The following is a 224,937-nucleotide window of genomic DNA, read 5'->3' as shown; positions in this document are numbered from 1 at the left end:
TCGTCCGCAACCCAGCCAATGCCAGGCGATCGCGCAATCTCTTCCGAGAGCAACATTCGCCAGCTTTTCTTCTCCCGGTCCGACGCTCGCCGATGATCCCGTTAATGGCGAGGTGAAGATCACCTTCCTCGGGCATGCCACGCTCTTCATCGAAACGCCGGGCGGTGTTTCCATCGCCACGGATTACAGCGGCGCCTATCCGCCGCCCTATACGCCTGAGGTCGTCACGATGAACAAGGCTCATCCGAGCCACTACACGCTGACGCCGGAGCCGGCGATCAAATACGTGCTGCACGGCTGGAGCGACACGCCGGGGGAGCCCGCAAAGATCCGCATGACCGTCGGCGATACGTTGATCCGCAATGTCGTCACCGATATTCGCTCCTGGGGCGGCGGCATCGAAGCCAACGGCAATTCGATCTTCATCTTCGAGGTGGCAGGCCTCTGCATCGGTCATCTCGGGCATCTGCATTTCGAGCTCACCGACCAGCAATATGCCGAGATCGGCCGGCTCGATGTCGTGATGGTACCGGTCGACGGCGGCCTGACCATGGGGGCCGACAGCATGAGCCGCGTGGTGAAAAGGCTGCGTTCCTCGTTGATCCTGCCCATGCATCGCTGGGGTCCGCCGGTTGATCAGTTTCTCGCCCTGTTCGGTCCCGATTTCGACGTAGCCTATGCGCCGATTCCGAGCGTCACGGTATCGGTGAAGACCCTGCCGCGCAAGCCGCTGATCTATGTGCTCAAGGGACTATGACGATTTTCGTTGGGATATATATCCCGTCCACCTATGCAACTTCCGCTAGCCATGATTGATTGTGCCGTACCATTGGGGGAAGCGCATGAATCGGGTTCTTTTCACTGCATTAGTCGCTGCGGCGTTGTCGGGCTGCGTCTCATCAAACCCGGTCAACACGACGTCCGATGGCTATCGCATCGAAAAATTCAGTCAGGGAACGGTTTCTGTCGGCAAAAGCGCAAATCTGTTAGCCGCTGGCAGTTGGAGCGTGTCATGCCCAACCGATGCAATGACCGACAAACGCAATTGCAGCATTACGTCCCTGTCCGGGGCTTTGTTCATTGACTACGGTAGTTCGCCGACACCTCAACGCGTCTGCCTCTTGTCACATGATGCGCCGGGCATGACTGCATTGATCAGAGTTGATAGCCATCCGGCGGTGGCTACGGATACACAGGGTTGCGTTCCGGCAGGTAGGATCATTCGCCAGATGAGAAGCGGAAGCACTTTCCTAGCGCGCGTTGGCGCCATCAATGACTGGTCGCCCGATCTTCGACCCGTAATCAAGGACGAGCGAGCGTCGCTCGAGGGATTGAACAAGGCCATGGAAACCGTCGGCGATATTCGGGCAGGCAAGCTTGCCGTCAAGCCATAGGAATATGTCGGAACGCCTCGACCGACGCCATTATCCGGCTTTTTGCTTGAATGAAGGCCGCTTCGCTCTTATAAGGCGGCCATTCCCAACAAAAGACGTGAACAGGGGTGCCATGGCTGGCCATTCACAGTTTAAAAACATCATGCACCGCAAGGGCCGTCAGGACGCGGTGCGCTCGAAAATGTTCTCGAAGCTGGCGCGCGAAATCACGGTCGCTGCCAAGACGGGTCTGCCCGACCCGGCCATGAACGCGAGCCTGCGTCTGGCGATCCAGAACGCCAAGGCGCAGTCGATGCCGAAGGACAATATCGATCGCGCCATCAAGAAGGCTTCCGGTGCCGACACCGAGAATTACGATGCGATCCGTTATGAGGGCTATGGTCCGGGCGGCACGGCGATCATCGTCGAAGCGCTGACCGACAACCGCAACCGCACGGCGTCCAACGTCCGCTCGATCTTCACCAAGGCCGGCGGTGCGCTTGGCGAAACCGGTTCGGTGTCCTTCTCCTTTGATCACGTCGGCGAAATCACCTACAAGCCTTCCGCCGGCGATGCCGACAAGGTCATGGAAGCGGCGATCGAAGCCGGTGCCGATGACGTCGAAAGCGACGAAGAAGGCCATGTGATCATCTGCGCCTTCGAATCCCTCGGCGAAGTCGCCAAGGCGCTCGAAGCGACGCTCGGCGAAGCCGAAACGGTCAAGGCGATCTGGCGCGCGCAGAACAACGTGCCGGTCGACGAAGAAAAGGCCCAGTCGCTGATGAAGCTCATCGAAAACCTTGAAGACGATGACGACGTCCAGAACGTCTATTCGAATTTCGAAGTTTCGGACGAAGTTCTGGCCAAGCTCTCGGCCTGATCCTTTGCAGTTATTCAAGAAAACCGGCTGCAGCGGTGCGGCCGGCTTTCTGCGTTATGGAGCTGTCGCTCGGATAAAATCGTCGCGGAAGGTGGAGAGATCCGGTGCGGCGACATCGGAGACAGCCCAGAAGACCAGCCCGTCCGTATGCCATTCGACGAAATTGTAGCCCTCTTTCTCTGCATTGTTTTTCGCTCCCGTAGCGCCCGGCCAGATGAAGAGATTGATGACATGGCCGTGCCGGCGATAAATCAGTGCCGCCACTACCCGCCCGTCGAGATAATCCACCCTGCCGCCGACGAGAGGAAAGCCCTGTGCCGCCAGATCGACCACCGGCGGGGAGAAATCGATCTTGCCGTTGAACCACGGTTTGACCGTGTGCTGGTCTGAGGTCAGCACGTCGGTGAGGTGATCGGCGAGCATCGAGCGCACATGGCTTGCGAGAAGCTGATCCTCGATCGTCTGGCTCTGCTGCGGCACGTTCATTACCAGCATGAGGCTGGCGGCGAGAACGGCAAGCGAGGGCACGAAGCTCCATTCGCGCACGAGCCGCCAGACATGCTGCCACGGCCTCTCCGTGTGGCTCACGGCTGCGCGCCTCATCATGGATTGCTCCAGCGTGAGTGCCGCCTGCACGCGGGCATGGACGGTATCAGGCGCCTGCCATTTCACACCCTCGCGCGCGGAAAGACGCTTGACCATCAGGGCATTCTCCATCTCCCCGGCGCAGTCCCGGCAGGTCGCCAGATGCGCCTCGAAACGGGCGGCATTGGCCGCGTCCAGTTCGCCGTCGATGAAGCCGTGCAGCAGATCGTTCCATTCGCCGTGATCATTGTGGTCTCCGCCGCTCATCGTGCCGCCTCCGGTCCTTCGAGGCTACGCCAGACCTCACCGAAATCACGGCGGGCGCGGGCGAGGCGCGACATGACGGTGCCGATCGGCGCATCGATGATCTCGGCGATTTCCTTGTAGGAGAGATCCTCGAGTTCGCGCAGAACCAGAACCTCGCGCATGGCATCAGGCAACCGGTTGATGACCTCGCGCACCCGCTGCGCTTCCGATTTGCGTACAAAGGCCGCCTCTGGCGTATCCTCCTCGGAGGCGGGATCAGGAGAGGGCGCGCCTTCATCCGAATCCCGTTCGTCCGTCATCGGCTGCTCATAGCGGGTCTTGCGTCGCCCCTCCTGCAGCCAGGCGTGATAGCAGTTGCGGACGATGGTGAAGGTCCATGCACGCGCATCGCCATCGCGAAAGCCGCCGAAGCCGCGATAGGCGCGCAGATAGGCCTCCTGCACGATATCCTGCGCGGCATCGGCATCCCGGCTCAGGAACCGCGCGAAATTATAGGCGGCGTCCAGATGCGGGATGATCGTTTGCTGGAAACGGCGCATGGTCTCGTCGGGCGAGGCGACCGCGCGCTTCAATGGTTCTGCACTGGTAGCGGATTGAGCGATCGCCATCTGGACGACGTGATTGCCGGGCTTCACCTCGGCGATGAAACTACGAAGACGAGCCAGAAATCGCGCAAACCGGCTGATCGCGGTGTTTTGCGGCGAGTGCCATGTCCATGGGTGGAGCTGGCCGCCGAGCGTCATCGAACTTACAAGTCGGGCGTCTGTCATCATGATCCCCGCAAAACGCCGATGCCGACTGTAAGCTTCGGATGAAGCGCTTGCAATGTTGCCTAAAAGGCTAGATCGCGCTTGCGCGGATTTTATTCCCGGTCGGATGAAGAAAGTCGAAGCCAAGGAATGCGGAATGTCCGCCGTCCCATCCGTCAATCTCCTGTCGCTAAAATAATCGAATTGATTTCAATGGCTTGCAAGAAATCCTCGGTCGAGAGGGAATAAGCGCTCATCACCATCGATCTTCTTCCTCAGTGGACGGCCGCAATTGCTTGCGACCTCCGCCTGGCCCGAAAAGCCATAACCCTGAGGAGATATTGCGATGTTTGATATGACCCGCCGCGCCGTGCTCGGCACGGCTGCGGCTGCGGCAGCCTTCGGGCTGTCGTCGAAGCTCGAATTCATACCGCAAGCCTTTGCCGCAGCCCCGCTCGAGCCGGCAGTCGGTTTCTATAAATACAAGGTCGGTTCGATCGAGGTCACGGCCATCTATGACGGCATCTGGCGCAAGCCGCACGATCCGGCCTTCATCAAGAACGCCTCCGTCGAAGACACCAAGGAAGCGCTTTCCAAGGCCGGTCTGACCACCGATTTCATGCCCATTCCGCTGACCGTCGTCGTTCTTGATATCGGCGGACGCAAGATCATGATGGATGCCGGCTCCGGTGTCGGACAGTGGCAGACCAATGCCACGCATCTGCCGGCCAACATGGCTGCCGCCGGCATCGACTATAAGAAGATCGATACGATCATGATCTCGCATTTCCATCCCGACCACGTCTGGGGCCTGATGGAAAAGGGAACGAATGTGGCCGTCTTCCCCAATGCCGAGCTGATCGTCAACGCGGCCGAATACAACTGGTGGACCGATCCCGGTCGTGTCGACAAGCTGGCGGAGGGCCGCAAGGAAGCCGGCCGGCGCATCGCCTCCGTCTTTCCGACATGGAAGAACTGGAAGCTGGTCGACGACAATGCCGAAGTCGCGCCGGGCGTGCATATGCTCGCCGCCTATGGTCACACACCCGGCCATTCGGTCTTCCTCATCGACGGCGGCAGCGAACAGCTAATGGTCTCGGCCGACATCATGTATGTGCCGGCGCTGCTTGCGCCTCATCCGGAATGGGAAGGCGCCTACGACCAGGACGGCCCGACGGCCGTCGCCACGCGCCGCAGGCTGATCGACCGAGTCATTACCGACAATATCAGGATTTGCGGCTCGCACTTCCCATTCCCGGGCTCCGGCACCTTCGTCAAGGACGGCAATGCCTACGGCTTCACCCCCACCATCCAGGCCTGAGCGGCCATAAAGAGGAGCAACTACCATGTTCAGACATGCCATTTTCGGGATCGCCGGCCTGTGCGCCGTCGCCATCCTTCCGGCCGCAACGGCAGGCGTTGCCTTTGCCGTCGATAATATGGAGTCGACCGATGCGCCGGACCTGACCTCCGTGCGTGCCAAGATCGACGCGAAGGACTATGCCGGCGCACTCGCCGAGCTTCGCGATATCGCCGAGGAGCACCAGCAGGCCGATGTCTACAATCTGATGGGCTTCACCCTGCGCAAGACCGGCGATTTCAAGACGTCGCTCACCTACTACACCAAGGCTCTCGAGCTGCAACCGGATCACAAGGGCGCGCATGAATATCTCGGGGAGCTCTATGTCGAGACCGGCGACATGCCCAAGGCCCGCGAGCAGCTGGCAACTTTGACCAAGCTTTGCCCTAGTGGATGCGAGGAGCTTGAGGATCTGACCAAGGCGATATCAGCCAAGGCCAGCAACTGAAGCCTGATCTCCATCGTTCCGGCAGCATTTCCCTTTGACCATGTCTTGGAGGTGCTGCCGGAGATGATCGGAGCTTCGGTGAACTTATCACGGGAAGGAGAAAGGCCATGGAATTAGAAGAGGAGAATGCCATTCTAGTCAACTTTGCCGATATGGCATTGCTGTTCGGCCGTCTGCTGCTTTCGTTGCTCTTTCTGGAAGAGGGCATCGAACTTGCCAGCAATTTGGACAATGCCTTGGATGCCATGGCCAGGCTTGGCGTCACGGCCCCCATCGCGATTGCCACCATCGTGCTGCAACTTGGCGCCGGCTTTGCCATTGCGTTCGGGTTGATGACCCGCCTGGCGGCATTCGGTTTGGGCCTGTTCTGCTTGTTGACGGCACTGCTTTTTCACACGAACTTCGCCAGCCACAACGAATTGCTGCATTTCGAAAAGGATCTGGCGATTGCAGGCGGCATGTTCGCGCTGATCGTCGCCGGCGCCGGCAAGCTGTCGCTCGACATGCTCATCCGGCGTCATTGGAAGACGAGGCTCGTGGCTTGAGCCCGTCGATTGTCCGGTGAGCCGCGTATATGGGATCGGCTTACCGGACAGACTGCGCGCCTTCGAAAGTCAGGAGGCCTTCTTGAAGCTTGGAAGCGTTGCGAAGAGCTCCACCGACTTCAGCCGCGCTTCGATGTCATGGATCGGCATCGAAATGATCACTTCATCGGCTTCGGTGTCCTTAATGAACTGCGAAATCTTCTTTTCGGCCGTCTCAGGCGAACCGACGATGGCATAGCGCAGCGTATTTTCCACATTCAATTTTTCCATCGGCGTCCAGAAATTATCCATGTCACGGCGTGGGCGCGGGAAGGGGCCGCGCACGTTACGGCGGAGATTGACGAATTGCTGCTGTGCCGAGGTGAAGTGATATTGCGCCTCGTCATCCGTATCCGCCACAGCACCCATCGCGCCGACCATGACATAGGGCTTGTCCAATGTGGCCGAAGGCGTGAAGCGCTCGCGATAGATGGCGATGGCGTCCATCAGGGCTTCCGGTGCAAAATGCGAGGCGAAGGCGTAAGGGAGGCCGAGCATGGCGGCGAGATGGGCGCTGTAGAGGCTGGAGCCGAGCAGCCAGATAGGGATATTGGCGCCATGGCCGGGAACGGCAAGAATGATCTGGTTGTCGTCGGCTGGACTGAAGAGATGCTGCAGCTCGACGATATCCTGAGGGAAGCTCTGCGCACCGGCCTCGATGTTCCGACGCAAGGCCTGCGCGGTGCGCATGTCGGTGCCCGGCGCGCGGCCGAGGCCGAGATCGACGCGGCCGGGAAATAGGGCTTCCAGCGTGCCGAATTGTTCGGCAATGACGAGCGGCGAATGGTTCGGCAGCATGACTCCGCCCGAGCCGATGCGGATGCGCGAGGTCGCCGCGCCAATGTGGCCGATGACGACCGATGTCGCGGCGCTGGCGACACCCGGCATGCCGTGATGCTCGGCGAGCCAGAATCGGTTGTAACCAAGTTCTTCCGCCTTCTGCGCCATGCGCTTCGAGCTCTCGAAGGACTGGCTGATGGTGCTGCCTTCGGCAACGGGCGAAAGATCGAGGATCGAAAAGGGGACCATGGCAAGAAACCTGCGTGGTGGAAGGGAGGGTCGCTACCACATGTAGGAGCGCGACTTCCTCATTCCAAACCCTGACGCCGCAATTTCGTCACGATGTTTTCAGCGGCGCTCCGACAATCGCAATCTATGTCTTGTTTTTGTTTTGTTCACATTTTGCTGGCACATGTCGGGTCGGAAAGATAGGGTGACCCATGCAGAATACGATTCGCATCATCGGCATCGATCCGGGCTTGCGCCGCACCGGCTGGGGTATCATCGATACGCTTGGCAATTCCCTGCGCTTCGTGGCGTCGGGGACCGTGACCTCGGATGGCGATATGGATCTCGCATCCCGCCTTTGCCAGCTTCATGACGGGCTCGCTGATGTCGTCCACAGCTACAAGCCGGACGAGGCTGCCGTCGAACAGACCTTCGTCAACAAGGATGCGGTGGCGACGCTGAAGCTCGGCCAGGCGCGTGGTGTCGTCATGCTGGTGCCGGCACGCGCCGGCCTGCCGGTGTCGGAATATGCGCCAAATGCCGTCAAGAAGGCCGTCATTGGCGTCGGCCATGGCGAAAAGCAGCAGATCCATATGATGCTGAAGATCCTGATGCCAAAGGTCGAGTTCAAGGGTAATGACGCCGCGGATGCGCTCGCTATCGCTGTCTGTCATGCCCACAACCGCGGTGCCAGCCGGCTGCGGCAGGCGGCGTTGGCAGGATAGTTTGTTCTTGACTTGTTCTTATGGTAATGATAATTCTTACTCTGTAAATGGAGAGTAAGAATGCGTGTGACATCAAAAGGGCAGGTGACTATCCCCCGCGACTTGCGTCAGTTGGCTGGCATAGAGCTCAATAGCGAGGTCATATTCTCCATCGAGGATGGAAAGCTGGTTGTTTCGCCCAAGAACGGCAAGCGGGAGATCGAGGATCGGCAGCGGCTCGATCGGTTCATGGCTACCCTCAAGCGCCTGGAAGGCACCGGTGATCAGGATATCGACGCCGAAGCGCTGATGTCGATGACGCGTGACCGGTAGGCATGGTCACCATCGTCGACACGAATGTGCTGGTTGATCTGGCGATATCTGGTTCAGCCTGGCACGGCTGGTCCAGTGGTCAGGTTCTTTCCGCTTTCAAGCGAGGACCGGTCGTTATCAACCCCGTCATCTATGCGGAATTCTCTGTGCGTTATAGCGACATGGATCAAGTGAATGAGCTGCTGCCGCAAAGCGAATTTCGCCGTGAAAGCCTTCCCTGGCCAGCAGCATTCGCCGCAGCGGCGGCTTTTAGGGTTTATCGCCAGACTGGCGGTGGGAGAGAGCGCATTCTTCCAGACTTCCTGATCGGAGCGCACGCTGCAGTGCGCGGCTACTCTATATTGACGCGAGATCCCAAGGGCTATCGCTCCTATTTTCCCTCACTTGACCTCATCACCCCAGAAACCCATCCCTGACGGACATTATCCATGATCGGCAAGCTGAAAGGCACAATCGAAGAGATCGGCGAGGACTATGTGCTCGTGGATGTCCATGGCGTCTGCTACGTCGCCTATTGCTCGGCCCGGACGCTGTCGAAGCTCGGTTCCGTCGGCGAGGCCTGCATTCTCTTCATCGAGACCTATGTGCGCGAAGACCAGATTCGCCTTTTCGGCTTCATGACGGCGCTGGAACGCGAATGGTTCAATATCGTGCAGACGGTTCAGGGTGTGGGCGCGAAAGTGGCGCTGGCGCTGCTGTCGACGCTGACGCCGGCCGAGCTTGCCAATGCGATCGCCTTGCAGGATCGCGCCGCCGTTTCGCGGGCGCCGGGTGTCGGTCCGAAGGTTGCGATGCGTATCGTGACGGAACTGAAGAACAAGGCCCCCGCTTTTGCCGGTGATGTCGCCAATATCGGGCTCAAGCAGGAGCTTGGGGAGGGTGTTGCCGCAGCACCCGTTGCCGACGCGGTTTCGGCGCTCACCAATCTCGGCTATTCCCGCGATCAGGCTGCCAATGCCATCGCCGCGGCGATGAAGGCAGCCGGCGAGGGCGCCGACAGCGCCAAGCTGATCCGCCTCGGCTTGAAGGAACTGTCGCGGTGAGGCTTTGCACCTTCCGCAATCCTGACTATTGTCGCAAAGTCGGGAGATCGACATGTGGTGCTCCGTCGTCAAAGACTATTTTTGAGTGCGGCAGAATAAATGCTGCCTTCGGCGCGGGACCTGCGAAACGCATACCGGGAATGGAACCTCTGACATGAGTGAAGCCGCACGTCTGATATCGCCGGAAAAGCGGGGCGAAGACATCGATGCGACGCTCAGGCCGCAATCGCTGGACGAATTTACCGGCCAGGCGGAAGCGCGCGCCAATCTGAAAGTCTTCATCGAGGCGGCCAAGGGGCGCGGCGAGGCGCTGGACCATGTGCTGTTCGTCGGTCCGCCCGGTCTCGGCAAGACGACGCTGGCGCAGATCATGGCAAAGGAACTCGGCGTCAATTTCCGCTCGACGTCCGGTCCGGTCATCGCCAAGGCGGGCGATCTGGCGGCGCTGCTGACCAATCTCGAAGAGCGCGACGTGCTCTTCATCGACGAAATCCACCGGCTCAATCCGGCTGTCGAGGAAATTCTTTACCCAGCGATGGAGGATTTTCAGCTGGATCTGATCATCGGCGAGGGCCCGGCGGCGCGTTCGGTGAAGATCGATCTTGCCAAATTCACGCTGGTTGCCGCCACGACCCGTCTCGGCCTGCTGACAACGCCGTTGCGCGACCGTTTCGGCATTCCGGTGCGGCTGAGCTTCTATACGGTGGAGGAGCTGGAGCTGATCGTTCGGCGCGGTGCCAGGCTGATGGGCCTCGGTATGACGGATGAAGGCGCGCGGGAAATTGCACGACGGGCCCGCGGTACGCCGCGCATCGCCGGTCGCCTGCTGCGTCGCGTGCGCGATTTCGCGGAGGTCGCGAAGGTCGAAGCGGTGACGCGCGAGATTGCCGACGAAGCCCTGACGCGGCTTCTGGTTGACAATGTCGGCTTCGACCAGCTCGACAAGCGCTACCTCAATATGATTGCGGTGAATTTCGGCGGCGGCCCTGTCGGTATCGAAACCATAGCCGCCGGGCTTTCCGAGCCGCGGGATGCGATCGAGGATATTATCGAGCCCTATATGATCCAGCAGGGTTTCATTCAGCGTACGCCGCGCGGTCGGGTCTTGACCACCATCGCCTGGAAACATCTCGGCATGCAGCCGCCCAAGGATCTGGAGGCCGCGCAGTTCGGGTTGTTCCGGGAGGAAGATTGAATGCTCGGCCGTCGTGCCTTCCTGAAGCTTTTCGGCGGCAGCATATTCGGATTGATGGCACTCGGGGGATATGCCCTCGGATACGAGCCGGTCGTTCGTCTTAACGTTACGCGTTATGCGCTGACCCCGCCGGGATGGGCGCCGGGGCTCAAGCTCAGGATCGTGGCGCTTGCCGATTTCCATGCCTGCGAGCCATGGATGAATGCCGAGCGCATCGCATCGATCTGTGCCCATGCCAACGAACTCGGTGGCGACATCATCGTGCTGCTCGGCGATTACACGTCAGGAACCGATCTCATTACCAGCCGTGTCGATCATCGCATCTGGGCGGCAGAGCTTGCGAAGCTGAAGGCGCCGCTTGGCGTCCATGCTATCGTCGGCAATCACGACTGGTGGCATGATTCTACGGCACAGAGAACCGGCCGTGGCCCGACATTCAGCCATCGAGCATTGGAAGCTGTCGGTATCGAAGTCTATTCCAATCGCGCGGCGCGCCTGGAGAAGAATGGACAAGGCTTCTGGCTTGCCGGCGTCGAGGACCAGTTGGCCTTGCGCCGCAGCATGCGCTGGAAGAGGCCGCTTACCAAGGGGCTTGACGATCTCGGCGGCACGCTGGCGCAGGTCGGCGATGATGCACCCGTGATCCTTCTCGCCCATGAACCCGATATCTTTCCCGCAGTTCCCCAGCGTGTTTCGCTCACTCTATCCGGGCATACGCATGGCGGGCAGGTGAGGATTTTAGGCTGGTCGCCCTATTCGCCTTCGCGCTATGGCGACCGGTATGTCTATGGCCATATCGTCGAGGAGGCGCGGCATATTATAGTGTCGGGCGGCCTCGGCTGCTCCATCGCGCCGGTACGCTTCGGCGTTCCGCCGGAGATCCTCGTGATCGACCTGGGATAGAGGATCATGCCAAAGCGCAAACACATCAGATTGAATGCCGGCCGAACACGCTTCCAGATGCGGGTCGCAGGCCTTGGATTTCGCGATGGCCATGTCCTGGTGCATCGAGCCGTGCATGAGACGTTCTGGACCTTTCCGGGCGGTCGGGCGGAGATCGGCGAGACCTCGGAGGAGACGTTGCGGCGGGAAATGATTGAGGAGCTTGGCGTCGAGGTTACGGTTGGGCGTCTGCTCTGGTCGGTCGAGAATTTCTTCCATTATGAGCAGCTCGACTGGCATGAGTTCGGACTCTATTACCTGATGGATATTCCGGCCGACTTTCCTTTCGATCCCGTGAAGATCGTGCATCGAATCCAGGATGGCGACAACGATCTGGAGTTCAAATGGGTGCGGGCGACACGGGAAGCGCTGGTGGCGCTCGATATCCCGCCCTATTTCATCGCCGAGGAAATCGAAAACCTGCCGCTGATGTCTCGTCATCTTGTCTGGCGGGATGGTGATCTCGACAACGCTTGAGGAGGAGGCTTTATGTCCGCTTTCGATCCGGTTCGCAGCTTTCGCAAGCTTGCCTATAACAACGCATTGGCGAATGTCCGGCTGCATCGTGCCTGTGCGGCCCTGTGGCCCGGCGAATTCGAGGCCAAGCGCGTGAGCTTCTTTCCGTCGATCAAGGCAACCCTCAATCATATCCTGACGGTGGACTGGTTCTATGTCGATGCGCTGGAAGGCGGTACTCTGGGCCTCAAAGCTTTTGACATCGAGGAGCCCTATGATCGGCTGGACGAGCTGAGCCAGGAACAGGCGAATGTCGATCGCAGGCTGGTCGCGTTCTGCGAGGCGCTGACGCCGGAGACTGCGATGCGGATCATCGATATCCAACGCGACGGTCGCATCCAACGGGAGAGGGCGGACGATGTGCTGAACCATCTGTTCCAGCATCAGACGCATCATCGCGGGCAGGTGCATGCCATGCTGGCCGGAACCAGTGTCGCGCCGCCGCAGCTCGATGAGTTCATCGTTTCCGACGATGCGCGCTTCAGGGGCGAGGAATTGACGACGCTCGATTGGGACGAGACAAAGCTGATGCGTTGATACCGGCCTTTTGGTGCGCCGATTTAGCCAGTGTCTCTATCGTTTGCTTGAGTAGGGCCTTTCCGCCGCCTTGCCAGCCAAGGGCTTGGATTTTTGACGTATTCATGACGTTGACTGCGCCGCGCTCCGCTGGCGCCGGCGGCGCGTGTGGACAGCCGGTTGCTGTCTGGAGATGGCTAAGGATCTCGTGCGTGTCGGTCAGAATATCCGACAAGTTGAAGGCCTCACCGTCCATGCGGCCGGCTTCCGTTTCCAGCAGAAGACGAACCGCACGGCCGAGGTCGCGGCCGTGAACCTCCGTTCCAGCGCGCGAGGGAACAGTCCTGCCGTTCAGATAGTCGCTGAAGAGATCGTCCCATTTGTTCGGTCGCAGGTCGCCATATACGCCTGTCGCTCTCAGGCTCGTGGTCGCAAAGCCAGGCGTAGACAGAGAAAAAAGTGCATGTTCGGCGTCGCGCTTCACCTCGCCGTAGAGCGTGTTTGGCATCGGCTTGATCGCCTCGGTCGGCTCCTCTCCGGAAATCCCGTCTCCATAGACGGCGCGGGAGGAGAGAAAGATGCATCGACGAATGCCGGCCTTTCGCGCCGTCTCGAACAGCTTGACCGTCCCATCGAGATTGAGCCGGCGAAAGCCTTGCGGATCTTTCCCTTCGCCACCGCGATATTTACCGGCGACATGGCTGAAGGCGGCGTGCACGAAGAAATAGGCATCGTCGAAAGCGCCGCTCTGATTTCCCGTCGGATCAAGGCTCAAGGGGACAAAAGAGACGGGCTGCGAAAAGAGGCCCGATGGAGGCGGATTGCGCCCGCCGATCGCAACCTTGTATCCGGCTGATAGCAGCTCTTCGGCGATGTATCGGCCGACGAGGCCCTTTCCGCCTGATATGAGGACTTTCATGCCGCAGCTCGCGGATTTGCGAGGCTGGCGATATCGGGCAGGTTCCGGCCGGCATGGAAGCTATGCCACAGCTCGATCAGCGGTCTCAGCTGCTCGGCCTTGGGATGGTTCTGCTCCCAGGGCTTTTCATATTGATAGTGCAGGATCGAGACGCTGTTCCAGTTCCAGAGCTCGGGCATGCTGAACCAGACATATTGCAGCATGTTCATGAAGATCGGCAGTCCGTGCCAATCCGGAAAGAAGGCTTCGAGGAAGGTCTGATCCGTGCGGCGCCAGAAGACATCGGGGCGATCGAGCCGCTCCAGCATGTGCCGAAAGGTCGCAAGCGACGGCTTGGCGACGAAGACGCCGGAATTCAGGCGGTGGAAGTCGGCAAGGCTTTCGTAGACATTTGGCGCTGCCGAAAATTCGGGATAGTCGAAGAGCCTATCGACATTGCGCAGCACCAGAGCATCTGCATCGATGAAGACACAAGTGTCGTATTCGATCAGCTGCCAGAGTCGCAGTTTGCAGAAATTGTCGAGCGGCGTGTGGAAGGAAGGCTTGCGACCCTTGGTAAAGGGGGCGGCGGTGTGCAGGTTGCCGCGGGCATGCCGCTCGTTGAAGGCTTCCGACAAGGGAAGATGCTCGACTTCCACCAACCGGCAGTCGAGTGCTGCCAATGGGGTGAGGTCGCTTTCGCCAACGCCTTCCGTATGCAATACGACGATATCGGCCTTGGTGCCGCTGTGGACGATGGAGCGCGCCAGCGCAACGGCACCCATCGCGTAGTCGGCGTTCGTGACCAGTGTCACAAACGCCTGGCCGGCGCGGGGCCGGGTTTGCGGGCGCAATCCCTGCAGCATTTCGCTACCCGGCATCATGACACGGATTTCAACCTCTTGCCCTCGGGATCATGGTTGACCGTCGCGGCGAGATCCTTGGTCCAGGCGGAGATGGCCGGGACGCGCGAGCGGTCGACGCGATAGGCATATTTCTTTGCGACATCGACGATTTCGCCGAGAAGACCCGTCTCCAGCGTGATCGGCGCGAGGCCGAGATCGAGGAACTTGTCGTTCTTGACGATCAGCTCGTTCTCCGGCGCTTCCTTGCGCGGATTAGGCAGGCGCACCACTTCCGCGCCGCTCATCTTGGCGATCATCTCGGCGAGATCGCGCACGCGATGCGTTTCCGTCATCTGGTTGAAGATTTCGACGCGGGCGCCGCGGGCGGGTGGGTTCTTTAGCGCCAGTTCGATGCAGCGCACTGAGTCCTGGATATGGATGAAGGCGCGGGTCTGGCCGCCGGTGCCGTGCACGGTCAGAGGATAGCCGATCGCCGCCTGGATGAGGAAGCGGTTGAGCACGGTGCCATAATCGCCGTCATAGTCGAACCGGTTGATCAATTGTTCGTGACGGCGCGTCTGTTCCGTGTGCGTACCCCAGACGATACCCTGATGCAGGTCGGTAATCCTCAGCCCGTCATTCTTGGCATAGAACTGAAACAGCAGTTGATCGAGGCATTTCGTCATATGGTAGATCGAGCCGGGATTGGCCGGATAGAGGATTTCCTGGCTCACCGTATGGCCATCAGTCGTCTCGATGCCGACGGGCAGGTAGCCTTCGGGGATCGCGGCGCCGATCGTCGAATAGCCATAGACGCCCATCGTGCCGAGATGCACGAGATGCGAGTCGAGATTGAGCTCGACGAGCGCGTTCAGGAGATTATGCGTGGCGTTGACGTTGTTGTTGACCGTGTAGTTCTTGTGCCGGTCGCTCTTCATCGAATAGGGGGCGGCGCGCTGCTCGGCGAAATGCACGATGGCATCGGGGCGATGCTCGGCCAGCCACTTCTTGAGGAGCTCATAGTCCTTGGCCAAATCGATCAGGTGGAAATGGATTCGGCGGCCAGTTTCGGCGTGCCATATGCGGGTGCGTTCCTGAATCGAATCCATCGGCGTCAGCGACTGCACACCCAACTCGGTATCGATCCATCGGCGGGAAAGATTGTCGAGGATATGGATCTCATGACCGGCGTCGGAGAGGTGAAGAGAGGTTGGCCAACCGATGAATCCGTCACCGCCCATAACCGCAATTTTCATAGGATCTTCCTTCCATGCCGATCCGCTAGCCGGTGCGATTCCGGATAGTCGGAGTTTATGACAATTGTTCAAAGCTTGCTTGATGGCAGAACTTCGGCCAAAGAGGTGCCGGACATTCAAGGAGATGCGGCAACGATGAACAGCCCCTTTCTGATTGCTGGGGAACTGGAAGCCGGAAGCCACCGGCTGGTGCAGCGAGTCTATTATGAGGATACGGATTTTTCCGGGCTCGTCTATCACGCGCGCTACCTTCATTTCCTCGAGCGCGGACGCACGGACTATCTGCGTTGTCTCGGCGTGGAACAGCGTGAACTCCTGAATGCCGACGAGGAGGGGTTGGTTTTTGTCGTCCATCGGATGGAGATCGATTTCAAGGGGCCGGCGCGCATGGATGACGTGCTGACGATCCGGACCGTCACCGAAAAGGCTGGCGGCGCCAAGATGGTGCTGTCTCAGGAGATCCGGCGCGACGATATGCTGCTGATAGCAGCCAAGGTCATCATCGCTGTCATCAACGCCAAGGGGCGCCCGCGCCGGCTGCCGGAAAAGCTGGCGGCACAGATGCTGACCGCATCGGAAAGTGCCGGTTGAACTCAAGTTCTCCTTGATTGGTAACGACGGTCTCGTCGAGGGCCGACGGTGATTGGCAACTGGCAGCTTGCAATAACTTGAGTTTTATGTGAAGGAATTCGCCGCGCAAGATTTGTCTGCGTTTGCCGGCGGTTTCGTCCGGTCAGTTCTTCCCTGGAGCTAGAATAACCTTCGCCGCCGTTAAATCCTTCATGTTTCGACGCTAACATTCTTTTAACCATAATAGTGTCTTACTGGTTATGTCGGAGTTTGTGCGGTGCACGCCTTCCTTTGACCAAATTTGACGGCAAGAAGGCAGTTGTAAGCTTGGAAGGCTTGACCAGGGCGTTCAGCGGCGGCTGCAAAACAATTCTTGTGAGATCACTTTTAGCCGCCCGGTCTAGCGCCGGGCGTTTGGATTCGGGGATTTTGGATCAATGGAACAAGTAGCACTGGCAGCGGCCACCACACCGGACATCACCCTCTGGTCGCTCTTCATGCAGGCGGGCCTGGTGGTCAAGCTCGTTATGATCGGCCTGCTGGCAGCGTCCGTATGGACCTGGGCGATCGTCATCGACAAATATCTGAGCTACGCGCGGGCACGGCGGCAGTTCGATCATTTCGAGCAGGTCTTCTGGTCTGGCCAGTCGCTCGAAGAACTCTACCGCACGCTTTCGGAGCGCAACAATACGGGCCTCAGCGCCATCTTCGTCGCGGCCATGCGCGAATGGAAGAAATCCTTCGAGCGCGGCGCCCGTTCGCCGATCGGCCTGCAGATGCGTATCGACCGCGCCATGGACGTGACGCTCGCGCGTGAATCGGAACATCTGGTCGCCCGCCTGGGTTCGCTCGCGACCATCGGTTCGGCCGGTCCGTTCATCGGTCTGTTCGGTACGGTCGTCGGTATCATGACCTCGTTCCAGGCGATCGCCGGTTCGAAGTCGACCAACCTTGCGGTCGTCGCGCCCGGTATCGCCGAAGCGCTGCTCGCGACCGCCATCGGCCTGGTTGCCGCTATTCCCGCGGTTATCGCCTACAACAAGTTCTCGGCCGATGCCGGCAAGCTCTCTGGTCGCATGGAAGGTTTCGCGGATGAATTCTCCGCCATCCTTTCGCGCCAGATCGATGAGAAGCTGCAGCCGCGCCAGGCAGCGCAGTAAGTAGCGGACAGAACCGGAGTAATTCACATGGCAATGTCTGTTGGAGGCAAGGGTGGCGGCGGTGGCCGCCGGGGCGGTCGTCGCGGCGGAGGCCGGGGCGGCCCGATCGCCGATATCAACGTGACGCCGCTGGTCGACGTCATGCTTGTGCTGCTGATCATCTTCATGGTGGCGGCGCCGATGATGACGTCTGGCGTGCCGATCGACCTGCCGCAAACGCAGGCGGGCGCGCTGAACGCCCAGACCCAGCCGATCACCATCTCGATCAAGGCAGATGGCCAGGTGTTCCTGCAGGAAACGCAGATCGACGTCGCCGAAATCGCCGCCAAGCTGCAGGCGATCGCGACCACGGGCTACAACGAACGCATTTTCGTGCGTGGCGACGGCAAGGCGCCTTACGGCGTGATCGCCGACGTCATGTCGCGTATCCAGGAAGCCGGTTACAAGAATATCGGCCTGGTTACGCAGCAGATAACGGACCACTGACGAGCCGACATGAAGCGCAGTCTTGCTACCTCTGCTGTCATTCACATCCTGGTGCTGATCGGCGCCATGGTGACGCTGAGTGCGCCGGCGCCGCTTGAGACGCCGGAAAGCACGGCGATGGATGTCGATATCGTGACGGCGGATCAGCTGCAGCAGGGCGAAAAGAAGGCGCCGGTGACGGATCACGCCGCACGCAAGCCGACGACCAAGCAGGATCAGGTCGCCAACGCCCAGAATACCGGCGAGAACAAAGTCGACATCAAGAACCCGGTCGTGCCGACGCAAAGGCCGGAGAGCGAGACTGCGGCCCTGGCGCCGAAGAAGGTGGATGCGCCCGTTCCGCAGGACGATCCGAAGCCGAACGACGTCAAGACGATCGAACAGAAGGATACCGAAGCCGCGCCCAAGGAAGTGGCCGCCATTCCGCAGCAGAAGCCGGATGTAGTGCCGACGCCGAAGCCCGATCCCACGCCGCCGGCCCCGAAGGCCGACGCAACGCCGACCCCGCCGACGCCGCAGCCGACGGAACAAGCCGAAATTCAGCTGCCGAACAACGTCCCCGTGCCGGATGTGAAGCCGCAGCCGACGCCGCCGAAGGCTGCCGAGCCGAAGCCGGAAGTAAAGCCGACGCCGAAGCCGGACGTGAAGGTCGCCGACGCCAAGCCGACGGACAAGACGACGACGCAGAGCACAAGCAAGACCACCTCGGCAGACGACGGCAAGAAGGACGCCGACAAGAAGCGCCAGACTCCAAAGGCCTCCAGCAAGGGCCTTGACGATGGTCTCGCCGATCAAATCAACGATCTTCTCAACAACACCTCGTCGAAAGGCGGCGCGAAGCGCTCATCGCAGCAGGCTTCCGCAGGCGCCGATACCCAGGTCGCTTCGCTTGGCGGCAAGAAGTCGCTTGGCGCCGGAAAGCTCAGCCAGAGCCAGCAGGACGGTTTGCGCGATCTGATCCAGAAATACTGGAACCTCCCACCCGGCCTTGAAGGCGCTGGCGACGTGCGAATCAAGGTGCACTTCAAGCTCGACAAATCCGGACAGATCGTCGGTCAGCCGGAAGCCACGACGAACGGCGGACCGGCTTCGACACAAGGTGCCATGCAATCTGCCGCTGTACGCGCGGTTCTTCGCGCGCAATCGGAGTTCATGACGATTCTTCCGGCGGACAAATATGAAGACTGGCAGGAAGTCGTCGTCAACTTCAGCGCAGCGGATCTGGGGATGTGATGCGGGGAGCGCGGCTTTTGACGAACCAATGTCCCCGTCTCGGCATGAGCTTGCTTGCGGCTTCGGGGATGATGTTGGCTAGTTCCATGTCAGTGCAGGCTGCAAGCCCTACGCAGCCGCATGAAAATTCGACCAGGGACAGTATCCGCTACGCCGTCGCGAGAAACTGGAACGTCGCTCCCGGCCTGGAGGGAGCGAAGCATGTCCGCGTCCATATGCATCTCAAGCTCAGCCGAAGCGGAGAAATCGTGGGCGAGCCAAAGGTTACCGTAACCGGCGGTCCCAAGGCGACACAGCAAGCCATCGCGGCAAGCGCGATGCGAGCCGTGCTCCGGGCTGTCCCGTTCAAGAATCTGCCAACAGATCACTATGACGACTGGAAAGAAGTCACCCTCAACTTCGAACCGGCTCTCTGACGAATTAATGCTGAAAGGCTTGATACATATGATCAGAAACTCCCTCGTTCGTCTCCTGCTGGTGCTAGCAGGCCTGATGGCTGTGGCATCCACTCCGGCCTATGCCGTGGTCGAGCTCAACATCAACAAGGGCAACGTCCAGCCCATGCCGATCGCTATCACAGACCTTCTGTCGAACGATACGCTCGGCCCGCAGATCTCGAGCGTGATCGCCGCCGACCTGCAGCGCTCCGGACTGTTCGCTCCGATCAACAAGCAGGCCTTCATCGAGAAGATCACCAATCCGGATTCGGCCCCGCGCTTCCAGGACTGGACTTCGATCAACGCGCAGGCTCTCGTGACCGGCCGCGTCACGCAGGAAGGCGGCCGCCTTCGCGCCGAATTCCGCCTCTGGGACACGTTCGGCAACAGCCAGATGATCGGCCAGCAGTTCTTCGCCCAGCCGGATAACTGGCGCCGTGTCGCGCATATCATCGCCGATGCGATCTATCAGAAGATCACCGGCGAAAAGGGTTATTTCGATACCCGCGTCGTTTTCGTCGCCGAAAGCGGCCCGAAGACGGCCCGCAAGACGCAGCTCGGCATCATGGATCAGGACGGCGCCAATGTGCGCATGCTGACCGACGGTAGCGACCTCGTGCTGACGCCGCGCTTCTCGCCCAATCGCCAGGAAGTGACCTATATGTCCTTCGCCAACCAGCAGCCGCGCGTCTATCTGCTGCAGCTGCAGACGGGCCAGCGCGAACTGGTCGGCAACTTCCCGGGCATGACCTTCTCGCCGCGCTTCTCGCCGGACGGGCAGCGTGTGATCATGAGCCTTCAGCAGGAAGGCAATGCCAATATCTATACGATGGACCTGCGCTCGCGCACCACGACACGCCTGACGTCGACGGCCGCGATCGATACCTCGCCGTCCTATTCGCCCGACGGCACGCAGGTCGCCTTCGAAAGCGACCGCGGCGGCCAGCCGCAGATCTATGTCATGAATGCCGACGGTTCAAACCAGCGTCGCATCTCGTTCGGCAATGGCTCTTATTCCACGCCGGTCTGGTCTCCGCGCGGCGATCTCATCGCCTTCACCAAGCGTGCCGGCGGCAATTTTTCCATCGGTGTCATGAAGCCGGACGGTTCCGGCGAGAGAATCCTGACCTCCGGCTCTTACAGCGAGGGGCCGACCTGGGCGCCGAACGGCCGCGTCATCATGTTCTTCCGCGCGCCGTCCGGCGCAAGCGGGCCGCAAATTTATTCGATTGACCTGACCGGTTATAACGAACAGAAGATCCCGACGCCGGGCTTCGCTTCGGATCCGGCATGGTCGCCGCTTCTCGAGTAATAAAGGGCTCGCCACTTTATCGCCGCAAAGTCCTGTGACTGGACCGTTTGGCGACAATTTTAGGACATCATTAACCATACTTGTTGGAATCGGATTAACCGAACCCGGTTACAGTCTGGCAACCCTGATAGAGACTTATAGGAGAGACCGGCCATGAGCCGTACCGCAACCCAGGCCGTTGGCCACATGCAAAACCTCGCACGCAACCCGATCATGATCGCGCTTTTCGTCGGCCTTTCTTTGGCTGGCTGCGCTTCCAAGAAGGGTCTGCCGAACGATGCCAACGGTCTTGGCCTGAACGGTGCCGGCAATGCTACTCCGGGCTCGCCGCAGGACTTCACGGTCAATGTCGGCGACCGCGTTTTCTTCGTTGTCGATAGCTCCTCCATCAGCTCCGAAGCTGCCCAGACACTTGATCGTCAGGCCCAGTGGCTCGCCCGTTATCCGAACTACTCCATCACGGTCGAAGGTCATGCCGACGAGACCGGCACGCGCGAGTACAACCTTGCTCTTGGCGCACGTCGCGCAGCAGCGGCGAAAAACTACCTCGCTTCGCGCGGTGTTCCCGCGAACCGCATGAAGACGATCTCCTACGGCAAGGAGCGTCCGGTCGCTACCTGCGACAACGAATCCTGCTGGTCGCAGAACCGCCGCGCTGTCACCGTGCTCAACGGCGCCGGCTCCTGATAGACGAAGAAAGACCGATCGAAATGCAAAAGGCGGCCTCCTGGTCGCCTTTACTTTTTTGACCACACTTTGGCCGAACTCCGTTGCTTTTTGAGAGCAATTGTAAAAATCTCCTGTTCGAGCCCTCCGGCCCGAAGAATCAATAGGACAGGAAGATCCATATGAAAAAACTTGTCGTGGCGAGCATGCTTTGTCTCGCTGCCGTCGTGGGTAGCGAACGCGATGCTTCTGCCTTGTCGTTGTTCGGAATCCATCTCGGGGGCCGCGAGGCTTCCGCGCAATCGGCTTCCGGCAATTCCCAAAGACAAGCACAATACGGCCAGGCACCGGTCATCAACGTTCAAAACAGCGATGCCGAAGTTCGCCTGCAACAGCTTGAGGACCAGATGCGCCAGCTGAATGGCCGTGTCGAGGAAATGAGCTATCAGCTGTTGCAGATGCAGGAGACGATCCGCAAGGCGCAGGAAGACAATGAATTCCGCTTCCAGCAGCTTGAAAAGCGCGGCGGCGGTGCCGCGCCGGCTGCCGGTGGGACGATGAAGAAGAGCGAGGCCGATGTGCCTGCCCAGAGCGGCGGCCAGCAGGACGATATTGCCGGCGTCATTACCGATTCGCAGAACGGCAGCGCCGCGCCGCGCGGCGCCGGCGGTGGCAAGCCGCCGAGCCAGCTTGGCTCTATACAGTTCGACCAGAGCGGCGACCAGATCGGTTCCTCGATGACGGGGGCCAACAATGGTTCGGGCGCGCCGCCAAGCGCGGGCTCCGGCTCGCAGACGGCTTCGCTCGGCAGCGAGAACGACCAATACAAGGCTGCCTACGGCCATGTCCTGTCCGGCGACTATAGCGTCGCCGAACAGGAGTTCCGTCAGTATCTCGACAGCTACCCGAGCAGCTCCCGGGCTGCGGATGCGAATTTCTGGCTCGGCGAAGCGCTTTATTCGCAAGGCAAGTATAACGAGGCCGCCAAAACGTTTCTGAATGCGCATCAGAAATATAGCACCTCAGAAAAGGCGCCCGAAATGCTGCTGAAGCTCGGCATGTCGCTTGCGGCGCTCGACAACAAGGATACGGCCTGCGCCACGCTTCGCGAAGTGACCAAGCGTTATCCCAAGGCCTCCAAGGCTGTGACCGGCAAGGTTGCCAGCGAAGAGAAGCGGCTTGCCTGCTGATTGCCATGCCCATTGACGCTGTGACCGGCGGTGCCACAGTCCTGATGCCCGAAGCCGCCGCGGCGGATTTTCTTCATTCTCTCTCGAAGCCTGCTCATGTTCTGGTCGCCGTTTCCGGCGGCAGTGATTCCACCGGGCTTCTGATTGCCCTTGCCGAGCGGCTGAAATCTCATCCTCACAAAGATATTACTCTGAGCGCTGCGACCATCGATCATGGTCTGCGCGCCGCAGCAGCAGATGAGGCGCGCGAGGTCGCGGCATTCTGTGCTTCGCGCGGCATTTCGCATTTCGTCCGCCGCTGGGAGGGGGAAAAGCCCGAGACCGGCATCATGGCGGCTGCGCGCGAAGCGCGCTACGGATTGCTCGCAGACCTGGCCTCCGATGTTTCGGCCAATGTGATCGTAACCGCCCATACGCATGATGATCAGCGCGAGACGATGGCGATGCGTAGCGCGCGCCGCGGGCAGGGCGGTCATGGCACAGGCATTGCCGATGCGGTCTTGTTCGATCGGCGCATCTGGATCGTCAGGCCGTTTCTCGCCTGTCGGCGGGCGCATATCAGGGCTTTTCTCAAGACGCATGGCCTATCCTGGTTCGACGACCCAAGCAATGAGGATATAAAATACGAGCGTGTGCGTACGCGTAGAGATCTCCAAGCGGAGCCGATGGCAGGTGTGCCTGTGGATGGCGGCGCCGATCGCGCAGCTCTTTCCAAGAGAGCGGCTGCATGGCTCGATGATTGGGTCACAATTCACGCACAGGCGTTTTGTATCATCGATCGAGCCGGACTTTCGGCGGATCGGGCAGCTGTCGCCTATGCGCTTTCCTATCTTGCCGCCGTCTTCGGCGGCAAGGCGTATGCGCCTGGACATGTGCAAATGGAGCGCGTTCTCGAATTTGTGAACGGTGCCAGCCCCGGTCGACGTACGGCCGGCGGCGTGGTCTTCGACCTCAGGCGCGACGGACTCTATCTTATGCGGGAAAGCCGCAATATCGCGCCGCTGACGCTGTTGCCGGGCGCGAAAGGCATTTGGGACGGTCGTTTCGAGATCAGCAATTCGGGCAAGGCCCCGGTTCGGATCATCGCAGCAGGCACGGAAAATATGGTGATTTTTCCGGCGACTGTGCCGAAAGGCGTGGTGCTGCGCGCCCGGGCGGCGATGCCGTTCGCGGCGACGGAAGGGGAGGCAAAGGCGGCAGCGGTGACGGTTGTGCCCTATCTTGCGCCTTTCGACCGCTTTTTGACACGATTTGACCTCACATTCGCCAATCGCCTTTCTGCGGCTTTTGGCCGCGAAGCCTATATGCGGCTGCCGCTTTCGGTCCTATAGACGGAAAAAACATGCGGCGATGCGGTTTGCCTTGGCAAGGGCTTGGCGCAACCCTATGTTAGGGATCAAGTAATGCCGTCGCTCAAGCGGCGGAAGTTTCAGTGCTGGGGAGTTCGATGAACCCTAATTTTCGTAATTTCGCTCTGTGGGCAATCATAGCTCTGCTGTTGATTGCCCTGTTCAGCATGTTTCAGAACGCGCCGGCACAAACAGGCTCCAGGGAAATACCGTATTCGCAGTTCCTCCGGGAAGTTGATTCCGGTCGTGTTCGTGACGTGACCGTCACGGGCAACCGCGTTGTCGGCAGCTATGTCGAAAACGGCACGCCCTTCCAGACCTATGCTCCGGTCGTGGATGACAGCCTGCTTGAGCGCCTGCAAAGCAAGAATGTCAACATCGTCGGCCGTCCGGAATCGGATGGCTCCTCGAGCTTCCTGAGTTATCTCGGCACGCTGCTGCCGATGCTCCTGATCCTCGGCGTCTGGCTATTCTTCATGCGGCAGATGCAGGGCGGCTCGCGCGGGGCCATGGGATTTGGCAAGTCGAAGGCAAAGCTTCTGACGGAGGCGCATGGCCGCGTCACCTTCGATGACGTCGCCGGTGTCGACGAAGCCAAGCAGGACTTGGAAGAAATCGTCGAATTTCTGCGCGATCCGCAGAAGTTCCAGCGCCTCGGCGGTCGTATTCCGCGCGGCGTTCTGCTCGTCGGGCCTCCCGGTACCGGTAAGACGCTTTTGGCGCGCGCCATCGCCGGCGAAGCCAACGTGCCGTTCTTCACCATTTCCGGTTCCGATTTCGTCGAGATGTTCGTCGGCGTCGGTGCAAGCCGTGTCCGTGACATGTTCGAGCAGGCCAAGAAGAATGCGCCTTGCATCATCTTCATCGACGAAATCGATGCCGTCGGCCGTCATCGTGGTGCCGGTCTCGGCGGTGGCAACGACGAACGCGAACAAACGCTCAACCAGCTGTTGGTCGAGATGGACGGCTTTGAAGCCAATGAGGGCATCATCCTGATCGCCGCGACCAACCGTCCCGACGTTCTCGACCCCGCGCTGCTGCGTCCGGGCCGTTTCGACCGTCAGGTTGTGGTGCCGAACCCGGATATCGTCGGCCGCGAGCGCATCCTCAAGGTTCACGCCCGCAACGTGCCGCTGGCTCCGAATGTCGATCTCAAGACGCTTGCCCGCGGTACGCCCGGCTTCTCCGGTGCGGATCTGATGAACCTCGTCAACGAAGCTGCCCTCATGGCCGCCCGCCGCAACAAGCGACTGGTGACGATGCAGGAATTCGAAGACGCCAAGGACAAGATCATGATGGGCGCCGAGCGCCGCTCTTCGGCCATGACCGAGGCGGAAAAGAAGCTCACCGCCTATCATGAAGCCGGCCATGCGATCACGGCGCTCAATGTCGCTGTGGCAGATCCGCTGCACAAGGCGACGATCATTCCGCGCGGCCGTGCGCTTGGCATGGTCATGCAGCTCCCCGAGGGCGACCGCTACTCGATGAGCTACAAGTGGATGGTGTCGCGCCTCTGCATCATGATGGGCGGCCGCGTTGCCGAGGAGCTGACCTTCGGCAAGGAGAACATCACCTCCGGCGCATCCTCCGATATCGAGCAGGCGACCAAGCTTGCCCGTGCTATGGTCACGCAGTGGGGTTTCTCCGACGAGCTCGGCCAGGTCGCCTATGGCGAGAACCAGCAGGAAGTCTTCCTCGGCCACTCCGTTTCGCAATCCAAGAACGTTTCGGAAGCAACGGCTCAGAAGATCGATAACGAGGTTCGCCGTCTGATCGACCAAGCCTATCAGCAGGCCAAGGATATCCTCACCTCCAAGCACGACGAGTTCGTCGCACTGGCGGAAGGCCTGCTCGAATACGAGACCTTGACCGGCGAGGAAATCAAGGCGCTGATCCGCGGCGAAAAGCCGGCGCGCGACCTCGGTGACGATACGCCGCCGAGCCGTGGTTCGGCCGTGCCGAAGACCGGCGCCAAGAAGGACGGTTCACTCGGTGCCAAGGGCGATGAACCCGAAGGCGGTTTCGAACCACAGCCGCGCTAAAGGCGCGAGGCGTTCAATCTCGTTGAGAGGCCAGCCACCTGTTTCAGGTGACTGGCCTTTTGTTTAGGAGAGAGCAGAAGGACGTAACGCTTCTGATGTTGAACAGCCCTTGTGGCAACTGGCGGGTGGGGCAAAGTAATGCGGAGGCAGTAGGCTGTGAATTGGACTATTGTGGGTCTCGACCTGGTACGGTTTTTTAGTGCTTATTAATGGTAACGCGTTGTAATAGGCGTTCTCGGTAATTTAAGTGCCGAATTTTACAATCTGTGGCATGAGCCACAAGCATCGATGTTTGCAGTGTCGCTTGCTTTGGGGCGGCGATATCGATGCCGCTGCAGTCCCGATGAGGACGCGGCAACGACAGGAGTGCATATGAAACGTCGTTATTTCGGAACTGACGGAATTCGCGGTCAATCCAATATCTATCCGATGACGCCGGATCTTGCCATGCGCGTAGGTATCGCTGCCGGCACGATCTTCCATCGAGGCAGCCATCGCCATCGCGTCGTTATCGGCAAGGACACGCGCCTTTCCGGCTATATGCTGGAAAACGCCATGGTGGCTGGATTTACCGCGGCCGGTGTCGATGCCTTCGTTCTCGGCCCTATCCCGACACCCGCTGTCGCCATGCTGACGCGCTCGCTGCGCGCCGATATCGGCGTGATGATCTCTGCCTCGCACAATCCCTACGAGGATAACGGCATCAAGCTTTTCGGCCCGGATGGCTACAAGCTCTCCGACGATCTGGAAATGAGAATCGAGGAGATGCTCGACAAGGACATGTCGGAGCATCTTGCCAAGTCGGAGAATATCGGTCGCGCCAAGCGTATCGATGGCGTGCATGACCGCTATATCGAACATGCCAAGCGCACGCTGCCGCGCGATGTGACGCTGCAGGGTCTGCGGATCGCCATCGATTGCGCTAATGGCGCCGCCTACAAGGTCGCTCCGGCCGCTCTGTGGGAGCTCGGCGCCGACGTCGTCACCATCGGTAATGAGCCGAACGGCACGAATATCAATCTGAACTGCGGCTCCACCAGCCCCGTTGCCCTGCAGAAAAAAGTGGACGAAGTCCGCGCCGATATTGGTATCGCGCTGGATGGGGATGCCGACCGTGTCATCATCGTCGATGAAAACGGCACGATCATCGATGGCGACCAGTTGATGGCCGTCATTGCCGAAAGCTGGGCCGAGAGCCAGACGCTGCGCGGCAATGGTATTGTCGCAACCGTGATGTCCAATCTCGGCCTCGAGCGCTTCCTGGACGATCGCGGCATGTCGCTTGCGCGCACGGCCGTCGGCGACCGCTATGTCGTCGAGCATATGCGTCAGCACAATTACAATGTCGGCGGCGAGCAGTCCGGACACATCGTATTGTCCGACTATGGCACGACGGGCGACGGCCTCGTGGCTGCGCTCCAGATCCTGGCTGCGGTGAAGCGCACGGGCAAGCCGGTCAGTGAAGTCTGTCGCCGTTTCGAACCGGTACCGCAGCTGCTGCGCAATGTCCGCATTTCCGGCGGCAAGCCACTGGAGGACATTCAGGTGCGCCAGGCAATTGCCGATGCGGAAAGCGAGCTTTCCCGCAACGGCCGTCTGGTGATCCGCCCTTCCGGCACCGAGCCCCTGATCCGCGTCATGGCGGAAGGCGACGATCGCGGCCAGATCGAACGTATCGTCGGCGGACTGATCGACGTGATCTCGAATGTGCGTTCGGCCGCCTGAGCAAGCGAAAGAAGTAATTCCGGAATAATACTATGGCCGCCTCGTCGAGGCGGCCATAATATTTTCAGTCTCGGCATGATGGTCGGCCTACTGGAACATTTCTCCGGGATAGGCGCCCCAAAGCTTGTCCTGCCTGACATAGCCTCTGGCGGAATGCTCCCTGACCGAAACACGACACCAGGTTCCGGTGCAGGATTGCAGCGAGACCAGTACGCGCGGCTGCAGCTCCGCGATTGCCTTGGCGGCGGGATTCGGATCGGTGCGCAGCATGGCATTCTTCGTCAGCCAGGGCGCGACTACGGCCGTCCGTGTTCCGGAGAGCAGGGCGCTGTGCATCCAGCCGGTCACTCCGGTATCATCGCGGACCTGTCGCCAATGGCCGTATTCATCGATGATTTCCAAGGGAAGACCCGGCTTCATATAGATCCATTTCGTGGCATAGATCGTCGAAGGCCCGACGCGCATGCGCGCCTTATGAGCTCGGAGCGAAACGTAGCGCGGGATCGGCAAGCCCGTCTCGCGCCCCTTGTTCCAAGCAGTGGCCGTGGCTGCTGCCGGGTTAACCGGCATCGCGCCTGCCAGTGTGACGGAGCTCAAGAAGATAAGAGCAAGGCCCAGGCTGGCCCATATTGTTCGACGGTAAGTCAGCGACTTCCTCCTGAGTTATCTCCCGGCCGAAGCACTGTAATGGTTCGTTTCTTGCCAATTGGTTTAGAGGGGCCGGACCTCGCTTTGTGCCCGGACACTGCGTTCCTGTGAGGAAATAGAGGAAGCGGGTAGTCGTATCCCATTCTCTTTATTTAGAGAATCAATATTCTCTAATATGTGAAATAAAGTATAATTTCTGAATAAACAGGGTAAATATTCGTAGTTAATCAGGTTTTAACTCCTTTTCATCATCATGCCTGTCATGTCTTTTCAATTGGCAAGCATTTGCTGTGCCAAGGGCAAGAAATTTGGAGCCAAAGCCATGATGAAAACCCTGATAGGGGCACTTGCCACTTTGCTTGTTGGCACGTCGGCCTTTTCTGCTGATCTCTATACACCGGAACCGGTTCAGCCGGCGCCGGAAGTGACCGTCGCCCAATCCAGCGGCTGGTATCTGCGCGGCGATGTCGGCTATGCCTTCACGAACCTGCGCGGCGCCAACTACTTCCAGGGCTCCAATTCCAGCCTGGTCGATTTCGATCGTGCGAAGCTGGACGGCAATGTCACGCTCGGCGGCGGTGTCGGTTACCAGATCAACAACTATCTGCGCACGGATTTGACGCTCGACTATCTCTTCAAGTCCGACTTCAAGGGCTCCACGAAGGGCGATTGCGGCGCCTGCGGCCCGGGCTTTACTCCGACCGCGGCGACCTCTCGCGATCTCGCTTCGCTGACGGCCTATAGCTTGCTTGCCAACGCTTATGTCGATCTCGGCACTTACGGCATCTTCACCCCCTATGTCGGTGGCGGTCTCGGCGGCACCTATGTCAAGTGGAGCAATCTGAAGAACACGTCGTGCTCGGACGCCAACCCGGATTCCTGCGACGGGTCCGTCACGCATAACGGCCGCGGCAGCTGGCGCTTCACCTATGCGCTGATGGCCGGTACATCCATCGACCTGAGCTGCAATCTCAAGGCGGATGTTGGCTATCGCTACCGTCACGTTCAGGGCGGCGACATGTTCGGCTACAACGAGAATGGCGGCCCCGGCTACGACAAGGGTCTGAACCTGCACGAAGCCCGCATCGGTGCCCGCTACACCTTCGGCGGCTGCCAGACCGCAAGCTACATGCCGCCGGCCGATATCCCGGTTCAGCCGTCGGTCTACAAGTAAGCAATATCCAATCCACGTTATTAAAAAGCCGTCCGGTTTCTTCCGGGCGGCTTTTTCTTTTTCCCATTCCGTTAAGCAATTCCGCGCTGTTTTAAAGCTTCATTAACCATGAATTCCCTATGGTTAATGAAATGAGAATGGCCGCCTTCCTGCATTGGATCCTCTTTTGAGGATATTGCGAGGAAGCACAGGCCAGCCGATTCGACGCACGGGCGTCGGCCCGAGGATGGAAGGCGAGGGGTAATGATCCGTTTTGACGCTTTGGCGCTGGCCGCAGCGATGGCAGGCGCATCGGCGGGCATTGCCTTTGCGGCCGATGCGGCACCACCGGAACTCAAGATGCCGGAGGTCAGCGTCAAGGATGCCAGGGGATGGTATGTGCGCGGCGATGTAGGCTATGCAGTCAACGCCAGCCGCACGGATACGAGACTTCGTGCCTATGATCCTGCGGGTGGCGATTACAGTTCGAGCAGCTTTGATTCCACCCGTTTCGGTGGGGATTTCTCCGGCGGCCTCGGTATCGGCTACCAATTCAACGATCTGTTTCGCGCCGACGTGTCAGGCGATTTCTTCAGCGGCGACTTCAATGGCCGCATTTCGAGCGATTCGCCTTGTTCCGGCGGGGCCGGCGGCACGGGATGCTCCACGAAGGCCCGTTCCTCCTTCAGGGCTGGCAGCCTCATGGTCAACGGCTATGTCGATCTCGGGACGCTCGCGGGTTTCACGCCCTATGTCGGCGCCGGTCTTGGCGCCACGCGGGTTTCCTGGAACAGCGTCAATGTCACCGGCTCCTGTCTTGATGGGGCATCGGGTTGCGGCGGTGCTGCGTCGGTCAGTGCTCGATATCCTGGCGAAAGTGACTGGCGCATGACCTATGCCTTGATGGCGGGTGTCGCCTATGAAGTCGCGCCGAACGTCAAGGTCGATCTCGGCTATCGCTTCTCCCATATCGCCGGCGGCGACATGTTTGGCGATTCTGCGGCCAGCGCCACCACAGGCCGCGACGGGGCATTGTCGCGTCACGAAATTCGTGTCGGCCTGCGGATCACCACCTGGTAAGGCTCATCGCCTATGGCGTCGTCAGCACATAGGCGATGCGGCGAAAGAAATCCAAGGTTCGAAAAATGTGCGCTGGAAAACGCCGCAGGGCAGAAGATTTGGCTGCTCGATAATCGCGGCGCCAGCCGATCATGGTCGTTCTCTGCAGCCGGCTGAAACCGGCAATATTCGCGCGCGTGCTGACGATGGATATATGCATGTCCCAGCCGCGCTCGACGGCCACATCCCAGGGCAGCGACATCACGGAGAGCGATTTCACGATCTTCTCGGCGCCGCGGCGCGTGACGAGATAGCAGGCGGTGGAACCCTGTGGACCGAACAGGCAACGCCCGACGATATCTCCCTTGAGGCTGCGCGCCATGGCGCGAAAGCCATTCCAACGGTGATTGACAAGCTTGATGAGATCGGCGGCTGGCGCGGCTTCCCTGGCTGCCGCGGCACGCGCCAGAAACTCGGCATCCAAGGCGACATCGTCTTCGATGATGATGGCTATTTCGCCGCCATTTGCCAGAAACTGGCGCAGAGCCGTCAAGTGACTGCGGTAGCAGCCGTATTCGCCGGGCAGAATGGTCCGGCCATGTCGGCGCTGGAAACGGACATGGTCGACATCGATCCATTGGTCGCGCGGGACGAGCGCGCCATCGATGCCATCGATGCGTTCGAATCGGAAGCCGAATTCCTCGCTTTGCCGCTGGATCTCGGCCAGCCGCTCTGCCGCGCGATCGATATTGATCAAATAGACCGGCATGGCCTGTACGGGCATCAAAGGGTTTTCGGCGAGTGCAGTTAGGGACATAGGGCACACTTGTTATTTCTATCGGCGCAAAATTGGCGCGCGCACCGTCTTATATGATTGCGCGTCTGCACGGAATCCAGCTTTTATGGAGCCAAATTTGGCTTATTTCCATTGCGCGTAACTTGCATGTCATCACACTTTCTGCACGACTTTGTGAGGCAGTGCCATCCGTAATTTTTACTATTGCGCTTGCGGGCGGCTTCCAATATATCCGGCGGCGGGACACCCTTCCCCAACGAAGGGCTTTCTATCTGAGAGGATAGCATCATGACTAAGCTCGCCAAGCCGGACATCCGTCCGAATAATACCCATTTCTCTTCTGGTCCATGCTCGAAGCGTCCCGGTTGGACGCTTAACGCTCTTTCCGACGCGGCTCTTGGCCGTTCGCACCGTGCGAAAGTCGGCAAGGCAAAGCTGAAGCAGGCCATTGATCTCACTCGCGAAATTTTGGAAGTGCCGGCGGATTACCGCATCGGCATCGTTCCCGCTTCCGACACCGGTGCCGTCGAGATGGCGCTCTGGTCGCTGCTCGGCGAACGCGGCGTCGACATGCTCGCCTGGGAAAGCTTCGGTGCCGGCTGGGTGACCGACGTCGTCAAGCAGCTGAAGCTAAAGGACGTCCGCAAGCTCGAAGCCGGTTACGGCGAGCTGCCCGATCTTTCCGCTGTCGATTTCGATCGCGACGTGGTCTTCACCTGGAACGGTACCACCTCCGGTGTTCGTGTTCCGAACGGCGATTTCATCCCCGCCGACCGCAAAGGCCTGACGATCTGCGACGCCACCTCGGCCGCCTTCGCTCAGAACCTCGATTTTGCCAAGCTCGATGTCGTCACCTTCTCCTGGCAGAAGGTTCTGGGCGGCGAGGGCGCCCATGGCGTCATCATCCTGTCGCCGCGCGCCGTCGAGCGCCTGACGACCTATCAGCCGGCCTGGCCGCTGCCGAAGATTTTCCGCATGACCGGCGGCGGCAAGCTGATCGAAGGCATCTTCACCGGTGAGACGATCAACACGCCTTCGATGCTCTGTGTCGAAGACTATATCGACGCGCTGCTCTGGGCCAAGGATCTCGGCGGCCTGAAGGCGCTGATTGCCCGCGCCGATGCCAACGCCAAGGTCATCCACGATTTCGTTGCCGCCAACGACTGGATCGCCAATCTCGCCGTCAAGGCCGAGACAGCATCCAACACTTCCGTCTGCTTGAAGATCGTCGACAAGGATGTCGTCGCTCTCGATGCCGATGGTCAGGCGAATTTCGCCAAGGGCCTGGTTGCGCTGCTTGAGAAGGAAGGCGTCGCCTATGACGTCGGTCATTACCGCGACGCGCCGTCGGGCCTGCGCATCTGGGCCGGTGCGACGATCGAAGCTTCCGACATGCAGAAGCTGATGCCCTGGCTCGCCTGGGCTTTCGAAACGCAGAAGGCGACGCTCTCCCAGGCTGCTGCCTGAGGTTTGAAGCGTTTATGGCTCCGCCGGTGAGGCGGAGCCCAGCATTCCGAATTCTCATTATTTTCATGCAATTCCGACCGGAAAGCCGTTTCGCATTTCGTGGGATTGCTCGTCTTAGCTGACTTTTCAGGGAGGCCTCCATGGCACCTCGCGTTCTCGTATCCGACGAACTGTCGGAAACCGCAGTCCAGATTTTCCGCGATCGCGGCGTCGAAGTCGATTTCCAGCCGCAGCTTGGCAAGGATAAGGACAAGCTTTTCGAAATCATCGGCAATTACGATGGTCTTGCCATCCGTTCCGCCACCAAGGTGACGGAAAAGATCATCGCGGCGGCCAAGAACCTGAAGGTCGTCGGCCGCGCCGGTATCGGCGTTGACAATGTCGATATCCCGGCCGCCTCGCGCCGCGGTATCATCGTCATGAACACGCCGTTCGGCAATTCGATCACGACCGCGGAACACGCCATCGCGCTGATGTTTGCCGTTGCCCGGCAGCTTCCGGCCGCAGATGCCTCGACACAGGCCGGCAAGTGGGAAAAGTCGAAGTTCATGGGCGTCGAAATCACCGGCAAGACGCTCGGCATCATCGGCGCCGGCAATATCGGCTCCATCGTGATTGCCCGCGCCCTCGGCCTGAAGATGCATGTCCTGGCCTACGACCCCTTCCTGTCGAAGGAGCGCGCCGAGGAAATGGGCGTGACCAAGGTCGAGCTCGATGAGCTCTTCGCCGGCGCCGACTTCATCACGCTGCATGTGCCGCTGACCGACAAGACCCGCAACATTATCGACGCCTCGGCCATCGCCAAGATGAAACAGGGTGTGCGCATCATCAACTGTGCCCGCGGCGGTCTCGTTGATGAGGCAGCCCTTGCCGCCGCGATCAAGTCCGGCCACGTCGCCGGTGCCGCTTTCGACGTTTTCGAAGTCGAGCCGGCCAAGGAAAGCCCGCTCTTCGGCCTGCCGAATGTCGTCTGCACGCCGCATCTCGGTGCTTCCACGACTGAAGCCCAGGAAAATGTTGCTCTGCAGGTTGCGGAACAGATGTCGGATTACCTGATGAAGGGTGCCGTCTCCAACGCCATCAACATGCCCTCGATCACGGCTGAAGAAGCGCCCATCCTGAAGCCGTTCATCAAGCTTGCCGATGTTCTCGGCGCTTTCGTCGGCCAGGTCACGGACGATCCGATCAAGGAAATCGAGATCCTCTATGACGGCGTCACCGCCAACATGAACACCAAGGCTCTGACGAGCGCGCTGCTCGCCGGCCTGATCCGCAATCAGGTTGCCGATGTGAACATGGTTTCGGCTCCGATCATGATCAAGGAAAAGGGAATCGTGCTTGCCGAAGTCAAGCGCGACAAGACCGGTGTTTATGACGGCTATATCAAGCTGACCGTCACCACCGACAGCATGACGCGTTCCGTCGCCGGTACCGTCTTCTCGGACGGCAAGCCGCGCTTCATCCAGATCAAGGGCATCAATCTCGACGCCGATGTCGGCAACCACATGGTCTATATCGCCAATACCGACGTTCCCGGCATGATCGGCTTCATCGGCACGACGCTCGGCTCCGCCGGCGTCAACATCGCGAACTTCCAGCTCGGACGCGACAAGCAGGGCGGTGATGCCATCGCGCTTCTCTATGTCGACGGCCCGATCAGCGATGACGTTCTTGCCAAGCTGACGGCACATCAGGCGATCCGCCAGGCAAAGCCGCTGGTGTTCAACGTCGATTGAGCCTGTCCGCCCGGAAGAAGGGCGGCAGCCACAGAGTTCGCTCCTCCCAAGAGCCAGTCCGAAAGCCCGGCGCGACACAAGTTGCGCCGGGCTTTCTTTATGGTTGTGAGGGTTGTGGATAAGCCTGGCCGGCACACTATCGGGGGCGAGGAAACGCGCCTATCTCTTATGTCATGGAGGCATTGCGGAAGGGTTTTTCGGGAAAAGGGATGGGCACGCCGATCGAGTGGCTGGCAAAGCCGGTCTCGGTGGCGATCGTGCTCTTTGCGCGCGCCATCACCGCAGTGCGGGCGATCTGGCCCGAGAGCGGCATGAACACCCGCCGCTGCGTCTATTTCGCCAATCACTCCAGCCATGGCGATTTCATCCTGATCTGGACTGTCCTGCCGCCACGATTGCGCCGACGCGCTCGCCCGGTGGCTGGCGCGGATTATTGGCTGAAATCCCCGCTGAACAGCTTCATCGGCCGGGATGTCTTCAACGCCGTGCTGATCGAGCGCGATCGCGAAGCGCGCAAGGAGGATCCGGTCACGCAGATGACGCAGGCGCTGGATGCAGGCTCCTCGCTGATCCTGTTTCCGGAAGGCACCCGCAACCTGACCGATCAGCCGCTGCAACCGTTCAAGAGCGGGCTTTTCCATCTTGCCCAGGCTCGCCCCGATATCGATCTCGTGCCCGTCTGGATCGATAACCTCAATCGCGTCATGCCCAAGGGCGAGTTCGTGCCCATTCCGCTGATCTGCACCGTGACCTTTGGTGAGGCGCTGCATATCGGCGCGGCCGAGGAGAAGGCGGACTTCCTGGCGAGGGCGCAATCGGCTCTCTTGGCGCTGGCGCCCAAGCGGGCGGGAGACTGAGCATGAATGCGGCAAGCGCCGATCTGATCCATCTCGTTCTCGGCATTTTCGGCGTTCTGATCGTCGCCTCGATCATAGGCTATGTGCTGCAGCAGCGCCTGTCGCCCGACGGATCGAATGCTGCCATCGAAAACCTGAATGCGCGCATCAAGGCCTGGTGGGTGATGGTGGTGCTGATCGGCATCGCCTTCATTGCCGGGCGTGCCGGCGTCATCCTGCTGTTTGCCTTCTGCTCCTTTGCGGCACTGCGTGAATTCGTGACGCTGATCAACACGAAGCGAGCGGACCATTGGGCTCTTGCCGCCGCCTTCTTCGTCGCCCTGCCGGTGCAATATTACCTGCTCTGGGCCGAGCAATACGGCATCTATTCGATCTTCATTCCCGTCTACGCCTTCCTCTTCATGCCGATCATCGCCGTGCTGCGCGGCGATACCGAGCGGTTTCTCGTGCGCATCGCCGAGGTGCAATGGGCGCTGATGATCTGCGTCTTCTGCGCTTCGCATGTGCCGGCGTTGCTGACGCTGCATATTCCGGGATATGAAGGCCGCAACGTGCTGCTGATCGCCTTCCTGGTGATCGTCGTGCAGCTCAGCGACGTCCTGCAATATGTCTGGGGCAAGCTCTTCGGAAAAACCAAGATCGCGCCGCGTCTGTCGCCATCGAAGACGGTCGAGGGTTTTGTCGGCGGCGTCATCAGCGCCTCATTGATCGGGGCGGCGCTCTGGTGGGTGACGCCATTTACGCCGCTGCAGGCCGGGCTTCTCGCCTTCATCATCACCATCATGGGCTTCTTCGGCGGGCTTGTTATGTCGGCAATCAAACGAGATCGCGGTGTCAAGGATTGGGGCCATCTCATCGAAGGGCATGGCGGGCTGATCGACCGGCTGGACTCGGTCGTCTTTTCCGCGCCGATCTTCTTCCATCTCGTGCGCTTCTGGTGGTCGCTGTCATGAGCGGGAAGCTGAAAGCACTTGCCGGCAGCAGCATCGTGCACGTGCTTTTCGCCTTCCTTGCCATGGGCGGCTGGGCCGTCTTCGCCAATCGTATGCATCCGATGCCGCGACCCTTGATTGCGGGCGTCGTGCAGGGCGTGCTTTCCGGCTGCCTGACACTGTTCCTTAAATCCGCGGTCGAGACTTTGTCGCGGCGATTTAGCGGCCTTGTGCGCCTTTGGGCGCCGCCACTGATCGCTTGTTTGGGTTCTGCGACTATCCTGATCGTCATCCATGCGCTGAGCGGCACGCCGGAGATCCTGAAGACCATTGCCGTGCCGCTACTGGTCTCGTCCAGTTATGCGGCGATCTACAATTATTCGATATCGGGCGGAAGGCATCGAAGCCATGAAGGGTGAACGGCTATGACAGGCGAGGGGATAGGCGACAGGCGGCCGCTGGCGAGCCGAAATACGCGGTGGGCTCACGCGCTGGCGCGGCGCATGACCGCGCTTTCGGTAACGCCGAACCGGATCTCACAGGCGAGCATGCTCATGGCCGCGCTGGCAGGGGCTTCGTTCTGGCTCTCCGGCGCCGCCGATAGTCTCGGTATGCGAGTGGTTCTGCTGATCCTAGCCGCCTTGTTCTGCCAGCTGCGTTTGCTCTGCAATCTGCTTGACGGCATGGTGGCAGTCGAAGGCGGAAAGGGGGAGGCCGACGGACCGTTCTGGAACGAATTTCCGGATCGGATCGCCGATATCCTCATCTTCGCCGGTATCGGTTATGCCATCGGAGCGCCGGGCCTCGGCTGGGCGGCGGCTGCCTTTGCTGTGTTGACCGCCTATGTGCGCGAGCTTGGCCGCGCCACCGGCAACCCCAGCGATTTCGGCGGTCCGATGGCCAAGCAGCATCGCATGGCGGTCGCCACGGCTGCGGCTTTGCTCTCGATCATCGAGGCGCTATGGAGCGGCGGCGGCTGGATTTTGACGATCACGCTTTGGATCATTGCCATCGGTTCGGCGGTCACGGTGTGGAGGCGCAGCCGCAATCTGATCCGGCATTTGAAGGCAAAGGGTTGATCCGCACTTTTGCCGCCCCCTTGCGCCGGATAGCGATCCTTTCTATATCCCTCCAGAATTAGGCAGGTTGCGAATGGTGCAGCCCATTGCCCGCATGAAAATTCGCCGCTTTTGCATGGCATCCGGCGGCAGGAAGCATGATCCCGAAAAGTGTGCAGCGGTTTTTGGATCAGATCGTGCGAAATGAAATCGTGAGAGCGTGACGACGTTTCGAAGGAAGGTCATCCCGCTCGGCAGCATCGAAGATCGTTCAAGACTGGCGGCAACGACCGTGAATACACTGGATTTTGACAAGAGGCCGGAAGATACCCGCGTCGTCGTCGCCATGTCGGGCGGTGTCGACAGCTCGGTCGTCGCCGGTATTTTGAAGCGGCAGGGTTATGATGCGCTCGGCATCACGCTGCAGCTCTATGACCATGGCGCCGCCGTACATCGCGCCGGCTCCTGTTGCGCCGGTCAGGATATCGACGATGCGCGCCGCGTCTGCGAAACGCTCGGCATCCCGCATTACGTACTCGATTATGAGAAGCGCTTCCGCGAGACGGTGATCAATCCTTTCGCCGAGAGCTATGTCGCCGGCGAAACGCCGATCCCTTGCGTTGCCTGCAACCAGACCGTCAAGTTCGCCGATCTGCTGGCGACCGCCAAGGAACTCGGCGCCGATGCGCTGGCAACAGGGCATTATATCCGCTCGCGCCCGAACCCGTCCGCAGAGCACCCGCATCGCCGCGCTCTCTATCGTCCGGCCGATGCCGATCGCGATCAGAGCTACTTCCTCTTCGCCACGACGCAGGAACAGATCGACTATCTGCGCTTTCCCCTCGGCGGCATGCCGAAGGCCGAGACCCGCGCGCTTGCCGAGGAAATGGGCCTCGTCGTCGCCAAGAAGGCCGACAGCCAGGACATCTGTTTCGTGCCGCAGGGCAAATATTCCGATGTCATTGCCAAGCTGAAGCCGAATGCGGCGCTTGCCGGCGAGATCGTCCATCTCGACGGCCGCGTGCTCGGCCAGCACGAAGGCATCCTGCATTATACGATCGGCCAGCGCCGCGGCATCGGTGTCGCCACGGGCGAGCCGCTTTACGTCGTCTATCTCGACGCCCGCTCGCGCCGCGTCATCGTCGGCCCGAAGGAGGCGCTGGAAACGCATCGTGTCTATCTGCGGGATGTCAACTGGCTGGGCGACGAGCCGTTGATCGAGGCCGCTTCCGGCGAGGGCTTTGCCTGCTTCGCCAAGGTTCGCTCCACCCGTGCGCCGTCACCAGCAGTGCTGCATGCCGATGCCAGCGGCATCTATGTCGACCTTACGGTCGGCGAGGCTGGCGTCGCTCCGGGCCAAGCCTGCGCGCTCTATTCGGCACCCGGCGATGACGCCCGCGTCTATGGCGGCGGCTTCATCGAACGCTCCGAGCGCGAGCCGATGGCGGAAGCTTCCTTGAAGGCTCTGCTGGCAAGCCCGGTCGCAGCTTGAACGATAGATAAGGTCGGTTTGGAGAAACCACTGATTTTTCCAAATCATCCGCTTGACACCAAGCCGAGCCGCACTTTATAAGCCGCTCAACCGACGAGCCAGCGCTTTTCGAGCGGCGGTTCGTTTGACCTTTGTGTTTGGTGTTGGACATCAAGCGCAGCGTGGCGGAGTAGCTCAGTAGGTCAGAGCAGAGGAATCATAATCCTTGTGTCGGGGGTTCAAATCCCTCCTCCGCTACCATACGTCCCCCGATGGTTCTGCACGGCTGCCCAAGAAAGCGCTCGTTTGTTATGGGCGCGAAAGCTAAACCCTTTCGACATTTGAAAGGGCTGAATTCAAGAACCGGCCGCGCCAATCCCCTTGGGGCCATCGAGACGAGCGACGTCGTCATCCAAGGTTCGTACTGCCGCTGCCAAGGTTGCCAGTGCCGACATCATGAGGGCATGGTCTTGGCCTTCCTGGGATTGCGACTGGGCCAGAGCAAGAGCTCGATCATGAAGCTGCTGGCTGATGGTATCGAGCCGATCGATAGTGTCTTGGTTCATAGCCGTCTCCTTTACAAACCAATTCGGCAGAGCGCCATATGTTTGGGAATGCAGGCTGCGGCTTATTTGTTCCGGGCGAACCTGATCGGCAGGGCGGCAACTGCGATCCGGGATATTGCCGGCAATTCCATATCGATCAGGTTTGGCTGATAGCTCTTCCGGTACCTATGTTTTGCAAGGCGGCCATAGGCATTCGCCGGCGAGGGACGGCCTCACACAAATTCGACGCCCATGCTGTTGATTTTTCGCCAGCGCACTGCGCAGGCCAATAATCTCTCGTCCGAAAGTTGCAGTTTGAACGCGTTTGGTGCGGCGAGTGGGTTTTCGATTTGGATCATGGCGCCGCTATCGGACAGATTTCGGACGAGGCAATCGAAGACCGAGTGGCCGTCGTTAAATATGATTTTCGCGCCGAGAAGCGTTCGCTTTCGGGTGGCTACCCGGCCTTCGGATGTGAATGCCGTCATCGCGCTGGCTCCTTCAGTCCCATTTTTCACTAATATGGCATGTTCTAATATCGAAGATATTAACGGAAAGTCGCAAATTGAGCGCTTCCCGCCGCCAGATGCAGCGAAGGGGAGTGGCGGGCATGGGCAAGATGCCAGCTGGACGGGGGGCGGGCCTAGTCCGGCGCATCGGCACCGCCGAATCTTCGAGAGCCTGTCTCTCCGGCTTGATGGCAAGCGGAATATCTCAGCGGTGTCGGATGAAAGCAGCCACCGGCGAACAAGTTGCCGTCAATTGCGTTGTATTTTCAAACGGCCAATGGAAATCCATGCAACATCTCTTGCAAGACGAAACACGCTCTGGCACCGTGCCGCCATAGGGGATCGGGATTTTCAATGAGATTGTTTTTGGCAGCGGCCACCATGCTGGTGATCGCCAATTCCGCGATGGCTGCAGACGATGCCGTGAGCAATGCGTTCCGGGTCTGCAAGATGATCGACAATACCGGCTTGTTTACCGCGCCGTGCCAGGTTTCCAGCCGGAGGTACGCCGTCATGGCGACCATAGACGTGCCGAGCGCCGATGCCAGAAAGGCCTGCGCGCAGATTACCGGCGTGGTTTCGTCAAAGGGGCTCCATTTCCCCGGGGGAGAATGGACCGTGCAGATCAAGTCGCCGACCAGCGGCGACAAATCCATCGCTTTTTGCAGATTGCCGAAATAGAGCAACTCTGGGAAAACTGCGTAGCGGTTTTCCGTCCGGAACTGGGAAAAAAGAGATAAAGCGTTCTTGCGATTCAGCGAAGCGGAGAGACTCTAACGCCGTCAGGCCGAGGCGTTCAGTTCCTCTTCGGCATAGGCAAGCTGCAGTTCCATCTGGACCGCATGCATGAAGAGGCCGGCTTGCCGCGAGATTTCGCCGTCTTCCACTCCCTGTTCGCGCAAGGCATTGGCAAAGAGTGCCATTTCCGAGCGCCAGAAGCGGTTTGCCGCCTCACCATGTAGCTGCTGAAGGGCTGTGGCACACCGCCTGACATCACTGGTACGCCTGTCGGCCGGGAATGGTAGAAGCGACATATTCTCTCCGTCATCGGCAGGGGCGAATCGCCTGCCTCTGTTGGCAAAGATCGCCGGCACTCGTTCATAAAAAGTGAATAATGTCAGAGAGATCCCGCGTGGCGCGGGAAGGATGGGTGATTCACTGCATTACGGATATGCCTGCTTCCCGAGCAGCCTTGATCAGGGCCTCTCTTACGGCTTCGGCAGGGACGGCGCCAAGCATCGCTTCGAGGCAGATCCGTACCGCTGCGACATAGTCTTCGCCATTTGCCACCGGCCAATGTTCCAGCAGCAGCTCTGCAACCTGATGTACCGAATTGACGCGGCGGGTTCCGCCATTCTCACCCATGACAAGCGTGACAGCTGGAAATGGTCGTAAAGTGTTTCGTTTCAAAACGCATTACCTCCGAAACGTTCATGCTTCGGTAACAGAGCAAGAAGCGTTCCGATTCGGACGCTTCCGGCCGATGTCAGTGAAACAGGTTCCGCTTCTTGCTGCCTGCAAATTCACTCCGCAGATTCCCGTATTGATTGTGGATGCGGCATTTCCCGCAGAACTGGATGAGTCTGGGGGAGCTTGTCATGCACGCGCGGTGGCCGACGGCCCTGTGCCGAGATATCGCACCGCATGCAGAGCACGGAAGCTTGCGTACTCAAACAAGGATCGGCAGCAGGTTTAGTATCGCAATCTAATCGAGCACGCCGGCTTCGATGCAGGCCTCGATGAATACCTTCCTGGCGTACTCGCAAAGAAAGGGGTCGGTCTCGGCTTCAAGGCAAAGGCTCCTGGCCGAGTCGTATTTTTCGCCTCTGACGGTCGGCCAGCGGAAAAGAAGATGATTGTGGGCTTCCTTTGGGCTTCGAATTGCTTCCGGCATGCCATGGCCGATGCGCAGATATACGGGCTCAGGCCAGCGGATTGCGCCGGCCCTAAAGGTCATTTTCATTTCGATGATGCTCCGACATTGCGAGTGAAACTCCCGCCACGGCAAAAAGTTTCGCAATTTCCGGAAAATCGGTCCGCACCATTTCTGCAAGAGCGGTGCGGCGCCGACGTGGGGCAGCCTACCGGACTATACGCAAATCAAGCCTTGCGAAAACGGTGCGCAGCAGGTCTCGAAACAGGGTAGCAATTCCTACTGAATGACCGGCATCTCAAGGGGGACGCCAGCCTCCGATGCTGCAGCGACAAAGCTGTTGCGGGCTTCCAGCGGTTTTCCCTGGCCTCTTTCGACGTCGGCACAGACCTGCAGAGCCATCATGAAAGCCTTGCCCTCTGCGACAGGCCATGCGTTCAGCAGCATGTCCAGCGCTTCCTTCGTGTTCGCGACCGTATAGACTTTTCCGGTGCGCTTGCAGATGACCATGATGGGATAATTCCAGTCTTTATTGTTCATGGCAGGAGGCTCCGATCCAACGCCGCCTAACGCTACGGTGCGCGAAATCCCAAGTTAGTTTCAAGACGATATCTGGAGCAGTTCGGAACTGTTTCAATCGTCGGGAAATCAATTCGAATGTCGGCGTGATCAACTTTCGAGTCATAACTTTCGATGTCGTGTTTTTCACAGCAAATCATTGCACGGAGATTACTTGCGCTGGGCGATGAGATCATAAAAGACTTGCCGTACAGCGTGGCGGACGGGAGAGGGTGATGGGAAGCTTTGCCGAGATCAGGGAGCGGGCCGAGAAGCGCAAGGGAGGCGCCGACGGGTTAAGGGCGCTGATGCCCAAGGCGCCGAACCATGAGGTGCTGCGTGCTCTGCCCGATGATCGGATCTTGTCGGAGATGACGCGCTACATCTTCTATGCAGGTTTCGTGCGCAACGTCATCGATTCGAAATGGGCTGGTTTCGAAACGGCATTCTCCGGCTTCGACCCCGCCTTTCTCAATCTGGCGCCGGATGATTACTGGCATGATCTGACCTCGGACGCACGGGTGATCCGCAACGGCGCCAAGATCATGTCGGTGCGGGCCAATGCACAGTTCGTCCGCGCGATTGCAGATGAGCACGGCAGCGCCGGCCGTTTCTTCGCCGATTGGCCGCTGGAGGATCAGATCGGTCTGCTTGCTCTCCTGGACAAGCGGGCGAACCGGCTCGGCGGCATGACCGGGCAGTATCTCCTGCGGGCAATCGGCCGCGACAGCTTCGTCATGAGTCATGACGTTCTCGTCTGCTTGCGGCTTTCCGGCCTCCCTATCTCTGAAAATAAACCCGCCAAGAAGGATCTTCGGCTAATCCAGGATCAGTTCAACGCCTGGCACGCAGAGACGGGTCTGCCGCTCACCCATCTCTCACGCATCTGCGCCTTCTCCGTCGGAATGCCGGGAGAAGAGGACGAGGCCTGATTGATCTCATGTATCGAATGATGTTGGATCGCGTCGCGAGATTGGAGGAGCAGAATGACGAACGATAGCAGACCCTTGGCCATCAGCGCGCCACAGCCGCGCTCGCTCGAGCTTATCTTCACCAAGGATGCACTGTCGCTCCTTCATTCGAAATATCGCATCGTCGAGGCGGATCCGGACGATATCGCCGGACTGGGCGACGAGGTGCTGGCTGAGGCGCGCTACATCATCGGCCAGCCGCCGCTATCGAGGGAAACGCTGGATCGCATGCCGCAACTGCGCTGTATCCTGAATGTCGAGAGCAATCTCATCAACAACATGCCCTATGAAGTGCTTTTCGAGCGCGGCATCCACGTCGTGACCACTGGCTTCGTTTTTGCCGAGCCGGTCGCCGAGATCGGCCTTGGGTTTGCTCTGAGCCTGGCGCGCGGGATCGTCGATGCCGATGTCGATTTCCGCGAGGGCAGAGAACTCTGGGGTGGCGATGGCAATGCGAAGGCGCGGCTCGTTGCCGGCAGCGATATCGGCATTGTCGGCTTCGGTGATCTCGGCAAGGCGCTGAATCGCGTGCTTTCCGGCTTCCGCGCCAATATCAGGGTGTTCGATCCCTGGATGCCGCCGTCGATCCTCAAGGAGCACGGCTTGCAGCCCGCTGGGCTCGATGAGGTGTTGTCCAACAGCGATTTCGTCTTCGTGGTCGCATCCGTCACCAGCGAGAACAGGGGGTTTCTCGGGGCAGAAGCTTTTGCGAAAATGCGCGAGGGAGCGGCCTTCATTCTGCTCAGCCGAGCCGATGTCGTCGATTTCGATGCACTGATGGCGGCTGTCGCCTCGGGCCATATCGTGGCGGCAAGCGATGTCTACCCCGAGGAGCCGCTCGGCTCCGATCACCCGGTACGCAAGCTCAAGGGCTTCCTCCGCTCAGCCCACCGCGCCGGTGCGCTCGACAGCGCCTTCAAGAAGATGGGCGACATGGTGCTGGAGGATATGGATCTGATGGATCGCGGCCTGCCGCCGATGCGCTGCAAGCGCGCCGAGCGGGAGACCGTGTCGCGCATGCGCTCGAAGCCGGTGACGCGCAACTGATCTTTCGTCTTCACTCCCGGGCAATGTTTCTCTGTACCGGGAGTGAATTTGTATCGACGGAGCTAGCGGCGATCGAGCCGATTGGCGAGGCGATCGCCCAGCCATTGCATGCCCCAGACCAGAATGATCAGGATGATGACGACGGCGATCATGACGCTCGTCTCGTAGCGTTGATAGCCATAGCGGATGGCAAGATCACCGAGGCCGCCGCCGCCGATTGTGCCGGCCATGGCAGAAGCGCCGATCAGTGTGACCATGGTCACGGTGAAGCCGGCGACGATGCCGGGCATCGCTTCCGGTATCAGCACTTCGCGGACGATCGTCCAGCGATTGCCGCCCATGGCGCGCACGGCGTCGATCAGGCCGCGATCGACGTCGCGCAGCGAGACCTCTGCGACGCGCGCGTAATAAGGGATCGCGGCGATGGTCAACGGCACGATCGCGGCTGTCGTGCCGAGCGCGGTTCCGACGATCAGGCGCGTCAGCGGGATCAGGGCGATGAGCAGGATGATGAAGGGCACGGCGCGGAAGCCGTCGACCAGGATGCCCAGGACGCGGTTGATCGCGCCCTGTTCGGCGATGCCGCCGCGGCTGGTGGCGACGAGAGCAAGGCCGAGCGGCAGGCCGATGATGAGAGAAAGAAAGCCGGAGGCGCCCGTCATCCAGACGGTTTGCCAGAAGGAGCGCCAAAGCAGACCGAGGATTACATCAGTTGTCATAGCCTAGAACCTCCACCCGTGCGGAGCGGGCTTTCAAGAAATCACTGACTTGGGTCGGCAAGGTCGCGTCGCGCGTCGGCACCGCGACGAAGAAGCGGGCAACGGGCTGGTTCTGGATATGGTCGATGCCGCCATGGACCAGCCGGAAGGAGCGGGGAAGAGCGGCCGAAAGTTCGGCAAAGAGTGCACCCTGCGCGGCAGGGCCGGCAAGATCGACGCTGAGGATGGCTTCGGCACCGGATGTCGGGGAAAGGCGGGCGGCAATATGGTCTGGAAGCTGCGGACGCGCGCCGCTGAGCAGGCTGGCGGTGATGTTCTGCTGGGGATTGGCGAAAACCGTCCATACCGAGCCCTCCTCGACAATCCGGCCGGCATCGATGACCGCGACGCGATCGGCGATCGAACGGATCACTTCCATCTCGTGGGTGATGAGCAGGATCGTCAGGCCGAGCTTGCGGTTGATGTCCTTCAACAATGCCAGAATGGATCGGGTTGTTTCCGGGTCGAGCGCCGATGTGGCTTCGTCCGACAGCAGAATTGCGGGCCGGGCGGCGAGGGCGCGGGCAATGCCGACGCGCTGCTTCTGGCCGCCGGACAGCGCGGACGGGTAGGCCTTGGCCTTGTCGGCAAGGCCAACGAGCTCCAGCAGCTCGCGGGCACGCTGTAATCGTTCCGCCTTGGCGATGCCCTCGATTTTCAGCGGCAGTGCGATGTTTTCCTCGACCGTCCTGGAGGACAGCAGGTTGAAATGCTGGAAGACCATGCCGATGCGGCGCCGCAGCGGTTGCAGTTCCTTCTCTGAAAGGCGGGCGATATCGCGGCCCTCGATGTGGATCTCGCCGCTATCGACACGCTCCAGCCCGTTCAGGCAGCGGATCAGCGTCGATTTGCCGGCACCGCTGCGGCCGATGATGCCGACGATTTCGCCGCGGCGTGCGGTCAGCGATATACCATCCAGCGCTGGCGTCGCGCCGAACCGGCGGCGGACATCGACCAGGCGGACGATCTCGTCGCCTGTCGCTTCAGGCGGCGCCTGTCCGTCGATCGATGTGGCTGGGGTGAAAGAATTCATAGTGCTTCTCTTTGTATAAAAGCGGCCTCCGAGTTCGTTGAGGCCATTGTACCCCCTCTGTCACTTCGTGACATCTCCCCCACCGGGGGAGATCGTTGGGAGTTTGTTGCGCGCTTAGCAGAACAATCGGCAATGTGTCAGCAGATGCGATGCGTGTTTCTGGCAATGGCTTGCCAAATATTACCAATCTCCCGCCTTGTGGGGGAGATGTCCCGAAAGGGACAGAGGGGGGTGCACACTCTCCACGAACTTCTCGGCCAATTTCAGTTACACTTCATCGCATCCTGCCGGGGAAAACATCAAAGGCGGCCCGGGCAAGATGCCCCGGCCGCCCGCCGTTCAGCGCTGTCCCCCGCGCCGTTCTGAGATCAATAAGCGCTCTGACCGGTGCCCTTGTAGACCTTGTCGAACTCGGCCTTGACGGTGTCGTTCTGATAGGAGGCGACAAGCGTCTTGACCCAGGCTTCATTCTCGCTGCCCTGCTTGACGGCGATGAAGTTGCGGTACGGATTGTTTTCGGTCTGCTCCTGCGCGATGCGGTCTTTCGCCGAGAGCCCTGCTTTCAGTGCCCAGTCGGTGTTGACGACGGCTGCATCGAGATCATCGATCGAACGGCCGACGATGCCGGCATCCAGTTCCTTGATGTCGACGTCCTTCGGGTTTTCAGCGATATCGGCAACCGTGGCGAGGATGCCGGTGCCTTCCTTGAGCTTGATGATGCCCTCATGCTGCAGAACGAGCAGTGCGCGGCCTTCGTTGGACGGATCGTTCGGGACCCCGATGGCAGCACCCTTCGGAAGGTCGGCTACCGTCTTGTACTTCTTCGTGTAGAGGCCGATCGGCCAGATGCCCGTGTAGCCGGCAATCGCGATGTGATAGCCGTGCTGCTTAATCTGGTTGTCGAGGTAGGGCTTGTGCTGAAAGGCGTTGGCGTCGATTTCGCCGCGCTCGAGTGCTTCGTTGGGCTGGGTATAATCGTTGAAGACGACCGGCTCGACCTTAAGGCCCTTCTTGGCGGCCTCGGCGACCACGACGCGCCAGACATCCTCATCCTCACCACTCATGATGCCGACCTTGATCGTCTTGTCGGCGGCCAAGGCCCGTGGTGCGGTAGCCGTCAAGCCGAAGACGGCGACAGCGGAAGCGAGGATGGCGGCAAGGCCGGCGCGGCGGGAAAGGCGCAGCGCGTCGAAACCTCTAGAAAGCTTTTCAGTCATGGGAAATCCTGTTCCAGATGATCGAGATCGTTCTCTCGTTGACAGCAGGATCATTTCAGACGCGTGCTCAGTCCGCGAAGCAGGATCATGCGTTGTGCATTGCGGTTCTGAAAACTCTTTTCAGTGCAGCGCAAAAGCGCAAACTAATTTTCTATAAATGCAATAGACTATTTATGCGGCAAGCAGGCATTTGCTTATATTTTAATCATTTCAGCGGTGAATTGGATCTTTCCAGAGGACCTCTTCCGGCTTTTCCACCGGCTCGATATCGAGATTGACGACCACCGGCTCCTGGCCGGAGCGGACCAACACGCATTCCAGCGTCTCATCGCGGCTGGCGTTGATCTCCTGGTGCGGTACATAAGGCGGGACGAAGATGAAATCGCCGGGACCGGCTTCGGCAACGAATTCGAGGTTTTCACCCCAGCGCATCCGTGCCTTGCCTTTGACGACATAGATGATGCTTTCGAGATCGCCGTGATGATGGGCGCCCGTCTTGGCATTGGCGTGGATCGTCACGGTTCCTGCCCAGATCTTTTCAGCGCCTGCACGCGCATGATTGATCGCAGTCGCGCGGTTCATGCCGGGGGTTTGTGCGGTATTCGGATCGAGCGCATTGCCGGGAATGATCTTGATGCCGTGTTCGCGCCAATCGATGGGCTGATGGTCGTGATCGTGCCCGTCGTGATGCTGATGTTCATGATCGCCACACATGGCGTTCCCTTTGCTCTTAGGAGGGAGATTCGCGCGCCTTTCGGCGGCACATGGCAATTTCATACTACGCGAAGCTATTCAAAAATAAAGAGAATTACAGAAAATTCTTAAAGAGGCTTTTCAAGTCGAGATTAATCTATAGACTTGATCAAGTTAAATGACCGGTGGGAACATTTCGTGTGCGTCCCGCGTTGCGCCGGTCACGAAATGGTTTGCCGCGCCACGCCCCGTTTTTCCGGCGCGCCAAGCTGATGAAGCAGCGCTTGGGTCTCGGAGGAGAGACCATCCACTTTCATATATGCGCCGGACTTCCAATTGAAAGGAGACAGACATGTCGAATGCCTTGCCGCCCCTTCATGAGGGTCATGCCCCGATTACCCTGCAGCAGCTCTTCCGCGAAGCGCTATATGCCTTCGAGGAATGGGACAGCGAAGTAACCGAACCGATCGTGACGTTCGAGGGACGTATCCATCCCATTAGCGTCGTGTTTGAAGCTATGCGCGAATGCACTGATATCGTGCCCAACAATATCGTCTCGGCCGTGACCGAGCGGCTGACCAAGCCTTGGGAGGGCGAGGGTCCGCTCGACACGATGACCTTTTCGACGGCCGCCCGCGTGATGGGCGTTCTGGTTCGCAAAAGATTGCTGGTCGTGAACAACGGCGTCAACGTCGCTGCCATTGCGGCAGATACCCAGGCGGCGGAAACGTCGGATCGCTGACAGCGAAGATTGTTTATGGAAGGCCCGCCGGCGTGTGCCCGCGGGCCTTTTGCTCGTCATCGGTTGCCGGCATCGAATTCCGGATCGACGGGGATCTGCATCGCCGTCACGAGATGATTGGTCTGTCCCGCAAGTCCGATAACCGCCAACAGTTCCCCATGCTGGGCGTCAGTCATGCCCTTTGCTCTGGCGGCTGCGGTATGCGAATGGACGCAATAGGTGCAGCCGTTGGCCGTCGAGACGGCTATGTAGATCATCTCGCGCACGAGCGGATCAAGTGCGCCGTCCGCCACCATGACCGCTTTCAGGCCCTCCCAGGTGCGTTTAAGCAATGCAGGATCATTGGCGAGGCCGCGCCAGAAATTATTGACGAAATCGGATTTTCTCACCGCGCGAATGTCGTCGAACACAGCCTTGACCGCCGGGATTGCCTCGGCTTCCGCATCGTCGAGTAAGTTGACCGTCGCCATTCCTTATCTCCCTTTCATTTCATCAGCTCTCATTATGTGGAACCATAATCTATTTCCTGACGACATGGGCGCGGGAAGCTCCCATTATTCTCCCTTCTTTTCGTTTGCAAAAATCATCCATATGTGAAAATACTATTCACATAAGAAGATTGAGGCCGGCGCAGGAACCGGTGACGAGGATAATCCTCAAGGCGGAGAGGCGCTTTGGGCCGGGGTGATGTCGGGGAGCGGGAATATCAATGACACTGAAGAGGGACTTGCCGCTGGCCGGACTTGTCGTCGTCGACATGAGCCAGTTTCTGTCGGGTCCCTATTGTTCGCTGCGGCTGATGGATCTCGGTGCCAGGGTGATCAAGATCGAGCGTCCCGGTGGCGGCGATCTTTCGCGCGGGCTTTATCTCAGCGACGATGAAAGCGGTGATTCGACGATCTTCCATGCGATCAACCGCTCCAAGGAAAGCCTGGCGGTCGATCTGAAAAACGAGCGCGATATGAGCGCGCTGCGCAAGCTGATCTCCAAGGCCGATGTGCTTATTCAGAACTTTCGCCCCGGCGTGATCGAGCGGCTGGGGCTGGATTACGAGGCCGCAAGCAAGCTCAATCCGCGTCTCATCTATTGCTCGATCAGCGGCTATGGCGAAGAGGGACCATGGGTCGGGCGGCCGGGGCAGGATCTTCTGGCGCAATCGCGTTCCGGCGTCATGTGGCTGAACGGCGACGAGGGACAGGGCCCGGTGCCTTTTGGTCTCGCGATCGGCGATATGCTGGCGGGTGCGGCTGCCGCCCAGGGCATTCTGGCGGCGCTGGTGCGGCGCGGCGTGACAGGCGAGGGTGGACTGGTGGAGACCAGCCTGCTGGAAGCCCTGGTCGATCTGCAGGTCGAGGTGCTGAGCGTTCACATGAATAATGGCTATAAGCTGCCCGAGCGCTCCCATGTTCGTAGCGCCCATGCCTATCTTTCCGCCCCCTATGGCGTCTATCCCGCCGCCGACGGCTATCTCGCCATCGCTATGACGCCGATTTCCAAACTTGCCGATCTGCTCGGGATAGACGAGCTTGCGGCCTATCGCGATCATGAGAAAAGCTGGTTCACGGCGCGCGATGAAATCAAGGCGCTGATCGCTGCGCGCATCGCCAGCCGCAACGTTGACGACTGGCTGGCGATCCTCGAACCTGCCGACATCTGGTGCGCAAAAGTGCTGAACTGGCCGGAGCTTCTGGGCAGTGAAGGTTTTCGCGTTCTTGACATGCTGCAGACGGTCGGGCGCGATGATGGCGTCAGCCTGCGTACCACCCGCTCGCCTATCCGTATCGATGGGCAGCGACCGAAATTCGAGCGTGCGGCCCCGCACGTTGGCGAGCATAATGCGGCACTCTGGGAGGAGTTCGACCTTGGCTAAGGGGTCGAGAGGTCGCGATGGATTTAGAAGGAGTTTTCCAATGACGCGCATCACCAATCTTCGCGTTTTCGATTTGCGCTTCCCGACATCGCAGAGCCTCGACGGTTCGGATGCGATGAATCCGGATCCGGATTATTCGGCAGCCTATGTCATCCTCGAAACCGATAGACCGGGTCTTGCCGGCCACGGCCTGACCTTCACCATCGGCCGTGGCAACGACATCTGCTGCATGGCGATCGAGGCGATGCGGCATCTGGTCGTCGGTACCGAACTTGCGACGGTTCTGGAAAACCCTGGTAAATACTGGCGACATCTGACCAGCGACAGTCAGCTGCGCTGGATCGGCCCGGAGAAGGGCGCGATGCATCTGGCGACGGGCGCGGTCGTCAATGCCGTCTGGGATCTGCTTGCCAAGGAGGCCGGCAAGCCGGTCTGGCGGCTGGTTTCGGAGATGGATGCCGAGCAGATCGCCGATATCGTCGATTATCGTTACCTGACCGATGTGCTGACCCGCGACGAGGCCGTCGCCATTCTGAAGAAGGCGGAGGCCGGCAAGGCCGGCCGTATCGCCACGCTCGAGCGCGAGGGCTACGCCTGCTACACGACGTCAGCCGGCTGGCTCGGCTATGACGATGCCAAGCTGCGCCGCCTGTGTCAGGAGGCGATCGACGCAGGTTTCAACCATGTGAAGATGAAGGTCGGCCGCGATCTCGAAGACGATATCCGCCGCCTGACCATTGCCCGCGAAGTGATCGGCCCCGACCGTTATCTCATGATTGACGCCAACCAGGTCTGGGAAGTCAATCAGGCGATCGACTGGGTGAAGAAGCTCGCCTTCGCCAAACCCTTCTTCATCGAAGAACCCACAAGCCCGGATGACGTTGCTGGACACCGCAAGATCCGCCAGGCCATCGGCCCGGTGAAGGTCGCGACGGGCGAGATGTGTCAGAACCGCATCATGTTCAAGCAGTTCATCGCCGAGGGCGCGATCGATATCGTGCAGATCGATTCCTGCCGCATGGGCGGTCTGAATGAAGTGCTGGCGGTGCTGCTGATCGCCGCCAAGTATGGATTGCCGGTCTGGCCGCATGCCGGCGGCGTCGGCCTGTGTGAATATGTGCAGCATCTGTCGATGATCGATTATATCGCCGTCTCAGGCACCAAGGACGGCCGCGTCATCGAATATGTCGATCACCTGCACGAGCATTTCATCGACCCTTGCATCATCCGCGATGCAGCCTACATGCCGCCGAGCTTGCCAGGCTTCTCCATCGAGATGAAGCCGGAATCGATCGCGGAATATACGTTCAAGGGTTGATTCCTGCTGTATCCATCAAAGCAAAAGCCCGCCAAATGGCGGGCTTTTGTCGTTCACGTTTAGCAAATCCACGTCAGGCGGACTCGTTCAACCACTCCTGAATGACCGGCACATCGGCATCGTCAAACTCATGACCGCCGGGAACGGTCGCAAGTTCGACCTTTGCGCCGCCGTCACGCAGTCGTTCGGCGAGCGGCTGGGCGTATGGGCCGTATAGATCCTTCTCCCCAGCGATTATCAGCACCTCGGCATCCGACATATCCGCTGCTGGCGGATTTTCGAGTACGGCCATGGAGCGCAGCAGCACCGCGCGGTGGATAAGATGCGGTTGCAGCGACAGCATGGCGTTCAGCAGGTTGGCGCCGTTCGAATAGCCGATATAGACGATGCGGTCGGGATCTAGCCCGTAGGCATGGATCGCGCCTTCGATGAAGGCAGCAAAGGCTTCGGCCTCGCTGGCGATGTCGGCCTGATCGAAGCTCATCGGCCCGTTGCGGCGGAACCAGCGTGGCGCACCTTCTTCAAGCGCCCGGCCGCGTACGCTGAGCAGGGTCGCATTGCGATCGATCTCGTGACCAAGCGGCAGCATTGTCGTTTCGTTGGCGCCGGAACCGTGCAGCAGAATGAAGACATTGCCGTTCGGCTCATCGGGTGTGAAGAAGCGATGGATGAAGGGCAGGTCGCGATAGATGACGCGCGGCTCTCCGGGCATGGAGAACTGCGGCAGGATCACGTTCAACTCGGCCAGAAGCTTCGGACTGTCGCCGGGAGCGAAGAGGCGTGTGCCGAGTGTCGCTTCGTCCTCGTCGATCAACATGCCAGGCGCATCCGTGGCGAGTTCGAACAGGATCTGGCCAGGTTCGCGGACATAGAGCGAGCGGAAATATTTGCGGTCATGCATCGTCGTCGGCCCGGAATCGATCGCCTGCAGGGCGGTGTGGACCGACTGCAATTCGGCATCGTCGGCGGCGCGAAAGGCGACGTGATCGACCGTACCCGTCCCCGGGGCGCTTGCCCAGAAGCCACGGGCATCGCGGATGTCGAGGATATCGCCGGGTTCCGAGACGAGCCGGCTGATCGCCCCGGTGGCAACGAGCGGCCGGTAGTCGAAATGGTCAACCAGCATGGCTTGCGTTTCCTCGGGCGTTTCGCTGAATAGCGTCGCACCGCGGATGCGGGCAATCGCGTGTTCCTGTGGAATAGTGTCGCTCGCCCACGGAGCCGCCGCCTGCAGGGCATTGGTTCCCACCAGTTTGACGATGACGCCATCCGGATCCTTCAGCCGAAGCACAGGCTCACCGAATTCCTCTGAGGGACCCTCCGGCTTGAGACCAGCGCTCAGGGCGCGTGTCAGCCAGAAGCCGATGCTGGCGGGATCGATGGCGAGCGAGATTTCGCCGACCTGACCGACACCCGCGCGGCCGGGAGAACCGTCCTCCCACACGAGAAAGGTAATCAGCGAGCCGGGCGAACCCACGGCATCGCCATAGAGGAGATGAAGCTGCGTAGCATCCTCGAAACCGCCGGTGCGCTTGACGAGGCGCAGGCCGAGGAAGCCGAGGTAGAAATCGACATTCGCCTGGACCTTGCGGGTGATCAGCGTGATGTGGTGGATGCCGGCGACCATGGGATGCTCCAGACCGTTATTTCGTTCTGGTGCTATTTAGGCCGGCGTCATTGTTCAATGCAATGCACCGTCCGTGGAGGCACTGTTCACAAAATAGGTTATTGCCTGGCTTGGCAGACGGCGAGCATCAGTGCTCGCCGAGGCTGTCCTCCGGAGATCTGCGGCGGTGACCGCTGATTTCCGAGCCGGCGGTGCGGGAGAAACTGGCGTTCCAGATGACTGCGAGAAGTGCAATGGCCGTGACGACGATGAAGGCGACGGAGAAGTCGATCATCTCGGGCTTGGCGTGGCCAAGGAACTGCGTCGAGCCATGCAGGGCAAGGGCGGCGACGCAGATGCCGAGGGACAGCATCAGCTGCTGGAAGGTGGAGTAGAAACTCGTGGCAATGCTCATGCGGTCACGTTCGATCTCGTCGTAAGCGATCGTGTTGTAGGCCGTGAACTGGAACGACATGAAGAAGCCGCAGAAGAACAGGATCACAAAAATGACCGGTAGCGGCCAATCCGGCTTGAAGATGGCGCACATGCCATAGCCGAGCGTGCCGATGAGGCCGAAGATGATAAGGGCGGTGCGGAAGCCGAGTGTGCGCAGGATGCGAACCTGAAAAGGCTTCATCGCCATGGAGCCGAGTGCCGTCGCAATGGCGATCTGGCCGGCAGCGGCGGCCGAAAGACCAAAGCCGAGCTGCAGCATCAGCGGGATCAGGAAGGGATGGGCGCCCTGGCTGATGCGCGTCAGCGAGCCGGCGATAACCGAGGTGCGGAATGTCGGCACCTTCATCAAGGAGAAATCCATGATCGGCGAGGGGTGCTTGCGGGCATGGCGCAGATAGGCGATGCCGAAGAGCAGGCCGATGGAGATGAGGAAGACCGCGAGATAGCCTTCGCCCTCGCGGCTCGACATTTCAAAGCCGAAGAGCAGAGAGCCGAGCGAGATGCCCGAGAGGATGAAGCCTGAGAGATCGAAACGGCCGGTGCGCGGGCCTTTCACCTCCTCGATGAACATGGTCACCAGTATGAAGCCGATGATGCCGATCGGCACGTTGATGTAGAAGATCCAGCGCCAGTCGAGATAGGTGACGAACATGCCGCCGATCGGCGGGCCGAGAATGGGGCCGACCAGCGCCGGGATCAGCAGCCAGGACATGGCGTTGACCATATCCTTGCGGGCGACGCTGCGCATCAGCACGAGGCGACCCACGGGCAGCATCATAGCGCCGCCGAGACCCTGAAGGAGGCGCGCAATCACGAGGAAGAATAGGTTCGGCGCCTGCGCGCAGAGAAGCGAGCCGACGACGAAGACCGCGATGGCGGATCGGAAGACGGTGCGCGACCCGAAGCGGTCTGCAATCGCGCCGCTGGCGGGAATGAAGATCGCGAGGCTGAGAAGGTATGAAGTCAGCGAGATGCTCATGGCCGGCGCGCTGACGCCGAAGTCTCTCGCCATGGTCGGAAGGGCTGTTGCGAGCACGGTCGCGTCAAGCTGTTCCATGAACATTGCGCTTGCTACGATAAGCGCTACTACACGAAAATTCGGTGCGGCCCGCCTGACGGGGGCGGCCTGGAATATCTGATCCGACATTGTCGGGGATCGCTCTCGATGGTGCGGTGGGGTCCTAAGACAGAACCGCAAGTCTGGTCATGGCGCGAAGGCCTATTTGAACGGCGGTTTGTATACTCCTGCTTGCATGCGATTGCTATATCAGAAATCGCAAATCCCATTCATGGGATGAAAAAAATGATGCACATGCAGGGGCAAACGGCATCAAATGAACGTGAGGTGAATGAAAAGGCGCGATATCACGCCGAAATGCTCACGCTTGGTTTTTCCGCGTAAGATAATGTGCTCGTTTCTGTGTGCGGGCGGATGTGAAAAGGCCGGTGTCCAACAGGGCGGCACCGGCCTTAGTCATTAAGTCGGCGAGCGCGCCGCGATCAATAACCGGCCGCCAGTCCCGAGCCGGCGCGGCTGTCCATGGCGCCGTTGTAGCGAGCGCCACCGCCCTTGGCGATGTCGCCGAGGCTCTTGCCGCCCACGAGAATGCCGGCGGCCTGGCCCCAGATCGGCCAGCTATTGTCGACCTGAACCGTGTAGCCCATGCCGGTCAGAAGCTCGATCGTATCGAGCGAAAGTGCCCGCGGCTCCATGTAGACTTTATCCGGCAGCCATTGGTGATGGATGCGCGGGGCGTCAATGGCTTCCTGAATGTTCATGCCGAAATCGATGACGTTGATGATCGCTTCCAGCGTGATGGTGATGATGCGCGAGCCGCCTGGGCTGCCGATCACCATGAAGGGCTTGCCATCCTTGGTGACGATCGTCGGGCTCATGGAGGAGAGCGGCGTCTTCTTCGGCTGGATGGCATTGGCCTCGCCCTGCACCAGGCCGTAAAGGTTGGGTACGCCGGGCTTGGAGGTGAAGTCGTCCATCTCGTTGTTCAGGAGAATGCCCGTTCCGGGTGCAACGACGCCGGCGCCGAAGGAACCGTTCAGCGTATAGGTGACGGCGACGGCATTGCCGTCATTGTCGATGATCGAATAATGCGTGGTCTCGTGGCTTTCACCGAGGCCTTTCGGCATCAGACCCTTGGAGACGCCGGCCTTGTAGGGGGAGATGCCGTCGCGGATCTTCTGGGCATAGGCCTTATCAAGCAGCTTGCTGACGGGGTTATCGACAAAATCGGGATCGCCGAGCGCCGAGTTGCGGTCGACATAAGCGTAGCGCATGGCTTCGACCATGTAATGGACCGTATCCGCCGAGGCATAACCGGTATAGGAGAGCGGATAGCCTTCGAGCACATTCAGAATTTCGCAGATGATGACGCCGCCGGAGGAGGGCGGCGGCGAGGAGATGATCTCATAGCCGCGATAATTGCACTTCACGGGCTCGAGTTCGCGAACCTTGTATTGTTCGAAATCCTGGTTTGCGAGAATGCCGCCCTTGTCCTGGCTTGCCTTGACGATGGCGTTGGCGACCGGCCCCTTGTAGAAGCCATCCGGCCCCTGATCGGAAATGCCTGAGAGGGCATTGGCGAGATCCGGCTGCACCAGCTTGTCGCCCGTCGCGAAGGGTTTGCCGTCCGATTTGGTGAAGATCGCGGCGGTGGCCGGATCGCGCGACAGCCACTTCTTGCCCTCATTCAGTTCGGCGGCGTCGGCCTGGTTCAGCGTGAAGCCTTCCTTGGCATAGCGAATAGCCGGCGCGATCAGATCCTGGCGGGACTTGGTGCCGTATTTCTCGCGGGCGGTCTCGAAGCCCATGACCGAGCCGGGGACGCCCACGGCGAGATAGCCATCCGTGCTGGCGCCTTTGACGATATTGCCCTTGTCGTCGAGATACATGCCTTTGGTCGCTGCCAGGGGTGCGCGTTCGCGAAAATCGAGAAAGGTCGTCTTGCCGTCGCGCATGCGGATGTTCATGAAGCCGCCGCCGCCGATGTTGCCGGCGGTCGGGTAGACCACCGCCAGCGCATAGCCGACTGCAACAGCGGCATCGACGGCATTGCCGCCGTTCTTCAGCACCTCGACGCCGACATCGGTGGCGAGATGTTGAGCGGTGACCACCATGCCATGCTCCGCCTCGACCGGTGGCGGCGCGGCAGCTCTGGCGGTGACGGAAAAAAGAGCAAATGTGACCAGGGTTACCGACGAAATCGCCCGCTGGCGGAAGTGGCGCATGATGAGTATGCCTCCCATTATTATCTTGATGGAAAATCGCCAACGAATGACATGGTGTCACGTGCGAAAATGGCGATATCCGCTGTCACAATTTTTTAATGGAGCGGATCCCACCATGGGCCGGAATCCGATCAGCTATGTCTTCCATGCACTGCGACGGATGATTTTGGTCCTCCTGCCGCGCAGAAAAACGCTTCGCACTTGCAGTATTCTTTTATTAGTCGAATCTATTTTAGATTGTTGCTTGTCGAGGCGAGTATTGCGTGGAGGATAATCATGGCCGTGACGAGGCTCGAGCAATGGAAGAGCGAGCGCAGGATCAAGAGCAGGCCATTCATCGTTGGCGAAAGGACGCATGTCGTGGAAATCGAATGCGACCATTGCAGCCGGCATTTCTTTCGATGGGCATCGACGGCAGCCGCCTATTGGCGCTGTGACGATTGTACTGCGATTGTCTAAGCCAGCCGTTCCGGTGGTTACGCGATCAGGATGGCGCGGAAGTCGTTGACGTTCGTTCCCGTGGGGCCGGGAACGAAGAGATCGCCGACCGCATTGAACGCCGTCCAGGCATCGTTGTTTGCCAGCATCTCGGCCGGCACCATTCCAATCTTGCGCAAACGCGCCACTGTACCAGCATCGGCAAAGGCGCCGGCATTGTCCTCGCTGCCGTCAATGCCATCGGTATCAGCGGCCATAGCGTAAATGCCGGCGTGGCCGTCGATATCGATGGCGAGCGACAGCAGGAATTCCGAATTTCGTCCGCCCTTGCCCGTGCCTTTCAAAGTCACCGTGGTTTCGCCGCCAGAGAGTAGCACGATTGGCTTCGTAAAGGGGCGGTGGCGGTGAAGCACTTCGCGGGCGATGGCGGCATGGACGTGGGCCGCTTCGCGGGCCTCGCCCTCGATGGCATCGGAGAGAATAGCCGCTTCGATGCCGGCGGCACGCGCCACCTCGGCAGCGGCTTCCAGAGAGACGCCGGCGGACGCGATGAGATGCACTTCATTGTCGGCAAAGCGCGGATCGTCCGGGCGCGGCGCATCGGCTTCTCCCTTCTCGATATGGGCGAGAACGGCCTGTGGTAGGTCGATGCGGTAGAGACGGATGAGGTCGAGCGCGTCCGCGCGCGTACCGGCGCCGGGCACGGTCGGGCCGGAGGCCACCAGGGCAGGGTCGTCGCCGGGAATGTCCGAGACGACGAGCGAGACGACTTTGGCGGGATGGGCCGCGGCAGCCAGCCGGCCGCCCTTGATGGTCGACAGATGCTTGCGAATGACATTCATCGTAGAGATTGGTGCGCCGGAGGCAAGAAGCGCCTTGTTGACTGCGATTTCATCGGCAAGGCTCAAGCCGCCAGCGGGGGAGGGTAGCAACGCCGAGCCGCCGCCTGATATCAGAGCGATTACCAGATCGTCTTTTGTGAGGCCCTCAACAAGTTTAAGAAGCCGACGAGAAGCAATGAGGCCCGCTTCATCCGGCACAGGATGGGCTGCTTCGATGATCTCGATCTGGCGGCAGGGGGCCGAGAAGCCATATCGCGTCACCACCAGACCTTCCAGCGGACCTTCCCAGCATTGTTCCAGCGCGGCCGCCATCTGGGCAGATCCCTTGCCGGCCCCGACGACGATCGTGCGGCCCTTCGGCTTGGTGGGCAGATGCGTACGGATGCCGGTCATCGGATCGGCGGCGCGCACGGCTGCATCGAACAGCGAGGTCAGGAAGGCGCGGGGATCGGAAACGGTCATGTCGAACTGCCTGTCTGCGATGTGCTTGTAACCATTTGGTGGCTTAACTGGAGGAAAGACGCAAGAGGCAGGAACCGCAATTGTGTCTTGCGCGACGAATCCCTATTTAGAAGGAAAGGGTTTCACGCTTTTATTTCAAGGATTTTTCGATATGGCCGAATTGAAAGTGAAGACGAGGCAGACGGGCGCAACCGCTACGGTCGGCCGCACCGGCTTTCCGCATGTGACCTCGGTGACGGGCGGCGAAATCGACATCGTCACCTCGCCGTCGCAGCCTGGCTTCAATCCGCTCGACCTGCTCTATTCGTCGCTCTCGGCCTGCCTGGTCTTGAGCGCCCGCATGGCGGCAAGCAGTCTCGGCGTGCTCGACAAGCTCACCGAAGTCACTGCCATCGTCACAGGTGAGAAGGCGACTGAAGGCCTCTCCCGCGTGGAGAAGTTCAATATCGCCTTCACCATCAAGGGCGATTTCAGCGATGAGGTGCGCAACGCGATCGCGCATGCCGCCGAAGATGAGATTTGCACGGTGAGCAACACGATCCGCGGCAATCCGCAGTTCGAGACGACGATTTCGGGGTAGGGTGCGAGCCCCTCATCCGCCCTGTCGGGCCTGTTCTCCCGTTTTAACGGGTAGAAGGGGATAGCGGCACCATAGTCGTCCCTCTTTTGCCGCTGAGTGGGGCGAGGTTACAGAGGTTATCCCCTCTCCCCGCCTGCGGGGAGAGGGCTAGGGTGAGGGACAATTTCGTCACTTCGCCGGAAACTCAAACCCTTCAAGGTAAGGCCCAAGCTCAGGGTCGATATCCACTTTCACGGCATTGTTGTAGATCGCCGTCGCGATCATGATGCCGGCGAAGGCGACGAGGTTGGCGAGCGTCGGTTCGTCGTAGCGCGCCTTCAATCGATCCCAAATCCCCTCCGGAATGGCGTTGGAATCCCTGACGATCGCCTTGCCGAATTCGATCAGCAGCGCCTCGTCTTCGCTCGGTACGATTGTTTCCGGCGTCAGGCCGGCATTGATCAGCGCGCGCCGGAAGAAGCCGACCGGAATGATCGAGCGGCATTCCAGAGCGATGGTATGGCAGAGTAGCCAGACGGCACGGTCGTCCAGGGCCGGGCGCAACTCTTCGCGCAAAGGAAACCATTCCGCATAGATGCGATGCGCCACCGGCGAGTGCAGCAATGTCCGCTTCATGTTCGTCATGCGGCCGCGTAGCTGCACTTCGCGATCGTGCTCGGCGCGCACTGCGTCGGAAGCGGTCTCGTAATCGATCGGCGTGATATGGCTCATGTCATTTTCTCTTACTGCGCGGCTTCGGCTGTTGCCTTGAAGAAGCGGTTTTCCGGGCGCGGCAGGCCGAGGTGCTCGCGCAATGTCGTGCCTTCGTAGTCGCGACGGAAGATGCCGCGGCGCTGCAGCTCTGGAACGACGCGCGTGGTCACATCAAGCAGGCCTTGCGGCAGGAAGGGGAAGACGACGTTGAAACCGTCAGAGCCTTCCTCGTGCAGCCATTGCTCCATCTCGTCGGCGATGCTCTCAGGCGTGCCAACGAAGGCGAGGCCGGCATAGCCGCCGAGGCGCTGAGCAAGCTGGCGCACGGTGAGCTTTTCGGCTTCGGCAAGGGCGATGACACGCTCGCGGCCGCTCTTGCTGGCATTGGTCTCCGGAATTTCCGGCAGCGGGCCATCCGGATCGAACTTGGAGGCATCGTGTCCCAACGCGATCGACAGGGATGCGATAGCGCTATCATAATGCACGAGACTATCGAGCTTTGCCCGCTTGGCTTTTGCCTCCTCAATCGTATCGCCGACGACAATGAAGGCGGCGGGCAGGATCTTCAGATGATCCGGATTGCGGCCGATCGCCTTCATCCGTCCCTTGATATCGGCGAAGATCGACTTGCCGTCGGCGAGGTTTCGGGGTGCTGCGAAGACGGCTTCGGCCGTTTCGGCGGCAAGCTGGCGGCCGGCATCCGATTGTCCGGCCTGGACAATGACGGGCCAACCCTGCGGCGGGCGAGCGATGTTGAGCGGGCCGCGGACGCTCAGTTCTTCGCCCTTGTGCCCGAGGACATGCATCCGCTCGGGATCGAAGAAGATGCCGCTTTCGGGATCGCGGATGAAGGCGTCGTCGGCGAAGCTGTCCCAGAGGCCGGTGACGACATCGTAGAATTCGCGGGCGCGATGGTAGCGCTCGCCATGTTCCACATGTTCTTCGAGGCCGAAGTTCAGTGCGGCATCGGGATTGGATGTGGTGACGATATTCCAGCCGGCGCGGCCGCCGCTAATGTGATCGAGCGAGGCGAAGCGGCGGGCGATGTGATAGGGCAGGTCGAAGGTGGTCGATGCCGTGGCGACGAGGCCGATCCTGTCGGTGACGGCGGCCAGCGCCGAAAGCAGGGTGAAGGGCTCGAAGGAGGTAACCGTCTGGCTGCGCTTCAAAGCCTCGATCGGCATGTTGAGGACCGCGAGGTGATCAGCCATGAAGAAGGCGTCGAATTTCGCTTTCTCCAGTTCCTGCGCGAAGCTCTTGATGTGCTGGAAGTTGAAGTTGGCGTCCGGATAGGCGCCGGGATAACGCCAGGCACCGGTATGCAGGCTGACGGGGCGCATGAATGCCCCGAGCTTCAATTGCTTCTGTTCGCTCATCGGCTCTCTCTCTCGAAAATCGCCAGGCCGTCATGAAGTGGCGACGGCATTGCCCGTAGGGTAATGCACTACGACGTAGGCGTGCTGGCCGCGCATTCAAAGAGCCGATTTCATTTATTTGATCGCTTTCGCGGAATATTCATCCGGTCGCGACTTCGGGGTTGTTCTGTCCGGCAAAAACCTTGACCAGCCAGTCTATGAAGACGCGAACTCGCGGCGAAAGCTGGCGGCTACGCGGATAGAGCATCGAGACGGGTGTCCGTGTTGGTGGATAGTCCGGGAGGACATGCAGCAGTGCGCCCGATCGTAGAGCTTCCTCGGCGTGATAGCGCGGAACCTGGATCAGGCCGAGGCCGAGCTTTGCCGCGGCGAAATAGCTCTCGGCAGCGTTGACGGAGATGGTGGCAGGCAGGATGATTTCGCGCACGGCGCCGTCGATCTGGAATTCCAGCGGCAGCAATCCGCCGGTTGCGGAGGAGCGGAAGCCGACCATGCGGTGGCCGTCGAGCTTCTCCGGATGGGCGGGCATGCCGAAACGTTCGACATAGGCAGGTGCCGCAAGCGTCACTTCTTCCAGCATGGCGATGCGGCGGGCGACCATGTCGCTATCCTGCAGCGTGCCGACGCGCAGCACGCAATCTATCCCCTCGCGGATGAGATCGACGAACCGGTCGCCCTCGGTGATCTGCAATTCGATATCGGGATAGGTTTCGAGAAAGGAGGGCAGGTTCGGCAGGACGAAGTGCCGCGCAAGCGTTCCATGTACGTCGACGCGCAGAACGCCCTTCGGCTTCGCCCCGGCAAAGGCGCCTTCCGCATCCTCGATATCGGAGAGGATGCGCAGGCAGCGCTGGTAATAGGCTTCTCCGTCGAGTGTCGGGCTGACATGCCGCGTCGTGCGCTGCAGCAGGCGCACGCCGAGACGCGCTTCGACCTGTTTGATCGCATCCGTCACCGTCGAGCGGGGCAGACCTGTGTCTTCGGCGGCCAGCGTGAAGCTGCGCCGCTCGACGACCCGGCAAAACACCCGCATGGCATCGAATCTGTCCATATGTTTGTTCGCCACTCTCGGATAGTGATGCCGATTATTGGCCGATTATCCGCCGTCTGAAAAGGGGCATCTTCTCCTCATCGAAACGCGCTACGGCGCAAGACAACGAAGGATGAGGAAAATGAGCAGCAATTCTAATAAGGTAGCAATCATCACCGGCGCGTCGCGCGGCATCGGCGCCGCAATTGCAGAGCGTCTGGCCGAGGATGGTCTTACCGTCGTCATCAACTATTCCGGCAGCGAAGCAGCCGCCGAGGAACTCGCCCGCAAGATCGAGGAAAAGGGTGGCAAGGCGCTGACCGCAAAAGCCGATGTTTCCGACGCAGAGGCCGTGCGCCGCATGTTCGACGCAGCCGAAGCTGCCTTCGGCGGTGTCGATGTCCTCGTCAACAATGCCGGCATCATGCAGCTTGCGAAGATCGCCGATGCGGACGACGCGCATTTCGACCGCCACATCGCCATCAACCTCAAGGGCACATTCAATACGCTGCGCGAAGCCGGCAAGCGCCTGCGTGACGGCGGCCGCATCGTCAACTTCTCGACCAGCATTGTCGGCCTGAAGCTCGAAACCTACGGCGTCTATGCCGCAACGAAGGCCGGCGTCGAGCTTCTGACCGGCATCATGGCGAAGGAACTGCGCGGCCGCTCGATCACGGTCAATGCGGTCGCACCCGGCCCGACGGCGACGGATCTCTTTTTGAACGGCAAAAGCGACGAGCTGATCGACCGCATGGCTAAGATGAACCCGCTGGAGCGCCTCGGCACGCCTCAGGATATCGCCGCCGCTGTTTCCTTCCTCGTCGGCCCGGATGGCGGCTGGATCAACGGCCAGACGCTGCGCGCCAATGGCGGCATGATCTGAGCCAACTTGGCGGCAGGATAATGCCTGCCGTCCTCCACTTCATCGTCAACAACAGCCAATCCCCTGAAGGAACAGAATCATGAGCAAGCAAGTCATCGTAATCACTGGCGCATCGAGCGGCTTCGGCGCTTTGACGGCACGCGCTCTCGCCAAGGCAGGCCATACGGTCTATGCCGGCATCCGCGAAACCAAGGGGCGCAATGCGTCGCAGGTCGAAGCAGCTGCGGCATTCGCTGCGGAGAACGGCGTCGATCTCAGGACCGTCGAACTCGATGTCGCCTCGGATGCTTCCGTCGAAGCCGGCATCGCCGCTGTTATCGCCGAGCAGGGCCACATCGACACCATCATACACAATGCCGGTCACATGTCCTTCGGCCCGGCGGAAGCCTTCACGCCCGAACAGTTTGCCGAGCTCTATGACATCAACGTGCTCAGCACCCAGCGGGTCAATCGAGCCGTGCTGCCTCATATGCGCAGGCAAGGAAAGGGGCTGGTTGTTTGGGTCTCCTCGTCCAGCACGCGCGGCGGCACGCCGCCCTATCTCTCGCCCTACTTTGCAGCCAAGGCGGCGATGGATTCGCTTGCCGTTTCCTATGCCTCGGAGCTGACACGCTGGGGCATCGAGACCGCCATCATCGTGCCAGGCGCTTTTACGAAGGGCACCAACCATTTTGCCCATTCCGGTTCGCCGGCAGACAAGGCTCGCGCTGCGGAATATGACAATGGTCCTTATGTCGGCGTTCCCGACCAGGCGCTGAAGGGTCTAGCCTCGCTGGAACCTGCGGATGCCGATACGGCTTCGGTGGCGACGGCAATCGTGGATATTGTCGACATGCCGTTTGGAACGCGGCCGTTCCGTACCCATATAGATCCTTCAGAGGATGGTGCTGAGATCGTCAACGGTGTTGCCGATCGGGTTCGGGCAGAGCTCTTCCGGCGCATCGGTCTGGAAGATCTGCTGAAGCCGCATGCAAAGGCCTAAGGCCCGCAATCATCCTTGGAACGTGTCAAATCGCCGCTTCTGTGCCACAGAAGCGGCGATCTGTTGCGTGCATCGGGGCTATTTTGCGTTGTACAGCATTCCAAGCCTTGGAGTTTCGTACTAAAGCGATTCCTTCAGAGGGTCGGGAGATATCCATGGACGCGAAGGACATTGGCGAAATTGCCAGCTGGCTTATGCAAGCCGGCCTCAAGGGAATGACGGAAGTCGATATCCTCTCGGGTTTCTGCGAGCAGTGCCGTCAGCATGGTCTTAACATCGATCGGGCCATGGCGCTAATGGATACGCTGCATCCGGTCTATGAGGGGCGCGCCTTCCGCTGGGACGGCAATCAGATCATCGAGCGCGAATTCGAATATGGCCCGACGCAACAGGGGATCGCCTCCGAGAATTGGCAGCGTTCCGCCTTCTATCACATGCTGACAACAGGCGGAGACGAGGTGCGCCGCCGTATTGGCTTCGGCGAGCCCACCGATTTCTACGGCCTCGATACGTTGCTCGCCGATGGTCACACCGATTATATCGCTATGATCCACCGTTTCGAAGAGGGCGGCACGATCGGCGAGATGGATTGCTTCTATTCCAACTTCGCCACCGCCGCCGAAATGGGATTCCAGGAAGAGGATTTGCGCGTGCTGCGCAAGCTGACGCCGGCGCTTGCTCTCGCCATCAAATGCACCGGCATGAGCCGCATCGCCCGTACCATTGCCGAAGTCTATCTCGGCGAAGACGCCGCCCGGCACGTTCTCGAAGGCAAGATCACGCGAGGCAAGACGGAGCGGATTTCGGCGGCACTGTGGTTTTCCGATCTTGCAAACTACACGCGCATCTCGGATACGGCCGAGCCGGATGAAATCATCCCGATGCTGAATGCCTATGCCGATGCGGTCATCTCCTCAATCCACGAGGCGGGCGGCAACGTGCTGAAGCTGATCGGCGACGGCACGCTGGCGATCTTCAAGGCTCGCAATTCCGCCGACGCCTGCGCTGCCGCCCTGATGGCGGAATCGCTGCTGCGCCAGCGCCTGCGCGATCTTAATTCGCAGCGGCAGATCGAAGGCCGTCCGGTTACGGATGTCTATCTCGGCCTGCATATCGGCGACGTCTTCTACGGCAATATCGGCAGCATGGACCGGCTGGACTTCACCGTCATCGGCCCTGCCGTCAACGAAGTCAGCCGCATCGCCTCGATGTGCCGATCGGCCGACCGTAACATCCTGATGTCGTCGAATTTCGTCGAGGCGCTGGCAGGCCAGCAAAGCAACGATCTCGTTTCCGTCGGCCGTTATGCGCTGCGTGGCGTCAAGCGGCCGCAGGAATTGTTCACGCTGCTCTCTTCGGCGGCCTGACCCCTCTACCGTGACGGTTTTCAGCGGTGGCCGGCCGCAAACATCGGGCCGCCCTTGCTTGCCGGGAAGCCATAGCCGTTGATCATCACCAGATCGATATCGCTGGCGCGGGCGGCGATGCCTTCCGCAAGCAGGGCGTCGCCTTCGATGGCCATGGCTTTCAGCAGGCGCCCGGCGATCTCTTCCGCGGTGAAGCTCCTCGGTACAATGCCTTTTTCGGCGCGGGCGGCTTCGATCATTGCCGTTACCTCGGGATCAACAGTCCGTTTGCCGTCGGGATAGGTATACCAGCCGCGGCCGGTCTTCTGGCCGAAGCGGCCGGCTTCGCAGAGCCGGTCGGCGATGACGACGTAGCGTTCCGAGGGATCGCGTGTCGGGGCCTGCCGCTTGCGGCGCGCCCAGGCGATTTCCAGACCCGCCATGTCGAAGACCGCGAACGGCCCCATCGGAAAGCCGTAGGCCTCCAGGGCTGCGTCGATCTCCTGCGGCGAGGCGCCATCCTCGACCATATATTCCGCTTCGCGGCGATAGGCGGAAAAGATACGGTTGCCGATGAAGCCTTCGGTGACGCCCGAAACGACAGGCAGCTTGCCGAGCCGCTTTGCTAAAGCAAGGGCTGTCGCCAGCACATCCGGCGCCGTGTTCTTGCACTTCACCACTTCCAGGAGCCGCATGATATTGGCGGGCGAGAAGAAGTGCAGTCCGACGACGCGCTCTGGCAGCTTAGTGGCCGAAGCGATCACATCGGGATCGAGATAGCTCGTATTGGTCGCAAGGATCGCATCGGCTCGAACGATCGCACCAAGGCGCTGGAAGAGGTCGGTCTTGACGGTGAGATCGTCGAAGACGGCTTCGATGACGATATCGGCCTGTGTCAACTGCTGCATGTCCGCGGTCACGGTCAGCCCGCTGAGGCGATCTTCGCGGCCAGCCGCATCGAGGCGGCCGGATTGCACGGCCTTATCGAGAAGGCCGGCGATGCGCTCGCGGCCCTTGTCTGCAGCATCGATGGTCTGCTCGATGCCGATCACGCGGAAGCCGCCGTTGAGGGCGGAAACGGCAATGCCCGAGCCCATCAGGCCGGTGCCGACAATGCCGATGGTTTCGATCTTGCGTGGGGCAACGGCCTCCAGTCCCTCGACCTTGCCAGTGGCACGCTCCGCGAAGAAGACATAGCGCAATGCTGCCGCCTCTTCGCTGTCGCGGAGGGTAATAAAGGTGCGGCGTTCCTCGGCAAGCCCTTCCGATAAAGGGGCGGTCGCCGCCAGGCGCACGAGGCGGATGGCTTCGGCCGGCGCGCGCTGGCCGCGCGCCTTGCGCGATGCGTCCGATGCCGCCTTCTCGATCACATCTGTAGTTTCCGGAGGAACGGTCAGCGATCCCGCGCGGCGTAACGATGCGGCGTTGGCGGTCTTGGCGTCGGTGATAGCTTCGGCGATCAATTCACCCTTGGCCACTCCGTCAACAATACGGAGCTTGAGCGCTTCGGCGGCGGATACGAGACGTGCATTGGCGATCATATCGATGGCGGCGGCGATGCCGGTGAGGCGCGGCAGGCGCTGCGTGCCGCCGGCACCAGGTATGATGCCAAGCTTGACTTCTGGCAGGCCGAGTTTCGCCGCTGGCGCGGCAAGGCGACGATGACAGGCGAGCGCCACTTCCAGGCCGCCGCCGAGGGCCACGCCATTGATCGCGGCGACAACGGGTTTGGCAAAGGCTTCGATGCGGACGATGACATCAGGCAGATGAGGCTCGATCGGCGGCTTGCCGAATTCCTTGATATCGGCGCCGCCGATGAAGCTGTTGCCCGCACCGGTGAGCACGATGCCTGTGGTCGTCCCGTCTTTTTCGGCGTGATCAAGCGCAGCCATCAGGCCGGCCCGGACATCGGCAGAGAGCGCGTTGACGGGCGCATTGTCGATGGTAACGACGAGAATCCCGTCGGTCAGCGCCGCCGAGATGGTGTCCGAAAAGCGCAATGCCGACATGATCTTGACCGCCTATGTTATTCCGGAATGACTGCCGTTGCCTGGATCTCGATCTTGGCGCGATCCTCGACGAGGGCGACGACCTGCACGGCGGCCATGGCCGGGAAGTGCCGGCCGATGATCTCGCGATAGGCCTGACCGATCCCTTTCAGATTGCCGAGATATTCCTGCTTGTCGGTGAAATACCAGGTCATCGAGGTGATGTGCTTCGGCTCGGCCCCGCCTTCGGCAAGGATAGCGACGACATTCTTCAGCGTCTGGCGCACCTGCTCGACGAAATCGTCGCTTTCGAACTCGCAGGCTGCATTCCAGCCGACTTGGCCGCCGACGAACACCATGCGGCCTGTCGCCGCCATGCCATTGGCATAGCCGATCGGCTTGGCCCAGCCCTCAGGTTGCAGGATGGTGTGCATCGGTCGTCTCCAGATGAGAGGTCAGCGCGGCGCGGAGATCATCCGGCCATTCAATGGATTTATGCGTATCGAGCGAGGTGGCGACGACGCGGTGCTTGGCCGTCCACAGCACATGGCCGTTTGCCGAAACTTGATGTTCGAGATCGAGCGAGGAACGGCCGACGCCACGGACTGCAAGGGTGAATTCGAGATCATCGCCCTGCAGACCCGGCCTCACGAAGGTCAAGTCGAGCCGCACGGTGGGAACGCCGATGCGGCGGTCCTCGATCAGCTTTCGCCAGGAAAAGCCGATCGAGGAAAAATAGTCCTCCAGCACCCCGACGAGGATGTTCAGGTACGATGGGAAATAGGCGATCCCCGAGGGATCGCAGTCTCCGAAGCGCAGGGGTCTGGTGGTCTTGAATGCCAAGGCGGGCCTCAGTTCGAAAAGGCCGCGATGCCGGTAATGGCGCGGCCGAGAATGAGGGCGTGAATGTCGTGCGTGCCCTCATAGGTGTTGACCACTTCGAGGTTGACGAGGTGACGCGCAATGCCGAACTCGTCCGAGATGCCGTTACCACCCAGCATGTCGCGGGCGGCGCGGGCGATATCCAGCGCCTTGCCGCAGCTGTTGCGCTTGAGGATGGAGGTGAGTTCCACAGGCGGATGGCCTTCTTCCTTCATGCGGCCAAGACGCAGGCAGCCCTGCAGGCCGAGCGTGATCTCGGTTATCATGTCCGCAAGCTTCTTCTGGATCAGCTGGTTGGCGGCCAGCGGTCGGCCAAACTGCTTGCGGTCGAGCACATATTGGCGGGCCCTGGCGTAGCAATCCTCGGCGGCACCCAAAGCACCCCAGGCAATGCCGAAACGTGCCGAGTTGAGGCAGGTGAACGGGCCTTTGAGGCCGGATACGTTCGGCATCAGGTTTTCTTCGGGCACGAACACATTTTCCATGACGACTTCGCCCGTGATCGAGGCGCGCAGGCCCACCTTGCCGTGGATGGCGGGTGCCGACAAGCCCTTCCAGCCCTTTTCGAGGATGAAGCCGCGGATGAGGCCATCCTCGGTCTTGGCCCAGACGACGAAGACATCGGCGATCGGTGCGTTGGAGATCCAGGTCTTGGCGCCGGTCAGGCTGTAGCCGCCATCGACCTTCTTAGCGCGCGTCACCATCGAGCCGGGATCGGAGCCATGGTTCGGCTCGGTGAGGCCGAAGCAGCCGATCCATTCGCCGGTCGCCAGCTTTGGCAGGTACTTCTGCTTCTGCGCTTCCGAACCAAAGGTCTCGATCGGCACCATGACGAGCGAAGATTGAACGCTCATCATCGAGCGATAACCGCTGTCGACGCGCTCGACTTCACGGGCGATCAGGCCGTAGGCGACGTAGCTGAGGCCGGCGCCGCCATATTCCGGGGAGATCGTCGGGCCGAGCAGGCCGAGTTCACCCATTTCACGGAAGATCGCCGGATCGGTCTTTTCGTGGCGGAAGGCTTCGAGGACGCGGGGCGCGAGCTTTTCCTGCGCGTAGGAATGCGCGGTATCCAGCACCATGCGCTCCTCGTCGCTCAGCTGCTCCGTCAGCCGGAACGGGTCGGCCCAGTCGAAAATCTCGCGGCTCATGCTGGTATCTCCCATTAATTGGTCTTCAAAAGTTCGCGCGCGACGATGAGTTTCTGAACCTCCGTCGCACCTTCATAGATGCGAAGCGCGCGGATCTCCCGATAGAGTTTTTCCGTTATCTCGCCCGATTTCACGCCGCGTCCGCCAAAGAGCTGAACGGCGCGGTCGATGACGCTCTGCGCGGTTTCCGTCGCCGTCATCTTGGCCATGGCCGCCTCGCGCGTCGTCGGCAAGCGCTGCACGTCGCGACGCCAGGCCGCTCGGTAGGTGAGCAATGCCGCCGCGTCGATGCCAGTCGCCATATCGCCGAGGGCGGCCTGCGTCAACTGAAGGTCGGCAAGGGTGCCGCCGAACATCGGACGTGACCGCGCATGGGCAAGCGATTCATCCAGCGCGCGGCGGGCAAAGCCAAGGCCGGCAGCGGCGACAGAGGCGCGGAAGATATCGAGCGTGCGCATCGCGATCTTGAAGCCTTCGCCCGGTGCGCCGAGAAGGCGCGACGCGGGAATGCGGCAATTGTCGAAGCGGATCGTTGCCAGCGGATGCGGCGCAATGACCTCGATGCGCTCGGCAATCGAGAAGCCGGGATCGTCGGCAAAGACGACGAAGGCCGAGATGCCGCGGGTTCCCGGCGCTTCGCCGGTGCGCGCGAAGACGGTGTAGACGTCGGCAATGCCGCCATTGGAAATCCAGGTCTTCTCGCCGTCGAGGACATAGTGGTCGCCATCGGGGCGGGCAGCGCAGCTCATCGCGGCTACATCGGAGCCAGCGTCCTTTTCCGAGAGCGCAAAGGCGGCGAGCCATTCGCCGGAGCGCACTTTGGGCAGGACGGCCGAACGCAATTCGGGCGAGCCGGAAAGGCCGATGGCGCCGGTGCCGAGGCCCTGCATGGCGAAGGCGAAATCGGCAAGGCCGTCATGCCAGGCCAGCATTTCGCGAGCGATGCAGACCATGCGGGAATCGATCAGCGGTTCCCTATCGGAGGAGCCCGTCGCAGCTGTCAGCAGTCCGGCTTCGCCCAGCGCCTTGACCAGCTTGCGGCATTCGTCATCGACATCGGCATGATCGATCGAAGCCATCACGCCGGTCTTTGCGAACGCATCGACCTCGGCGGCAAAACGGTGATGGCGCTCCTCGAAGAAGGGCCAATCCAGATGATCGCGGGTCGGGCCGGGGAGGCTGCTTGCCGTGGACATCAGCTCAATCCCCCTGGAATTCCGGCCGGCGCTTGGCCGCGAAGGCTTCGAAAGCGCGGCGGAAATCCTGCGTCGCCATGCAGATCGCCTGTGCCTGCGCTTCGGATTCGATCATCTCGTCGATCCCCATCGCCCATTCCTGGTTCAGCATGGTCTTGGTCATACCATGGGCGAACCAGGGACCATCGGCCAGCGAACGGGCGAGCTTGACCGCTTCGCTTTCGAGGTCGGCGCTGGCGTGCAGGCCGTTATAGAAGCCCCAGGCTTGTCCTTCCGCGGATGTCATCGAGCGGCCGGTGAAGAGAAGCTCGGCGGCGCGGCCCTGGCCGATGATGCGGGGCAGTATACCGCAGGCGCCCATGTCCGCGCCGGCAAGACCGACGCGGGTGAAAAGGAAGGCGGTTTTCGCTTCGGGCGTCGCCAACCTCAGATCAGAGGCCATGGCGAGGATAGCGCCGGCGCCGGCGCAGATGCCGTCCACCGCCGAGATGATCGGCTGCGGGCATTTGCGCATCGCCTTGACGAGATCGCCGGTCATGCGCGTGAAAGCCAGAAGCTCGGGCATCGCCATGCGCGTCAGCGGCTCGATGATCTCGAAGACATCGCCACCGGAGGAGAAATTGCCACCCGCGCCCATCAGCACGATGGCGCGGATATCCGATGCGTAAACGAGATCGCGGAACAGATCGCGCAGCTCGGCATAGCTGTCGAAGGTCAGCGGGTTCTTACGTTCCGGACGGTTCAGGCGGATGGTGGCGACGCGGCCATCTTCGCTGACATCCCAGAGGAAGTGCTCAGGCTTGTAATTCTTAAAGGGCTTCAGATGTCCCTTCATCGTCATGTCCCGATCGCTCATCCCTCAAATCTCCCCACCGGCAACGGCAATTGCCTGTCCATTGATCGATGCTGCAGCCGGCAAAGCAAGCCAGAGCACGGTATCGGCGACCTCTTCCGGCTTCACGAGGCGTCCCTGCGGATTGGATTTCGTGAATTCGCCGAGTGCCTGTTCGGCGGTGCGCCCGGTCTTGGCGACGATGGTTTCGATCGAGCGCTGGATGATCGGCGTGTCGGTGAAGCCGGGGCAGACGGCATTGACCGTGATGCCGGTCTTCGCCAGCTCCAGCGCCAGCGAGCGCGTCAGGCCGACCACGCCGTGCTTGGCGGCGACGTAAGCCGAGACGTACCCATATCCCTTCAAGCCAGCCGTCGAGGCGATGTTGATGATACGCGCGCCGGGACCGTAAGCCTTCAGATCGGGAAGGGCAGCCTGGGTCACCACGAAAACGCCTGTCAGGTCGACCGAGAGGACGTGGTTCCAGGCCTCGAGGCTCGTCTTCTCGAAGGCTGCGCTCGGTGCCTCACCGGCATTGTTGACGAGGATATCGACGGAGCCGAACTTCTCGCGCGCCTTGGCAAGGCCCTGGGAGACGGCTTCAGGGCTAGTGACATCGAAGCCATCGACCACGAATGCCTCGGCGCCGGCTTCGGCGGCAACCGCTTCCAGCGGTTCGCGGCGGCGACCGGCTAGGCTGACGCGCGCGCCCTCGGCGGCAATCGCCCTGGCGATCGCGGCACCGATGCCGCTGCCGGCCCCGGTGATAAGGGCGTGACGGCCGGCGAGTTTGCCCGAAGTCGTCATTTCATCCTCATTTCGCCGGTGCTGCCATGGCTGCGCGGGCAAGGTTGGTTTCATACTGCGTCTTGCCGGAAAGATATTGCTTCGGCCAGGGAATGGAAGTCAGACCGATCTTGGCGGCTTCATGCAGCGACCAGGCCGGATCAGCCAGATGCGGGCGGGCGATGGCACAGAGATCGGCGCGGCCGGCGGCGATGATCGAATTAGCGTGGTCGGCCTCGGAGATCGCGCCGACGGCAATCGTAGGGATGCCGATCTCGTTGCGGATCTTGTCGGAGAAGGGCGTCTGGAACAGGCGGCCATAGACGGGCTTTTCCTGCTTTGACACCTGGCCCGAAGAGCAGTCGATGAGGTCGGCGCCGGCCTCCTTGAACATGTGGGCAAAGATAGCCGCATCTTCCGGCGTGTTGCCTCCGTCAGTCCAGTCGTGGCAGGAAAGACGAACCGAGATCGGCTTATTCGCCGGCCAGATAGTGCGCATCGCCTTGAAAACTTCGAGGGGATAGCGGGCGCGATTCTCGTGGCTGCCGCCATATTCGTCGTCGCGCAGATTGGTGAGCGGCGACAGGAAGCTCGAGAGCAGATAGCCGTGGGCGCAATGCAGTTCCAGCCAGTCCGCGCCGGTCTCAATGGCGAGCTCGGTCGAGCGGATGAAGTCGGCCTTGACGCGGTCCATATCGGCGCGATCCATGGCCTTCGGCACTTGGCTGTTCTTGAGGTAGGGGATTGCTGATGCCGAGATCAGCGGCCATTCGCCTTCGGGGAGCGGCTGGTCGATGCCTTCCCAGGCAAGTTTCGTCGCGCCCTTGCGGCCGGCATGGCCGAGCTGGATGCCGACTTTGGCGGCGCTGTTCGTGTGAACGAAGTCGACGAGGCGCTTCCACTGCGCCACCTGCTCGTTATTCCAGAGACCGAGGCAGCCCGGGGTGATGCGGGCGTCTGGGGTAACGCAGGTCATTTCCGCGAAGATCAGCCCTGCGCCACCAAGCGCGCGCGAACCGAGATGGACGATGTGGAAATCGTTCATCACACCATCTTCTGCCGAGTACATCGCCATCGGAGACATGACGATGCGGTTGATAAGTTGGACATCCCGGAGGCGATAGGGCGTGAACATCGGTGGCAGGCAGCGGTCGTTGCCGACGTGGAGGCCGGATTTTTCGGCGAACCAGCGCTCATAGCCTTCGAGCCAGGTCTTGTCGCGCAATCGCAGATTTTCATGGCTGATGCGCTGCGAGCGAGTCAGCATCGAATACATGAACTGCGGCGGCTCGAGCGTATCGGCATAGCGGCGGCCGACGACTTCGAACCATTCCATCGCATTGCGCGCGGCGTTCTGAATGCGGGCGACATCGACGCGACGGATTTCCTCGTAGGTTTCGAGAACGGCCGGTATCTTGTCTTTGTCGTGCCCGTGTTTCTGGAATTGCCGCGTCAGCTCGATCGCGTCATCGATGGCAAGCTTGGTGCCGGAGCCGATGGCGAAATGGGCGGTATGGGCGGCATCGCCCATCAGCACGACATGGGAGTTGCCGTTGAAATGGCTCCACTTGCCGCAGATCAGGCGGTTGAAATTCAGCCAGGCCGAGCCGCGAATGTGGCGGGCATTGGTCATCAGCGAAGCACCTTCGAGCACTTCGGAGAACAGGTTTTCGCAGAAGGCGATGGAGCCGTCCTGGTCCATCTTATCGAGGCCGTGGGCGAGGTAGGCCTCTTCCGTCGTCTCGACGATGAAGGTCGAGGTCTTGTCGTCGAACTTATAGATATGCGCCTGGAACCAGCCATGATCGGTGCGGCGGAAATCGAAGGTGAAGGCGTCGAAAAGCTTGTTGGTGCCGAGCCAGATATAGCGGTTCGGCCGGGTGATCATATCAGGCTGGAAGACTTCCGGATAATGATTGCGGATCTTGGAATTGAGGCCGTCGGAGCCGATGATCAGATCAGCATCGGGATAATCGAGATCGGAATTGACCTCCGTTTCGAAGATCAGCTCGACTCCGAGTGCTTCGCAGCGGCGCTGCAGAATATTGAGCAGCTTCTTGCGGCCGATGCCGACAAAGCCGTGGCCAGACGTGCGCTGGCGGGTGCCCTTGAACAGGACTTCGATGTCGTCCCAATGGTTGAAGGCATCCTCGATCTCGGCGGCACTTTCGGGATCCCATTCCCGCATCGAAACCATGGTCGCGTCGGAGAAGACGACGCCCCAGCCGAAGGTATCATAGGGGCGGTTACGCTCGACGACGCGGATGGAGTGCCCGGGATGGAGCTTCTTCATCAGAAGCGCGAAGTAGAGTCCTGCGGGGCCGCCGCCGATACAGACGATGCGCATCGCTTTCCCTCCTCGTTCGGCTGGAGCCGATTTCAAAATAATTTAAGTTTAAAATATCTTGTTGAAGCCATTCGTCAAGGCTTTTCCTGCTCCGATATGCGGCCTGTAGGTACACATAATAGCAGGAAAATCGGGAATAGCCTTTTGGAATCAATCGGAAGCCAAATATAGTTTAGACTTAAAATTTCTTGCTTGAACATTGCAGCCTTCGGTGCGATCTTTTTTAGCAATGCCACATGCGCCGCGGGGAAACGGCTGTCGTGGCGATTGATCGATAAGAATGTGGGAGCAAGGCAATGCTGGGACCGAGCGGTCATACCGATACATTCACGCGAGACAATCTGCCGCCCTTCGATGAATGGCCCGAACTGCGAATGGAGGGTTTCGACTATCCGGAATGGCTGAATGCCGGCTTCGAACTCAGCGACCGGATGGTCGAAAAGGGGTTCGCCGATCACGTGGCCCTGATCGGCAACGGTCGCCGCCGCACCTACAAGGAACTGGCGGACTGGACCAATCGCATCGCCCACGCGCTTGCCGAGGATTTCGGCGTCAAGCCGGGCAATCGCGTCCTCATCCGCTCCGGCAATAACCCTGCCATGATCGCCTGCTGGCTGGCGGTGACGAAGGTCGGCGCCGTTGCCGTCAATACCATGCCGATGCTCAGGGCAGGCGAGCTTTCGAAGATCATCGACAAGGCGGAGATCTCGTTTGCGCTTTGCGATACCAGGCTGCTGGAGGAACTCGTCACCGCAGCCAAGGACAGCCGCTTTCTGAAGCAGGTCGTCGGTTTCGACGGCACCGCCAACCATGATGCCGAGCTCGACCGGATCGCGCTCAACAAGCCCGTTCGCTTCGAGCCTGTCAAAACCGGGCGGGATGATGTGGCGCTGCTCGGCTTCACCTCGGGCTCGACGGGTGTGCCGAAGGCCACCATGCACTTCCATCGGGATATCCTGATCATTGCCGACGCCTATGCCAAGGAAGTCCTGCAGGTGACGCCGGATGATGTCTTCATCGGCTCGCCGCCGATCGCCTTCACCTTCGGGCTCGGCGGTCTGGTCGTCTTCCCCTTGCGCTTCGGGGCGTCGACGGCGCTGCTCGAAAACGCCTCGCCGAAGAACATGGTCGAGATCATTCAGGAGTACGGCGCGACCATCAGCTTCACGGCGCCGACGGCCTATCGCGCCATGCTGGCAGCGATGGAAGAGGGGGCGGATCTGTCTTCACTTCGTATCGCCGTTTCGGCCGGCGAGACGCTGCCGGGCCCGATTTTCGAGGAATGGACGCGCAAGACCGGCAAGCCCATCCTCGACGGCATCGGCTCGACCGAGATGCTGCATATCTTCATTTCCAACCGCCTGTCCGACGCTAAGCCGAACTGCACGGGCAAGCCGCTGACGGGCTATGAGGCCCGCGTTGTCGATGACGATATGAACGAGGTTCCGCGTGGGGTCATCGGCAAACTCGTCGTTCGCGGGCCGATCGGCTGCCGTTATCTCGCTGACCACAGACAGGCCGACTACGTGCGAGATGGCTGGAACCTGACGGGCGACAGCTTCATTCAGGATGAGGATGGCTATTTCCATTTTGCCGCCCGTTCCGACGACATCATTCTTTCGGCCGGTTACAATATTGCCGGACCGGAAGTAGAAGCAGCCCTTCTTTCGCATGCCGATGTGCTGGAATGTGCCGTCGTCGGTAAGCCCGACGAGGAAAGGGGCCATATCGTGCAGGCGCATGTGGTGCTGGCACCCGGCATTGCTGCCTCGGATCTGCAGGTTCGCAAGCTGCAGGATCATGTGAAGGCGGTCATCGCGCCTTACAAATATCCGCGTTCCATTATCTTCGTCGAAGCTCTGCCGAAGACGGAATCGGGCAAGATACAGCGTTTCCGCCTGCGCAACTGAACGTCCGAGTGCTTATCAGGCAGCGTTTTCCTGGCCCGTCTCGCGACCGAGCCAATGCGGATCGATTTCCGGCAAGGGAATGGCGTCGAGCAGCATTCGCGTATAGGCGGAGGCGGGTGCCGTGAAGACGCGCTCGCAATCGCCTTCCTCTTCGACGCGGCCGTTACGCATGACGTAGACGCGGTCGCAGACCGCGCGGATGACGGAGAGATCGTGGCTGATGAAGGCCATCGAGAGCCCAAGATCGCGCGAAAGCTCCTTCAGCAGATTGAGCACCTGTGCCTGCGTCGATACGTCGAGGCCGGAGACGATCTCGTCGGCCAGCACGAAATCCGGCTTCAGCAGGGCGGCACGCGCGATGCCGATGCGCTGGCGCTGACCGCCTGAAAGTTCATGCGGATTGCGGTCGAGGCATGTCTGCGGCAGCGTTACGCGTTCGAGAATTGCGGCAACCTGCCGCTCAGCTTCTTTCCGGTCCGAAGCCAGCCGATGCAGCAGTAACGGCTCGACAAGAATGCGGCGGATCGTGTGGCGCGGATTGAGTGAGGCCATCGGATCCTGAAAGATCATCTGCAAGCGTCGACGGAGCGGTCGCATATCGGCATCAGGCAGGCGCGTGATGTCCCTGCCGTCGAAATGGATAGTGCCCGCGTTTGCGTCGATCAGCCGCAGCAGGGCGCGGCCGAGTGTCGTCTTGCCTGAGCCGCTTTCGCCAACGATGCCCACGGTTTCGCCGCGGTTGATATCGACGTCGACGCCGTGCAGCACCTTGATGCCCAAGCCCGGCGGCCCGAAAAGGTGCCGCTTGGCGCCATAGATGACCTCGATGCCTCTGGCCGAAAGGAGAGTATCGGAAACGCTCATCGGCTTCCCTCGGGAATGCCGATCTCGCGGCGTAATTGTTCGAAAACGGCCTGCGGCACCGGCGTCAGCCCGGCATCCGGCCGGTCATAGCGCGGCCCGGCCGATATCAAGGATTTCGTGTAGATATGCTTGGGCTGCGTCAGCACGTCGCTCGTGCGTCCGTCCTCGATCACCTTGCCAGCGTAAAGCAGGGTCACACTGTCGCAGATCTGGGCGACGACGCCGAGATCGTGGGTGACGAAGATGACGGCGGTGCCGTGCGCTTCCTGCAGGCCGCGGATCAGCCGCAGGATCTGCTTCTGCACGGTGACGTCGAGCGCGGTGGTCGGCTCGTCGGCGACCACCAGTTTCGGCTCCAGCGCGAAGGCGGCGGCGATCAGGATGCGCTGCCGCATCCCGCCGGATAATTCGTGGGGATAGGCGCGCAGCACGCGCTCGGGATCGCGGATATGCACCTCCTCCAGCAGCTTCAGTGCCCGCCGGCGGGCATCGCCCGACGACATGCCCCGCTTCAACCGCAGGCCGTCTGTGAGTTGCGCTTCGATGCGGCGGCCAGGATTGAGCGCCGTCTGCGGGTCCTGCGGGATCAGCGAGATCTCGCTGCCCATGATGTCTCGCAATTCCCTGGCGGAGAGCGTGAGCAGGTCGCGGTTTTCGAACAATATCGAGCCGTTGGTGATGCGGACGCTGCGCGGCAGTATGCCGAGCAGGGCTTTGGCGATGGTCGATTTTCCAGCGCCGCTTTCGCCGACGAGCCCGCGCACTTCGCCGCGCGTGAGCGTCAGGGAAACAGCGCGCAGGATGGGTGTGCCACCGTCGCGGTCGGATATGGCACTGAGGCCCGTCATGGAGAGAAGTGGAGATGTCATCGGCGCATCACCGGATCGAGGGCGCGGCGCAGGCCGTCACCGAGTTGATTGAAGGCAAGCACCGTTGCGAAGAGTGCAATCAGGGGCACGACCAGCACCCACCAGCCCTGATAGATCATTTGCCGCCCTTCGGCGATCATGCCGCCCCAGGTCGGCGTGTCGGAGGCGACCGACAGGCCGACGAAGGACAGGATGGCTTCGACGATGACGGCGATGCCCATTTCCAGGCTGACGAGAGCGATCAGCACCGGCGTCACATTGGGCAGGATTTCGTTGAAGAGGATTCTGGTCCGCGAAAAGCCGATCGTGTGGGCGGCGGTCACATAATCCATCCGTGCCTGCGCCTGCGTTTCCGAGCGCACGACGCGACAGAAGCGCGTCCAATCAATGATGACGATGGCCGCGATGACCGAGTGCACGCCGGAGCCGAAGACGGCGACGAGCAGGATCGACAGAAGTACGGGCGGAAAGGCCATCCAGATATCGACAAGGCGGGAGATCGCCTTGTCGACCCAGCCGCCGTACCAGCCGGCGAGAAGGCCGAGCAGCGTGCCGATCAAGGCCGCAAGCCCGGCCGCGACGAAGGCGACCGTGAGCGCGATGCGTGTGCCGAAGATGGCGCGCGAGAGCACGTCGCGGCCGAGATCGTCCGTGCCGAGCAGAAAGCCCGGATCGGAACCCTCGATCCATGCAGGCGGCAGGGTGCCGGACATCAGATCCTGCTCCAGCGGATCCTTCGGTGCGATGTAAGGAGCAAAGATCGCAAGGATGATGAGGATGAGGATGAAGCCACCGCCAAAGATCACCTTCGGCTCGGCGAGCAGCGCGCGCAGGCGTTTCGCCATTCTGGAGGGTGATCGCGGCACGGCGGGCGAGGTGACGTCAGCCATGGGCGAGCCTCGGATTGAAGGCCGCGACCAGCAGATCGACCGCCAGATTGACAAGAATGAAGATGGCGCCGAAGACCAGCACCAGCCCCTGGATCAGCGGCAGGTCGCGGTTGATGACGGCATCGATCGCCATGTTGCCGATGCCGGGATAGGCGAAGATGCGCTCGACGATGACGGTGCCGCCGATCAGGAAGGTAAATTGCACGCCGGTCAGCGCGATGGTCGGACCAACGGCATTGCGCAGCGCCTCCTGCAACACCAGCCGCAACTCGGACATGCCCTTGAGTTTGGCGAGCAGGATATAGTCCTGCACCATGGCCTCGGAGAGCGCGGCTTTTAGCACGCGGGCGATGATAGCGGCGAGCGGCAGGCCGAGCGCCAGGACCGGCATGACCATATGGGCGCAGATGTCCGTGAAGATACTGAAGCGAAACGTTACAAAGCTTTCAATGAGGTAGAAGGGGGTCGCGAATTGTGCGTCTATACTCGGATCGATGCGTCCGGAGAGTGGGAAAAGCGGAAAAAGAACGCCGAGGACAAGGACCAGCGCCAGCGCCCAGACAAAATCCGGAACAGCCAGGAAAAGGCCGTTCAGGCTGTCGATCACAGGTTCGAAAATCGTGTGGCGGGCGAGCGTGCCAACGACGGCAACCGCGCCGCCGAGAAGAACCGCCAGTACCAGCGCGGCAAAGGCGAGCTCCAGCGTTGCGGGGAGGCGCTCGCCGAGCAGGGAGAGCACATCGCGCTTCAGGGAGATCGATGTCCCGAAATCGCCTATCAGAACCGATTTCAGCCAGAGCCAGAATTGCGTGGTAAGGCTCGCATCGAGCCCGTAATGGGCGCGCAGTGCGGCGATGTCGGCGGGGCTTGCGCCCGGCGAAATCATCATGGCGATCGGATCACCCGGTACGACGCGCAGCAGGACGAAGACGATCAGCGCCACTCCGAAGAGGGTGATCGCGGCCATGATGAAGCGGTTGAGAATGGAGACTGCTATCATGCGTTATGAGTTCCGATCGCATGTGCTGACTGTAACATGGAGCGTGCCAGCCCCTCATCCGGCCTATGGGCCACCTTCTCCCCGTTTTCACGGGGAGAAGGGGATAGACGCACTCACTGCCTTCCTTCCGACCCCCTTCTTAGGCGAAGGTACGGAGGTCGTCCCCTCTCCCCGCCCCTTCGACAAGCTCAGGACGGGGAGAGGGCTAGTGTGAGGGGCAAGGCTGCACGCTCAAAGCCCGACGTATCAACCCTTCGACACCAGCGTCGGCTGCAGGGCACCTGATACGTTCGGTGTGACCTTCAAGCTCGATTTGTAGACGATCGGCTGGGCATATTGCAGCAACGGGATCACATAGCCCTGCTCGGCGATGTACTTGATCGCCGCCTTCCAGCCGGCAATGCGCTTTGCCTCGTCCTTTTCCACCCAGAGCGGTCCCAGCATGTCGTCGACATCCTTGGTCTTCCAGGCAGAGTGTGGCGAGGGGCCGAACATGGCGAAGCCGGTCGAGGTCGTGGGATCGCCGATGGCGTTGCCCCAGTTGTAGAAGGCGGCCGGGCCGAGCTGATGGGCAGCGCGCAGCTCATAATGCTTGGCGATTTCGTAGACTTCGATCTCAGCCTCGATCCCGACCTTGCGCCACATGCCGACGATCGCCTGGATCATCTCGTAATCCTTCGGCTTGAAGCCGCGGGTGGTCTTGATGGCGAATTTCACCGGCTTTTCCGGCGAATAGCCGCTGGCGGCCAGGAGCTTCTTGGCCTGTTCCGGATCGTAAGGGATTTTGACTGATGCGTCGTAAGCTTCGTATTCCGGCGCCTCCAGTGTCGATAGCGGCTTGCCGTAGCCGCGCAGCAGCCGCTTGATGATCGCTTCCTTGTCGATCGCCATATTGGCGGCGAGGCGGACATTCTTGTCGAGCATCGGCTCGACATTGCTGATGAAGATCATGCCGATATCGGAGATGGGGGTGGCGACGCCCGCAAGACCGGATTTCTTCTTCAGCCGATCGAAATCCTCATAGGGGATTTCCAGGGTCACGTCGGACGAGCCTGACTCGATTTCGGCGACACGGCTTGTCGTATCCGGCACGAACTTGAAGATGACGGTATCGAAGGCGGGCTTGCCGCCGAAATAGTTCGGGTTTGCCTTCAGACGCAGATAGGAATTGCCTTCATAGGCATCGACCATATAGGGGCCGGTGCCGATCGGCTTCTTCTCGAAGCCTTGCGCACCCACCTTGGTATAGTAGTCCTTCGGCAGGACATAGCCTGTCAGGAAGGCCATCCACTTGAAATAGGTCGGCTCGAAACGGACGACATCGCCGGTGATGCGGTTGCCTTCCACTTTGTAATTGTTGGCGGTCGACCAGATGAACTGGATCGGATTGCCGGTGTCCTGCTTGGCGGCGCGCTCCAGCGACCAGACGACGTCATCCGGCGTGAACTTGGAGCCGTCGTGCCAGGTCACGCCTTCGCGTACGTCCATCCAGACCTTGGTCTTGTCGTCGTTCCAGCCCCAGGCGGTCAAAAGGCCCGGTTGGAACTTCAGGTCCGGTCCCTGGCCGATATACTGGTCGAAGATCGAGCGATAGATCGCCTGGATCGTCGGATTAACGGCGGACGGGCCGGTCGTCGGATCGAAAGAGGGCAAATTGACGTTGAAAGCGACGGTCAGTGTGCCGGCTTCCGCTGCTTCCACAGGCGTTCTGCCGGCTAAAATCCCAGTCATGAATGCGGCTGCGCCGAGGCTCAGGGCCTCGCGCCGAGTAAGCGTTGTCATGGTCACTCCGTTCCCCTGTTAAGCGACAGAAAAGCATGACGCCCAACTGCCGCTGGCGATTTATTGTCGGAATGTTTTAATCTTAAAATACATATTTTGGAGCGGCAAGCGCTTTCTCTGGTGCTTCCGTAAAATCCCGGTCCGCAATTCTTACTCGGCTTCACATGTTCGCATAAATTTTATGCATACGCATATATTTGAGCGCAACGGAGATATCCGTGTCAACAACATCGGCTGACGACAGCGTATTGCTGCCCAGCCGATATCGCAAAATGATGCGGCGATATCGCATAATTGTTCGTTGACAGTTCAAGGAAGTTCAAAATATGATTTTGCAAATGATTTAAAACAAGCCCACAAGGGCAAAGGGGTAACGTCATGGCCGAGCGATCGTTTGCGCGCGAGGTCGAGGATCTGAAGCTCGGGGAAGGCGACATCTTCCGCGGCGAGGGTATTCTCGCGATCACCAAGGCACTTCTGCAATCCGGTGTCTCCTATGTCGGCGGTTATCAGGGATCGCCGATCTCGCATCTCATGGACGTGCTGGCAGACGCCAAGGACGTGATGCAGGATCTGGGCGTCCATTTCGAGACGTCGGCCTCGGAGGCCGCCGCCGCCGCCATGCTCTCCGCCTCCGTCATGTATCCGGTGCGCGGCGCCGTCACCTGGAAATCAACGGCGGGCACCAATGTCGCCTCCGATGCGCTTTCGAACCTGTCTTCGGGCGGGGTGACTGGCGGCGCGCTCATCATCATCGGCGAGGATTACGGCGAAGGCTCCTCGATCATGCAGGAGCGCAGCCATGCCTATGCAATGAAATCGCAGATGTGGCTGCTCAATCCGCGCCCGAACCTGCCGTCGATCGTGCAGGCGGTGGAGGAAGGATTCGAGCTTTCGGAAGTGTCGAACACACCCGTCATGCTGCAGGTCGGCATCCGCAGCTGTCATGTGCACGGCCAGTTCGTCGCCAAGGATAATAAGCGGCCGGCTTACACGCTGAGGCAGGCGCTGGAAAATCCGGTTCGCGACGTCAACCGCATCGTGCTGCCGCCGGCCTCCTTTCTGCACGAGAAGGAGAAGCTGGAGAAGCGCTGGCCGGCTGCCGTTGACTTCATCAAGAAACGCCAGCTCAACGAGTATTTCGGCCCCTCGGAGGGCGATGTCGGCATCATCCTGCTGGGCGGCATGTATAATGGCGTGCTGCGCGCGCTGCAGCAGCTTGGACTTGCCGATGTCTACGGCAACTCCGCCGTGCCGCTTTATGTCTTGAATGTCGCCTATCCGCTTGTGGATGACCAGATCGCTGAGTTCTGCGCCAGCAAGAAGGCGGTGCTGATGGTGGAGGAGGGGGCGCCCGAATATATCGAGCAATCCCTGAATACCATCCTGCGCCGCCGCGATATCCAGACCAAGGTCGCTGGCAAGGACGTGCTGCCGATGGGCGGCGAATATACCGCGCCGGTGCTGATGAAGGGCATCAAGAATTTCCTGGAGGTTCACCAGCGCGTGTTGCTCGGCAACCAGCCACCGCTGCCGGACCCGACGCCTGTTCTCAACGACCCGAAGATCAAGGCGCTCGCCGAAGTCGTGCCACCACGCCCGCCCGGTTTCTGCATCGGCTGTCCGGAGCGGCCGATCTTCGCCGCCATGAAGATGGTGGAGGGAGAGCTCGGCCAGCATCACATATCAGGCGATATCGGCTGCCACCTCTTCTCGATCCTGCCGCCCTTCAATATCGGCAGTACGACCATGGGCTACGGGCTTGGGCCGGCCGCGGCCTCAGCCTTCAATGTCGAGGCCGACAAGCGCGTGATCTCGGTCATGGGGGACGGCGGCTTCTGGCACAATGGTCTTGCCACCTCGGTCGGCAATGCGGTCTTCAACAAGCAGGATGGCGTCATCCTCGTCGTCGACAATTATTATTCGGCGGCAACCGGCGGGCAGGACATACCGTCCTCGCGCGCGCTGAACCCGCGCCGCAAGACCAACAATTCCATCGTCAATGCCGTCAAGGGCATCGGCGCGACCTGGGTGCGCCAGATCGACCGGACCTATGATGTCGCGAAAATGCGCGACACGCTGCGCGAGGCTCTGACCTCGAAGGAGCCGGGGCCGAAGATCATTGTTGCCTCCTCGGAATGCATGCTCAACAAGCAGCGCCGTGTGAAGCCGCAATTCGCCAAGGCTGTCAAGGACGGCAAGCGCATGGTCAAGGAGCGCTTCGGTGTCGACGAAGACGTCTGCACCGGCGATCACGCCTGCATCCGCCTTTCCGGCTGTCCATCGCTGTCGGTCAAGCATACCGACGATCCGCTGAAGGACGATCCGGTGGCGGCGATCGATAATAATTGCGTGGGATGCGGCAATTGCGGCGAGGTCTCGGAGGCGGCGGTGCTCTGTCCCTCCTTCTATCGGGCCGATATCATCCACAATCCGACGGCTTGGGATCGCTTCATTGCTCGCATGCGTTCCGGCATCATCGGCTGGCTGCAGGCGCGTCGCCGCGCCGGCCGTATCGTCTTCGCAGATTGAGAGGGCGAGATGAACGAGCATGTGAGCATGAATGATCTCGGCGCTGCCAGGCTTTCGACGGATAAGCCGCTGTCGCTTGCTATCCTCGCCATGGGCGGGCAGGGCGGCGGTGTCCTGGCCGACTGGATCGTCGGCCTTGCCGAGGCTGAGGGCTGGATGGCGCAGACCACCTCCGTGCCGGGCGTTGCCCAGCGAACGGGCGCGACGATCTATTATATTGAAATGCTGCCGGCGAAGGATGGCCACGCGCCGATCTTCTCTCTGATGCCGACGCCGGGCGATGTCGATGTCGTCATGGCGGCGGAGTTGATGGAGGCTGGCCGCTCCGTGCTGCGCGGCCTCGTCACGCCGGACAAGACGCTGCTGATCGCCTCGACGCACCGCTCCTTTGCGGTTGCGGAAAAGGAAAAGCCGGGCGATGGCATCGGCAATGCCGAGGTGGTGGTCGATGCCACGGATTTCGCCGCCAAGCGCACCATCGCCTTCGATATGGAAACGATGGCTGTCAGGAACGGCAGCGTGATTTCCGCTTCCATGTTCGGCGCTCTGGCCGGTTCCGGTGCGCTGCCCTTCGGCAAGCAGGCCTTCGAGGCGATGATCCGCGCCGGCGGCAAGGGCATCGAGCCCAGCCTCAAGGCATTCAATGCCGCCTTCGACCGGGTCAAGGAGAAACCGCGCGATGCGGTTTCCGCGACGCCGCCCAAGCATTTCGACGCGCTGCCTGAAACCGCCGGTCATCCAGCACTGGATCGTCTCGTCAATCGCATCCGCGCCGAATTTCCGGAAGTGGCCTGGCCGCTGCTATTTGCCGGCGTCAAGAAGCTGACCGATTATCAGGATCCGGCCTATGCCGATGAATATCTGAGCCGTGTCGCGGCACTCCATGCGCTGGATCGCAAGGGCGGCGGTGCGAACAAGGATTTCGCCTTCACCGTGCAGGCGGCAAAATATGTCGCGGTCGCCATGGCCTATGACGATGTCATCCGCGTTGCCGATCTGAAGGTGCGTGGCTCGCGCTTCGAGCGCGTGCGCAAGGAAGTCGGCGCCAAGGACGACCAGATCGTCTACATGACCGAATACATGCATCCGCGCATGGATGAGGTCTGCGGCACGATGCCGAAGGGCATGGGTCTCTGGATCGAAAGCCGGCCGCGCCTCTTTGCCCGACTGGATCGCTTCATCAACAAGGGGCGGCGCGTGCAGACCGGCACGTTGTTTTGGTTCCTCGGCCTCTACATGGTCTCGGGGTTGCGGCGCTTCCGTCGCGGCACGCTGCGGCATGCGCGCGAGGTGGAGCATCGCGAGGCCTGGCTGGCAGCCGCATCCAATCTGCTGGCTGCGAATTACGATCTTGCCGTCGAGGTGCTCGGCAATCGCCGCCTCGTCAAAGGCTATTCCGATACGCATGCACGCGGTCTTTCCAAGTTCGATCGCGTCATGTCGGCGCTGCCGCTCCTGCGCGAGCGCGAGGATGGAGCCGCGTGGATGCGACGGCTGCGACAGGCGGCACTTCTGGACGAAAAGGGTACGGCGCTCGACGGAGCGCTCAAAACGGTCGGGACACTCTGACACGACCGCGCCGGACGCAAATAATATCGGCCAAGACCGACAATTCCAAAAGGGAACAGTCGCATGGACACTCTTCGAAATGGCGCTGCGAAGGACCTTTCAAGTCCTCGCGGCGGTGAGATTTCGCATGCCAGAAGCCTCGTTGTCGTGCTCATTTGCTGGCTGGCGATCTTTGCGGAGGGCTACGATGTCGGCGTTCTCGGCGCCATTCTGCCGGCGCTGTCCACCGACAATGTTTGGCACCTCACGCCGCTCCAGCTCGGGGCCATGGGCAGCTACACCGTCTTCGGCATGCTTGTCGGTGGCATAGTCGTCGGTACGCTCAGCGATCTCTACGGCCGCAAGCCGATGTTTCTCGCCTGCCTTTCGCTTTTTGCCGTCTGCACGGCTGTCACCGCATGGTCACCGACGCCGACATGGTTCGGTGTCAGCCGTTTTGCCGCCGGTCTTGGCCTCGGCGGCATCATTCCGTTGGCGGCGGCGCTAACCATCGAATATTCGCCGACCGCGAAGAAGAATCTCAATTACGGCATCATGTATTCCGGCTATTCGCTGGGCCTGTTTGCCGCTGCGCTCGTCGGTAGATGGTTGTTGCCAAATTATGGATGGCGGCCGGTCGTTCTTATCGGCGCGCTGCCGGTATTGTTCGTGCCTATTATGGCATGGTTGCTGCCCGAGTCGCTTGATTTCCTCGTTGCGAAGGGGCGAGGCGAGAATGCGAGGCGGCTTGCTGCCCGGCTTGGCGTTCCCGTCCCTGCGGGAAGCGCGCCCAGGGAAACCGGCCTCGGCTGGCGCGCGGTGTTGGGCGAGATCTTTTCGCCGAGAAACGCCTTCGCCACCGCCTGCTTCTGGATCGCACTGTTCATGGGGTTGCTCCTCGTCTACGGGCTGGCCCAGTGGCTGCCGCAGATCATGCGCAAGAGCGGTTATGATCTCGGCGACAGCCTGCTCTTCCTCGCCGTCTTCAGCTTCACCTCGGCGATCGGCGGCATCGTGCTTGGCCAATGGGCGGATCGTTTTGGCGTGCGGTTGACCGTGATGCTATCCTATCTGCTTGGCGCCGTCGGTATAGCGCTTCTCGCCTTCAAGGGATCCATCTGGCTGAACTATACCGTCGTTGCCGTAGCCGGCTTCGGCACGGTTTCGGCATCGCTGATCCTCACCGGCTATCTCGCCGCTTACCTGCAGCCTTTCGTGCGGGCAGCCGGCACCGGCTGGGCGCTGAGCTTTTCGCGCATCGGCGCGCTTTCCGGCCCCTTGATGGGTGGATATATCGCCAGCCTGAATGTCGGCCCGGAATGGAATTTCTATATTTTCGCCATTGTTGCGGCCATCGCGGCATTGGCAACGGCGTTGATACCGAACAGGCGGTGATCCGAACTGGAGCGGAATCTATCAAGCCGCTCAGATCTCGTGCTTCCTGATATTGTGCAGCACCTTGTGCAGCGTCGAGATGAAGGTGCGGTATTCGGCCTCGTCGACGCCGTCGAACATTTGCAGGAAGAGGTCGTACATGGCCGGCCACACCTTCTCGAAGGCGGCGCGTCCCTCCTCGGTGATGGAGACATCGCGGATGCGCATGTCTTCGGCGCGCGGCTGGCGGCGGATGTAGCCCTGCTGCTCGAGGGAATCCAAAGTGCGGCTCATCGTCGATTGTTCGGTCACCGCAAAGACGGAGAGCTCGTTGATGGTGACGCTCGACGAGACGCTGAGGACGGCAAGCGCACGCATCTTGGCGGTCGTCATATCGTATTCACGCAGCTCTTCCGAAAGATTGGCGTTCCAGCGCGCCATCAGCCGGTTCATGAGATAGGGCGCGAAGTGATTGAGGCCGATTTCGCCCATGGTCGGGCGCTTCGGGCTCTCATCCCGCTTGCGCCGCAAAATGGTGCCTGAAAACCGTTCCTCCATCGACGAAACTCCTCCTCCGGAAACGTGTTACTTCAGCGATGATGCGAGCAGGAAGCCGGAGCCCCCACCAAGGCCCGCACCGGGATGCGCCGAAGCGCCGATGTGGTAGAGGCCCGATATGTGGGTGCGGTGGTTAACAGATGACTTGAAGGGACGCCAGATGAAAAGCTGGTCGATGCCGCAATAGCCGCCGTAGGGATCGCCGCCGACAAGGTTCATGTTCATCGCCTCCAGATCGCCAGGAGAATAGGCGCGGCGCGCGAGTTTTATGCCGGAAAAGTTCTCGATATGGCTGGATAGAAGCGCCTCAATGCGGTTGGCATAGCGCTCGCGCACCTCTTCCGTCCAGCGGCCGTCCCTTGGCGTTTCGATCTCGCCGCCGGCATCTCCCTTGATGTGCCGGGGCGCTTCGGGAAGCTGCAGCCAGAGGATCGATCTCCCCTCCGGTGCGCGGCTGGGATCGAGCGCGACAGGCTGCCCGACGCAGACCGTCGGTTCGGCCGGCAGAAGCCCGCGCTCACATTCGTTGGCGGCGCGCGAGACGCCGTCGAGGCCGGGCGTGAGGTGCAGCAGCGCCACCTTGCCGAGGTCGGCATTGGCCTTCCAGCGCGGTGGCTCGGAAAGCGCATAGTGGATCTGCATATCGCCCTTGCCGTAGCGGTAGCTGGCAACGCCTGACTTGATCTCCGGCGGCAGCGGATCCGGCCAATCCTTCATCAGCCGCTCGTAAAGCTGGTTCGGTGTGACCGAGCAGATCACGCCGGCCTTTGCTCTCAAGATTTCGCCATTCGCAAGACGTATGCCATCGGCACTGCGATTGGCGTCCGGAATGATGGCCTCGACATCGGCACTCACGCGAATCTCGCCGCCATTGTCGGTGATCAGCCGTTCGAAGGCCGTCAGCAGTTTTTCGGCGCCACCCTTGACGATCGGCGCGCCACCCAATTCCAATGCGAAGCCGATCACCTTCAGCATTTCGGCGGAATAGGCGCTTTCGGGCCCAAGGCCGCAATGAAGCACCCACGGCGCCCAGAGCGCATGGATATCCTCGGACCTGTAGCTGGTTTCGAGATAGCCGCGTGCCGGCGTCAAAGCATCGCCAAACCAAGCAGCGAGCTTGCGCAGGCCGCGGTTCCAGCCCTGCCTGCCGATGGTTTTTAGCATCGATCCCGACCACAATGTACCGCCGAGCAGCGAAAACAGGAATGGCGCGTCTGCGGCCAGCGCATCCATTTCGCGCGCGAAGGTCTGCCCATCGCCGAGCGACAGTTCATCGAAGGTGGCGATATTGCGCCGCCGGTCCTTGGAAAAGATCACATGCGAACCGTCAGGCCTGAGAACGCCCGTGGGGAGGTCGGCATGGGCGAATTCCAGGCCTCGTGCCTCGAGATCCTTGCCGATGGCGCCATAGGCCGGTGAGGTGAGGAACAACACCATGGTCGTTGCCATGACGTCGTGGATGAAGCCGGGCTCGGTGACCTCCTCGGTGCGCAGGCAGCCGCCGATGCGGTCGTTGCGCTCAAGGACGAGAACCTTGTGCCCCTTTTTGCCGAGCATGGCGGCTGCGACGAGCGCATTTATGCCGCTGCCGACGATGATGTAGTCATGATCGCCCATTGCCGCCGCCCTCATTGGCAAGATGAACAGAAAGGAGGAGCCGCCCAGGGCTCCAGCCTCTCCAGCCTATCATGCAATCAATGCCAGTGCGCGAACCGGCGAGCCGGTGCCCTTGACGAACTTCAACGGCGCAGCGATGAGAACAGCGCCCTTGGCCGGAAGCTGGTCGAGGTTCGAGAGGCTGGCGAGGCCATAGCGATTGGCCTTGTGCATGAGGTTGTGCGCCGGGAAAGGCGGGTTCATGCCGCCGGCGGAACCGGCATCGGTGCCGATGGTCTCCTGGCCCCAACCGATAATGCCCTTGGTGAGCAGATATTCGATCGCTTCGGCCGTCGGGCCGGGGGAATGCGGGCCGTTTTCATCGGCATTCAGGAAGGTCTCGGTCGAGCCGTTACGCTTGTACCAGTCGGTCCGCAGCAGTACCCAGCTGCCGGCTTCGATCGCGCCGTTCTGGGCTTCCCATTCTTTGATGCTCTCGACCGTCAGCAGATAATCGGGATTGGCGGCGGCTTCCTTGGAGCGGTCGATGACGTTGACCGGCGCCACAAAATTCTGCGGCGGAATGGTGTCCGTCGTGTTGTTCGGATGGTCCTTGCCGGTGATCCAGTGACAGGGCGCGTCGAAATGCGTGCCGGTATGCTCGCCGAGCTCCAGCCAGTTCCAGGCCCAGAAGGGGCCGTCCTGATTGTATTCCGAGATCGTATGGACCTTGACGTTCGGCGTGTTCTTGCCGAACTGCGGCGGCAGGTAGAGCACCGGAGTGTCCGGACCGAGCGGCGCGGTGAGATCGACGACCTTGACGGAGCCCGAAAGAAGGGCCGAGGCGAGGCTGGCGAGTGCGGTGGCTGTCATATTTTTGCGTTCCCCTTGTTGTTGCATGATCCATGCAAAGAGCCTTTTTGTGGGTCTTTTGGTCAGGATCGGGCATGAAGTCGGTATCGCCAGGCGTGGGGTGCCTTTCCTCCTGGCACCGGCTCCGCGCGGCGGCGGAATAAGGGGAGCCTATGTCACAATATATGATATTGCAAGCATTCCGCTGGGGGTTCCCAGAGCCAATTTTGGCCTAAGATCAGCGGCCGTCATGAGTTTGTAAACTGCTGAAGTAAAACGAAATTCTTCTAGGTAATTCGGCAAAACACCATCACTGGTTGCTTTTGCGCCGCGTGACTCTCGTCAACAGATACTTGAAGCTTAAAACTCAAAATGTATGCATGTGATAATAATAATCACAAACCAAAAAGGGGCAGATGATGAGCTACGATGCGATCATAGTCGGGGCCGGCCACAATGGCCTGGCGGCGGCGGTGCATTTGGCCGCCAAGGGCTGGAGGGTCGCTGTCATCGAGGGAAATGCGGAGCCCGGCGGTGCCGTCAAGACTCGTGAGGTGACGCTGCCCGGCTTCCGGCATGATCTTTGTGCCATGAATCTCTCCATGTTCGCCGGCTCGGCCTTCTTTGCGCAATATAAGAACGAGCTTTCGGCCGAAGGGCTGGACTTCATACCTGCAGCGGATTGTTTCGCTAGCGTGTTTCGCGACAACACCTATCTCGGCGTCAGCACCGATCTGGAAAAGACCGCTGGCGCCATCGCCGATATCTCGCCGCAGGATGCTGCAGCCTGGCGCAATATGCTCTCGGAGTTCGGTGCGGATGCCCCGCATATTTTCGGCCTGCTCGGCTCGCCCATGCCATCCCTGGCCGCCGCCAGGGTCGTCTGGAAGGCTTGGCGCGAAAAGGGGATGAGCTGGGTCTATGACACCGCACGCATGCTCTTTGCCTCGCCGCGCGATTTTCTCGATGCCCGTTTCCAGAATACCAAGCTCAAGACGATGATGGCCGCCTGGGGGCTGCATCTCGATTTTGCACCCGATGTCGCCGGCGGTGCGCTGTTTCCCTATCTCGAATCCATGGCCAATCAGGCCTTCGGCATGGTGATCGGCAAGGGCGGAGCCGATACGATCATCAGGGCGATGGCGGCCGTGCTGACGAGCAAGGGCGGCGAGCTGATGCTGGGCACGCGCGTCGACAAGATCGTCACGTCGGGCGGAAAGGCGACGGGTGTCGTGCTGGCCGATGGGCGCCGCTATGAGGCGAAGCGGGCCGTTATCGCCAATGTCCATCCGCAGATCCTGTTTGGCAAGCTTCTGGAACAGGACCCGTCACGCCGGGAGTTCGACGGCAAGGTCAAGCGCTTCCGGGCCGGGCCTGGCACGATGATGATCCATCTGGCGCTGTCTGGCCTTCCGGATTGGACGGCAGGCCAGGCGCTGCAGAATTTCGCCTATGTGCATATCGCGCCGGATCTGGAAATGATGTCGCGCGCCTATGCCGAGGCGATGGGCGGGCTTTTGCCGGCGGAGCCTGCGCTCGTGGTCGGGCAGCCGACGGCCATCGACCCGTCGCGCGCGCCGGCCGGACAACATGTGCTCTGGGTACAGGTGCGTGTCCTGCCGGCGGAATTCCGCGGCGATGCCGCCGGCGAGATCACCGCCACAAGCTGGGACGAGATCAAGGATACCTATGCCGAGCGTGTCCTCGATATTATCGAGCGCTATGCCCCAGGCTTGCGCGGCAAGATACTGGGCCGTTCTATCTTTTCACCTGTCGATCTGGAGCACGAGAATCCCAATCTCATTGGCGGCGATAATCTCTCCGGCAGCCATCATCTCGACCAGAATTTCCTGTTCCGCCCCGTTGCCGGCTATTCGCGATACAAGACGCCCGTGGCATCGCTTTACATGTGCGGGGCTTCGACATGGCCGGGCGCGGGAACGGGCGCCGGCTCCGGCTTCATGCTGGGGAAAATGCTGGCAAAGTGACGGTTATGCGACTTGACGGCCAAACCTTTGACATTTCAAATATCGTCCCCTAGATCGCTTAGATTGATGATGCGGAATGATAGGGCCGAGGCGACGTCATGACAGAGTCCGAGAGTGCAACCGTTGACCTGGAGATCATCGTTCAGGGAGCGCAGGAAGGCAAAAAACTGGAGCTGCGGCTCTGGCTGCGCATGCTTTCGACGACGAAGCTGATCTCGCAGGAAATCCGCCGCCGCCTGCGCAACGAGTTCGGCGCGACCTTGCCGCAATTCGACCTGATGGCGCAACTTTATCGCGAGCGGGAGGGTCTGCGGCTCGGGGAGCTTTCGAAGCGCACCATGGTCACCAACGGCAATGTCACCGGACTGGTCGAACGGCTGGAAGCGGATGGCTTCGTGCAGCGCGTGACGCCCGATGGCGACCGGCGCGTGACGGTTGCGAAGCTCACGGCGAAGGGCGAGACCCAATTCAGCGCCATGGCCGCCGCCCATGAAGGCTGGCTGCGCGACATGATGGCAGATGTGGAGCCCGCAATCGTTAGCGAGCTGTGGCGGGATATCGGTGCGGTGAAATCATCCGTCAGCAACCATCTTTCGGGTGCCGACTTCGATTAACGAGCCCGCTCGTCCTTGAATTTCTTTTCAAGCACGCTGACGAGGCGGACCATCGGCCAGAGCAGGATGATGTAGATCAGCGCGGCCATGATCAGCGGTGAGGGGTTGGCGTAGAAACCCTGAGCATTTTGCCCCTCTTTCAGCAGTTCGGGCAGCGCCACGGTCGAAGCAAGCGACGTATCCTTGAACATCGACACGCAATTGCTCGTCGTCGGTGGGATTACGATGCGGACCGCTTGCGGCAGCACGACCTTGTAGAGCGTGATCAGGAAGGGAATGCCGAGAGCGGCGGCCGCCTCGAACTGGCCGCGCGGCACGCTTTCGATGCCCGAGCGGAAGACTTCGGCCGAATAGGCGGCCAGCACGATCGAGAAGCCGAGGATTGCCGACCACCATGCGGAAAAGCTGATGCCGACGAAGGGCAGCGCGTAATAGATCAGGATCAGCACGACCAGCATCGGCATGGCGCGCATGATGTCGATATAGGCGATCATAAGGAGCTGCAGCGGCTTGGGGGCATAGAGGCGCACCAGGCTGACGACCAGGCCGCCGGTTACCCCAATCAGGATGCTGACCACGCCGAGCGCGATGGTCATCCAAAGCCCGCGCAGCAGCTGTGGGAAGGCCGAGATCATGACGTCGGAATTGAAGAAGGTATCGACGAAAGACATTGGCACTCCCGCGTGCGAAACGAAGACGAGGTTTCCTGCATCCACGCCGGTCGTCGCGACCGGCGCAGTCTCATTTCAATAATGATCTTTTGATCACGCTTTGGGAATCGGCAGTTCGGTCACGGTGGAGGAGCCTGCCGGCGCCTTGCTGCCGAACCACTTCTCGTGGATCTTATCCAGCGTGCCGTCCTTCTTCATCGCGGTGATCGCATCGTTGATCTTGGCGACGAGTGGCGAATCCTTGGTCATCATCAGGCCGTATTGTTCGCCGGTCTTGATGCGATCCTTGATGGCGAAGCCCTTGGTCTTGACGAAGAGATACTGCATGCCCGGGATATCGCTGACGACGGCGTCGATGCGGCCTGCGCCGAGATCGAGGAACATGTCCTGCTGCGAATTGTAGCCCTTGACGTCGGCAAAGCCTTGTGCGGCCTTGTTGTCGTTGGCCCATTTTTCACCCGTCGAACCCGACAGCACGCCGACGACAGTGCCCTTGAGATCGGCAAGCGATTTGATTTTGCTGCTTTCTTTCGTGGCGACGCCCATGTCGGAGTCGTAATAAGGCTGGGTGAAGGACTGCGACTTCAGGCGTTCCGGCGTAATCGTGATGGACGAGATCGCCACGTCGATGCGCTTGGAACTGGTTGCCGCAAACAGGGCCTGAAAGCCGTAGTCGGCGATATTAGTGGTCATGCCGGCTCGCTTGGCCGCTTCGTTGACGATGTCGACCTCGAAGCCTTCGAAGCCGCCATTGGCGGTCTTGTATTCGAAGGGCGGGTTGTTGGGATAGGAGCCGACGTTCAGCACATCGGCAGCGTAGGCGAAGTGGCTTCCGCCGGCCAAGCCGACGGCGGTCGCAAGGACCAGCAGACTGCGACGAGTAATGGGCATTTTCTTGGTCTCCCTCTGGTTATAGCTGCGGGCTTTTCCTCTCACCCGCGGGGTATTCCGTCCGCCCGACCGGCGGCCGTATCATGTCATGGCGTTGACCATGCGATCGAGCGCGATGCGCATCTGTTCGGTTTCGCGGAACGTGCACATGCGCAGGAATGCGCGTGATGCCTCGCCGAAGTGATATCCAGGCGCCAGGCCGACCCGGGCCGTTTCGAGAATGCGCTCGCACAGGGCCGTTGCATCGGGCTCGCCCTGGAGCGCGAAGAAGGCATACATGCCGCCGCGCGGCTTTTCCGGCAGGATAATGCCGGGTATTTTCGGCAGCTTCTCATAGGCCAGATCGAGGCCCGCCTTGATGCGCCCGCGGATTTCTGAAACCAGCGGCTCGCCTTCACGAAGGGCGGCGGCGGCACCTGCCTGAACCATGGCCGAGGTGCCACTGTTGATATACTGCGTCATGGCGCCGAGCTGGTCGGCAACGGCAGACGGATGCGTCAGCCAGCCGACGCGCCAGCCGGTCATCGCCCAGGCTTTCGAGAAGCTGTTGATCGCAATGACGCGATCGCCGTCCTCGGCCACCTGCAGTATCGAAGGGGCAATGTCGCCATCGAAATAGAGGCGGGCATAGACCTCGTCGGAGATGATCCAGATGCCGGTGCGGCGGCTGAAATCCAGCAGCGCCTGCATTTCCTCGCGTGACGCTGTCCAGCCCGTGGGGTTGGAGGGCGTCGAGAGGAATATGGCTCGCGTGCGGGCATCGCAGCTGGCGAAAAGCCTGTCGAGATCGAGACGCCAATCGGTATCGAAATCGAGCGACACGGCGCGCGGCTCGCCACCAATCAGATGAATGGCGTTATGGATGTTCGGCCATTGCGGTGCGACATAAACGACATTGGTGCCGACATCGACGAGCAGTTCAAGCGCCATATAAAGCGCCTGCATGCCGCCGGGAGCGACCGTCGTGCGTTCGATCGGGATCGCGCGGCCGTGCCAATACGTCTGATAGTCCGACAATGCTTCGTTCAGCGTCGCCAGGCCGCGCATGTTCGGAACATAGAAGGTTGCGCCATCGTCGAGCGCTTTCTTCGCAGCATCGCGGATGAACTCCGGCGTCACGATATCGCCTTCGCCGAACCAGAGCGGAATGACGCCGCCGAGTTCGCGGGCGCGCTTGGCAAGCACGGCGATATTGTCGGTGCGCATGTCGCGGATCTGGGCGCGAATGCCTTCTAGGGCATCTCGGCCCGTCATCGCGTTCGGCAGGTTATGCTGCGGTAGAGACAAGAAATTTCCCCTGGGAATTCTGTATTGGAGGGTTCAAACGGCTGCGGTAGCTTTCACTTGAGCAACCCCTCAATTTCGAATGGTTATCCAAAAACACCGGTATTTCAAGAATAAATTTTAAGCTTAAAAAGCCTACCTCCTCCTCGATTTTCTATTGCCAATCGAAGTGGTAACGCTCTGAAAGAAATCATCTTTCTTTCGTCGCCTTCCCATACTTGACCTGTTTTGCGGCATCGACCCCGGCGGCCAGGCTGGCGCCGAGAAACATCGTGTCGCTCGCGAGAATGAAGAAGCTGATACCGGCTTCGGACCATGCGCCGATATCATCGGGCGAGGGGCGGAAGATGCCGACTGCGCGGCCGGCGGTCAAAGCGGTTTCGGTGATGGCTCTGATCGCGGCGTCGAGCCTGTCCTTGCCCGCCGGTCCCATGGCGTCGATTGAAACGGAGAGGTCGCCGGGGCCGATGAAGATCAGGTCGATGCCATCGACGGCGGCGATCTCGGCCATATTGGCAAGCCCCTCGGCCGTCTCGACCTGGATCGCAAGCAGCAGTTCTTCATTGGCTTTCGCGAGATAGTCCGGAATGCGGTAGCCATAGGCGGCTGCACGACCCGGGCCGACGCCTCGCGCGCCGAGCGGGGGATAGCGGGTGGCCTTCACGGCAGCACGAGCCTGCTCCGCCGTTGAAACGCGGGGCACGAGAACGCCTGCGGCACCAGCATCCAGCGCAGCGGCAATATCTTCTGCCGTATGCCCGGGCACGCGCACCATGGCAGGAACGCGATAGACGTCGGCGGCGCGGATCAGATCTTCGATACGCTCGCGACTGATCTGCGAATGCTCCCAATCGATGCAGAGGAAATCGACGCCGGAAGCTGCCGTTACTTCGATGGCGACCGGATGCGGAATAGCCGCAAACGTACCAATCAGCAGCTTCTGCTCGATACAGTTCCGGCGGAAATCGCTCATCGTCATCCTCATTTTGGCGGTCTCCCGACGAGGGATAAACCGAAAGATACAACTGCGAAACGGCAATCTGTTGTGCGTTCGAAACAGTTTCCCGTGCCATCAAGCGGCGGCACCGGGGCATTGCGGTGGCGGAGTTGTTCGGGCGCCGCCACCGCTCACAGGCGCGGCTTACTTGCGCCGCGCCATGATCTCGGTCAGGACCGCGTCAAACCTCGCGATCTCCTCGACCTTGTTATAATGCACCAGCGACACGCGGATGGCACCCGTTTCCATGGATAAACCAAGGCGCTTCATCAGGCGTGGTGCGAACATGTGGCCGTCACGCAGGCCGATGCGCTGCTTGCCCATCTCGTCTGCGAATTCCTGTGGCGTGATGCCTGGCATGTTGAAGCAGATCGTGGGAACGCGTTGCTCCAGGCGGCTCTCGTCAGAGATGCCGTAGATCGTGGCGCCGTGGCGCTTCAGAACAGCGATCATCTCGCGCGAGAGCATCAACTCGTATTGGCGGATTGCACCCATGGCGGCGGCGAGCGCTTGGCGGCGGCTATGGTCACCGGTCGGCAGGAAACGACGGCCGAGCCCTTCGAGATATTTGACCGCGGCGTTCATGCCAGCGACGTTCTCATAGGTGAAGGTGCCGACCTCGATCTTATAGGGCGGGACGTCCGGAATGAAGTCTTCCTTGAATGTGGGAAGCTTGACCAGCGCGTCGTAGCGGCCCCAGAGGAAGCCCATATGCGGCGAGAAATTCTTGTAGCCGGAGCAGACGAGATAGTCGCAACCCCAGGCCTGCACGTCGATCAGGCCATGCGGGCCGTAATGGACGCAATCGAGAAAGGTTTCGGCGCCGGCAGCTTGCGCCAGTTTGCAGACAGCGGCGACATCGACGATCGTGCCGATGGAATGCGCGGTGACGGTGCAGGCGACGAGGCGGGTCTTGTCGTTCAGCAGCGGCTTTAGATCTTCCACATGTAGCGTGCCGTCCTCGCGCATGCGCCACCAGACGATCTTGGCGCCATCGGCTTCCAGCGCCATCCAGGTGGCGATGTTGGCATCGTGATCCATGTCGGTGACGACGATCTCGTTGCGCTCCCCAAGCAGCTTGGCAATGCCGAGGCTCACAAGCCGGATGAAGGAGGTGGCGTTCTGGCCGAAGGAGATTTCCTCTGGGCGATAGGCGTTCACCAGCATGGCGACGCTTTCGCGGGCTTCTTCCAGATTGCGGTCGACACCCTGGCTGTGCTGGTATTTCGCCATGCGCTGTACGTTGAAATCGATGAGGTGATTGGCAACAGCATCGACGACACACTGCGGCACCTGCGCACCGCCCGCATTATCGAGAAAGACGAAATCGCCCGCCTTCCGGATGGCCGGGAACATGGCACGGACCTCGTCGACCGGGAAGCTGTTGTGACCGGCGAATTGCGATGCGGTAGCGGCGGAGCTCATGGGGATCTCGCTCTGGCTGTTGGGATTGGAACCTCAATTTTGATCATTTGATCACAAAATACTTTAAGGTTCAACCAAATTTCTGAATCTCTTCTGGCAAGCTTAGCGGCGGCCGGAGCCGGAGCCTTTGCGCGGCTCGTCCTGCGTGGCCGGGCAATAATCCTGCAGGATTTCGTGCGTGCGTCTGATATCGGCGACGACGCCGTCGCGAGCTGCGGCGAAGTCTCCCGCCTTCAACGCCTTCACGATGGCAACATGCTCGCCGGCAGGGTCAAGCTCGCCGCTGCGCATCAAAGGTTCGACGGAGGCTGAGAGCATGCGCATATAGGGGCCGAAACGCAGCCATAAGGTCTCGATCAGCTGCAGCAGTACCTCAGAGCCAGAGGCGCGGTAGATGGTGAAGTGGAACTGCTGGTTCTTGGCCATCAGGTCGTAGATGTTGGCGCCGAGGCCGATCACATGCTGCTCGCCGGCGATGCGCTCCAGTGCGGCGATATCTGTCGGGGTCAGGTTCGGGATGCCGAGCTCGGCGGCGAGCCCTTCCACGGCGATGCGGGCGCGGCAGAGATCGTCCAGGCGGGCAAGCGTGACGATGGGGATGCGGGCCGAGCCGTTGGCGGCAATCTCAAGCGCATTTTCCGCCGCCAGCCGGCGCAGGGCTTCGCGCACCGGCATATTGCTGGTGCCGAAGGTTTCGGCGAGCGAGGCGATGGTCAGCGTCTGGCCGGGATCGAAATTGCCTGCCATCAGCGCGTTTCGCAGCTGCTGATAGACGCTCTCCTGGATCGTCGTTCTGGAGGACACCGGTTCCAGGGCTATGCGCACGCTTGTTTCCTCTCCGTCGTTCGGGACTCGTTCATGGTAGAACGAAGGGCAGGCGAAAGGAAAGGGGCCTCTCGGAGCGGCCGTCAGGCTTCCTCGGTTTCCCAGCGGTCGTCATCGGCCGGATCATTCTTCGTCCGAGGCTTGTGTAAGCCGAGCCCAACGCCGATGAGGGCGAGTGCCCCGCCGATAGCGTGATAGTAATACAGTTGTTCTCCAAGCAGCGCCCAGGCCAGCGCTGCAACGACGATTGGCAGGAGATTGATCAGCAGCGACGTCCGGCCTGCTCCGAGCCTCTGAATGCCGATCATCCAGCAGAGGGGCGCGAGGAGAGAGGTCGGGATCGCGGCGTAGAGGATCAGCGGCAGGTTGGCCGTGGTGATCGGCGAGATATCGCCCATCAGGAAGATCGGGATCAGCAACAGGGTCGAAAAGCCGATCTGCCAGAAAAGCTGCTGCCACATCGGAAACGGCATCGCCCACCGTCTCAGCATCACGCCGTAAAGCGCATTCGAAAGGACGGCAACGATCATCAGGCCATCGCCGATATGGAATCCGCCATTCGCAAGACGCATCGGATCGCCCTGCGATGTCAAATAGACGAGTCCGATCAATGAAATGCTGCCGCCCATAAGGCTTGTCACAGTCAGTTTTTCAGCGGCCAGCAGGCTTGCGAAAAACGTCGACAGCAACGGCATCAGAGCAACAATGACGCCCATATTGACGGCGGAGGTGGTCTTGGCGGCCTCATAGGCAAGGCTCTGGTAGATCACCATGCCGAGTGCGCCGAGAATGGCAAGTTTCAGCCAGTACTCGCGTATCAGCGCGCGGTTGCGCCATGCTGTGCGGCCAACAAAGGGCAGGAGGACGATGAAGGCGAGCAACCAGCGGTAGAAAGAGATGGAACCCGGAGATATCACGCCGGCGGATGCCTTGGTGACAACGGTATTGCCGGACCAGATGAGCACCGTCAGCAGGGGCGCGAGCCCGGCGGTGCTTATTATGGATGCGGAAGCATTCTGCTCGGTGCTCATATGAATAGTCTCTGCGTCTTCTGGCTTCGGGCGAAACAAAGGAAGGCGGAAAGGGCTCGCCGTTCCGAAGGTTTTCTACCGCTTGTCCGAATTCCGGTATATAACGAGATTAAGACAAGTGGTAGTGAAATGAGGACATGTCCAGCAAGCCTCCACGCATTGAGGGCGACCCGCCGAATCCGGTTTCCTTCCGAACCGAGAATTATGAGGCGGGTACGGTTTTCCCCAAAAAGAGCCAGCCCTGGGGCGAGCTCAATTATGCGCTTATCGGCGTCTGCGAGTTCGATATTCAAGGCAGGCGCTATCTGTCGCCGCCACATTATGCCATCTGGCTGCCGCCGGATACGATGCATGGTGCTTATAACCAGCACGATCTGCGCTATGTGACCGTCTATATCGAACGCGCCCTTTGCGCCGATCTGCCGGGCAAACCTTCCACGCTCAGCATCAGCCCGCTGTTGAAGGCGATCCTGGCGGATTTCGCAGCCCGCGAGGTCACCATTCCGGAAACTGCCGAGGATCTCAGGCTTGCACAGGTTCTGGTCGATCAGATTCGCCTGGCGCCGCGCTGCGAGAGCTATCTGCCGCTCTCCGACGATCCGCTGCTCGGTCCAGTCCTGAGCAGATTGCAAGCCGATCCTGGCGACCGGCATTCCCTAGCGGAATGGGCGCGCCGGATGGGGACGACCGAGCGTACGCTGTCGCGCCGGTGCCAGAATGATCTCGGCCTTTCCTTCAACGAGTGGCGGCAGCGACTGAAGCTCGTTGCCGCGCTGTCGATGATCGAGGCCGGCGAGCCTGTGCATCGGATTGCAGCGCAGTTGGGTTACGGCAATGCGTCGGCCTTCATAGCCATGTTCCGTCGGCTGACGGGCACAAGCCCGACACAGATGCGCTAATTTCAGGTTTCAATCAAAACGATCTCCAGCTTGCGCAGTTCTTCCGCATCGGCCATCGCGTCGATGACGTTAATCATGCCATCTGCATTGAAGGTGCAACGAAGGGCGATGCGCAGCTGTCCGTCGATGACAACGATGGCACCCACCGCGCCGTTGATGACCGCCAGCCGCGCTCCCCGCGCGCGGCCCTGGAAGGTCTTTGCGACATCCACGCGCCCGCGGATTTCGCCGGCCGCCCCCATGCGGGCGGCAACCGCATCCGGCCTGAAGACGGCTTCGGGATCGAGGACGGCGAGCAGCGCCTGCAGGTCGCCGTCGCGCGAGGCTGTGAAGAAGGCATCGACGACATGGCGCTGGCGGGTAAGATCGGCTTCCATCGTTGACGGCGTATCCTGCACGCGGCGGCGGGCGCGGCTTGCGAGCTGGCGCGTCGCGACCGTCGTGCGTCCTAGAACCGGGGCAATATCATCGAAAGGGACGTCGAACATATCGTGCAGGACGAAGGCAAGCCGTTCGGCGGGGTTCAGCTTTTCCAACACGACCAAAAGGGCGAGGCCGACGGAATCCGCCAGCAGGGCGTCCTGTTCCGGGTCGATGCCGTTTCCTGCCTCAGGCACCATCATCGGCTCGGGAGCATGGATCGTCAGCTGCTCCTCGCGGCGGGATTTGCGAGCTCGCAGCAGATCGAGGCAGATACGCGCCGTGACTGTCGTCAGCCAGCCGCTCAGATTTTCGACGTCAGACCTATCGCTCCTCATCAGGCGCAGCCATGCTTCCTGCACTGCATCTTCGGCCTCCGTGCGCGAGCCGAGCATGCGGTAAGCGACGGCGCGCAGATGCGGCCGGTTCGCTTCGAATTTTTCGGCCTGCCACTTTTTTTCGTCCATCGGTCACATCTCCTCATTCTGCTCCGTCAAACCCATGACGAACGAAATCCGGCCGGTGTGACATCGGATCGGCGGGAAAATGCATCGTCGGAAGATGAGCCGCAACAGGGCTCTCACAATCAGAGGAAAGTATTATGCAAGCTCGTATGAAGAACCCAGTCCTCGTTCTGCCCGAAACTTTGCAGGCGCTCTTGGCCGTCAGCAATTCGATTAAAGATCGCGGCTTGTCGGAAAACATCATGGATCTCGTGCATCTGCGGGTCAGCCAGATCAATGGCTGCAGCATCTGCACCGACATGGGCTTTCGCAAGCTGCAGAAAGATGGCGAGACCATGGAGCGCATCGTCGGTGTCTCCGCGTGGCGCGAAATGCCGTATTTTTCCGATGCCGAACGCGCGGCTCTGGCGCTCGGAGAAGCGGTCACCCGACTGGCCGACCGGCCGGATGCTGTCACCGACGAGATCTGGAACGAAGCGGCCAAGCACTACGATGAAAAGGCGCTCTCTGCCCTCATCGTCGCGATTGCGATCGACAATGTGTGGAATCGCTTGAACTCGACGGTCCGCCAGCAGGCGGGAGCCTCCTGGAATTGATTGTTCGCATCGGCACCACCTTCTTCCACACAGAGAAGAAGGTGGTTTGCCTCTCAGGCTTCGCCGACTCGCGAGCTTGTCAGCAGTTTCGCCAGCCAATCGACGAAAACGCGCACCTTGTTGCTCAGATGCCGGTTTGGTGGATAGACGATGTGCATGGGTAGTGTCGGCCTTGTCCAATTGGAAAGGACAGGCACAAGCTCACCCTTGGCAAGAGCATCGCGCGCCATGAAGCTCGGTACCTGCGCAATGCCCAGACCCATGAGTGCCGCCTGAACGTAGCTGCGGCTGTCGTTCACCGAAAGGATATAGCGCGGGCTGATTTCCAGCGACTCATTGCCTCGTTCGAACATGAAAGGAATCGTCCGGCCGGTTTGCGCGCGGAAATAGCTGACCGCATAGTGGCTGGTCTCAAGATCTTCCGGCCGTTCCGGCATACCATGCTTCTCGATATAAAGAGGGGCCGCGCAGGTGATGAGGTGAATCTCGCCGACGCGGCGGGCGATCAGCGACTGGTCGCTCGGCATGCCGGCGCGCAGCGCGCAATCGACATTTTCGGCGAGATAGTCGACCAATCGGTCGCCGACGCCTAGGTCTATATGAATATCCGGATAGCGCTGGTGGAAATCGCAAAGCGCCGGCATGACGATCTTTTCGGCGAAAGCACCGGCCATTTCCACGCGCAGGCGGCCGCTTGGCAGGCTCTGCGAATTGCTGATGCTGCCGTCCAGCTCCTCAATCTCGGAGAGGATCTGAATCGCCCGCTCGTAATAGAGCGCGCCATCCGTCGTCACCATGACGCGTCGGGTCGTACGGTTGAGGAGTTTCGCGTGCAAATGCGCCTCCAGCGACTGGATGAGCGTCGTCACCGTCGCTTTCGGCATGGAGAGGGCGGCTGCGGCGCGGGTAAAATTGCCCGTCTCCACCACACGCGCGAATGCCCGCATTGCTGATAACTGGTCCATTCCATGATGTCCCTCGACCCGATGAAAAAGAGGTCGATTGTTTGTAATGGTGAATAGTCTGATCGAATATAGGCTACTTATTCTCGAAGCGGAATAACAATATGTTGTTTCTCAAGTTGTTGCAATGCGGCATGGGGGCGCCAAAGACCGCATTTCGAGAATATGGTCGCAAAGCGTGGTAAACCGCTTTTGGATTGGAACATATTCGCTCGAGCAGACAGGGATTTGGGTCGATGAGTGCGCCGTGGAAAGATGTTGTGCTGGAAAACGTGCCCACGGGGCCGGTGGAAGCGCGGATCTACAACGGTGAAGGTTTGAAGAAGGCGGCACCCCTTGTGCTCTATCTGCACGGCGGCGCTTTTCTCGATACCTGTCACGCGACCAACAGGCCGGTGGCGGCAAGCCTCGCTGAGGCCGGCGCCATCGTGGTTGCGGCGGATTATACCAGCTGCAATCAGAATGCTTTTCCGAAGGTGCTGGAATGCGCCTACGGTCTTCTCGCCTACCTCAGCAACAAGCGGAACATGCTTGCGCTGGGCGGAGCGAAAAAATCGCTGCTGTTTGTCGCCGGAGAGGAATCGGGTGGCAATGTTGCAGCGGGCGTCGCTTTAAAGGCGCGCGATCAAATACCCGGTTCGTTGGACGGACAGGTTTTGATATCGCCTTTGCTTGATCCCTTCATGGGATCGAAATCTTTCCTCCAGGCGGAGGAAAGCGGCATGCGCGAGCGCTGGACGGAGGGTTGGAACCGTTACCTGGGTTTCCTGGGCGGTGTCTGTCACCCCTATGCAGCGCCTCGATACTGTTCGCGGCTTTCGGGCCTCGCGCCGGCATTGGTGCTCACGGCCGAGGACGACCCGCTCCGCGACGAGAGCATGGAATACGGCAGTCGGCTGAAAGCGGCTGGCGTCCGTGTTCGCCAGCAAGTCCTTCCCGCCGGGACAGGCTGGCCCACTCTCTATGGCGGGCAGTCGAAGGACAAGCCTTCATGGCAGCAGGATATCTGCTGTTGTTTCAAGGGTTTTGTCGAAGACGTGCAGGCTTGATCGACTAGGGCATGCGGTTCGCGAGGGATGAGCGCGGATTGGACTGACGTCGAAGGCATGAGACCGGAGCGATGGTCACGCGGATGCGCGGTGCTTCGGCCCCTGATTTTATTGAGACGATAGGAATTTGTGGTCCCGTGTCCCAAGACGGGGCCAAAGGAGAGACTAACATGAAGTCCAACGGTAAGAGCTGGGCCCTGTGGGGCGCCGGCATGGGTGTCGCTGCGGCTGTTGCAGGCGCAGCCTTCTATCTGGAGCTGCCGCGCGGCGCTCAGGCAACAGAGGCGGCGAGCCAGGCGGCACCGCCGGCTATCCCCGTTACGGTTGCTGTCGTCGAGCCGCGCGACGTCACATCCTGGCAGGAATTCTCCGGCCGGCTCGAAGCCATTGACCGCGTCGAGATCCGGCCGCGCGTGGCTGGGGCGATCCAGTCCGTGCATTTCCGCGAGGGCGCCTTGGTCAAGCAGGGCGACCTGCTTGTCACGATCGATCCCGCACCTTATGAGGCGGCCGTCGCCCAGGCTCAGGCGCAGGTCGGCGCGGCGAAAGCCACTCTCAACCTGACGAAAGTCGAGGTTGATCGCGGCCAGAAGCTCTTCGACAACAAGACGATCTCGCAGAGCGATATGGACACGCGCGCCAGCAACTATGCCGCGGCGGAAGCCAATCTGAAGGCCGCGCAAGCAACCTTGCAGACAGCGCAGCTCAATCTCGACTACACGCAGGTCCGCGCCCCGATCGCTGGCCGCGTCGGCAAGATCGCCGTCACCGTCGGCAACCTCGTTGCAGCCGGCGCGTCCTCTTCAGTACTGACGACGCTCGTTTCCGTCGACCCGATCTATGCGAGCTTCAGTGCCAACGAACAGACCGTGACCCAGGCGCTGTCCGAACTGCCGGCTGCCGGCGGCATCGTTCCGCCAGTCGAGCAGATTCCGGTTCAGATCGGCACGGCAAGCGACAACGGCACGCCGATCAAGGGCAAGTTGCAGTTGATCGACAACGAGGTCGATGCGGCGAGCGGCACCGTCAGCGTTCGAGCCGTCTTTGACAATCCGGGCGGCCGTCTCATCCCCGGCCAGTTCGTGCGGGTTCGCATGGGCCAACCGAAGGCCGAGAACAAGATCGTCATCGACGACCGTGCGGTCGGCACCGACCAGGATAAGAAGTTCGTCTTCGTCGTGGATGGCGAGAACAAGGTCAATTACCGGCAGGTCCAGCTCGGATCGGTGGTCGACGGTCAGCGAGTGATCGAGAACGGCCTGAAAGCCGGCGAAAAGATCGTCGTCAACGGGCTGCAGCGCATCCGTCCCGGTGCGGTCGTCGCGCCGCAGTTGGCAGAGAAGGTCGCGACCGCTCAGTAAGACTTCGCCTTCTGCCCGTGGGCAGAAGGCCGACATTCCAAAATCACATGATCCGCCGGCGGCTCTCAAATCGTCGGACGGGAATTTTGCATCCGTTCTCACCCCAGAGGGGGCTTTGATATGAACATCTCCAGATTCTTTGTCGACCGTCCGGTCTTTGCCGGTGTTCTTTCGGTCCTCATCGTGGTCGCCGGCCTGATAGGCCTCAGAGCGCTGCCGATCTCCGAATATCCAGAGGTCGTGCCCCCGTCGATTGTCGTGCGCGCCACCTATCCCGGCGCCAACCCGACCGTCATCGCCGAAACGGTGGCGACGCCGCTTGAAGAGCAGATCAACGGCGTCGAGGGCATGCTCTACATGTCCAGCCAGGCGACATCGGACGGCGTTCTTAACGTGACCGTCACCTTCAAGCTCGGCACCGATCCGGACAAGGCGCAGCAGCTCGTGCAGAATCGCGTTTCGCAGGCCGAGCCGCGCCTACCCGCGGAAGTCCGTGCTCTCGGCATCACGACCGTCAAGAGCTCCCCCGACTTCATCATGGTCGTCAACCTCGTCTCGGACGGGGCCGATCACGACATCACCTATCTGCGAAATTATGCGACCCTGAACATCAAGGATCGGCTCGCCCGGATCGAGGGCGTCGGGCAGGTGCAGGTCTTCGGCGCCGGCGATTATTCCATGCGCGTGTGGATCGATCCGCAGAAGGCGGCCGAGCATAATCTTGCCGCCGGCGACATCAGCAATGCGATCAGCTCCCAGAACGTCCAGGCTGCGGCCGGCATCATCGGTGCCTCACCCAGCCGGCCGGGCGTGGATCTGCAGCTCAACGTCAATGCCCAGGGCCGCCTGCGCACGCCCGAGGAGTTCGGCAATATCATCGTCAAGACGGGCGCCAATGGTGAGATCACCCGCCTTCGCGACGTCGCTCGCGTCGAGCTGGGTGCGGAAGACTATACGCTGCGTTCGCTGCTCGACGGCAAGCCGGCGGTCGCCGTCGCGGTTCTCCAGGCGCCCGGTTCGAACGCGATCGAGATCGCGAACAACGTGCGCTCGACCATGGACGTGCTGCAGCAGGCCATGCCGGCGGGCGTCAAGTATGAGATCGTCTACGACACGACGAAATTCGTCCGCGCCTCGATCGAGAAGGTTATTGACACGCTGCTCGAAGCCATCGCGCTCGTCGTCCTGGTCGTCATTCTGTTCCTGCAGACATGGCGCGCCTCGATCATCCCGCTGATCGCCGTTCCGGTGTCGATCATCGGCACCTTTGCGGTGATGTATGTCTTCGGCTTCTCGATCAACGCGCTCAGCCTCTTCGGCCTGGTGCTGGCGATCGGTATCGTCGTGGACGACGCGATCGTGGTGGTGGAGAACGTCGAACGCAATATCGAGGCCGGGCTCAGTCCGCGAGACGCCACCTACAAGGCCATGAAGGAAGTCTCCGGTCCGATCATCGCGATCGCGCTGGTCCTGGTCGCGGTTTTCGTGCCGCTCGCCTTCATCTCCGGCCTGTCCGGCCAGTTCTACCGCCAGTTCGCGCTGACGATCGCCATCTCGACCGTCATCTCGGCCTTCAACTCGCTCACCCTGTCTCCTGCGCTGGCATCCCTGCTCCTGAAGGGCCACCATGCGCCGAAGGATGGGTTGACGCGGATCATGGACGCGGTCTTCGGCTGGTTCTTCCGCGGCTTCAACCGGGCGTTTGGAGCCGGTTCGAAATATTACGGCAAGGGCGTCGGCCGCTTGGTGTCGCGCAAGAGCATCGTCATGGTGGTCTATCTCGCGCTGGTGGGAGCGACCTATAGCCTGTTCACAACGGTTCCAGGCGGTTTCGTGCCGTCGCAGGACAAGCAGTATCTGATCGGCTTCGCACAGTTGCCGGATGCCGCAAGCCTCGACCGTACGGAAAGCGTGATCAAGCGCATGACGGATATCGCGTTGAAGCAGCCTGGCGTTGCCAATGCGATCGCCTTCCCGGGTCTGTCGATCAACGGCTTCACCAATTCCTCGAATGCGGGCATCGTCTTCGTGACGCTGAAGGACTTCGACGAGCGCAAGACGCCGGACCTTTCGGGCGGGGCGATCGCCATGGCACTGAACCACAAGTTCGGAGCCATCCAGGATGCCTTCATCGCCATGTTCCCGCCGCCGCCGGTGAACGGCCTCGGTACGACAGGCGGCTTCAAGCTGCAGATCGAAGATCGCGCCGGCCTCGGCAACCAGGCGCTCGACCAGGCGGCCAAGGCAGTGATCGCCAAAGCCTACCAGACACCGGAACTCACCGGTATTTTCTCGAGTTTCCAGATCAACGTGCCGCAGCTCTTTGCCGATCTCGACCGCGCCAAGGCCGAGCAGCTCGGGGTCTCCGTCACCGACGTCTTCCAGGCACTGCAGATTTATCTCGGTTCGCTCTATGTGAACGACTTCAACGCCTTCGGCCGCACCTACAGCGTCCGTGTGCAGGCCGATGCCAAGTTCCGCGCACAGCCGGAAGATATCGGCCAGTTGAAGGTTCGTTCGGCATCGGGTCAGATGATCCCGCTTTCAGCCCTGCTGAAGGTGGATGCCACCACCGGTCCGGAACGCACGAACCGCTATAACGGCTTCCTGGCGGCTGACATCAATGGCGGCCCGGCGCCCGGGTTCTCGTCGGGCCAGGCACAGGCGGCGATCGAGAAGATCCTGCACGAGACGCTGCCGCCCGGCATCGACTTCGAATGGACGGACTTGACCTACCAGCAGATCCTGGCGGGCAATTCCAGCGTCGTTGTCTTCCCGCTGGCGCTGCTCCTGGTCTTCCTCGTATTGGCTGCCCAATACGAGAGCCTGACCTTGCCGCTCGCCATTATCATGATCGTGCCGATGGGCGTCTTGGCGGCGCTGACAGGCGTCTGGCTCACGGGTGGAGACAACAATATCTTCACCCAGATCGGCCTGGTGGTGCTCGTCGGCCTGTCGGCAAAGAACGCCATCCTGATCGTGGAATTCGCCCGCGAGCTGGAATTCGAGGGCCGCACGCCGGTCCAGGCTGCGATCGAAGCCAGCCGCCTGCGCCTGCGCCCGATCCTGATGACCTCCATGGCTTTCATCATGGGTGTCGTGCCGCTGGTCACCTCGACCGGTGCCGGTGCCGAAATGCGCGCTGCCATGGGTGTAGCGGTGTTTGCCGGCATGATCGGCGTGACCTTCTTCGGCATCTTCATGACTCCGGTGTTCTACGTGCTGACCCGCCGGCTGACGGGCAACCGTCCGCTGAAGCAGCATCCGCACAATGACAACGAACATTCGGCGGAGGTACTCCCGATCGCCGCCGAATAGGGGCCATGCCGAACCGACCTCCAGTCCTCGACAGGCCGGGGCGGGACCATCAGGTCCCGCCTTTTCTTTATCTACCCGCCAATTGCGAATTCAGCGCTGAAGAATTTTCGGTCAGGCCGCCGATTTTCTTTGCATGCTGGCACCATAGGTTTATCAAGCTCTTGGATGATTTGATTGACGTACATCGGGCATGAGGAGTGGCCCGTTGGCGCAAGGACCCAAAGGGCGATAGCATATAGTCCCGGGGCTGGTGCGCCGCATTCGGAGGATAGTTTATGGGCGGCAGGAAGATCGCTTTTCTCGGCACGGGATTGATGGGTGCGCCGATGGCGCGGCGTCTGCTGGCGGCCGGGTTTGCGGTGACCGTCTGGAATCGCGATCGCAGCAAGGCGGAACCTCTGGCTGCCGACGGCGCAACCGTCGCAGATACGGCCATGGAGGCGGCGCGGGGCGCCGCGGTGCTTTTCACAATGCTGACGAATGGCGGAGCTGTCGGCGAAGTCCTGTTCGGCAGCGGCGTGGCCGATGTGCTGGAGGCTGGCGCGATCGTTATCGACAACAGCTCGATATCGCCGGCTGTTGCCCGCGAACATGCCTTCAAACTCGCCGAGCGCGGTATCCGACACATCGATGCGCCGGTCTCCGGTGGTGTGATCGGGGCGGCCGCCGGAACGCTCGCGATCATGGCTGGTGGCGATGCCGGCGTCATCGACAGCGTGCGCGATCTCATGGCGCCTCTCGGGCGCGTAACCCGTGTCGGTCCGAGCGGGACAGGCCAGCTTGCAAAGCTCGGCAATCAGCAGATCGTTGCCGTAACTATTGGGGCCGTCGCGGAAGCGATGCTGCTGGTCGAGGCAGGCGGCGGTTCGCGCGAGGCGTTTCGTGATGCTATTCGCGGCGGGTTCGCCGAAAGCCGGATTCTGGAACTGCATGGCCAGCGCATGATCGAGCGAAACTTCGAGCCTGGGGGCACCGCCCGCAACCAGCTGAAGGACCTCGATACGGTGCTGGCGGCGGCGCAGAATCTGTCGCTTCATCTGCCGCTGACCGAAGCCGTTCGAGCGGAGTTTGCCGAATTCGTCGAAAACGGCGGTGGCGAGCAGGATCACAGCGGCCTGCTGCAGCATCTGGAAGACAAGAATGCCCGAGGAAAGGCTTGAGGAAGAGATGAGCGATAAGGGTGCATCCAAGCGTCGTCTGCGTTCGCAGGACTGGTTCGACAATCCGGATCATATCGATATGACGGCGCTCTATCTCGAGCGCTTCATGAATTACGGCATCACGCCGGAGGAATTGCGGTCCGGCAAGCCGATCATCGGCATTGCTCAGAGCGGCAGCGATCTCACGCCCTGCAACCGCCATCATCTCGATCTCGCCAAGCGCGTGCGCGACGGCATTCGCGATGCCGGCGGCATCCCGATCGAGTTTCCGACCCACCCGATCTTCGAGAACTGCAAGCGGCCGACGGCGGCACTCGACCGAAATCTTGCCTATCTCGGCCTGGTGGAGGTGCTTTATGGCTATCCGCTCGATGGCGTCGTACTGACGACCGGCTGCGACAAGACCACCCCATCGGCATTGATGGCTGCCTCGACAGTCAATATTCCGGCGATCGTTCTATCCGGCGGTCCGATGCTCGATGGCTGGCATGAGGGTGAACTTGCCGGCTCCGGCACGGTGATCTGGCGTTCGCGCCGCAAACTGGCGGCAGGCGAGATCAACGAGGAGGAATTCATGGAGGCCTCGCTCGCCTCGGCGCCCTCTATCGGCCATTGCAACACCATGGGGACTGCCTCGACCATGAACGCCATGGCGGAAGCGCTGGGCATGTCGCTGACCGGCTGTGCCGCCATTCCCGGCGCCTATCGCGAGCGCGGCCAGATGGCCTATCGCACAGGCCGGAGGGCAGTCGAGCTGGTTCTCGCCGATATCAAGCCTTCGGACGTACTGACGCGCGAAGCTTTCCTCAATGCCATAAGGGTCAATTCAGCCATCGGCGGCTCGACCAATGCGCAGCCGCATCTCGCCGCCATGGCCAAGCATGCCGGCGTCGAGCTTTACCCCGATGACTGGCAGGTGCACGGTTTCGACATCCCGCTGCTCGCCAATGTCCAGCCGGCGGGCGCCTATCTCGGTGAGCGCTTCCATCGCGCCGGCGGCGTTCCGGCCATCATGTGGGAGCTGCTGCAGGCCGGCAAGCTGGATGGTAGCTGTCCGACAGTGACAGGCCGGACGATGGCGGAGAATTTGAAGGGCCGGGAGGCGACGGATCGCGAGGTCATCCGTCCCTTCGCCGAGCCGCTGAAGGAGCGCGCCGGCTTCCTGGTGCTCAAAGGCAATCTGTTCGATTTCGCCATCATGAAGATGAGCGTCGTCTCAGAGGAGTTCCGCAGCCGCTATTTGCAGGAGCCTGGCCACGAAGGCGTGTTCGAGGGCAGGGCAGTCGTTTTCGACGGCTCCGAGGATTATCACAAGCGCATCAACGATCCTGATCTCGGCATCGACGAAAAGACCATTCTCGTCATTCGCGGCGCCGGGCCGATCGGTTGGCCGGGATCGGCCGAAGTTGTCAACATGCAGCCGCCGGATCATCTTCTAAAAAGGGGCATCAAGAGCTTGCCGACGATCGGCGACGGGCGTCAATCTGGCACGGCCGACAGCCCCTCCATTTTGAATGCCTCGCCGGAAAGTGCGGCCGGTGGGGGGCTTGCCTGGCTCAGGACCGGCGATATCATCCGTATCGATTTCAATCAGGGGCGCTGCGACATGCTGGTGGACGAGGCGGAGATTGCGCGTCGTAAAGGCGATGGCATTCCAGTGGTGCCGCCGGATGCGACGCCGTGGCAGCGCATCTATCGTCGTTCGGTCACGCAGCTTTCCGACGGAGCCGTACTGGATGGCGCCGCCGATTTTCGCGACATCGCTGCCAATCCGCCGCGGCATAACCACTGACAGGAGCCGGCCGCTGGCAAGGATTGCAGTGCTGCTGTTAATTTGGGTAGCTTGCGCAGCCATTAAAGTTCGCGAAAGGGAGTAGTGCAACTATAATTGGCTGCGGTTAGTTAGTCTCTTCAGTTTCCGAAGGGGGTGGTACTCTTTGGCAGAGACGACATCAGGACGAAGCGAAGAAGAGTTCCAGGACCTTTTAAGGAGGCTGGAGCTGGCGCTGGAGGCGTCTCAAATCGGTGTCTGGCAGCATAATGTCAACGAGCAGGAACTGCTCTGGGACTCTCAGATGCACAAGCTCTACGGGACCGGACTTCACGAGCGTAGGGTTTCCTCCGACGTCTGGATGAACGCGCTGCATCCGGAGGATATTGAAGGGGCCATCCACGACTTCGATGTCGCGCTGGCCAGGAAGGGTTTCTATAATTCTCAGTTCCGCATCATCCTGCCCGGAGGCGAGGTGCGTCATCTGCGCTCGCGGGCACATTATTATGAGGATGCCGAAGGGGCGCCTTCTTTCATCGGCGCGGAATGGGACGTCACCGCCGACGTCCTGCTCAATCGCGAGCTGAGTGGTCAAAAAGCTATCGCCGAAGCGCGGGCCGTTGCATTGGAGCATAGTCGGGCGCGGATAGAACATGCCGCCGATCACGATTATCTCACGGGCCTTCCGAACCGCCGCTATTTCGACCGGCGTCTGGCCGAGTTGCGCAACGATGCGTCTATCGGCACTCTTGCAATCCTCCATATCGATCTCGATGGATTCAAGGAGATCAACGACAAATGGGGCCATGCGGCCGGTGATGCCACATTGCAAAGCGCCGCCGCCCGCATTTCCGGAGCGATAACCGCCAACGACATTGTTGCCCGCATCGGCGGTGACGAGTTCGTGGCCGTGCTGGTCAATATCGGCAGTGTCGAAAGGCTTCAGGCGATCGCCGGCGATATTCTATCGCGATTGCACCGTGAAGTGCGTTTCGGAAACGAGATGCTGAAGATCGGGGCGTCCATCGGCGTGGCGATAGGCCAGACGAGCGGCGCAGGCAATCTTCTTGCAGAATCCGATGTCGCCCTTTTTCAGGCCAAGAAACTCGGCCGCAACCGGGTGGAGTTCTTCACGCCACAGCTCCAGGCCGATCTGCATGCGGAACGCCGCCTGGCCGACGAGTTGCGATTGGCGCCGGTGCTGCGGCAGATCGAGCCCTTCTATCAGATTCAAGTGGATGCGCAGAGCCGCCGCATCGTCGGACTGGAGGCGCTGGCACGCTGGCGGCATCCGGGAAGGGGATTGCTAAGCCCCGTAGCCTTCCTCAAGGTCGCCGATGAATATGGATTTACCGCGGAGATCGATGCGGCCGTGCTGAAGCGCGCACTGGCGGATCGCGCAGCCTGGGTTTCGCAGGGCCTTTCACCGCCGCGCATCGCCGTTAATATCTCCGGTCGCCGGCTTGCCGATCCCGACCTGATCGACGGATTGAGGGCGCTCAGAATACCGCGCCACGCCATCGCCTTCGAGCTGGTGGAGACCATTTTCCTGGATGAACCCGACGAGGCGGTGCTTGCCAATATCGCCGGCATCAAGGAGATGGGAATCGATATCGAGATCGACGATTTCGGTTCCGGTCATGCCTCGCTGATTGGCCTCGTCAAACTCAAACCGAAGCGGCTGAAGATAGATCGGCAGCTGGTGACTGCAGTTACGGTGTCCGAGGAGCAGCGTCGTCTTGTCGGCTCTATCATCGAAATCGCACGCACATTGAATGTCGAGGTGGTCGCCGAAGGGGTCGAGACCGAGGATCACGCGCTCGTTCTGGCCGAGGTCGGCTGCGATGAACTTCAGGGCTATGCTATCGGCTATCCTTCTTCCGAAAGCGAGACTGCAGCATTGCTGAAATCAGCCGAGGCGTCGAGCTCGGGGCGGTCTTCAGCCAGCGTTGCCGCACATGCTACTGAAGCTGCAGGGCGAGGATCAGACCATAGCTGATGGCGCCCAGCGTCAACAGCGATAGCGTCGCTGCCGCGATCACCCGGCCGCCGGCATGGGCGACGGAGCGGATGTTGACCGACAGGCCGAGCGCTGCCATGGCGATGACGGTCAGAATACCGGAAACAGTTTGCATCGGTGTCACCAGCGTATCCGGGATCAGCCCGAAGGAACGCAGTGCCATCAATCCCAGGAAGCCGCAGATGAACCAGGGGACCAGAGAATGGCGATGGCCGCTGCTTTCATTGCTGCCCGAGGCTTCAGCCTTGGTGAGGATGCCGAGCAGGAAGATAACCGGGCCGAGCATCAGGACTCGGACGAGCTTGACGAGCGTGCCGGTCTGGACAGCGAGCAGGCCGACGGGCGCGGTCGCCGCCAATACCTGCGGCACGGCATAAACCGTCAGTCCAGCAAGTGTTCCGTATTGCGGTACGCTCATGCCGAAGTGGAAATAGACGAGCGGCAGCAGGAACACGGCGACAATGCCGAGGATGGCGGTGAAGGCAAGTGCTGCGGCAATCTCCTGCGAATCGGCCTCGATCACGGGCGCAACGGCCACGATCGCCGAATTGCCGCAGATCGAGTTGCCGCAGGCGATCAAGGTTGCGAGCTTCGGCGGCAGGCCGAGCGCCCGGCCGATGAAATAGGTGGCGGCGATCGACAGCACGACGACGATGGCGATGCCGACGATCAGCCAGACGCCGGCGCCGCGGATCGCCGAAAGGCTGATGGAGGCGCCGAGAAGGACGATGGCGATTTCCAGAAGGAACTTGGCGCTGAAATCGATGCCAGGCTTCATGGCCGGCTTCAGCGGCTTGATCGTGCAGACGGCGATGCCGAGCGCTATGGCAAGCACCAGGCTTTCGATCCATCGGCCACCGAGGAGGCCCACCTCAACATGCTCCGCAGCATAGGCCAGAAGGGCTACGGCCGAGGTGAGTGCGAGGCCGGGAAGGATCTCGTTTGTACGTTGAGCGATGGACATGGGCGCCGTCATTCGTTTCTTGTGATCTGGTGACGGCTGGAAAGTCTCATCTGCCGATGTCGACATCCATCGAATATTATCCTATGTTTCATTCGATAAATTAGAATGATTTCCCATGACCTTCGAACAGCTTGCCATTTTCGTCGCCGTCGCGGAGCGAGAGCACTTGACCAATGCCGCCGAAGCGATCCATTTGACGCCATCCGCCGTCAGCTCGGCGATCAAGAATCTCGAAGCCTACTACGGCGTCGAGCTGTTTCATCGCGTCGGGCGGCGGATCGAGCTGACGGAAACCGGTCGTTCCTTCCTGGGAGAAGCAAGAGCGACACTCGCACGCGTGCGCTCGGCGGAACTGATGCTGTCCGAACTCGGCGGATTGCAGCGCGGCCGGCTCAGCCTCTATGCCAGCCAGACCATCGCCAGCTACTGGCTGCCGCCCCTGCTGATGCGCTTTCAAAGCGACTATCCCGGCATCGAACTCGATCTTACGATCGGCAATACGCGAACCGTAACCGAAGCCGTTATTGACGGTGCGGCCGAGCTGGGTTTCATCGAGGGCGAAGTGGATGCCCCGATGCTGTCGATGAAGATGGTTGCACAGGATGCGCTCGTCATCGTCGTGCCACCGCATCATCCGTGGGCTGACGGCCGGCGATTGTCGGCGGCCGATCTTGCAACGGACACCTCCTGGGTGATGCGGGAGGAGGGCTCGGGTACGCGTTCCGAATTCGAGAATGCGGTTGCCAAGCTCGGGGCTTCGCCGCAAGCCCTCAAGGTGGCGCTGGTCCTCCCCTCGAATGAGGCTGTGCTGTCCGCAGTCTGCGCCGGGCAAAGTGCTGCCGCCGTTTCCAGTGCTGCGGCCAAAGCCTATCTCGGGCAGGGATTGCTGGTTCAGGCAAAATTCGATCTGCCCGCTCGCGGCTTCCGCCTGCTGCGCCACAAGGAGCGGCATGCGAGCAAAGCCGCGCAGACGCTTGAGGCGATGTGCAAGGGCTGAGAACCCGGCGAACTCGCTATCGCCGCTCATCCCGTTGTCGGTTGGCGATGACGAGCTCAATTTGGTTGCGCTCCAGCATGGCGCGAATGTCCGTGGGCGGTTGTTCGTCCGTAACCAGAACGTTGAAGTTTTCCGGTTCACTCAGAACGATCGGCGCGCTGCGCCCGAACTTGGCGCTGTCGGCAACGACGATGCGGTTTTCGGCGCGGCTAGCAGCCTCCCGCGAATATTCCGCTTCTTCCAGATCATGCAGCATGAAGCCCGAGGCCGCGTTGATGGCGCCCACCGAGAGGATGGCGTGGCGTACATTGAAGCGGCGCAGGAAATTGGCGGCTTCCATGCCGAAGGTGCCGCCATCGTGACCACGTAGTTCGCCGCCGGCGAAGAAGACGCGATTGCCATTGCGGGTCGCGAGCGCATGGGCGACAGCGACCGCATTGGTGACGACGAAAAGGTTCTGATGCTTCTGCAACGCGACGGCGATGAAGGCGGTGGTGGAACCGACATCGAGGAAGAGCGCATCACCATCCTCGATCATCGCGGCGACCGAGGCGGCAATCATCCGCTTGGCCTCGGCATTCTCGTTCATGCGCAGATGCAACGGCGGCTCGATCATCGAGTCCTTGATATGGACCCCGCCATGCACCTTGGTCACAAGGCCGTTGGCCTCCAGGCTGCGGATGTTGCGGCGGATGGTTTCCTCTGAAACGCCGAGCCGTTCGGCCAGAAACTGAATGCGGCTTGCGCCGCCTGCCAGACGCAGCTCTTCCAGTATTTCGCGCTCGCGATGATTGGAGTGAAGCGGTGGCTGGGATATGCCCGACATGGTTCCTGATCCTGTTATAGGTATTGATCCCAAACTTGCGTGGCTTTCGACTGGCCGGTTCCGTTGCCGCCGGAGGCATTAATGCACGCAACCTCAATCTGGTTGCTTCGCGCCTGAGTTTTTAAGACAAATCTCACCTACGGTGAAGCGCAGTCTTTGGGATATCCATAGCTCATCCGATTGGAGACGGCGCCTCAATTCCACAAAAAGCCAAATATTCGTTTCATTTTGTGGGGAAGTTCTTGACAGCTTTACGTTTGTGAGGAACTTTTCAGATCGGAAAGATGCTCAGCAGCAGGACCGGAGGGGGAATGACTGCGACGGCGGAAGACAGGATACATTCTCTCAGCATCTGGCGCGGCCCGATCGACATCGAACCGCTGGTGGGCGGCATTACCAATCGCAACTATCTGGTCGGCAATGATGGTCGCCGTTTCGTCGTGCGGCTTGGATCGGACATTCCCGTTCATCACATCAGCCGCACCAACGAGGTGGCCGCGAGCAGGGCGGCCCATGCAGCCGGTCTTTCACCTGCTGTGATCCATCACGAGCCCGGCATACTGGTGCTGGACTATATCGACGCAAGACCGCTATCGGCCGATGATATAAGAGAGCCGGCCACGATGAGCCGGGTCGTGCCGCTCGTCCAGTCCTGTCATCGGGATGTCGCCAGGCATTTTCGCGGACCGGCGGCTATCTTCTGGGTCTTTCATGTGGTCAGGGACTATGCGGCTTTCCTGGAGGCTGGCGGCAGTCGCCACAAGCCGAGGCTGTGTTCCTTTCTTGAGATCGCCGAGCGGCTCGAACGCGAAGCCGGTCCTTTCGAAATCGCCTTCGGACACAACGATCTGCTGGCGGCGAATTTCCTTGATGATGGCAAGCGGCTCTGGCTGATCGATTGGGATTATGCCGGCTTCAACACGCCGCTTTTCGATCTTGGTGGCCTTGCCTCCAACAATGAATTCTCCAAGACGCAGGAAGAGGCGATGCTGGAGGCCTATTTCGAGGCTCCTGTCAGCAATGATCTGCGCCGGCGCTATCAGGCGATGAAATGTGCTTCGCTCCTGCGCGAGACGATGTGGAGCATGGTTTCGGAAATCCATTCCGACATCGAATTCGATTATTCTTCCTATACAGCTGAAAATCTCAGGCGCTTCGAGAGCGCGTGGCAGGATTTTTGCAATTCTTGAGGTGACGTCATGAAGGAACTGCCGGCTACAGCAAAGACCGTCGTCATCGGCGGCGGCATCATCGGCTGCTCGACGGCCTACCATCTCGGCAAGCTCGGCTTCACCGATACCGTGCTTCTGGAGCGCAAGAAGCTGACCTCGGGCACGACCTTCCACGCCGCCGGCCTCGTCGGCCAGTTGCGCACCAGCGCCAATATCACGCAGATGCTCGGCTACTCCGTCGATCTCTACAAGAAGCTCGAGGCCGAGACTGGGCTTGCCACCGGCTGGAAGATGAATGGGGGGTTGCGGCTTGCCTGCAACGAGGAGCGCTGGACCGAAGTGAAGCGGCAGGCGACGACGGCGCAATCCTTCGGCCTGCAAATGCACCTGCTGACGCCGCAGGAAGCGCTCGATCTCTGGCCGCTGATGGATGTCGACGACCTCGTCGGCGCCGCCTTCCTGCCGACGGACGGACAGGCCAATCCCTCCGACATCACCCAGGCGCTGGCAAAGGGCGCCCGCATGAGCGGTGTGTCGATCTTCGAGGATATCGAAGTTCTCGATCTGGAGATGGACAAGGGCCGGATCCGTGCCGTCATCACCGAGAAAGGCCGCATAGAATGCGAGCGCGTCGTCGTCTGCGCCGGGCAGTGGACGCGGAGCTTTGCCGCCCGTTTCGGCGTCAATGTGCCGCTGGTCTCCGTCGAGCATCAGTATCTCATCACCGAATCCTTCGGCGTGCCTTCCAACCTGCCGACGCTGCGCGATCCGGACCGGCTGACCTATTACAAGGAGGAGGTCGGCGGGCTTGTCATGGGCGGGTATGAGCCCAATCCCATCCCCTGGGCGCTCGACGGCATCCCGAAGGATTTCCATTACACCTTGCTCGACAGCAATTTCGACCATTTTGAGCAGATCATGGAGCAGGCGCTGGTGCGCGTACCGGCGCTGCAGACCGCCGGCATCAAGCAGCTGCTTTGTGGGCCGGAGAGCTTTACGCCTGATGGCAATTTCATTCTCGGCGAGGCGCCGGAGCTGAGGAATTTCTTCGTCGGCGCCGGCTTCAACGCCTTCGGCATCGCCTCTGCCGGCGGTGCCGGCATGGCGCTTGCCGAATGGGTAGCCAAGGGCGAGCCACCTTACGATCTCTGGCCGGTTGATATCAGGCGCTTCGGCCGTCCGCATTTCGATACTGACTGGGTGCGCACGCGCACGCTGGAGGCCTATGGCAAGCACTACACGATGGCCTGGCCTTTCGAGGAGCATTCCAGCGGCCGGCCCTGCCGCAAGTCGCCGCTCTACGATCGGCTGAAGGCGCAGGGTGCCTGCTTCGGCGAAAAGCTCGGCTGGGAGCGGCCGAACTGGTTTGCCGATCTTTTTGCCGGCGAGGAGCCGAAGGACGAATACACGTATGGACGGCAGAACTGGTTCGATGCCGTCGGCCGCGAGCATAAGGCGGTGCGCGAAGCGGCCGTCATTTTCGACCAGACCTCCTTCGCCAAATTCGTGCTGAAGGGCAGGGATGCCGAGGCGGCGATCTCATGGATCGCTTCCAACGACGTCGCCAAGCCTGTCGGCGCCTTGACCTATACCCAGATGCTCAACGATCGCGGCGGCATCGAATGTGACGTCACCGTTGCCCGCATTGCCGAGAACGAATTCTACATCACGACAGGCACCGGCTTCGCCACCCATGATTTCGATTGGATCGCCCGTAATATTCCATCCGACATGCATGCGGAGCTGGTGGATGTCACCTCCGCCTATTCCGTGCTGTCGCTGATGGGGCCGAAGTCGCGCGCGATATTGCAGGCCCTGACCTCGGCCGACGTTTCGAACGCCGCATTCCCCTTCGGCAAGGTGAAGACCGTCGGTATCGCCGGCTGCCCGGTACGGGCGCTGCGCATCACCTATGTCGGCGAACTTGGCTATGAGCTGCATGTGCCGGTGGAATATGCCGCTACCGTTTATGATGTGCTGATGGTGGCCGGGCGCGAGCACGGTCTCGTCAATGCCGGCTATCGCGCTATCGAGAGCTGCCGCCTGGAGAAGGGCTATCGCGCCTGGGGCTCGGATATCGGGCCGGATCATACGCCGGTCGAAGCCGGGCTTGCCTGGGCGGTGAAGACGAAGAAGGACATCGCATTCCGTGGGCGCGAGGCAATCGAGCGGCAGCTGGCCTTGGGCGTGAAGAAGATGCTCGCCTGTTTCGTGCCCGACGATCCCGAAATCGTGCTTCTCGGTCGCGAGACGATCTATCGAGACGGGCAGCGCGTCGGCTGGCTGTCAAGCGGCGGCTACGGCTACACGATCGGAAAGGCAATCGGCTATGGCTATGTCCGCGATCCCATAGGGGTGACCGAGGATTTCGTGCTTTCGGGGCGTTACGAGCTGGATGTCGCGCAGAGCCGCGTGCCGTGCCAGGTGTCGCTGAAGCCGCTTTATGATCCGCAGATGGTGCGGATCAAGGGGTGATTAATATGAGGCCTATCGCCTGCTCGGCAGTTCCCAGGCTCGATAAAGGTTATTCAGAGCCTTCGCCGTATGGCATTCTACCGTTGGCAACCCGGATTCCTGTAGGATTTTTGCGTATTTCGCGCCGCTGTTGCGGGTCTTCACGAGTATCCAGTGAATCATCTCCCATTTGATGCTGTCCTTGGCGCCCTCGAGATGTCCCGCTCGATCTGAGCGGTTGATCAGGGTCCGCTTGAGATAGCGGGAAAAGCGCAGCCAATGATTGGAAGTGATGAGGATGGCGCCGGTAGCGCGGGCGAAGCGCTGTGGCATGAGGCGCGAATAGTTGCCTTCCATGATCCACTGGTCGCCAAGAATTGCCGCGTCGTGAAGCGCAGCGAATTCCGCTTCAGGGCGTTGTTGCCAATCGGTATGAGGCAGATGATGGAGCTGATCGAGATGTACCGCCGGAAAACCCAACTTCTTGGAAAGGGCGACCGCCAGGGTTGATTTTCCGGCATTGGAAGGGCCGAGCACGACGATGCGCTCGCCAAGGGAATGCAAGGGAAGCATAAGACACCGGTCGGAAAATTGGGATGGTTTCCATTGGCGGAAGTGAGCGGCCTTGTCAACGCTTGCGTGTCCTGCTGCTTATTATACGTCATTTACGAGATAAGCCCGGAGGCAGGCTGCGGTATCTTAAAACCTGTGATCTCCCCATCCCAGCCCCAGCCATTTTCTTGACACGCCTGCTCTTTCATCCTCAATCGGCATGCTGACAACTGACGGAGGCCCGAGACGATGGCGGAAGCGAACATCAAGCTTGAGGAGAGCTGGAAAGAGGCGCTGTCGCAGGAGTTCGAAAGCCCTTACATGCAGCAGCTCAAATCTTTCCTTGTCGAGGAAAAGCAGCGCGGGAAAGTGATCTTTCCCCGTGGCAGCGAGTATTTCCGGGCGCTGGATCTGACGCCGCTTGATGAGGTGCAGGTCGTCATCCTCGGGCAGGATCCCTATCACGGTTTCGGCCAGGCGCACGGGCTCTGCTTCAGCGTGCGTCCCGGCGTGCGCATTCCGCCGTCGCTGGTCAATATCTATAAGGAACTGGAAACCGATCTCGGCATTCCGCCGGCTCGCCACGGCTTTCTGGAAAGTTGGGCAAAGCAGGGCGTGCTGCTGCTGAACAGCGTGCTGACCGTCGAGGAATCCCAGGCAGCATCGCATCAGGGCAAGGGCTGGGAGCGCTTCACCGATGCGGTCATCCGCAGAGTCAACGACGAATGCGACGGCGTCGTCTTCATGCTCTGGGGCTCCTACGCACAGAAGAAGGCTGCTTTTGTCGACACCGAGCGCCACCTGGTGCTGAAGGCGGCACATCCGTCGCCGCTCTCGGCCCATAACGGCTTCCTCGGCTGCCGGCATTTCTCCAAGGCAAATGCCTATCTGGTCGCGCATGGCCGGGATCCGATCGATTGGGCACTGCCAAGCAATCCGGAAGCTCAGTAAGGCTTCTGATCCCAGGGGTTGACGATTAAGGCGCCGGTGTCGTCGAAATCGCCGATGTTGCGAGTGACGACGATAAGGTCATGAACGATCGCCGTTGCCGCGATGAGCCCATCTGCGTCACCACGCGGTCGCTGTGCCGCGATACGCCCCCATTCGACCGCAATCTGATCGGTAATGGGAAGAATGCGATTGCGATGGTCGTGCCGGAGCTTGCGCAACCATTCCTCCAGATGTGTTGCGGTACGCGGGTCCGATTTTCGCTTGAGCGCAATCCCACGCATGATCTCTCCGAGTGTGATGACACTCAGATAAATGGTGGAGGGATCGACCGAGCGCAGCCACGCAATCGCTTGGGAATTGCCGCGCCGGAGTTCCGAGACGACGTTGGTATCGACGAGATACATCAGAAAAGGACATCCCGGCTTGGCGTTTTATCTCGCTTAGATACGGCTTCGGCTATTTCGTCGTCCCAAGCCGGCCCCGACAGCAGATCATCGGCAAGGCTCGGTTTGCCAGCCAGAAGTGCATCATAGTCTTCGGCAGACAGAACGACCGCCGCGGGTTCGCCGCGCAAGGTGACGATTTGCGGCCCTTCGCTACGTGCTTTCTGTACGACTTTGGAAAACTGATTCTTTGCATCCTGCAATGGCCAATTCATCGAACCCCCCGCTAGCTAGACTGTCTAGCTTAAAAGGTAATGCTGCTCCCGTTTGGAATCAAGACATGAAGGCGACATGGCCTTGGTGTGAACGATCAGAATTTATCGTTCACTCATTGAAGACAATCCGTTTGGCTATTGAGGGCTATCGAAACACGGCCGACAAGACCATCTTCTGCCCATGAGAAACGCCTGCCGGTGCAGGCGAGACAAGGGGTGTAAGATGCTTAACCAGATCAAAGGTCTTCACCACGTTACCTCGATGGCGGAAGACGCCCGGACCAACAACAAGTTCTTCACCGATACGCTCGGCCTTCGCCGGGTCAAGAAGACCGTGAATTTCGACGCTCCCGATGTCTATCACCTCTACTATGGTGACGAGATCGGCACGCCCGGTACGATCATGACCTACTTCCCGTTCCCGAAGATGGCGCGCGGTCGCCCGGGTACCGGCGAAGTCGGGAATACGGTCTATTCCGTTCCCGCAGGCTCCATCGGCTACTGGACTGAACGGCTTGGCCAGCGCGGTGTCGAAGGCCTGAAGGCCGACGAATCCTTCGGCCAGAAGCGCCTGCATTTTGCCGGCCCGGATGGCGATGGCTTCGCGCTTGTCGAGGTCAAGGACGATAAGCGTCAGCCCTGGACGCATGGTGGCATCGATGCCGAGCATGCCATCAGAGGCTTCCACTCCGTCGCCATGCGGCTCAGGGATGAAGGCGCAACGGCCGAGTTGTTGAAGTATATGGGCTACGAAGTCGTCGATACGCATGACGGCATCAAGCGGCTTGCCATTCCCGGCGGCAACGGCGCCGATTATGTCGACCTCGAAACCATGCCGAATATCAATCGGGCGCTGCCGGGCGCCGGCTCTGTCCACCATGTTGCGTTTGCCGTCGAGAACCGCGCAAAGCAGCTCGAGGTGCGCAAGGCGTTGATGGATACGGGCTATCAGGTGACGCCGGTCATCGATCGTGACTACTTCTGGGCGATTTATTTCCGCACGCCGGGCGGCGTGCTGTTCGAAGTCGCCACCAACGAACCCGGCTTCGACCGCGACGAGGATACGGCTCATCTCGGCGAGGCGCTGAAACTGCCGGAACAGCATGCGCATTTGCGTGGGCTGATCGAGCAGCATCTCGAACCGCTGGAAGGCTAAGCCAGGAGAGACATCATGACCGATACGACTTATGTGCACCGGCTGAAGGCCGGTGCACCCGGCAAGCCTATTTTCTTTACCCTCCATGGTACCGGCGGCGACGAAAACCAGTTCTTCGATTTCGCCAACCGCCTATTGCCGGACGCTACCATCGTCTCGCCGCGCGGCGATGTCTCGGAATATGGCGCGGCGCGCTTCTTTCGCCGAACGGGCGAGGGAGTCTATGACATGGCCGATCTTGCCCGCGCCACGGAAAAGATGGCGACCTATGTCTCGGAGCTGGCGGCGGAATACGGCGCATCGCAGGTACTTGGTCTGGGCTTTTCCAACGGTGCGAACATCCTTGCCAATGTTCTGATCGAGCGTGGCGATCTTTTCGACGCGGCCGTGCTGATGCATCCGCTGATCCCGTTCCAGCCAAAGGACAATGCAAAGCTGGAGGGCAAGCGCGTGCTGATTACCGCAGGCGAGCGCGATCCGATCGCACCTGCTCCGGTCACCAAGGCGCTTGCCGATTACTTTACGCGGCAGAATGCCGAGGTCACGCTCGAATGGCATCCAGGTGGCCACGATATCAGGCCTAACGAAATCGAGGCAATCCGCACTTTCCTGGCGCCCTACGCTTAGGACCTGCGCAAAACACCGGCTGCGCGGCAGAGATTTTGCCGCGCAGCCTGCTATTTGCCGATCAGGCGCATCATCGCCTTCGCTTGAGAGGCTGCCGCGAGTTTTCCCTTCTGGTCGATATAGTCCGTTCCGCAGAAGCGGTTGAGATTGGCAAAATCCATACTGTCCGGTTGGGCATGCCTTGTTTCGGCAATGACCATGCGCCAGGCGCAGCCGAGCATCCTGTCGGGTTGGATTGCCTGATCGCAGCCTGTGCTCAGGCATAAAGCGACATGTTTCTGTGCTCGGTACCCGCCCGATATGGCTTCCTCGTAATCGGCCTTCCAGCTATCGCGTGTATGTTCGCAGCGCGCCGGGTCGCTGCTCTGGCTGCATTGCACCGTCTTGTCGACATAGGTTTGCGCCGGCGGCCATAGCGGACCGTCGACCAGGCTGACGCAGCCGCACGCAAACAAGGTGGCCGACAGCAGGCGCAATTTGATTCTCCTTCGACGCGGACCGCCAGAACCGTAGAGCGATCACAAATATGTTCAAGATCAATATGATCCAGCCAATACCAATGGGTAGGTGGGCGTCTCCCGGTTGCCAGCCGGAAGGGGCGTGGCCTTCCTGCAACCCTTGCCATCTTCCGGTGTCCGCGACACGCAGCGACGCAAGCTTTGCTTGTAGGTATCATTGCCGCCCGCTAATGCTCTGCCGCTATAGGGTGGAGGATTTTCTATCGTGACGCTGGCGGAACAGCAGCAATACAGGCTGGGCGTGACTTATGTGGCGCTATCGGCGCTCGCCTGGTCGACCTCCGGCCTATTCGTGCGGGCGATCCATGCCGATCTCATGACCATTCTCTTTTGCCGCGGTATTGTCTCCGGTCTCGGCGTTTTCGCATTGTTCTTCTATATCGAGCGGCGCAACGCTTTTCGCATCCTGCGTTCCATGGGTGGTCCTTCGCTGGCGGCGACGATCTTTTCCACCGCCTCCATGATCAGCGGCATCGGCTCGATCTATTATACCTCGGTCGCCGATGCCATGGTCATCTATGCAACCGTGCCCTTTGTGACCGCGGGCGTCGCTTTCCTCTTCATCCGCGAGCGCCCGAATTTGCGGACGCTGATTGCGAGTGGCATTGCTTTTATCGGCGTACTCGTCATGCTTTCCGGCCATGCGAGCGATGGCGGCAGCTGGCTCGGCAAGGGGCTCGCCGCCATCATGACGCTGACGGTCGCCGCCCTTGCGGTGGTCATGCGCCAGCATCGCAATGTCCCGATGCTGCCGGCGATGGCGCTTTCCGCCTGGCTGTGTTCCTCCATTACCTTCTGGTTCGCCTCGCCCCTTTCGATCTCCGGTCAGGATCTCGGTCTGATCATCGCCTTCGGCATCATTCAGAACGCCATGGGCCTCAGCCTCTATACATTCGGCTCGCGGCTAGTGCCGGCCTCGGATGCGGCGCTGCTGACGGCGCTTGAGGTGCCGCTGACGCCACTGTGGGTCTGGATGGTGTTCGCCGAGCGTCCTTCGACGGCGACACTCATCGGCGGGCCGATCGTGCTTGCGGCACTTTTCGGGCATATCCTGTTGGAAATACGGCGGAATCGAGCGGTGACATTGCCTCCGGCCCACTGACCGACTTGCTCCTTCCATCACAAAATGCTGATATCGCTCCGGTCATCAGGAGTCGGAATCGATGAAAAAGGTCTTCAATCCCGCATCCGTCCGCCGCCCTTTCGGCAATTACAATCACGGCCTGCTGGTGCCGCCGGGCGCCAGCCTGCTGGTCACGTCCGGTCAGCTCGGCATTGGTGTCGACGATCGGATTCCGCCTGACGTTACCGGCCAGGCCGAGCTGTGTTTCAAGGCGATCGGTGCTATCCTCGAGGAGGCCGGCATGGGGTTTGCCGACGTCATCCGTATCGGCGGTTTCGTGACAACGCGCGAGGATTTTCCCGCCTACATGGCCGTGCGTGATCGCTATGTCCAAAATCCCGCGCCGGTCTCTACGCTGCTGATCGTCGGCGGGTTTACGCGGTCCGAGTTTCTGGTCGAGGTCGAGGTTACGGCGGCGAAGGTGATGTGATGACGGCCGGTCATCCCGAGCATTCGGCCGATCCGTCAATCCCCCGCATTCTGGGACTTTACGAGACACATCTGACGGTTGCCAATCTCCAGCGCTCCATCGCCTTCTATCGCGACGTCCTGAAGCTGGAGGTCGGGACGGTCATCGAGAGCAGGAATGTCGCCTTCCTTTGGATCGACGATAAACGCATGGGCATGCTCGGCCTTTGGGAAACGGGCAGCTCCCCTCTCAAGATGCGCCTTCATATCGCGTTCAGAACCTCTCTTGCCGATGTACTCGGCTCCGCCGCCGCATTGAAGGCTCGTGGCATTCAGCCGAAGGGTTTCAATGGCGAGCCGCTAGATGAGCCGGTCGTTGTCGGTTGGATGCCGGCCGTCTCGCAATATTTTTCGGATCCCGACGGACATTCGATCGAATTCATCCATGTCCTTGAGGAGGCGGCCGATCCGGATTTCGGCGTGAAGCCCTATTCGCAGTGGCTATCGCGGTCAAATCCGGCGGATTGACCGGGCACCGGCCGGACCTCCTTTTCAATCGGCTTTTCGTCGGCTTGCTTATGGTCTAAGCGAAAAGGATACGAGCTATACCTCTGATACGACCAGTTCCAGGGCAAGCAGAAGCATGGAAGACAAATATGACACAAAATATCTACGACGATCCGGGCTTCTTCGAGGGCTATAGCCGCCTGCAGCGTTCCATCAACGGGTTGGCGGGTGCGGCCGAATGGCCGGCGATCCGTGCCTTGATGCCGGATATGAAGGGCCTCGACGTCGTGGATCTCGGCTGTGGTTTCGGATGGTTCTGCCGCTGGGCCGCCGAGCAGGGAGCGGCCAGCGTATTGGGGCTTGATGTCTCGGAAAAAATGCTGGAACGCGCGCGAACGGAAACGGCGGATGCGCGGGTTCGCTATGATCGCGCCGATCTCGAGAAACTTCAGCTTCCCAAGGCGAGCTTCGATCTCGTCTACAGCTCGCTCGCTTTCCACTATATCGAGGATTTCGCCGGCCTTCTGGCGACCATCCGTCAAGCACTCAAACCGGGCGGGCGTCTGATCTTTTCGATCGAGCATCCAATCTATATGGCGCCGCGACGGCCGGAATGGCTCGATGATACCGAGGGTGGCAAGATCTGGCCGCTCAGCGCCTATCAGATCGAGGGACCGCGGGCGACGAACTGGCTCGCCGAGGGCGTCATCAAGCAGCATCGTACGATGGGCACGACGCTCAACCTTCTGATCAAGTCCGGCTTCATCATCGCCCATGTCGAAGAGTGGTCGCCCAGTGATGACGATCTCGCCGCGCATCCCGATTGGGCAATCGAGCGCGAGCGGCCGATGTTTCTCCTGATCTCCACCCGGACCTGAGGCATGCTTCAGCATGCCGTAGCGGTTCGGAAGGCTGAGCCGATCTCTTTTTCTTTTTGTTGATAGATTTTATAGAAAATTAATTGCTCGCAGAGGACTACTTCCGCAAAATGTCGTTTCTTGAGGGACATCCTTCCCGTCGATAATGTGAGGTTGTCGGCGCGATTTAGGGAAGAGTGCGATGAACATGAAAACCTCCGTGGCAATTGAGAAGGCGGTGCCTGTCGCCGATCCCGACATTGCGCGCACCGAGTTTCGCAATGCCATGGCGCGGATGGCGGCGGCGGTGAACATCGTCACGACCAATGGTCCCGCGGGGCTTGCCGGCTTTGCCGCAACCGCCGTCTGCAGCGTCACGGACAGCCCCCCGACCTTGCTCGTTTGCCTCAATCGCGGCGCTTCCGTTCATCCCGCCGTCACGCAAAACGGCGTGGTCTGTGTCAATGTGCTATCGGAAGCACATCAGGATCTGTCGCGGCTTTTCGGCGGCAAGACCCCGGTTGCCGAACGCTTTGCTGCGGCCGCATGGTCGGAACTCTCGACCGGCGCTCCGGTGCTGGAAGATGCTCTTGTCTCGTTCGATTGTCGCATCGTCCGTCAGGCCGATGGTGGTACGCATGACATCCTGCTCTGCGAAGTCGATGCCATCCGTCAACGTGACGAGGGACAGGGGCTTATCTATTTCGACCGGGCCTATCATCCTGCGGGTCAGGCTGAATAGGCTAGTTGTCCAAGCCTTTTCCGAAATTATCCATGCTGCCAAGGTCTTCGTCGTCTTGCGGCGAACAGGTCCGTTCACGCCAGAAAGTCTTCGATCGCCTTTAACACCAGAGCAGGATGCTCTCGGTGCGGCACATGCCCGGTATCCGGCATGATATAGACCGGACCACGCCCTGCCGCGATGCGGCACGGATGGGCTTCGGAGCCATATTCGTCGCGGTCTCCATGAATGGCGAGCACAGGACAATGAAGCCTTTCAAGTGCCGGATTGAGGACCCAACCGGCGCGTTCCGGAGCGAGCCAGGTGTCGATCCAGGCGTGCAGTACCCAGTCGGCCTTGCTGCCGTGATATTTGGCAAGCCGGGCGAAGGTTTCGGCCGATTTGAATTCCTGCTGCGCGATCCTGATGCCCTGAAGGGTCTTTTCCTCCACAAAAGCCTGGGCGGCGATGGTGATCACGGCGTGGCAGCTTTCGCCAAATCTTGCCCCCGCCTCCACCGCCATGCCGCCCCCGACGCTGTGCCCGCAGGCGACGAAGTCTCGAATGGACAATTGCTCGCAAAGAAGCGGTACGAAACGCTCGGCCTCCGATGCAATAAAATCCTGTGTCAGAAGATCGTCGCGAGCATCGGACCGGCCAAAGCCCAGCCGATCATAGGCGATGACCCGGCGACCAAGGGAATGGGCGAGTTGTTCCGGGAAATCCCGCCAGAGCCTGACGCATCCGAGAGAATCGTGAAACAGGATGATCGGTTGCAGCGATCTCAGGACGGTTGGCGTCCATGATTTGGCATAGAGGCGCCCGCCGGAGCTCTCGATCCAATGGTCCGTTTCAGCGATCTCTGCCATTTGGTCAGTAATTTTCCTGATACCACTCGACGAAGCGCTTTACGCCTTCATCGACTTCGATCTGCGGCTTGAATCCCGTCAGCGCCACCAAGAGATCCGGCACCGCATAGGTGTTGTGGACGTCTCCGGGCTGCATCGGCAGCATCTTGCGGATCGCCTTCTTGCCGAGCATCGTCTCGATCGTCTCGACGAATGTCATCAGCCCGACAGGCTGGCCGCCGCCGATATTCACGATCCGGAAAGGGGCATTCTTCGACAGCGTATCGATAACCGTTTCCGACACCACGCGGTTTTCCTCCGACGGCACGACGCCGATGAGGCGTACGATGCCTTCGACGAGATCGTCGATATAGGTGAAATCACGGCTCATCTTGCCTTCGCCGTAAATCTCGATCGGCCTGTCGTTCCTGATGGCGTCGACGAATTTGAACAGCGCCATGTCCGGACGGCCCCAGGGGCCGTAGACCGTGAAGAAACGGAAAACGGTCGTCGGCACGTTGAAGAGATGGGCGTAGCTGTGCGCCATCAGCTCCATGCTCTTCTTGGTCGCCGCATAGATCGTCATCTGCTCGTCGGCCTTGTCGCTTTCGGCAAAGGGGATCTTCTCGTTGGCGCCGTAGACGGAAGAGGTCGATGCCAACAGCAGGTGCTTCGGCTGCAGGTTTCTTGCCAGTTCCAGAATGTTGAACGAACCGACAAGGTTGGAATCGACGTAGGAACGCGGATTTTCGAGGCTGTAGCGGACACCCGCCTGGGCGGCGAGGTGGACGATCACGTCGGGCTCGGCGAGTTCGGCGGCATGATCCAGCGCCGCCTTGTCCTCCAGCATGCCTGTTACGGCCTTGAAACCGTTGGAACGCGCGAGGATGGCGGTGCGCTTCTCCTTGAGCCTGACATCGTAATAGGGCGTCATCCCGTCGAAGCCGACGACAAAATGGCCCTCGTCGAGCAGGCGCTTGGCAAGGTGGAATCCGATGAAGCCGGCAGTGCCGGTGATGAGATAACGCATAATCCCGCCCTACTTACAATGTTGCGTCGCTGGAAGGTCTGCCGACACTCGTATAGGCGAAGCCGTGCTTTGTGACCTCGTCATGGCGGTAGATGTTTCTGAGGTCGACGAGAACAGGTGCCTTCATGATGGATTTCAGCCGGGCAAAATCCAGCGCGCGAAACTGGTTCCATTCCGTCACGATGACGAGCGCGTCAGCATCGCGCGCGGCGCTGTAGGCATCCTCGGCATAGGCAATGTTGTCGATGACCAGGCGTGCGTTGTCCATGCCTTCGGGGTCGTAACCGGTGACCGTGGCGCCGGCATCCTGCAGTGTCTGGATGATCGAGATCGCCGGGCTGTCGCGCATATCGTCGGTGTTCGGCTTGAAGGTCAGGCCGAGGACCGCGATCGCTTTGCCCCTGATATCGCCGCCCATGGCCGCGATTACCTTGCGGCCCATGGCGCGCTTGCGGTTGTCGTTGATCGACACGGTGGTTTCGATCAGGCGCACGGGGCTATCGTAATCCTGCGCCGTCTTGGCAAGCGCCAGCGTATCCTTCGGGAAACACGAGCCGCCGTAACCCGGTCCGGCGTGCAGGAACTTCGGGCCGATGCGGCCGTCGAGGCCGATGCCGCGCGAGACCTCTTGCACATTGGCGCCGACCTTTTCGCAGAGATCGGCCATCTCGTTGATGAAGGTGATCTTCATGGCGAGGAAGGCGTTGGCCGCGTATTTGATCAGCTCGGACGTGCGGCGGGAGGTGAAGAGCAGCGGTGCCTGGTTGAGATAGAGCGGCCGGTAGACTTCGGTCATGACGCCGCGGGCGCGCTCGTCATTGAGGCCGATGACAATGCGGTCGGGACGCTTGAAATCCTCGATGGCGGCACCTTCGCGCAGGAATTCCGGATTGGAGACGATGGCGACATCTGCTTGCGGATTGGTTTCGCGCACGATGCGCTCCACTTCGTCGCCGGTGCCGACCGGTACGGTCGATTTGGTGACGATGACCGTGAAGCCTTTCACGTGCTCGGCGATCTCGCGGGCGGCGGCATGGACGTAGGAAAGGTCGGCATGGCCGTCGCCGCGCCGCGAAGGGGTGCCGACCGCGATGAAGACGACGTCGCTTGCAGCAACGCTCGCCTCCACTTCCGTCGTGAACGAGAGACGTCCGGCGCGGACATTGTCTGCCACCAGCTGCTCCAGGCCCGGCTCGAAGATCGGTATTTCGCCGCGCCGCAGTGCCTCGATCTTGCTCGTGTCCTTGTCGACGCAAATGACATCATGGCCGAAATCGGCAAAGCAAACACCTGACACAAGCCCCACATAACCCGAGCCGATCATCGTGATGCGCATGAAATTTCAATCCTTTTGCTGGCGCCGGGCTTCGCATAAAAACGCAAAGGCGGCATGGGCGATTGTCTGCGCTTATACACAGGATCGCAGGTGACGCCTATATGCGATGCCGGGTTTAGTAGGATTGCGACAGAAGTGTCACAAAAGCTTGGTTGATTTCCTGCCGTCCTATTCGCGTGATCGCCTTGCTTTCCAAGTGAAACGAAGCCTTTGCACTTTAAGCTTATCCTCCCGTTGCTTGTGATTGGCAGCATGTTGTCACATGATGAATTTGGGCGCGGTCGTTCCACAGGGGCGGCGGTGTAGTGGGCGGTTCGGGACTATTGTATGAAATCGACTTTTGCCGTGCGGACAATGCGGGCTGGCGAGCTGGAGCTTGCTCTGGAATGGGCTCGGCAAGAAGGATGGAATCCCGGTATTGACGATGCGCTCGCCTTCTGGGAGGCAGACCCTGCCGGCTTTCTCATCGGCGCCATCGGCGAGGTGCCTGTCGGTTGCATATCCGTCGTTCGTTATGGTGAGGCTTTCGCTTTTCTTGGCCTTTACATACTGCATCCGGAGTTGCGTGGGCGGGGATACGGCAAGCAGCTCTGGAACAAGGGCATGATGCTTGCCGGCAATCGCATTGTCGGGCTGGATGGGGTCGTCGCGCAGCAGGAAAACTACCGGCGGCACGGTTTTGAGATGGCCTATCGGACGCTCCGCTATGGCGGCATCCCCAAAGTGCCTGAGGTGGGCGAACAACAGGCAAGGCAGGTGGTGCCGGTCGCGGACGGCAAGCTCGAAGCGCTGGTGCATTATGATGCGGAAATTTTCCCCGGCTTGCGACATTCCTTCATCCGGGCCTGGTGCGGTGCTCCCCAAAGGCGTGCATCCTTCATCGTCGGCGGCGGTAGCAGGGTTCGCGGTTATGGCACGATCCGCCGCTGTTTCGAGGGTTACAAGATCGGTCCATTATTTGCCAACAAGCCGGAGGTCGCGCTGGCATTGATGAGCAAGCTGCTCGCCAAGACCAATGGGCAGCCCGTCTATCTTGACGTGCCGGTCGATAATATCCAGGCGATCCGCCTTGCGGAAGAGTGCGGTCTGTCTCCGGTGTTCGAGACGGCGCGCATGTATCGCGGCAAGGCGCCGGAAATCCCGCTCGATCGCGTGTTCGGTGTCACAACGCTCGAGCTTGGTTAGCTGCTCTTGATCCAGTGCCGCATGGGCCGGACGATGGCGTTGTCCTGGTGGCAAACCGGTTTTTGATGAGCGAGGATCGCCTCCTGAGAGGGGTGTTGAAAGGCCTTCGGAACTGCGACAGGGGAAAATTCCTGTTGGAGGCGCTGATTCGTCATGCAAAAAGCCGAATCTCCTGAGACAACAGGGTCGCTTTCCCAAAAACAAAGCTTTATAGATGCGCGGGTTTGAGCAAGGCGCGCCGCCGCGCGCAGGAAGCGGGAATGGATAAATGACGAATGTTGTAGTGATCGGCTCGCAATGGGGTGACGAAGGCAAGGGCAAGATTGTCGACTGGCTTTCGGAACGCGCCGATGTGATTGTACGCTTTCAGGGCGGCCATAATGCCGGTCATACGCTTGTCGTCGATGGCGTCAGCTACAAGCTCGCGCTTTTGCCTTCCGGCCTGGTGCGCGGCAAGCTCAGCGTCATCGGCAACGGGGTCGTGGTCGATCCTCATCACTTCGTCGCCGAAGTGGAAAAGCTGCGCGCCCAGGGCGTTGCCGTTACGCCTGATGTGCTTCGCATCGCCGAGAATGCGCCCTTGATCCTGTCGCTGCATCGCGATCTGGATGCCATGCGCGAAGATGCCGCTTCCAATAGCGGCACGAAGATCGGCACCACGCGCCGCGGCATCGGCCCGGCCTATGAGGACAAGGTCGGTCGCCGCGCCATTCGCGTCATCGACCTTGCCGAGCCGGAAACGCTGCCGGCCAAGATCGACCGGCTGCTGACGCATCACAATGCGCTGCGCCGCGGCATGGGCGTCGATGAAATCTCCTTCGACGCCTTGCACAACGAGCTGAGCTCCGTTGCCGAGCATATACTTCCCTATATCGACCAGGTCTGGCGCCTGCTCGACGAGCAGCGCAAGGCCGGCGCCCGCATCCTCTTCGAAGGTGCGCAGGGTGCATTGCTGGACAATGACCACGGCACCTATCCCTTCGTGACCTCGTCCAACACGGTTGCCGGCCAGGCGGCCGCCGGTTCGGGCCTCGGTCCGACGGCGCTCGGCTATGTGCTTGGCATCACCAAGGCCTATACGACCCGCGTCGGCGAGGGGCCGTTCCCCTGCGAATTGCATGACGAGATCGGCAAACACCTGTCGACGGTCGGTCGCGAAGTGGGCGTCAATACCGGCCGTCCGCGCCGTTGCGGCTGGTTCGACGCCGTGCTGGTACGCCAGACGGTGAAGACCTCGGGGATCACGGGGATCGCGCTCACCAAGCTCGACGTTCTCGATGGCTTGGACGAGCTGAAGATCTGCGTCGGCTACAAGCTCGACGGCAAGGAAATCGATTACCTGCCGGCAAGCCAGGCAGCGCAGGCCCGCGTTGAGCCGATCTACATCACGCTCGAGGGCTGGAAGGAATCGACCGTCGGCGCTCGTAAGTGGGCCGATCTGCCGGCGCAGGCGATCAAATATGTGCGTCAGGTGGAAGAGCTGATCGGTGCGCCGGTGGCTCTGCTTTCGACCAGCCCGGAGCGCGAGGACACCATACTTGTGACTGACCCCTTTGAGGGCTAAAGTTGCGTATCTATGACGAATCCCGGCCCGGCTGCACACCGGGCATCATGAGAAAGTACTGATGGCGGATTTTGTAGCAGTTATTCGACGGGCCGTTGACGGCCTGACGGACAATACTCCCGAGATGCGGGTCAAGGTTTACGATCGAGCTCGCGGTGCCGTGCAACGGCAGCTCGAGAGCATGAAGCCGCGCCCGCCTGAGGAAATGCTGCGCCGCCAGCTCGACAAGCTCGAGGCCGCGATCGTCGAGGTCGAGGCCGAACATGCCGAGGCCCTGCCGGGCGGCGAGGAGCCGCCGATTGCCGAAGCGCCCGCGCCGCATGAAGAGGCTGCTGCCGAGTCCGTTCAGGACCATCATGCGGCCGAGGAAGTACACGCGGAAGAGCCTGCGCCAACTCCCGCCGAGGCGCACGTCCCTGAAGAACCCAGCGTTGCGCAAGCCGAGCACGAGCAGCATGTCCATGAGGAGCCGGCCGCACCTGTCGAGCCGGATCATGCGCATGAGCACCAGCCGGTAGAGGAATGGCGGGAACCGCATCACGAAGAGGAGCCCTATGCTCCGGCCGCTGAACATGCCGGCGTCGAACACCATGCCGAAGTTCACGAGGAGCCGGCTCCTGAGCCGGTTTCTCATGAAGAGCCGAAAGGTGAAGGCAACGAACCCCAGCCAGAAGCGGCACCGGCAGTCGCTGCCGAGCCTGCCCCCGCGCCGCGCGTGCCGCTGCCGGCTGACGATGTCATAAGCCAGGTTGAGCAGATCTGGGCGGAGGTGGATGCTCCGGCTTCCCATACTGCGTCCCAGCCGGCCGTCTCCCGCCACAACGAGCCGGTCATGCCGGCCGCAGCCTTTGCGGAAGCACCCTTCGGTCAGCCTGTCGAGGGACCTGTCAACGCGAAGGCAGCAGCCACCAACACCGGCTTTGCCTGGGATGCGGATGTCTTCGAGGAAATGCAGCCCGCACCTGCTGCTCCTAACCCGGCGCAGCAGTCGGCTCGGCAGATGCCGGAAAATGCCTTCGACGATGTCGATCTCTTTGAGGATGTGCATCCGTCCAGGAAGACGGCGTCCGAGGCCGATGCTGCCAATGACGGCTGGCGCGAGCTCAAGGAGCTTGCGGGTTTCGACAAGCGTGCTGAAGACGAACGAGGCGGCGGCGCTGCTGTTCCGCCCGATCTCGATCAGGCGATGGCAGCGAAGCTACAGGGCCGCAGCTTCCGCATGGAGCCGAAGCGCCGTCGTATCAATGTCACCGGCATCATCGTCACGCTCGTCGGCCTCGCAGTCGTGGGAGGTGGCGGTTACGCAGCCTGGCTGAATCGCGATGCGCTCAACAACATGGTGACGAAGCTCGTCAGTTCCGCTCCGAAGAATGCGGCGACACCTGCGACTTCGGATACGGCAAGCAGCAATGCACCGAGCAACGGCAACGCTGCAGTTCCCGCCCGGCAGGCGGCTGCGCCGCAGCAGACCAATACGGCCGCTCAGCAGCCGGCAGGCGCCGGCAATACGGATGTTGCGGCTTTGGGCAGCGACCCGAATACGGTCAATACCAAATTCACCCAGCGTCTTCTGGCCAATGGCACAGAAGAGGACGAAGGGCCGGCTCCGAACGGGCAGCCCGGCGTCGTGGAAGGCAAGTCCGTAGCCGAGCAGAATGTTGCCTCTGCAGCACCTGCCGCCGCGGCAACGCCGCCGGCCGCCAACAATGCCGGCACCGCTGCTCCGCAGGCCCAGGCGCCTGCAACTGCCGCGCCGAATACACCATCCGCCTCGACGAATCAGCAGGTACCCGCTGCCAACCAGCAACAACAGGCGACCGCCAACCAGCCGCCGCCCGTGACGCAGCAGACCGCTCCGGCAACCGATGGACAGAAGGTTTTCCTCTACGAAGAGCGCCTCGGCCAGACGTCGCCCACGGCTTTCCAGGGCACGGTCACCTGGTCACTGCAGGAAGGCAAGGGGTCTGACGGCCGGCCTGAGCCTTCGGTGCAGGGTCTCATCACTGTCCCGGATCGCGGCTTGACCGCGACGATCACGGTATCGCGGAATTCGGACTCCTCGCTTCCGGCTAGCCATCTGATCGAGCTTGCCTTCCAGGTGCCGCCGAATTTCGAAGGCGGGGCGATCGATAACGTCCAGCGCGTTGCGTTGAAGGCGACCGAGCAGGATCGCGGCGATGCTTTGATCGCGGTACCGGCCAAAGTGACCGACGATGTCTACATGGTCGCGCTCAACGATTTTCCGGATGCACGCAAGACCAATCTCGATCTTTTGAAGAGCCGCAACTGGATCGATATTCCGGTGGTCTATCGCAATGGCCGTCGCGCGCTTCTGACCATGGAAAAGGGGCCGACCGGTACGGATGCCTTCAACAAGGCGATTGCAGAGTGGCAGGCTCTCGGCGGCGTTGCCTCAAGCGGCCAGTAAACCAACCGGGCATCGATGATATGCAAAAGGCGGGCTCCAGGCCCGCCTTCAGTTTGCTGACAAACCCCTGACACCCATCCGCAAAGACCGAAATTGACGGAACGTCTCTGAATCGAAAGAAGAACGGATCGGAATCAAAGTCGCGGAAATGGGATCCGAAAGGACTTTGTCAGCAGTCTGAAGGCGGGCTCCAGGCCCGCCTTTTTTAACCGTCAAATCTTCTGAGCGGCAGCTGTTACGCGGTCGCCTCGACGACACGCAACGCCTTGGCGCGTTCCAGCGCATCCTTCTGAACGGCCTCCTGCACCTTTTCGAAGGCGCGAACCTCGATCTGGCGCACGCGTTCGCGGCTGATGTCGAATTCGGACGACAGGTCCTCCAGCGTCACCGGCTCGTCGGCAAGTCGGCGTGCCTCGAAGATGCGGCGTTCGCGGTCGTTCAGGACGCCCATGGCGCGCGCCAGCATGCGGCGGCGCGTGTCGAGCTCGTCCTGTTCGATCAGCACGTCTTCCTGGCTGTCGTGGTCATCGACGAGCCAATCCTGCCACTGGCCGGAATCCCCTTCGGAAGCCTTGATCGGCGCGTTCAGCGAAGCGTCGCCGGAAAGGCGGCGGTTCATCGAAACGACCTCTTCTTCCGAAACGTTCAGCTTGGTGGCGATCTCGGTGACATGCTCCGGCTTCAGGTCGCCGTCGTCGATGGCCTGGATGCGGCCCTTCAGGCGGCGCAGGTTGAAGAACAGGCGCTTCTGGTTGGCCGTCGTGCCCATCTTTACGAGCGACCACGAGCGCAGGATGTATTCCTGGATCGAGGCCTTGATCCACCACATGGCATATGTCGCTAAACGGAAACCGCGTTCCGGGTCGAACTTCTTCACGGCCTGCATCAGGCCGACATTGCCTTCCGACACGACTTCGCCGATCGGCAGGCCATAGCCGCGGTAACCCATGGCAATCTTCGCCACGAGGCGCAGATGGCTGGTAACGAGCTTATGCGCAGCCTGACGGTCGGCATGTTCCGCATAGCGCTTGGCGAGCATGTACTCTTCCTGCGGTTCCAGCATGGGGAACTTGCGGATCTCGTCGAGATAACGATTGAGGCCGGCTTCTCCGGCAGCAATAGACGGTAAGGTATTACGGGCCATGATTGTGCACCCTCCTATTCGAGATTTGGTTCCTTCTGGGGGCGTATTTTGCGCGCCTTCTGCGAAGCGGACCAAGGCGTACGGGTCCTGCGACCCCGCACTTAACCAATGTAAAGATAAGTACGGCGAAACGGTGATTCAAGGATGCGGTCACGCAAGTGTTACAGCGGCGTGACCGCAGGTCTCGCCGGAATATCGCCCTTGGGATTACCCTCCCGAATTGTCCGGTGCCATGTGGCGCGGTCATTTTGACCTCCCAAACGCGGTCGCGTTTTCGGCCAGCACAGGCGCTCGGACTTCGGTCCTTCATACGCGATATTATAGGGCAGGAGGCGCCGGTCGTCCAGTTATTGTGATGTTTGGCACCTACTCCCTGAGCGCCGCCGCCAATTCTTCCATATCCTCAGGCAAAGGCGCCTCGAAATGCATGACCTCACCCGTGCGGGGATGCTCGAATTGCAGCATATAGGCATGCAGCGCCTGGCGCGTGAAACGATGGACGGCGTGTTTTGCGGCTTCCGGCAGGAGATTGGCCTTGGTCTTGAAGCCGCCGCCGTAAACGGCGTCGCCGAGCAGCGGGTGGCCGATATGCGCCATGTGAACGCGGATCTGATGCGTTCGACCGGTTTCCAGATGGCATTCGATCAGAGAGGCGAGGGCGGTTGCGTCCGGTGTCTCATGGAAACGCTCCAGCACCTCGTAATGCGTGATCGCCTCGTCGGCATCCTGCGAATCCGGGCGCTTGACGGCGCGGCGCGTGCGGTCGCTGCTCGACCGGCCAAGAGGGGCATCGATGGTGCCGACGAGCTGGCGTGGACGCCCCCAGACGATCGCCTGATAGGCGCGCTCCAGAGAGGTCGTGCGGCCATGATCGGCAAATTGCAGGGAGAGGTGCCGGTGAGCCACATCGTTCTTGGCGACGACCATGACACCGGTCGTATCCTTGTCCAGCCGGTGCACGATGCCTGGGCGGCGAACGCCGCCGATGCCGGAAAGGCTGTTGCCGCAATGGTGGATCAGGGCATTGACCAGGGTTCCGGTCCAATTGCCGGCGGCGGGATGGACGACCAGTCCGGCCGGCTTGGAGATGACGATGACATCGTCGTCCTCGTAAAGCACGTCGAGCGGAATATCCTCGCCCTGCGGTGTCGGATCTTCCGGTTCGGGCAGCGTGATCTCGTAGACGTCGCCGGGGCGCACCTTGCGCTTGGCGTCTGTTACCGCTGCGCCCTTGAGCGTAACGGCGCCGTCCTTGATGAGGCCTTGCACGCGGCTGCGGGAAAATTCCTCGCCGATCTCGGCCGTCAGCCATGAATCCAGCCGTCCTTCGGCACTTTCATCGGCGGTTAGGACTTTTCTATTGCCCGCGGCTTCTTTAAAGGGGTCGCTCAAACGTATTTCTCCAGCGCATAACGCGCTTTTCAGGAAGCAAGGACGCATCGATGACGAATCTCGAGCCAGACGATCAAGAGGAGAAGCCCCTCGATCCGGCCCTGGAGAAAGTCCGACGCAAGATGATCCGCCTGCAGATCGTCTCCGCGGCCGTCATGGTGGTGAGCCTTATGGCCGTGTTCGGCGCCGTTGTCTACAAGACGATGAAGCCAGCGGCAAAGCCCGCAGGTCAGACGGCTTCCAGCATTCCGTCCGATGCCCCGGTTGCCGTGACGGCATTGCTGCCCGCGGGATTTACCGTCCAATCCACGGCGCTCTCGGGCAATCAGGTGCTGTTCTATGGCACGCTTGCCGGCGGCCAGCGCCAGGCTATCGTCTTCGACTATGGTATTGGCCGTATCGTGGCGACCATATCGCTGTCCAACTGACGGCCTGACGATGACGAGCGCGCGGCTCATCGAGATTACGCATCCCGACGATTCGCGTATCGCCGAATTCCGCAATATCCGCGAACGCGATCTGACCGGTCGAGAGAACCGATTCATCGCGGAAGGAACCGTCGTGCTGCGGCTTCTCGCCGGTGCCCATGCGGCGGCGGGGGATTTTCTTGCCGAGAAAGTACTGCTGCTCAAAAACCGCGTTGCGGGCTTGAGCGACATCATCGACACCTTCCCATTGGAAGTTCCGATCTATGTCGCCGAAGCTGAGGTGCTCGACGGCATTGTCGGCTTCCATCTCCATCGCGGAGTTCTGGCACTGGGGCGTCGATCGGCGGAAGACGCAATGAGCGGCCTCCTCGACCGCCTCCCGAAGCAGGCGCTGGTGCTCGTCGGCTGCGGTATTTCCAATCACGACAATATAGGTTCGATGTTCCGCAATGCCGCAGCCTTCGGCGCGGCTGCGGTGCTGCTTGACGAAAGCTGTTGCAATCCGCTCTATCGCAAGGCGCTGCGGGTTTCGGTCGGCTCGATCCTGACCGTGCCCTATCGCCGGCAATCCAGCGGCGTTCAGCTGCTTGCGGGGCTTGCCGAGCGCGGTTTTGCGATCTGGAGCCTGTCGCCGCGAGGCGCGGTCGATATTCGCGATGTTCCGGCTTCGGAGCGCATGGCCCTCGTTGTCGGCACGGAAGGGGACGGCCTGCCCGCAAGCATTCTTTCCGCCTTCGGCAGCGTGCGGATTCCGCAGGCGCCGGGATTGGACAGCCTCAATGTCGCGACGGCGAGCGGCATCGCCCTTTTCGAGATGGCCGCGAAGAACGGGCGCATCTGAGCGGGTTGCTCTTTGGAGCTTATTGATGCTTCGGCAGTATTGCGGCGACGCGGTCGGCGAGGCTGATGCGCGCGCCGAGTTCGGCGGGCTCTAGGTCCTTCGGCAGGAGATCGAAGATCGGCGAGCCGTCACCTTCCTTGAGCGCTGTCAAGGCGACCATATTGGCGGCGATCCTGGCGATTTCCTCTCGCATGGCATCGTCGTGGGCTGGCGTGCGGGCTTTCAGCAGGCGATCCGACAAGGCGGCTGCCCGATTGCGAACCTCTTCTGTCATCTGGGCGATTTCGTCTTCCACGGTTCGTTCCGGTTCTGCCACCTGCGGAGGCTCGGCTACGGCACGCTGTTCGTCTGCGTTGCCCCCGGTTATCGATGCCGCGGCAAGTTTCGGTGTTTTTGTCGCCTTCTTCGGCGGCGTGAGGCCAGCGGCACGCAGCGCCTTGCCGGCTTCCTTCGATTCCTTGATGGCCGCCTCCAGCCGCTCTCTGAGACGGACGACATCCTGAGCGTGGCGTTCGATCGCGGTTTCCTTGTCGGCGCTGCCGGCAATCTCGCGGTTGAGGCGTTCCTCAAGCCGCTTGTTCTTGTCGCTTTCCTGGCGCAGCGAATGTTCGGCATCCGCGGCGCGCAGGCTTGCCGCATTCAGCTCCTGGCGCAGCGTATCGCGCTCGTCGCGTAATGTGTTGATGCGCAGCTTCAGACTCTCGATCTCGGTTTCGCGGGCTGCCAGATCGATCCTGAGATTGTCGGCATCGGCACCCATTTTCGTCATCCGTTTACGCAAGCTGTCAATATCCGCCTCTTTTTCGGCGCTGGCGTGCTCGGCGGCGTGGATGCTCGATTTCAGCTGGCTGATATAGCTCTCTTCCTGGCGCAGGCGTGAGCGCAGCTCGCCTGCTTCCACCTCCAGATCGTCGATGCGGGTCTGCAGCTCCGCACTTGCGGCGGAAAGACGGCTTGCTTCCTGCTGAAGTTTGCCGTTCTGGATCTGCAGCGCAACGGTCTTGTCGCGTTCCTGCGTCAGCGCATGTTCTGTCCGTGCGTTCTCAGCCGCAAAGAGTGCGCGCGCCATGTCCGTCTGCGCGCGCACTTCCTGCGGGCTCAGGGGCATGGTCGCCTTCAAGCGCTTTTCGGTGAACCAGACGATACGACGATGGATTGCCGGCGCGATGAGAAAGACCAGTAGAGCGGCCGTCAGAAAGCCCAATCCGAACAAGAGAGCAAATTGAATCACGACGCAGCCAGTATCCTGGAGTTATGTTCGATATCGATAAAATGATTAATCATGGGTTAGCCATGCGGGCAAGCGTTTAACGCGGATATGGTTTATCGGCGCGAAGCCGGTTTTGCGGAAAGAAAAGGCCCGCAACTGAAGCGGGCCAAGGCGTGCGCTGCTTGGGAGGTCGTATCTGAGGATCGGTTCAGAAAGGATTCCAGGTCGGGTTCGGCGTGACTTTGAGATAGCCCATGTTGATGCCGAGGCGTGCTCCAAGGCCGGTGCGGATCGGAACGAGCACGATGTTGTTGTTCTTCAGGACGGTCATGCCGAAGCCGGCAACCACGAATGCCTGGCCGCTGACGCCGCCGAAGCGGGTGTAGACGCTGTTGATGCTCGGCAGATCATAGACCAGCATCATGACGCGGGTGCCCTGGCCGCCGTAGTCCAAGCCGAGCGACGGTCCCTGCCAGTAAAGCGGATGCTCGCCGGCATTCTTGGTGTTGAGCTGGCCTTCACCATAGGTCAGGCCTGCGAGGAACGCGCCGGAGCCTTCCTGGCCGAGGATGTAGCCATTCGGCAGGCCATATTGCTGGAAGGCGCGCTCGACCACCTTGGCAAGACCGCCGCTGGCGGAGCCGAAGAAGGAATGGCCGGCATCGACGATTTCCTGTGCCGAATATTGATTGGTGGGCGCGGCAGCGGCCTGACGGACCGGCAACGCGAAACTCACAAATGCGACAATGGCCAGAATCAGGCCGAGGCCGAGCGTTCTGGTGCCGGGGCTTGGCATTCTCTTCAGGAATTCATAGCGCATGGAAGTCTTCCGTTCATCATGGTCGGTGCAACAGGGACGAATAGGCAACGCATTCGCCTGAATGCGCCGCGCATGGCACGCCCCCATTTTCAGACCATTTCGCCCATCTCTCGCAGGACGAATCGCGTGCGAAAAAGTCTGATGGTGATGAATGCATTTTGCGTCGATGGTCTTAACAATCGGTTTACCAAATATGGTGTCATTATGGCGCGCGGTACACTGGCTGCGAAACCCTCGAGCAATCTTACCGTGGCAAGGTGGACCTATTCGCTTTGCCCTGCCAGCATTCAGGAGACAATGAATGTCGAAAAATCCCAATCTCACTCTGACCGGACCGGATCTGGCCGCGCTGCTGTGCAGCCGCGTCTGCCATGACGTGATCTCGCCGGTCGGGGCGATCAACAATGGCCTGGAGCTGCTCGACGAGGGTGGTGCCGACGCCGATGCGATGGATCTGATCCGCACCAGTGCGCTCAACGCGTCCGTCCGCCTCAAATTCGCGCGTCTTGCCTTTGGCGCGTCCGGTTCGGTCGGCGCGTCGATCGACACCGGCGAAGCGGAGCGCGCCGCCAAGGATTTCGCCGCCGCCGAGAAGAAAACCGAAGTCAGCTGGGTCGGTCCGCGCGCGATCATCGCCAAGAACCGCGTGAAGCTGCTGCTCAATCTCTTCCTCGTTGCCTACGGCGCCATTCCGCGCGGCGGCAATATCGAGGTGACACTCGAAAATCCCGAATTCGAGGCAAAGTTCACGATCACCGCCAAGGGTCGGCTGATGCGCATACCACCGAAGTTCGCCGAGATCTGCTCCGGCGCGCTGGAGGAAGCCATCGACGCTCACTCGATCCAGCCCTATTACACGGTGCTGCTGGCCGAGGAGAGCGGCATGGAGCTTTCCTATAATGCGACGCCGGAGGAATTGACCTTCGTAGCGACCATGGCTGCCCAAGCCGGAGTAAGCGGGCCGATCCATTGATGTTTTCGCCCGCAGTCGGTCATTGGTTGCGGGCTTATTTTTTCGTGTGTCGAAATTTCTTTACAATCTTGGGGTTGTTCGCTCAATTGATAATGTAGCGGTAACGAATCCTTAGCTTGCTGCTCCTATCGTTTCAATTTGAAGCCGACATCGGATGATGGCGGCTGATGCCAGGGAGCTCACACATGCAGCGGTTCATGATAACGGATACATCGGATGTCGTACGCAAGGTCGGCAAACGAATCCTGTCCGAGCTGGATTTTCTCGTGAGCGAAGCTGGAGATGGGCGCGAAGCGCTGATGCGCTGCCAGGCCGAAATGCCTGACTATCTGATCGTCGATGCCGGCATGGAAGGGGCGCTCGAGCTCATCGCCAGCATCCGCGCCATGCCCGATGGCAAGGATGTGAAGATCTATTACTGCGTCATCGAGGCCGATCTTCGCAAGCTGATGGCCGGAAAGCGCGCGGGCGCGACGGATTTTCTGCTGAAGCCATTCGATCGCAAGATCCTGACGGCCATCTTCGGCAATCGTGCCGCGGCCGCCTGATTTCAACGAGACACATCGAAACAGGGATAGCCGCTCTTCGAGGCGGCTATTTTGCATGCATTGAGGTCAATAAAAAATCCCGCCTGAAAAGGCGGGATTTCTGTGTGACGGCGGTAAAGATGGGGAGGCGGCTCAGGCGCTTTCGGCGAAATCGCTGCTGTCGGGTTCGCGCAGCACGTAGCCGCGGCCCCAGACGGTTTCGATGTAGTTGGCGCCACCGGCGGCATTTGCCAGCTTCTTGCGGAGCTTGCAGATGAAGACGTCGATGATCTTCAGTTCCGGCTCGTCCATGCCGCCATAGAGGTGGTTAAGGAACATTTCCTTGGTAAGCGTCGTGCCCTTGCGCAGCGAGAGCAGCTCCAGCATCTGATATTCCTTGCCGGTCAGATGCACGCGCTGACCGCCGACCTCGACGGTCTTGGCGTCGAGGTTGACGATGAGCTCGCCGGTCATAATGACAGACTGGGCATGGCCCTTGGAACGGCGAACGATGGCGTGGATGCGGGCGACCAGCTCATCCTTGTGGAAAGGCTTGGTCATGTAGTCGTCGGCGCCGAAGCCGAGGCCGCGAACCTTGTCCTCAATGCCGGCCATGCCGGAGAGGATGAGGATCGGCGTCTTGACCTTCGAGAGGCGCAGCGTGCGCAGCACTTCGTAGCCGGACATGTCAGGAAGGTTAAGATCGAGAAGGATAATGTCGTAGTCGTAGAGCTTTCCGAGATCGACGCCTTCCTCACCGAGATCGGTGGTATAGACGTTGAAACTTTCGGATTTAAGCATCAGCTCGATGCTCTGCGCTGTCGCGCTATCGTCTTCAATGAGTAGAACCCGCATAATTGTCCCCTTTACCGCCGCCGAAAGGTCGTCAGCCCCTTAACGCGATACCGATCAAATCACTGCTTGATTTGGAAGCTGCCATGCAATGGTTAACAAATTCTGATTCACTCTGGCAAGTCGTATCGAATTTATTAAATAATTTTTCCATTGCACTGTTTTCCAACAACAATCAGTAAAATTGACTCCTAAGTATTGCATTAACAACCAACGCCAAGTGATTCATCCGACTCACCAATGCCGACATGTCGAATTCCGACCACACCATTTACCGAGCCTTAAATCATTGCGCCTATCATTAACGATGCCCGTAAACGAAAGGTTACCAGCGGTAGGCTTTTATTAAGATCGCTGGAAATTTTTTTAACCAAGCCGTCTCAAAGCGGTTCGGCGAACGGGAATATCGAGAGCCGGGGTCTCGCATCACGGGAGTAATGCGTATGAAGTCACGTGAGAGCCTTGTTCGCCTGAAAGAGTTTCAGGTGAACGAAAAACGCCGTCAGCTGCAGCAGCTGCAGATGATGATGGCGGAATTTGACCGCATGACGAAGGAACTGGAAAGCCAGATCGTCGTCGAGGAGAAGAAGTCCGGCATTTCCGATCCGAGCCATTTTGCCTACCCGACCTTTGCCAAGGCTGCCCGCCAGCGTGCGGACAATCTGCAGGTGTCGATCCGGGAGCTGCAGGTTCAGGAAGAGGCGCTGGAAAATTCGCTTGAGGAAATGCAGGCCGAATATGCCAAGGCCGCAGCGCTCGAAGAGCGGGATGGTCCGGCGCGGGCACGCGCCTGAGATCGCAATTCCGTCGCCCCTTCGGATCAAGCATGATTGCGTTCCGGTACGGAGCTTATCTTCGGAATGCGAAGAGTACGATGGAAGCGCATGAAGGCTGCGCATGACTGGCCGTGACGGGGCCGGCCATGCGCAGCTTTTGCGTTTTCGAAGATAATCCGACCGATTGGACGGATTATGTCCCGCTTGGTCATGTGATGCGCGCGTGCGACGCCTGCTGCCGTGCTTAAAGCACCGCGTTTTAGAGATTGACGACGTCGCGCCAGTCATCGTGGCGTTGTGCCTGGGCCTTGAAGAAGGGGCAGAGCGGGATGATTTTCCAGCCGCCGCGGCGCGCCTCTTCGACGGCGTGAAGCGCCAGCGCTTGGCCGACCCCCTTGCCACGCAGGGCATCCGGCACGCCGGTGTGATCGACGATGATCAGCTTGGGAGACGTGCGGGAAAAGGTCATCTCCGCCTCGTGGCCTTCGACCGTTGCAACATAACGGCCGCCGGATGCATTGTTTTCGTTGCGGATATCCATGATTTTCTCCCTTGTCGCATCTGATGCAACGAGGATTGCATGTGCTTGGACGTCTGCCAACCGTCGAGATTGTTAACGGATCGTCTCCGTTTAGGTTGATGTCAAAATACGGAGCGGCCAAGTCCTTTAGCGTAGGTGAGGCGAGCTATGGGCGGGCGCCCTTCAATAAAAAATTCGGGCCTCTTTCCCAAAAAAGAGGCCCGAACACAAAATAGAATAAAGGTGGTGCTGTCGCTGCTGTCAGTGGCGATACTGCTGTATGCGGGTCGTCCGGAGGCCGGCCAGGCCATGGGTATTGATGGACGACTGCCAGGAGAGGAACTCTTCGACGGTCAACGTATAACGTTCGCAGGCTTCTTCCAAGCTGAGCAGACCACCACGCACGGCGGCGACAACCTCAGCTTTACGACGAATGACCCAGCGGCGCGTATTCGGCGGCGGAAGGTCTGCTATCGTCAGCGGGCTGCCATCGGGGCCGATGACATACTTCACTCGGGGACGTATCATTTCGGTCATTGGACTCTCTACACACACTCAAGACCACGTGTGGCACTCTAGCTTGCCACATTTAAAAATTGCCTAAGCACATGGTAAGACTTTGCTAATAATTTTAATCAATGTGGCCGAGAGGTGATTTGCGATGTTTCGCCTGAGCAAAACATCGGAAAGTCCCTGTTATTTCAAGGTAAATCGTATTCACTCTATGAATTTTCGTCAGTGAAAACTTACGCTTTCCGGCCAAAATTAGACGGCCCGTTCCGCTACTCGCGCGTTCGGGAAAGCTGCAAGAATCGTTTTTTACTTGCAAAAATAAACTTACGCCGAGACGCCGTGCTTCTGCCCGCCCCAGCAGATGAAATGCGGATTGGCGAAATCAGCATCCGCGCTCTGCTCGGTTTTGCCATAGGTCAGAAGGCCGCCCTCGATCGTGACCGTCTTGCCGCCCGCTGCCCGCAACACGGCATCACCGGCTGCCGTATCCCATTCCATGGTCCGGCCGAAGCGCGGGTAGACATCGGCCTTGCCCTCTGCGAGCAGGCAGAATTTCAGCGACGAACCGATCGATGTGCAGCCGGAAACCGCATTGTCGGTCAGAAAGCCTTCGGTTTTCGCATTGCTGTTGCAGCGGCTGGCAAGCGCCATCAGCTTGGCGGGCGGCTCGCGCACAGCGATGGTCAGGCGGTCGGTAATGGAAAATTGCTCATTGACGATCAGCTTGCGGGCTCTGCCGGGTTCACCGGTAAAGGCAACACCAAGCGCCGGTGCGTAGACGATGCCGATGAGAGGGATGCCGTCCTCGATATAGGCGATGTTGACGGTGAACTCATCGCGATGCTCGATGAATTCCCGGGTGCCATCGAGCGGGTCGACGAGAAAGAAGGCGCGGCCGCGCACATCCGGAATCTTGCCGGCTGAAACCTGCTCTTCGGCAATGGCCGGGATATGCGGAAAATCGCGCTCGAGGTGTCTGAGAATGATGTGTTCGGCCCGCTCGTCGGCCAGTGTGACGGGGCTCAAGTCCTGCTTCAAGGCAACGGAATAGCCGGCACGATAGACCTCCAGGATGGCCTTTCCTGCCTCGAGCGCCGCCTTTTCGAATGTTGCAAGCATGTGCTTCTTCGTCTTCCGCGCGCCATCCGCGCCTGAACTCTCCGGACATTATATATAAGAAGTTGCGATTGCGAAGTTTAGACTTCCGGCCCCCGGTTTCCTTCGCATTAATGCCTAAGCAAAGGTTTAGCAACAGCGCTCCATGTGCCGGGCTTTCGCACGCAGACTTTTCATGGATTGGCGGTGCAACCCTTCCGCGGCAGATACCGTCCATCACTGCGCATTCGGAAAAGATCATGTTCTGTTTGCGAAGCTTTTTCGCTCTTTCGGGACTTGTCGTTTTTATTGCATATGCGAATGTGCGGCCGGGTAGTGATCAGGATGAATGCATGCGTTATTCGGCTTATCAGCTTCTAAAACAGGCGTTTTCAGGCAATCGCCATTGGCAGCCGGTGTGGCGGACGCCGGAGCCGAAACCACATTATGACGTGATCATCGTCGGCGGCGGCGGACATGGCCTGGCAACGGCCTATTACCTCGCCAAGGAATTCGGCATCACCAATGTCGCCGTGCTGGAAAAGAACTACATCGGCTCCGGCAATGTCGGCCGCAACACGACGATCATCCGTTCCAATTATCTGCTGCCCGGCAACGAGCCCTTCTACGAGTTCTCGATGAAGCTCTGGGAAGGGCTTGAGCAGGATTTCAACTATAATGCCATGGTGTCCCAGCGCGGAATCGTCAATCTGTTCCATTCCGATGGCCAGCGCGATGCCTATGCCAGGCGCGGCAATGCCATGCGCATGCATGGCGTCGATGCCGAACTGCTCAATCGCGAGCAGGTCCGCCGGATGATGCCCTATCTGAATTTCGATCATGCCCGCTTTCCGATCCTCGGCGGCCTTTTGCAACGCCGCGGTGGCACGGCGCGGCACGATGCTGTCGCCTGGGGCTATGCGCGCGGCGCCGACAGCCGCGGGGTCGATCTCATCCAGCAATGCGAAGTGATCGGCATCCGCCGTGACGAGGACGGTGCCGTGACGGGGGTCGAAACCAACCGGGGCTTCATCGGCTGCAACAAGCTGGCGCTTGCGGCCGCGGGTCACACGTCGATTCTCGGCAATATGGCCGATCTTGAACTGCCGATCGAAACGCATGTGCTGCAGGCTTTCGTTTCCGAAGGGCTGAAGCCTGTTATCGACAATGTCATCACCTATGGCGCGGGACACTTCTATATATCCCAGTCCGACAAGGGCGGCTTGGTCTTCGGCGCCGATATCGATTACTACAGCTCCTATGCGCAGCGCGGCAATCTTGCGACCGTCGAGCATACGATGGAGGAGGGGGTGGCGCTTATCCCTGGCCTGTCGCGCGTGCGCGTGCTGCGCACCTGGGGCGGCGTGATGGATATGAGCATGGACGGCTCGCCGATCATCGATCGCACGCCCATCGAAAATCTCTATCTGAACTGCGGCTGGAACTATGGCGGCTTCAAAGCGACGCCGGCCTCGGGCTTCTGCTTCGCGCATCTGATCGCCAGGGGCGAGAGCCACGATGTCAGCCGCCTTCTGCGCCTCGACCGTTTCGAGCGCGGCTTTGCGATCGACGAAGGCGGCAAGGGTCCGCAGCCGAACCTGCATTGAGGGCACAATACCAATGGCAAGCTTGATCAACTGCCCGCATTGCGGCGTGCGACCCAAGGAAGAATTCTCCATTCGCGGCTCGGCCTCCGTCGTCCGGCCGGTGCCGACCGCGCCGGATGAGGACTGGAACCGCTACGTCTTCATCCGAGACAACGAGCGCGGCCGGATTGAGGAATATTGGCATCATAGCGCCGGATGCCGCCGCTGGCTGGTCGTCGAGCGCAGCAATGTCACGCACGAGGTCTTTTCCGTTACCGATGCCGAGGACAAGGCAAAGGAGGCGGCGCGATGACCTCTTATCGTCTGTCGAGCGGCGGTCTCGTCAATCGCAGCCGCCCACTGTCCTTCCAGTTCGACGGCAAGGAAATGAAGGGTCTGGAAGGCGACACACTCGCCGCCGCCCTGCTCGCCAATGACCAGATACTGGTTGGCCGCAGCTTCAAATATCATCGGCCGCGCGGCATTCTGACGGCCGGCTCAGCCGAGCCCAACGCGCTCGTCACCATCGGCAAGGATGGCCGCACCGAGCCGAATACGCGTGCTACCGTCGCCGAGCTCTATCAGGGCATGAGTGCGGTGAGCCAGAACCGCTGGCCGTCGCTGAAGTATGATTTTGGCGCGATCAATGGGTTGTTCTCGCCCTTCCTCGGCGCCGGCTTCTACTACAAGACCTTCATGTGGCCGGCTGCCTTTTGGGAAAAGGTCTATGAGCCGCTGATCCGGCGTGCTGCCGGCCTTGGCAAGGCGGTCATGCAGGCCGATCCGGACCGTTACGAGAAGGCCTGGGCGCATTGCGACCTGCTCGTGATCGGCTCCGGTCCGGCGGGGCTCATAGCGGCTCTGACCGCCGCCCGCGCCGGATTGCGTGTCGTATTGGCCGACGAAGGTTTTAGACTTGGCGGCTCGCTATTGTCGGAAAAGCTGACCATCGGCGGCGCTTCCGCTGACGTTTTCGTGCAGGCAACGCTTGAGGAGCTGCAGAGCTTCGAGAACGTCACCTTGATGCCGCGCACCACCGTATTCGGCTGGTATGATGGCAATGTTTTCGGTGCCGTCGAGAAGGTGCAGAAGCATGTGGCGATGCCATCGGCCGACCTGCCGGTGGAGCGGCTCTGGCGCATCGCCGCCAAGCGCGCCATCCTTGCCTCGGGCGCCGAAGAGCGACCGCTGGTGTTCGGCGGCAATGATCGCCCGGGCGTGATGATGGCCGGCGCCATGCGCAGCTACCTCAACCGCTATGGCGTCGTTGCCGGGCAGAAGGTTACCGTCTTTACCAATGGCGGCTCCGGCTACCGAACTGCCGCCGATCTCGCCGCTGCAGGCGTGGAGATTTCGGCAATCCTCGACACGCGCGCCGCGTCGGCCGATGCTGCTCCTCAAGGCGTGCGCGTGGTTCATGCGGCAAGCGTCCACGCGACCAAGGGCAAATACCGTATCAGTGGCGTCATCGCCGATCGCGGCGGGCTGGATGAGCTGATCGCCTGCGATGCGTTGGCCATGTCGGGCGGGTGGTCGCCGATCATCCATCTTGCCTGCCAGCGCGGCGCCAAGCCGGTTTGGTCGGACGAGAAACAGGCCTTCATGGCGCCGGTCGTCTCTGGCGAGCTGGAGATTGCCGGTTCGGCTGCGGGTATCGAGAGCGTTTCCGGCTGCCTTGCCGATGGCGCGCAGAAGGCGCGAAGGGTCATCGAAAGTCTGGGCCGCACGGCTCATGCGGAAGATTTGCTTGAAGTTGATGGCGAGTACGATCCATCCTTCGCGGCGATCTGGCATGTGCCGGGCGCGAAAGACAAGGCATTCGTCGACTTCCAGAACGACGTCCATACCAAGGATCTTGGCCTCGCGCTGCGCGAAGGCTTCGGCCATGTGGAGCATGCCAAGCGCTATACGACGAGCGGCATGGCGACGGATCAGGGCAAGCTTGGCAATGTCAACGCGGCCGGCATCATCGCCGGCATGCGCGGCGTCAGCCCGGCCGCCGTCGGCACCACGACATTCCGGCCATTCTATACGCCGGTATCCTTTGGTGCACTGGCGGGAACCGCGCGCGACAAGCATGCGCAGCCCGTTCGGGAATCGCCGCTGCATGGATGGGCGAAGAAGAATGGCGCGAGCTTCGTCGAGGCTGGTCTCTGGTATCGTTCGTCCTGGTTTGCCCGGCCGGGCGAGAGGGGCTGGCGCGACAGCGTCGACCGCGAGGTGCTGAACGTCCGCAACAATGTCGGGATCTGCGACGTGTCGACGCTCGGCAAGATCGAGATTTTCGGCAAGGATGCGGCTGAATTCCTCAATCGCCTCTATTCCAACGCGTTCCTGAAACTACCGATCGGCAAGGCGCGCTATGGCTTGATGCTGCGCGAAGACGGCATGGTCTTCGATGACGGCACGACGAGCCGCCTGACGCCCGATCATTTCTTCATGACAACCACGACGGCGATGGCCGGCGAGGTGATGACGCATATGGAATTCTGCGCGCAGACACTTTGGCCGCAACTCGACGTTCGTTTCGTGTCCTCGTCCGATCAATGGGCGCAGATGGCGATTGCCGGCCCGAAGGCGCGGCTGGTACTGGAGCAGATCGTGGAAGACGATATTTCCGACGCGTTCTTCCCCTTCCTTGGTGCAGCCGAAATCATGCTGAAGGGTGGACTCAGGGCGCGGCTGTTCCGCATCTCTTTCTCGGGCGAGCTCGCTTACGAACTCGCGGTGCCGGCCGGCTACGGCGAGGCGGTCGCCGATGCCATCATGGAGGCCGGCAAGGCGCATGGCATCTGCCCTTATGGTGTCGAAGCGCTCAACGTGCTGCGTATCGAGAAGGGGCATGTCACTCATAACGAACTCGATGGCCGCACCACGCCCGACGATGTCGGGCTTGGCCGCATGATGTCGACGCAGAAGCCGAATTTCATTGGCAAGCGGCTATCCACCCGCTTCGGCTTGACTGCCGCCGACCGCGGCCAGCTTGTGGGATTGAAGCCGATCGATACCGCCAAGGAAATTCACGCCGGCGCGCATATTTTGAAGGAGGGCGCGAGACCTTCGACGGTGAACGATCAGGGGCATGTTTCCTCAGCTTGTTTCTCGCCGACGCTCGGTCATTCCATCGCGCTCGCTTTCCTGAAGTCGGGCAGGGAACGCATCGGCGAGCGCGTGGTCGTCTGGGACGGATTGCGTGGCGAGGAAGTGGCGGCGGAGGTTTGCAGCCCGGTCTTCGTCGATCCCGACAACAAAAAGCTTTTGGGGTGATGGATCGATGAGCGTCGCATTTCAGAACAGGCATGTGCTGGAAGATCATATTTCCGGCTTCGAGGCTGCCGCAAATCCGAATCATCTCGCCGTCGTGCGCCGTCCGGCTATCTTCTCTGTGCTCGCCAGGGCCGGCGATCAGGACAATATTCTGACAAGCCTGAAGGCATTGAAGGATGTATCGGTTCGCGATGTCGGGCCGAGGGAATGGTTTGTCGTATCGGATACGTTCGGCGCCGATAGCGTGGCGCGGGATCTCTTCACGCTCGATTCCGCCCGAGTCTCTTTCTTCGAGCAGAGCGACGGTCGCGTGCTGCTTCGCATTTCCGGCCCGAGCGTTCGCCGTATTCTTGCCAAATGCGTGGCGGTCGACCTGCATCCGCAGGTCTTTGCCGAGGGCCATTCGGCCAACATGCTGTGCTGCCACGTCAGCGCCAATGTCGCCCGCACCGGCTCCGATTGCTTCGAAATCATCGTGCCGCGCTCCTATGCCGGCAGTGTGTTCGAAGAGATCATGGAGATGGGGCGGGAGTTCGCGCTCACGGCCGGTTTCGCCGACTGAAAAGCCTCGTGGCGATGGAGGTCGAGCGCCTTGCCGACCGGCCTTTGCCGTCGATAGCCGATGGCGCGATCCGAACAATTGCGATGGCGCAAACAGACATATCGGTTTCGCAGTTCGGGCTATTTGGCCTACCGGATAGTCTCTAGGTTTCCTCTCAAATACGGTCGGTCGCGCGGGAAGACACCCGGCGGCTTCGTGCCGAAAACAGGGGATTCCCAATGAAAAGCCATGCCAAGGTCGTCGTCATCGGTGGCGGTGTCGTCGGATGTTCGGTGCTTTATCACCTGACGAAATTCGGCTGGACGGATGTCGTGCTGCTCGAGCGCTCCGAGCTGACATCCGGCTCGACCTGGCATGCGGCCGGCGGCATGCATACGATCAACGGCGATCCGAACGTTGCCAAGCTGCAGAAATATACGGTCGAGCTCTACAAGGAGATCGAGGAATATTCCGGCCAGGATATCGGCCTGCACCTCACCTCCGGCCTGATGCTGGCGGCTACCCCCCAGCGCTTCGACTGGCTGAAATCCATTCTCGCCAAGGGCCGCTACAATGGTCTGGAGGCGACGCTGCTGACGCCGAAGGAAGCGCATGAACTGATGCCGCTTCTCGATCCCGATCAGTTTGTCGGCGCGCTTTACGATCCAGTCGAAGGCCATCTCGACCCCTATGGCACGACGCATGCCTATGCTCGCTCGGCCAAGAAGAACGGTGCGGAAATCTACCTGCATACCAAGGTGGAAGAGCTCGTACAGCGCGAGGATGGCTCCTGGCATGTCATCACCAATCAGGGCGAGATCATCGCCGAGCACGTCGTCAACGCCGCCGGTCTCTGGGCGCGCGAAGTCGGCCGTATGGTCGGGCTGGAACTGCCGGTGCTCGCGATGGAGCATATGTATCTGATCACCGAGGATATGCCGGAGGTCATCGACTTCAACAAGACGACGGGCAAGGAGCTGATGCACTGCGTCGACTTCGACGGCGAGATCTATCTGCGCCAGGAGCGGCAGGGCATGCTGATGGGCACCTATGAAAAGGCCTGCCGTCCATGGTCGCCGGTGACGACGCCCTGGGATTTCGGCCACGAGTTGCTGGCCGAGGATATCGAGCGCATAACGCCGGAGCTGGAAGTCGGCTTCCGCCACTTCCCGGCCTTCAACAATGCCGGCATCAAGAAGATCATCAACGGCCCCTTCACCTTTTCGCCTGATGGCAATCCGCTCGTCGGCCCCGTGCGTGGCTTGAGGAACTATTGGTCGGCCTGCGCCGTCATGGCCGGCTTCAGCCAGGGCGGCGGCGTCGGCTTGGCACTCGCCAACTGGATGATCTACGGCGATCCGGGCTTCGACGTCTTCGCCATGGACGTTTCGCGCTATGGCGATTACGCGACGCTCGCCTATACGAATGCCAAGGTACGCGAGAACTATGCCCGTCGCTTCTCGATCCGCTATCCCAACGAGGAGCTGCCGGCAGCACGTCCGCTGCTGACAACGCCGATCTACGACAAGTTGAAGCAGGCCGGCGGCGTATTCGGCGCTTATTATGGTCTCGAGCAGGCCCTGTGGTTTGCTCCGCAGGGTGAGGTCGACCAGTTCTCCTGGCGCCGCTCCAACGACTTCGATGTCGTCGGCGCTGAAGCCAAGGCGGTGCGGGAAAGCGTCGGCCTGATGGAGACGTCGGGCTTTGCCAAATATTCGATCAAGGGACCGGGGGCGGAAGCTTTCCTCGATCGGCTGTTGACCTGCCGCATTCCGGCCATTGGCCGGATGACGCTGGCTCCGATGCTAAAGCACGACGGCAAGCTGATTGGCGATTTCACGCTTGCGAAGTTGGGCGAGGGGGATTTCCTTCTCATCGGCTCCGGCATTGCCGAGGCCTATCACATGCGCTGGTTCGAAGGACTGCTGCCGACGGACGGCTCGGTCCGGCTCGAAGCACTCGGTCTTTCGCTTCTCGGCCTGTCGATCGCCGGTCCGAACGCCCGCAAGCTGCTGCAGAAGCTGACCCATCAGGATCTCTCGACCGCCGCATTCCCGTTCATGTCCATTTGCCGCATGGATATCGGCATGGCGCCCGCGATCGTCGGCCGCGTTTCCTATACGGGCGACCTTGGCTATGAAATCTGGATGAAGCCGGAGCATCAGCGCTATATCTTTGACCTTCTGATGCAGGAAGGTGCCGGGTTCGGCATCCGGCTCTTTGGACTGAGAGCGCTGAATGCGCTGCGCCTCGACAAATCCTATGGCAGCTGGGCGCGCGAATACCGGCCACTCTATGGGCCGTTCGAGGCCGGCCTCCACCGATTCGTGGCGCTGTCCAAGGAGGCCGATTTCATCGGCAAGGCGGCCGCCGCCAAGGAAAAGGCGGAGGGCGGCACGTTGCGCCTGCGGACCTTCATCCTCTCGGCCAGGGATGCCGATGTCATCGGCGATGAGCCGATCTATCACAACGGCGCGATCTGTGGCTGGGTGACGTCAGGCGGCTATGCTCATGCTTCCGGTCTTTCCGTCGCTGTGGGCTACGTGCCGAAGGAAATCGCCGACGAGGCGCAAGGCTGGTCGATCGAACTGCTCGGCGAGCTCTTGCCGGCAAGGCTGCAGGCCGAGCCGCTGTTCGATGCGGATGGCGCCAGGATGCGAGCGTAAAGTCGCGGTTCAGACGATCGTTATGGCGGGCCTGACGAGGCCTGCCTCTGACAAGAGCTCTTCAGAGTGCAGGCGCCGCTTCACGGTTTTGGCTAATTTTGAACCATGGCCTGCCGCTTTCGTGTCATTTTTGGTCGGATTCGCATCAGCGCACGGCGATTTGAAAAGAATTTGTCAATTTCTCGCCTTTTTGGCTTCACATTTCCTTCGAAACCAGTATGGAATCGCGCCCATAGGTCTCTAGAAGGAACCTAAAAAAGCAATAAGAGATGTGGTCGTATGACGCCGCATCCAGGGGAAATGATATATGGATTATTTTATCCAGCAGCTCTTAAACGGGCTGACTCTCGGGTCGATCTACGGCCTGATCGCCATTGGTTACACCATGGTTTACGGCATCATCGGCATGATCAATTTTGCCCACGGTGATGTTTTCATGCTCGGCGGCTTTGCCGCCCTCATCACCTATCTCGTTCTCATTTCGCTCTTCGCCGGCCTGCCGGTCGCGATCATGCTGCTTGTCATGCTGATCGTCGCCATGCTGATGACTAGCCTGTGGAACTGGGTGATCGAGCGGGTGGCTTATCGGCCGCTGCGCGGATCGTTCCGCCTCGCGCCGCTCATCACGGCAATCGGCATGTCGATCGTTCTGTCGAACTTCATCCAGGTTGCACAGGGCCCGCGCAACAAGCCGATCCCGACGCTGGTGGGCGATGTCTACAATTTCGGTGGCGTCTCGCTGTCCCTGAAGCAGATCATCATCTTCATCATCACCGTCGTGCTGCTGGCGGCCTTCTGGTACATCGTCAACAAGACGGCGCTTGGGCGTGCCCAACGTGCGACCGAGCAGGACCGCAAGATGGCGGCGCTGCTCGGCATCAATGTCGACCGGACCATCTCCATCACCTTCATCATGGGTGCGGCGCTCGCTGCGGTCGCCGGGACGATGTATCTGATGTATTATGGTGTCGCCAATTTCACGGACGGTTTCGTGCCGGGCGTCAAGGCTTTCACGGCGGCGGTTCTGGGCGGCATCGGCTCGCTTCCGGGCGCTGTTCTCGGCGGCCTGATGATCGGCTTCATCGAGTCCTTCTGGTCTGGCAATTTTCCCATCGCGTATAAGGATGTCGCCACCTATGGCATCCTTGCCTACGTGCTGATCTTCAAGCCGACGGGCATTCTCGGTCGGCCGGAAGTCGAAAAGGTATAACGCCATGGCAAATTCAAACTTCGTTGCAGGCAAGGCCGCGCCCGGCCTTGTCCAGAAGGGGATTACGGACGCCCTCTGGACCGCTGTCATATCCTTCGGCATGTTCGTCCTCTATATCGGTCTCAAAACCGATCAGAATATGGACAACAAGCTGATCATCGTGCAGCGCTGGGGTCTTCTGGCGACCATCGTCGCGATTGCTACCGTCGGCCGCTTCATCATGACGGTTTTCGTCCAGCCTTATCTGGCGGCGCGAAAGGCAGCCAAGGCCAAGGTCGTGCAAGTAGAGGGCGAACAAAGCTTCGTCTCCAAGCATTTCAACAAGATTGCCCTTGTGTTTCTGCTGATCTATCCGATAGCGGCGGTGGCAATCCTCGGCCCGCAAGGGGCGCTGACCTATGTCGACAATTTCGGCATCCAGATCCTCATCTATGTGATGCTTGCCTGGGGTCTGAATATCGTCGTCGGTCTCGCCGGTCTGCTCGACTTGGGATATGTCGCCTTCTATGCGGTCGGCGCTTATTCCTATGCTCTGCTGTCGATGCATTTCGGCCTATCCTTCTGGCTGCTTCTGCCGATTTCGGGCATTCTGGCAGCGCTTTGGGGGATGGTCCTGGGCTTTCCGGTGCTGCGCCTCAGGGGTGATTACCTGGCGATCGTGACGCTTGCCTTCGGTGAAATCATCCGCATCGTGCTGACCAACTGGACCGATGTGACGCAGGGAAGCTTCGGCATCTCCAACATCACCAAGGCATCGCTTTTTGGCCTGTATACCTTCGATATGAAGGATCCGCACAACTTCGTCCGCAGTTTCGGTCTGCCGATCTCGTCGGCCTGGTACAAGGTTTTCCTGTTCTACGTGATCCTGCTGCTCTGCATGCTGACCGCCTATGTCACAATCAGGCTGCGCCGCATGCCGATCGGACGTGCGTGGGAAGCGTTGCGTGAGGATGAAATCGCCTGCCGTTCGCTCGGCATCAATACGGTGACGACGAAGCTGACGGCTTTTGCCACCGGCGCCATGTTCGGCGGTTTTGCCGGCTCCTTCTTCGCGGCGCGTCAGGGCTTCGTCTCGCCGGAATCCTTCGTGTTCCTCGAATCCGCCGTGATCCTTGCCATCGTCGTTCTCGGCGGCATGGGGTCGCTGAAGGGCATCGCGATTGCCGCGATCGCCATGGTCGGCGGCACCGAATTGCTGCGCAACATGAGCTTCCTCAAGACCGGGCTGGTCTTCGGCGATACCACGATCATTCCCGGTTTCGGCCCGGACTTCACACCGGAACTCTACCGCATGCTGATCTTCGGCCTCGCTATGGTGGTGGTTATGATCTTCAAGCCTCGCGGCTTTGTCGGCACGCGCGAGCCGACCGCTTTCCTCAAGGAGCGAAAAGCGGTTTCAGGCAGCTTTACCAAGGAGGGCCACGGCTGATGAACGCTGTGACCGCAAACCCCAGCGACGTCCTCTTGAAGGTCGACCACCTGTCGATGAAGTTCGGCGGCCTCATGGCCATCAACGACTTCTCGTTCGAGGCCAAGCGTGGCGATATCACCGCGCTGATCGGGCCGAACGGCGCCGGCAAGACGACCGTGTTCAACTGCATCACCGGCTTCTACAAACCGACGATGGGCATGCTTACGCTGCAGCAGAAGAGCGGCAAGGAATATCTCCTGGAACGGCTGCCGGATTTCCGGATCACGCGCGAAGCCAAGGTGGCGCGCACCTTCCAGAATATCCGTCTGTTTTCGGGCCTCACGGTGCTCGAAAACCTGCTGGTGGCGCAGCACAACAAGCTGATGCGTGCCTCCGGCTATACGATCCTCGGCCTGCTCGGCATCGGTCCCTATCGAGCCGAAGCGAAGAATGCGATCGAATTGGCGCGCTTCTGGCTCGAAAAGGCCGATCTCATCGATCGCGCCGACGATCCTGCAGGCGATCTTCCTTACGGCGCGCAACGCCGCCTGGAAATCGCTCGTGCCATGTGTACGGGGCCGGAACTGCTTTGCCTGGACGAGCCGGCTGCCGGTCTCAATCCTCGCGAGTCTCTGGTCCTCAACGAATTCCTTCGCAGCATCCGCAAGGACACCGGCACATCGATCCTGCTGATCGAACACGACATGTCCGTGGTCATGGAAATTTCCGACCATGTCATCGTGCTCGAATATGGGCAGAAGATCGCCGATGGCACGCCGGACGAGGTCAAGAATGATCCTCGCGTGATTGCCGCCTATCTGGGCGTCGAGGATGAGGAAGTGGAAGAGGTGATTGCCGAAGTCGAGCACCTCCAAGAGGGTGAACATTGATGGCGGGGCAACCACTTCTCAAAGTTGCGGGTGTCGAAACCTATTACGGTAACATCCGCGCGCTCGCCGGCGTCGATATCGAAGTCAACAGCGGCGAGATCGTCAGCCTGATCGGTGCTAACGGCGCCGGAAAATCGACGCTGATGATGACGATCTGCGGCAGTCCGCAGGCGCGCACCGGTTCGGTCACCTTCGACGGCCGCGATATCACGCGCATGCCGACGCATGAGATTGCCCGGCTTCGCATCGCCCAATCGCCAGAGGGGCGGCGTATTTTCCCGCGCATGACGGTCTATGAAAACCTTCAGATGGGTGCGAGCCTCGACAAGCTCAAATATTTCAATGAGGATGTCGAGAAGATCTTCACGCTCTTCCCGCGCCTGAAGGAGCGCCAGTCGCAGCGCGGCGGAACGCTTTCGGGCGGCGAGCAGCAGATGCTGTCGATCGGCCGCGCACTGATGGCGCGTCCCAAGCTGCTGCTTCTCGATGAGCCGTCGCTTGGCCTGGCGCCGCTGATCGTCAAGGGCATCTTCGAGGCGATCAAGGTTCTGAACCAGACCCAGGGGCTGACCGTGTTCCTCGTCGAGCAGAACGCCTTTGCCGCGCTCAAGCTTTCCGACCGCGCCTATGTGATGGTCAACGGCCGGGTGACGATGAGCGGTTCCGGCAAGGAACTGCTCGCCAATCCGGAGGTGCGCGCCGCCTATCTCGAAGGCGGTCACCATTGAGTTTCGTTTCGCGGAGAATTTGAGATGCAGGGACTTCTCTTCGACACCGATACCGGCGGGCGCATGGTCATCCGCGCTGTTATCGTCATTCTCGGTTTCTGGACCGCATGGCGCGCTGGCCGCGCCGTTGCATCCAGCTGGGAAACCTATCCGCTTGTCGTCATCTACAGCTTTCTGATCGGCCTTGGTCTGCAGTTTCTGCACCATGCGCTGTTCAATGGCCCGGTTTTCGACGTCACCATCTACATCATCGATGTCGTGCTTCTGCTTGTTTTTGCGACGGCGGGATACCGGTATCGACGTACCGATCAGATGGTGAATAATTATTACTGGCTCTATGAAAAGACCTCGGCCTTTTCCTGGAGGAAGAAGAATTGACAGTGCGCCTAAACTAGGCACAGTCTGCGTACAACCAAGAGCGTCACCCAGCCCCATAAAAACAGACGGGAACGGGCAGGGGTCATGCTTCCAGAGTTCGGAATGCAAGCGTTACCGGCGTGATGATTGGTGGGTATCGCGCAGGGCAGATCAAACGGAACCCGCTTAAAAATTGGGAGTAATAATATGAAGAAGTATCTTCTGTCGGCGGTGGCTTTGTCGGCGATGATCGCTTTCGGCGGCGTTGCGAAGGCCGACATCATTGTTGGCGTCGGTGGCCCGTTGACGGGCCCGAATGCTGCGTTTGGCGCGCAGCTTCAGAAGGGTGCAGAGCAGGCAGCTGCAGACATCAATGCGGCCGGCGGTATCAATGGCGAAAAGATCAAGATCGAACTCGGCGACGACGTCTCCGACGCCAAGCAGGGCGTTTCGGTCGCCAACAAGTTCGTTGCTGACGGCGTGAAGTTCGTCGTCGGTCACTTCAACTCGGGCGTTTCCATCCCGGCTTCGGAAGTCTACGCTGAAAACGGCATCCTGCAGATCACGCCCGCTTCGACGAACCCGAAGTTCACCGAGCGCGGCCTGTGGAACACGTTCCGTACTTGCGGTCGTGACGACCAGCAGGGTGAAGTTGCCGGCAAGTATATCGCCGACAATTTCAAGGGCGCCAAGGTTGCCGTCGTTCACGACAAGACCCCGTATGGTCAGGGCCTGGCCGATGAAACCAAGAAGAACCTCAACGCCGCCGGCGTGACGGAAGTTGTTTATGAAGGCATCACCCCCGGCGACAAGGACTACTCGGCCCTGATCGCGAAGATGAAGCAGGCTGGTGTCGACTTCGTCTACTACGGCGGTCTGCACACGGAAGCTGGCCTCATCATGCGTCAGATGGCCGACCAGGGCGTGAAGGCTCACTTCATGTCGGGTGACGGTATCGTCTCGAACGAGCTGGCATCGATCGCCGGCGACGCCGTCGACGGCACGCTGATGACCTTTGCGCCGGATCCGCGCAAGAACCCGGCTTCCGCCGATCTCGTCGCCAAGTTCCGCGCTGCCGGCTACGAGCCGGAAGGCTATACGCTCTACTCCTACTCGGCTCTGCAGGTCATCGCCGCCGCCGCCAAGGCTGCCGGTTCCAACGATCCGATGGCTGTTGCCGACGCGCTGAAGGCAAAGGGTCCGTTCAAGACCGCAATCGGCGACCTCGGCTTCAACGCCAAGGGCGACATCACCCGTCCGGACTACGTCATGTACAAGTGGTCCAAGGGTTCCGACGGCAAGTACAACTACGCCGAAATTTCGAAGTAAACTTTGCGACGCCGGTTTCCGGCATCGGCAAGATCAGGGAGCCCGGCCACTGGTCGGGCTTTTTCATATCTGCGATATCGGTTCGCCATTTCCTTCATGCCGAAGCTGCTTTAAGTCTCCCCTGTATCGGCAGGAGGATCACAGCATGAGCAAACCCCGTATTCTCGTGACCCGGCGCTGGCCATCGGCGGTCGAGGCGGTGCTTTCGGAGCGTTTCGACACCACTTTGAACAGGGATGACGCAGCACTCGATGCGGGGCAGCTGCGCGAGGCGCTGCTCACTTATGATGCGGTCCTGCCGACGGTTTCCGACAAGCTTCCGGCCGCTCTTTTCGAGGGGGCGATCCGCTCAAAGATCCTTGGCAATTTCGGTGTCGGCTTCAACCACATCGATATCGCTGCGGCCAAGGAAAAAGGCGTAACCGTCACCAACACGCCGGGCGTGCTGACGGATTGCACGGCTGATATCGCCATGTTGCTGCTCCTTTCCGTTGCCCGACGCGGCGGTGAAGGCGAGCGCGAGGTAAGGGCTGGCACCTGGACCGGCTGGCGGCCGACGCATCTCGTCGGCACGAAGGTGACGGGCAAGACTGTCGGCATCATCGGCTTCGGCCGTATCGGTCGTGCCTTCGCGCAGCGCTGTCACTTCGGCTTCGGCATGGATGTCGTTTTCTATAATCGCTCGGCAATAGATCCGATGGAAGCTTCGCGCTATGGCGCCATGCAATTGCAAACCGTCGAAGATGTTCTGGAAGTCTCCGACTTCGTCTCGCTGCACTGTCCGGGCGGCGCCGAGAACCGCCATCTGATGAATGCGGCTCGTCTCGCAGCCATGAAGCCCGGCTCTTTCCTGATCAACACGGCAAGGGGCGATGTGGTCGACGAGGCGGCGCTGATATCGGCATTGGAGCAGGGAACGATCCGCGGTGCCGGTCTTGATGTCTATGAAGCGGAGCCGCATGTTCCCGAACGGCTGCGGAAGTTGGAGAATGTCGTGCTTCTGCCACATCTCGGCAGTGCCTCGGCAGAGACGCGCACGGCCATGGGCATGAAAGTCGTCGACAATATCACCGCTTTCTTTGCAGGGCGGGAGCCGCCGGACCGCGTAGTCTAGGCAGAAACACAGAAACCCAGACTGCCATACGACGTTTCCGGACAGGCGGCGCGTCCACCAGGTGGCGGCGTCAATCACTTGAAGTGCTGTCATGTGTGCCGTTTTCCGGCAAGGAGGAACAGTGTCTGAGAATGACTATGATGCGTTCGCGGCCGCCTATCAGGCCGACAATGAGAACAATGCCTGGAATGCTTACTACGAGCGGCCTGCAATTCTCTCTCTCGCCGGTGACGTTGCCGGACTTCGCGTTCTCGATGCGGGTTGCGGAGGCGGGGCTCACGCCGCCGCCCTCGTCGATCGGGGAGCAGTTCTGACCGGCGTCGATGCGAGCGCGGGCTTGCTCGAAATCGCACGGCGCCGCCTGGAAGGGCGGGCGCGATTATTGCTGGCCGATTTGAACGAGCGATTGCCTTTCGAAGACGGCGCCTTCGATTTGGTCATGGCCTCCTTGGTCATGCATTATCTGCACGATTGGTCGCGGCCTCTTTCGGAATACAGGCGTGTCTTGTCCGATGGCGGCCGCCTGATTTTTTCGACGCATCATCCGTTCATGGATCATGATCCGGCCAGCGGAGAAAGCTATTTCGAGACCTATAATTTCAGCGAGACGTGGCATCGCGGCGGCAAGGACATTACCATACGATTTTGGCATCGGCCGCTGCATGCCATGTTCGATGCGCTGAGATCGGCCGGATTTCGGATCGATATCGTGAGCGAGCCGCAGCCAGATCCCAGGGTCAGCACTCTTTTCCCCGACGCATACAAGAGCCTGACGACCAAGCCGCGCTTCCTCTTCTTCTCGGCCGTGAAAGGGTAGATGCGCTTCGCAGGGAGAGCTTTGTGTCGACCTGCTGCCGATACCTGTTCAGCCCACTGAAACTCACTGCCTTTCTTTTCGGCGTTTGACGAAAAATGCGGCTGATTTGGCCGGTTTCAGATCGACATCGCGGGAGATCGCATAAGGCACAGGAATTGCTTGCATTTATTCCTTGCCGGGCTTCAATGGCCGGGCTTTGGCATGACGTGATGTGTGGAGAGGCTGATGGCAATGATGGCGGCAGGCACGAGACCGCAGCGGGCGCGAGGTCGCGGCCATCTTGCGGCGAAGTCGCTTGGCGGCCGTACGCGCCTTGCCGAGCTTTTCCAGGAAGGGGCGGCCAAGATCAGGCTGCCGGAAACTTTCGATCATTCGATGGAGGCGGTCATCATCAACACCGCCGGCGGTCTCACCGGCGGCGACCGGATGGATTGGAGTGTCGTTGCCGGGCCGGGCACGCGCATCGACGTGACGACACAGGCTTGCGAGAAGATCTACAAGGCTTCGATGGGCACGGCCGTGGTTGAAACCTCGATCAAGGTCGGTAGCGGCGCTCGGGTCGATTGGCTGCCACAGGAAACCATCCTGTTCGATCGCGCCTCGCTTTCACGTGCATTGAATGTCGAGCTCGCCGAAACGGCCGAATTCCTTGCCGTCGAGGCGATCCTGCTCGGGCGGAAAGCCATGGGCGAGGCAATGGAGCAGGGGCTGTTTCGCGATCGCTGGCGTATCCGTCGCGGCAGGCGGCTGGTTCATGCCGAGGAGCTGCGGCTGGATGGCGATGTGGCTGCGTTGACGACGAAAATGGCGGTGCTTGACGATCAGGTAGCCTTTGCGACCTTGCTCTATGTCGGCCCGCTGGCCGAGACCTATCTCGGCCGGATCAGGCCGCTTCTCGAAAACCATATGGCAGGCGCCAGCCACTGGGGCGAGAAGCTCGTCGTGCGGCTCGCCGCCGCCGATGGCTTCGCACTCAGAAAAATTCTCATTCCGATCATTTCCGCCTTGCGCGACGGAGCGCCCGTGCCGAAAGTCTGGAATCTGTAAATTGAGCAAACAGCAATCACATAGGTAGGCGATGAACCTCACTCCGAGAGAAAAAGACAAGCTGCTGATTTCGATGGCGGCGATGGTGGCGCGGCGGCGGCTGGAGCGTGGCGTCAAGCTCAATCATCCCGAAGCCATCGCGCTGATTACCGATTTCGTGGTCGAAGGCGCGCGCGACGGCCGTCCGGTCGCCGAGCTGATGGAGACCGGCGCCCATGTCATCACGCGCGATCAGGTGATGGAAGGCGTCGCCGAGATGATCCATGACGTTCAGGTCGAGGCGACATTTCCCGACGGGACCAAGCTCGTGACCGTCCACGAGCCCATCCGGTGAGGTTGCCATGCTGGAGCTGAGGCCCAATTGCGAATGCTGCGACAAGAGTTTGCCTCCGGAAAGCAAGGAGGCGATGATCTGCACGTTCGAGTGCACCTTCTGCGCCGATTGTGCCAATACGGTGCTGGATGGCGTCTGCCCGAACTGCGGCGGTGACTTCGCGCGGCGTCCCATTCGCCCGGCGGCGTTGCTCGCCAAATATCCCGCTTCGACCAAGCGTGTTCTGAAAGCTGAGGGATGCGCGCCCGTCCGGGCCGCATGAGGAGAGAACCATGATCCCAGGTGAAATCATTGCCGCAGGCGGCGACATCGAACTCAATGCCGGAGCGCCGACCGTGACGCTTGAGGTTTCCAATACCGGCGATCGGCCGGTGCAGGTCGGGAGCCATTATCATTTTGCCGAGACCAATGCCGGGCTTTCTTTCGATCGCGACAAGGCAAGGGGCATGCGGCTCGACATTCCCGCCGGAACAGCCGTGCGCTTCGAGCCGGGGCAGACACGCTCGGTAACGCTGATCCCGCTGTCGGGCAAGCGCGAAGTCTACGGCTTCCGCCAGCAGGTCATGGGCAAGCTGTAGCTTCTGGGGGATGTTGATGAAATTGTTTGTGCCCGCCGTAGCTCTTGCTGCAGCTATGATCTGTGGTCCTGCCTTTGCGCAGAACAATGCGGATGAACCGAAGATCGATTGCGCGAAAGCGGAGGCGCAGACGGACCTGAATATCTGCGCCGCGCTCGATTTCGACACGGCCGACAAGGCGTTGAATGCGCAATACAAGAAGACGCGCGCGGCGATGGTCGCCATCGACGCGGATCTCGACAAAGACATGAAGGGCGCGGAAAAGGCGCTTATCAAGGCGCAGCGAGCCTGGGTGGATTATCGCGACGGCGAATGCGAGGCCCAAGGGTTCCAGGCGCGTGGCGGCTCCATGGAGCCCATGCTCGTCTCCGGCTGCAAGGCGGAGCTGACGAAGAAGCGGACCAAGGAATTGAAGGACCTCGCCGATGGGCCGGAGGGCAACCAGTGAGTTCCAGGCGTAGCGTAATGATCGTCGGTAATGGTGAGGTTGCGGCAGGTGCCGCAGCCGTCATCGATGCCGCCGATCTTGTGATCCGTTTCAACGATTGCCGCTCGATGGGGGCCGGCGGCAGCCGGACCGACGTCGTTGCGGTGTGCAATACCGGCCGGCCGGCGCGCGCCATGCTCGGCTCGGCCGAATGGCGCAAGAGCCCTGCCGTTGCTTCCGCATCCGAGATCTGGAGCGTGCGCGATCCGGTCAAATTCGCGGCGCTGCGCGCGCCGCTGGCGATCTCGCATCCGGAACTCGACGATTTCTGCGACGACTATACCGATCAGTTCACCGCCTTCTGTCAGGCAACCGGCAAGCGGCATGTCGTGATCGGTCAATCCATTCACGAAGGCGTCGATGCGGCACTCGCAGAGCATGATCCCGGCTCATACGTTGTGCCGAGCAGCGGCATGATCGTGATTGCCGATGTGATGGCGCGTTATCCCGACGACGATATCGCCATTACCGGTTTCAGCCACACGGGCTGGGAAGAACATCCCTTCGCCGCCGAGAAACGGCTGGTGGACGCCTACATATCCCTCGGCCGCCTGAGGCGACTTGCCGACACGAACCTCCTCTCTGCCTCCCAAGGAGATTGATTGATGCCCTACAGGATTTCCCGCGCCGCCTATGCCAGCATGTTCGGACCGACCGTCGGCGACAAGGTGCGTCTGGCCGACACCGAATTGTTCATCGAAGTGGAGAAGGATTTCACCACCTATGGCGAGGAGGTGAAGTTCGGCGGCGGCAAGGTCATTCGCGACGGCATGGGGCAAAGCCAGGTGACGCGAGCAAATGGCGCGGTCGATACCGTCATCACCAATGCGCTGATCCTCGATCATTGGGGGATCGTGAAGGCGGATATCGGTTTGAAGGACGGCCGCATTGTCGCGATCGGCAAGGCCGGCAATCCGGACATGCAGCCCGGTGTCAACATCATCGTCGGACCGGGCACGGAAGCAATCGCCGGCGAGGGCAAGATCGTCACTGCCGGCGGCATGGACAGCCATATCCATTTCATCTGCCCGCAGCAGATCGAGGAAGCGCTGATGTCGGGCGTCACCACCATGCTTGGCGGCGGCACCGGGCCGGCGCATGGAACGCTGGCAACGACTTGCACCCCGGGGCCATGGCATCTGGCGCGCATGATCGAATCCTTCGATGCCTTTCCCATGAATATCGGCCTTTCAGCCAAGGGCAATGCATCCGTTCCAGCCGCCTTGGAGGAAATGGTGCTTGGCGGAGCCTGCGCGCTCAAGCTGCATGAGGATTGGGGCACGACGCCGGCGGCCATCGACTGCTGCCTCAGCGTTGCCGACGAATACGATGTGCAAGTGATGATCCACACGGATACGTTGAATGAAAGCGGCTTCGTGGAAGATACGATCGGTGCCATCAAGGGTCGCACCATTCACGCCTTCCACACGGAAGGCGCGGGCGGTGGCCATGCGCCCGATATCATCAAGATCTGCGGCCAGTCGAACGTCATTCCGTCTTCAACCAATCCGACGCGGCCCTATACGGTTAATACGATCGCCGAGCATCTGGACATGCTGATGGTCTGCCATCACCTATCGCCGTCGATTCCTGAAGACATTGCCTTTGCCGAAAGCCGTATCCGTAAGGAGACGATCGCCGCGGAGGATATTCTGCACGATATCGGCGCCTTCTCGATCATTTCATCCGACAGCCAGGCCATGGGCCGCGTCGGCGAGGTGGCGATCCGCACCTGGCAGACCGCCGACAAGATGAAGCGCCAGCGCGGCCGCCTGGCGCAGGAGACCGGCGACAACGACAATTTCCGTGCGAAGCGCTACATCGCCAAATATACGATCAATCCGGCGATCGCGCACGGCGTCAGCCACGAGATCGGTTCGATCGAGGTCGGAAAGCGTGCCGATCTGGTGCTCTGGAATCCAGCTTTCTTCGGCGTGAAGCCGGAGATGGTATTGATCGGTGGTTCCATCACTGCTGCTCCCATGGGCGATCCGAATGCCTCGATCCCGACGCCGCAGCCGATGCATTATCGGCCGATGTTCGGTGCCTATGGCAAGAATCGCACGAATTCGTCGGTGACCTTCGTTTCGCAGGCGGCGTTCGATGCCGGACTTGCCGGCAAGCTCGGCGTCGCCAAGGCGCTGCTGCCCGTCAAGAACACGCGCGGCGGCATTTCCAAGGCATCGATGATCCACAACAGCCTGACGCCGCATATCGAGGTGGACCCGGAAACCTATGAAGTGCGGGCCGATGGCGAGCTTCTGACCTGCGAGCCGGCAACCGTGCTGCCGATGGCGCAGCGCTATTTCCTTTTCTGAGGATATTTTGGACGCCGATTGTCGGCAGATATGAAAACCCCGGTTTTCCGGGGTTTTTATATGTTGCGCACTGGGCGCAGCAATATCAATCATATGGCATGTTGGCTCTGCCATTGCGCATTTCTGCCGGCAAACCGGATTCGGTGGATGTACCTTCCCGTCTGTTCACAACTTGGGAAATGCGCCGCATTTTAATCATTCCATTAAAGACCTGGAAGCGTCTTCACCCCTATCTCACATGATTGAAATAGTGGGCTGAGGAAGGTGAATCGCATGAAGCAATGGATTTCGCTGCAGGCCGAACTCGGTAATTTTCAGCAGCGACGTGCGATTTTTATTTTCGCGCTTAAGATGAGTTTCGTCGCCGTCATCATGTCGCTTGCCATGATCCTGGTGCTGCTTTTTGTGATGCAATGGTTTGATCTTCTGCCATTGCCGATCTTCGAGGCGATGCGTTTTGGCGTTTTGCTGGCATGGATCATTGGGGGCACCGTGTCCGGCGCGCTTGCGGTGCTGGCAGGCTTTTCCATCCACAGGCTCGCGGTCTCCCGTGCTGAGTTCGAGCGGTTGAGCCGCACCGATATGCTGTCCGGCCTGCTCAATCGCCGTGCTTTTACCGAGGCGTTGAGTATGGCCGGAGACGGCGCTTCCCTGGCGATTTTCGATCTGGATCGGTTCAAGGCGATCAACGATCGTTACGGGCATGCATCCGGTGATGCCGTGATCGTTGCGGTCTCGCGGTTATTTTCCGATGCTTTCACCGGAGAAGACGTGATTGCACGGCTTGGCGGTGAAGAATTCGGCGTCATCATTCATGGCGGCGATACGGCCGAGCGTATCGCGCGCGTTGAGGAGATCAAGGAGCAGATCGCCGAACATTCGGTCGCCATTGAAGGCGGGTCGGTAAAGATCACCATTTCCGCCGGGATTGCCGATATCGGCGCGGATCGCAAGACGGAGACCGTCTACGCCGCCGCCGACAAGGCGCTTTATCTTGCCAAGACGCTTGGTCGCAACCGTGTCATGCACGAGCGCGAGCGTCTGTCGCAGGTCTGGCATCGCTGCGCCACGGAGCAGGAACAGGAGGCAACGACGGATGTCAGGGAACTGCAACGCTATGTGCAGCGGATGTGAGGCTTCCACACGTCATTGATGCTTGCGCGGGAGGCGACTATTTTGCATGGTCTGACAAAGTATTAAACTGGAACAGTCATGCTACGCGTCACTTCCTATCTGCCGGCCGGCACTCCTTCCTCCAATCCGATCGATCGTGTCGTCCTGCCGCATGATCTCAGGCATCTGCGCCGCAAACTGCTGCATCTCGAAAATGGCGAGATGGTCATGCTCGACCTCAAAGAGCCGGTGCTGTTTGCGAGCGGCGATCTGCTGGTGCGCGAGGATGGCGAGCTGATCGAGATCGTTGCCGCTGATGAAAAGCTTTTCGAGATCCGCCCGCGCGATCGCCGGCATCTGATCGAGCTTGCCTGGCATCTCGGCAACCGCCACCTTTCCGCGCAGATCGAGGAGGAGCGTATCCTGATCCTGCGTGACCACGTGATCCGGTCCATGCTCGAGGGGCTGGGGGCGGTCGTGACCGAAGTCAGCGAGCCTTTCCAGCCCGCGCGAGGCGCCTACCACGCCCATGGAGGCCATTCGCATGGCCACGACCATCATCATGGTCACGGGCACGATCACGGACACGATCATCACAACCATTCGCATGATTGAACCGTAATGACCAACGCGGCGGTTTCGGACAATGGCGACCTGCAGGCGCTGCTGCGGCTGATGGCATGGCTGTCGCCGGCGTTTCCTGTGGGATCGTTCGCCTATTCCGGTGGGTTGGAGCGTGCGGTGCATGACGGCCTGGTGCGCGACAGCACTGGCCTCAGCGATTGGATTTCTGCAATCATTGAGCATGGTTCCGCGTGGAATGATACAGTGCTGCTGGTCGAGGCGCACCGGGCGGGCGCGGATGCGCAGCGGCTTGCGGCCGTTGCGGAACTTGCCGAGGCGCTGGCTGGCTCGAAGGAGCGCCATAACGAGACCATGCTGCTTGGAGATGCCTTTCTCTCGGCGGCCGCCGCCTGGCCGCATGCGGTCTTTTCCGGGCTCCCGGCAAGGACGGCCTATCCGGTTGCGGTCGGCGCCGTCGCAGGTGCGCATGGCATTGCCGCCGAGAAGGCGGCTGCCGCCTTCCTGCATGCGCTGGCCTCGCAGATGGTATCTTCCGGCATTCGGCTTGGTGTCAGCGGCCAGAAAGATGGTGTTGCCGTTCTGGCGCGGCTGGAAGGTCTGTTTGCAGATGTCGCGCGCCGCGCTGCTCAATCCAGTCTAGACGATCTTGGTGCTGCGACCATACAGGCCGATATTGCGAGCCTGCGGCATGAGACCCAGGGCACGAGGCTCTTCAGGTCGTGACGGGCGTTACAAGGAAGATATTGAAATTGAGGCATCGCCTACGTCATTCGCCTCTGTGCGGCCGCCCGACGCTTAGCTATGCTATCACTTTATCGGAGTTGCGAGCATGAAATCGAGACATGGACCCTTGCGCGTTGGGATCGGTGGCCCGGTCGGTTCCGGCAAGACGGCGCTGACGGAGAAGCTGTGCAAGGCGATGCGCGAGGACTATTCCGTCGCCGTCGTCACCAATGACATCTACACGACCGAAGATGCGGAAGCGCTGGTGCGCATGCAGGCGCTGCCTTCGGATCGCATTGTCGGCGTCGAAACGGGCGGCTGCCCGCACACGGCCATCCGTGAAGATGCGACGATCAATCTGCAGGCCATTGCCGGCCTGAACGAGCGGCTTCCTGATCTTGATGTCGTTTTCATCGAATCCGGCGGCGACAATCTGGCGGCAACCTTTTCGCCCGATCTCGCCGATATCACCATCTACGTGATCTCGGTATGCCAGGGCGAGGAAATCCCGCGCAAGGGCGGCCCCGGCATTACCAAATCCGACCTTCTCGTCATCAACAAGAAGGATCTGGCGCCTTTCGTCGAGGTCGATCTCGAGGTGATGGATCGCGATGCCACCCGCATGCGCCAGGCACGCCCCTTCGTCTTTTCCGACATGAAGCGGGGGGAGGGCGTCAGCAGGATCGTCAACTTTCTAAAGGAACAGGGCGGCCTTTGAGCCGCCCTGTCATTATCCAGACATCTGCTGAGATGTTCTATTCTGCTGCGAAGGGCGGCAGCTTTAGCACATTGGTGCCCACCGACCTGTTTCTTCCATCCTTGTTTTCGATGGCCTCCAGCCGCTCTTCCAGATTGGTGAGCGACTGGCGGTTTTCGTTGACGGCGACGGCCAGGCCTTCCTTGGTCACGACCTCGTCGTCCGCATCCTTCTTGCCGACAAGCCTGCCGAAGAGGTAGCCGAGCAGGCGGGACAGGTCGTCCATAATGAGGAAGAAGGACGGCACGACCACCAGGCTGAGTACCGTGGAAACGATGATGCCACCGATCACCGCAATTGCCATCGGCGCGCGGAAGGAGCCGCCTTCGCCGACGCCGAGAGCGGACGGCAGCATGCCGGCCGACATGGCAATCGAGGTCATGATGATCGGACGAGCACGCTTGCGGCCGGCTTCGACGACCGCTTCCAGCCGCGGCATGCCCTGATGCATCATCTCAATGGCGAAATCGACCAGCAGGATGGCGTTCTTCGTCACGATACCCATCAGCATCAGAATGCCGATCATGACGGGCATAGACAGCGCATTCCCGGTCATGATCAAGGCCAGCGCCACACCTCCGATCGCCAACGGCAGCGACAGCAGAATGGTGAAGGGCTGGATCACATCCTTGAACAGCAGGATGAGCACGGTCAAAACGAGCATGAGGCCGAGCAGCATCGCATTGCCGAAACTCTGCTGCATTTCCTTCTGGACCTTGGTATCGCCGCTTTCGGCCAGATGCACGGTTGCCGGGATCTTGGCGTTGTTGACGATATTGAGGAAGTGTTCCGATGCCGTATCCAGCGCCACGCCTTGCGGCAGGTCGGCCCCGATCGCGACGACGCGGAAACGGTTGTTGCGCTTGATGGAAGAGAGGCCCTCCGAATAGTCGATGTCTGCCACGCTCGACAGCGGCACGGTGGAGCCGGTGGACGCCTGTCCGGTGGTGCCCATGGATGTCTTGATGCGCAACGCACGGATTGCCGCCAGATCTCGGCGCATGCCAAGTGAGGCCTGAACGCGGATCGGAATTTGGCGATCATCGAGCGAGATCTTCGCAAGTGAAGCATCGATATCGCCAATGGTCGCCACGCGAATCGTATCCGAAATCATCTGTGGCGTAATGCCAAGGCGTGCCGCCTCGTCCTTGCGCGGGAAGATCTGCAACTCGGGCCGCGGCAGGGCGCCGTCGGCGCTGACATTGGCAAGCGCCGGGTCGGTGCGCAGCTTGGCTTCCAGAATGCCGACTGCCTGATTGAGGTCCTTTTCGTTGCGCGAGAGGAAGTTATAGGTCAGGTCGCGGTCGCCACGATCGTTCAGCTTGGTGATGCGGACGTCGGGAATGGAGCTCAGCTTTGCAAAGACTTCTTTTTCGATGTCCCATTGCGGGCGTACGCGGCCATGGACGGCAACCTTCGGCAGGTAGGGGCCGATGACAGGCATCGAGCCGAGCACGTCGTTCACCAGCTTCTTTGTCAGTGACTGATCGAGCTTGCCGAGCGTCAGCGTCACGGTGGCGCGGCGCAATTCCAGATCGCCCTTCGGCGAGGCGCCGCCGAGCACGAACACGCTTTCGACGCCGTCGATACCCTTTACGCGCCGATAGATTTCGTTGGTCGCCTGCTCGGTATCATCAAGCCGGGCATTCGGCGGCAGCTCGGCTGAGAGCACGATGCGCGAGGAGTCTTCCGGCGGGATGAAGCTGCCGGGGACGAACATGATGAGAGCGAAGACCGAAACGACCGAGAAGGCGAAGGCGGCCAGCAGCGTCGGATAACGCGTGTACCACTTCTTGGTCGTCAGCCGCACCAGCCAGCTATAGCCACGCATGAAGCGGCCGTCATTGTCGTGATGATCGTCGACGCCGTCTTCGGCGCGCATCAGATAGGCGGCCATCATCGGCGTGATCAGACGCGCCACCAGCAGCGAGAAGAACACCGAGAAGGCGACGGTCAGGCCGAACTGGATGAAGTACTGGCCCGGAATGCCCGGCATGAAGGAGACGGGCACGAAGACCGCGATGATGGTGAAGGTCGTCGCGATGACGGCGAGGCCGATTTCGTCTGCAGCGTCGATGGCGGCGCGATAGGGCGTCTTGCCCATCTTGATGTGGCGCGCGATGTTCTCGATTTCGACGATGGCGTCGTCAACGAGAATACCGGTCGCCAGCGTCAGCGCCAGGAAGCTGACGAGGTTCAGCGAGAAGCCGATCTGGTTCATGATCCAGAATGTCGGGATTGCGGAGAGCGGCAGGGCGACTGCCGATATCAGCGTTGCGCGCCAGTTCCGCAGGAACAGGAAGACGACGATGACGGCCAGTATGGCGCCTTCGATCAGCGTATGCATCGCCGATTCGTAGTTGCCATAGGTGTAGTAGACGGAGTCGTCGATCATCTCGATCGAAACGTTCGGGTTCTCGGCCCGCACCTTGTCGAGCGTGTCGGCAACCGTCTTGGCGACGGTCACCTCGCTGGCGCCCTTGGCGCGAAATACGCCGAAGGTGACGACGGGCGTGCTGTTGAAGCGCGAAAAGGACTTCGGCTCCTGATAGGTGTCCTTGATGGCGCCGAGATCGGAGAGTTTTACGAAGCGCCCGTTGGTGAGCGCGATCGTCGTATCGGCGAGCTGGGCGACATTGCGGGCGTCGCCGAGCACGCGGATCGCCTGCTCGCTGCCGGCAACCTGGCCGCGGCCGGAGCCTAAGTCGATATTGGTACTGCGCAGCTGCTGGCTCACGGAAAGCGCGGTGATGCCATAGGCATTGAGCTTGTTCGGATCGAGCTCGATGCGCACTTCGCGATCGGCGCCGCCGTAACGGTCGACGCGGCCGATGCCCGCCTGGCCCTGCAGGGCACGCTTGACCGTGTCGTCCACGAACCAGGACAGCTCTTCCAGCGTCATGTTCGGAGAGGAAACGGCAAAGCTCCGGATCGCCTGTCCCTCGACATCGACCTTGGAGACGATAGGCTCATCGATCGTCGAGGGCAGGTTGCCGCGAATGCGGTCGATGGCGTCCTTGGTATCCTGAACCGCCTGCTGCGTCGGCACTTCCAGGCGGAAGATGACGACAGTCTGCGATTGGCCGTCCGTGACGGTGGACTGGATTTCGTCGATGCCGTTGATGCTGGCGACGGCGTCTTCGATCTCCTTCGTCACCTGCATTTCGAGTTCGGCTGGAGAGGCGCCGCTCTGCGTCACGGTGACGTTGACGACAGGCACGTCGATATTCGGGAACCGGGTGATGGGCAGATTGAAGAAGGCGTGCGCGCCCACGACCATCAGCAGGAAGAAGCCGAGGAGCGGGGCGACCGGATTTCGGATTGACCAGGCGGAGAAGTTCATCTTGCCGTTCTCGCTCAGTTGGAGGCTTGCGACGTATCGCGAACCGGCGTGATGTGGTCGCCGTCGCGAACATAGGCACCGGCCTTGGCGACAACCTCATCGCCGGCTTTCAGGCCCTTTACGATCTCGACATAGCCTGCATCCTGGATGCCGGTTTCGACGCTCACGAACTTGACCACGCCGTTTTCGACCTTGCGGGCGGAGGAGCCGTTTTCCTCGCTGTTGACTGCGGTCAGCGGCAGCGCAACGCCATCTTCCTGGCGAATGATGATCTCGGCGCTGCCATACATGCCGGCGCGAGCCTTCTCGCCTTCGTCGATCGTGATATGCACCGCGCCGAGGCGGGTGACGGGATCGACGATCGGAGCAACGAGACGGACCGTTCCGGCAAGCTTTTCGCGACGGCCTGAAAGAGCGATCAAGGCCTTCTGTCCGCTCGTGATCTTGGTGATATCGCTCTCGGACACATCGACCACCAGTTCGAGTTGGCTGTCGCGGATGATGGTGAAAAGCGGATCGCCATTGCCGTTCGCGATGGCGCCGACGCGGGCATTGCGCGACGCGACGGTGCCGGCGACGGGGGTCTTGATGCCGGTTCTGGCAAGCTTGAGATCCGTATCGGCGATCTGGCTGTCGGTAACCTTCAGATCGGCTTCGGCTACCGCGATCGCCTGCTCGGCGGAAACGACGCGCGCCTTGTTGGCGGCGGCGGCGGCATTCGCCTGTTCCACCGAGGAGGTCGACATCGTGCCCTTGGCGCCCATTGTGACGGCGCGAACACGCTGCAATTCTGCCTCTTCGGCATTGGCGCGGGCTTCGGTGAGCTGGGCGTGCAATTGCGCAAGGCTTGCTTCGCCTTTGGCCCGCGTCGCCTGCATCTGGCTCTTCTGCAGAATAAGAGCATCATCGTTCAGCGTGGCAAGGGTGCTGTTCGCGCTGACCTTGTCGCCGACATCTGCGTTGAGAGAGCGGATGGAGAGGCCATCCACCTGCGGCTGGATGTAAACCTCGTCGACGGCCTTCACCGTGCCGGTCGCGACGACCTTATCGGTCAGGTGGCGCATCGTGGCTGTGGTGATGACGATTGCGGGCAGGTTCTGTTTCGGCGTGGTAACCGGAGGCTCTTCCGCCAGCGCGGCAGACACGCCCAGCAGGGAAAGCAGGATTGCGGTCGTGCTCAGAAGTCTAAACGGCGTAAGGGCCATGCGTCCGGTTCCAGTTCGGCGTTTGATAAAATGGATTTCGCTGATTTCCGTCGCGAACACGGGGATGCGATGCATGCGGGCCGGCTTCTCCGGCGGATCAATATCCGTCTGTCATGCCTTGCAGTTCCCTCATCCTAAAATCGCCCTGTAGATGGGATCGGTTTTCAATTCTCGCAAGATCACGAGAAAATGATTTCGCGGGCATTTCTATCGTCTACAACCTTGCGAAGCAATCACGGCATTGTGATGTCAGCATTCGAATAGTTGATGGCTTTTCAGCCAGACGGCGCGACAAAGCCAGCATTTTGTTGCTGCTGTTACAAAATGAAAAAAACGCGCGAGGCCGGAAACCTCGCGCGTTCGATGGTTCGAGACGATCCAATACTATTTCAAAGCAGCGTCCGTGATCTCATGCGTATAGGCGCCGGTCGGCTTCTTGTTGATGATCTTCTGATCGAGCAAGGCTTCGACCGTACGATCATAGGTCTTCATGTCGAGCTTGCCGTTGCCGATCAGTTTGGCGACTTCGCCCGCCATGCGCTTCTGGTGGTTTTCATCCTGGCCACCATTGTCCATGACGATTTCCGCGGCTTCGTCCGGATGTTCGACGGCATATTTCCAGCCCTTCATCGAGGCGCGGACGAATTTCACCATATCCGCCTTGAATTTCGCATCCTTCAGCTTGTCTTCCTTGACGTAGAGGCCGTCTTCGAGAAGGTCGTTGCCGAGCTTGGTATAGTTGAAGACGGTAAGGTCTTCGGCCTTGAAGCCTGCATCGATCGCCTGCCAATATTCGTTATAGGTCATGACGGAGATGCAGTCGGCCTGCTTCTGGACGAGGGGCTGCACGTCAAAGCTCTGCTTGAGAACGTTCACGCCATCCTTGCCGCCGTCGGTCTTCAAGCCGAGTTTGTGCATCCAGGCGAAGAATGGATATTCGTTGCCATAGAACCAGACGCCGAGAGTGTGCCCTTTGAAATCCTTCTCCGTCTTGACCGGGCCATCCTTCGGGCAGATCAGCTCCAGGCCGGATTTTTCGAAGGGCTGGGCGATGTTGATGAGCGGCACGCCCTTTTCGCGGGCAACCAGTGCGCCGCCCATCCAGTCGACGATGACATCGGCGCCGCCGCCGGCTATTACCTGCTCCGGAGCGATATCAGGCCCGCCCGCCTTGATATCGACATCGAGGCCTTCTTCCTTGTAGAAGCCCTTGTCCTTGGCGACGAAATAGCCGCCGAACTGAGCCTGGGCCACCCATTTCAGCTGCAGGGTCAACTTATCCGCCGCCATCGCGCCCTGGGTGGCGGCAAGCGTCACGGCACTTGCCATCAATGCAAACATTATTTTTTTCATGTCTTCACCCTTTCCCTCTGAAGTTATGCCTTGATCCCTTGGAAGGGATCCTGGATTACGTCTGCCCACCACGGACAGACGGATGCCAGAACGTCACCATTCGTTCGATGAAGGCAACGATACCGTAGAAGACCGAGCCGGCAATCGCGGCAACCGCGATCTCAGCCCAGACCATATCGAGGTTCAACCGGCCATTTTCGGTTGAAATGCGAAAGCCCATGCCCGACATTGGCGTGCCGAAGAACTCTGCCACGATGGCACCAATCATCGCCAGGGTCGAGTTGATCTTCAGCGCATTGAAAATAAAGGGGGCGGCGGCGGGCAGGCGCAGCTTGAACAACGTCTGCCAATAGCTCGATGCGTAGGTGCGCATCAGGTCGCGTTCCATATTGCCGGCCGCGGCAAGGCCTGTCACCGTATTCACCAGCATCGGGAAGAAGGTCATGATGACGACGACGGCAGCTTTTGACTGCCAATCGAAGCCGAACCACATGACCATGATCGGTGCGACGCCGATGATCGGCAGGGCCGAGACGAAATTGCCGATCGGCAGCAGGCCGCGGCGCAGGAAGGCGAAGCGGTCCGCAAGAATGGCGACGATGAAGCCGCTGGCGCAGCCGATGATATAGCCGATCAGGACGGCGGTGAGGATCGTCTGGCGGACATCGATCCATAATGTTGGGATCGAATTGGCGATCCTGGCGCCGATGGCGCTTGGCGGCGGCAGAAGGACCAGGGAGACGCCTGCGCCGCGAGTGACGGCTTCCCAGATGATCAGTATCCATATGCCAAAGATCGCCGGGATCAGCAGGCGCAGCGTATAGTTGCCGGCGGTCGAGTGCGAACGCATCGACGACAGGACGGAAACACAGCGCCAGGCCAGCAGCCATGAAGCGGCAATCAGAATGAAGAAGGATAGCTGCGCCTTGCCTTCATTGCCGGAAATTCCCGCCAGCAGCAGCCATGCCGCCGCATGCGCGCCGAAGAAGAGGGTAGCCGCGCTCAGGTCCGCAGATAGGCGCATGAAGGAAAGGGCGGCCGCCGCGGCAATCAGAATGAAGATGACGAAGGTCGTTCCGCTGCTGACGGGTGCCGCGGCATCCGCTGCGAGCAGCGGCAATGCGGGGATGGCTGCAAGACAGAGAAGAAGTGCAAGAATGCCCTGCCAGGAGAAAAGAAAGGATCTCATGCCGTTCTGCCTCCCATCGAACGGTCGACGATGCGGGCAGCAATGCTGACGATGCCCACGAGAACGGCTGCGAGCACAGAGCCTGCCACGAGAGCGGCCCATATGTCGATCGTCTGGCTGTAGTAGGAGCCTGCGAGCAGTTTTGCGCCGATGCCGGCGACCGCGCCCGTCGGCAGCTCGCCGACAATCGTTCCGACCAAACTTGCGGCGATTGCGACCTTCATGGAGGTGAAGAGGAAGGGGACCGAAGCCGGCACGCGCAACTTCCAGAAGGTCTGCCAGCTGCTGGCATTATAGGTGCGCATCAGATCGAGATGCATGATTTCCGGCGAGCGCAGGCCCTTCGTCATGCCGACCGTGACCGGGAAGAACGACAGATAGGTGGAAATCAGCGCCTTCGGGATCAGCCCGTCTATGCCAAGGGCACTGAAGACGACGATGATCGTCGGCGCGATGGCGAGAATCGGGATCGTCTGCGACGCGATGATCCAGGGCATGAGACTGCGGTCGAGCGCCACGAGATGAACGATGCCGACTGCAAAGAGAACGCCGAGGATCGTGCCGAAGGCAAAGCCGACCGCTGTGGGGACCAGCGTGATCCACGCGTTGTAGACGAGGCTGCGATTGCTTGTCGGCACTCGCAGGAAAGTGTTTTCAAAGACGTTCTGCGCCACCTGATGCGGAGCCGGCAGCGTCGGTTTCGGTTGCGCCAGCGTCTTGCCGATGAATTCGACTATGGTGGGGGTGACGTTGCCGCGCCGGTCGAGATCGCGCTGAAACGGCGCGTTGAGAATGACGGCGAAGACATACCAGAGCAGGACAATCGCCAGGATGATTGTCGCAACCGGCAGGAACTTGTGCTTGAAGAACTGTTCCTTTTCCATGTTCATGCCCTCCCTTGCGCGGGAAGCAGCATGAGGATCATGGCGATGATGCCAAGACCCACGCCGGCAAGTTGCTGCAGGCTCAGCCGTTCGCCGAAGACGATGAAGGCGATGACATTGACGACGACGAGCTGCGCTATGGAGGAAGCGGAGATCGCCAGGCCAAGCCCGCCCTCGCGCATCAGCCGCACCATCATCAGATTGCCGATGCAGTAGAGGATGAGGGCGAGGATCAGTACCAACACGTTATTGTTGGCGATATAGGCGCGCGATGCTGTGGCACCGCCGATGAAGATCGCCATCGCGCCGACAAGCCAGAGGAGGAATTGCGGGTTCATGATATTCCTCCGATTGCGGAGCGGCGTTGTTTTCCCGGCTCCGACAGTACGGCAATTGCATGGGAAGGCGGCTGCTGCAGCGCACCTCCTTCTCCCTTCGGGGAGAAGGTGCCGCCAGGCGGATGAGGGGGCTTGCCAAGAAAGCGGAAGCCGATGACTTTGAAGCGGTTAACCCCCTCATCCGACCCTTCGGGCCACCTTCTCCCCGAGGGGAGAAGGTAAAGACCGCACCGACCTGCCCCCATATGCGATTGCCTTGGGCTCGGTACGGTGAGGGGCCGTCGCGCGACGGAGCCGTCCATCATCCTATTCCTCATAGCTATGCCCTGCTCTCAGCCCTTCCCGGACGCGGTGGGCGATTTCCAGGAATTCCGGCGTTTCGCGAATGTCGAGCGGCCGCTCCGTCGGTAGCGTCGATTCGATGACATCGGTAACGCGGCCCGGCCGCGGCGACATGACCACGATCTTCGTCGAGAGATAGACTGCTTCGGGGATGGAGTGGGTGACGAAGCAAATGGTCTTGTTCGTCTGCTTCCAGAGTTTCAAAAGCTGTTCGTTCAAATGATCGCGGACGATTTCGTCCAGGGCACCGAAGGGCTCGTCCATCAGGAGAAGATCGGCATCGAAAGCCAAGGCGCGGGCAATGGAGGCGCGTTGCTGCATGCCGCCCGAAAGCTGCCAGGGGAATTTGTGCTCGAAGCCGTTGAGATTGACGAGTTCCAGCGTCCGGGCGATGCGCTTGGCCTGCTCCTGCTTGTCATAGCCCATGATTTCAAGCGGCAGGGCGATATTCTTCTCGATCGTCCGCCAGGGATAAAGGGCTGCGGCCTGGAAGACATAGCCGTAGGCGCGGGCCTTGCGCGCCTCTTCCGGCGACATGCCGTTGACGGAGATGTCGCCCGATGTCTTGCGCTCGAGATCGGCAATGACACGCAGGAAGGTGGTCTTGCCACAGCCCGAAGGGCCGATGAAGGAGACGAAATCGCCCTTGCGAACATCGAGATCGACGTTGCTTAGCGCATGCACCGGCCCGTCATTCGTATTGTAGGTGAGACAGAGATTCCGCGCAGAGACGACGGAGGAAGCGGATGACGTCATTAACACCTACCAGTCCTGTTTTCGCCGCATGTTTGAGGCGGATTGCGTGTTATCCTGTTTGGCATTGCCGCAGTCCGGAGAGGCGAGAAGGCCTTGGGGCTGCTGAACAGAGGGGGAGCAATGCCATGATTGTCTCATCGAAGCCCACCTGCCGTATCGTCCGGCCCGGCAGCACCTATGCCGGAAAACAGGGCCTCAGCTATTTCGAAGGGATTGCCGCCGAGACAGTGGGCTCGACGGGGATTTGCATGCATCTTCTGACCATCCCGCCGGGTGCCCGCGCCAAGGCGCATCTTCACGCCTCGCATGAGACGGCGATCTACGCGATTTCCGGAGAGACGCATTGCTGGTTCGGCGACCAGCTGGAAGAGCATGTCATCGTGCGCGAGGGCGAGATGTTCTATATTCCGGCCGGCGTCCCGCATCTTCCCGCGAACTTGAGCGACCGGCCGGCGACAGCGGTCATCGCCCGCACCGATCCGAACGAGCAGGAAAGCGTGGTCTTGCTGCCGGATCTGGAGCGACATGTGCCGCGCTAGAGCCGTTTCGCTTTTCTTCGAATTGCGAAAATGCTCTATCTTTTTGTTTTTATACAATTCGGGACGGAAAACTGCTACGCACTCTTCCTGGAATTGCTTTAGACGGCCGATGAGCCGAAGCGCCGTGCCCAAGCGTCATACCCCGCTTGCGGGGATGCCGCTACGCTGCACCTTGCGCGGTGCGGTGATTTCTTTCCAGGTAGAAAGCGCACGGTTGACGGCGGTGAAGGGATCGCGCTTGACGAACTCGCCGTGGCCTTCCCTGGTCTTGACCGTGCCTTCCTCGATGGCGACGACGCCGCGCGTCAGTGTATAGCGCGGCAGGCCGGTCACTTCCTTGCCCTCGAAGACGTTGTAATCGATCGCCGATTGTTGCGTCTTGGCGGCGATGGTCTTCGAGCGCTTCGGGTCCCAGACGACGATATCGGCATCGGCGCCTACAAGGATCGCGCCCTTCTTCGGATAGACGTTGAGGATCTTGGCGATGTTGGTCGATGTGACGGCGACGAACTCGTTCATGGTCAGGCGACCGGTGCTGACGCCATGAGTCCAGAGCATCGGCATGCGGTCTTCAAGGCCGCCGGTTCCGTTCGGGATCTTGGTGAAGTCGTTGAGGCCGAAGCGCTTCTGCTCGGTCGTAAAGGCGCAGTGGTCGGTCGCGACCACCTGCAACGAGCCGGAGGCGAGGCCGGCCCAGAGGCTGTCCTGATGCTGCTTGTTGCGGAAGGGCGGCGACATGACGCGGCGGGCGGCATGGTCCCAATCCGGGTTGGCATATTCGCTTTCGTCGAGCGTCAGGTGCTGGATTAGCGGCTCGCCATAGACGCGCATGCCCTTCTGGCGGGCGCGGCGGATGGCTTCATGCGCCTGTTCGCAAGAGGTATGGACGATATAGACGGGCGAGCCCGCCATATCGGCAATCATGATAGCGCGGTTCGTTGCCTCGCCTTCGACTTCCGCCGGGCGCGAATAGGCATGCGCTTCCGGGCCGTTATTGCCTTCGGCCAGCAGCTTTGCCTGCATCTGCGCGACCACATCGCCGTTTTCGGCGTGGACGAGCGGCAAAGCGCCGAGCTCGGCGCAGCGCTGGAAGGAGGAGAACATCTCGTCGTCATCCACCATCAGCGCGCCCTTATAGGCCATGAAGTGCTTGAAGGTGTTGATGCCCTTCTCGCGGACGACGGTTTCCATCTCGTTGAAGACCTGTTCGCCCCACCAGGTGATCGCCATGTGGAAGGAATAGTCGCAGGTCGCGCGGGTGGACTTGTTGTCCCACATGGTCAGCGCCTCGAGCAGCGACTGGCCGGGCGAGGGGAGCGCAAAATCCACCACCATCGTCGTGCCGCCGGCAAGGGCCGCGCGGGTGCCGCTCTCGAAATCGTCAGAGGAATAGGTGCCCATGAACGGCATTTCGAGATGGGTGTGCGGATCGATGCCGCCAGGCATGACATAACAGCCTGTGGCATCCAGCACTTCGCTGCCGGAGAGGTTCTGCCCGATTTCGACGATCTTGCCGCCTTCGATCTTCACATCCGCCTTATAGGTCAGGTCGGCCGTGACGATGGTTCCACCCTTGATGACTGTGCTCATGGTGTCTGTTCCCTGTTTTTAAGAGTCTGGCATCCGTGGCGCCCCCTCATCCGACCCTTCGGGTCACCTTCTCCCCGAGGGGAGAAGGAGAGGTGTGGCGAGCCTTTGGTGCAACACAATTTCTGATTGTGTCCGCGGTTTGTTGAGAAAGATGGCGCAACGGAGGGAAGCCCCTTCTCCTCTCGGGAAGAAGGGGCCCGAAGGGCGGATGAGGGGGTATGATTCGAATACATCATTTACCGCCATGCTCCGTCAGCTGGATCGCAGGATAGAAGCGCAGAACGTCGTCTCTTTCGAAGATCTGTCCCTCGAGAGCAGCGAGAACTGTTTCCAAAACCGCCCGGCGCTCGCTGGTGATCTCATGATTCCAGAATCTCAACACCGAGTAGCCATGTGTATTGAGCCAACGCGAGCGGATCACATCGGACGGAGAAGCGGCATGTTGGAAGCCATCGATTTCGACGATCAGCGATTTATCGCGACAGAGGAAATCAACTAAATAGGGACCGAGTGGAATCTGCCTTGCAAATTTGTGTCCATTCAGTCGGCGGTCACGCAGATCGCTCCAGAGGCGATATTCTTCCTCGGTGTTGGTTTTTCGAAGACGGCGGGCTTGCTGGGTTTTGCCGGGGCGGCGTTTGGTGATGTCATTGTTGTCCGGCATCGGTAGTGCCCCCTCATCCGCCCTTTGGGCACCTTCTCCCCGAGGGGAGAAGGGAATTTCTGTTGCACCTTGCCGATTAGACAACAGCTTTTCAGCCAAAGTCGAGAATCTGAAACCGAAAGCTGCAGTGAATTCCCCCTTCTCCCTGAGGGGAGAAGGTGCCCGAAGGGCGGATGAGGGGGATGGCCGGGCGTGAGCCATGATCAAGCCACGATCTCCGCCGTCTCAACGACTGCGTGGAACAGCACATCCGCTCCGGCGGTTGCCCATTCCTTGGAGATTTCTTCAGCCTCGTTATGGGAGAGGCCGCCGACGCAGGGGCACATGACCATGGTGGCGGGAGCGACCTTGGCGGCCCAGCAGGCATCGTGACCGGCGCCGGAGATGATGTTCATGTGGCTGTAGCCGAGTTTTTCAGCCGCGTTACGCACTGACGTGACGAGCTTGGGATCGAAGGTGACCGGCTCGAAATGGCCGATGGCTTCGACCGAGCAGCCGACGCCAAGAGCATCGCAAATCTCCTGTGCCTGCGCTTCGATCTTCGTACGCATGCGGTCGAGCTTTTCCTTGTCCGGCGTGCGGATGTCGACGGTAAAGACCACCTTGCCGGGCAGGACGTTGCGCGAATTGGGCGAGAAGAAGACCTGGCCGACGCCGCCGACGGCGCCCGGCTGGTTTTCCATGGCGACGCTCTGCACCATCTCGACGATCCGCGACATAGCGAGGCCGGCGTTGACGCGCATCGCCATCGGCGTCGAGCCTGTATGCGCTTCCTTGCCGGTCAGCGTGAATTCCAGCCACCAAAGGCCCTGACAGTGCGTGACGACACCGATGGTCTTGTTCTCGGCTTCGAGGATCGGGCCTTGTTCGATGTGGTATTCGAAATAGGCGTGCATCTTGCGGGCGCCGACCTCTTCGTCGCCGAGCCAGCCGATGCGCTTCAGTTCATCACCGTAGGTCTTGCCCTCGGGATCCTTGCGGCCATAGGCATAGTCGAGCGTATGCACGCCGGCAAAGACGCCGGAGGCGAGCATTGCGGGCGCAAAGCGCGCACCTTCCTCGTTCGCCCAGTTGGTGACGACGATCGGATGCTTGGTCTTGATGCCAAGGTCGTTCATCGTTCGCACGACTTCCAGCGCGGCGAGCACGCCGAGGACGCCGTCATATTTGCCGCCGGTCGGCTGGGTATCGAGATGCGAGCCGACATAGACGGGCAGCGCATCCGGGTCAGTGCCGGCACGGGTCGCGAACATCGTGCCCATCTTGTCGACGCCGACAGTCATGCCGGCCTTGTCGCACCAGCTCCTGAAAAGGCTGCGTCCTTCGGCGTCGGCATCGGTCAGCGTTTGACGATTGTTGCCGCCCGCAATGCCGGGGCCGATCTTCGCCATGTCCATCAGCGTATCCCAAAGGCGGTCGCCATTGATACGCATGTTTTCTCCTGGCGCTGCCACCATGATGCAATCCTCACCTGTTTGTCCTGGGGCATGCAAGGTGCGTGCCCAAAATTGTTCCCGTTGGTCTTATTCCAAATTCCCGAGCGCCGTCTTGTTTTTCTTGCCCGGAAAATCGCCAGTTGCCTTTAAGGAACATCTGACCGATAATTTGACCGATTGGTAAACATTACAACTTCCGTGGCGCGGCTCAAGACGAAAAGCACGAAAAATTCCGATAAAATTTCAGGCGATTGCCTAAATCAGATGCATCGACAGGGTGAATGAGAGCTCGGCCGAAAGGCTTGGATTTCAAGGAGAAACAGAGCAGACATGGCCATTCCCAGAGCCGCCAGGACGCAGCGCCGCACCCGTATCCAGGAAGAGAAAGAGGAAATCATATTGGAAGCCGCGCTGGACGTATTTTCCGTCAGCGGTTTCCGCGGCTCGACCATCGATCAGATCGCCGAAGTTGCCGGCATGTCAAAGCCCAATCTGCTCTACTATTTCCGCACCAAGGAGGCTATGCACCGGGCCTTGATCGACCGGGTGCTGTTTACCTGGCTGGAGCCGCTGCGCGCTTTCGATGCCAATGGCAACCCCGAAAGCGAGATCCGTTCCTATATCCGGCGCAAGCTCGAGATGGCCCGCGATTTTCCCCGCGAAAGCCGGCTTTTTGCCAATGAAATGCTGCAGGGCGCGCCGCATGTTGAGGACGAGCTGCGTGGGCCGCTGAAGGCGCTCGTGGACGAGAAGGCCGAGGTCATCCGCGCCTGGGCAAAAGCCGGCAAGATCGCCAAATGCGATCCCTATCACCTGATCTTTTCGATCTGGTCGACCACACAGCATTATGCGGATTTCGACGTACAAGTGCGCGCTGTGCTTGGCGACGAGCATTCGGGCGAGGGACGTTTCGAGGATGCTGCCCGCTATCTGGAACAGCTTTTCGTCGACGGGCTTCGAATTCGTCAGGACTGAGCGGCGAGGCGATCCTTCGGAGGATTGCGCCTAAAATAATAGGCGACCGCAGCAAGCCGCGGCCGCCTTTTGAATGCTTACAGACTTTACCGTTATTCTGCCGCCTGACGCGCCATCGGATTGTTCGGATGCGTCGTCCAGTTGGCATAGTTCGGATCGACGATCTTGCCGGTGCGCTTGTCGAGGCTGCCAGCCGGTAGCTCTTCCATGGTGATGCAGTTCTCGACCGGGCAAACGTTGACGCACAGATTGCAGCCGACGCATTCCTCTTCCATCACCTCAAAGCGCCTGACGCCATCGACCATGTTGGTGATCGCCTGATGCGAGGTGTCCTCGCAGGCGATGTGACAGCGGCCGCACTTGATGCAGGCATCCTGGTCGATCTTCGCCTTGGCGATATAGTTGAGGTTGAGATACTGCCAGTCGGAGACATTCGGCACGGCGCGGGCGATGATGTCGTCCAGGCTGCGGTGGCCCTTCTCGTCCATCCAGTCGGAAAGGCCCGTGATCATCTCCTCGACGATCTTGAAGCCATAGGTCATGGCCGCGGTGCAGACCTGCACGTTGCCGGCGCCGAGCGCGAGGAATTCCGCCGCATCGCGCCAGGTGGTGATGCCGCCGATGCCTGAGATCGGCAGGCCATAGGTTTCCGGATCGCGGGCGATCTCGGCCACCATGTTGAGCGCGATCGGCTTCACCGCCGGGCCGCAATAGCCCCCATGGCTGCCCTTGCCGCCGACAGTCGGGTTCGGAGCGAAATTGTCGAGATCGACCGAGACGATCGAGTTGATCGTATTGATCAGCGACACGGCATCCGTGCCCCCGGCCTTGGCGGCGCGGGCGGGCTTGCGGATATCAGTGATATTCGGCGTCAGCTTGGTGATGACCGGCATGCGCGTGTACTGCTTGCACCAGCGCACGACCATTTCGATATATTCCGGCACCTGTCCGACCGCGGAACCCATACCGCGCTCGGACATGCCGTGGGGACAGCCGAAATTGAGTTCGATGCCGTCTGCTTCCGTTTCCTCGACCAGCGGCAGGATCGCCTTCCAGGCATCCTCGACGCAGGGGACCATGATCGAGGCGATCAACGCGCGATCCGGCCAGTTCTTCTTCACCTGCTTCATTTCGCGCAGGTTGGTGTAGAGGTCGCGGTCGGTAATCAGTTCGATGTTGTTGAGACCGAGCAGACGGCGGTCGGCACCCCAGATCGCGCCGTATCGCGGGCCGTTGACGTTGACGACTGGCGGTCCTTCTTCGCCGAGCGTCTTCCAGACGACGCCGCCCCAGCCCGCCTTGAAGGCGCGCTCGACGTTATAGGCCTTGTCGGTCGGCGGCGCGGAAGCCAGCCAGAACGGGTTTGGAGACTTGATGCCAACGAAATTATTGCGGAGATCAGCCATTTCGGTTCTCCTTTCAGGCGACTGCAGCGGCCGGCATGGCGGCAGCGAGCGCACGGTTGATGGATTCGGCCGCGTCGCGACCCTGTGCCACGGCCGAGACCGTCAGGTCATCGCCGCCAAGCACGCAGTCGCCGCCGGCCCATACGCCTTCGATCGAGGTGCGGCCTTCGCCATCAATGGCGATACGGCCGGATTCCATGCTCAGCGCGCCGAGGCCTGAAGCCTCGAACGTCTGACCGATAGCCTTGAAGATCTGGTCGGCGGCAATGACGCCGACATCGCCGGTGCCAACGAGCTTGCCGTCACGCAGTTCGGTGTATTCGACCTCGATGCCGGCGACCTTGCCGTCCTTGTCAAGGATGCGCTTCGGCGCGAGCCAATGGCGGATGATGACGCCCTTGGAGGAGGCCAGATCCTGCTCGAATTCCGAGGCGTTCATGTGTTCCTTGCCGCGGCGATAGCAGATCGTCACCTCTTCGGCGCCAAGCAGTTTTGCCTGCACGGCTGCGTCGATCGCGGTCATGCCGCCGCCGAGAACGACGACGCGGCGGCCGATGGCGATATCGGCCTTGTTACCAGCCTGGCGCAGTTCGGCGATGTACGCAACGGCATCAGCGACGCCCTCGAGATCCTCGCCTTCGGCCCGCAGCGCGTTGACGCCGGCAAGGCCGAGGCCGAGGAAGACGGCGTCATATTGCTGAGAGAGGTCGGAAAGGCTGAAATCGCGGCCGAGCGCCTGGCCGTTCTTCACCTCGATACCGCCGATGGCGAGCACATAGTCGACTTCCTTCTGAGCGAAATCGTCGACCGCCTTGTAGGTTGCGATGCCGTATTCGTTCAGGCCGCCGGCCTTCTCGCGGGCATCGAAGATGGTGACGTCGTGACCCTTGACGGCAAGACGATGCGCGCAGGCAAGGCCGGCCGGCCCGGCGCCAACGACGGCGATCTTCTTGCCGGTGGAAGCGGCCCGCGTATAGAACTGCTTGTTCTCAGCCATCGCCGTATCGGTCGCATAGCGCTGCAGCCGGCCAATCTCTACCGGGCGCTCTTCGGCAGTATTGCGCACGCAAGCCTGCTCACAGAGCTGTTCGGTGGGACAGACGCGGGCGCACATGCCACCAAGGATGTTCTGGTCGAAGATCGTTTTCGCCGAGCCGATCGGATTACCCGTCGAGATCTGGCGGATGAACATCGGAATGTCGATGGAGGTGGGACAGGCCGTCATGCACGGCGCGTCGTAGCAGAAATAACAGCGGTCGGATGCGACCAGCGCCTCATGCTTGGTGAGACGCGGGTGAAGATCGGAAAAGTTTGCATCATATTCGGCAGGCGTGAGTCTGCCTTTATGAATCCCAGTTTCCAGTCGTCCCATTGAAGTTCCCTCTTATAGTAAACGGCTAGTACTGGAACGGTAACTCAGCTTAAAAAATTTATCAAACGGTAAATTTTTATCGCAAGGCGTGCTTCGATACGCCCTGCTGTGGGGGGGATGAGAACATTTTCGATCACTGGAGTTCTTATCTTAAGTATATGATATAAAACGTTTTTCTTCTTTTCCGCAGGCGGTTCGGAAAGGCTTGGGGCCTGACAATGACTGCGAGCGCCTGTCTGCGACTGAAGGGACGCCATGTCAGAGGTTGTGCTGAAATGTAAAAAGCTGATGAAATTTTTTGGATCTGGGTGGAACCAAGGCTTTGCAGCATCGTTATGTCGATGTCCTGATGATGATCGCATCTCCTGATGCACGCCCAATACGTCTCAGGACTCTACTCACGGTCCCCTCCCGATGAGTGCAAAGCAGCCAGTGCGCCGCCCTCGCACTGGCTGCTTTATTGTGCTCCCGCCGGCCGCTAGCGGCGTCTTAGGATTTCATATTCAGTTTCAGGAATGGTGATCCGATAGCCGATGCTGCCGTCGTCAACGGCGAAGTCGGCACGGCCGTTCATGGACGTGGGTACGACGCGCTCGAGCACGGTGCGGCTGAAGCTGTTATCTTCAAACTCGTGATCGGAGGGGGAATAGAATCGCTCCGACCAGGCGACTTCGATCGCCTTCTTGCCATCCAGTTCGGCTTCTCTGCAGTTCAGCGTGATGCTGGTTGCGCCCGTCGAGATGGCGCCGTGCGATGCGGAATTGACGATGAGTTCGTGCAAGGCAAGGCCCAGATGCACGGCGGCATTGGGCGTCAGATGGGCATTGATGCCGTAGATCGGCATGGGTACGCCGGCATCCGGCCAATAGGGTGCGAACTGCTTTTCTGCCAGTTCGAAGAGATAGGCCCCCCGCCAGCTGGAATCCGTGATGAGATCCTGCGAATTCGACAGGGATTGCAGGCGACCGCGGAACTTGATGAGGAAATTGTCGACGGAAAGCGTGTGGCGGGCGGTCTGCGTGGCGATGCCCTGAATGATGGCGAGCAGGTTCTTGGAGCGGTGCGACAGTTCGCGCAGCAGCGACTTCAGCACTTTTTCACGGTGGCGGCTCTCGGTGATTTCGGAGATGACGGACAGCACGCCTTGCGGCTTGCGCCCGCCGATGCGTTCCATTTTCAGCTCGTAGATCCGTGCGCCGTCGCCGCTGGCGATCTCAACCTCGGCGGTTGCTGGCTTGCCGCTTTCGAGCACGCCCCGTTTCAGACGCAAAAGGTGCTCGCCATCCTTTTCTCCAAAGAGATGCGAGTCATTGCCGCCCATGACGACTGACGACTGCAGATGGTCCGGCAGATTGTCGGCATAACGGATCAAAAGATTTACATCCTGGAACAGGATGGACACACTGGCGCTCGCAAGCGCCCGCTCCATCAGAGCGGCTTTGCCTTCCAAACTCAAAGGCGCGCCGGGTAATGGTTCAGACGTATTCACCGGCTTGCCTTTCACACGCATTTCGAGAACCCCGCCGATAGGGCATTCTCACTCGTAACAACTTGAACCGACCTATAGAATCGCCCCGGATAACAGTCGGTAAACCGGCCGTTTCAAACTCGAACGCCCGGTTAAAGTCTTTGTTCCGCCACGGGGTTTTCACTTGAATCAGGCGGCCACCTTTGTGGTTTCGTTAAAGAAGAGTGCCTGGCTGATGAGAGCCTTCACCATGTCCGGATTGAAAGGCTTGGTCACGAGGAAGGTCGGCTCCGGCCGCTCGCCGGTCAGCAACCGCTCGGGGAAAGCGGTGATGAAGATGACCGGGATGCTGGCGGTTTTGAGGATGTCGTTGACTGCATCGATGCCCGAACTACCATCGGCGAGCTGGATGTCGGCAAGCACCATGCTCGGCTTCGTCGCATTATAAAGAGCGACGGCTTCGGCGTGGGTGCGGGCAATGCCGGTGACGCGGTGCCCGAGGCTTTCCACCATCTGCTCGATATCCATCGCGATCAGCGGCTCGTCCTCGATGATCATGATATCCGTTGCCACCTGGCGCGAGATTTCCTGGGAGGCGGTATCGAGGAGGTGCATGGCATCGCTTTCGGAGACATCGAGAATATCGGCTATCTCGCCGAGGCGGAAACTTTCGACAGATGCGAGCAGGAAAGCCTGACGCGCAAGTGGCGAGACCTTGGAAAGGTTTACGGATGCGCGCTGTTCCCAGGCGAAAGGAGAGGCCGGTTCAGGAATCTGAAGTGTCACGGAACCGAACAGCTTCGTGAACAGTTTATAGAGTGCGACACGGTCGCTGTCGGTGTCCGGAAAGATGGATATGTCGGCGATGATGGCTTCCAAAACCGCAGCAACATAGGCGTCCCCCGACGTCTGCGTTCCGGTCAAAGCACGTGAATAACGCCGCAAATACGGAAGATGCGGCGCAATGCGTGTGGAAAGTGTCATCAATGGCTCCCGCCTTTATCAAATTCTAATTAAATACAGCCCAGAGGCCGCAATGACTAACAAACGTCAGTTGAGTAAAAAAGTTCCTCTTTGTCGGAACTTTTTTTAGGCAGTCGCATTACAATGCTTACAATCGGACGACCTCAACCTTTACGATTCGTTAGGCAACTGTTTTGAATGAGGTCAACCGCTCTCCCAAACGGGGAGGCAAGGGCGCGCCTTATCCATGAACGCGAGACAATTGAGAAGCGAGCAGGCCAAATGACCATCCAGAATCATGAGGACGCAGACAAGAAGGCATCGGACCTGCGTGCGATGGATATCCTCGACCCCAATAATCAGATCGGCAACCGGCTCCGTTCGTTCTATGCCGCCATGCAGGACGAAGCGATTCCTGATCGCTTCCTGGATCTTTTGGAGAAGCTCGATCAAGCCGAACGCTTGGCCTCCGCAAAGGTCTCCGAATAGGAGGTGGCGCCATGGAAACGCAAACGAGCTTCAAGCGCGAACTTCTCTCCGCCCTCCCGAGTCTTCGAGCCTTTGCCATTTCTCTGACCGGCCGCCACGATCGAGCCGACGATCTCGTTCAGGACACGATCATGAAGGCCTGGGCGAAGCAGGACCATTTCGAGATGGGCACCAATATGAAGGCCTGGCTCTTCACCATCCTGCGCAACGAGCTTTACAGCCAGATGCGCAAGAGCGGCCGTGAAGTCCAGGATAGCGACGGCGTATTCACCGAATCGATGGCGACACATCCCTCGCAATATGGCGCCGTCGACCTGCAGGACTTCCGCAAGGCATTGGACCAGCTGCCGCCCGATCAGCGCGAAGCCATCATCCTGGTGGGCGCATCCGGATTTTCCTATGAGGAGGCAGCCGAGATTTGCGGCTGCGCAGTCGGCACCATCAAGAGCCGCGTCAACCGCGCGCGCCAGCGGCTGCAGGAACTGTTGGATATTTCCGGTGAGGCCGATTTCGGCCCGGATGCTACATCGGCGCCGCTGACTTCCAAGGCATTCGCTTTCTGACAAAAGCCCGGTCCTCTGAACTGCCCTGAAGGTTGTGTCCAACTTTCGGGGGTCAGTTTACTCCGACCGGGCTTTTCATTTAACAATCCGTACAGCTTCTCTTTTTTCAGTCGCGGCGCTTCCGTGCGTCACGTCCCAGCGGCTCAATCGTCTTCGTCGCTCGACGAAAACAGGTTGCCGAAGAGGAGGGCAGCAGCAACGGCGACGGTCATCAGCGGCTGCTTGCGTACGAGGCCGACGACAGCGGCTGCTATCGATTCCATTGCCAGTCGGCGTTCGCGGGCTCTGCGCTGTTCCTGCTTGTCGATGATTGCCATGATGACGAGCACGATCAGGCCGAGCAAGAGCGCGCCTGCCGCTATCAGCAGCGCCGAAACAGCAGCACCGTAGATCGTCGCAAGCCAGATGGCAGCCGCGATCAGGGCGAAGGCATAGGCCGTCAGCAGCAGGAGGACGGCAATGGCAATGAAAAGACCGTTGCGCTTGGTCCGCGCAACGGTACGGTTGAATGTGCCTGACAGCAGCAGGCCGAGGATCGGAGAGATCATCCCGCCACCCTAGCGGCGAGACAGAAGCAGGGCAACGGCAAGGCCGAAGGCTGCAGCCGCGCCGATGGTGGCGACGGGATGCTGGCGTACGGTTCTGCGCACTTCACGCGAGCCCCTTGCATAGCCGCGCTGCAAATCGTGCAGCAATTCTTCACCGCGGACTGCGAGGTCATCCAGTCCCGACTCGGCGCTTGCGCGCCATTTCTTGCCTTGCTTTGCGCCATTCTCGCCGATCAGCTTGGCAAAGGCCGCAACTTCTTCGCGCAGCGAGTCGATCTGTTCTTCGATGGTTGCTTCGACATCATGAAGGCTGCCGCCATTGCGCTTGCCGCGCGTCGAATGGAGGAAGGATGTGGCCATGTTCAGCTCCCTTTCGCTTGGGCGTCCCTTGGGGCACCTGTTTTCGTGATGATCGGAATTCTCCGACGCACCAGAACATTGCACGCTCGGAACATCTATTCCGACCGCGTCATCTCAACGCGCGGATGCAACAAAAAGTTCCGGATATGCGGAGGTCCGGCCTCAGTCCGGAAGTGCGCTGTGGGCGAGAACGAAGGGAGCACCGTCGGAGGGAACGCGGTTGACGCGCAGGTTGCAGCCGAAGACATGCTGCAGGTGCTGGTCCGTCAACACGTCCTTGATCGATCCCGTGGCCTGCAGCCGACCGTTCTTGATCAGGACCATCCGGTCGGCAAAAAGCGCGGTCAGGTTGAGATCGTGCATGACGGCGATGACGCCGCCGCCACGCCGGCAGAATTGCCGTGCAAGCGCCATGATGGTGAGCTGATGGCTGATGTCGAGGCTGGAAACAGGTTCGTCGAGCAGCAGCCAGCGAGGCTTGCCGTCAATGACAGGCTCGGAAATCTGGCAGAGCACGCGCGCGAGCTGGACACGTTGCTGTTCGCCGCCGGAAAGCTCCTGATAGAAGCGGCCTTCGAAACCGTCGAGATCGACAGCTGCAAGCGCCTCCGTCGCGATACGGTCGGCTTGCTCGGGATGGCTGTTGCGGCCGCTGGTCAGGCCCATGCGCACGATCTCGCGGACGGTGAAGGGGAAGGATATCGAGCTTGCTTGGGGCAGGACGCCGCGCATTTCAGCAAGCTGCCATGGCTCCAGGGTCTTGATTTCAACACCGTTCATATGGATGCCGCCGCTATAGGCGAGCTCGCCTGAGATGGCTTTCATCGTCGTGGTTTTGCCGGAGCCGTTCGGCCCGCAAATGGCGGTCAGCGTGCCGGCTTCGGCTGTGAAGGATATATCCTGCAGGACCGGTTTGCCGGCAAGCCGGACGCTCAGATTGGAAACATCGATCATCGCGAACTCACAGGCTGAGGCGCGAGCGCTGTCTGAGCAGCATCCACAGGAAGAAGGGACCGCCAACACCGGCCGTCAGAATGCCGATCGGCAATTCAGCCGGAGAAACGATAGTGCGGGCAACCACATCGGCAGCGACCAGCAGCGAACCGCCCAGCAGCGCTGAGGCCGGCAGCAGGAAACGATGGTCGGGGCCGATGACCATGCGCAGGATATGCGGTACGACGATACCGACGAAGCCTATGCCGCCGCTGACGGCGACGGAGGCGCCAACCGCCGCAGCAACGCTGACGATGGCGATATTCTTCAGCCGCTGCACCGATATCCCCATGTGGAAAGCCGCCGCCTCGCCGAGCGTCAGCGCATTCAGCCCGCGCGCCATGAAGGGAAGGGGCAGAAGCGAAAGGACGATGATCGGGCCGGCACCTGCGACCTTGCTCCAGGTCGAGCCCGCCAGCGATCCCATGCTCCAGAAGGTCAGGTCGCGCAACTGCCGGTCGTCGGCCACGTAGATTAGGATTCCGGTTGCCGCCAGGGCAAGCGAACCGAGCGCGATGCCGGCCAGCAGCATGGTCGCGATCGATGTCTGCCCGTACCGGGTCGCAACCTTATAAAGCAATATCGTCGTTGCCAGACCGCCAGTGAAGGCGGCGATCGGCAGGGAAAAGATCCCGAAGAGATGCGCGAGAGGGGCAAGCGCGCCTGCGCCGAGGACGATCATGGCAACGGCGCCGAGGCTGGAACCGGCAGATACGCCGATCAGGCCGGGATCGGCCAGCGGATTGCGGAAAAGGCCCTGCATGACAGCACCCGAAACCGCCAGTCCGCCGCCGATCAGGAAGCCGAGGACGGCGCGGGGCAGCCGGATCTCGAAAATGATGATGCGGTCGCGGATGCTAAGCGTGCTTTCCATGCTGCCGGTCAGTATGCCCGTTACGACATCGATGACCGAAGCATTCGACGCCCCTGTCGTGATCGAAAACAGAAAGGCCGTTGCCGAAACCACTACGAGGCTGGCGATGACGAAGATCGCAAGCGTGCTGCGATCCCCCTCGCGTCGGCGTGCCGTTGTTTGCGACATCTGCTTCAGCCCGGCCATGGCATCGTTGAATGCCACGTCAGCCTCCGTAGATCGCTGCGTTCAGCTCGCGAATGGCGCTGGCCGTGCGTGGTCCGAAGCCGAGCAGGTGCAGGCCGTCCATGCGCACGATCGCCTTGTGGCTCGCGGCCGGCGTCAGCGAAATGGCCGGCTGCTTCAGGAGGTCTTCGTTCGACATCGACAGCGGCCCTTCGCGATCCATGATCAGGATCACGTCCGGCTTGGCTTCGATGATGGCTTCATCCGTCACCGACTTGTAGCCGGAGAAGCCGCTGATCGCGTTGGTGGCGCCGGTGAGCTTGATAATGCCGTCGGCGGCCGTATTGCTGCCCGAGGCCATGATCTTGCCGTTCTGGTTGCTGAGCACGAAAAGGACGCGCTTGCGCTCGGCCTCCGGGCGCTTGGCGGAATCATTGATGGCAGTGTCGAGATCGGCGGCGACCCTGGCTTCCAGGGCCTTGGCCTTGTCCGGCACGCCAAGCAGCGCGCCGACGACTTCGATCTTCTTCAGAATGCCATCGCGATTGTAGGTTTGCGGCACGGTCTCGAAGGGCAGGCTGGCATTGCGCAACACGGCCAGCGCTTCCGGCGGGCCGGAGCCTTCGACGGCAATGATGGCGGTTGGATTGACGGCCAGAATGCCTTCCGGCGACAGCGCGCGCATATAGCCGACATCGGGAAGCTTGGTCGCTTCCTTCGGATAAAGGCTGGTGGAATCGCGGGCGATGAGCCGCTTTTCCTCGCCGAGCGCATAGACGATCTCTGTTACATCGCCGCCAATGGAGACGAGGCGCGACGTATCCGGCGTCTTGGCCGTTTCGGCGGCATGCGCATGGCGCACGAAACTGCCGAGGCCTGCGATCGAGTTGGCCGGCACGAGAGGCAGGGCCATTACCATCACGGTCAGGGCGGCTTCCCACGGCCTGATGCGCTTCAAGTTCTTAAACATCGTCATGGAACCATCTCTCACGCGGCAACGCTGGTGCCTGATCTCGCCAGGCTCTCCAGGATGGCGCGCCAATCGGGGCGCTCATCGAAACCTTCCTTCCGCTTACCGAAGAACTGGATAATCATCTCGCCTTGGGCGTTGTAGGCCTCGAGCGAGGTGACATGGCCGTCCTTGGTCGGCTTGCGCACGGCCCAGGTCTCGGCGATGTGATCCAGCCGCAGATGGAGATGGAAGGTCGGGTCCATGACGTTGATCCAGGGACCCATGGTCTGCACGTTATGGATCGGGCCGGAGTGGATCTGCACCGTTCCCTCATTGGCAACGAAGCACATGATCGGCAGGCCCTCGCGCACGCAGGCGTGCATCATCTCCGCAACAGCGCCGGCGTCCAGCTTCCACGCATAATCGTCGCCGACTGTGCGGATCGCTTCCTGGCGGCCGATCTTCAGCTTCTTCAGCATGCCGAAGAATTCGTGCGTATCCGTCATCCGGCTCCAGTGGTCACGCAGCTCGTCGCGGCTGACATCGCCATCCGTCGCCCCATTGTCGTAACCGGAACGATCCTCCGTGAATTCCTGCGACTGGTCCTCGATGCGCAGTTCCGAGACCATGGCGTGATAGGCTTCGACATTCGAATCGGGGCGCAGATGCACCTTGTGAACGGCATCGCCGGCCTTGTCGAAGAACTGCAGGCTGAGCCTCTTCTGATCGCCATCGGTCTTGGTGACGGCAAAGCCATGCACCCAACGCTTCGGAAAGATGCGCAGGTCGATATTCTCGCCGAGTACGATCGCCGCCTGGGCGCCGAATTTCATGTTCTCATAAACGCCGATTTTCTCATGCACGGCGCTTTCATTGCGCGACAGCGCCATGATCTCGCCAAGCGAGGCAATCCGCTCCAGGAAGCGATCAACGCTAGCATCGATGCGGATGGCGGAAATGCCGACTTCGGCGGCCACGAGCGCCGCTTCGGAAATCTCGAGGCGGGCGGCGATATCGCGCTCGCGCATCTTCGGGTTCTCCGCGCGGAAAGCGCGAATTTCGGCGGGGGTCGGTCGGGTCGTCTTAGTCATTTGTCATGCCTATTTGTTGAGTATCAGCTTGCCTTGGCGCGTAATCTTCATGCGGTAGATGACGCCCTCGTGCTTGATCATGATTTCGGTCTGGCCCCGGAAAATATCCGTGCTCTCGACAATTCTTACCTGCGGTGCGGCCGTGCACTGCACCGGCGGCGTAGGGGTCTTCTCAGCAATCATCCTGTTTAGTTTTGCCTGAAAATTCATCGGGGGCCGAACCGTCGTGCGGCCAAATTTATCTTGACTCTCATACTCATGGTTTCATAAAGACGCAATAGGAGACTAGCAAAGTCAAGTTTAAAAATTTCGATGCTACACGCTGGGGCCGTTGGCCGAGCGGACACGCGTCAAACATATTCAGGAGAGATGTCGATGCTGATGAAAACCATCTTGGCGCTCGCTGCTGCGGGTGTGTTCGCCGCGGCATCTTCCGCTCCTGCTTTCGCCCAGGATGCGACAGCGGCGGCGCCTGCTCCAACGGCGTCCCATAAGCTTAATGTCGAGTTGAATGCGCTGGCTCCTTCGCAGAAGGGATGCATGATGACCTTTGTTGCCGAAAACGACATGGCAACCCCGATCAACAAGATCTCCTTCGAACTCGCTTTCTTCAACGACAAGAATGCCGTCGACCGGGTTACCGTGCTTGATTTCCGCGACCTGCCGCTCGGCAAGAAGCGAGTGCGGCAATTCGATATGCCGGGCGTCAAGTGCGAAACGGTCTCCCGCATCATCATCAATGACACGCCGGTCTGTGACGGTCCGGCGGCCGGCGAATGCAAGGCCGCTCTAATCACGCGCTCGCAGACATCTGTTCCTTTCGAAGGCTGAAGCCATGGCAATGCGCTCGGCGAAAGTTTCCATCGCACGCCGCGCGGATGGCGGCATGAATGACAACTATCCGAGCGTGCTGCCCGGCCATGAATTGGCGGGCCTCGAGGGGGTGCCGCGACCGCCGGCTGCCGAAGCCGTGGCGCATTACAGCCGTTTCACGCAGATCAGTCCTTATCCGGAGCATCCGAGCGAAGCTGCCCCGGTTGAGATGGCGGAGCATCTGCCGATGGACGCGCTGCCTGAGAGGACGCGAGAAACAGTTGCCGGACGCAAGACGTCGCTGGTCTTCTCCGGTGTGGGATCCTGCCTGCTTCATGCCGTTATCGTTGTCGTGCTGCTTTTTACCTTCGTCGCCACGCCCGAGGACGCGCAGGAAGAGGCGGGCGATACCGTCAGCGTCATCATGATCGGCAATTCCGATGCCGATCAGATGGCTACGGGCGAGGAAAATCCGCAGTCCGAGCCGGAGCAGGTGGCCGCGGAGGCCGTGCAGCCGCAGACGGTACAACCGACTGAAATGGCGGCGGAACAGACGCAGCCGCTGCAGCCTGACGTCGTCCAGCCGCAGACGGTGGAAACGCAGCAGGCGCAAACAGCCGAGTCCGTTGAGCCCGTGGAGCAGACCCAGCCTATGGCAGTCGCACCCGAGCAGCCGCAGATTTTGGCGACGCAGGCGCCGGCCGAGACGACGGTCATCCAGCCCGCCGAACCGGTGCAGCCTGTCGATAGCCAGGTTGCCGAAGCTCTGCCGACAGAGCCTCCGCATGAGGTTGTGACGCCGGTGGAGAAGCCGAAGCCAGCTGAACGGCCGAAGGAAATAAAGAAGCCTGCCGTAAAGGTCGCTAAGGCAAAGTCGGGATCTCGCGGCGAAAATCAGGACAATTCGAAGAGGGGGTCCGCCGATGGCACCGAGGCAGCGCAATCCGATAACAATTCACAGGCAAATTTTCGTCGGACAGGTGCGGGTAGTGCAGCTGTCGCCAATTATCCTGGCAAGGTGCAATCGCGCATCCGGCGAGCTGTGCGCCTCTCATCCAAGTACGAGCCTGGCATTACTGTGCGTGTCCGCCTCACCATTGGTTCGAGCGGTGATCTGACCTCCCTGTCAGTCGCTCGAAGCTCGGGCTTCCCGGAGTTGGACGAAGCAGTTACCAGCGGTATCCGCCGGGCGGCACCGTTCCCGCCGTTGCCTTCGGAATGGGGCAAGCCGAGTTGGTCTTTCACGCAAGAAGTGCAAGTGACGGGACGATAGGTTGTGAGGCCCATCGGCTAGGTGTAACCGGATGCCGTTTACCGGTCCTAGAAGGGGCAAATGCCGGACACCCGCCGAGTGCCTTAAAATATGATAAAAATCATCAACTTTATACTTTACTCCAAAACTCATGTTTACTAAGGTCGCCTCACGCTTAGTGGAATCGAGCGTGGAAGAGCAACCAGCAAACGGGTGATGTATGGCGCGTAAGGGGAAGAGGGATTCTGGCCGCGAGAGCCGTGAGACGCAGACAACGGCGCAGTTTTCCGGGAAATCCACTCTCGATGGGCGCAGCTTCCTTTATGTGGGCGGCCGTGATTGCCAGGTGGCGCATCTTCGCCAGATCGCCAGCAATTTCGGTGCCGAACTGATCCACCATGATGGCGGCCTGCGCGAGGCGGTCTCGCGTATCGATACCGTGCTGCCGTCGGTCGACTGTGTGTTCTGCCCGATCGATTGCATCAGCCATGATGCCTGCCTGCGGGTGAAGACGGGCTGCAAGAAGTTTGGCAAGGCCTTCATTCCCCTGCGCAACGGCAGCAAATCCAGCCTCGAGCGGGCGTTGCAGACCATGAAAGAACGAGACGCATCAAGATGATCGATAACGGTCCTGACGGGTTTATGCTGATCGGCCTGCACAAGCTGGCCGAACAGAACGGTGATGGCCTGGTGCCCGAACTCTATGAATTGCTGATGCGCCGCGCCGAGGAACAACGGCGGGCCGCCAATGTCGCGACATTTCCAGCCTGGAGGACGCGGCAGCCGGGAGAGGCGCCGGAGCAGCCGCTCCATGAAGCAAGCCGCGATGGCGCAAATGTCGTTGCCTTTGCGCCTGCCGTAGATAAGACTGTTGCCCATCGCAAGAAGGTCTGATCGTCGAACGAGGTTGCCATGTACATCGCCATGAACCGCTTCAAGGTCGTCATCGGTTTGGAGGGCGAATTCGAAGAGGTCTGGAGAGGCCGCGATTCTCGCCTGTCGGAAGTGCCTGGTTTTCTCGAGTTCCGTCTCCTGCGCGGAAAATCGAGCGTGGAGGAGGGCTATACGCTATTTTCCTCGCACACGACCTGGCACAGCGAAGAAGCTTTCATCAACTGGACGAAATCCGAGCATTTTCGCATGGCGCACCGCAATGCGGCCGATAACAAGCGCCTCTATTGGGGTCCGCCGCAATTCGAAGGCTTCGCTGTCGTTCCGGGGATTTGAGGCTGCGTCGCCTACCTCGGTAAAATAGCTTCTTTCAGGCCTTGGTCGCACCGGTTCTGAAGAAAGCGCCGAGCGCTATCGCCGCCCATCCGGCGATCATGCCCATTCCGCCCGTCGGGGCGGCCATCGGAAACAGCGAGCCGGCGCCGAAATGCCTGTTGATGAGATCACCGGCGAAGATCAGCGTTCCCAATCCCAGCAAGACAGCGGCAATCGGCGCGGTGCGGATACGGCCATAGCCGGCATAAAGCGCCAGGAGGGCAGGGGCATGGGCAAGGCTCATGGTGGAGGCCGCGCCGAGGAAATGCGTGTCGCCGCCATGAGTTGCAGCCGCGGCAAGCGCCACGCCGCCGCCACCGAGAATGCCGGCGATAAACAGGGTGGCCGGACGGATTATGACGCCGATGCTCATGTTTTCCTCATTGCCTGTTCTGCATGTGGAAAGCCAGGCGCTCGACCGGCCCCCAGATGATTGCCCGCAGCTTTTCATTCTCGATGGTTTCATCCATGGCGCGGCGGAAGCATAGCAGCCATTCATCGCGCTCCTTCGGGCCGATGGCGGCAATGAAGTGGCGACTGCGCAGGCGAGGATGCCCGTGCTTCTCGACATAGAGCTGCGGCCCGCCGAGATAGCCGGTCAGATATTCGTAGAATTTCTCTTGCGAGCCTTCGAGGCTCGGCGGATGCACGGCACGGCAATTGGCGGCCTCCGGCAGCGTATCCATCAGTTCGTAAAAGCGCGCTGTCAGCGCCCGCACGGTTCGGTCACCGCCGATTGCCTCATAAAGTGTGATGGTTTCTTCGCTCAAGCCCGGGCCCCTGTTTGCGATGTCCTAGATGGCAACTCAGAGACGCTGCCGCAACTGTGGAAGCGGTCGGTGCGGCGTTTCGGCGCTGGTTATTTTACCGTTGCCAGCTGGAACGCGTCGCTTTCGCCGGGAATGAGTTCGAGCGGCCACACCGTCTGGCGTGTCTTCCCGAGGTATTCCTGGCTATAGGCGGGCATGCTGGAAAGCAGGATTTCCGCCAGCTCGACGCCAAGGTCATGCACCGAGGTGCGGAAGCAGGTCAGCGCCGGCTGCAGGAATTTGGCGCGCGGCGCCTCGCGGAAGCTGACGACGGCAATTTCGCGGCCCGGAACGATGCCGGCTTCCATGAGGCGACGATAGAGGCCGATCGCCATCAATTCGTAGATCAGGATCACTGCGGTCGGCCTGTCATGCAGCTTCAGCAGTTCTTCGCCAACCTGGTAACCACCCTGTTCGCTCGATTTGGCGCGAAGGACCAGTGCGGGGTCATAAGCGATGCCGTGCCGTTCCAGCGCCCGGCGATAGCCTTCCACGAAGATGAAGCCGAGATTGATATCGCTTGCCGGCGCGCTGATGGCAATGCGGCGATGTCCGTGTGCGACGAGCCGGTCGACGGCGGCATTGGCGACGCCGGCAAAATCGAGGTCGGCCCATGCATGCTGCGCGCCGGAAAGACTGCGGCCAAGCGCTGCAAACGGGATCTTTGCCTTGGCGAGCAGGTCGAAGCGTTTGTCGATACGCTGCGTTTCCGAAATGATCATCGCATCGGCAATACGCCGCGCAACCATGCGCTTCAGATATTCATAAGGGTCTTCGTCATGTGGACACGGGAGCATGATCAAATCGAGATTGTGTCGCGAGAAGACGCTCTGCAGCCCGCCCGTTACGGTCAGAAAGAAATTGTCGCTGTTCTCGACCGTTTCCCTGCTGGACTGGATCATCAGACCGATGACGTTGGTGGTGCCCTGTCGCAGGCTGCGCCCCGATTGATTGGCGACATAACCCAGTTGCTCGGCGGCGGCGAGAACGCGCTTGCGGGTTTCCTCGTTGACATCGGGCTTGCCGTTCAATGCGCGCGATACCGTGCCGATCGAAATATCGAGATGCTCGGCAAGCTGACGAATTCCCTTCATCGGCCGCAGTTTTCCTCCATGCGCCATTTTCCAGAGTCCTCCTCTATTGACACAGGAAAATCTTTTCGCATAGTATCGTAAACGTTTACGGAGCGCGTGTCATGAGGGGTTTACGCACCGCCCGCTGGAGGACATCGTGAAATTTAATGCCATTTTGTGCGGGTGCGGAGCTATGTCCAAGGGCTGGCTCAGGGCCATCACCTCGACGCCGGCGCTTGCCGAATCCATTCAGATTGTCGGCCTGGTCGATCTCAATCGGGCGACCGCCGAAAGCCTCGCGAAAGAATTCTCTCTCGACGGTGCCGTCATCGGCTCCGATCTCGCCGAGGTCATTGCTGCGACCAAGGCGGATCTGGTCTTCGATATCGTCATTCCGGCTGCGCGTTTCGGTGTGGTTTCGACAGCGTTGAAGGCCGGCTGCCATGTGTTGAGCGAAAAGCCGATGGCGACGTCGCTCGCCGAGGGTGCGGCGCTGATCGATCTGGCCGCTGAAGCTGGCAAGGTCCATGCCATCATCCAGAATCGCCGCTTCATCTCCGGCATCCGTCGCATGCGGCGCTTGGTAGAGGAGGGTGCGATCGGCGACCTGACGGGCGTCCATTGCGATTTCTTCCTCGGCCCGCATTTCGGCGGTTTCCGCGAGGAGATGGACAATGTACTGCTGCTCGATATGGCGATCCATACCTTCGATGCCGCCCGCTTCGTCTCCGGCAAGGTGCCGCTTTCGGTCTATTGCATCGAAAAGAACCCCGCGGGTTCCTGGTACAAACATGGCGCCTCGGCCCATGCGCTCTTCGATTTTTCCGATGATGTCGTCTTCAGCTATCGTGGCTCCTGGTGCGCCGAGGGTCGTCGCACGAGCTGGGAGAGCCAGTGGCGGCTCACCGGCAGCAAGGGCATGCTGACCTGGGACGGCGAAGAGAATTTCGAGGCCGCTGTCGCCGGCGACGAGCCGGGTCTGCTGCACGGCTTCACCCCGATCGAGGTTCCCGGGCCGAAGCATGAGGAGGAGACGCATGGCCATGCCAGTGTTATCGCCTCCTTCATCGAAGCGATCAAAACGGGCAAGCCGCCGGAAACGGCGAGCTCTGACAACATTCGCAGCCTCGCCATGGTCTTAGGCGCGATCGAGAGCGCCAAGACCGGCCGGCGCGTCGACATTTCAGCACAAGGACAATGACATCATGACAAATCCGGCAAAGGCCATCCGCATCGGCACGATGATCAGGGCGACGAACGAGGATGCCGCCCAGAACATCGCCAAGATCGCTGATCTAGGCTTCGAAAGCTTCGAGCCGTTCTTCTGGCAGAGCACCAACGGCCAGAACCTTGCGGAACTCGGCAAGCGCTGCCGCGAGGCCATTGGCGACCGCGACATCACGATCTCGACTCTCGGCATGTTCGGCAATCCGCTCGAAGAGCGCGAGATGGACCTGCAGACGCTTCAGGGCTGGAAGGATTGCATCGACAACGCCCATCATTTCGGCGCAACCTGCGTTGCCGGCTTCACCGGCCGTATCCGCAATCAGCCGCTCACCGACAGCCTGCCGCGCTACAAGCAGGTCTGGAGCGAACTTGCCAAGCGTGCCGCTGACAAGGGCATCAAGATCGCCTTCGAAAATTGCGCCATGGACGGCAACTGGGCGACCGGCGATTGGAACATCGCGCATAACCCGGATGCCTGGGAACTTATGTTCAACGAGACCCCGGACGACAATCTCGGCCTGGAATGGGAGCCGTGCCATCAGATGGTCTATCTGATCGAGCCGCTGCCGCAGATCCGCAAATGGGCGAAAAAGATTTTCCACGTCCATGGCAAGGACGCGACGATCCGCTGGGATGTCATCAAGGAGCACGGCATCTTCGGCAAGGAGAAGTTCGTCTTCATGCGCACGCCGGGCTTTGGCGACAGCAACTGGACCGACATCATTTCCGAGCTTCGCTTGGCCGGCTGGTCCGGCTCCATCGATATCGAGGGCTGGCATGACCCGGTCTATCGCGATGCGCTCGAAATGACCGGCCAGGTACATGGCCTGAACTATCTCAAGGCAAGCCGGGGTGGGGACTTCGTCGAGTAGTGCATGCATTTGCAAAACTGCATCGATTTAAGAGGCAAGTTGTGCGTTAATGAAATGCCCGGAGCGTCTGATGTTTCGAGCAGGACGGGTACCCAAACGGAGGAACTGCCGAGCGTCCGCTCCTTGCCCCATGTGGCAGGCGGGCGCTTGGTGCAGATAAGAGGAAAACGCCGATGGCAGCGCGGGCCATGTCATCGGACAGATACCGTCACGGTTCGCATGGTGGAGGAGAATGTATGAATATTTTTTCGAAGCTGGCGATCACAGCCGGCATGTCGCTTCTGTTGGCTGCCGGTGTAGCGCAAGCCCAGAGCAAGACATTTAACGTCTGGTGGTTCGAGCTGCCGGATACTTCACAGGCCAAGGCATGGACCAAGGCGCTCGAAGAGCTGAAAGCCAAGCATCCCGACGTAACGATCAATTTCGAACAGAAGACATTCGAGCAATTGCAGAAGGCTGGCAGCCTCATCCTCAATTCGGATCAGGCGCCCGATCTGCTCGAATACAACAAGGGCAATGCCACTGCTGGTCTCGTTGCCTCGCAGGGGCTGTTGACGCCGCTCGACGATCAATTCAAATCGCGCGGCTGGGACAAGATCCTCAATGAAACCAATAGCCAGCTCAGCAAATACGATGGCAACGGCATCTACGGTTCCGGTCCGATTATCGGCATTCCCGTTTATGGCGAATTCGTTTCGGTTTTCTACAATATCGACATGTTCCAGGCCAACGGCGTGAAAGTGCCGACCACGCTGGATGAGTTCGAAGCCGCGCTGGACGCTTTCAAGAAGAAGGGCATTACGCCGCTTGCCTATGGTACGGTGGATTCCAACGCACAGCATCTGGTCTATACGCTGGCTCTGACGCAGGCTGACGACACCTGGGTCAAGAACTATCAGGGGCTCAAGGCACCGCTCGATACCAAACCCTTCCTGTTTGCCGCGCAGAAGATCGCCGACTGGGTGAGCAAGGGTTACATTTCGAAGGATTCGACCGGCCTCAAGGGTACCGGCGGCGCCGACAATCTCTTCTCGTCCGGCACAGCTCCAATGTTTGTCAGCGGCACCTGGAACAACGGCAATTTCGCGAACGCGATCAAGAACTTCAAGTGGAGCCAGTTCATCTTCCCGACCCCGAAGTACAGCGTGGGTTCGACCGGTAACCTGTTCATGGTGCCGAAGAGCGCCAAGAACAAGGATCTTGCCTACGAGTTCATCGATCTCGTCCTGAGCAAGGAAAACCAGAACCTGCAGGCCAATCTCGGTGGCGTTGCCATCGCCGCCGATCCGGCCACGGTTACCGACGAAGTCGGCAAGCGCAATGTCGAACTCTTCAATCAGATCTCCAGCAAGGGCGGCCTCGGCTTCTACCCGGACTGGCCGGTGCCCGGCTACTACGAACTGCTGATCCAAGCCACGACCGGCCTGGTCAACGGTTCGACCACGCCTGAGCAGTTCGCGGAGCGCCTGAAGAAGGCCTACGACGACGTGCAGGCCGCGCAGTAACACCATCGGCGACAATCACAACGGCAAGACGGCTTTCATGCCGCCTTGCCGTATCGGACTGGAGGATTTCGATGGATAAGTCGAAGAGCGCCGGCAGGGCGGGGTACTATCTCTATATGATCCCCGGCGTGCTGGGGTTTGTTCTCGTCGTGCTCGTTCCGCTGATTGCCAATTTTGCCATCAGCTTCACGACATGGAAGGGCGGCGTCATTCCGCCGCGATATGTTGGCTTTGAGAATTACCAGCGGCTGCTTCACGATGCAGCTTTCTGGGGTTCCATCCAGCATACGCTGCTGTTCATCATCTCGATGACGATCGTGCCCATCATATTGGGGCTGGTGCTGGCGGCGGTGCTGTTCGATTATATCAGTGCGCAGTTCAGCCAGACATGGTCGAGCTTCTTTCGTGCGGGCTTCTACCTGCCGCAGATTCTCCCGCTCACCGCCGCCGGCGTGTTGTGGGCGTGGATTCTCAACCCTATCGGCATCATCAATGCGGTGCTGAAGGCGATCGGCCTCGATTTCATGGCGAAGAACTGGCTGGGGGATGCCACCTATGCGCTGTGGGCGGTTTCGGCCGTCATCGTCTGGGTGCAGGTGGGCTATTGCCTGGTCGTTTTCATGTCCGGATTGGCACGCGTCGATCCTTCGCTGTACGAAGCGGCCGAGCTCGACAATGCGAGCTGGTTCGCGCGTTTTCGCGCCATTACCATTCCGATGCTGATGCCTGAAATTTTCGTCGTCGCATTGACGACGCTGATTGCCGCGCTCAAGGTTTTCGCGCCGATTTATGTTCTGACGTCGGGCGGACCGGACAATGCGACAACGGTTCCATCCTATCTGTCATACTACCATTTCTTCACGACGAACCGCGTCGGATATGCGGCAGCCATCGCGACGCTGCAGACGGTCATGACCATCATACTCGGCATCGTTTTCCTGCGTATGCAGTCGAAGCAGGCCGAAGGAGGGCATTGAGATGGCAACCGCATCCTCGATTTCCACACACATCGCTTCGGCGGAGCATCGCGTAAGAAGGGGCTTCGGCCGCTGGGTCGTTCTCGGCATCCTGCTGGTTTTCCTTGCAGGCACGCTCTTTCCGTTCTTTCTCGCGGCAGTCAACGCCATCAAGACACCTTCCGACTATGCCGCCAATGGTCCGCTTGCAGTTCCGCACAGCTTTGATCTGACGGCGCTGAAGAACTTCTGGGCAACGGTCGATTTCCCTCGCAAACTCTTCAACAGCGTTCTCATCAGCGGATGCACCGCCATTCTGGCCGTCGTCCTTAGTCTGCTGAATGCCTATGCCATCGGCATAGGCCGGGTGCGCGGCGGCCAAGGGGTTCTCGTCCTGCTGCTGATATCCATCATGGCGCCGCAGGAGGCTTTGGTCTATCCGCTCTACTATATGTCAAAGCAGGTCGGCCTGTTCGATTCGATGCTCTCGGTTATCCTGATCATCGGCGTGCTGCATACCGCATTCGGGACCTATCTTCTGTCTTCGGTGCTGGCGACCTTCCCGCGCGAGATCATCGAGGCGGCGCAGATCGACAATGCGACGCGGTGGCAGATCCTCTGGATGGTTATCGTGCCGGTGCTGCGTCCGACGCTCGCGGTGCTGGCGACCTTCTTCTTCATCTGGACATGGAACGAATTCCTGATCCCGCTTGTGTTTCTGGTTTCCAACAACAACCAAACCATCTCGGTTGCCATGGGCGTGCTGACAGGCGCCAACACGCAGGATCCGACTGCGATTGCGGCCGCTTCTCTGCTTGGCATAACGCCGACGATCATCTTCTTCCTTATTTTCCAACGGACGCTGACGCGCGGTGTCGCGGTCGGTGCCGTCAAATAACCAATGCGGAAGCCCCGTTCGGCGAAAGCCGCCGGGCGGGGCGCGACGAATGGCAAGTTCGATAAGTTCGATTTTCCGCAGGAGGCGTAAAGTGGCAGGTATCAATATCAAATCCCTCACCAAGCATTTCGGTGCAGTGCAGGTTCTGAACGACATCGATCTGACGATCGAGCGCGGCGAGTTCGTCGTCTTTCTCGGCGGTTCGGGCTGCGGCAAGTCGACCTTGCTGCGCATGATCGCTGGCCTGGAGACGATCACCAGCGGCGAAATCTGGATCGGCGGAAAGCGGGTCGACCAGCTGCCGCCCGGCGAGCGCGGCGTATCGATGGTCTTCCAATCCTATGCGCTCTATCCGCATATGACGGTTCGGGACAATATGTCCTTCGGCTTGAAAAATATCAAAACGCCCAAGCACGAGATCGCAAGACGCATCGAAGAAGCGGCGAAGATTCTGGAAATGCCGCATCTATTGGATCGTAAGCCTTCGGCACTCTCCGGCGGCCAGCGCCAGCGTGTCGCGATCGGCCGCGCCATCGTGCGCGAGCCTGACGTCTTCCTTTTCGACGAGCCGCTTTCCAACCTCGATGCCGGCCTGCGCACACGTACGCGCGTGGAACTGGCGCAGCTGCATGAGCGGCTGGGTGCGACAATGGTGTTCGTGACGCACGACCAGGTGGAAGCGATGACACTCGCCGACCGTATCGTGCTGCTCAACAACAAGAAGATCGAGCAGGTGGCAACCCCCGTCGAGATCTACACGCGCCCGGCGACGCGCTATGTCGCCCAGTTCGTCGGCTCGCCCGGTATGAACTTTATCAACATAGCCGGCCTGGATGAAGCGGGCGGGCTGGCAACGGCGACCTTGCCGGATGGCTCGGTCATCAAAACGGCTGTCGCGCTTAACGGCCTTGCGAATTCCGGGCTGACGCTTGGCATCCGCCCGGAGCATCTGGTCGTGACGACGGCCGAGAAAGGCGATATCGGCGGCCAGGTCGAAACTGTGGAGCGCTTGGGCGACCGTTCGCTCGTTCATGTCCGGCTTAAGGACGGCTCGAAGATCAACGGCACCGATCCCGGCATGACGACGATTACGACCGGCGCGCCGATCGCCTTCACCGTCGATGCAACAAAGGTCAGCATCTTCGACGAGAAGGATGCGGCTCATCATTCCGTAAACTGAGGAGGAAACAACACGAGATCATCCACAAGCAATTAGGCCTAGACACTACCGATTAGAGCGTTGACGAAACCGTCCAACTGGTATGTTATGTCGCCATGTCTACCGCGCATCACAGAAAGAAGCAGCCCTTGTTCGTCCGCCAGCAGTTGCTGGAGGTGGCGGCGCGGCTTGCTTCCGAAAAGGGGATGACAGCGGTGACGCTGGATGCCGTTTCCGGCGCCTCCGGCGTCAGCAAGGGCGGATTGCTGCATCACTTCCCCAGCAAGAACATGCTTCTGGAAGCTCTGTTCGACAGCCTGCTGGAACGGCTGGACGCTGCGATCGAGGAGGCGATGCGCGCCGATCCGCTGCCGCACGGCCGCTTTACCCGCGGTTACCTGCATGCCTGCCTGGCACTGCGCGATCAGCCGCAGGGTACGAAGGACTGGGCACAGGTGACGATGGTGCTGCTCACCGAACCGCAATTGCGGCAGCGATGGCATCAGTGGGTGCGCGAGCGCAGCGAGGAATATGTCGGCACGGACTCCTCTGTGGATGCGGCAATCGTCAGATTGGCGGCCGATGGGATCTGGCTTGCCGACCTGCTCGGCAGTCACGACATGGACGAGAGTGCCCGTCAAAGGCTGATCGCCCGGCTGATCGAGCTCACGCAGCTCTAGCCCTATCGGAGATAATGGAATGGCTAACGCATCGGTCTATGCAATGCTGCTGATCGCGATCGTGCTTGAAGTGATCGGCACGACGGCATTGCAGATGTCGCAGCAGTTTACGCGCCTCGGCCCGACGGTCGTTCTCGTGGTCTGCTACGCGGCAGCGTTCTATTGCCTTTCGGTAACGTTGCGGGTCATTCCGGTGGGCATCGCCTACGCCATCTGGAGCGCGCTTGGCATCGTGCTGATTTCGATGGTGGGCGTGGTGCTTTTCCGGCAGAAACTCGATCTTGCCGCGATCATCGGTCTCGCATTGATCATCGCCGGCGTGCTGGTCGTGAACCTCTTTTCAAAATCCGTGTCGCACTGAAAACAGAGGTGTTGCTCATGGTTGTTTTTGGCTTTGTCAAATCGCTTTGAACGCATTATGTCTTGCGCCGGATAGGCTGATGGAGGCTTGAAATACGGCGCTTTTCCAAAGCGCTTTGGATCGCATAACCTATTCAATCCTAATGGTATTAGAGGAGTGCCGTAATGACTATTCGTGCCGTCGTTTGGGGCGAGAACATTCATGAGCAAACAAACAAGGTCGTCGCCGAGATCTATCCGGAGGGCATGCATAACACCATCGCCAAGGCGCTGAATGCCGATGCAGGCATCGAGGCAACCACTGCAACGTTGCAGGAGCCGGAGCATGGTCTCAGCGAAGCCCGCCTGAAAGACACTGACGTCCTTCTGTGGTGGGGTCACAAGGATCACGGCGCGGTCAAGGACGAAATCGTCGAGCGCGTGGCAAAGCGTGTGTGGGAAGGCATGGGCCTCATCGTGCTGCATTCGGGCCATTTCTCCAAGGTCTTCAAGCGCCTGATGGGTACGCCATGCGCGCTGAAGTGGCGCGAAGCCGGTGAGCGTGAGCGCCTCTGGGTCATCAATCCCCGCCACCCGATCGCAGCTGGCCTCGGCGAGCATTTCGAGCTGGAGAATGAGGAAATGTACGGCGAACAGTTCTCCGTTCCGGAGCCCCTGGAAACCGTATTCATCTCCTGGTTCCAGGGGGGCGAAGTCTTCCGCTCGGGCATGACCTGGCGCCGCGGTGCCGGCAACATCTTCTATTTCCGTCCCGGTCACGAGACCTATCCGACCTATCATAACGGTACGGTTCAGAAGGTCCTGATCAATTCCGTAAAATGGGCCTATAACCCGCTCGGCACCCAGGCCAGCATCCATGATGCGCCGAACGTGCCCGTCGAAAAGGCGTTGGAGCCGATCGTCGAACGCGGCCCGAAATTGCATCAAGCCGGCGAAGCCGGTTATCGCTGAGGTATCAGATGCGTCTTATAGTAGTTGGCACGGGCGGCATGGCGAAGAACCATGTGGAGCATTTCGCCCGCATTCCTGGCGTCGAAATCGTCGGCGCCGTCGATACGGATGCGACGAGGCTCACCGCCTTTTGCGATACGTTCGATATCAAGAAGCGCTTTCTGTCCTTGGACGAGGCGCTGGCCTGGGGTGAGTTCGATTCGGTGACGAACGTCACGCCGGACAAGGCTCACAATCCGACGACCCTGCCGCTGCTTGCCGCGGGCAAGCACGTTCTCTGCGAGAAGCCTCTCGCGGAGAATTATGAAAAGGCTCTGGAGATGACGGAAGCTGCCGAAAGGGCAGGGGTCGTCAACATGGTCAATCTGACCTATCGCAATGTAGCGCAGCTGCAGAAGGCGCGCGAGATGGTGATTTCGGGCGAGATCGGCACGGTCAAGCATGTGGAGGCGTCCTACCTCCAGAGTTGGCTCGTATCCAAGGCCTGGGGCGACTGGCGCAGCGAGTCCAAGTGGCTTTGGCGCTTGTCGACCGGTCATGGCTCGAACGGCGTTCTCGGCGATATCGGCATTCACATCCTCGACTTCGCCGCCTATGGCGCCGCGACCGATATCGATCATGTCTTTGCCCGTCTCAAGACCTTCGCAAAAGCGCCGGGCGAACGCATCGGCGAATATACGCTCGATGCGAATGACAGCTTCTCGATGTCGGTCGACTTCGCCAACGGCGCGCTCGGCGTCGTGCATGCGAGCCGGTGGGCGACAGGACATCTGAACGAGCTGAAGCTCCGCATCTATGGCGAGCGCGGTGGCCTGGAGGTGTCCCATAGTCCGAACGGTTCGGAACTGCGGGGCTGCTTGGGCGATGATACGGAAACCGCGACGTGGAGGGTGCTTGAAGTACCGCCGGTGCTGACCAACTACCAGCGTTTCGCTGATGCTGTCATGACCGGCAGCAGCCAGGACCCAAGCTTCCGTCATGCTGCCAACTTGCAGCGCGTGCTGGATCTTGCGATGGTGACCGAAGTTGAACGGCGCGAACTGAAGGTCTGATATCATAATCAGCCTTCGGGCAACGCCTTGGGAGTGCACGCATGTCTACCGAGGAAAAAGTTGCCAGCCACTATACGCATGGATCGCTGGAAACGGCGATCCTGCAAACGCTTGCCGCCGACGGCAAGGATATCGACAACTTGCGCATCCGCGACCTGGCTGATGTCGATGAATTCCATTTGGGGCGACATGCCGCAACGGTGGATTTCGCGAGGGATCTCGATCTTTCTGCCGGCCTGCGTCTTGCCGATATCGGCTCCGGCCTCGGCGGGCCGGCACGCCATTTTGCCGACTCCTACGGATGCATCGTATCGGGCATCGATCTCACCGAGGAATTCGTTCAGGTCGCCACTTCCCTGACGCGTCGCTGCGGCCTGGCGGAGCGGGTCTCCTTCCGGCAGGGAAGCGCTTTAGCGTTGCCCTTCGAGAGCGGCAGTTTCGATCGCGTCACGCTCATTCACGTCGGCATGAACATAGAGGACAAGGCGAGACTGTTTGCGGAGGTCCGGCGCATTCTCAAACCGGACGGCCGGTTCGGCCTCTATGAAATCATGCAGATGCGCGACGGCACGCTCCCCTTTCCCATGCCCTGGGCGATGGAGCTGGAAACCAGCTTCGTCCGTAGCCCGGACGTCTATCGTCAGCTGTTGGAGGAAGCCGGTTTCGCGGTGGAGCTGGAACAGGATCGCAGCGCTCTCGCGATCCGGCTTGCGCATGAGGCGCGCGCCAAGGCGGCTGCGGGCGAGCCGCGAGACCAGGGTTTCCGTACGCTGATGGGGCCACGGGCAGGGGAGCGAAGCGCCAACGTCAACATTTCGGTCGAAGCCGGCCTGCTAGCGCCGATCGAGATGATTGCGCGGGCGGTATGACAGAATACGCCCGGCGTCTTCCGCCGCGGCGCATTGACAGCTGGGTGGCTGTTTCTATATTGGAAATCCAACGGTAATGGATTTCTGCCGGGCCTTGGTGGCCGAACCGCTGCTCTGATTTTCCCAGGGAAGCTGATGACTCCTACTCAACGCGCCTGAAAGGCGAAGGAGTAGAGTCATGTCCTTTTTCTTGCCGTTATTCCACTCATGTCTCTTATTCACCGTCCCCGGAAGACCATGTGCCGGCTTCGCGGGAGGGGCAAACTAATGTCCGCATCAGCCTATTTTCATCATCGCTTTCAGCAATTTCGCAGCCTGTCCAAATGGATTCTCCTGGTGGTGCCGATGGCAATGGTTGTCGGTTCGCTGTGCGCGCTGTTCCTTTGGAGCCTGGACAAGGCGACAGCCGCGCGCTTCGATCACCCTTGGCTGATCTTCCTGATGCCCGTTGCCGGTTTCCTCATGGTGCTGGTCTACCAGCGCTTTGGCCGAGGCTCGGAAGGCGGCAACAATCTGATCGTAGATCAGATTCATGAGCCCGGTGGCGGCGTGCCGCTGCGCATGGCTCCCTTTATCCTGGTCTCGACGGTTGTGACGCATCTGGTCGGGGGGGCGGCGGGCCGTGAGGGAACAGCGGTACAGCTCGGCGGCAGCATTGCCAGCGCCTTTGCAAAGGTGTTCCGGCTCAGCCACGCCGAGATCCGCGTCCTCCTCATGGCGGGAATCGCCGCGGGCTTCGGCGCGGTGTTCGGCACGCCGATCGCGGGTGCGGTTTTCGCTCTGGAAGTTTTGACGATCGGGCGGATGCAATACGAGGCGCTGATCCCGAGCCTCGCTGCTGCGATCGCGGCCGACTGGACGTGCCATGCCTGGGGCATCGAGCATATCCAGTACCACATCGGCTATCTCTCCGGCACGCCGGCCGGCACGTTCCATCTCGATGCGCCGCTGCTCATCAAGGTCGGGCTTGCCGGCGTCATCTTCGGCTTGGTCGCACGTTGCTTCAGCGAGATATCGCATGCTGCGTCGGCGGCGTTCAAACGGTTCTGCGCCTATGCGCCGCTGCGGCCGGTCATCGCCGGCGCGGTCCTGATCGGCCTCGTTTACCTGCTCGACACCCGGCAATATCTCGGGCTTGGTGTCTGGTCGCCCAACCCAAGCGATGCGACGATCCTCGGCTTCTTCGATCCGGCCCGCGTCGATTACTGGAGCTGGTTCTGGAAAGCACTTTTCACGATCGTGACACTCAGCTCCGGCTTCAAGGGCGGCGAAGTGACGCCTCTGTTCTTCATCGGGGCTGGACTCGGCCATGCGCTTGCCGCCATTCTCGGCGCACCAGTCGACCTCTTTGCCGCGTTGGGCTTTGTCGCCGTCTTCGCGGGTGCAACCAATACGCCGCTTGCCTGTATGATCATGGGGATCGAGCTATTCGGCGCGACGCATACCGTCTACCTCGCTGTCGCATGCTTTCTTGCCTATATCTGCAGCGGCCACACCAGCATCTATCTCTCGCAGAGGCTCGGCATCGCCAAGAGCGCGGCCTCTGGCCAGATTCCCGCCAATACACCACTTCGCCATATTCGGGAGCGCGGCGGGAAGACGCGGCCGGAAAATATCCATAAGATCGAAAAGGTTTGATGCAAGGGCGGCTGGAGGTTGTCGTGCTCTATCTTGTCGTGTTTCTCGGTGCCGGGTTGGGCGGCGCATTCCGTCTCGGTATCAACGAGCTCGCCGCTCGCCTGCTCGGGATCGAGTTTCCATTCGGCACGTTGATCATCAATGTGCTTGGTGCCTTCATCATGGGGCTGCTGACGGAGTATTTCGCTTTTCGCGGCGGTATGTCGCAGGAAATGCGGTTGTTTCTGACAACAGGCCTTCTGGGCGGGTTTACGACGTTTTCGACCTTTGCGCTGGAGAGCGTCATGCTCTGGGAGCGCGGCCAACAGATACCGGCTATTGCCTATATCGCCTTGTCCGTTTTCCTGTCGATTGCAGCCCTGATGGGAGGGCTTGCAATTGTCCGGCTAATAATTCAGGCTCAAACGGTATAGTGATGAGGGGTCGGCAAATTTTGCCGTATTTTTGCCGATTCTGAGGTGAATGCCTCTCGAGAATCGCTGGAGTTTCTGTCCACGACATCCACCGCTCGTTGCGAACGGACTCTCTTGCGAAATTCGACCAATCAACTCATATAATCGCCTATTACGATCACCGTATAACAGAGGAGTCGGGCGTCAATCAGGAAGCACCGGGCGAATATCCCAAGTTTTTAGCCCGTTGCCACTTCGGGAATTGCACGCAGCTTCCCCCATCAAAGATTTCCTCCCTGGACGGCCCTTAATAGATAGACATGACGGAGAGTCCCTTGAGCGCACCTGCTCCCACTTCCAACCAATCTCCTGCTCCGGAACAGACTTTCGGCACGGCTGGCATCGCACCGATGGATCGCCCAAGCGCCATGACGCGCTTTTTCATGGGCATCGTCGCCTGGGCGGAAGGCCTCAATCTGAAATACGCCAAGCTCGGCAATCCGCCGGTCTATGACACCAAGACTTTCCCCTGGGCCGCAGAGATAGAAAAGGATTTTCCGGCCATCCGCGCCGAGCTGGAAAAGGTCTTGCTGCGCCAGAGCGAGTTGCCGACCTTCCAGGACATCTCGACCGACGTGAAGACCATTTCGACCGATACGCGCTGGAAGACCTTCTTCCTCCTCGGTTTCGGCGTGAAGTCGGAGCAGAACATTAAGGCGTGCCCGAACACCTGGGCGGCGGTGCAGAAGATCCCTGGCCTGACGACGGCGATGTTCTCGATCTTCGAACCTGGCAAGCATCTTCCGGCTCATCGCGGTCCCTATAACGGCGTGCTGCGCCTGCATCTCGGACTTATCGTGCCGGAGCCGAACGATAAGCTCGCCATCCGCGTCGACAAGCAGGTTTGCCATTGGCAGGAAGGCAAGGCGCTGATCTTCGACGACGCCTATGAGCACGAAGCATGGAACCATTCCGACAAGACGCGCGTCGTGCTCTTCGTCGACTTCGTCAAGCCGCTGAAATTCCCGGCTCGTTTCGTCAACTGGGCCTTGATGAACCTGGCGATCTTCACGCCCTTCATCAAGGAGGGTCTCGACAACCACAAGGAATGGGAAAAGAAGTTCTACGCCGAAGCCGAGGCATTCAGAAATCGCCCGAAGCCCTGACCCAATCAGCCAGTAAATTTAACAAGACCCCGGAATTCTTGCAGATTCCGGGGTCTTGTTTTGAGCGATCAGCCTAACGCTCAGGCAGGCTTATCCGTCTCTTCCGTGCCATCATAGTATTCCTCTTCCACAGGCTGCGCGGCATTGGTCTTGCCATCCAGATTGCCAAGCAGTGCCGAGATGGCATTGTCGCCGTCGAAGCCGGCTTCCTTCAGCAGGCGGTCGAGGATCGGCTTGTTGGCCTGGTAGGAGAGAAGCTGGCCGGCAAGCCCTTCGCCGAGGCCGACGCCGCTGCCGCTATTGGTCCCGTTGCCGTTGCGGCCGAGCATGCCGCCGGTGTCGAAGATACGGATATCCGAGATTTTCTCGATCGGCTTGACCGCTTCGGCAAGGGCGGCGGGCACGATGCGAATGCGCTCGCGAGTAATCTCGAATTCGATGATGGCGGGGCTGAGCTTGTTGCGCGCTTCGTTGAGCAGCGCTTCGCTTTCAGCCGTTGCCTTACCGGTTTCGAGAATACCCTTGGCCTTGATGATCGCAGCGTCGGCTTCTGCCGTTGCCAGTGTCTTGATGGCGTCGGCCTGGTCGGTCGCGGCCTGCTTTTCGGCTTCTGCTGCAATGGTGACGGCGGTTGCCTGGGTCTGTGCGCGCTTCTGCGCGTCGATCACGGCGATCTGCTTCTCACGTTCGGCGATCTCGACTGCCTTGGCGGTGCCGACCTTTTCCTCGGCTGCGATAGCAAGGGCGCGAGCGGCTTCTGCCTTTGCCTTGGCTTCAGACTCCTCGCGGCTCTTGTTGGCGACCGCGATGGCGCTTTCCTGTGCGACGATCTGGATATCGCGGCGGGCTTCGGTATCGCGCTGCTGCACGGCGCGGGTCGAGTCGATGTTGGCGGATTCGCGGGCCTGCTTGGCAGCTGCCTCGCGTTCGGCGATCGCCTGTTCGGCGGCGATGCGGGCTTCCTCTTCCGCACGCTTGGCGGCTTGTTCCTGCTGTGCGGTCTCGGCGCGGGTGGCGGCGGACTTGTTGGCGATGTCGCGCTGTTGGTTCAGTTCGGCCTCACGCTTCGTCCGCTCGATGGCGAGCGACTGCTGGCGGGCTTCCAGATCCTTCTGGGCGATCGCAACTTCGGTATCGCGAACGACTTCGTTGCGCTCCTTCTTGCGCGCCTCTGTGACGCGGGTCAGCGCGGCAAGACCATGGGCGTCGAAGAAGTTGTTGGCGTTGAAGTGTTTGATATCGGTCTGGTCGAGACGCGTCAGTGACACGGATTCCAGTTCGAGACCGTTAGACTGCAGGTCGGAACCGACCGCATCCTGCACGGCCTTGACGAAATCCATGCGCTGTTCCTGCAGGGCATCGAGGCTCATCGTGGCCGCCACCGAGCGCAGGCTGTCCACGAACTTAGCTTCGATCAGCTGACGTAGCTGTTCGCTGTCGTTGGTGCGGTTGCCGAGCGTCTGGGCGGCGAGAGCGATCGAGGAGCTGTCCGGCTTGACGCGAACATAGAACTCGGCGCCGATATCGACGCGCATGCGGTCCTTGGTGATCAGTGCGTCGTTCTCGCCGCGCTGGACTTCCAGGCGCAACGTCTTGAGGTTGACGCGGGCGATCGAGTGGAAAATCGGCAGCACGACGGAGCCGCCGTCGAGCACGACTTTCTGGCCGCCGAGGCCGGTGCGAACATAGGCCTCATCGCGGCTCGAGCGCACATAGAGCGAGGCAAGGACGAAGCCGATCCCGAGGATCAGGACGAGACCTATGCCTGCGGGGAGAATAAGGTCGTAAAGGCCGTTCATGAAGGTTGCTCCGTAGAGGATTTGTCATCGGACCTCACAAGGTCCGAGGGGGCGGAAACTGCGATGAAGATGTCGGCCTTGCGGTCGACAAGCAGAACTTGGGCGCCGATCGGCAAGGGGCTTTCACCCTTGGCGGCGCTGGCGCGCAACTGATGCCAGTTGCCATGCGCATCTTTGACGCTGACGCGGCCGGGCAGACCCTGATCCAGAGGACCGATGGAAACCGTGCCGGTACGGCCGACGAAGTCGTCGGCCTCGACGGCATAGGTCTCGTCGCGCGGCACGATCCTGGCGATCATTCGCGTTGAGCCGCGGACGAGAGGGATCGTGACGGCAAGGGCCGGCACTGCGGCAGCGATCGCCGGCAGCGGCGCCCGGATCACGTCGGCCACGGTCTGGATGGCAAAGCCCGTCACGGCGAAGATGCCGAGGGCCAGCATGATGAGGATCAACAGCGGCACGCCGCCGATATTGATCCAGGACAACAAGCCGGCGAGCACTCCGTCATGACCTTCGAAATGCGGCTTGCCGATGAGTTCGCTCAGCGAGAAGCCAAGCAGCATCGACAGGATTTCGATTGCTGTCAGTCCGATCAGGATCATTGCCGCGATGGCAAAGGGCGCACATTCGGGTGCGAGGAACAGGTGCATCGGTTACTGGCCGTTGGCCTTGAAGCGGGCAAGGCGTGCTTCGATAGCCTGCTCCCGGTGCAGGCGATCCAGCTCATCGAGCTCGGCGCTGGTTGCGGGCTCACCCGAGGGTACGCCGGTCAAGCGGGAAACGGCGGCTGCTGCGCGCGCTGCACCGGCGGCCGGCGTCGGCCGTGGATTTCCGCCCGTTGCTTCTTCGGGAGCATGGCGGGCGATGCTACGCTTGAAATCGACAAGCCGCGCTTCCGCCTCGCGACGCGCGGCAAGAACAGCCTGAAGCGCCTTCTGACCCTCGTCGATCTGTGCGTTCGCATCCGCAAGCGCCTTGTCGAGGGCCGCAATCTGGGCCTCGAGATCGATCTGGCGCGAGACGCCGGCCTTGGCGAGATCTTCGCGGTCGGCAGAGATCGCGAGCCGGATCTTGGCGTCGAGCGCGTCGAGATCGGCGACGATCTCGCTGCGGCGGCTCTGGATGCGGTATTCCTCGGCGCGCGCCTTGCCGAGATCGGCGCGCGCTTCATCGGCGGCGGCGTCGATCTCGCGCAGCGCCTGCTCGATGACGGCAACCTTGTTGGCGCCTTCTACGGTGTCGACTGCGGCATTGGCGAGGCCTGCAATCAGTCGCCCCATGCGGGAAAGAATGCCTTCATGCATCGTCATGTTATCCTCCGTTCGGGGAGAGTTTGGTGTTACCCCGATGTGAATCGCGTAGTGGCCGCCATCGGCGATCAGATAGGCGGGGATATTGCTGTCCCAGCCTTTGAAATAGCCGGCCACGTCGAAGGGCACGGCAACACGACCGCGCACCGTCGAGATTGTCAGGTCTGACGGACCCTTGATGGCAAAGAGCTTTTCGTCGAGCGGCAGCCGGTTCCAATCGGCAAGCCCGCCTCGATTGGCCGCAAAATCACGCAAGCCCAGTGTCACGAGGCGCGCGGGTAAAGCAGTGCGTTCGCGGATGGTCTCATAGGCAAGATCATGAAGCGTGACGAGATTTGCTCCGGCTCTGTCCGGAACGATTTCGCCCAAGAGTTCCATCATCTGCCCGTATGCGGCAAAGGTCTCGTCCAGAGCCTGCCGCGCTTCGTCATTGGGAGCGAGATCATATCGCAGACGAGAGCGGTGCGTTGGTACATGTGTCTTTGCCATGGCCTTCAAGTAAAGCACCGCTGCGGTGCTTTTCAAGGGACCATGACGTTAAATATGAATGAATTGTAATGAACGGTGGGTCGCATAGGTTGCAAAATTTGATGCTTCTCTCCGCCTATGGGCGATCGCATACCCTGCACGCTCGCGTATATGTAGTGATTGGCTGTAAAAAAACCATATGCAAAGCGCGGCCAATCGGCCGCGCTGCCATGGAATTGTGAGTGGAGCGTTGGGGCGGAACCGTGATTACTTCACGGTCCGCACGATTGCGGCGCCTGCCGTCATGCCGCCGCCGAAGGCTACGAGACCGAGATTGAGCGGTTCGGAACGCTCGTTGGCCACATGCAGCATGGCAAGCGGAATGCTTGATGAGCTGGTGTTGCCATAGGTCTCGATGACGCTGAGGGCGGGGCGGCCGCTGCGCTTGGCAATCGTGTCGATAATGCGCTGGTTGGCCTGATGCGGCACGAGCAGATCGAGATTGGCAAGCTCGATGCCGGCGTCGACGCAGGCGTTTTCGATCGAGCGGGTCATCGAATGCACGGCCTCGGTGAAGACCGAGCGGCCGTTCATAGCGATAACGCCATCATCCGGCAGCGGAACGTAGAGCAGATCACCCGGTTCCGGCCGGCCGCTGACGATCGGGCGGCTTGCGGTGAAGAGCGGGTTGCGCGCCATGTCGCGGCTGGTCACGAGGCTGGCGGTCGCGGCATCGCCGAACAGGATCGCGGTGGAGAAATCGTTCATGTCGAGCAGCGGCGACAGAACTTCCGAGGTGATGATGAGCACCTTGGCGTCGTTCTGCTGTGCAATGAAATCATAGGCTTGCTGCAGGGCGTAGAGATAGCCGGAGCAGGCGGCACCCATGTCGTAGGCGGCCAGTGACGGCCGCACACCGTCTTCGGCGACGGCAACCGCGACGCGGCTTGCGAGCGACGGCGTGGCGATGTCAGGCGTGCCCGTGGCGGCGATCACCAGATCGATATCGTGGATCGACATCTGGTTCTGCTTGAGGAGGTCGCGGGCGGCCTTTGTCGCAAGGTTCAGCGTGCCTTCGTCGGGGCCGACCCAGAAGCGGCTCTTGATGCCCGTCAGCGCCAGGATTTCGTCAGCGCGGCGGTTCGGCCAATTGTGGATGATCTCTTCGTTGGTGACGCGGCGGGCGCCGGTGGCGATGCCAATGCCGTTGATGACGACTTCCGAGAAGCTGCCGGTATGGCGGCGAAGAGTCGGGATGACATGAGACTTCAGCCGGCGCAGCACGAATTTGTTCTGAATCTCGGAGGCGAGCGCAAAGTTCTGTTCGCTGAGATCACGGTTGGCATCGACGGTCAGAAGCGGGCTGTCGGTGGCTATCTGGTCGCCGATCTTGGCGAAGACCTCCTGCACGACACCGCCGATATTGGCGCAGATTTCGACGGAGGCCTTCGTCGCCTCGACAACGGCGACGAGCTGGCCGACCTCGATCTTGTCGCCGGGCTTGACGAGCAGATCCGTCACGAGGACGTTCTCGTCGGCGGGGCCGGAGCCGATCGCCTTGATCGCTGCCGTCGGGCCGCTGTCGTCCTCTTCGTGCCAGGTAACCTCGCATTCGAGGACTTCGGCCATCAGGTCGACCAGTTTGCGATAGGAGGGCAGGGTCTCTAGCTGATTGCGGAAGTTGAAGGGAATGTGAGCGTCCGAGCGGGCCAGCCTGCGCACGACGACCGGCACATCGGTCTTTTCGGTGACGGTCGCGATGATTTCCGCGCCCATGCCGACGGTGCGGTTATCTTCATGGACGACGATCAGGCGGCGGGTGCGCCGTGCACTCGCCAGCACTTCCTTCTCGTCCCAGGGCGAAATCGAGCGCAGATCGATCACCTCGACGGAAAAGCCCTGCGCCTCAAAGGCGCTTGCAGCATTGGCGCAGAGCGAAACCGTGTTGCCGTAGCTGACGAGCGTGATGTCGCGGCCGCGGGCGACATGGCGCGACAGGCCGGGATGGACGAAGTGCTTGTCCAGATCTTCGGAGGTGCGGCCATCGGAATTGTTGAGCACGGCTTTCGGATAGAGGAAGACCGTCGGGCGCCGCGACTCGAAGGCGGCATTGAGAAGCCCGGCCGCATCGCCGGCGCTGGATGGCATGACGACGTCGATGCCCGGTGTGTGCGCCAGCATCCCCTCGAAGCTCTGGGCGTGGAACGGACCAAGGCCGGGCTTATAGCCGCCGCAGCTCACCATCAGGATGACGGGTGCTTCCCAGGCGCCATTGCTGCGCCAGAACATGCTGCCCATTTCCGAGACGATCTGATTATAGGCCAGCGGCAGGAAATCGGCGAACTGAAGAAAGGCGACGGGGCGCTGGCCGGCCAGCGCGCGGCCAACGGCGGTGCCGACGATTGTCGATTCGGTGAGGGCGGCGTTGCGAACGCGGTCGGGATATTTTGTGCTGAGGCCGCGGGTGACGCCGAAAACGTCGCCTTTCGGATCTTCAATATCCTGCCCGAACAGGACGACTTCGGGATTGGCGGCCAGCTGCTTGTCGAGAACGACATTCAGCGCCTCGCGCATCGTCAGCGTCGAAGCGTTCTCGTCGCCGCGATATTCTGCCTTCTTCTCGAAGGAAGCGGGGTAGGGAGCCTTCGCTTCCGGCTCAACCTTCGGTGCGTCTTCCTTGCGGGCAAGGGCGGCTTCCGCCTGCACTTCCGCAATCAGTTCCTGTTCGATTTTCCGAAGCGCATTGGCGTCGACACCGGCTTCGTGCAGCATTGCTCGCAGGTTCGGCAGTGGATCGCGTGAAGAGCCCGCCTCGATTTCGAGCAGGGTGCGATAGGTCTTCTGATCGTCGGCATTAGTGTGGTCGGAAAGGCGCTCGACATTCAAAAGCACGATGCTTGGCGTGCGGTTGTTGCGGCTATGACGGACGGCTTTGCGGAAAGCGTCGCGCGATGCGGTGAGATCGTCGCCATCCGTGCGGATGATATCGATGCCGTAGAAAGAGGAGGCGGGGCCGGCGGGCAGATCGAAGAAAGTCTGTTTGCTTGTGCGCGTCGAGATGGAGAAGCTGTTGTCCTCGATGACGAAGACGACGGGATATTGGCTGCGCACGGCCTCGGCGACCGCTTCGAGGAATTCGCCCTGCTGCGTGGTGCCATCGCCGACACAACAGATGGTGATCGGCATTCCGGGCTTTTGCTTCAAGGATGCCGCGACGCCGACGGCGTGCAGGGCATTGTTGCCGACGGGGCCGACGATCGACGTGATGTTGAGCGCGCGGGAAGACAGATGCGCACTTATCTGCCGGCCGGCGGAATGAGAATTGGCTGTCGCAAGCAGGCTGGAAAAGAACTCACGAATGGGCATGCCGCGCGCCAGCATCAGGGCCTTGTCGCGATAATGGAGATGCAGCCAGTCGTCGTCCTGAAGGAATTCGTTGAGAAGCGCTGTGGACTCGTGGCCGGCGCCGGAAACGTGAAAATGTGCTATGCCCTGCTTGATGAATTCTCGCTCGAGCCGATCTATTTCTCTGGAAATGAAAAATATTCTGTGAAGTTGCTTAAGGTATTCTGTTGCAAACCTCCCTTCCATCTCAATGATTTTCCTGATCTTTCGTCTCAATTAAATGCTGGGAGTTAGGTAAACCCCCAGCCTGCCTTTTTCAATACACGTTAAATGACAAGATCTTCTCGGTTTGAAACCGAAATACGTATATTGCGGGGCTGCAATTTTTCACGATGTTTCTATCCACAAGGCATGCGCGACAATGCACCCGCCCAAGCGCGAAACGGGCGCGCCTTTCGTGCATCTCGTCAGCCCGATTTGCGCATAGAGGCGGCGGCACGTTGTTTTTCGGCGGCGGCCTTTGCGGCCTGTTCTTCCTTGAGAATCAGCTCTTTGGGCTTCTTGCCGATTATCTCCTTGCGGCCTTTCCGGGAGAAGGGTTGGATGAGCTGAGCGAGGAAACCCTTGGCCACCTTGCCGGTGATGCCGATATCGGTCGAGGACGGGCGCGGCGGGTTGTAGAAAGTGCCGAGAAGCTGATCCCAGATCACGAGGTTTTCCCCATAATTCGTATTTCCCTCGGCAAGAATCTTGGAATGATGCCAG

The 224,937-nt window shown here is 60.3% G+C and carries 222 protein-coding genes, 1 tRNA gene and 1 riboswitch (2 of these 224 only partly in view); of the genes, 125 read left to right on the top strand and 98 right to left on the bottom strand.

Translation table 11 applies throughout. The features are described 5' to 3' along the window. From I8E17_RS12640 to I8E17_RS12630, 3 genes are all read left to right on the top strand, one after another. A protein-coding gene (locus tag I8E17_RS12640; protein WP_069611842.1) for an MBL fold metallo-hydrolase crosses the window boundary here: on the top strand, window positions 1-757 show its 3' portion. 86 nt of this gene lie to the left of the window's left edge; only the last 757 of its 843 coding nucleotides appear in the window; the start codon falls outside the window, past its left edge; its stop codon occupies window positions 755-757. A gap of 85 nt (window positions 758-842) precedes the next feature. Beyond that, window positions 843-1,394 carry a hypothetical protein gene (locus I8E17_RS12635; protein ID WP_141720043.1) on the top strand — a complete coding sequence of 184 codons (552 nt, stop codon included), beginning with the start codon at window positions 843-845 and terminating at the stop codon, window positions 1,392-1,394. Window positions 1,395-1,506: 112 nt separating this feature from the next. Continuing rightward, the gene (locus I8E17_RS12630; RefSeq protein WP_069611841.1) at window positions 1,507-2,253 is read left to right on the top strand and encodes a YebC/PmpR family DNA-binding transcriptional regulator; all 747 of its coding nucleotides are present in this window, start codon (window positions 1,507-1,509) and stop codon (window positions 2,251-2,253) included. 54 nt (window positions 2,254-2,307) lie between these two features. On the opposite strand, the gene I8E17_RS12625 is transcribed toward I8E17_RS12630, so the two are convergent. Both I8E17_RS12625 and I8E17_RS12620 read right to left on the bottom strand, forming a co-directional pair. Beyond that, window positions 2,308-3,105, bottom strand: coding sequence for an anti-sigma factor (locus I8E17_RS12625; RefSeq protein WP_069611840.1), 798 nt, complete (start codon window positions 3,103-3,105; stop codon window positions 2,308-2,310). Continuing rightward, the gene (locus tag I8E17_RS12620) at window positions 3,102-3,878 is read right to left on the bottom strand and encodes a sigma-70 family RNA polymerase sigma factor (RefSeq protein WP_229002026.1); all 777 of its coding nucleotides are present in this window, start codon (window positions 3,876-3,878) and stop codon (window positions 3,102-3,104) included. Before I8E17_RS12620 ends, I8E17_RS12625 begins: the two co-directional genes overlap by 4 nt. A gap of 322 nt (window positions 3,879-4,200) precedes the next feature. Here I8E17_RS12620 and I8E17_RS12615 point away from each other — a divergent pair, with 322 nt between their 5' ends. From I8E17_RS12615 to I8E17_RS12605, 3 genes are all read left to right on the top strand, one after another. Next, window positions 4,201-5,175: an MBL fold metallo-hydrolase gene (locus tag I8E17_RS12615; RefSeq protein WP_069611839.1), complete on the top strand. Its 975-nt coding sequence runs from the start codon at window positions 4,201-4,203 to the stop codon at window positions 5,173-5,175. Between the two features lie 25 nt (window positions 5,176-5,200). After that, window positions 5,201-5,662, top strand: coding sequence for a tetratricopeptide repeat protein (locus I8E17_RS12610; protein ID WP_069611838.1), 462 nt, complete (start codon window positions 5,201-5,203; stop codon window positions 5,660-5,662). A 107-nt stretch (window positions 5,663-5,769) separates the two neighbouring features. Then, entirely contained in the window at window positions 5,770-6,207 is a 438-nt protein-coding gene (locus I8E17_RS12605; RefSeq protein ID WP_069611837.1) for a DoxX family protein, read from the top strand. Between the two features lie 69 nt (window positions 6,208-6,276). Here the strand turns inward: I8E17_RS12605 and I8E17_RS12600 are convergent, their stop codons facing one another. Beyond that, window positions 6,277-7,275, bottom strand: a complete 999-nt coding sequence (locus tag I8E17_RS12600; RefSeq protein WP_069611836.1) for an LLM class flavin-dependent oxidoreductase — start codon at window positions 7,273-7,275, stop codon at window positions 6,277-6,279. A gap of 191 nt (window positions 7,276-7,466) precedes the next feature. Between I8E17_RS12600 and ruvC the strand changes: the two genes are divergently transcribed. The 8 genes from ruvC (at window position 7,467) to I8E17_RS12560 (ending at window position 12,524) form a co-directional block, all read left to right on the top strand. Then, on the top strand, window positions 7,467-7,979 hold the full coding sequence (gene ruvC / locus I8E17_RS12595; RefSeq protein WP_015340996.1) for a crossover junction endodeoxyribonuclease RuvC: 513 nt from the start codon (window positions 7,467-7,469) through the stop codon (window positions 7,977-7,979). A 60-nt stretch (window positions 7,980-8,039) separates the two neighbouring features. Then, a complete protein-coding gene (locus I8E17_RS12590; RefSeq protein WP_069611835.1) occupies window positions 8,040-8,291 on the top strand; it encodes an AbrB/MazE/SpoVT family DNA-binding domain-containing protein in 252 nt (83 codons plus the stop codon). Between the two features lie 2 nt (window positions 8,292-8,293). After that, a complete protein-coding gene (locus I8E17_RS12585) occupies window positions 8,294-8,707 on the top strand; it encodes a type II toxin-antitoxin system VapC family toxin (protein WP_069611834.1) in 414 nt (137 codons plus the stop codon). 12 nt (window positions 8,708-8,719) lie between these two features. Then, window positions 8,720-9,334, top strand: a complete 615-nt coding sequence (gene ruvA, locus I8E17_RS12580; protein WP_069611833.1) for a Holliday junction branch migration protein RuvA — start codon at window positions 8,720-8,722, stop codon at window positions 9,332-9,334. 154 nt (window positions 9,335-9,488) lie between these two features. Next, the gene (ruvB, locus tag I8E17_RS12575) at window positions 9,489-10,529 is read left to right on the top strand and encodes a Holliday junction branch migration DNA helicase RuvB (RefSeq protein ID WP_069611832.1); all 1,041 of its coding nucleotides are present in this window, start codon (window positions 9,489-9,491) and stop codon (window positions 10,527-10,529) included. After that, a complete protein-coding gene (locus tag I8E17_RS12570) occupies window positions 10,530-11,432 on the top strand; it encodes a metallophosphoesterase (RefSeq protein ID WP_069611831.1) in 903 nt (300 codons plus the stop codon). Window positions 11,433-11,438: 6 nt separating this feature from the next. Then, window positions 11,439-11,948, top strand: a complete 510-nt coding sequence (locus I8E17_RS12565; protein ID WP_176727997.1) for an NUDIX hydrolase — start codon at window positions 11,439-11,441, stop codon at window positions 11,946-11,948. Between the two features lie 12 nt (window positions 11,949-11,960). After that, window positions 11,961-12,524, top strand: coding sequence for a DinB family protein (locus tag I8E17_RS12560; RefSeq protein ID WP_069611830.1), 564 nt, complete (start codon window positions 11,961-11,963; stop codon window positions 12,522-12,524). Here I8E17_RS12560 and I8E17_RS12555 read toward each other — a convergent pair. Genes I8E17_RS12555 through I8E17_RS12545 form a run of 3 tightly spaced genes read right to left on the bottom strand, consistent with a single transcriptional unit; the run spans window position 12,469 to window position 15,502 of the window. After that, entirely contained in the window at window positions 12,469-13,422 is a 954-nt protein-coding gene (locus I8E17_RS12555; RefSeq protein WP_069611829.1) for an NAD(P)-dependent oxidoreductase, read from the bottom strand. The two genes, I8E17_RS12560 and I8E17_RS12555, sit on opposite strands and share 56 nt — an antisense overlap. Then, window positions 13,419-14,282, bottom strand: a complete 864-nt coding sequence (locus tag I8E17_RS12550; RefSeq protein ID WP_229002115.1) for a glycosyltransferase — start codon at window positions 14,280-14,282, stop codon at window positions 13,419-13,421. The genes I8E17_RS12555 and I8E17_RS12550 overlap by 4 nt, the downstream gene beginning before the upstream one ends. Next, the gene (locus I8E17_RS12545) at window positions 14,282-15,502 is read right to left on the bottom strand and encodes an NAD-dependent epimerase/dehydratase family protein (RefSeq protein ID WP_069611828.1); all 1,221 of its coding nucleotides are present in this window, start codon (window positions 15,500-15,502) and stop codon (window positions 14,282-14,284) included. Before I8E17_RS12545 ends, I8E17_RS12550 begins: the two co-directional genes overlap by 1 nt. A gap of 135 nt (window positions 15,503-15,637) precedes the next feature. Between I8E17_RS12545 and ybgC the strand changes: the two genes are divergently transcribed. From ybgC to glmM, 11 genes are all read left to right on the top strand, one after another. Beyond that, window positions 15,638-16,093, top strand: a complete 456-nt coding sequence (gene ybgC / locus I8E17_RS12540) for a tol-pal system-associated acyl-CoA thioesterase (protein ID WP_069611881.1) — start codon at window positions 15,638-15,640, stop codon at window positions 16,091-16,093. Between the two features lie 416 nt (window positions 16,094-16,509). Beyond that, the gene (gene tolQ, locus I8E17_RS12535) at window positions 16,510-17,232 is read left to right on the top strand and encodes a protein TolQ (RefSeq protein ID WP_047629119.1); all 723 of its coding nucleotides are present in this window, start codon (window positions 16,510-16,512) and stop codon (window positions 17,230-17,232) included. 27 nt (window positions 17,233-17,259) lie between these two features. Beyond that, entirely contained in the window at window positions 17,260-17,718 is a 459-nt protein-coding gene (gene tolR / locus I8E17_RS12530) for a protein TolR (protein WP_069611827.1), read from the top strand. Window positions 17,719-17,727: 9 nt separating this feature from the next. Then, window positions 17,728-18,951 (top strand): hypothetical protein, encoded by a 1,224-nt coding sequence (locus I8E17_RS12525; RefSeq protein ID WP_069611826.1) that lies wholly within the window; start codon window positions 17,728-17,730, stop codon window positions 18,949-18,951. 86 nt (window positions 18,952-19,037) lie between these two features. Then, window positions 19,038-19,367, top strand: coding sequence for a hypothetical protein (locus I8E17_RS12520; protein WP_083258139.1), 330 nt, complete (start codon window positions 19,038-19,040; stop codon window positions 19,365-19,367). Window positions 19,368-19,395: 28 nt separating this feature from the next. Continuing rightward, entirely contained in the window at window positions 19,396-20,700 is a 1,305-nt protein-coding gene (tolB, locus tag I8E17_RS12515) for a Tol-Pal system beta propeller repeat protein TolB (RefSeq protein WP_113366655.1), read from the top strand. A gap of 153 nt (window positions 20,701-20,853) precedes the next feature. Beyond that, window positions 20,854-21,387, top strand: coding sequence for a peptidoglycan-associated lipoprotein Pal (pal, locus tag I8E17_RS12510; protein WP_069611823.1), 534 nt, complete (start codon window positions 20,854-20,856; stop codon window positions 21,385-21,387). Window positions 21,388-21,548: 161 nt separating this feature from the next. After that, window positions 21,549-22,556 carry a tol-pal system protein YbgF gene (ybgF, locus tag I8E17_RS12505; protein ID WP_069611822.1) on the top strand — a complete coding sequence of 336 codons (1,008 nt, stop codon included), beginning with the start codon at window positions 21,549-21,551 and terminating at the stop codon, window positions 22,554-22,556. 5 nt (window positions 22,557-22,561) lie between these two features. Continuing rightward, window positions 22,562-23,887, top strand: a complete 1,326-nt coding sequence (gene tilS / locus I8E17_RS12500; RefSeq protein ID WP_083258138.1) for a tRNA lysidine(34) synthetase TilS — start codon at window positions 22,562-22,564, stop codon at window positions 23,885-23,887. A 116-nt stretch (window positions 23,888-24,003) separates the two neighbouring features. Next, entirely contained in the window at window positions 24,004-25,947 is a 1,944-nt protein-coding gene (ftsH, locus tag I8E17_RS12495; protein ID WP_069611821.1) for an ATP-dependent zinc metalloprotease FtsH, read from the top strand. Between the two features lie 372 nt (window positions 25,948-26,319). Continuing rightward, window positions 26,320-27,672 carry a phosphoglucosamine mutase gene (glmM, locus tag I8E17_RS12490; RefSeq protein ID WP_069611820.1) on the top strand — a complete coding sequence of 451 codons (1,353 nt, stop codon included), beginning with the start codon at window positions 26,320-26,322 and terminating at the stop codon, window positions 27,670-27,672. Window positions 27,673-27,759: 87 nt separating this feature from the next. On the opposite strand, the gene I8E17_RS12485 is transcribed toward glmM, so the two are convergent. Next, window positions 27,760-28,242, bottom strand: a complete 483-nt coding sequence (locus tag I8E17_RS12485; RefSeq protein ID WP_229002025.1) for an SH3 domain-containing protein — start codon at window positions 28,240-28,242, stop codon at window positions 27,760-27,762. A 400-nt stretch (window positions 28,243-28,642) separates the two neighbouring features. Between I8E17_RS12485 and I8E17_RS12480 the strand changes: the two genes are divergently transcribed. Continuing rightward, window positions 28,643-29,494 (top strand): outer membrane protein, encoded by an 852-nt coding sequence (locus I8E17_RS12480; RefSeq protein WP_069611818.1) that lies wholly within the window; start codon window positions 28,643-28,645, stop codon window positions 29,492-29,494. A gap of 243 nt (window positions 29,495-29,737) precedes the next feature. Next, on the top strand, window positions 29,738-30,553 hold the full coding sequence (locus I8E17_RS12475; protein ID WP_069611817.1) for an outer membrane protein: 816 nt from the start codon (window positions 29,738-29,740) through the stop codon (window positions 30,551-30,553). A gap of 10 nt (window positions 30,554-30,563) precedes the next feature. On the opposite strand, the gene I8E17_RS12470 is transcribed toward I8E17_RS12475, so the two are convergent. Further along, window positions 30,564-31,349 (bottom strand): glycosyltransferase family 25 protein, encoded by a 786-nt coding sequence (locus tag I8E17_RS12470; RefSeq protein ID WP_229002024.1) that lies wholly within the window; start codon window positions 31,347-31,349, stop codon window positions 30,564-30,566. Window positions 31,350-31,616: 267 nt separating this feature from the next. Between I8E17_RS12470 and I8E17_RS12465 the strand changes: the two genes are divergently transcribed. The 8 genes from I8E17_RS12465 (at window position 31,617) to I8E17_RS12430 (ending at window position 39,110) form a co-directional block, all read left to right on the top strand. Beyond that, entirely contained in the window at window positions 31,617-32,795 is a 1,179-nt protein-coding gene (locus I8E17_RS12465; RefSeq protein WP_069611815.1) for a phosphoserine transaminase, read from the top strand. Between the two features lie 140 nt (window positions 32,796-32,935). Beyond that, complete coding sequence (gene serA, locus I8E17_RS12460) at window positions 32,936-34,531, top strand: phosphoglycerate dehydrogenase (protein ID WP_069611814.1); 1,596 nt, start codon at window positions 32,936-32,938, stop codon at window positions 34,529-34,531. A 209-nt stretch (window positions 34,532-34,740) separates the two neighbouring features. Further along, complete coding sequence (locus tag I8E17_RS12455) at window positions 34,741-35,388, top strand: lysophospholipid acyltransferase family protein (RefSeq protein WP_069611813.1); 648 nt, start codon at window positions 34,741-34,743, stop codon at window positions 35,386-35,388. 2 nt (window positions 35,389-35,390) lie between these two features. Next, window positions 35,391-36,341, top strand: a complete 951-nt coding sequence (locus I8E17_RS12450) for a phosphatidate cytidylyltransferase (protein ID WP_069611812.1) — start codon at window positions 35,391-35,393, stop codon at window positions 36,339-36,341. Next, entirely contained in the window at window positions 36,338-36,739 is a 402-nt protein-coding gene (locus I8E17_RS12445) for a hypothetical protein (RefSeq protein WP_069611811.1), read from the top strand. The genes I8E17_RS12450 and I8E17_RS12445 overlap by 4 nt, the downstream gene beginning before the upstream one ends. A gap of 6 nt (window positions 36,740-36,745) precedes the next feature. Further along, complete coding sequence (locus tag I8E17_RS12440; protein ID WP_069611810.1) at window positions 36,746-37,399, top strand: CDP-alcohol phosphatidyltransferase family protein; 654 nt, start codon at window positions 36,746-36,748, stop codon at window positions 37,397-37,399. Window positions 37,400-37,670: 271 nt separating this feature from the next. Further along, window positions 37,671-38,870 carry a tRNA 2-thiouridine(34) synthase MnmA gene (gene mnmA, locus I8E17_RS12435; protein ID WP_069611879.1) on the top strand — a complete coding sequence of 400 codons (1,200 nt, stop codon included), beginning with the start codon at window positions 37,671-37,673 and terminating at the stop codon, window positions 38,868-38,870. A gap of 163 nt (window positions 38,871-39,033) precedes the next feature. Beyond that, window positions 39,034-39,110 (top strand) — tRNA-Met (locus tag I8E17_RS12430). Window positions 39,111-39,205: 95 nt separating this feature from the next. Here the strand turns inward: I8E17_RS12430 and I8E17_RS12425 are convergent. From I8E17_RS12425 to I8E17_RS12395, 7 genes are all read right to left on the bottom strand, one after another. Next, complete coding sequence (locus I8E17_RS12425) at window positions 39,206-39,415, bottom strand: hypothetical protein (protein ID WP_069611809.1); 210 nt, start codon at window positions 39,413-39,415, stop codon at window positions 39,206-39,208. 212 nt (window positions 39,416-39,627) lie between these two features. Beyond that, window positions 39,628-39,882, bottom strand: coding sequence for a PilZ domain-containing protein (locus I8E17_RS12420; protein ID WP_069611808.1), 255 nt, complete (start codon window positions 39,880-39,882; stop codon window positions 39,628-39,630). 287 nt (window positions 39,883-40,169) lie between these two features. After that, window positions 40,170-40,589, bottom strand: coding sequence for a hypothetical protein (locus I8E17_RS12415; RefSeq protein WP_069611807.1), 420 nt, complete (start codon window positions 40,587-40,589; stop codon window positions 40,170-40,172). Between the two features lie 96 nt (window positions 40,590-40,685). Next, window positions 40,686-40,937: a DUF6074 family protein gene (locus I8E17_RS12410; RefSeq protein ID WP_069611806.1), complete on the bottom strand. Its 252-nt coding sequence runs from the start codon at window positions 40,935-40,937 to the stop codon at window positions 40,686-40,688. Between the two features lie 121 nt (window positions 40,938-41,058). After that, window positions 41,059-41,268 carry a DUF982 domain-containing protein gene (locus tag I8E17_RS12405; protein ID WP_174718628.1) on the bottom strand — a complete coding sequence of 70 codons (210 nt, stop codon included), beginning with the start codon at window positions 41,266-41,268 and terminating at the stop codon, window positions 41,059-41,061. Between the two features lie 340 nt (window positions 41,269-41,608). After that, window positions 41,609-41,866: a DUF982 domain-containing protein gene (locus tag I8E17_RS12400; protein WP_069611804.1), complete on the bottom strand. Its 258-nt coding sequence runs from the start codon at window positions 41,864-41,866 to the stop codon at window positions 41,609-41,611. Window positions 41,867-42,055: 189 nt separating this feature from the next. Continuing rightward, the gene (locus tag I8E17_RS12395) at window positions 42,056-42,316 is read right to left on the bottom strand and encodes a DUF982 domain-containing protein (protein WP_069611803.1); all 261 of its coding nucleotides are present in this window, start codon (window positions 42,314-42,316) and stop codon (window positions 42,056-42,058) included. Window positions 42,317-42,570: 254 nt separating this feature from the next. On the opposite strand from I8E17_RS12395, the gene I8E17_RS12390 reads away from it, so the two are divergent. Together I8E17_RS12390 and I8E17_RS12385 are read left to right on the top strand one after the other, a co-directional pair. Then, window positions 42,571-43,266 carry a DNA-3-methyladenine glycosylase I gene (locus I8E17_RS12390; protein WP_069611802.1) on the top strand — a complete coding sequence of 232 codons (696 nt, stop codon included), beginning with the start codon at window positions 42,571-42,573 and terminating at the stop codon, window positions 43,264-43,266. A gap of 54 nt (window positions 43,267-43,320) precedes the next feature. Next, a complete protein-coding gene (locus I8E17_RS12385) occupies window positions 43,321-44,352 on the top strand; it encodes a hydroxyacid dehydrogenase (RefSeq protein ID WP_113366620.1) in 1,032 nt (343 codons plus the stop codon). 62 nt (window positions 44,353-44,414) lie between these two features. On the opposite strand, the gene I8E17_RS12380 is transcribed toward I8E17_RS12385, so the two are convergent. From I8E17_RS12380 to I8E17_RS12365, 4 genes are all read right to left on the bottom strand, one after another. After that, window positions 44,415-45,071 (bottom strand): methionine ABC transporter permease, encoded by a 657-nt coding sequence (locus tag I8E17_RS12380; protein ID WP_069611800.1) that lies wholly within the window; start codon window positions 45,069-45,071, stop codon window positions 44,415-44,417. After that, complete coding sequence (locus I8E17_RS12375; protein WP_069611799.1) at window positions 45,061-46,143, bottom strand: methionine ABC transporter ATP-binding protein; 1,083 nt, start codon at window positions 46,141-46,143, stop codon at window positions 45,061-45,063. The genes I8E17_RS12380 and I8E17_RS12375 overlap by 11 nt, the downstream gene beginning before the upstream one ends. A 368-nt stretch (window positions 46,144-46,511) precedes the next feature. Further along, a complete protein-coding gene (locus tag I8E17_RS12370; protein ID WP_069611798.1) occupies window positions 46,512-47,360 on the bottom strand; it encodes a MetQ/NlpA family lipoprotein in 849 nt (282 codons plus the stop codon). 210 nt (window positions 47,361-47,570) lie between these two features. Continuing rightward, window positions 47,571-48,074, bottom strand: a complete 504-nt coding sequence (locus I8E17_RS12365; RefSeq protein ID WP_069611797.1) for a cupin domain-containing protein — start codon at window positions 48,072-48,074, stop codon at window positions 47,571-47,573. A 331-nt stretch (window positions 48,075-48,405) separates the two neighbouring features. On the opposite strand from I8E17_RS12365, the gene I8E17_RS12360 reads away from it, so the two are divergent. Beyond that, window positions 48,406-48,795, top strand: coding sequence for a hypothetical protein (locus I8E17_RS12360; protein ID WP_069611796.1), 390 nt, complete (start codon window positions 48,406-48,408; stop codon window positions 48,793-48,795). A gap of 56 nt (window positions 48,796-48,851) precedes the next feature. Here the strand turns inward: I8E17_RS12360 and I8E17_RS12355 are convergent, their stop codons facing one another. Beyond that, window positions 48,852-49,265, bottom strand: a complete 414-nt coding sequence (locus tag I8E17_RS12355) for a carboxymuconolactone decarboxylase family protein (protein ID WP_069611795.1) — start codon at window positions 49,263-49,265, stop codon at window positions 48,852-48,854. 239 nt (window positions 49,266-49,504) lie between these two features. Here I8E17_RS12355 and I8E17_RS12350 point away from each other — a divergent pair, with 239 nt between their 5' ends. Together I8E17_RS12350 and I8E17_RS12345 are read left to right on the top strand one after the other, a co-directional pair. Further along, entirely contained in the window at window positions 49,505-50,665 is a 1,161-nt protein-coding gene (locus I8E17_RS12350) for a CaiB/BaiF CoA-transferase family protein (protein WP_069611794.1), read from the top strand. 40 nt (window positions 50,666-50,705) lie between these two features. Further along, a complete protein-coding gene (locus I8E17_RS12345; RefSeq protein ID WP_069611793.1) occupies window positions 50,706-51,983 on the top strand; it encodes an L-fuconate dehydratase in 1,278 nt (425 codons plus the stop codon). A 73-nt stretch (window positions 51,984-52,056) separates the two neighbouring features. Here I8E17_RS12345 and I8E17_RS12340 read toward each other — a convergent pair whose 3' ends face one another. The 3 genes from I8E17_RS12340 to ggt form a co-directional block, all read right to left on the bottom strand. Then, entirely contained in the window at window positions 52,057-53,610 is a 1,554-nt protein-coding gene (locus I8E17_RS12340; RefSeq protein ID WP_069611792.1) for a VOC family protein, read from the bottom strand. 127 nt (window positions 53,611-53,737) lie between these two features. After that, entirely contained in the window at window positions 53,738-55,192 is a 1,455-nt protein-coding gene (locus I8E17_RS12335) for an MFS transporter (protein WP_069611791.1), read from the bottom strand. A gap of 353 nt (window positions 55,193-55,545) precedes the next feature. Then, complete coding sequence (gene ggt, locus I8E17_RS12330; RefSeq protein WP_229002023.1) at window positions 55,546-57,288, bottom strand: gamma-glutamyltransferase; 1,743 nt, start codon at window positions 57,286-57,288, stop codon at window positions 55,546-55,548. Between the two features lie 276 nt (window positions 57,289-57,564). On the opposite strand from ggt, the gene I8E17_RS12325 reads away from it, so the two are divergent. Beyond that, a complete protein-coding gene (locus tag I8E17_RS12325) occupies window positions 57,565-57,747 on the top strand; it encodes a hypothetical protein (RefSeq protein ID WP_069611790.1) in 183 nt (60 codons plus the stop codon). A 17-nt stretch (window positions 57,748-57,764) separates the two neighbouring features. On the opposite strand, the gene I8E17_RS12320 is transcribed toward I8E17_RS12325, so the two are convergent. After that, window positions 57,765-59,030: a glycerate kinase gene (locus tag I8E17_RS12320; RefSeq protein WP_069611789.1), complete on the bottom strand. Its 1,266-nt coding sequence runs from the start codon at window positions 59,028-59,030 to the stop codon at window positions 57,765-57,767. A 151-nt stretch (window positions 59,031-59,181) separates the two neighbouring features. Here I8E17_RS12320 and I8E17_RS12315 point away from each other — a divergent pair, with 151 nt between their 5' ends. Continuing rightward, complete coding sequence (locus I8E17_RS12315) at window positions 59,182-59,610, top strand: OsmC family protein (protein WP_069611788.1); 429 nt, start codon at window positions 59,182-59,184, stop codon at window positions 59,608-59,610. A 168-nt stretch (window positions 59,611-59,778) separates the two neighbouring features. Here the strand turns inward: I8E17_RS12315 and I8E17_RS12310 are convergent, their stop codons facing one another. The 3 genes from I8E17_RS12310 to I8E17_RS12300 all read right to left on the bottom strand — a co-directional run bounded on the left by I8E17_RS12310 (window position 59,779) and on the right by I8E17_RS12300 (window position 62,730). Next, entirely contained in the window at window positions 59,779-60,321 is a 543-nt protein-coding gene (locus I8E17_RS12310; RefSeq protein WP_069611787.1) for a hypothetical protein, read from the bottom strand. Window positions 60,322-60,332: 11 nt separating this feature from the next. After that, on the bottom strand, window positions 60,333-61,679 hold the full coding sequence (locus I8E17_RS12305; RefSeq protein ID WP_069611786.1) for an LLM class flavin-dependent oxidoreductase: 1,347 nt from the start codon (window positions 61,677-61,679) through the stop codon (window positions 60,333-60,335). 139 nt (window positions 61,680-61,818) lie between these two features. After that, window positions 61,819-62,730, bottom strand: a complete 912-nt coding sequence (locus tag I8E17_RS12300) for a LysR family transcriptional regulator (protein ID WP_113366622.1) — start codon at window positions 62,728-62,730, stop codon at window positions 61,819-61,821. 121 nt (window positions 62,731-62,851) lie between these two features. On the opposite strand from I8E17_RS12300, the gene I8E17_RS12295 reads away from it, so the two are divergent. From I8E17_RS12295 to I8E17_RS12285, 3 genes are all read left to right on the top strand, one after another. After that, window positions 62,852-63,592, top strand: a complete 741-nt coding sequence (locus tag I8E17_RS12295; protein WP_069611784.1) for an SDR family oxidoreductase — start codon at window positions 62,852-62,854, stop codon at window positions 63,590-63,592. A 79-nt stretch (window positions 63,593-63,671) separates the two neighbouring features. Then, complete coding sequence (locus I8E17_RS12290; protein WP_069611783.1) at window positions 63,672-64,574, top strand: SDR family oxidoreductase; 903 nt, start codon at window positions 63,672-63,674, stop codon at window positions 64,572-64,574. 155 nt (window positions 64,575-64,729) lie between these two features. Next, window positions 64,730-65,941 (top strand): adenylate/guanylate cyclase domain-containing protein, encoded by a 1,212-nt coding sequence (locus tag I8E17_RS12285; protein WP_069611782.1) that lies wholly within the window; start codon window positions 64,730-64,732, stop codon window positions 65,939-65,941. 20 nt (window positions 65,942-65,961) lie between these two features. Here the strand turns inward: I8E17_RS12285 and I8E17_RS12280 are convergent, their stop codons facing one another. Genes I8E17_RS12280 through I8E17_RS12245 form a run of 8 tightly spaced genes read right to left on the bottom strand, consistent with a single transcriptional unit; the run spans window position 65,962 to window position 75,102 of the window. Then, window positions 65,962-67,929 carry a 3-hydroxyacyl-CoA dehydrogenase NAD-binding domain-containing protein gene (locus tag I8E17_RS12280; protein WP_069611781.1) on the bottom strand — a complete coding sequence of 656 codons (1,968 nt, stop codon included), beginning with the start codon at window positions 67,927-67,929 and terminating at the stop codon, window positions 65,962-65,964. Window positions 67,930-67,946: 17 nt separating this feature from the next. Next, a complete protein-coding gene (locus tag I8E17_RS12275) occupies window positions 67,947-68,342 on the bottom strand; it encodes a RidA family protein (RefSeq protein WP_069611780.1) in 396 nt (131 codons plus the stop codon). Beyond that, on the bottom strand, window positions 68,320-68,751 hold the full coding sequence (locus I8E17_RS12270) for a thioesterase family protein (protein WP_069611779.1): 432 nt from the start codon (window positions 68,749-68,751) through the stop codon (window positions 68,320-68,322). The genes I8E17_RS12275 and I8E17_RS12270 overlap by 23 nt, the downstream gene beginning before the upstream one ends. Window positions 68,752-68,759: 8 nt before the next feature. Then, window positions 68,760-69,941 (bottom strand): acyl-CoA dehydrogenase, encoded by a 1,182-nt coding sequence (locus I8E17_RS12265; RefSeq protein WP_069611877.1) that lies wholly within the window; start codon window positions 69,939-69,941, stop codon window positions 68,760-68,762. A 14-nt stretch (window positions 69,942-69,955) separates the two neighbouring features. Beyond that, window positions 69,956-71,137, bottom strand: a complete 1,182-nt coding sequence (locus tag I8E17_RS12260) for an acyl-CoA dehydrogenase family protein (RefSeq protein ID WP_113366623.1) — start codon at window positions 71,135-71,137, stop codon at window positions 69,956-69,958. A gap of 4 nt (window positions 71,138-71,141) precedes the next feature. Further along, entirely contained in the window at window positions 71,142-71,993 is an 852-nt protein-coding gene (locus I8E17_RS12255; protein WP_069611777.1) for an enoyl-CoA hydratase family protein, read from the bottom strand. 3 nt (window positions 71,994-71,996) lie between these two features. Next, complete coding sequence (locus tag I8E17_RS12250) at window positions 71,997-72,776, bottom strand: SDR family NAD(P)-dependent oxidoreductase (protein WP_069611776.1); 780 nt, start codon at window positions 72,774-72,776, stop codon at window positions 71,997-71,999. Between the two features lie 7 nt (window positions 72,777-72,783). Next, window positions 72,784-75,102, bottom strand: a complete 2,319-nt coding sequence (locus tag I8E17_RS12245; RefSeq protein ID WP_069611775.1) for a bifunctional salicylyl-CoA 5-hydroxylase/oxidoreductase — start codon at window positions 75,100-75,102, stop codon at window positions 72,784-72,786. Between the two features lie 296 nt (window positions 75,103-75,398). Between I8E17_RS12245 and I8E17_RS12240 the strand changes: the two genes are divergently transcribed. Beyond that, window positions 75,399-77,012, top strand: a complete 1,614-nt coding sequence (locus I8E17_RS12240; RefSeq protein WP_069611774.1) for an AMP-binding protein — start codon at window positions 75,399-75,401, stop codon at window positions 77,010-77,012. A gap of 15 nt (window positions 77,013-77,027) precedes the next feature. Here the strand turns inward: I8E17_RS12240 and I8E17_RS12235 are convergent, their stop codons facing one another. From I8E17_RS12235 to I8E17_RS12215, 5 genes are all read right to left on the bottom strand, one after another. Beyond that, the gene (locus I8E17_RS12235) at window positions 77,028-77,876 is read right to left on the bottom strand and encodes an ATP-binding cassette domain-containing protein (protein ID WP_069611773.1); all 849 of its coding nucleotides are present in this window, start codon (window positions 77,874-77,876) and stop codon (window positions 77,028-77,030) included. Beyond that, complete coding sequence (locus I8E17_RS12230) at window positions 77,873-78,745, bottom strand: ABC transporter ATP-binding protein (RefSeq protein WP_069611772.1); 873 nt, start codon at window positions 78,743-78,745, stop codon at window positions 77,873-77,875. The genes I8E17_RS12235 and I8E17_RS12230 overlap by 4 nt, the downstream gene beginning before the upstream one ends. Continuing rightward, the gene (locus I8E17_RS12225; RefSeq protein WP_069611771.1) at window positions 78,742-79,635 is read right to left on the bottom strand and encodes an ABC transporter permease; all 894 of its coding nucleotides are present in this window, start codon (window positions 79,633-79,635) and stop codon (window positions 78,742-78,744) included. Before I8E17_RS12225 ends, I8E17_RS12230 begins: the two co-directional genes overlap by 4 nt. Continuing rightward, window positions 79,628-80,635, bottom strand: coding sequence for an ABC transporter permease (locus tag I8E17_RS12220; RefSeq protein ID WP_069611770.1), 1,008 nt, complete (start codon window positions 80,633-80,635; stop codon window positions 79,628-79,630). Before I8E17_RS12220 ends, I8E17_RS12225 begins: the two co-directional genes overlap by 8 nt. A gap of 246 nt (window positions 80,636-80,881) precedes the next feature. Continuing rightward, on the bottom strand, window positions 80,882-82,417 hold the full coding sequence (locus I8E17_RS12215; RefSeq protein ID WP_069611769.1) for an ABC transporter substrate-binding protein: 1,536 nt from the start codon (window positions 82,415-82,417) through the stop codon (window positions 80,882-80,884). A 378-nt stretch (window positions 82,418-82,795) separates the two neighbouring features. Here I8E17_RS12215 and I8E17_RS12210 point away from each other — a divergent pair, with 378 nt between their 5' ends. The 3 genes from I8E17_RS12210 (at window position 82,796) to I8E17_RS12200 (ending at window position 87,892) form a co-directional block, all read left to right on the top strand. Next, window positions 82,796-84,949 carry an indolepyruvate ferredoxin oxidoreductase subunit alpha gene (locus tag I8E17_RS12210; protein WP_069611768.1) on the top strand — a complete coding sequence of 718 codons (2,154 nt, stop codon included), beginning with the start codon at window positions 82,796-82,798 and terminating at the stop codon, window positions 84,947-84,949. A 9-nt stretch (window positions 84,950-84,958) separates the two neighbouring features. Further along, window positions 84,959-86,518, top strand: a complete 1,560-nt coding sequence (locus I8E17_RS12205) for an indolepyruvate oxidoreductase subunit beta family protein (RefSeq protein ID WP_113366624.1) — start codon at window positions 84,959-84,961, stop codon at window positions 86,516-86,518. 63 nt (window positions 86,519-86,581) lie between these two features. After that, complete coding sequence (locus tag I8E17_RS12200) at window positions 86,582-87,892, top strand: MFS transporter (protein WP_083258137.1); 1,311 nt, start codon at window positions 86,582-86,584, stop codon at window positions 87,890-87,892. A gap of 30 nt (window positions 87,893-87,922) precedes the next feature. Here I8E17_RS12200 and I8E17_RS12195 read toward each other — a convergent pair whose 3' ends face one another. The 3 genes from I8E17_RS12195 to I8E17_RS12185 all read right to left on the bottom strand — a co-directional run bounded on the left by I8E17_RS12195 (window position 87,923) and on the right by I8E17_RS12185 (window position 90,898). Then, window positions 87,923-88,429 carry a MarR family transcriptional regulator gene (locus I8E17_RS12195; RefSeq protein WP_069611767.1) on the bottom strand — a complete coding sequence of 169 codons (507 nt, stop codon included), beginning with the start codon at window positions 88,427-88,429 and terminating at the stop codon, window positions 87,923-87,925. Between the two features lie 27 nt (window positions 88,430-88,456). Continuing rightward, window positions 88,457-90,046, bottom strand: coding sequence for an NAD(P)/FAD-dependent oxidoreductase (locus I8E17_RS12190; protein WP_069611766.1), 1,590 nt, complete (start codon window positions 90,044-90,046; stop codon window positions 88,457-88,459). A gap of 69 nt (window positions 90,047-90,115) precedes the next feature. Next, window positions 90,116-90,898, bottom strand: coding sequence for a cyclase family protein (locus tag I8E17_RS12185; protein ID WP_069611765.1), 783 nt, complete (start codon window positions 90,896-90,898; stop codon window positions 90,116-90,118). Between the two features lie 395 nt (window positions 90,899-91,293). On the opposite strand from I8E17_RS12185, the gene I8E17_RS12180 reads away from it, so the two are divergent. After that, window positions 91,294-92,865, top strand: a complete 1,572-nt coding sequence (locus I8E17_RS12180) for an NAD(P)/FAD-dependent oxidoreductase (protein WP_069611764.1) — start codon at window positions 91,294-91,296, stop codon at window positions 92,863-92,865. A gap of 98 nt (window positions 92,866-92,963) precedes the next feature. After that, entirely contained in the window at window positions 92,964-93,479 is a 516-nt protein-coding gene (locus I8E17_RS12175; protein ID WP_069611763.1) for a MarR family transcriptional regulator, read from the top strand. On the opposite strand, the gene I8E17_RS12170 is transcribed toward I8E17_RS12175, so the two are convergent. From I8E17_RS12170 to I8E17_RS12140, 7 genes are all read right to left on the bottom strand, one after another. Beyond that, a complete protein-coding gene (locus I8E17_RS12170; protein ID WP_069611762.1) occupies window positions 93,476-94,150 on the bottom strand; it encodes an amino acid ABC transporter permease in 675 nt (224 codons plus the stop codon). The two genes, I8E17_RS12175 and I8E17_RS12170, sit on opposite strands and share 4 nt — an antisense overlap. Before the next feature lie 93 nt (window positions 94,151-94,243). After that, window positions 94,244-95,041, bottom strand: a complete 798-nt coding sequence (locus tag I8E17_RS12165) for an ABC transporter substrate-binding protein (protein ID WP_069611761.1) — start codon at window positions 95,039-95,041, stop codon at window positions 94,244-94,246. 81 nt (window positions 95,042-95,122) lie between these two features. Continuing rightward, window positions 95,123-96,328 (bottom strand): pyridoxal phosphate-dependent aminotransferase, encoded by a 1,206-nt coding sequence (locus I8E17_RS12160; RefSeq protein WP_229002022.1) that lies wholly within the window; start codon window positions 96,326-96,328, stop codon window positions 95,123-95,125. A 187-nt stretch (window positions 96,329-96,515) separates the two neighbouring features. Continuing rightward, window positions 96,516-97,298 (bottom strand): aldolase/citrate lyase family protein, encoded by a 783-nt coding sequence (locus tag I8E17_RS12155; protein ID WP_069611873.1) that lies wholly within the window; start codon window positions 97,296-97,298, stop codon window positions 96,516-96,518. A 168-nt stretch (window positions 97,299-97,466) separates the two neighbouring features. Beyond that, window positions 97,467-98,747 carry a cysteine desulfurase-like protein gene (locus tag I8E17_RS12150; RefSeq protein ID WP_069611760.1) on the bottom strand — a complete coding sequence of 427 codons (1,281 nt, stop codon included), beginning with the start codon at window positions 98,745-98,747 and terminating at the stop codon, window positions 97,467-97,469. Between the two features lie 102 nt (window positions 98,748-98,849). Next, window positions 98,850-99,572, bottom strand: coding sequence for a GntR family transcriptional regulator (locus I8E17_RS12145; protein ID WP_069611759.1), 723 nt, complete (start codon window positions 99,570-99,572; stop codon window positions 98,850-98,852). Between the two features lie 83 nt (window positions 99,573-99,655). Beyond that, the gene (locus I8E17_RS12140; RefSeq protein ID WP_069611758.1) at window positions 99,656-100,603 is read right to left on the bottom strand and encodes a DMT family transporter; all 948 of its coding nucleotides are present in this window, start codon (window positions 100,601-100,603) and stop codon (window positions 99,656-99,658) included. A gap of 137 nt (window positions 100,604-100,740) precedes the next feature. On the opposite strand from I8E17_RS12140, the gene I8E17_RS12135 reads away from it, so the two are divergent. Next, complete coding sequence (locus I8E17_RS12135) at window positions 100,741-101,502, top strand: helix-turn-helix transcriptional regulator (RefSeq protein WP_069611757.1); 762 nt, start codon at window positions 100,741-100,743, stop codon at window positions 101,500-101,502. Window positions 101,503-101,504: 2 nt separating this feature from the next. On the opposite strand, the gene I8E17_RS12130 is transcribed toward I8E17_RS12135, so the two are convergent. Beyond that, complete coding sequence (locus I8E17_RS12130) at window positions 101,505-102,389, bottom strand: sigma-70 family RNA polymerase sigma factor (protein WP_069611756.1); 885 nt, start codon at window positions 102,387-102,389, stop codon at window positions 101,505-101,507. Between the two features lie 134 nt (window positions 102,390-102,523). Here I8E17_RS12130 and I8E17_RS12125 point away from each other — a divergent pair, with 134 nt between their 5' ends. Beyond that, window positions 102,524-102,982, top strand: a complete 459-nt coding sequence (locus tag I8E17_RS12125) for a carboxymuconolactone decarboxylase family protein (RefSeq protein ID WP_069611755.1) — start codon at window positions 102,524-102,526, stop codon at window positions 102,980-102,982. A 53-nt stretch (window positions 102,983-103,035) separates the two neighbouring features. Here the strand turns inward: I8E17_RS12125 and I8E17_RS12120 are convergent, their stop codons facing one another. Further along, the gene (locus tag I8E17_RS12120) at window positions 103,036-103,947 is read right to left on the bottom strand and encodes a LysR family transcriptional regulator (RefSeq protein ID WP_069611754.1); all 912 of its coding nucleotides are present in this window, start codon (window positions 103,945-103,947) and stop codon (window positions 103,036-103,038) included. A 233-nt stretch (window positions 103,948-104,180) separates the two neighbouring features. On the opposite strand from I8E17_RS12120, the gene I8E17_RS12115 reads away from it, so the two are divergent. The 6 genes from I8E17_RS12115 (at window position 104,181) to I8E17_RS12090 (ending at window position 114,602) form a co-directional block, all read left to right on the top strand. Beyond that, window positions 104,181-104,993, top strand: a complete 813-nt coding sequence (locus tag I8E17_RS12115; RefSeq protein ID WP_069611753.1) for an alpha/beta hydrolase — start codon at window positions 104,181-104,183, stop codon at window positions 104,991-104,993. 170 nt (window positions 104,994-105,163) lie between these two features. After that, window positions 105,164-106,354 (top strand): efflux RND transporter periplasmic adaptor subunit, encoded by a 1,191-nt coding sequence (locus I8E17_RS12110; protein ID WP_069611752.1) that lies wholly within the window; start codon window positions 105,164-105,166, stop codon window positions 106,352-106,354. Window positions 106,355-106,474: 120 nt separating this feature from the next. Next, window positions 106,475-109,672 carry an efflux RND transporter permease subunit gene (locus I8E17_RS12105; protein ID WP_069611751.1) on the top strand — a complete coding sequence of 1,066 codons (3,198 nt, stop codon included), beginning with the start codon at window positions 106,475-106,477 and terminating at the stop codon, window positions 109,670-109,672. Between the two features lie 275 nt (window positions 109,673-109,947). Next, window positions 109,948-110,832 carry an NAD(P)-dependent oxidoreductase gene (locus tag I8E17_RS12100; RefSeq protein ID WP_069611750.1) on the top strand — a complete coding sequence of 295 codons (885 nt, stop codon included), beginning with the start codon at window positions 109,948-109,950 and terminating at the stop codon, window positions 110,830-110,832. A gap of 7 nt (window positions 110,833-110,839) precedes the next feature. After that, window positions 110,840-112,624: an IlvD/Edd family dehydratase gene (locus I8E17_RS12095; protein WP_069611872.1), complete on the top strand. Its 1,785-nt coding sequence runs from the start codon at window positions 110,840-110,842 to the stop codon at window positions 112,622-112,624. 145 nt (window positions 112,625-112,769) lie between these two features. Further along, window positions 112,770-114,602 (top strand): GGDEF domain-containing phosphodiesterase, encoded by a 1,833-nt coding sequence (locus I8E17_RS12090; RefSeq protein ID WP_069611749.1) that lies wholly within the window; start codon window positions 112,770-112,772, stop codon window positions 114,600-114,602. Here the strand turns inward: I8E17_RS12090 and I8E17_RS12085 are convergent. Further along, entirely contained in the window at window positions 114,565-115,587 is a 1,023-nt protein-coding gene (locus I8E17_RS12085) for a YeiH family protein (RefSeq protein ID WP_069611871.1), read from the bottom strand. The genes I8E17_RS12090 and I8E17_RS12085 overlap by 38 nt on opposite strands. Window positions 115,588-115,702: 115 nt before the next feature. On the opposite strand from I8E17_RS12085, the gene I8E17_RS12080 reads away from it, so the two are divergent. Continuing rightward, window positions 115,703-116,584: a LysR substrate-binding domain-containing protein gene (locus I8E17_RS12080; RefSeq protein WP_069611748.1), complete on the top strand. Its 882-nt coding sequence runs from the start codon at window positions 115,703-115,705 to the stop codon at window positions 116,582-116,584. 16 nt (window positions 116,585-116,600) lie between these two features. Here the strand turns inward: I8E17_RS12080 and I8E17_RS12075 are convergent, their stop codons facing one another. Further along, entirely contained in the window at window positions 116,601-117,410 is an 810-nt protein-coding gene (locus I8E17_RS12075) for a DeoR/GlpR family DNA-binding transcription regulator (protein ID WP_069611747.1), read from the bottom strand. Window positions 117,411-117,721: 311 nt separating this feature from the next. Here I8E17_RS12075 and I8E17_RS12070 point away from each other — a divergent pair, with 311 nt between their 5' ends. Further along, complete coding sequence (locus I8E17_RS12070) at window positions 117,722-118,600, top strand: choline/ethanolamine kinase family protein (RefSeq protein ID WP_069611746.1); 879 nt, start codon at window positions 117,722-117,724, stop codon at window positions 118,598-118,600. Between the two features lie 9 nt (window positions 118,601-118,609). Further along, complete coding sequence (locus I8E17_RS12065; RefSeq protein ID WP_069611745.1) at window positions 118,610-121,057, top strand: FAD-dependent oxidoreductase; 2,448 nt, start codon at window positions 118,610-118,612, stop codon at window positions 121,055-121,057. Between the two features lie 12 nt (window positions 121,058-121,069). On the opposite strand, the gene I8E17_RS12060 is transcribed toward I8E17_RS12065, so the two are convergent. After that, window positions 121,070-121,609 carry an AAA family ATPase gene (locus tag I8E17_RS12060; protein ID WP_069611744.1) on the bottom strand — a complete coding sequence of 180 codons (540 nt, stop codon included), beginning with the start codon at window positions 121,607-121,609 and terminating at the stop codon, window positions 121,070-121,072. Window positions 121,610-121,837: 228 nt separating this feature from the next. On the opposite strand from I8E17_RS12060, the gene ung reads away from it, so the two are divergent. Continuing rightward, the gene (ung, locus tag I8E17_RS12055; RefSeq protein WP_069611743.1) at window positions 121,838-122,539 is read left to right on the top strand and encodes a uracil-DNA glycosylase; all 702 of its coding nucleotides are present in this window, start codon (window positions 121,838-121,840) and stop codon (window positions 122,537-122,539) included. On the opposite strand, the gene I8E17_RS12050 is transcribed toward ung, so the two are convergent. Continuing rightward, window positions 122,533-122,943, bottom strand: coding sequence for a type II toxin-antitoxin system VapC family toxin (locus I8E17_RS12050; protein ID WP_113366625.1), 411 nt, complete (start codon window positions 122,941-122,943; stop codon window positions 122,533-122,535). The genes ung and I8E17_RS12050 overlap by 7 nt on opposite strands. Next, complete coding sequence (locus I8E17_RS12045) at window positions 122,943-123,197, bottom strand: type II toxin-antitoxin system Phd/YefM family antitoxin (RefSeq protein ID WP_069611741.1); 255 nt, start codon at window positions 123,195-123,197, stop codon at window positions 122,943-122,945. The genes I8E17_RS12050 and I8E17_RS12045 overlap by 1 nt, the downstream gene beginning before the upstream one ends. Window positions 123,198-123,420: 223 nt before the next feature. On the opposite strand from I8E17_RS12045, the gene I8E17_RS12040 reads away from it, so the two are divergent. Both I8E17_RS12040 and I8E17_RS12035 read left to right on the top strand, forming a co-directional pair. Next, complete coding sequence (locus I8E17_RS12040; RefSeq protein ID WP_069611740.1) at window positions 123,421-124,353, top strand: VOC family protein; 933 nt, start codon at window positions 123,421-123,423, stop codon at window positions 124,351-124,353. A gap of 15 nt (window positions 124,354-124,368) precedes the next feature. Then, window positions 124,369-124,980 (top strand): alpha/beta hydrolase, encoded by a 612-nt coding sequence (locus I8E17_RS12035; RefSeq protein ID WP_069611739.1) that lies wholly within the window; start codon window positions 124,369-124,371, stop codon window positions 124,978-124,980. Between the two features lie 50 nt (window positions 124,981-125,030). Here the strand turns inward: I8E17_RS12035 and I8E17_RS12030 are convergent, their stop codons facing one another. Next, the gene (locus tag I8E17_RS12030) at window positions 125,031-125,456 is read right to left on the bottom strand and encodes a hypothetical protein (protein ID WP_069611738.1); all 426 of its coding nucleotides are present in this window, start codon (window positions 125,454-125,456) and stop codon (window positions 125,031-125,033) included. A gap of 247 nt (window positions 125,457-125,703) precedes the next feature. On the opposite strand from I8E17_RS12030, the gene I8E17_RS12025 reads away from it, so the two are divergent. The 5 genes from I8E17_RS12025 (at window position 125,704) to I8E17_RS12005 (ending at window position 129,135) form a co-directional block, all read left to right on the top strand. Continuing rightward, the gene (locus I8E17_RS12025) at window positions 125,704-126,600 is read left to right on the top strand and encodes a DMT family transporter (protein WP_069611737.1); all 897 of its coding nucleotides are present in this window, start codon (window positions 125,704-125,706) and stop codon (window positions 126,598-126,600) included. A 61-nt stretch (window positions 126,601-126,661) separates the two neighbouring features. After that, window positions 126,662-127,051 (top strand): RidA family protein, encoded by a 390-nt coding sequence (locus tag I8E17_RS12020; RefSeq protein ID WP_069611736.1) that lies wholly within the window; start codon window positions 126,662-126,664, stop codon window positions 127,049-127,051. Further along, window positions 127,051-127,557: a VOC family protein gene (locus I8E17_RS12015; protein ID WP_069611735.1), complete on the top strand. Its 507-nt coding sequence runs from the start codon at window positions 127,051-127,053 to the stop codon at window positions 127,555-127,557. The genes I8E17_RS12020 and I8E17_RS12015 overlap by 1 nt, the downstream gene beginning before the upstream one ends. Before the next feature lie 128 nt (window positions 127,558-127,685). After that, window positions 127,686-128,414: a class I SAM-dependent methyltransferase gene (locus tag I8E17_RS12010; protein ID WP_069611734.1), complete on the top strand. Its 729-nt coding sequence runs from the start codon at window positions 127,686-127,688 to the stop codon at window positions 128,412-128,414. A 181-nt stretch (window positions 128,415-128,595) separates the two neighbouring features. Then, entirely contained in the window at window positions 128,596-129,135 is a 540-nt protein-coding gene (locus I8E17_RS12005) for a flavin reductase (RefSeq protein ID WP_069611733.1), read from the top strand. Window positions 129,136-129,209: 74 nt separating this feature from the next. On the opposite strand, the gene I8E17_RS12000 is transcribed toward I8E17_RS12005, so the two are convergent. Genes I8E17_RS12000 through I8E17_RS11990 form a run of 3 tightly spaced genes read right to left on the bottom strand, consistent with a single transcriptional unit; the run spans window position 129,210 to window position 132,328 of the window. After that, window positions 129,210-129,983, bottom strand: a complete 774-nt coding sequence (locus I8E17_RS12000; protein ID WP_069611732.1) for an alpha/beta hydrolase — start codon at window positions 129,981-129,983, stop codon at window positions 129,210-129,212. A 4-nt stretch (window positions 129,984-129,987) separates the two neighbouring features. Then, complete coding sequence (locus I8E17_RS11995) at window positions 129,988-130,992, bottom strand: NAD-dependent epimerase (RefSeq protein ID WP_069611731.1); 1,005 nt, start codon at window positions 130,990-130,992, stop codon at window positions 129,988-129,990. A 13-nt stretch (window positions 130,993-131,005) separates the two neighbouring features. Then, entirely contained in the window at window positions 131,006-132,328 is a 1,323-nt protein-coding gene (locus tag I8E17_RS11990) for a UDP-glucose/GDP-mannose dehydrogenase family protein (protein ID WP_069611730.1), read from the bottom strand. Window positions 132,329-132,655: 327 nt separating this feature from the next. Here I8E17_RS11990 and I8E17_RS11985 point away from each other — a divergent pair, with 327 nt between their 5' ends. The 3 genes from I8E17_RS11985 (at window position 132,656) to I8E17_RS11975 (ending at window position 137,505) form a co-directional block, all read left to right on the top strand. After that, window positions 132,656-133,513 carry a GNAT family N-acetyltransferase gene (locus I8E17_RS11985; protein WP_069611729.1) on the top strand — a complete coding sequence of 286 codons (858 nt, stop codon included), beginning with the start codon at window positions 132,656-132,658 and terminating at the stop codon, window positions 133,511-133,513. A gap of 268 nt (window positions 133,514-133,781) precedes the next feature. Next, window positions 133,782-135,077 (top strand): adenylosuccinate synthase, encoded by a 1,296-nt coding sequence (locus tag I8E17_RS11980; protein ID WP_069611728.1) that lies wholly within the window; start codon window positions 133,782-133,784, stop codon window positions 135,075-135,077. 61 nt (window positions 135,078-135,138) lie between these two features. Beyond that, a complete protein-coding gene (locus I8E17_RS11975; protein ID WP_069611727.1) occupies window positions 135,139-137,505 on the top strand; it encodes a hypothetical protein in 2,367 nt (788 codons plus the stop codon). A 235-nt stretch (window positions 137,506-137,740) separates the two neighbouring features. Here I8E17_RS11975 and rpoH read toward each other — a convergent pair whose 3' ends face one another. Continuing rightward, complete coding sequence (gene rpoH, locus I8E17_RS11970) at window positions 137,741-138,649, bottom strand: RNA polymerase sigma factor RpoH (RefSeq protein ID WP_069611726.1); 909 nt, start codon at window positions 138,647-138,649, stop codon at window positions 137,741-137,743. Window positions 138,650-139,015: 366 nt separating this feature from the next. After that, the gene (locus I8E17_RS11965) at window positions 139,016-140,041 is read right to left on the bottom strand and encodes an RluA family pseudouridine synthase (protein ID WP_069611725.1); all 1,026 of its coding nucleotides are present in this window, start codon (window positions 140,039-140,041) and stop codon (window positions 139,016-139,018) included. Between the two features lie 50 nt (window positions 140,042-140,091). On the opposite strand from I8E17_RS11965, the gene I8E17_RS11960 reads away from it, so the two are divergent. Further along, complete coding sequence (locus tag I8E17_RS11960; RefSeq protein ID WP_069611724.1) at window positions 140,092-140,469, top strand: hypothetical protein; 378 nt, start codon at window positions 140,092-140,094, stop codon at window positions 140,467-140,469. Window positions 140,470-140,479: 10 nt separating this feature from the next. Beyond that, a complete protein-coding gene (locus tag I8E17_RS11955) occupies window positions 140,480-141,310 on the top strand; it encodes an RNA methyltransferase (protein ID WP_069611723.1) in 831 nt (276 codons plus the stop codon). 19 nt (window positions 141,311-141,329) lie between these two features. Here the strand turns inward: I8E17_RS11955 and I8E17_RS11950 are convergent, their stop codons facing one another. Then, window positions 141,330-142,541 carry a hypothetical protein gene (locus I8E17_RS11950; RefSeq protein WP_069611722.1) on the bottom strand — a complete coding sequence of 404 codons (1,212 nt, stop codon included), beginning with the start codon at window positions 142,539-142,541 and terminating at the stop codon, window positions 141,330-141,332. 187 nt (window positions 142,542-142,728) lie between these two features. Next, the gene (locus tag I8E17_RS11945; RefSeq protein ID WP_069611721.1) at window positions 142,729-143,340 is read right to left on the bottom strand and encodes an EipA family protein; all 612 of its coding nucleotides are present in this window, start codon (window positions 143,338-143,340) and stop codon (window positions 142,729-142,731) included. 301 nt (window positions 143,341-143,641) lie between these two features. Here I8E17_RS11945 and I8E17_RS11940 point away from each other — a divergent pair, with 301 nt between their 5' ends. Both I8E17_RS11940 and I8E17_RS11935 read left to right on the top strand, forming a co-directional pair. Further along, on the top strand, window positions 143,642-144,313 hold the full coding sequence (locus I8E17_RS11940; protein WP_069611720.1) for a histidine phosphotransferase family protein: 672 nt from the start codon (window positions 143,642-143,644) through the stop codon (window positions 144,311-144,313). Between the two features lie 185 nt (window positions 144,314-144,498). Further along, window positions 144,499-144,861: a response regulator gene (locus tag I8E17_RS11935; RefSeq protein WP_069611719.1), complete on the top strand. Its 363-nt coding sequence runs from the start codon at window positions 144,499-144,501 to the stop codon at window positions 144,859-144,861. 132 nt (window positions 144,862-144,993) lie between these two features. On the opposite strand, the gene ctrA is transcribed toward I8E17_RS11935, so the two are convergent. Beyond that, the gene (gene ctrA / locus I8E17_RS11930) at window positions 144,994-145,695 is read right to left on the bottom strand and encodes a cell cycle two-component system response regulator CtrA (protein ID WP_069611718.1); all 702 of its coding nucleotides are present in this window, start codon (window positions 145,693-145,695) and stop codon (window positions 144,994-144,996) included. 440 nt (window positions 145,696-146,135) lie between these two features. Here ctrA and I8E17_RS11925 point away from each other — a divergent pair, with 440 nt between their 5' ends. Continuing rightward, complete coding sequence (locus tag I8E17_RS11925; RefSeq protein ID WP_015340857.1) at window positions 146,136-146,486, top strand: hypothetical protein; 351 nt, start codon at window positions 146,136-146,138, stop codon at window positions 146,484-146,486. Between the two features lie 241 nt (window positions 146,487-146,727). Here I8E17_RS11925 and I8E17_RS11920 read toward each other — a convergent pair whose 3' ends face one another. The 3 genes from I8E17_RS11920 to cysQ form a co-directional block, all read right to left on the bottom strand. Beyond that, window positions 146,728-147,009: a GNAT family N-acetyltransferase gene (locus tag I8E17_RS11920; RefSeq protein WP_069611717.1), complete on the bottom strand. Its 282-nt coding sequence runs from the start codon at window positions 147,007-147,009 to the stop codon at window positions 146,728-146,730. Window positions 147,010-147,249: 240 nt separating this feature from the next. Beyond that, window positions 147,250-147,525: a DUF1153 domain-containing protein gene (locus tag I8E17_RS11915; RefSeq protein WP_004107124.1), complete on the bottom strand. Its 276-nt coding sequence runs from the start codon at window positions 147,523-147,525 to the stop codon at window positions 147,250-147,252. A 300-nt stretch (window positions 147,526-147,825) separates the two neighbouring features. Continuing rightward, window positions 147,826-148,620 (bottom strand): 3'(2'),5'-bisphosphate nucleotidase CysQ, encoded by a 795-nt coding sequence (cysQ, locus tag I8E17_RS11910; protein WP_069611716.1) that lies wholly within the window; start codon window positions 148,618-148,620, stop codon window positions 147,826-147,828. A gap of 329 nt (window positions 148,621-148,949) precedes the next feature. On the opposite strand from cysQ, the gene I8E17_RS11905 reads away from it, so the two are divergent. The 24 genes from I8E17_RS11905 to ureG all read left to right on the top strand — a co-directional run bounded on the left by I8E17_RS11905 (window position 148,950) and on the right by ureG (window position 172,415). Then, on the top strand, window positions 148,950-150,203 hold the full coding sequence (locus I8E17_RS11905) for a sarcosine oxidase subunit beta family protein (RefSeq protein WP_069611870.1): 1,254 nt from the start codon (window positions 148,950-148,952) through the stop codon (window positions 150,201-150,203). 13 nt (window positions 150,204-150,216) lie between these two features. Beyond that, window positions 150,217-150,495 (top strand): sarcosine oxidase subunit delta, encoded by a 279-nt coding sequence (locus I8E17_RS11900; protein ID WP_069611715.1) that lies wholly within the window; start codon window positions 150,217-150,219, stop codon window positions 150,493-150,495. Beyond that, window positions 150,492-153,449: a sarcosine oxidase subunit alpha family protein gene (locus I8E17_RS11895; protein ID WP_069611714.1), complete on the top strand. Its 2,958-nt coding sequence runs from the start codon at window positions 150,492-150,494 to the stop codon at window positions 153,447-153,449. The genes I8E17_RS11900 and I8E17_RS11895 overlap by 4 nt, the downstream gene beginning before the upstream one ends. Before the next feature lie 7 nt (window positions 153,450-153,456). After that, entirely contained in the window at window positions 153,457-154,011 is a 555-nt protein-coding gene (locus I8E17_RS11890) for a sarcosine oxidase subunit gamma family protein (RefSeq protein WP_069611713.1), read from the top strand. Window positions 154,012-154,229: 218 nt separating this feature from the next. Next, on the top strand, window positions 154,230-156,656 hold the full coding sequence (locus I8E17_RS11885; protein WP_069611712.1) for an FAD-dependent oxidoreductase: 2,427 nt from the start codon (window positions 154,230-154,232) through the stop codon (window positions 156,654-156,656). 307 nt (window positions 156,657-156,963) lie between these two features. Next, complete coding sequence (locus tag I8E17_RS11880) at window positions 156,964-157,866, top strand: branched-chain amino acid ABC transporter permease (RefSeq protein WP_069611711.1); 903 nt, start codon at window positions 156,964-156,966, stop codon at window positions 157,864-157,866. A gap of 4 nt (window positions 157,867-157,870) precedes the next feature. After that, complete coding sequence (gene livM, locus I8E17_RS11875) at window positions 157,871-159,295, top strand: high-affinity branched-chain amino acid ABC transporter permease LivM (RefSeq protein ID WP_069611710.1); 1,425 nt, start codon at window positions 157,871-157,873, stop codon at window positions 159,293-159,295. Then, window positions 159,295-160,167, top strand: coding sequence for an ABC transporter ATP-binding protein (locus tag I8E17_RS11870; protein ID WP_069611709.1), 873 nt, complete (start codon window positions 159,295-159,297; stop codon window positions 160,165-160,167). The genes livM and I8E17_RS11870 overlap by 1 nt, the downstream gene beginning before the upstream one ends. After that, on the top strand, window positions 160,167-160,895 hold the full coding sequence (locus I8E17_RS11865; RefSeq protein ID WP_069611708.1) for an ABC transporter ATP-binding protein: 729 nt from the start codon (window positions 160,167-160,169) through the stop codon (window positions 160,893-160,895). The genes I8E17_RS11870 and I8E17_RS11865 overlap by 1 nt, the downstream gene beginning before the upstream one ends. 24 nt (window positions 160,896-160,919) lie before the next feature. Next, complete coding sequence (locus I8E17_RS11860) at window positions 160,920-161,273, top strand: DUF6867 family protein (protein ID WP_069611707.1); 354 nt, start codon at window positions 160,920-160,922, stop codon at window positions 161,271-161,273. Window positions 161,274-161,459: 186 nt separating this feature from the next. Continuing rightward, window positions 161,460-162,581, top strand: coding sequence for a branched-chain amino acid ABC transporter substrate-binding protein (locus I8E17_RS11855; protein ID WP_069611706.1), 1,122 nt, complete (start codon window positions 161,460-161,462; stop codon window positions 162,579-162,581). A gap of 145 nt (window positions 162,582-162,726) precedes the next feature. Then, on the top strand, window positions 162,727-163,695 hold the full coding sequence (locus I8E17_RS11850; protein ID WP_113366627.1) for a D-glycerate dehydrogenase: 969 nt from the start codon (window positions 162,727-162,729) through the stop codon (window positions 163,693-163,695). Between the two features lie 121 nt (window positions 163,696-163,816). Then, the gene (locus I8E17_RS11845; protein WP_113366628.1) at window positions 163,817-164,512 is read left to right on the top strand and encodes a class I SAM-dependent methyltransferase; all 696 of its coding nucleotides are present in this window, start codon (window positions 163,817-163,819) and stop codon (window positions 164,510-164,512) included. Window positions 164,513-164,737: 225 nt separating this feature from the next. Further along, on the top strand, window positions 164,738-165,559 hold the full coding sequence (locus tag I8E17_RS11840; protein WP_069611703.1) for an urease accessory protein UreD: 822 nt from the start codon (window positions 164,738-164,740) through the stop codon (window positions 165,557-165,559). 31 nt (window positions 165,560-165,590) lie between these two features. Continuing rightward, on the top strand, window positions 165,591-165,893 hold the full coding sequence (locus tag I8E17_RS11835; protein ID WP_015340839.1) for an urease subunit gamma: 303 nt from the start codon (window positions 165,591-165,593) through the stop codon (window positions 165,891-165,893). A gap of 7 nt (window positions 165,894-165,900) precedes the next feature. Then, complete coding sequence (locus I8E17_RS11830) at window positions 165,901-166,155, top strand: DUF1272 domain-containing protein (protein ID WP_069611702.1); 255 nt, start codon at window positions 165,901-165,903, stop codon at window positions 166,153-166,155. A gap of 10 nt (window positions 166,156-166,165) precedes the next feature. Next, the gene (locus tag I8E17_RS11825) at window positions 166,166-166,471 is read left to right on the top strand and encodes an urease subunit beta (RefSeq protein WP_069611701.1); all 306 of its coding nucleotides are present in this window, start codon (window positions 166,166-166,168) and stop codon (window positions 166,469-166,471) included. Window positions 166,472-166,526: 55 nt separating this feature from the next. After that, on the top strand, window positions 166,527-166,919 hold the full coding sequence (locus tag I8E17_RS11820) for a lysozyme inhibitor LprI family protein (RefSeq protein ID WP_229002114.1): 393 nt from the start codon (window positions 166,527-166,529) through the stop codon (window positions 166,917-166,919). 17 nt (window positions 166,920-166,936) lie between these two features. After that, window positions 166,937-167,560, top strand: coding sequence for a Urease operon accessory protein (locus tag I8E17_RS11815; RefSeq protein WP_069611700.1), 624 nt, complete (start codon window positions 166,937-166,939; stop codon window positions 167,558-167,560). A gap of 3 nt (window positions 167,561-167,563) precedes the next feature. Then, window positions 167,564-169,276, top strand: coding sequence for an urease subunit alpha (gene ureC, locus I8E17_RS11810; RefSeq protein ID WP_113366629.1), 1,713 nt, complete (start codon window positions 167,564-167,566; stop codon window positions 169,274-169,276). Window positions 169,277-169,549: 273 nt separating this feature from the next. Next, window positions 169,550-170,410, top strand: a complete 861-nt coding sequence (locus I8E17_RS11805; RefSeq protein WP_069611698.1) for a GGDEF domain-containing protein — start codon at window positions 169,550-169,552, stop codon at window positions 170,408-170,410. Between the two features lie 78 nt (window positions 170,411-170,488). After that, entirely contained in the window at window positions 170,489-171,004 is a 516-nt protein-coding gene (gene ureE / locus I8E17_RS11800; RefSeq protein ID WP_069611697.1) for an urease accessory protein UreE, read from the top strand. 6 nt (window positions 171,005-171,010) lie between these two features. Continuing rightward, window positions 171,011-171,697, top strand: coding sequence for an urease accessory protein UreF (locus I8E17_RS11795; protein WP_069611696.1), 687 nt, complete (start codon window positions 171,011-171,013; stop codon window positions 171,695-171,697). 106 nt (window positions 171,698-171,803) lie between these two features. Then, window positions 171,804-172,415 (top strand): urease accessory protein UreG, encoded by a 612-nt coding sequence (gene ureG / locus I8E17_RS11790; protein ID WP_069611695.1) that lies wholly within the window; start codon window positions 171,804-171,806, stop codon window positions 172,413-172,415. Between the two features lie 37 nt (window positions 172,416-172,452). On the opposite strand, the gene I8E17_RS11785 is transcribed toward ureG, so the two are convergent. The 7 genes from I8E17_RS11785 to I8E17_RS11755 all read right to left on the bottom strand — a co-directional run bounded on the left by I8E17_RS11785 (window position 172,453) and on the right by I8E17_RS11755 (window position 181,864). Continuing rightward, window positions 172,453-175,797: an efflux RND transporter permease subunit gene (locus I8E17_RS11785; protein ID WP_069611694.1), complete on the bottom strand. Its 3,345-nt coding sequence runs from the start codon at window positions 175,795-175,797 to the stop codon at window positions 172,453-172,455. Window positions 175,798-175,811: 14 nt separating this feature from the next. Beyond that, window positions 175,812-177,002, bottom strand: coding sequence for an efflux RND transporter periplasmic adaptor subunit (locus I8E17_RS11780; RefSeq protein ID WP_112721465.1), 1,191 nt, complete (start codon window positions 177,000-177,002; stop codon window positions 175,812-175,814). A 384-nt stretch (window positions 177,003-177,386) separates the two neighbouring features. Continuing rightward, window positions 177,387-178,355, bottom strand: coding sequence for an ABC transporter substrate-binding protein (locus tag I8E17_RS11775; protein ID WP_069611693.1), 969 nt, complete (start codon window positions 178,353-178,355; stop codon window positions 177,387-177,389). A gap of 55 nt (window positions 178,356-178,410) precedes the next feature. Then, a complete protein-coding gene (locus I8E17_RS11770) occupies window positions 178,411-179,544 on the bottom strand; it encodes an ABC transporter permease (RefSeq protein ID WP_069611692.1) in 1,134 nt (377 codons plus the stop codon). Then, window positions 179,541-180,428: an ABC transporter permease gene (locus I8E17_RS11765; protein WP_069611691.1), complete on the bottom strand. Its 888-nt coding sequence runs from the start codon at window positions 180,426-180,428 to the stop codon at window positions 179,541-179,543. The genes I8E17_RS11770 and I8E17_RS11765 overlap by 4 nt, the downstream gene beginning before the upstream one ends. 2 nt (window positions 180,429-180,430) lie before the next feature. Continuing rightward, complete coding sequence (locus tag I8E17_RS11760) at window positions 180,431-180,766, bottom strand: hypothetical protein (RefSeq protein ID WP_069611690.1); 336 nt, start codon at window positions 180,764-180,766, stop codon at window positions 180,431-180,433. A gap of 306 nt (window positions 180,767-181,072) precedes the next feature. After that, window positions 181,073-181,864, bottom strand: a complete 792-nt coding sequence (locus I8E17_RS11755; RefSeq protein ID WP_069611689.1) for an ABC transporter ATP-binding protein — start codon at window positions 181,862-181,864, stop codon at window positions 181,073-181,075. A 125-nt stretch (window positions 181,865-181,989) separates the two neighbouring features. Between I8E17_RS11755 and I8E17_RS11750 the strand changes: the two genes are divergently transcribed. Then, the gene (locus I8E17_RS11750; protein ID WP_069611688.1) at window positions 181,990-182,403 is read left to right on the top strand and encodes a cupin domain-containing protein; all 414 of its coding nucleotides are present in this window, start codon (window positions 181,990-181,992) and stop codon (window positions 182,401-182,403) included. A 135-nt stretch (window positions 182,404-182,538) separates the two neighbouring features. On the opposite strand, the gene hydA is transcribed toward I8E17_RS11750, so the two are convergent. From hydA to I8E17_RS11735, 3 genes are all read right to left on the bottom strand, one after another. Further along, window positions 182,539-183,993 carry a dihydropyrimidinase gene (gene hydA / locus I8E17_RS11745; RefSeq protein WP_069611687.1) on the bottom strand — a complete coding sequence of 485 codons (1,455 nt, stop codon included), beginning with the start codon at window positions 183,991-183,993 and terminating at the stop codon, window positions 182,539-182,541. A gap of 232 nt (window positions 183,994-184,225) precedes the next feature. Then, entirely contained in the window at window positions 184,226-184,657 is a 432-nt protein-coding gene (locus I8E17_RS11740) for a DUF559 domain-containing protein (protein ID WP_069611686.1), read from the bottom strand. A gap of 203 nt (window positions 184,658-184,860) precedes the next feature. Further along, window positions 184,861-186,114, bottom strand: coding sequence for a Zn-dependent hydrolase (locus I8E17_RS11735; RefSeq protein WP_069611685.1), 1,254 nt, complete (start codon window positions 186,112-186,114; stop codon window positions 184,861-184,863). A 309-nt stretch (window positions 186,115-186,423) separates the two neighbouring features. Here I8E17_RS11735 and I8E17_RS11730 point away from each other — a divergent pair, with 309 nt between their 5' ends. Beyond that, window positions 186,424-187,068, top strand: coding sequence for a TetR family transcriptional regulator C-terminal domain-containing protein (locus I8E17_RS11730; RefSeq protein WP_069611684.1), 645 nt, complete (start codon window positions 186,424-186,426; stop codon window positions 187,066-187,068). A gap of 92 nt (window positions 187,069-187,160) precedes the next feature. On the opposite strand, the gene preA is transcribed toward I8E17_RS11730, so the two are convergent. The 4 genes from preA to I8E17_RS11710 all read right to left on the bottom strand — a co-directional run bounded on the left by preA (window position 187,161) and on the right by I8E17_RS11710 (window position 192,298). Beyond that, the gene (preA, locus tag I8E17_RS11725; protein WP_069611683.1) at window positions 187,161-188,474 is read right to left on the bottom strand and encodes an NAD-dependent dihydropyrimidine dehydrogenase subunit PreA; all 1,314 of its coding nucleotides are present in this window, start codon (window positions 188,472-188,474) and stop codon (window positions 187,161-187,163) included. 13 nt (window positions 188,475-188,487) lie between these two features. Next, complete coding sequence (locus I8E17_RS11720) at window positions 188,488-189,846, bottom strand: NAD(P)-dependent oxidoreductase (RefSeq protein ID WP_069611682.1); 1,359 nt, start codon at window positions 189,844-189,846, stop codon at window positions 188,488-188,490. 478 nt (window positions 189,847-190,324) lie between these two features. Continuing rightward, complete coding sequence (locus tag I8E17_RS11715) at window positions 190,325-191,356, bottom strand: sensor histidine kinase (RefSeq protein ID WP_069611681.1); 1,032 nt, start codon at window positions 191,354-191,356, stop codon at window positions 190,325-190,327. Between the two features lie 147 nt (window positions 191,357-191,503). Next, the gene (locus tag I8E17_RS11710) at window positions 191,504-192,298 is read right to left on the bottom strand and encodes a response regulator (protein WP_069611680.1); all 795 of its coding nucleotides are present in this window, start codon (window positions 192,296-192,298) and stop codon (window positions 191,504-191,506) included. Between the two features lie 261 nt (window positions 192,299-192,559). On the opposite strand from I8E17_RS11710, the gene I8E17_RS11705 reads away from it, so the two are divergent. Both I8E17_RS11705 and I8E17_RS11700 read left to right on the top strand, forming a co-directional pair. Then, window positions 192,560-192,766, top strand: coding sequence for a NepR family anti-sigma factor (locus I8E17_RS11705; RefSeq protein ID WP_069611679.1), 207 nt, complete (start codon window positions 192,560-192,562; stop codon window positions 192,764-192,766). Window positions 192,767-192,777: 11 nt separating this feature from the next. After that, window positions 192,778-193,329: an RNA polymerase sigma factor gene (locus tag I8E17_RS11700; protein ID WP_069611678.1), complete on the top strand. Its 552-nt coding sequence runs from the start codon at window positions 192,778-192,780 to the stop codon at window positions 193,327-193,329. A 143-nt stretch (window positions 193,330-193,472) separates the two neighbouring features. On the opposite strand, the gene I8E17_RS11695 is transcribed toward I8E17_RS11700, so the two are convergent. From I8E17_RS11695 to I8E17_RS11665, 7 genes are all read right to left on the bottom strand, one after another. Beyond that, a complete protein-coding gene (locus tag I8E17_RS11695; protein WP_069611677.1) occupies window positions 193,473-193,877 on the bottom strand; it encodes a hypothetical protein in 405 nt (134 codons plus the stop codon). 9 nt (window positions 193,878-193,886) lie between these two features. Continuing rightward, window positions 193,887-194,237 (bottom strand): DUF883 family protein, encoded by a 351-nt coding sequence (locus I8E17_RS11690; protein WP_112720796.1) that lies wholly within the window; start codon window positions 194,235-194,237, stop codon window positions 193,887-193,889. A 162-nt stretch (window positions 194,238-194,399) separates the two neighbouring features. Continuing rightward, window positions 194,400-195,191, bottom strand: a complete 792-nt coding sequence (locus I8E17_RS11685; protein WP_069611675.1) for a heme ABC transporter ATP-binding protein — start codon at window positions 195,189-195,191, stop codon at window positions 194,400-194,402. A 7-nt stretch (window positions 195,192-195,198) separates the two neighbouring features. Further along, window positions 195,199-196,272 (bottom strand): iron ABC transporter permease, encoded by a 1,074-nt coding sequence (locus I8E17_RS11680; RefSeq protein WP_069611867.1) that lies wholly within the window; start codon window positions 196,270-196,272, stop codon window positions 195,199-195,201. 37 nt (window positions 196,273-196,309) lie between these two features. Then, entirely contained in the window at window positions 196,310-197,245 is a 936-nt protein-coding gene (locus tag I8E17_RS11675) for a hemin ABC transporter substrate-binding protein (RefSeq protein WP_069611674.1), read from the bottom strand. 11 nt (window positions 197,246-197,256) lie between these two features. Next, window positions 197,257-198,312, bottom strand: coding sequence for a ChuX/HutX family heme-like substrate-binding protein (locus I8E17_RS11670; RefSeq protein WP_069611673.1), 1,056 nt, complete (start codon window positions 198,310-198,312; stop codon window positions 197,257-197,259). 9 nt (window positions 198,313-198,321) lie between these two features. After that, window positions 198,322-198,495, bottom strand: coding sequence for a hemin uptake protein HemP (locus tag I8E17_RS11665; RefSeq protein ID WP_047629363.1), 174 nt, complete (start codon window positions 198,493-198,495; stop codon window positions 198,322-198,324). 192 nt (window positions 198,496-198,687) lie between these two features. Between I8E17_RS11665 and I8E17_RS11660 the strand changes: the two genes are divergently transcribed. From I8E17_RS11660 to I8E17_RS11640, 5 genes are all read left to right on the top strand, one after another. After that, on the top strand, window positions 198,688-199,143 hold the full coding sequence (locus tag I8E17_RS11660; RefSeq protein ID WP_069611672.1) for a hypothetical protein: 456 nt from the start codon (window positions 198,688-198,690) through the stop codon (window positions 199,141-199,143). Between the two features lie 4 nt (window positions 199,144-199,147). Beyond that, window positions 199,148-200,398, top strand: a complete 1,251-nt coding sequence (locus I8E17_RS11655; protein WP_069611671.1) for a TonB family protein — start codon at window positions 199,148-199,150, stop codon at window positions 200,396-200,398. A gap of 199 nt (window positions 200,399-200,597) precedes the next feature. Beyond that, the gene (locus I8E17_RS11650; protein ID WP_069611670.1) at window positions 200,598-200,996 is read left to right on the top strand and encodes a DUF2325 domain-containing protein; all 399 of its coding nucleotides are present in this window, start codon (window positions 200,598-200,600) and stop codon (window positions 200,994-200,996) included. Further along, window positions 200,993-201,271: a hypothetical protein gene (locus I8E17_RS11645; RefSeq protein WP_069611669.1), complete on the top strand. Its 279-nt coding sequence runs from the start codon at window positions 200,993-200,995 to the stop codon at window positions 201,269-201,271. Before I8E17_RS11650 ends, I8E17_RS11645 begins: the two co-directional genes overlap by 4 nt. Before the next feature lie 18 nt (window positions 201,272-201,289). Further along, window positions 201,290-201,604: an antibiotic biosynthesis monooxygenase gene (locus I8E17_RS11640; RefSeq protein WP_069611668.1), complete on the top strand. Its 315-nt coding sequence runs from the start codon at window positions 201,290-201,292 to the stop codon at window positions 201,602-201,604. Between the two features lie 34 nt (window positions 201,605-201,638). Here the strand turns inward: I8E17_RS11640 and I8E17_RS11635 are convergent, their stop codons facing one another. The 3 genes from I8E17_RS11635 to I8E17_RS11625 form a co-directional block, all read right to left on the bottom strand. Next, the gene (locus tag I8E17_RS11635) at window positions 201,639-202,016 is read right to left on the bottom strand and encodes a DUF423 domain-containing protein (RefSeq protein WP_069611667.1); all 378 of its coding nucleotides are present in this window, start codon (window positions 202,014-202,016) and stop codon (window positions 201,639-201,641) included. Window positions 202,017-202,023: 7 nt separating this feature from the next. After that, a complete protein-coding gene (locus I8E17_RS11630; RefSeq protein ID WP_069611666.1) occupies window positions 202,024-202,413 on the bottom strand; it encodes a group II truncated hemoglobin in 390 nt (129 codons plus the stop codon). An 89-nt stretch (window positions 202,414-202,502) separates the two neighbouring features. After that, window positions 202,503-203,546, bottom strand: coding sequence for a substrate-binding domain-containing protein (locus I8E17_RS11625; RefSeq protein ID WP_069611665.1), 1,044 nt, complete (start codon window positions 203,544-203,546; stop codon window positions 202,503-202,505). Window positions 203,547-203,682: 136 nt separating this feature from the next. Here I8E17_RS11625 and I8E17_RS11620 point away from each other — a divergent pair, with 136 nt between their 5' ends. The 14 genes from I8E17_RS11620 (at window position 203,683) to I8E17_RS11555 (ending at window position 217,250) form a co-directional block, all read left to right on the top strand. Next, window positions 203,683-204,726 (top strand): Gfo/Idh/MocA family oxidoreductase, encoded by a 1,044-nt coding sequence (locus tag I8E17_RS11620; protein ID WP_069611664.1) that lies wholly within the window; start codon window positions 203,683-203,685, stop codon window positions 204,724-204,726. A 4-nt stretch (window positions 204,727-204,730) separates the two neighbouring features. Continuing rightward, window positions 204,731-205,624 carry a sugar phosphate isomerase/epimerase gene (locus I8E17_RS11615; protein WP_069611663.1) on the top strand — a complete coding sequence of 298 codons (894 nt, stop codon included), beginning with the start codon at window positions 204,731-204,733 and terminating at the stop codon, window positions 205,622-205,624. 236 nt (window positions 205,625-205,860) lie between these two features. After that, entirely contained in the window at window positions 205,861-207,129 is a 1,269-nt protein-coding gene (locus I8E17_RS11610) for an extracellular solute-binding protein (protein ID WP_069611662.1), read from the top strand. Between the two features lie 71 nt (window positions 207,130-207,200). Then, complete coding sequence (locus I8E17_RS11605; protein ID WP_069611661.1) at window positions 207,201-208,106, top strand: sugar ABC transporter permease; 906 nt, start codon at window positions 207,201-207,203, stop codon at window positions 208,104-208,106. Between the two features lies 1 nt (window position 208,107). Then, window positions 208,108-208,983: a carbohydrate ABC transporter permease gene (locus tag I8E17_RS11600; protein WP_069611660.1), complete on the top strand. Its 876-nt coding sequence runs from the start codon at window positions 208,108-208,110 to the stop codon at window positions 208,981-208,983. A gap of 91 nt (window positions 208,984-209,074) precedes the next feature. Then, window positions 209,075-210,163: a sn-glycerol-3-phosphate ABC transporter ATP-binding protein UgpC gene (ugpC, locus tag I8E17_RS11595; RefSeq protein WP_229002021.1), complete on the top strand. Its 1,089-nt coding sequence runs from the start codon at window positions 209,075-209,077 to the stop codon at window positions 210,161-210,163. A 95-nt stretch (window positions 210,164-210,258) separates the two neighbouring features. Continuing rightward, entirely contained in the window at window positions 210,259-210,822 is a 564-nt protein-coding gene (locus I8E17_RS11590) for a TetR/AcrR family transcriptional regulator (protein ID WP_069612823.1), read from the top strand. Window positions 210,823-210,841: 19 nt separating this feature from the next. Next, window positions 210,842-211,183, top strand: coding sequence for an SMR family transporter (locus tag I8E17_RS11585; RefSeq protein ID WP_069612822.1), 342 nt, complete (start codon window positions 210,842-210,844; stop codon window positions 211,181-211,183). Window positions 211,184-211,347: 164 nt separating this feature from the next. Next, entirely contained in the window at window positions 211,348-212,133 is a 786-nt protein-coding gene (locus I8E17_RS11580; protein WP_069612821.1) for a ThuA domain-containing protein, read from the top strand. 8 nt (window positions 212,134-212,141) lie between these two features. Continuing rightward, window positions 212,142-213,185 carry a Gfo/Idh/MocA family oxidoreductase gene (locus I8E17_RS11575; RefSeq protein WP_069612820.1) on the top strand — a complete coding sequence of 348 codons (1,044 nt, stop codon included), beginning with the start codon at window positions 212,142-212,144 and terminating at the stop codon, window positions 213,183-213,185. 41 nt (window positions 213,186-213,226) lie between these two features. Continuing rightward, window positions 213,227-214,054 carry a class I SAM-dependent methyltransferase gene (locus I8E17_RS11570; protein WP_069612819.1) on the top strand — a complete coding sequence of 276 codons (828 nt, stop codon included), beginning with the start codon at window positions 213,227-213,229 and terminating at the stop codon, window positions 214,052-214,054. 63 nt (window positions 214,055-214,117) lie between these two features. After that, a riboswitch (Fluoride riboswitch) is annotated at window positions 214,118-214,206 on the top strand. A gap of 115 nt (window positions 214,207-214,321) precedes the next feature. Continuing rightward, a complete protein-coding gene (locus I8E17_RS11565) occupies window positions 214,322-215,692 on the top strand; it encodes a voltage-gated chloride channel family protein (protein WP_069612818.1) in 1,371 nt (456 codons plus the stop codon). A gap of 23 nt (window positions 215,693-215,715) precedes the next feature. Next, window positions 215,716-216,105 (top strand): fluoride efflux transporter CrcB, encoded by a 390-nt coding sequence (gene crcB, locus I8E17_RS11560; RefSeq protein ID WP_069612872.1) that lies wholly within the window; start codon window positions 215,716-215,718, stop codon window positions 216,103-216,105. Between the two features lie 299 nt (window positions 216,106-216,404). After that, on the top strand, window positions 216,405-217,250 hold the full coding sequence (locus tag I8E17_RS11555; RefSeq protein WP_083258171.1) for an aspartyl/asparaginyl beta-hydroxylase domain-containing protein: 846 nt from the start codon (window positions 216,405-216,407) through the stop codon (window positions 217,248-217,250). Window positions 217,251-217,330: 80 nt separating this feature from the next. Here I8E17_RS11555 and I8E17_RS11550 read toward each other — a convergent pair whose 3' ends face one another. The 5 genes from I8E17_RS11550 to I8E17_RS11530 form a co-directional block, all read right to left on the bottom strand. Then, entirely contained in the window at window positions 217,331-219,049 is a 1,719-nt protein-coding gene (locus I8E17_RS11550) for a flotillin domain-containing protein (RefSeq protein WP_069612816.1), read from the bottom strand. Continuing rightward, the gene (locus I8E17_RS11545; protein WP_069612815.1) at window positions 219,046-219,699 is read right to left on the bottom strand and encodes an OB-fold-containig protein; all 654 of its coding nucleotides are present in this window, start codon (window positions 219,697-219,699) and stop codon (window positions 219,046-219,048) included. Before I8E17_RS11545 ends, I8E17_RS11550 begins: the two co-directional genes overlap by 4 nt. Before the next feature lie 3 nt (window positions 219,700-219,702). Continuing rightward, window positions 219,703-220,848 carry a PspA/IM30 family protein gene (locus tag I8E17_RS11540; RefSeq protein ID WP_069612814.1) on the bottom strand — a complete coding sequence of 382 codons (1,146 nt, stop codon included), beginning with the start codon at window positions 220,846-220,848 and terminating at the stop codon, window positions 219,703-219,705. 246 nt (window positions 220,849-221,094) lie between these two features. Continuing rightward, complete coding sequence (locus I8E17_RS11535) at window positions 221,095-224,418, bottom strand: thiamine pyrophosphate-dependent enzyme (RefSeq protein ID WP_219510680.1); 3,324 nt, start codon at window positions 224,416-224,418, stop codon at window positions 221,095-221,097. A 221-nt stretch (window positions 224,419-224,639) separates the two neighbouring features. After that, window positions 224,640-224,937, bottom strand: partial view of a sterol desaturase family protein gene (locus I8E17_RS11530; RefSeq protein WP_069612812.1) — the 3' end only. Its footprint extends 698 nt past the window's final position; only the last 298 of its 996 coding nucleotides appear in the window; its start codon lies beyond the right edge, outside the window — the gene reads right to left on this strand; its stop codon occupies window positions 224,640-224,642.

The organism is Rhizobium sp. AB2/73 (assembly GCF_020871915.1).
In the GTDB taxonomy this organism is placed as follows: Bacteria; Pseudomonadota; Alphaproteobacteria; order Rhizobiales; family Rhizobiaceae; genus Rhizobium; species Rhizobium dioscoreae.
The sequence above is the reverse complement of the archived record's forward strand: the minus strand, read 5'-3'. Positions and strand labels throughout refer to the sequence as shown.

Excerpts from the sequence above, each read along its gene's own strand:
- I8E17_RS12635 (WP_141720043.1), top strand. The coding sequence starts at position 843 with ATGAATCGGGTTCTTTTCACTGCATTAGTCGCTGCGGCGTTGTCGGGC.
- I8E17_RS12630 (WP_069611841.1), top strand. The coding sequence starts at position 1,507 with ATGGCTGGCCATTCACAGTTTAAAAACATCATGCACCGCAAGGGCCGT.
- I8E17_RS12625 (WP_069611840.1), bottom strand. The coding sequence starts at position 3,105 with ATGAGCGGCGGAGACCACAATGATCACGGCGAATGGAACGATCTGCTG.
- I8E17_RS12620 (WP_229002026.1), bottom strand. The coding sequence starts at position 3,878 with ATGATGACAGACGCCCGACTTGTAAGTTCGATGACGCTCGGCGGCCAG.
- I8E17_RS12615 (WP_069611839.1), top strand. The coding sequence starts at position 4,201 with ATGTTTGATATGACCCGCCGCGCCGTGCTCGGCACGGCTGCGGCTGCG.
- I8E17_RS12610 (WP_069611838.1), top strand. The coding sequence starts at position 5,201 with ATGTTCAGACATGCCATTTTCGGGATCGCCGGCCTGTGCGCCGTCGCC.
- I8E17_RS12605 (WP_069611837.1), top strand. The coding sequence starts at position 5,770 with ATGGAATTAGAAGAGGAGAATGCCATTCTAGTCAACTTTGCCGATATG.
- I8E17_RS12600 (WP_069611836.1), bottom strand. The coding sequence starts at position 7,275 with ATGGTCCCCTTTTCGATCCTCGATCTTTCGCCCGTTGCCGAAGGCAGC.
- ruvC (WP_015340996.1), top strand. The coding sequence starts at position 7,467 with ATGCAGAATACGATTCGCATCATCGGCATCGATCCGGGCTTGCGCCGC.
- I8E17_RS12590 (WP_069611835.1), top strand. The coding sequence starts at position 8,040 with ATGCGTGTGACATCAAAAGGGCAGGTGACTATCCCCCGCGACTTGCGT.
- I8E17_RS12585 (WP_069611834.1), top strand. The coding sequence starts at position 8,294 with ATGGTCACCATCGTCGACACGAATGTGCTGGTTGATCTGGCGATATCT.
- ruvA (WP_069611833.1), top strand. The coding sequence starts at position 8,720 with ATGATCGGCAAGCTGAAAGGCACAATCGAAGAGATCGGCGAGGACTAT.
- ruvB (WP_069611832.1), top strand. The coding sequence starts at position 9,489 with ATGAGTGAAGCCGCACGTCTGATATCGCCGGAAAAGCGGGGCGAAGAC.
- I8E17_RS12570 (WP_069611831.1), top strand. The coding sequence starts at position 10,530 with ATGCTCGGCCGTCGTGCCTTCCTGAAGCTTTTCGGCGGCAGCATATTC.
- I8E17_RS12565 (WP_176727997.1), top strand. The coding sequence starts at position 11,439 with ATGCCAAAGCGCAAACACATCAGATTGAATGCCGGCCGAACACGCTTC.
- I8E17_RS12560 (WP_069611830.1), top strand. The coding sequence starts at position 11,961 with ATGTCCGCTTTCGATCCGGTTCGCAGCTTTCGCAAGCTTGCCTATAAC.
- I8E17_RS12555 (WP_069611829.1), bottom strand. The coding sequence starts at position 13,422 with ATGAAAGTCCTCATATCAGGCGGAAAGGGCCTCGTCGGCCGATACATC.
- I8E17_RS12550 (WP_229002115.1), bottom strand. The coding sequence starts at position 14,282 with ATGCCGGGTAGCGAAATGCTGCAGGGATTGCGCCCGCAAACCCGGCCC.
- I8E17_RS12545 (WP_069611828.1), bottom strand. The coding sequence starts at position 15,502 with ATGAAAATTGCGGTTATGGGCGGTGACGGATTCATCGGTTGGCCAACC.
- ybgC (WP_069611881.1), top strand. The coding sequence starts at position 15,638 with ATGAACAGCCCCTTTCTGATTGCTGGGGAACTGGAAGCCGGAAGCCAC.
- tolQ (WP_047629119.1), top strand. The coding sequence starts at position 16,510 with ATGGAACAAGTAGCACTGGCAGCGGCCACCACACCGGACATCACCCTC.
- tolR (WP_069611827.1), top strand. The coding sequence starts at position 17,260 with ATGGCAATGTCTGTTGGAGGCAAGGGTGGCGGCGGTGGCCGCCGGGGC.
- I8E17_RS12525 (WP_069611826.1), top strand. The coding sequence starts at position 17,728 with ATGAAGCGCAGTCTTGCTACCTCTGCTGTCATTCACATCCTGGTGCTG.
- I8E17_RS12520 (WP_083258139.1), top strand. The coding sequence starts at position 19,038 with ATGTCAGTGCAGGCTGCAAGCCCTACGCAGCCGCATGAAAATTCGACC.
- tolB (WP_113366655.1), top strand. The coding sequence starts at position 19,396 with ATGATCAGAAACTCCCTCGTTCGTCTCCTGCTGGTGCTAGCAGGCCTG.
- pal (WP_069611823.1), top strand. The coding sequence starts at position 20,854 with ATGAGCCGTACCGCAACCCAGGCCGTTGGCCACATGCAAAACCTCGCA.
- ybgF (WP_069611822.1), top strand. The coding sequence starts at position 21,549 with ATGAAAAAACTTGTCGTGGCGAGCATGCTTTGTCTCGCTGCCGTCGTG.
- tilS (WP_083258138.1), top strand. The coding sequence starts at position 22,562 with ATGCCCATTGACGCTGTGACCGGCGGTGCCACAGTCCTGATGCCCGAA.
- ftsH (WP_069611821.1), top strand. The coding sequence starts at position 24,004 with ATGAACCCTAATTTTCGTAATTTCGCTCTGTGGGCAATCATAGCTCTG.
- glmM (WP_069611820.1), top strand. The coding sequence starts at position 26,320 with ATGAAACGTCGTTATTTCGGAACTGACGGAATTCGCGGTCAATCCAAT.
- I8E17_RS12485 (WP_229002025.1), bottom strand. The coding sequence starts at position 28,242 with ATGCCGGTTAACCCGGCAGCAGCCACGGCCACTGCTTGGAACAAGGGG.
- I8E17_RS12480 (WP_069611818.1), top strand. The coding sequence starts at position 28,643 with ATGATGAAAACCCTGATAGGGGCACTTGCCACTTTGCTTGTTGGCACG.
- I8E17_RS12475 (WP_069611817.1), top strand. The coding sequence starts at position 29,738 with ATGATCCGTTTTGACGCTTTGGCGCTGGCCGCAGCGATGGCAGGCGCA.
- I8E17_RS12470 (WP_229002024.1), bottom strand. The coding sequence starts at position 31,349 with ATGTCCCTAACTGCACTCGCCGAAAACCCTTTGATGCCCGTACAGGCC.
- I8E17_RS12465 (WP_069611815.1), top strand. The coding sequence starts at position 31,617 with ATGACTAAGCTCGCCAAGCCGGACATCCGTCCGAATAATACCCATTTC.
- serA (WP_069611814.1), top strand. The coding sequence starts at position 32,936 with ATGGCACCTCGCGTTCTCGTATCCGACGAACTGTCGGAAACCGCAGTC.
- I8E17_RS12455 (WP_069611813.1), top strand. The coding sequence starts at position 34,741 with ATGGGCACGCCGATCGAGTGGCTGGCAAAGCCGGTCTCGGTGGCGATC.
- I8E17_RS12450 (WP_069611812.1), top strand. The coding sequence starts at position 35,391 with ATGAATGCGGCAAGCGCCGATCTGATCCATCTCGTTCTCGGCATTTTC.
- I8E17_RS12445 (WP_069611811.1), top strand. The coding sequence starts at position 36,338 with ATGAGCGGGAAGCTGAAAGCACTTGCCGGCAGCAGCATCGTGCACGTG.
- I8E17_RS12440 (WP_069611810.1), top strand. The coding sequence starts at position 36,746 with ATGACAGGCGAGGGGATAGGCGACAGGCGGCCGCTGGCGAGCCGAAAT.
- I8E17_RS12425 (WP_069611809.1), bottom strand. The coding sequence starts at position 39,415 with ATGAACCAAGACACTATCGATCGGCTCGATACCATCAGCCAGCAGCTT.
- I8E17_RS12420 (WP_069611808.1), bottom strand. The coding sequence starts at position 39,882 with ATGACGGCATTCACATCCGAAGGCCGGGTAGCCACCCGAAAGCGAACG.
- I8E17_RS12410 (WP_069611806.1), bottom strand. The coding sequence starts at position 40,937 with ATGTCGCTTCTACCATTCCCGGCCGACAGGCGTACCAGTGATGTCAGG.
- I8E17_RS12405 (WP_174718628.1), bottom strand. The coding sequence starts at position 41,268 with ATGGGTGAGAATGGCGGAACCCGCCGCGTCAATTCGGTACATCAGGTT.
- I8E17_RS12400 (WP_069611804.1), bottom strand. The coding sequence starts at position 41,866 with ATGAAAATGACCTTTAGGGCCGGCGCAATCCGCTGGCCTGAGCCCGTA.
- I8E17_RS12395 (WP_069611803.1), bottom strand. The coding sequence starts at position 42,316 with ATGAACAATAAAGACTGGAATTATCCCATCATGGTCATCTGCAAGCGC.
- I8E17_RS12390 (WP_069611802.1), top strand. The coding sequence starts at position 42,571 with ATGGGAAGCTTTGCCGAGATCAGGGAGCGGGCCGAGAAGCGCAAGGGA.
- I8E17_RS12385 (WP_113366620.1), top strand. The coding sequence starts at position 43,321 with ATGACGAACGATAGCAGACCCTTGGCCATCAGCGCGCCACAGCCGCGC.
- I8E17_RS12380 (WP_069611800.1), bottom strand. The coding sequence starts at position 45,071 with ATGACAACTGATGTAATCCTCGGTCTGCTTTGGCGCTCCTTCTGGCAA.
- I8E17_RS12375 (WP_069611799.1), bottom strand. The coding sequence starts at position 46,143 with ATGAATTCTTTCACCCCAGCCACATCGATCGACGGACAGGCGCCGCCT.
- I8E17_RS12370 (WP_069611798.1), bottom strand. The coding sequence starts at position 47,360 with ATGACTGAAAAGCTTTCTAGAGGTTTCGACGCGCTGCGCCTTTCCCGC.
- I8E17_RS12365 (WP_069611797.1), bottom strand. The coding sequence starts at position 48,074 with ATGTGTGGCGATCATGAACATCAGCATCACGACGGGCACGATCACGAC.
- I8E17_RS12360 (WP_069611796.1), top strand. The coding sequence starts at position 48,406 with ATGTCGAATGCCTTGCCGCCCCTTCATGAGGGTCATGCCCCGATTACC.
- I8E17_RS12355 (WP_069611795.1), bottom strand. The coding sequence starts at position 49,265 with ATGGCGACGGTCAACTTACTCGACGATGCGGAAGCCGAGGCAATCCCG.
- I8E17_RS12350 (WP_069611794.1), top strand. The coding sequence starts at position 49,505 with ATGACACTGAAGAGGGACTTGCCGCTGGCCGGACTTGTCGTCGTCGAC.
- I8E17_RS12345 (WP_069611793.1), top strand. The coding sequence starts at position 50,706 with ATGACGCGCATCACCAATCTTCGCGTTTTCGATTTGCGCTTCCCGACA.
- I8E17_RS12340 (WP_069611792.1), bottom strand. The coding sequence starts at position 53,610 with ATGGTCGCCGGCATCCACCACATCACGCTGATCACCCGCAAGGTCCAG.
- I8E17_RS12335 (WP_069611791.1), bottom strand. The coding sequence starts at position 55,192 with ATGTCGGATCAGATATTCCAGGCCGCCCCCGTCAGGCGGGCCGCACCG.
- ggt (WP_229002023.1), bottom strand. The coding sequence starts at position 57,288 with ATGCGCCACTTCCGCCAGCGGGCGATTTCGTCGGTAACCCTGGTCACA.
- I8E17_RS12325 (WP_069611790.1), top strand. The coding sequence starts at position 57,565 with ATGGCCGTGACGAGGCTCGAGCAATGGAAGAGCGAGCGCAGGATCAAG.
- I8E17_RS12320 (WP_069611789.1), bottom strand. The coding sequence starts at position 59,030 with ATGACCGTTTCCGATCCCCGCGCCTTCCTGACCTCGCTGTTCGATGCA.
- I8E17_RS12315 (WP_069611788.1), top strand. The coding sequence starts at position 59,182 with ATGGCCGAATTGAAAGTGAAGACGAGGCAGACGGGCGCAACCGCTACG.
- I8E17_RS12310 (WP_069611787.1), bottom strand. The coding sequence starts at position 60,321 with ATGAGCCATATCACGCCGATCGATTACGAGACCGCTTCCGACGCAGTG.
- I8E17_RS12305 (WP_069611786.1), bottom strand. The coding sequence starts at position 61,679 with ATGAGCGAACAGAAGCAATTGAAGCTCGGGGCATTCATGCGCCCCGTC.
- I8E17_RS12300 (WP_113366622.1), bottom strand. The coding sequence starts at position 62,730 with ATGGACAGATTCGATGCCATGCGGGTGTTTTGCCGGGTCGTCGAGCGG.
- I8E17_RS12295 (WP_069611784.1), top strand. The coding sequence starts at position 62,852 with ATGAGCAGCAATTCTAATAAGGTAGCAATCATCACCGGCGCGTCGCGC.
- I8E17_RS12290 (WP_069611783.1), top strand. The coding sequence starts at position 63,672 with ATGAGCAAGCAAGTCATCGTAATCACTGGCGCATCGAGCGGCTTCGGC.
- I8E17_RS12285 (WP_069611782.1), top strand. The coding sequence starts at position 64,730 with ATGGACGCGAAGGACATTGGCGAAATTGCCAGCTGGCTTATGCAAGCC.
- I8E17_RS12280 (WP_069611781.1), bottom strand. The coding sequence starts at position 67,929 with ATGTCGGCATTGCGCTTTTCGGACACCATCTCGGCGGCGCTGACCGAC.
- I8E17_RS12275 (WP_069611780.1), bottom strand. The coding sequence starts at position 68,342 with ATGCACACCATCCTGCAACCTGAGGGCTGGGCCAAGCCGATCGGCTAT.
- I8E17_RS12265 (WP_069611877.1), bottom strand. The coding sequence starts at position 69,941 with ATGAGCCGCGAGATTTTCGACTGGGCCGACCCGTTCCGGCTGACGGAG.
- I8E17_RS12260 (WP_113366623.1), bottom strand. The coding sequence starts at position 71,137 with ATGTCCACGGCAAGCAGCCTCCCCGGCCCGACCCGCGATCATCTGGAT.
- I8E17_RS12255 (WP_069611777.1), bottom strand. The coding sequence starts at position 71,993 with ATGAGCGATCGGGACATGACGATGAAGGGACATCTGAAGCCCTTTAAG.
- I8E17_RS12250 (WP_069611776.1), bottom strand. The coding sequence starts at position 72,776 with ATGACGACTTCGGGCAAACTCGCCGGCCGTCACGCCCTTATCACCGGG.
- I8E17_RS12245 (WP_069611775.1), bottom strand. The coding sequence starts at position 75,102 with ATGCGCATCGTCTGTATCGGCGGCGGCCCCGCAGGACTCTACTTCGCG.
- I8E17_RS12240 (WP_069611774.1), top strand. The coding sequence starts at position 75,399 with ATGCTGGGACCGAGCGGTCATACCGATACATTCACGCGAGACAATCTG.
- I8E17_RS12235 (WP_069611773.1), bottom strand. The coding sequence starts at position 77,876 with ATGAGCGTTTCCGATACTCTCCTTTCGGCCAGAGGCATCGAGGTCATC.
- I8E17_RS12230 (WP_069611772.1), bottom strand. The coding sequence starts at position 78,745 with ATGACATCTCCACTTCTCTCCATGACGGGCCTCAGTGCCATATCCGAC.
- I8E17_RS12225 (WP_069611771.1), bottom strand. The coding sequence starts at position 79,635 with ATGGCTGACGTCACCTCGCCCGCCGTGCCGCGATCACCCTCCAGAATG.
- I8E17_RS12220 (WP_069611770.1), bottom strand. The coding sequence starts at position 80,635 with ATGATAGCAGTCTCCATTCTCAACCGCTTCATCATGGCCGCGATCACC.
- I8E17_RS12215 (WP_069611769.1), bottom strand. The coding sequence starts at position 82,417 with ATGACAACGCTTACTCGGCGCGAGGCCCTGAGCCTCGGCGCAGCCGCA.
- I8E17_RS12210 (WP_069611768.1), top strand. The coding sequence starts at position 82,796 with ATGGCCGAGCGATCGTTTGCGCGCGAGGTCGAGGATCTGAAGCTCGGG.
- I8E17_RS12205 (WP_113366624.1), top strand. The coding sequence starts at position 84,959 with ATGAACGAGCATGTGAGCATGAATGATCTCGGCGCTGCCAGGCTTTCG.
- I8E17_RS12200 (WP_083258137.1), top strand. The coding sequence starts at position 86,582 with ATGGACACTCTTCGAAATGGCGCTGCGAAGGACCTTTCAAGTCCTCGC.
- I8E17_RS12195 (WP_069611767.1), bottom strand. The coding sequence starts at position 88,429 with ATGGAGGAACGGTTTTCAGGCACCATTTTGCGGCGCAAGCGGGATGAG.
- I8E17_RS12190 (WP_069611766.1), bottom strand. The coding sequence starts at position 90,046 with ATGGGCGATCATGACTACATCATCGTCGGCAGCGGCATAAATGCGCTC.
- I8E17_RS12185 (WP_069611765.1), bottom strand. The coding sequence starts at position 90,898 with ATGACAGCCACCGCACTCGCCAGCCTCGCCTCGGCCCTTCTTTCGGGC.
- I8E17_RS12180 (WP_069611764.1), top strand. The coding sequence starts at position 91,294 with ATGATGAGCTACGATGCGATCATAGTCGGGGCCGGCCACAATGGCCTG.
- I8E17_RS12175 (WP_069611763.1), top strand. The coding sequence starts at position 92,964 with ATGACAGAGTCCGAGAGTGCAACCGTTGACCTGGAGATCATCGTTCAG.
- I8E17_RS12170 (WP_069611762.1), bottom strand. The coding sequence starts at position 94,150 with ATGTCTTTCGTCGATACCTTCTTCAATTCCGACGTCATGATCTCGGCC.
- I8E17_RS12165 (WP_069611761.1), bottom strand. The coding sequence starts at position 95,041 with ATGCCCATTACTCGTCGCAGTCTGCTGGTCCTTGCGACCGCCGTCGGC.
- I8E17_RS12155 (WP_069611873.1), bottom strand. The coding sequence starts at position 97,298 with ATGAGCGATTTCCGCCGGAACTGTATCGAGCAGAAGCTGCTGATTGGT.
- I8E17_RS12150 (WP_069611760.1), bottom strand. The coding sequence starts at position 98,747 with ATGAGCTCCGCCGCTACCGCATCGCAATTCGCCGGTCACAACAGCTTC.
- I8E17_RS12140 (WP_069611758.1), bottom strand. The coding sequence starts at position 100,603 with ATGAGCACCGAGCAGAATGCTTCCGCATCCATAATAAGCACCGCCGGG.
- I8E17_RS12135 (WP_069611757.1), top strand. The coding sequence starts at position 100,741 with ATGTCCAGCAAGCCTCCACGCATTGAGGGCGACCCGCCGAATCCGGTT.
- I8E17_RS12130 (WP_069611756.1), bottom strand. The coding sequence starts at position 102,389 with ATGGACGAAAAAAAGTGGCAGGCCGAAAAATTCGAAGCGAACCGGCCG.
- I8E17_RS12125 (WP_069611755.1), top strand. The coding sequence starts at position 102,524 with ATGCAAGCTCGTATGAAGAACCCAGTCCTCGTTCTGCCCGAAACTTTG.
- I8E17_RS12120 (WP_069611754.1), bottom strand. The coding sequence starts at position 103,947 with ATGGACCAGTTATCAGCAATGCGGGCATTCGCGCGTGTGGTGGAGACG.
- I8E17_RS12115 (WP_069611753.1), top strand. The coding sequence starts at position 104,181 with ATGAGTGCGCCGTGGAAAGATGTTGTGCTGGAAAACGTGCCCACGGGG.
- I8E17_RS12110 (WP_069611752.1), top strand. The coding sequence starts at position 105,164 with ATGAAGTCCAACGGTAAGAGCTGGGCCCTGTGGGGCGCCGGCATGGGT.
- I8E17_RS12105 (WP_069611751.1), top strand. The coding sequence starts at position 106,475 with ATGAACATCTCCAGATTCTTTGTCGACCGTCCGGTCTTTGCCGGTGTT.
- I8E17_RS12100 (WP_069611750.1), top strand. The coding sequence starts at position 109,948 with ATGGGCGGCAGGAAGATCGCTTTTCTCGGCACGGGATTGATGGGTGCG.
- I8E17_RS12095 (WP_069611872.1), top strand. The coding sequence starts at position 110,840 with ATGAGCGATAAGGGTGCATCCAAGCGTCGTCTGCGTTCGCAGGACTGG.
- I8E17_RS12085 (WP_069611871.1), bottom strand. The coding sequence starts at position 115,587 with ATGTCCATCGCTCAACGTACAAACGAGATCCTTCCCGGCCTCGCACTC.
- I8E17_RS12080 (WP_069611748.1), top strand. The coding sequence starts at position 115,703 with ATGACCTTCGAACAGCTTGCCATTTTCGTCGCCGTCGCGGAGCGAGAG.
- I8E17_RS12075 (WP_069611747.1), bottom strand. The coding sequence starts at position 117,410 with ATGTCGGGCATATCCCAGCCACCGCTTCACTCCAATCATCGCGAGCGC.
- I8E17_RS12070 (WP_069611746.1), top strand. The coding sequence starts at position 117,722 with ATGACTGCGACGGCGGAAGACAGGATACATTCTCTCAGCATCTGGCGC.
- I8E17_RS12065 (WP_069611745.1), top strand. The coding sequence starts at position 118,610 with ATGAAGGAACTGCCGGCTACAGCAAAGACCGTCGTCATCGGCGGCGGC.
- I8E17_RS12060 (WP_069611744.1), bottom strand. The coding sequence starts at position 121,609 with ATGCTTCCCTTGCATTCCCTTGGCGAGCGCATCGTCGTGCTCGGCCCT.
- ung (WP_069611743.1), top strand. The coding sequence starts at position 121,838 with ATGGCGGAAGCGAACATCAAGCTTGAGGAGAGCTGGAAAGAGGCGCTG.
- I8E17_RS12050 (WP_113366625.1), bottom strand. The coding sequence starts at position 122,943 with ATGTATCTCGTCGATACCAACGTCGTCTCGGAACTCCGGCGCGGCAAT.
- I8E17_RS12045 (WP_069611741.1), bottom strand. The coding sequence starts at position 123,197 with ATGAATTGGCCATTGCAGGATGCAAAGAATCAGTTTTCCAAAGTCGTA.
- I8E17_RS12040 (WP_069611740.1), top strand. The coding sequence starts at position 123,421 with ATGCTTAACCAGATCAAAGGTCTTCACCACGTTACCTCGATGGCGGAA.
- I8E17_RS12035 (WP_069611739.1), top strand. The coding sequence starts at position 124,369 with ATGACCGATACGACTTATGTGCACCGGCTGAAGGCCGGTGCACCCGGC.
- I8E17_RS12020 (WP_069611736.1), top strand. The coding sequence starts at position 126,662 with ATGAAAAAGGTCTTCAATCCCGCATCCGTCCGCCGCCCTTTCGGCAAT.
- I8E17_RS12015 (WP_069611735.1), top strand. The coding sequence starts at position 127,051 with ATGACGGCCGGTCATCCCGAGCATTCGGCCGATCCGTCAATCCCCCGC.
- I8E17_RS12010 (WP_069611734.1), top strand. The coding sequence starts at position 127,686 with ATGACACAAAATATCTACGACGATCCGGGCTTCTTCGAGGGCTATAGC.
- I8E17_RS12005 (WP_069611733.1), top strand. The coding sequence starts at position 128,596 with ATGAACATGAAAACCTCCGTGGCAATTGAGAAGGCGGTGCCTGTCGCC.
- I8E17_RS12000 (WP_069611732.1), bottom strand. The coding sequence starts at position 129,983 with ATGGCAGAGATCGCTGAAACGGACCATTGGATCGAGAGCTCCGGCGGG.
- I8E17_RS11995 (WP_069611731.1), bottom strand. The coding sequence starts at position 130,992 with ATGCGTTATCTCATCACCGGCACTGCCGGCTTCATCGGATTCCACCTT.
- I8E17_RS11990 (WP_069611730.1), bottom strand. The coding sequence starts at position 132,328 with ATGCGCATCACGATGATCGGCTCGGGTTATGTGGGGCTTGTGTCAGGT.
- I8E17_RS11985 (WP_069611729.1), top strand. The coding sequence starts at position 132,656 with ATGAAATCGACTTTTGCCGTGCGGACAATGCGGGCTGGCGAGCTGGAG.
- I8E17_RS11980 (WP_069611728.1), top strand. The coding sequence starts at position 133,782 with ATGACGAATGTTGTAGTGATCGGCTCGCAATGGGGTGACGAAGGCAAG.
- I8E17_RS11975 (WP_069611727.1), top strand. The coding sequence starts at position 135,139 with ATGGCGGATTTTGTAGCAGTTATTCGACGGGCCGTTGACGGCCTGACG.
- rpoH (WP_069611726.1), bottom strand. The coding sequence starts at position 138,649 with ATGGCCCGTAATACCTTACCGTCTATTGCTGCCGGAGAAGCCGGCCTC.
- I8E17_RS11960 (WP_069611724.1), top strand. The coding sequence starts at position 140,092 with ATGACGAATCTCGAGCCAGACGATCAAGAGGAGAAGCCCCTCGATCCG.
- I8E17_RS11955 (WP_069611723.1), top strand. The coding sequence starts at position 140,480 with ATGACGAGCGCGCGGCTCATCGAGATTACGCATCCCGACGATTCGCGT.
- I8E17_RS11945 (WP_069611721.1), bottom strand. The coding sequence starts at position 143,340 with ATGCGCTATGAATTCCTGAAGAGAATGCCAAGCCCCGGCACCAGAACG.
- I8E17_RS11940 (WP_069611720.1), top strand. The coding sequence starts at position 143,642 with ATGTCGAAAAATCCCAATCTCACTCTGACCGGACCGGATCTGGCCGCG.
- I8E17_RS11935 (WP_069611719.1), top strand. The coding sequence starts at position 144,499 with ATGCAGCGGTTCATGATAACGGATACATCGGATGTCGTACGCAAGGTC.
- ctrA (WP_069611718.1), bottom strand. The coding sequence starts at position 145,695 with ATGCGGGTTCTACTCATTGAAGACGATAGCGCGACAGCGCAGAGCATC.
- I8E17_RS11925 (WP_015340857.1), top strand. The coding sequence starts at position 146,136 with ATGAAGTCACGTGAGAGCCTTGTTCGCCTGAAAGAGTTTCAGGTGAAC.
- I8E17_RS11920 (WP_069611717.1), bottom strand. The coding sequence starts at position 147,009 with ATGGATATCCGCAACGAAAACAATGCATCCGGCGGCCGTTATGTTGCA.
- I8E17_RS11915 (WP_004107124.1), bottom strand. The coding sequence starts at position 147,525 with ATGACCGAAATGATACGTCCCCGAGTGAAGTATGTCATCGGCCCCGAT.
- cysQ (WP_069611716.1), bottom strand. The coding sequence starts at position 148,620 with ATGCTTGCAACATTCGAAAAGGCGGCGCTCGAGGCAGGAAAGGCCATC.
- I8E17_RS11905 (WP_069611870.1), top strand. The coding sequence starts at position 148,950 with ATGCGTTATTCGGCTTATCAGCTTCTAAAACAGGCGTTTTCAGGCAAT.
- I8E17_RS11900 (WP_069611715.1), top strand. The coding sequence starts at position 150,217 with ATGGCAAGCTTGATCAACTGCCCGCATTGCGGCGTGCGACCCAAGGAA.
- I8E17_RS11895 (WP_069611714.1), top strand. The coding sequence starts at position 150,492 with ATGACCTCTTATCGTCTGTCGAGCGGCGGTCTCGTCAATCGCAGCCGC.
- I8E17_RS11890 (WP_069611713.1), top strand. The coding sequence starts at position 153,457 with ATGAGCGTCGCATTTCAGAACAGGCATGTGCTGGAAGATCATATTTCC.
- I8E17_RS11885 (WP_069611712.1), top strand. The coding sequence starts at position 154,230 with ATGAAAAGCCATGCCAAGGTCGTCGTCATCGGTGGCGGTGTCGTCGGA.
- I8E17_RS11880 (WP_069611711.1), top strand. The coding sequence starts at position 156,964 with ATGGATTATTTTATCCAGCAGCTCTTAAACGGGCTGACTCTCGGGTCG.
- livM (WP_069611710.1), top strand. The coding sequence starts at position 157,871 with ATGGCAAATTCAAACTTCGTTGCAGGCAAGGCCGCGCCCGGCCTTGTC.
- I8E17_RS11870 (WP_069611709.1), top strand. The coding sequence starts at position 159,295 with ATGAACGCTGTGACCGCAAACCCCAGCGACGTCCTCTTGAAGGTCGAC.
- I8E17_RS11865 (WP_069611708.1), top strand. The coding sequence starts at position 160,167 with ATGGCGGGGCAACCACTTCTCAAAGTTGCGGGTGTCGAAACCTATTAC.
- I8E17_RS11860 (WP_069611707.1), top strand. The coding sequence starts at position 160,920 with ATGCAGGGACTTCTCTTCGACACCGATACCGGCGGGCGCATGGTCATC.
- I8E17_RS11855 (WP_069611706.1), top strand. The coding sequence starts at position 161,460 with ATGAAGAAGTATCTTCTGTCGGCGGTGGCTTTGTCGGCGATGATCGCT.
- I8E17_RS11850 (WP_113366627.1), top strand. The coding sequence starts at position 162,727 with ATGAGCAAACCCCGTATTCTCGTGACCCGGCGCTGGCCATCGGCGGTC.
- I8E17_RS11840 (WP_069611703.1), top strand. The coding sequence starts at position 164,738 with ATGGCAATGATGGCGGCAGGCACGAGACCGCAGCGGGCGCGAGGTCGC.
- I8E17_RS11835 (WP_015340839.1), top strand. The coding sequence starts at position 165,591 with ATGAACCTCACTCCGAGAGAAAAAGACAAGCTGCTGATTTCGATGGCG.
- I8E17_RS11830 (WP_069611702.1), top strand. The coding sequence starts at position 165,901 with ATGCTGGAGCTGAGGCCCAATTGCGAATGCTGCGACAAGAGTTTGCCT.
- I8E17_RS11825 (WP_069611701.1), top strand. The coding sequence starts at position 166,166 with ATGATCCCAGGTGAAATCATTGCCGCAGGCGGCGACATCGAACTCAAT.
- I8E17_RS11820 (WP_229002114.1), top strand. The coding sequence starts at position 166,527 with ATGATCTGTGGTCCTGCCTTTGCGCAGAACAATGCGGATGAACCGAAG.
- I8E17_RS11815 (WP_069611700.1), top strand. The coding sequence starts at position 166,937 with ATGATCGTCGGTAATGGTGAGGTTGCGGCAGGTGCCGCAGCCGTCATC.
- ureC (WP_113366629.1), top strand. The coding sequence starts at position 167,564 with ATGCCCTACAGGATTTCCCGCGCCGCCTATGCCAGCATGTTCGGACCG.
- I8E17_RS11805 (WP_069611698.1), top strand. The coding sequence starts at position 169,550 with ATGAAGCAATGGATTTCGCTGCAGGCCGAACTCGGTAATTTTCAGCAG.
- ureE (WP_069611697.1), top strand. The coding sequence starts at position 170,489 with ATGCTACGCGTCACTTCCTATCTGCCGGCCGGCACTCCTTCCTCCAAT.
- I8E17_RS11795 (WP_069611696.1), top strand. The coding sequence starts at position 171,011 with ATGACCAACGCGGCGGTTTCGGACAATGGCGACCTGCAGGCGCTGCTG.
- ureG (WP_069611695.1), top strand. The coding sequence starts at position 171,804 with ATGAAATCGAGACATGGACCCTTGCGCGTTGGGATCGGTGGCCCGGTC.
- I8E17_RS11785 (WP_069611694.1), bottom strand. The coding sequence starts at position 175,797 with ATGAACTTCTCCGCCTGGTCAATCCGAAATCCGGTCGCCCCGCTCCTC.
- I8E17_RS11780 (WP_112721465.1), bottom strand. The coding sequence starts at position 177,002 with ATGGCCCTTACGCCGTTTAGACTTCTGAGCACGACCGCAATCCTGCTT.
- I8E17_RS11775 (WP_069611693.1), bottom strand. The coding sequence starts at position 178,355 with ATGAAAAAAATAATGTTTGCATTGATGGCAAGTGCCGTGACGCTTGCC.
- I8E17_RS11770 (WP_069611692.1), bottom strand. The coding sequence starts at position 179,544 with ATGAGATCCTTTCTTTTCTCCTGGCAGGGCATTCTTGCACTTCTTCTC.
- I8E17_RS11765 (WP_069611691.1), bottom strand. The coding sequence starts at position 180,428 with ATGGAAAAGGAACAGTTCTTCAAGCACAAGTTCCTGCCGGTTGCGACA.
- I8E17_RS11760 (WP_069611690.1), bottom strand. The coding sequence starts at position 180,766 with ATGAACCCGCAATTCCTCCTCTGGCTTGTCGGCGCGATGGCGATCTTC.
- I8E17_RS11755 (WP_069611689.1), bottom strand. The coding sequence starts at position 181,864 with ATGACGTCATCCGCTTCCTCCGTCGTCTCTGCGCGGAATCTCTGTCTC.
- I8E17_RS11750 (WP_069611688.1), top strand. The coding sequence starts at position 181,990 with ATGATTGTCTCATCGAAGCCCACCTGCCGTATCGTCCGGCCCGGCAGC.
- hydA (WP_069611687.1), bottom strand. The coding sequence starts at position 183,993 with ATGAGCACAGTCATCAAGGGTGGAACCATCGTCACGGCCGACCTGACC.
- I8E17_RS11740 (WP_069611686.1), bottom strand. The coding sequence starts at position 184,657 with ATGCCGGACAACAATGACATCACCAAACGCCGCCCCGGCAAAACCCAG.
- I8E17_RS11735 (WP_069611685.1), bottom strand. The coding sequence starts at position 186,114 with ATGGTGGCAGCGCCAGGAGAAAACATGCGTATCAATGGCGACCGCCTT.
- I8E17_RS11730 (WP_069611684.1), top strand. The coding sequence starts at position 186,424 with ATGGCCATTCCCAGAGCCGCCAGGACGCAGCGCCGCACCCGTATCCAG.
- preA (WP_069611683.1), bottom strand. The coding sequence starts at position 188,474 with ATGGCTGATCTCCGCAATAATTTCGTTGGCATCAAGTCTCCAAACCCG.
- I8E17_RS11720 (WP_069611682.1), bottom strand. The coding sequence starts at position 189,846 with ATGGGACGACTGGAAACTGGGATTCATAAAGGCAGACTCACGCCTGCC.
- I8E17_RS11715 (WP_069611681.1), bottom strand. The coding sequence starts at position 191,356 with ATGCGTGTGAAAGGCAAGCCGGTGAATACGTCTGAACCATTACCCGGC.
- I8E17_RS11710 (WP_069611680.1), bottom strand. The coding sequence starts at position 192,298 with ATGACACTTTCCACACGCATTGCGCCGCATCTTCCGTATTTGCGGCGT.
- I8E17_RS11705 (WP_069611679.1), top strand. The coding sequence starts at position 192,560 with ATGACCATCCAGAATCATGAGGACGCAGACAAGAAGGCATCGGACCTG.
- I8E17_RS11700 (WP_069611678.1), top strand. The coding sequence starts at position 192,778 with ATGGAAACGCAAACGAGCTTCAAGCGCGAACTTCTCTCCGCCCTCCCG.
- I8E17_RS11695 (WP_069611677.1), bottom strand. The coding sequence starts at position 193,877 with ATGATCTCTCCGATCCTCGGCCTGCTGCTGTCAGGCACATTCAACCGT.
- I8E17_RS11690 (WP_112720796.1), bottom strand. The coding sequence starts at position 194,237 with ATGGCCACATCCTTCCTCCATTCGACGCGCGGCAAGCGCAATGGCGGC.
- I8E17_RS11685 (WP_069611675.1), bottom strand. The coding sequence starts at position 195,191 with ATGATCGATGTTTCCAATCTGAGCGTCCGGCTTGCCGGCAAACCGGTC.
- I8E17_RS11680 (WP_069611867.1), bottom strand. The coding sequence starts at position 196,272 with ATGTCGCAAACAACGGCACGCCGACGCGAGGGGGATCGCAGCACGCTT.
- I8E17_RS11675 (WP_069611674.1), bottom strand. The coding sequence starts at position 197,245 with ATGACGATGTTTAAGAACTTGAAGCGCATCAGGCCGTGGGAAGCCGCC.
- I8E17_RS11670 (WP_069611673.1), bottom strand. The coding sequence starts at position 198,312 with ATGACTAAGACGACCCGACCGACCCCCGCCGAAATTCGCGCTTTCCGC.
- I8E17_RS11665 (WP_047629363.1), bottom strand. The coding sequence starts at position 198,495 with ATGATTGCTGAGAAGACCCCTACGCCGCCGGTGCAGTGCACGGCCGCA.
- I8E17_RS11660 (WP_069611672.1), top strand. The coding sequence starts at position 198,688 with ATGCTGATGAAAACCATCTTGGCGCTCGCTGCTGCGGGTGTGTTCGCC.
- I8E17_RS11655 (WP_069611671.1), top strand. The coding sequence starts at position 199,148 with ATGGCAATGCGCTCGGCGAAAGTTTCCATCGCACGCCGCGCGGATGGC.
- I8E17_RS11650 (WP_069611670.1), top strand. The coding sequence starts at position 200,598 with ATGGCGCGTAAGGGGAAGAGGGATTCTGGCCGCGAGAGCCGTGAGACG.
- I8E17_RS11645 (WP_069611669.1), top strand. The coding sequence starts at position 200,993 with ATGATCGATAACGGTCCTGACGGGTTTATGCTGATCGGCCTGCACAAG.
- I8E17_RS11640 (WP_069611668.1), top strand. The coding sequence starts at position 201,290 with ATGTACATCGCCATGAACCGCTTCAAGGTCGTCATCGGTTTGGAGGGC.
- I8E17_RS11635 (WP_069611667.1), bottom strand. The coding sequence starts at position 202,016 with ATGAGCATCGGCGTCATAATCCGTCCGGCCACCCTGTTTATCGCCGGC.
- I8E17_RS11625 (WP_069611665.1), bottom strand. The coding sequence starts at position 203,546 with ATGAAGGGAATTCGTCAGCTTGCCGAGCATCTCGATATTTCGATCGGC.
- I8E17_RS11615 (WP_069611663.1), top strand. The coding sequence starts at position 204,731 with ATGACAAATCCGGCAAAGGCCATCCGCATCGGCACGATGATCAGGGCG.
- I8E17_RS11610 (WP_069611662.1), top strand. The coding sequence starts at position 205,861 with ATGAATATTTTTTCGAAGCTGGCGATCACAGCCGGCATGTCGCTTCTG.
- I8E17_RS11605 (WP_069611661.1), top strand. The coding sequence starts at position 207,201 with ATGGATAAGTCGAAGAGCGCCGGCAGGGCGGGGTACTATCTCTATATG.
- I8E17_RS11600 (WP_069611660.1), top strand. The coding sequence starts at position 208,108 with ATGGCAACCGCATCCTCGATTTCCACACACATCGCTTCGGCGGAGCAT.
- I8E17_RS11590 (WP_069612823.1), top strand. The coding sequence starts at position 210,259 with ATGTCTACCGCGCATCACAGAAAGAAGCAGCCCTTGTTCGTCCGCCAG.
- I8E17_RS11585 (WP_069612822.1), top strand. The coding sequence starts at position 210,842 with ATGGCTAACGCATCGGTCTATGCAATGCTGCTGATCGCGATCGTGCTT.
- I8E17_RS11580 (WP_069612821.1), top strand. The coding sequence starts at position 211,348 with ATGACTATTCGTGCCGTCGTTTGGGGCGAGAACATTCATGAGCAAACA.
- I8E17_RS11575 (WP_069612820.1), top strand. The coding sequence starts at position 212,142 with ATGCGTCTTATAGTAGTTGGCACGGGCGGCATGGCGAAGAACCATGTG.
- I8E17_RS11570 (WP_069612819.1), top strand. The coding sequence starts at position 213,227 with ATGTCTACCGAGGAAAAAGTTGCCAGCCACTATACGCATGGATCGCTG.
- I8E17_RS11565 (WP_069612818.1), top strand. The coding sequence starts at position 214,322 with ATGTCCGCATCAGCCTATTTTCATCATCGCTTTCAGCAATTTCGCAGC.
- I8E17_RS11555 (WP_083258171.1), top strand. The coding sequence starts at position 216,405 with ATGACGGAGAGTCCCTTGAGCGCACCTGCTCCCACTTCCAACCAATCT.
- I8E17_RS11550 (WP_069612816.1), bottom strand. The coding sequence starts at position 219,049 with ATGAACGGCCTTTACGACCTTATTCTCCCCGCAGGCATAGGTCTCGTC.
- I8E17_RS11545 (WP_069612815.1), bottom strand. The coding sequence starts at position 219,699 with ATGCACCTGTTCCTCGCACCCGAATGTGCGCCCTTTGCCATCGCGGCA.
- I8E17_RS11540 (WP_069612814.1), bottom strand. The coding sequence starts at position 220,848 with ATGGCAAAGACACATGTACCAACGCACCGCTCTCGTCTGCGATATGAT.
- I8E17_RS11535 (WP_219510680.1), bottom strand. The coding sequence starts at position 224,418 with ATGGAAGGGAGGTTTGCAACAGAATACCTTAAGCAACTTCACAGAATA.